This is a genomic window from Belliella baltica DSM 15883 (genome assembly GCF_000265405.1).
Lineage (GTDB): Bacteria > Bacteroidota > Bacteroidia > Cytophagales > Cyclobacteriaceae > Belliella > Belliella baltica.
This window is the reverse complement of the sequence record NC_018010.1, coordinates 2,528,711-2,759,396: the sequence shown is the minus strand read 5'-3', so window position 1 is coordinate 2,759,396 and position 230,686 is coordinate 2,528,711. Positions and strand designations below refer to the sequence as shown.

General features: G+C 36.0%; 208 protein-coding genes, 1 tRNA gene and 6 pseudogenes (2 of these 215 cut by a window edge). 86 read left to right on the top strand and 129 right to left on the bottom strand.

Features of this window, described 5'->3' with window-relative positions; all coding sequences use genetic code 11:
- The 8 genes from BELBA_RS12640 to BELBA_RS12610 all read right to left on the bottom strand — a co-directional run.
- Window positions 1–4, bottom strand: partial view of a DUF2490 domain-containing protein gene (locus BELBA_RS12640; protein ID WP_014773083.1) — the 5' portion only. It extends 695 nt beyond the left edge of the window; 4 of the gene's 699 nt are visible here — the first part of the coding sequence; its start codon is at window positions 2–4; its stop codon lies off the left edge, out of view.
- A 3-nt stretch (window positions 5–7) separates the two neighbouring features.
- Window positions 8–589: a hypothetical protein gene (locus BELBA_RS12635; protein WP_014773082.1), complete on the bottom strand. Its 582-nt coding sequence runs from the start codon at window positions 587–589 to the stop codon at window positions 8–10.
- A 140-nt stretch (window positions 590–729) separates the two neighbouring features.
- Window positions 730–849, bottom strand: coding sequence for a FeoB-associated Cys-rich membrane protein (locus BELBA_RS20500; RefSeq protein ID WP_083833704.1), 120 nt, complete (start codon window positions 847–849; stop codon window positions 730–732).
- A 1-nt stretch (window position 850) separates the two neighbouring features.
- Window positions 851–973 (bottom strand): hypothetical protein, encoded by a 123-nt coding sequence (locus BELBA_RS20430; RefSeq protein WP_342626368.1) that lies wholly within the window; start codon window positions 971–973, stop codon window positions 851–853.
- Complete coding sequence (feoB, locus tag BELBA_RS12625) at window positions 970–2,973, bottom strand: ferrous iron transport protein B (RefSeq protein ID WP_342626367.1); 2,004 nt, start codon at window positions 2,971–2,973, stop codon at window positions 970–972. The genes BELBA_RS20430 and feoB overlap by 4 nt, the downstream gene beginning before the upstream one ends.
- 60 nt (window positions 2,974–3,033) lie before the next feature.
- Window positions 3,034–3,258 (bottom strand): FeoA family protein, encoded by a 225-nt coding sequence (locus BELBA_RS12620; protein ID WP_014773080.1) that lies wholly within the window; start codon window positions 3,256–3,258, stop codon window positions 3,034–3,036.
- Between the two features lie 305 nt (window positions 3,259–3,563).
- Window positions 3,564–5,837, bottom strand: a complete 2,274-nt coding sequence (locus tag BELBA_RS12615; protein WP_014773079.1) for a xanthine dehydrogenase family protein molybdopterin-binding subunit — start codon at window positions 5,835–5,837, stop codon at window positions 3,564–3,566.
- Window positions 5,838–5,849: 12 nt separating this feature from the next.
- Window positions 5,850–6,308, bottom strand: a complete 459-nt coding sequence (locus BELBA_RS12610; protein ID WP_014773078.1) for a (2Fe-2S)-binding protein — start codon at window positions 6,306–6,308, stop codon at window positions 5,850–5,852.
- A gap of 381 nt (window positions 6,309–6,689) precedes the next feature.
- Here BELBA_RS12610 and BELBA_RS12605 point away from each other — a divergent pair, with 381 nt between their 5' ends.
- Window positions 6,690–7,589, top strand: coding sequence for a helix-turn-helix domain-containing protein (locus BELBA_RS12605; protein WP_014773077.1), 900 nt, complete (start codon window positions 6,690–6,692; stop codon window positions 7,587–7,589).
- Window positions 7,590–8,001: 412 nt separating this feature from the next.
- On the opposite strand, the gene BELBA_RS12600 is transcribed toward BELBA_RS12605, so the two are convergent.
- From BELBA_RS12600 to BELBA_RS12590, 3 genes are read right to left on the bottom strand one after another with little or no spacing between them, the layout of a single operon-like run.
- Window positions 8,002–8,442 carry a nuclear transport factor 2 family protein gene (locus BELBA_RS12600; RefSeq protein ID WP_014773076.1) on the bottom strand — a complete coding sequence of 147 codons (441 nt, stop codon included), beginning with the start codon at window positions 8,440–8,442 and terminating at the stop codon, window positions 8,002–8,004.
- 43 nt (window positions 8,443–8,485) lie between these two features.
- Complete coding sequence (locus BELBA_RS12595) at window positions 8,486–8,938, bottom strand: nuclear transport factor 2 family protein (RefSeq protein WP_014773075.1); 453 nt, start codon at window positions 8,936–8,938, stop codon at window positions 8,486–8,488.
- A 46-nt stretch (window positions 8,939–8,984) separates the two neighbouring features.
- Window positions 8,985–10,097 carry an alpha/beta hydrolase gene (locus BELBA_RS12590; protein WP_245531068.1) on the bottom strand — a complete coding sequence of 371 codons (1,113 nt, stop codon included), beginning with the start codon at window positions 10,095–10,097 and terminating at the stop codon, window positions 8,985–8,987.
- A 279-nt stretch (window positions 10,098–10,376) separates the two neighbouring features.
- On the opposite strand from BELBA_RS12590, the gene BELBA_RS12585 reads away from it, so the two are divergent.
- The 6 genes and pseudogenes from BELBA_RS12585 to BELBA_RS20170 all read left to right on the top strand — a co-directional run.
- Window positions 10,377–11,225, top strand: a complete 849-nt coding sequence (locus tag BELBA_RS12585) for an aldo/keto reductase (RefSeq protein WP_014773073.1) — start codon at window positions 10,377–10,379, stop codon at window positions 11,223–11,225.
- Window positions 11,226–11,236: 11 nt separating this feature from the next.
- Entirely contained in the window at window positions 11,237–11,974 is a 738-nt protein-coding gene (locus BELBA_RS12580) for a carboxymuconolactone decarboxylase family protein (protein ID WP_014773072.1), read from the top strand.
- A gap of 11 nt (window positions 11,975–11,985) precedes the next feature.
- The gene (locus BELBA_RS12575; protein WP_014773071.1) at window positions 11,986–13,047 is read left to right on the top strand and encodes an alpha/beta hydrolase; all 1,062 of its coding nucleotides are present in this window, start codon (window positions 11,986–11,988) and stop codon (window positions 13,045–13,047) included.
- Between the two features lie 215 nt (window positions 13,048–13,262).
- A complete protein-coding gene (locus BELBA_RS20180; RefSeq protein WP_157466095.1) occupies window positions 13,263–14,009 on the top strand; it encodes a DUF6444 domain-containing protein in 747 nt (248 codons plus the stop codon).
- Window positions 13,981–14,706 carry an IS66 family transposase gene (gene tnpC, locus BELBA_RS20175; protein ID WP_041779356.1) on the top strand — a complete coding sequence of 242 codons (726 nt, stop codon included), beginning with the start codon at window positions 13,981–13,983 and terminating at the stop codon, window positions 14,704–14,706. Before BELBA_RS20180 ends, tnpC (BELBA_RS20175) begins: the two co-directional genes overlap by 29 nt.
- A 108-nt stretch (window positions 14,707–14,814) precedes the next feature.
- Window positions 14,815–15,063, top strand: a pseudogene (locus tag BELBA_RS20170) (cupin domain-containing protein); the annotation flags it as partial.
- A gap of 40 nt (window positions 15,064–15,103) precedes the next feature.
- Here BELBA_RS20170 and BELBA_RS12560 read toward each other — a convergent pair.
- Together BELBA_RS12560 and BELBA_RS12555 are read right to left on the bottom strand one after the other, a co-directional pair.
- Window positions 15,104–16,201, bottom strand: a complete 1,098-nt coding sequence (locus tag BELBA_RS12560; RefSeq protein ID WP_014773069.1) for an agmatinase family protein — start codon at window positions 16,199–16,201, stop codon at window positions 15,104–15,106.
- A 129-nt stretch (window positions 16,202–16,330) separates the two neighbouring features.
- Window positions 16,331–16,813 (bottom strand): SixA phosphatase family protein, encoded by a 483-nt coding sequence (locus BELBA_RS12555; RefSeq protein ID WP_014773068.1) that lies wholly within the window; start codon window positions 16,811–16,813, stop codon window positions 16,331–16,333.
- A 154-nt stretch (window positions 16,814–16,967) separates the two neighbouring features.
- On the opposite strand from BELBA_RS12555, the gene topA reads away from it, so the two are divergent.
- The 11 genes and pseudogenes from topA to BELBA_RS12495 all read left to right on the top strand — a co-directional run bounded on the left by topA (window position 16,968) and on the right by BELBA_RS12495 (window position 32,331).
- A complete protein-coding gene (topA, locus tag BELBA_RS12550; protein ID WP_014773067.1) occupies window positions 16,968–19,286 on the top strand; it encodes a type I DNA topoisomerase in 2,319 nt (772 codons plus the stop codon).
- A 118-nt stretch (window positions 19,287–19,404) separates the two neighbouring features.
- On the top strand, window positions 19,405–20,586 hold the full coding sequence (locus BELBA_RS12545; RefSeq protein ID WP_014773066.1) for a carboxypeptidase-like regulatory domain-containing protein: 1,182 nt from the start codon (window positions 19,405–19,407) through the stop codon (window positions 20,584–20,586).
- Between the two features lies 1 nt (window position 20,587).
- Window positions 20,588–20,893 (top strand): annotated as a pseudogene (locus BELBA_RS12540) (SIR2 family NAD-dependent protein deacylase); the annotation flags it as partial.
- A 173-nt stretch (window positions 20,894–21,066) separates the two neighbouring features.
- On the top strand, window positions 21,067–22,623 hold the full coding sequence (istA, locus tag BELBA_RS12535) for an IS21 family transposase (RefSeq protein ID WP_014773064.1): 1,557 nt from the start codon (window positions 21,067–21,069) through the stop codon (window positions 22,621–22,623).
- A gap of 15 nt (window positions 22,624–22,638) precedes the next feature.
- Window positions 22,639–23,382 (top strand): IS21-like element helper ATPase IstB, encoded by a 744-nt coding sequence (istB, locus tag BELBA_RS12530; RefSeq protein WP_014770947.1) that lies wholly within the window; start codon window positions 22,639–22,641, stop codon window positions 23,380–23,382.
- A 386-nt stretch (window positions 23,383–23,768) separates the two neighbouring features.
- Window positions 23,769–24,965 (top strand): hypothetical protein, encoded by a 1,197-nt coding sequence (locus BELBA_RS12525; protein WP_014773063.1) that lies wholly within the window; start codon window positions 23,769–23,771, stop codon window positions 24,963–24,965.
- A gap of 2 nt (window positions 24,966–24,967) precedes the next feature.
- Window positions 24,968–25,543 (top strand): condensin complex protein MksE, encoded by a 576-nt coding sequence (locus tag BELBA_RS12520; protein WP_245531066.1) that lies wholly within the window; start codon window positions 24,968–24,970, stop codon window positions 25,541–25,543.
- The gene (locus BELBA_RS12515) at window positions 25,527–29,195 is read left to right on the top strand and encodes an ATP-binding protein (RefSeq protein ID WP_014773061.1); all 3,669 of its coding nucleotides are present in this window, start codon (window positions 25,527–25,529) and stop codon (window positions 29,193–29,195) included. Before BELBA_RS12520 ends, BELBA_RS12515 begins: the two co-directional genes overlap by 17 nt.
- 7 nt (window positions 29,196–29,202) lie before the next feature.
- Window positions 29,203–30,054 (top strand): DUF7281 domain-containing protein, encoded by an 852-nt coding sequence (locus BELBA_RS12510; RefSeq protein ID WP_014773060.1) that lies wholly within the window; start codon window positions 29,203–29,205, stop codon window positions 30,052–30,054.
- A gap of 1,525 nt (window positions 30,055–31,579) precedes the next feature.
- Entirely contained in the window at window positions 31,580–31,822 is a 243-nt protein-coding gene (locus tag BELBA_RS12500) for a hypothetical protein (protein WP_041779660.1), read from the top strand.
- A gap of 2 nt (window positions 31,823–31,824) precedes the next feature.
- Window positions 31,825–32,331 carry a DUF2335 domain-containing protein gene (locus BELBA_RS12495; RefSeq protein ID WP_014773058.1) on the top strand — a complete coding sequence of 169 codons (507 nt, stop codon included), beginning with the start codon at window positions 31,825–31,827 and terminating at the stop codon, window positions 32,329–32,331.
- 1,282 nt (window positions 32,332–33,613) lie between these two features.
- On the opposite strand, the gene BELBA_RS12490 is transcribed toward BELBA_RS12495, so the two are convergent.
- Both BELBA_RS12490 and BELBA_RS12480 read right to left on the bottom strand, forming a co-directional pair.
- On the bottom strand, window positions 33,614–34,099 hold the full coding sequence (locus BELBA_RS12490) for a hypothetical protein (RefSeq protein ID WP_014773056.1): 486 nt from the start codon (window positions 34,097–34,099) through the stop codon (window positions 33,614–33,616).
- A 682-nt stretch (window positions 34,100–34,781) separates the two neighbouring features.
- On the bottom strand, window positions 34,782–35,048 hold the full coding sequence (locus tag BELBA_RS12480) for a helix-turn-helix domain-containing protein (RefSeq protein ID WP_014773055.1): 267 nt from the start codon (window positions 35,046–35,048) through the stop codon (window positions 34,782–34,784).
- 348 nt (window positions 35,049–35,396) lie between these two features.
- Here BELBA_RS12480 and BELBA_RS19885 point away from each other — a divergent pair, with 348 nt between their 5' ends.
- Together BELBA_RS19885 and BELBA_RS12475 are read left to right on the top strand one after the other, a co-directional pair.
- Window positions 35,397–35,567: a hypothetical protein gene (locus BELBA_RS19885; protein WP_014773053.1), complete on the top strand. Its 171-nt coding sequence runs from the start codon at window positions 35,397–35,399 to the stop codon at window positions 35,565–35,567.
- Between the two features lie 739 nt (window positions 35,568–36,306).
- Window positions 36,307–37,929, top strand: a complete 1,623-nt coding sequence (locus BELBA_RS12475) for a TlpA family protein disulfide reductase (RefSeq protein WP_014773052.1) — start codon at window positions 36,307–36,309, stop codon at window positions 37,927–37,929.
- A 153-nt stretch (window positions 37,930–38,082) separates the two neighbouring features.
- Here BELBA_RS12475 and BELBA_RS12470 read toward each other — a convergent pair whose 3' ends face one another.
- Both BELBA_RS12470 and BELBA_RS12465 read right to left on the bottom strand, forming a co-directional pair.
- The gene (locus BELBA_RS12470; protein WP_083833701.1) at window positions 38,083–39,030 is read right to left on the bottom strand and encodes an IS3 family transposase; all 948 of its coding nucleotides are present in this window, start codon (window positions 39,028–39,030) and stop codon (window positions 38,083–38,085) included.
- Window positions 38,963–39,424 carry a transposase gene (locus BELBA_RS12465; RefSeq protein WP_014773050.1) on the bottom strand — a complete coding sequence of 154 codons (462 nt, stop codon included), beginning with the start codon at window positions 39,422–39,424 and terminating at the stop codon, window positions 38,963–38,965. Before BELBA_RS12465 ends, BELBA_RS12470 begins: the two co-directional genes overlap by 68 nt.
- Before the next feature lie 881 nt (window positions 39,425–40,305).
- Here BELBA_RS12465 and BELBA_RS12460 point away from each other — a divergent pair.
- The 8 genes from BELBA_RS12460 to tnpC (BELBA_RS12425) all read left to right on the top strand — a co-directional run bounded on the left by BELBA_RS12460 (window position 40,306) and on the right by tnpC (BELBA_RS12425) (window position 50,674).
- Window positions 40,306–41,661: a RagB/SusD family nutrient uptake outer membrane protein gene (locus tag BELBA_RS12460; RefSeq protein WP_014773049.1), complete on the top strand. Its 1,356-nt coding sequence runs from the start codon at window positions 40,306–40,308 to the stop codon at window positions 41,659–41,661.
- A 5-nt stretch (window positions 41,662–41,666) separates the two neighbouring features.
- On the top strand, window positions 41,667–42,095 hold the full coding sequence (locus BELBA_RS12455; RefSeq protein ID WP_014773048.1) for a response regulator: 429 nt from the start codon (window positions 41,667–41,669) through the stop codon (window positions 42,093–42,095).
- A 303-nt stretch (window positions 42,096–42,398) separates the two neighbouring features.
- Window positions 42,399–42,803 carry a helix-turn-helix domain-containing protein gene (locus tag BELBA_RS12450; RefSeq protein ID WP_245531065.1) on the top strand — a complete coding sequence of 135 codons (405 nt, stop codon included), beginning with the start codon at window positions 42,399–42,401 and terminating at the stop codon, window positions 42,801–42,803.
- A 175-nt stretch (window positions 42,804–42,978) separates the two neighbouring features.
- Window positions 42,979–43,908, top strand: coding sequence for an AAA family ATPase (locus tag BELBA_RS12445; RefSeq protein WP_245531064.1), 930 nt, complete (start codon window positions 42,979–42,981; stop codon window positions 43,906–43,908).
- Window positions 43,909–43,912: 4 nt separating this feature from the next.
- Entirely contained in the window at window positions 43,913–46,369 is a 2,457-nt protein-coding gene (locus BELBA_RS12440) for a S8 family peptidase (RefSeq protein ID WP_014773045.1), read from the top strand.
- Between the two features lie 1,471 nt (window positions 46,370–47,840).
- Window positions 47,841–48,242, top strand: a complete 402-nt coding sequence (locus BELBA_RS19980; protein ID WP_157466094.1) for a hypothetical protein — start codon at window positions 47,841–47,843, stop codon at window positions 48,240–48,242.
- Entirely contained in the window at window positions 48,230–49,099 is an 870-nt protein-coding gene (locus BELBA_RS12430) for a hypothetical protein (protein WP_014773043.1), read from the top strand. Before BELBA_RS19980 ends, BELBA_RS12430 begins: the two co-directional genes overlap by 13 nt.
- A 132-nt stretch (window positions 49,100–49,231) precedes the next feature.
- Window positions 49,232–50,674: an IS66 family transposase gene (tnpC, locus tag BELBA_RS12425; RefSeq protein WP_245531063.1), complete on the top strand. Its 1,443-nt coding sequence runs from the start codon at window positions 49,232–49,234 to the stop codon at window positions 50,672–50,674.
- 523 nt (window positions 50,675–51,197) lie between these two features.
- Here the strand turns inward: tnpC (BELBA_RS12425) and BELBA_RS12420 are convergent.
- From BELBA_RS12420 to BELBA_RS12340, 18 genes are all read right to left on the bottom strand, one after another.
- The gene (locus BELBA_RS12420) at window positions 51,198–52,424 is read right to left on the bottom strand and encodes a hypothetical protein (RefSeq protein WP_014773042.1); all 1,227 of its coding nucleotides are present in this window, start codon (window positions 52,422–52,424) and stop codon (window positions 51,198–51,200) included.
- A 639-nt stretch (window positions 52,425–53,063) separates the two neighbouring features.
- On the bottom strand, window positions 53,064–54,161 hold the full coding sequence (locus BELBA_RS12415) for a glycosyltransferase family 4 protein (protein WP_014773041.1): 1,098 nt from the start codon (window positions 54,159–54,161) through the stop codon (window positions 53,064–53,066).
- Window positions 54,162–54,413: 252 nt separating this feature from the next.
- On the bottom strand, window positions 54,414–54,752 hold the full coding sequence (locus tag BELBA_RS12410) for a HepT-like ribonuclease domain-containing protein (RefSeq protein ID WP_014773040.1): 339 nt from the start codon (window positions 54,750–54,752) through the stop codon (window positions 54,414–54,416).
- Window positions 54,742–55,035, bottom strand: a complete 294-nt coding sequence (locus BELBA_RS12405; protein WP_014773039.1) for a nucleotidyltransferase family protein — start codon at window positions 55,033–55,035, stop codon at window positions 54,742–54,744. The genes BELBA_RS12410 and BELBA_RS12405 overlap by 11 nt, the downstream gene beginning before the upstream one ends.
- Window positions 55,036–55,335: 300 nt before the next feature.
- The gene (locus BELBA_RS12400; RefSeq protein ID WP_014773038.1) at window positions 55,336–55,932 is read right to left on the bottom strand and encodes a GNAT family N-acetyltransferase; all 597 of its coding nucleotides are present in this window, start codon (window positions 55,930–55,932) and stop codon (window positions 55,336–55,338) included.
- A gap of 1 nt (window position 55,933) precedes the next feature.
- Window positions 55,934–56,092, bottom strand: coding sequence for a hypothetical protein (locus BELBA_RS19875; protein WP_014773037.1), 159 nt, complete (start codon window positions 56,090–56,092; stop codon window positions 55,934–55,936).
- 523 nt (window positions 56,093–56,615) lie between these two features.
- Window positions 56,616–57,722 (bottom strand): glycosyltransferase, encoded by a 1,107-nt coding sequence (locus tag BELBA_RS12395; protein ID WP_014773036.1) that lies wholly within the window; start codon window positions 57,720–57,722, stop codon window positions 56,616–56,618.
- Window positions 57,719–58,603, bottom strand: coding sequence for a glycosyltransferase family 2 protein (locus BELBA_RS12390; RefSeq protein WP_014773035.1), 885 nt, complete (start codon window positions 58,601–58,603; stop codon window positions 57,719–57,721). The genes BELBA_RS12395 and BELBA_RS12390 overlap by 4 nt, the downstream gene beginning before the upstream one ends.
- Complete coding sequence (locus BELBA_RS12385) at window positions 58,600–59,457, bottom strand: glycosyltransferase family 2 protein (RefSeq protein WP_014773034.1); 858 nt, start codon at window positions 59,455–59,457, stop codon at window positions 58,600–58,602. Before BELBA_RS12385 ends, BELBA_RS12390 begins: the two co-directional genes overlap by 4 nt.
- A gap of 1 nt (window position 59,458) precedes the next feature.
- Complete coding sequence (locus BELBA_RS12380) at window positions 59,459–60,604, bottom strand: glycosyltransferase (RefSeq protein ID WP_014773033.1); 1,146 nt, start codon at window positions 60,602–60,604, stop codon at window positions 59,459–59,461.
- Window positions 60,604–61,701, bottom strand: coding sequence for a glycosyltransferase family 2 protein (locus tag BELBA_RS12375; RefSeq protein WP_014773032.1), 1,098 nt, complete (start codon window positions 61,699–61,701; stop codon window positions 60,604–60,606). Before BELBA_RS12375 ends, BELBA_RS12380 begins: the two co-directional genes overlap by 1 nt.
- A 1-nt stretch (window position 61,702) precedes the next feature.
- Entirely contained in the window at window positions 61,703–62,539 is an 837-nt protein-coding gene (locus BELBA_RS12370; protein WP_014773031.1) for an FkbM family methyltransferase, read from the bottom strand.
- A complete protein-coding gene (locus tag BELBA_RS12365; protein WP_014773030.1) occupies window positions 62,539–63,309 on the bottom strand; it encodes a glycosyltransferase in 771 nt (256 codons plus the stop codon). The genes BELBA_RS12370 and BELBA_RS12365 overlap by 1 nt, the downstream gene beginning before the upstream one ends.
- The gene (locus BELBA_RS12360) at window positions 63,306–64,205 is read right to left on the bottom strand and encodes a glycosyltransferase family 2 protein (RefSeq protein WP_014773029.1); all 900 of its coding nucleotides are present in this window, start codon (window positions 64,203–64,205) and stop codon (window positions 63,306–63,308) included. The genes BELBA_RS12365 and BELBA_RS12360 overlap by 4 nt, the downstream gene beginning before the upstream one ends.
- Window positions 64,205–65,011: a class I SAM-dependent methyltransferase gene (locus BELBA_RS12355; RefSeq protein ID WP_014773028.1), complete on the bottom strand. Its 807-nt coding sequence runs from the start codon at window positions 65,009–65,011 to the stop codon at window positions 64,205–64,207. The genes BELBA_RS12360 and BELBA_RS12355 overlap by 1 nt, the downstream gene beginning before the upstream one ends.
- A 1-nt stretch (window position 65,012) precedes the next feature.
- On the bottom strand, window positions 65,013–65,621 hold the full coding sequence (locus BELBA_RS12350; protein ID WP_014773027.1) for a CatB-related O-acetyltransferase: 609 nt from the start codon (window positions 65,619–65,621) through the stop codon (window positions 65,013–65,015).
- On the bottom strand, window positions 65,614–66,852 hold the full coding sequence (locus BELBA_RS20165; protein ID WP_014773026.1) for an ABC transporter ATP-binding protein: 1,239 nt from the start codon (window positions 66,850–66,852) through the stop codon (window positions 65,614–65,616). Before BELBA_RS20165 ends, BELBA_RS12350 begins: the two co-directional genes overlap by 8 nt.
- Before the next feature lie 366 nt (window positions 66,853–67,218).
- Complete coding sequence (locus tag BELBA_RS12340; protein ID WP_211208389.1) at window positions 67,219–68,649, bottom strand: hypothetical protein; 1,431 nt, start codon at window positions 68,647–68,649, stop codon at window positions 67,219–67,221.
- 333 nt (window positions 68,650–68,982) lie between these two features.
- Between BELBA_RS12340 and BELBA_RS12335 the strand changes: the two genes are divergently transcribed.
- Both BELBA_RS12335 and BELBA_RS12330 read left to right on the top strand, forming a co-directional pair.
- Window positions 68,983–69,276, top strand: a complete 294-nt coding sequence (locus tag BELBA_RS12335) for a transposase (RefSeq protein WP_014770860.1) — start codon at window positions 68,983–68,985, stop codon at window positions 69,274–69,276.
- Entirely contained in the window at window positions 69,273–70,109 is an 837-nt protein-coding gene (locus BELBA_RS12330) for an IS3 family transposase (RefSeq protein ID WP_014771031.1), read from the top strand. Before BELBA_RS12335 ends, BELBA_RS12330 begins: the two co-directional genes overlap by 4 nt.
- A 227-nt stretch (window positions 70,110–70,336) precedes the next feature.
- On the opposite strand, the gene BELBA_RS12325 is transcribed toward BELBA_RS12330, so the two are convergent.
- The 23 genes from BELBA_RS12325 to BELBA_RS12215 form a co-directional block, all read right to left on the bottom strand.
- Entirely contained in the window at window positions 70,337–71,062 is a 726-nt protein-coding gene (locus BELBA_RS12325) for a hypothetical protein (RefSeq protein WP_014773024.1), read from the bottom strand.
- Window positions 71,059–71,922 (bottom strand): class I SAM-dependent methyltransferase, encoded by an 864-nt coding sequence (locus BELBA_RS12320; protein ID WP_014773023.1) that lies wholly within the window; start codon window positions 71,920–71,922, stop codon window positions 71,059–71,061. Before BELBA_RS12320 ends, BELBA_RS12325 begins: the two co-directional genes overlap by 4 nt.
- The gene (locus tag BELBA_RS12315) at window positions 71,923–72,735 is read right to left on the bottom strand and encodes a glycosyltransferase family protein (protein WP_014773022.1); all 813 of its coding nucleotides are present in this window, start codon (window positions 72,733–72,735) and stop codon (window positions 71,923–71,925) included.
- A 347-nt stretch (window positions 72,736–73,082) separates the two neighbouring features.
- On the bottom strand, window positions 73,083–74,240 hold the full coding sequence (rffA, locus tag BELBA_RS12310) for a dTDP-4-amino-4,6-dideoxygalactose transaminase (protein ID WP_041779352.1): 1,158 nt from the start codon (window positions 74,238–74,240) through the stop codon (window positions 73,083–73,085).
- On the bottom strand, window positions 74,240–75,169 hold the full coding sequence (locus tag BELBA_RS12305; RefSeq protein WP_041779351.1) for a glycosyltransferase: 930 nt from the start codon (window positions 75,167–75,169) through the stop codon (window positions 74,240–74,242). The genes rffA and BELBA_RS12305 overlap by 1 nt, the downstream gene beginning before the upstream one ends.
- Complete coding sequence (locus tag BELBA_RS19090) at window positions 75,166–75,768, bottom strand: acetyltransferase (protein ID WP_014773019.1); 603 nt, start codon at window positions 75,766–75,768, stop codon at window positions 75,166–75,168. The genes BELBA_RS12305 and BELBA_RS19090 overlap by 4 nt, the downstream gene beginning before the upstream one ends.
- Window positions 75,765–76,448 carry a WbqC family protein gene (locus BELBA_RS12295; RefSeq protein ID WP_014773018.1) on the bottom strand — a complete coding sequence of 228 codons (684 nt, stop codon included), beginning with the start codon at window positions 76,446–76,448 and terminating at the stop codon, window positions 75,765–75,767. The genes BELBA_RS19090 and BELBA_RS12295 overlap by 4 nt, the downstream gene beginning before the upstream one ends.
- Window positions 76,449–76,849: 401 nt before the next feature.
- Window positions 76,850–77,356 (bottom strand): winged helix-turn-helix domain-containing protein, encoded by a 507-nt coding sequence (locus BELBA_RS12290; RefSeq protein ID WP_014773017.1) that lies wholly within the window; start codon window positions 77,354–77,356, stop codon window positions 76,850–76,852.
- 452 nt (window positions 77,357–77,808) lie between these two features.
- Window positions 77,809–78,036, bottom strand: coding sequence for a type II toxin-antitoxin system MqsA family antitoxin (locus BELBA_RS12285; RefSeq protein WP_014773016.1), 228 nt, complete (start codon window positions 78,034–78,036; stop codon window positions 77,809–77,811).
- Window positions 78,037–78,144: 108 nt separating this feature from the next.
- Entirely contained in the window at window positions 78,145–78,870 is a 726-nt protein-coding gene (locus BELBA_RS12280) for an ATPase (protein WP_014773015.1), read from the bottom strand.
- On the bottom strand, window positions 78,863–79,087 hold the full coding sequence (locus BELBA_RS12275) for a hypothetical protein (RefSeq protein ID WP_014773014.1): 225 nt from the start codon (window positions 79,085–79,087) through the stop codon (window positions 78,863–78,865). Before BELBA_RS12275 ends, BELBA_RS12280 begins: the two co-directional genes overlap by 8 nt.
- Window positions 79,088–81,341: 2,254 nt before the next feature.
- Window positions 81,342–82,523, bottom strand: coding sequence for an ATP-binding protein (locus tag BELBA_RS12270; RefSeq protein WP_014773013.1), 1,182 nt, complete (start codon window positions 82,521–82,523; stop codon window positions 81,342–81,344).
- A 431-nt stretch (window positions 82,524–82,954) separates the two neighbouring features.
- Window positions 82,955–84,340, bottom strand: coding sequence for a pectate lyase family protein (locus tag BELBA_RS12265; protein ID WP_014773012.1), 1,386 nt, complete (start codon window positions 84,338–84,340; stop codon window positions 82,955–82,957).
- Between the two features lie 248 nt (window positions 84,341–84,588).
- Window positions 84,589–86,058, bottom strand: a complete 1,470-nt coding sequence (locus BELBA_RS12260) for a pectate lyase (RefSeq protein ID WP_014773011.1) — start codon at window positions 86,056–86,058, stop codon at window positions 84,589–84,591.
- A 53-nt stretch (window positions 86,059–86,111) separates the two neighbouring features.
- A complete protein-coding gene (locus BELBA_RS12255) occupies window positions 86,112–87,137 on the bottom strand; it encodes a transposase (protein WP_052307629.1) in 1,026 nt (341 codons plus the stop codon).
- Window positions 87,101–87,781: a transposase gene (locus BELBA_RS12250; protein WP_041779350.1), complete on the bottom strand. Its 681-nt coding sequence runs from the start codon at window positions 87,779–87,781 to the stop codon at window positions 87,101–87,103. The genes BELBA_RS12255 and BELBA_RS12250 overlap by 37 nt, the downstream gene beginning before the upstream one ends.
- A gap of 393 nt (window positions 87,782–88,174) precedes the next feature.
- Window positions 88,175–88,750: a hypothetical protein gene (locus BELBA_RS12245; RefSeq protein ID WP_169315104.1), complete on the bottom strand. Its 576-nt coding sequence runs from the start codon at window positions 88,748–88,750 to the stop codon at window positions 88,175–88,177.
- 483 nt (window positions 88,751–89,233) lie between these two features.
- The gene (locus tag BELBA_RS12240) at window positions 89,234–89,977 is read right to left on the bottom strand and encodes a rhamnogalacturonan acetylesterase (protein WP_014773009.1); all 744 of its coding nucleotides are present in this window, start codon (window positions 89,975–89,977) and stop codon (window positions 89,234–89,236) included.
- 1 nt (window position 89,978) lies between these two features.
- Window positions 89,979–91,691: a glycoside hydrolase family 28 protein gene (locus BELBA_RS12235; protein ID WP_014773008.1), complete on the bottom strand. Its 1,713-nt coding sequence runs from the start codon at window positions 91,689–91,691 to the stop codon at window positions 89,979–89,981.
- Between the two features lie 307 nt (window positions 91,692–91,998).
- Window positions 91,999–93,621 (bottom strand): glycoside hydrolase family 43 protein, encoded by a 1,623-nt coding sequence (locus BELBA_RS12230; RefSeq protein WP_014773007.1) that lies wholly within the window; start codon window positions 93,619–93,621, stop codon window positions 91,999–92,001.
- Window positions 93,622–93,626: 5 nt separating this feature from the next.
- Window positions 93,627–94,643 (bottom strand): pectinesterase family protein, encoded by a 1,017-nt coding sequence (locus BELBA_RS12225; RefSeq protein ID WP_014773006.1) that lies wholly within the window; start codon window positions 94,641–94,643, stop codon window positions 93,627–93,629.
- Window positions 94,640–95,845: a glycoside hydrolase family 88/105 protein gene (locus BELBA_RS12220; RefSeq protein ID WP_014773005.1), complete on the bottom strand. Its 1,206-nt coding sequence runs from the start codon at window positions 95,843–95,845 to the stop codon at window positions 94,640–94,642. The genes BELBA_RS12225 and BELBA_RS12220 overlap by 4 nt, the downstream gene beginning before the upstream one ends.
- A gap of 99 nt (window positions 95,846–95,944) precedes the next feature.
- On the bottom strand, window positions 95,945–97,096 hold the full coding sequence (locus BELBA_RS12215; RefSeq protein ID WP_245531061.1) for a DUF4861 domain-containing protein: 1,152 nt from the start codon (window positions 97,094–97,096) through the stop codon (window positions 95,945–95,947).
- A gap of 8 nt (window positions 97,097–97,104) precedes the next feature.
- Between BELBA_RS12215 and BELBA_RS19705 the strand changes: the two genes are divergently transcribed.
- From BELBA_RS19705 to BELBA_RS12180, 7 genes are all read left to right on the top strand, one after another.
- Complete coding sequence (locus BELBA_RS19705) at window positions 97,105–97,428, top strand: hypothetical protein (RefSeq protein WP_169315094.1); 324 nt, start codon at window positions 97,105–97,107, stop codon at window positions 97,426–97,428.
- A gap of 79 nt (window positions 97,429–97,507) precedes the next feature.
- Entirely contained in the window at window positions 97,508–98,347 is an 840-nt protein-coding gene (gene kduI, locus BELBA_RS12205) for a 5-dehydro-4-deoxy-D-glucuronate isomerase (RefSeq protein WP_014773003.1), read from the top strand.
- The gene (locus tag BELBA_RS12200) at window positions 98,347–99,129 is read left to right on the top strand and encodes a gluconate 5-dehydrogenase (protein ID WP_014773002.1); all 783 of its coding nucleotides are present in this window, start codon (window positions 98,347–98,349) and stop codon (window positions 99,127–99,129) included. Before kduI ends, BELBA_RS12200 begins: the two co-directional genes overlap by 1 nt.
- 2 nt (window positions 99,130–99,131) lie before the next feature.
- Complete coding sequence (locus BELBA_RS12195; RefSeq protein WP_014773001.1) at window positions 99,132–100,157, top strand: LacI family DNA-binding transcriptional regulator; 1,026 nt, start codon at window positions 99,132–99,134, stop codon at window positions 100,155–100,157.
- A 22-nt stretch (window positions 100,158–100,179) separates the two neighbouring features.
- Entirely contained in the window at window positions 100,180–101,601 is a 1,422-nt protein-coding gene (gene uxaC / locus BELBA_RS12190; RefSeq protein WP_014773000.1) for a glucuronate isomerase, read from the top strand.
- 12 nt (window positions 101,602–101,613) lie between these two features.
- Window positions 101,614–103,020 (top strand): tagaturonate reductase, encoded by a 1,407-nt coding sequence (locus BELBA_RS12185; RefSeq protein ID WP_014772999.1) that lies wholly within the window; start codon window positions 101,614–101,616, stop codon window positions 103,018–103,020.
- A gap of 79 nt (window positions 103,021–103,099) precedes the next feature.
- Window positions 103,100–103,561 carry a hypothetical protein gene (locus tag BELBA_RS12180; protein ID WP_014772998.1) on the top strand — a complete coding sequence of 154 codons (462 nt, stop codon included), beginning with the start codon at window positions 103,100–103,102 and terminating at the stop codon, window positions 103,559–103,561.
- Window positions 103,562–103,596: 35 nt separating this feature from the next.
- Here the strand turns inward: BELBA_RS12180 and BELBA_RS12175 are convergent, their stop codons facing one another.
- The 8 genes from BELBA_RS12175 to BELBA_RS12135 all read right to left on the bottom strand — a co-directional run bounded on the left by BELBA_RS12175 (window position 103,597) and on the right by BELBA_RS12135 (window position 112,944).
- On the bottom strand, window positions 103,597–104,361 hold the full coding sequence (locus BELBA_RS12175; RefSeq protein ID WP_014772997.1) for a DUF2490 domain-containing protein: 765 nt from the start codon (window positions 104,359–104,361) through the stop codon (window positions 103,597–103,599).
- Window positions 104,362–104,463: 102 nt separating this feature from the next.
- Window positions 104,464–105,075 carry a bifunctional nicotinamidase/pyrazinamidase gene (gene pncA, locus BELBA_RS12170; RefSeq protein ID WP_014772996.1) on the bottom strand — a complete coding sequence of 204 codons (612 nt, stop codon included), beginning with the start codon at window positions 105,073–105,075 and terminating at the stop codon, window positions 104,464–104,466.
- Between the two features lie 271 nt (window positions 105,076–105,346).
- Window positions 105,347–106,264, bottom strand: coding sequence for a ribose-phosphate diphosphokinase (gene prs, locus BELBA_RS12165; protein WP_014772995.1), 918 nt, complete (start codon window positions 106,262–106,264; stop codon window positions 105,347–105,349).
- Window positions 106,251–107,732, bottom strand: a complete 1,482-nt coding sequence (locus tag BELBA_RS12160; RefSeq protein ID WP_014772994.1) for a nicotinate phosphoribosyltransferase — start codon at window positions 107,730–107,732, stop codon at window positions 106,251–106,253. The genes prs and BELBA_RS12160 overlap by 14 nt, the downstream gene beginning before the upstream one ends.
- 270 nt (window positions 107,733–108,002) lie before the next feature.
- Window positions 108,003–108,842, bottom strand: a complete 840-nt coding sequence (locus BELBA_RS12150; protein ID WP_014772993.1) for a hypothetical protein — start codon at window positions 108,840–108,842, stop codon at window positions 108,003–108,005.
- A 193-nt stretch (window positions 108,843–109,035) separates the two neighbouring features.
- Window positions 109,036–109,770 carry an MIP/aquaporin family protein gene (locus BELBA_RS12145; RefSeq protein WP_014772992.1) on the bottom strand — a complete coding sequence of 245 codons (735 nt, stop codon included), beginning with the start codon at window positions 109,768–109,770 and terminating at the stop codon, window positions 109,036–109,038.
- Between the two features lie 27 nt (window positions 109,771–109,797).
- Window positions 109,798–111,297: a glycerol kinase GlpK gene (gene glpK, locus BELBA_RS12140; RefSeq protein WP_014772991.1), complete on the bottom strand. Its 1,500-nt coding sequence runs from the start codon at window positions 111,295–111,297 to the stop codon at window positions 109,798–109,800.
- A 27-nt stretch (window positions 111,298–111,324) separates the two neighbouring features.
- Window positions 111,325–112,944 carry a glycerol-3-phosphate dehydrogenase/oxidase gene (locus BELBA_RS12135; protein WP_014772990.1) on the bottom strand — a complete coding sequence of 540 codons (1,620 nt, stop codon included), beginning with the start codon at window positions 112,942–112,944 and terminating at the stop codon, window positions 111,325–111,327.
- A 539-nt stretch (window positions 112,945–113,483) separates the two neighbouring features.
- Between BELBA_RS12135 and BELBA_RS12130 the strand changes: the two genes are divergently transcribed.
- Window positions 113,484–114,242, top strand: a complete 759-nt coding sequence (locus BELBA_RS12130) for a DeoR/GlpR family DNA-binding transcription regulator (RefSeq protein WP_014772989.1) — start codon at window positions 113,484–113,486, stop codon at window positions 114,240–114,242.
- A gap of 257 nt (window positions 114,243–114,499) precedes the next feature.
- Here BELBA_RS12130 and BELBA_RS12125 read toward each other — a convergent pair whose 3' ends face one another.
- Window positions 114,500–115,306: a DMT family transporter gene (locus BELBA_RS12125; RefSeq protein WP_041779347.1), complete on the bottom strand. Its 807-nt coding sequence runs from the start codon at window positions 115,304–115,306 to the stop codon at window positions 114,500–114,502.
- 157 nt (window positions 115,307–115,463) lie between these two features.
- Between BELBA_RS12125 and BELBA_RS12120 the strand changes: the two are divergent.
- A pseudogene (locus tag BELBA_RS12120) lies at window positions 115,464–115,916 on the top strand (peroxiredoxin).
- A 62-nt stretch (window positions 115,917–115,978) separates the two neighbouring features.
- On the opposite strand, the pseudogene BELBA_RS20160 reads toward BELBA_RS12120, so the two are convergent.
- Both BELBA_RS20160 and BELBA_RS12115 read right to left on the bottom strand, forming a co-directional pair.
- Window positions 115,979–116,128: pseudogene (locus BELBA_RS20160) on the bottom strand (lipoprotein-releasing system ATP-binding protein LolD); the annotation flags it as partial.
- A pseudogene (locus tag BELBA_RS12115) lies at window positions 116,113–116,640 on the bottom strand (nicotinate phosphoribosyltransferase); the annotation flags it as partial. The pseudogenes BELBA_RS12115 and BELBA_RS20160, both read right to left, overlap by 16 nt.
- Before the next feature lie 178 nt (window positions 116,641–116,818).
- Here BELBA_RS12115 and BELBA_RS12110 point away from each other — a divergent pair.
- From BELBA_RS12110 to BELBA_RS12100, 3 genes are all read left to right on the top strand, one after another.
- Complete coding sequence (locus BELBA_RS12110; protein ID WP_014772986.1) at window positions 116,819–117,430, top strand: RNA polymerase sigma factor; 612 nt, start codon at window positions 116,819–116,821, stop codon at window positions 117,428–117,430.
- A complete protein-coding gene (locus BELBA_RS12105; RefSeq protein WP_014772985.1) occupies window positions 117,423–118,181 on the top strand; it encodes a tetratricopeptide repeat protein in 759 nt (252 codons plus the stop codon). Before BELBA_RS12110 ends, BELBA_RS12105 begins: the two co-directional genes overlap by 8 nt.
- An 87-nt stretch (window positions 118,182–118,268) precedes the next feature.
- A complete protein-coding gene (locus BELBA_RS12100; RefSeq protein ID WP_014772984.1) occupies window positions 118,269–119,000 on the top strand; it encodes a hypothetical protein in 732 nt (243 codons plus the stop codon).
- A 36-nt stretch (window positions 119,001–119,036) separates the two neighbouring features.
- Here the strand turns inward: BELBA_RS12100 and BELBA_RS12095 are convergent, their stop codons facing one another.
- The 4 genes from BELBA_RS12095 to BELBA_RS12080 all read right to left on the bottom strand — a co-directional run bounded on the left by BELBA_RS12095 (window position 119,037) and on the right by BELBA_RS12080 (window position 124,786).
- The gene (locus BELBA_RS12095) at window positions 119,037–121,817 is read right to left on the bottom strand and encodes a CHAT domain-containing protein (RefSeq protein ID WP_014772983.1); all 2,781 of its coding nucleotides are present in this window, start codon (window positions 121,815–121,817) and stop codon (window positions 119,037–119,039) included.
- A gap of 39 nt (window positions 121,818–121,856) precedes the next feature.
- On the bottom strand, window positions 121,857–122,705 hold the full coding sequence (locus BELBA_RS12090) for a hypothetical protein (protein ID WP_014772982.1): 849 nt from the start codon (window positions 122,703–122,705) through the stop codon (window positions 121,857–121,859).
- 213 nt (window positions 122,706–122,918) lie between these two features.
- A complete protein-coding gene (locus tag BELBA_RS12085) occupies window positions 122,919–123,725 on the bottom strand; it encodes a DMT family transporter (protein ID WP_014772981.1) in 807 nt (268 codons plus the stop codon).
- 410 nt (window positions 123,726–124,135) lie between these two features.
- On the bottom strand, window positions 124,136–124,786 hold the full coding sequence (locus tag BELBA_RS12080; RefSeq protein ID WP_014772980.1) for an ABC transporter ATP-binding protein: 651 nt from the start codon (window positions 124,784–124,786) through the stop codon (window positions 124,136–124,138).
- A gap of 138 nt (window positions 124,787–124,924) precedes the next feature.
- On the opposite strand from BELBA_RS12080, the gene sucC reads away from it, so the two are divergent.
- From sucC to BELBA_RS12065, 3 genes are all read left to right on the top strand, one after another.
- Complete coding sequence (gene sucC / locus BELBA_RS12075; protein WP_014772979.1) at window positions 124,925–126,136, top strand: ADP-forming succinate--CoA ligase subunit beta; 1,212 nt, start codon at window positions 124,925–124,927, stop codon at window positions 126,134–126,136.
- Between the two features lie 39 nt (window positions 126,137–126,175).
- Window positions 126,176–126,249, top strand: a tRNA-Arg gene (locus tag BELBA_RS12070).
- 229 nt (window positions 126,250–126,478) lie between these two features.
- Complete coding sequence (locus tag BELBA_RS12065) at window positions 126,479–127,246, top strand: universal stress protein (protein ID WP_245531060.1); 768 nt, start codon at window positions 126,479–126,481, stop codon at window positions 127,244–127,246.
- Between the two features lie 165 nt (window positions 127,247–127,411).
- On the opposite strand, the gene BELBA_RS12060 is transcribed toward BELBA_RS12065, so the two are convergent.
- Window positions 127,412–128,311, bottom strand: coding sequence for a DUF3078 domain-containing protein (locus BELBA_RS12060; RefSeq protein WP_014772977.1), 900 nt, complete (start codon window positions 128,309–128,311; stop codon window positions 127,412–127,414).
- 466 nt (window positions 128,312–128,777) lie between these two features.
- Between BELBA_RS12060 and BELBA_RS12055 the strand changes: the two genes are divergently transcribed.
- The 6 genes from BELBA_RS12055 to BELBA_RS19870 all read left to right on the top strand — a co-directional run bounded on the left by BELBA_RS12055 (window position 128,778) and on the right by BELBA_RS19870 (window position 131,130).
- The gene (locus BELBA_RS12055) at window positions 128,778–129,341 is read left to right on the top strand and encodes a DUF4136 domain-containing protein (protein ID WP_014772976.1); all 564 of its coding nucleotides are present in this window, start codon (window positions 128,778–128,780) and stop codon (window positions 129,339–129,341) included.
- Window positions 129,342–129,609: 268 nt separating this feature from the next.
- Complete coding sequence (locus BELBA_RS12050) at window positions 129,610–129,966, top strand: response regulator (protein WP_014772975.1); 357 nt, start codon at window positions 129,610–129,612, stop codon at window positions 129,964–129,966.
- Between the two features lie 117 nt (window positions 129,967–130,083).
- Complete coding sequence (locus tag BELBA_RS20425) at window positions 130,084–130,275, top strand: hypothetical protein (protein ID WP_342626366.1); 192 nt, start codon at window positions 130,084–130,086, stop codon at window positions 130,273–130,275.
- Window positions 130,276–130,317: 42 nt separating this feature from the next.
- Window positions 130,318–130,581: a hypothetical protein gene (locus BELBA_RS20420; RefSeq protein WP_342626365.1), complete on the top strand. Its 264-nt coding sequence runs from the start codon at window positions 130,318–130,320 to the stop codon at window positions 130,579–130,581.
- Window positions 130,582–130,651: 70 nt separating this feature from the next.
- On the top strand, window positions 130,652–130,861 hold the full coding sequence (locus BELBA_RS19700) for a hypothetical protein (protein WP_014772974.1): 210 nt from the start codon (window positions 130,652–130,654) through the stop codon (window positions 130,859–130,861).
- A 119-nt stretch (window positions 130,862–130,980) separates the two neighbouring features.
- Window positions 130,981–131,130: a hypothetical protein gene (locus BELBA_RS19870; RefSeq protein WP_014772973.1), complete on the top strand. Its 150-nt coding sequence runs from the start codon at window positions 130,981–130,983 to the stop codon at window positions 131,128–131,130.
- 52 nt (window positions 131,131–131,182) lie between these two features.
- Here BELBA_RS19870 and BELBA_RS12035 read toward each other — a convergent pair whose 3' ends face one another.
- Window positions 131,183–132,745 carry a peptide MFS transporter gene (locus BELBA_RS12035; RefSeq protein ID WP_041779346.1) on the bottom strand — a complete coding sequence of 521 codons (1,563 nt, stop codon included), beginning with the start codon at window positions 132,743–132,745 and terminating at the stop codon, window positions 131,183–131,185.
- Window positions 132,746–133,247: 502 nt separating this feature from the next.
- Between BELBA_RS12035 and pckA the strand changes: the two genes are divergently transcribed.
- Window positions 133,248–134,849 carry a phosphoenolpyruvate carboxykinase (ATP) gene (pckA, locus tag BELBA_RS12030; RefSeq protein ID WP_014772971.1) on the top strand — a complete coding sequence of 534 codons (1,602 nt, stop codon included), beginning with the start codon at window positions 133,248–133,250 and terminating at the stop codon, window positions 134,847–134,849.
- Window positions 134,850–134,998: 149 nt separating this feature from the next.
- Window positions 134,999–135,436, top strand: coding sequence for a peptidylprolyl isomerase (locus tag BELBA_RS12025; RefSeq protein ID WP_014772970.1), 438 nt, complete (start codon window positions 134,999–135,001; stop codon window positions 135,434–135,436).
- A gap of 114 nt (window positions 135,437–135,550) precedes the next feature.
- On the opposite strand, the gene BELBA_RS12020 is transcribed toward BELBA_RS12025, so the two are convergent.
- The 4 genes from BELBA_RS12020 to BELBA_RS12005 form a co-directional block, all read right to left on the bottom strand.
- The gene (locus BELBA_RS12020; RefSeq protein WP_014772968.1) at window positions 135,551–136,837 is read right to left on the bottom strand and encodes a NupC/NupG family nucleoside CNT transporter; all 1,287 of its coding nucleotides are present in this window, start codon (window positions 136,835–136,837) and stop codon (window positions 135,551–135,553) included.
- Between the two features lie 117 nt (window positions 136,838–136,954).
- The gene (locus tag BELBA_RS12015) at window positions 136,955–137,566 is read right to left on the bottom strand and encodes a bifunctional nuclease family protein (protein WP_014772967.1); all 612 of its coding nucleotides are present in this window, start codon (window positions 137,564–137,566) and stop codon (window positions 136,955–136,957) included.
- Window positions 137,567–137,571: 5 nt separating this feature from the next.
- Complete coding sequence (locus BELBA_RS12010) at window positions 137,572–138,540, bottom strand: electron transfer flavoprotein subunit alpha/FixB family protein (RefSeq protein ID WP_014772966.1); 969 nt, start codon at window positions 138,538–138,540, stop codon at window positions 137,572–137,574.
- Window positions 138,541–138,573: 33 nt separating this feature from the next.
- Window positions 138,574–139,311 carry an electron transfer flavoprotein subunit beta/FixA family protein gene (locus tag BELBA_RS12005; protein ID WP_014772965.1) on the bottom strand — a complete coding sequence of 246 codons (738 nt, stop codon included), beginning with the start codon at window positions 139,309–139,311 and terminating at the stop codon, window positions 138,574–138,576.
- 74 nt (window positions 139,312–139,385) lie between these two features.
- Between BELBA_RS12005 and BELBA_RS12000 the strand changes: the two genes are divergently transcribed.
- Window positions 139,386–139,718 carry a tetratricopeptide repeat protein gene (locus tag BELBA_RS12000; RefSeq protein WP_014772964.1) on the top strand — a complete coding sequence of 111 codons (333 nt, stop codon included), beginning with the start codon at window positions 139,386–139,388 and terminating at the stop codon, window positions 139,716–139,718.
- A gap of 2 nt (window positions 139,719–139,720) precedes the next feature.
- Here the strand turns inward: BELBA_RS12000 and BELBA_RS11995 are convergent, their stop codons facing one another.
- Together BELBA_RS11995 and dnaB are read right to left on the bottom strand one after the other, a co-directional pair.
- Window positions 139,721–140,722, bottom strand: coding sequence for a zinc-binding dehydrogenase (locus BELBA_RS11995; RefSeq protein ID WP_014772963.1), 1,002 nt, complete (start codon window positions 140,720–140,722; stop codon window positions 139,721–139,723).
- 50 nt (window positions 140,723–140,772) lie between these two features.
- On the bottom strand, window positions 140,773–142,359 hold the full coding sequence (gene dnaB, locus BELBA_RS11990; protein ID WP_014772962.1) for a replicative DNA helicase: 1,587 nt from the start codon (window positions 142,357–142,359) through the stop codon (window positions 140,773–140,775).
- A gap of 208 nt (window positions 142,360–142,567) precedes the next feature.
- Here dnaB and BELBA_RS11985 point away from each other — a divergent pair, with 208 nt between their 5' ends.
- The 4 genes from BELBA_RS11985 (at window position 142,568) to BELBA_RS11970 (ending at window position 147,558) form a co-directional block, all read left to right on the top strand.
- Window positions 142,568–143,941, top strand: coding sequence for a UDP-N-acetylmuramate--L-alanine ligase (locus BELBA_RS11985; RefSeq protein ID WP_014772961.1), 1,374 nt, complete (start codon window positions 142,568–142,570; stop codon window positions 143,939–143,941).
- A gap of 1 nt (window position 143,942) precedes the next feature.
- On the top strand, window positions 143,943–144,749 hold the full coding sequence (locus BELBA_RS11980) for a 3'-5' exonuclease (RefSeq protein ID WP_014772960.1): 807 nt from the start codon (window positions 143,943–143,945) through the stop codon (window positions 144,747–144,749).
- Window positions 144,750–144,923: 174 nt separating this feature from the next.
- Entirely contained in the window at window positions 144,924–146,021 is a 1,098-nt protein-coding gene (locus BELBA_RS11975) for a serine hydrolase domain-containing protein (RefSeq protein WP_014772959.1), read from the top strand.
- A gap of 118 nt (window positions 146,022–146,139) precedes the next feature.
- Window positions 146,140–147,558 carry a Glu/Leu/Phe/Val family dehydrogenase gene (locus BELBA_RS11970; RefSeq protein WP_014772958.1) on the top strand — a complete coding sequence of 473 codons (1,419 nt, stop codon included), beginning with the start codon at window positions 146,140–146,142 and terminating at the stop codon, window positions 147,556–147,558.
- Between the two features lie 571 nt (window positions 147,559–148,129).
- Here the strand turns inward: BELBA_RS11970 and BELBA_RS11965 are convergent.
- The 5 genes from BELBA_RS11965 to rsmA all read right to left on the bottom strand — a co-directional run bounded on the left by BELBA_RS11965 (window position 148,130) and on the right by rsmA (window position 154,693).
- Window positions 148,130–150,265 carry a S9 family peptidase gene (locus BELBA_RS11965; protein WP_014772957.1) on the bottom strand — a complete coding sequence of 712 codons (2,136 nt, stop codon included), beginning with the start codon at window positions 150,263–150,265 and terminating at the stop codon, window positions 148,130–148,132.
- 76 nt (window positions 150,266–150,341) lie between these two features.
- Window positions 150,342–150,908, bottom strand: coding sequence for a flavodoxin family protein (locus BELBA_RS11960; RefSeq protein WP_014772956.1), 567 nt, complete (start codon window positions 150,906–150,908; stop codon window positions 150,342–150,344).
- Between the two features lie 194 nt (window positions 150,909–151,102).
- Complete coding sequence (locus tag BELBA_RS11955; protein WP_014772955.1) at window positions 151,103–152,386, bottom strand: metal-dependent hydrolase family protein; 1,284 nt, start codon at window positions 152,384–152,386, stop codon at window positions 151,103–151,105.
- 169 nt (window positions 152,387–152,555) lie between these two features.
- Window positions 152,556–153,923, bottom strand: a complete 1,368-nt coding sequence (mgtE, locus tag BELBA_RS11950; protein ID WP_014772954.1) for a magnesium transporter — start codon at window positions 153,921–153,923, stop codon at window positions 152,556–152,558.
- Window positions 153,911–154,693: a 16S rRNA (adenine(1518)-N(6)/adenine(1519)-N(6))-dimethyltransferase RsmA gene (gene rsmA, locus BELBA_RS11945; RefSeq protein ID WP_014772953.1), complete on the bottom strand. Its 783-nt coding sequence runs from the start codon at window positions 154,691–154,693 to the stop codon at window positions 153,911–153,913. Before rsmA ends, mgtE begins: the two co-directional genes overlap by 13 nt.
- A gap of 139 nt (window positions 154,694–154,832) precedes the next feature.
- On the opposite strand from rsmA, the gene pdxA reads away from it, so the two are divergent.
- From pdxA to BELBA_RS11855, 18 genes are all read left to right on the top strand, one after another.
- A complete protein-coding gene (pdxA, locus tag BELBA_RS11940; protein WP_014772952.1) occupies window positions 154,833–155,858 on the top strand; it encodes a 4-hydroxythreonine-4-phosphate dehydrogenase PdxA in 1,026 nt (341 codons plus the stop codon).
- A 157-nt stretch (window positions 155,859–156,015) separates the two neighbouring features.
- The gene (locus BELBA_RS11935; RefSeq protein WP_014772951.1) at window positions 156,016–156,585 is read left to right on the top strand and encodes a YceD family protein; all 570 of its coding nucleotides are present in this window, start codon (window positions 156,016–156,018) and stop codon (window positions 156,583–156,585) included.
- 23 nt (window positions 156,586–156,608) lie between these two features.
- The gene (gene rpmF, locus BELBA_RS11930) at window positions 156,609–156,800 is read left to right on the top strand and encodes a 50S ribosomal protein L32 (protein ID WP_014772950.1); all 192 of its coding nucleotides are present in this window, start codon (window positions 156,609–156,611) and stop codon (window positions 156,798–156,800) included.
- 285 nt (window positions 156,801–157,085) lie between these two features.
- Window positions 157,086–158,084: a beta-ketoacyl-ACP synthase III gene (locus BELBA_RS11925; RefSeq protein WP_014772949.1), complete on the top strand. Its 999-nt coding sequence runs from the start codon at window positions 157,086–157,088 to the stop codon at window positions 158,082–158,084.
- Window positions 158,085–158,111: 27 nt separating this feature from the next.
- A complete protein-coding gene (efp, locus tag BELBA_RS11920) occupies window positions 158,112–158,675 on the top strand; it encodes an elongation factor P (RefSeq protein WP_014772948.1) in 564 nt (187 codons plus the stop codon).
- 102 nt (window positions 158,676–158,777) lie between these two features.
- Window positions 158,778–159,248 (top strand): acetyl-CoA carboxylase biotin carboxyl carrier protein, encoded by a 471-nt coding sequence (gene accB / locus BELBA_RS11915; protein ID WP_014772947.1) that lies wholly within the window; start codon window positions 158,778–158,780, stop codon window positions 159,246–159,248.
- A 28-nt stretch (window positions 159,249–159,276) separates the two neighbouring features.
- Window positions 159,277–160,626, top strand: coding sequence for an acetyl-CoA carboxylase biotin carboxylase subunit (gene accC, locus BELBA_RS11910; RefSeq protein ID WP_014772946.1), 1,350 nt, complete (start codon window positions 159,277–159,279; stop codon window positions 160,624–160,626).
- A gap of 76 nt (window positions 160,627–160,702) precedes the next feature.
- Window positions 160,703–161,074 (top strand): globin domain-containing protein, encoded by a 372-nt coding sequence (locus BELBA_RS11905; RefSeq protein ID WP_014772945.1) that lies wholly within the window; start codon window positions 160,703–160,705, stop codon window positions 161,072–161,074.
- A gap of 1 nt (window position 161,075) precedes the next feature.
- Window positions 161,076–161,819, top strand: coding sequence for a lysophospholipid acyltransferase family protein (locus BELBA_RS11900; RefSeq protein ID WP_014772944.1), 744 nt, complete (start codon window positions 161,076–161,078; stop codon window positions 161,817–161,819).
- Window positions 161,820–161,826: 7 nt separating this feature from the next.
- Window positions 161,827–162,114: an Asp-tRNA(Asn)/Glu-tRNA(Gln) amidotransferase subunit GatC gene (gene gatC / locus BELBA_RS11895; protein ID WP_014772943.1), complete on the top strand. Its 288-nt coding sequence runs from the start codon at window positions 161,827–161,829 to the stop codon at window positions 162,112–162,114.
- A 56-nt stretch (window positions 162,115–162,170) separates the two neighbouring features.
- Window positions 162,171–164,924, top strand: a complete 2,754-nt coding sequence (locus tag BELBA_RS11890) for a tetratricopeptide repeat protein (protein WP_245531059.1) — start codon at window positions 162,171–162,173, stop codon at window positions 164,922–164,924.
- Window positions 164,925–165,000: 76 nt separating this feature from the next.
- Complete coding sequence (locus BELBA_RS11885) at window positions 165,001–165,723, top strand: ABC transporter ATP-binding protein (RefSeq protein WP_041779646.1); 723 nt, start codon at window positions 165,001–165,003, stop codon at window positions 165,721–165,723.
- Between the two features lie 81 nt (window positions 165,724–165,804).
- Window positions 165,805–166,353 carry a cob(I)yrinic acid a,c-diamide adenosyltransferase gene (locus BELBA_RS11880; RefSeq protein WP_014772940.1) on the top strand — a complete coding sequence of 183 codons (549 nt, stop codon included), beginning with the start codon at window positions 165,805–165,807 and terminating at the stop codon, window positions 166,351–166,353.
- A gap of 5 nt (window positions 166,354–166,358) precedes the next feature.
- Complete coding sequence (locus BELBA_RS11875) at window positions 166,359–167,426, top strand: branched-chain amino acid aminotransferase (protein WP_014772939.1); 1,068 nt, start codon at window positions 166,359–166,361, stop codon at window positions 167,424–167,426.
- 120 nt (window positions 167,427–167,546) lie between these two features.
- On the top strand, window positions 167,547–168,065 hold the full coding sequence (locus tag BELBA_RS11870; RefSeq protein ID WP_014772938.1) for a hypothetical protein: 519 nt from the start codon (window positions 167,547–167,549) through the stop codon (window positions 168,063–168,065).
- Between the two features lie 61 nt (window positions 168,066–168,126).
- Window positions 168,127–169,228, top strand: a protein-coding gene (prfB, locus tag BELBA_RS11865; protein WP_157466088.1) for a peptide chain release factor 2 whose coding sequence is annotated in 2 segments (ribosomal slippage) — window positions 168,127–168,186 and window positions 168,188–169,228 — 1,101 coding nt in all. Because the reading frame shifts where the segments join, the coding sequence is not laid out codon by codon here.
- Window positions 169,229–169,346: 118 nt separating this feature from the next.
- Window positions 169,347–170,531, top strand: a complete 1,185-nt coding sequence (locus tag BELBA_RS11860; RefSeq protein ID WP_014772937.1) for an MFS transporter — start codon at window positions 169,347–169,349, stop codon at window positions 170,529–170,531.
- A 185-nt stretch (window positions 170,532–170,716) separates the two neighbouring features.
- On the top strand, window positions 170,717–171,439 hold the full coding sequence (locus tag BELBA_RS11855) for a lysoplasmalogenase (protein WP_014772936.1): 723 nt from the start codon (window positions 170,717–170,719) through the stop codon (window positions 171,437–171,439).
- A 99-nt stretch (window positions 171,440–171,538) separates the two neighbouring features.
- Here BELBA_RS11855 and BELBA_RS11850 read toward each other — a convergent pair.
- The 5 genes and pseudogenes from BELBA_RS11850 to BELBA_RS11830 all read right to left on the bottom strand — a co-directional run.
- Window positions 171,539–171,775: pseudogene (locus tag BELBA_RS11850) on the bottom strand (acyl-CoA thioesterase); the annotation flags it as partial.
- A gap of 52 nt (window positions 171,776–171,827) precedes the next feature.
- Window positions 171,828–173,192 (bottom strand): MATE family efflux transporter, encoded by a 1,365-nt coding sequence (locus BELBA_RS11845; protein WP_014772934.1) that lies wholly within the window; start codon window positions 173,190–173,192, stop codon window positions 171,828–171,830.
- Window positions 173,193–173,217: 25 nt separating this feature from the next.
- The gene (locus tag BELBA_RS11840; protein WP_014772933.1) at window positions 173,218–173,757 is read right to left on the bottom strand and encodes an NUDIX domain-containing protein; all 540 of its coding nucleotides are present in this window, start codon (window positions 173,755–173,757) and stop codon (window positions 173,218–173,220) included.
- A 69-nt stretch (window positions 173,758–173,826) separates the two neighbouring features.
- Complete coding sequence (locus BELBA_RS11835; protein ID WP_014772932.1) at window positions 173,827–174,309, bottom strand: Lrp/AsnC family transcriptional regulator; 483 nt, start codon at window positions 174,307–174,309, stop codon at window positions 173,827–173,829.
- Window positions 174,310–174,520: 211 nt separating this feature from the next.
- Entirely contained in the window at window positions 174,521–175,723 is a 1,203-nt protein-coding gene (locus tag BELBA_RS11830; RefSeq protein WP_014772931.1) for a tetratricopeptide repeat protein, read from the bottom strand.
- A 78-nt stretch (window positions 175,724–175,801) separates the two neighbouring features.
- Between BELBA_RS11830 and BELBA_RS11825 the strand changes: the two genes are divergently transcribed.
- Both BELBA_RS11825 and BELBA_RS11820 read left to right on the top strand, forming a co-directional pair.
- Window positions 175,802–176,449, top strand: coding sequence for a hypothetical protein (locus tag BELBA_RS11825; RefSeq protein ID WP_014772930.1), 648 nt, complete (start codon window positions 175,802–175,804; stop codon window positions 176,447–176,449).
- Between the two features lie 99 nt (window positions 176,450–176,548).
- A complete protein-coding gene (locus tag BELBA_RS11820; protein WP_014772929.1) occupies window positions 176,549–178,579 on the top strand; it encodes a M3 family metallopeptidase in 2,031 nt (676 codons plus the stop codon).
- A gap of 573 nt (window positions 178,580–179,152) precedes the next feature.
- Here the strand turns inward: BELBA_RS11820 and BELBA_RS11815 are convergent.
- The gene (locus tag BELBA_RS11815; RefSeq protein WP_014772927.1) at window positions 179,153–180,151 is read right to left on the bottom strand and encodes a cation diffusion facilitator family transporter; all 999 of its coding nucleotides are present in this window, start codon (window positions 180,149–180,151) and stop codon (window positions 179,153–179,155) included.
- Between the two features lie 105 nt (window positions 180,152–180,256).
- Here BELBA_RS11815 and BELBA_RS11810 point away from each other — a divergent pair, with 105 nt between their 5' ends.
- Window positions 180,257–181,348 (top strand): AI-2E family transporter, encoded by a 1,092-nt coding sequence (locus BELBA_RS11810; protein WP_014772926.1) that lies wholly within the window; start codon window positions 180,257–180,259, stop codon window positions 181,346–181,348.
- A complete protein-coding gene (locus BELBA_RS11805) occupies window positions 181,329–182,273 on the top strand; it encodes a tetratricopeptide repeat protein (RefSeq protein WP_014772925.1) in 945 nt (314 codons plus the stop codon). Before BELBA_RS11810 ends, BELBA_RS11805 begins: the two co-directional genes overlap by 20 nt.
- Here BELBA_RS11805 and BELBA_RS11800 read toward each other — a convergent pair.
- The 3 genes from BELBA_RS11800 to BELBA_RS11790 form a co-directional block, all read right to left on the bottom strand.
- The gene (locus BELBA_RS11800) at window positions 182,255–185,170 is read right to left on the bottom strand and encodes a PAS domain-containing hybrid sensor histidine kinase/response regulator (RefSeq protein ID WP_245531057.1); all 2,916 of its coding nucleotides are present in this window, start codon (window positions 185,168–185,170) and stop codon (window positions 182,255–182,257) included. The two genes, BELBA_RS11805 and BELBA_RS11800, sit on opposite strands and share 19 nt — an antisense overlap.
- A gap of 343 nt (window positions 185,171–185,513) precedes the next feature.
- Entirely contained in the window at window positions 185,514–187,775 is a 2,262-nt protein-coding gene (locus BELBA_RS11795; protein ID WP_014772923.1) for an aconitate hydratase, read from the bottom strand.
- Window positions 187,776–188,423: 648 nt separating this feature from the next.
- On the bottom strand, window positions 188,424–189,188 hold the full coding sequence (locus BELBA_RS11790; protein ID WP_052307628.1) for a TIGR00366 family protein: 765 nt from the start codon (window positions 189,186–189,188) through the stop codon (window positions 188,424–188,426).
- Window positions 189,189–189,499: 311 nt separating this feature from the next.
- On the opposite strand from BELBA_RS11790, the gene BELBA_RS11785 reads away from it, so the two are divergent.
- On the top strand, window positions 189,500–189,724 hold the full coding sequence (locus tag BELBA_RS11785) for a hypothetical protein (RefSeq protein ID WP_014772922.1): 225 nt from the start codon (window positions 189,500–189,502) through the stop codon (window positions 189,722–189,724).
- Here BELBA_RS11785 and BELBA_RS11780 read toward each other — a convergent pair.
- Complete coding sequence (locus BELBA_RS11780) at window positions 189,714–190,727, bottom strand: aldehyde dehydrogenase family protein (RefSeq protein WP_041779344.1); 1,014 nt, start codon at window positions 190,725–190,727, stop codon at window positions 189,714–189,716. The two genes, BELBA_RS11785 and BELBA_RS11780, sit on opposite strands and share 11 nt — an antisense overlap.
- A gap of 150 nt (window positions 190,728–190,877) precedes the next feature.
- Here BELBA_RS11780 and BELBA_RS11775 point away from each other — a divergent pair, with 150 nt between their 5' ends.
- The 5 genes from BELBA_RS11775 (at window position 190,878) to cas6 (ending at window position 195,235) form a co-directional block, all read left to right on the top strand.
- On the top strand, window positions 190,878–191,225 hold the full coding sequence (locus tag BELBA_RS11775; RefSeq protein WP_014772920.1) for a 4Fe-4S binding protein: 348 nt from the start codon (window positions 190,878–190,880) through the stop codon (window positions 191,223–191,225).
- Between the two features lie 382 nt (window positions 191,226–191,607).
- Window positions 191,608–191,934: a DUF3276 family protein gene (locus tag BELBA_RS11770; protein ID WP_014772919.1), complete on the top strand. Its 327-nt coding sequence runs from the start codon at window positions 191,608–191,610 to the stop codon at window positions 191,932–191,934.
- A gap of 120 nt (window positions 191,935–192,054) precedes the next feature.
- Complete coding sequence (locus BELBA_RS11765; protein ID WP_014772918.1) at window positions 192,055–193,137, top strand: AI-2E family transporter; 1,083 nt, start codon at window positions 192,055–192,057, stop codon at window positions 193,135–193,137.
- A 10-nt stretch (window positions 193,138–193,147) separates the two neighbouring features.
- Window positions 193,148–194,245: a redox-regulated ATPase YchF gene (gene ychF / locus BELBA_RS11760; protein ID WP_014772917.1), complete on the top strand. Its 1,098-nt coding sequence runs from the start codon at window positions 193,148–193,150 to the stop codon at window positions 194,243–194,245.
- Between the two features lie 105 nt (window positions 194,246–194,350).
- A complete protein-coding gene (cas6, locus tag BELBA_RS11755; protein WP_014772916.1) occupies window positions 194,351–195,235 on the top strand; it encodes a CRISPR-associated endoribonuclease Cas6 in 885 nt (294 codons plus the stop codon).
- Window positions 195,236–195,789: 554 nt separating this feature from the next.
- Here the strand turns inward: cas6 and BELBA_RS11750 are convergent.
- The 33 genes from BELBA_RS11750 to BELBA_RS11570 all read right to left on the bottom strand — a co-directional run.
- The gene (locus tag BELBA_RS11750) at window positions 195,790–197,052 is read right to left on the bottom strand and encodes a type IX secretion system plug protein (protein ID WP_014772915.1); all 1,263 of its coding nucleotides are present in this window, start codon (window positions 197,050–197,052) and stop codon (window positions 195,790–195,792) included.
- Window positions 197,053–197,133: 81 nt separating this feature from the next.
- Window positions 197,134–198,054 carry an IS1595-like element ISBeba1 family transposase gene (locus BELBA_RS11745; protein WP_014770856.1) on the bottom strand — a complete coding sequence of 307 codons (921 nt, stop codon included), beginning with the start codon at window positions 198,052–198,054 and terminating at the stop codon, window positions 197,134–197,136.
- Window positions 198,055–198,255: 201 nt separating this feature from the next.
- The gene (locus BELBA_RS19695; RefSeq protein ID WP_157466086.1) at window positions 198,256–198,408 is read right to left on the bottom strand and encodes a hypothetical protein; all 153 of its coding nucleotides are present in this window, start codon (window positions 198,406–198,408) and stop codon (window positions 198,256–198,258) included.
- A gap of 461 nt (window positions 198,409–198,869) precedes the next feature.
- A complete protein-coding gene (locus BELBA_RS11740; RefSeq protein ID WP_014772914.1) occupies window positions 198,870–199,385 on the bottom strand; it encodes a cupin domain-containing protein in 516 nt (171 codons plus the stop codon).
- 438 nt (window positions 199,386–199,823) lie between these two features.
- Window positions 199,824–201,140, bottom strand: coding sequence for a UDP-glucose dehydrogenase family protein (locus BELBA_RS11735; protein ID WP_014772913.1), 1,317 nt, complete (start codon window positions 201,138–201,140; stop codon window positions 199,824–199,826).
- Window positions 201,141–201,183: 43 nt separating this feature from the next.
- A complete protein-coding gene (locus BELBA_RS11730; protein ID WP_157466174.1) occupies window positions 201,184–202,812 on the bottom strand; it encodes a capsule assembly Wzi family protein in 1,629 nt (542 codons plus the stop codon).
- A gap of 38 nt (window positions 202,813–202,850) precedes the next feature.
- Window positions 202,851–203,672: a glycosyltransferase gene (locus BELBA_RS11725; protein ID WP_014772911.1), complete on the bottom strand. Its 822-nt coding sequence runs from the start codon at window positions 203,670–203,672 to the stop codon at window positions 202,851–202,853.
- Window positions 203,673–203,676: 4 nt separating this feature from the next.
- The gene (locus BELBA_RS11720; protein ID WP_157466085.1) at window positions 203,677–204,459 is read right to left on the bottom strand and encodes a glycosyltransferase family 2 protein; all 783 of its coding nucleotides are present in this window, start codon (window positions 204,457–204,459) and stop codon (window positions 203,677–203,679) included.
- 73 nt (window positions 204,460–204,532) lie between these two features.
- A complete protein-coding gene (locus BELBA_RS11715) occupies window positions 204,533–205,819 on the bottom strand; it encodes a hypothetical protein (protein WP_041779343.1) in 1,287 nt (428 codons plus the stop codon).
- 6 nt (window positions 205,820–205,825) lie between these two features.
- Entirely contained in the window at window positions 205,826–206,737 is a 912-nt protein-coding gene (locus BELBA_RS11710) for a glycosyltransferase family 2 protein (protein WP_014772908.1), read from the bottom strand.
- 886 nt (window positions 206,738–207,623) lie between these two features.
- Complete coding sequence (locus tag BELBA_RS11705; RefSeq protein ID WP_014772907.1) at window positions 207,624–209,069, bottom strand: lipopolysaccharide biosynthesis protein; 1,446 nt, start codon at window positions 209,067–209,069, stop codon at window positions 207,624–207,626.
- Between the two features lie 714 nt (window positions 209,070–209,783).
- Window positions 209,784–210,608 carry a glycosyltransferase family 25 protein gene (locus BELBA_RS11700; protein ID WP_041779342.1) on the bottom strand — a complete coding sequence of 275 codons (825 nt, stop codon included), beginning with the start codon at window positions 210,606–210,608 and terminating at the stop codon, window positions 209,784–209,786.
- A 223-nt stretch (window positions 210,609–210,831) separates the two neighbouring features.
- On the bottom strand, window positions 210,832–211,959 hold the full coding sequence (gene gmd, locus BELBA_RS11695; protein ID WP_014772905.1) for a GDP-mannose 4,6-dehydratase: 1,128 nt from the start codon (window positions 211,957–211,959) through the stop codon (window positions 210,832–210,834).
- A gap of 56 nt (window positions 211,960–212,015) precedes the next feature.
- The gene (locus BELBA_RS11690; protein WP_014772904.1) at window positions 212,016–212,387 is read right to left on the bottom strand and encodes a GxxExxY protein; all 372 of its coding nucleotides are present in this window, start codon (window positions 212,385–212,387) and stop codon (window positions 212,016–212,018) included.
- A 75-nt stretch (window positions 212,388–212,462) separates the two neighbouring features.
- Complete coding sequence (locus BELBA_RS19865) at window positions 212,463–212,618, bottom strand: hypothetical protein (protein WP_169315103.1); 156 nt, start codon at window positions 212,616–212,618, stop codon at window positions 212,463–212,465.
- Between the two features lie 71 nt (window positions 212,619–212,689).
- Complete coding sequence (locus BELBA_RS11680; protein WP_014772902.1) at window positions 212,690–213,652, bottom strand: GDP-L-fucose synthase family protein; 963 nt, start codon at window positions 213,650–213,652, stop codon at window positions 212,690–212,692.
- Between the two features lie 155 nt (window positions 213,653–213,807).
- Window positions 213,808–214,227, bottom strand: a complete 420-nt coding sequence (locus BELBA_RS11675) for an adenylyltransferase/cytidyltransferase family protein (protein WP_014772901.1) — start codon at window positions 214,225–214,227, stop codon at window positions 213,808–213,810.
- A gap of 148 nt (window positions 214,228–214,375) precedes the next feature.
- Window positions 214,376–214,873 (bottom strand): hypothetical protein, encoded by a 498-nt coding sequence (locus BELBA_RS11670; protein WP_014772900.1) that lies wholly within the window; start codon window positions 214,871–214,873, stop codon window positions 214,376–214,378.
- The gene (locus BELBA_RS11665) at window positions 214,866–216,086 is read right to left on the bottom strand and encodes an AAA family ATPase (RefSeq protein WP_014772899.1); all 1,221 of its coding nucleotides are present in this window, start codon (window positions 216,084–216,086) and stop codon (window positions 214,866–214,868) included. The genes BELBA_RS11670 and BELBA_RS11665 overlap by 8 nt, the downstream gene beginning before the upstream one ends.
- A 110-nt stretch (window positions 216,087–216,196) precedes the next feature.
- Window positions 216,197–217,507 carry a nucleotide sugar dehydrogenase gene (locus tag BELBA_RS11660; RefSeq protein WP_014772898.1) on the bottom strand — a complete coding sequence of 437 codons (1,311 nt, stop codon included), beginning with the start codon at window positions 217,505–217,507 and terminating at the stop codon, window positions 216,197–216,199.
- A 1,770-nt stretch (window positions 217,508–219,277) separates the two neighbouring features.
- Entirely contained in the window at window positions 219,278–219,715 is a 438-nt protein-coding gene (locus BELBA_RS11635) for a PIN domain-containing protein (RefSeq protein ID WP_014772896.1), read from the bottom strand.
- Complete coding sequence (locus BELBA_RS11630; RefSeq protein ID WP_014772895.1) at window positions 219,715–219,918, bottom strand: hypothetical protein; 204 nt, start codon at window positions 219,916–219,918, stop codon at window positions 219,715–219,717. The genes BELBA_RS11635 and BELBA_RS11630 overlap by 1 nt, the downstream gene beginning before the upstream one ends.
- 246 nt (window positions 219,919–220,164) lie before the next feature.
- Window positions 220,165–220,557 carry a type II toxin-antitoxin system PemK/MazF family toxin gene (locus BELBA_RS11625; RefSeq protein WP_014772894.1) on the bottom strand — a complete coding sequence of 131 codons (393 nt, stop codon included), beginning with the start codon at window positions 220,555–220,557 and terminating at the stop codon, window positions 220,165–220,167.
- Window positions 220,547–220,780 carry a hypothetical protein gene (locus tag BELBA_RS11620; protein ID WP_014772893.1) on the bottom strand — a complete coding sequence of 78 codons (234 nt, stop codon included), beginning with the start codon at window positions 220,778–220,780 and terminating at the stop codon, window positions 220,547–220,549. The genes BELBA_RS11625 and BELBA_RS11620 overlap by 11 nt, the downstream gene beginning before the upstream one ends.
- Before the next feature lie 651 nt (window positions 220,781–221,431).
- A complete protein-coding gene (locus BELBA_RS20495; RefSeq protein WP_014772892.1) occupies window positions 221,432–221,722 on the bottom strand; it encodes a type II toxin-antitoxin system RelE/ParE family toxin in 291 nt (96 codons plus the stop codon).
- 5 nt (window positions 221,723–221,727) lie between these two features.
- Complete coding sequence (locus BELBA_RS11610) at window positions 221,728–221,943, bottom strand: addiction module protein (RefSeq protein ID WP_014772891.1); 216 nt, start codon at window positions 221,941–221,943, stop codon at window positions 221,728–221,730.
- 442 nt (window positions 221,944–222,385) lie between these two features.
- Window positions 222,386–223,000 carry a nucleotidyl transferase AbiEii/AbiGii toxin family protein gene (locus BELBA_RS11605; RefSeq protein ID WP_014772890.1) on the bottom strand — a complete coding sequence of 205 codons (615 nt, stop codon included), beginning with the start codon at window positions 222,998–223,000 and terminating at the stop codon, window positions 222,386–222,388.
- The gene (locus BELBA_RS11600) at window positions 222,955–223,245 is read right to left on the bottom strand and encodes a DUF6922 domain-containing protein (protein WP_014772889.1); all 291 of its coding nucleotides are present in this window, start codon (window positions 223,243–223,245) and stop codon (window positions 222,955–222,957) included. Before BELBA_RS11600 ends, BELBA_RS11605 begins: the two co-directional genes overlap by 46 nt.
- Window positions 223,246–223,474: 229 nt before the next feature.
- Window positions 223,475–224,791, bottom strand: a complete 1,317-nt coding sequence (locus BELBA_RS11595; RefSeq protein ID WP_014772888.1) for a UDP-glucose dehydrogenase family protein — start codon at window positions 224,789–224,791, stop codon at window positions 223,475–223,477.
- A gap of 443 nt (window positions 224,792–225,234) precedes the next feature.
- Complete coding sequence (locus BELBA_RS11590) at window positions 225,235–225,615, bottom strand: four helix bundle protein (RefSeq protein ID WP_014772887.1); 381 nt, start codon at window positions 225,613–225,615, stop codon at window positions 225,235–225,237.
- A 455-nt stretch (window positions 225,616–226,070) separates the two neighbouring features.
- Window positions 226,071–227,183 (bottom strand): Wzz/FepE/Etk N-terminal domain-containing protein, encoded by a 1,113-nt coding sequence (locus tag BELBA_RS11585; RefSeq protein ID WP_014772886.1) that lies wholly within the window; start codon window positions 227,181–227,183, stop codon window positions 226,071–226,073.
- A 510-nt stretch (window positions 227,184–227,693) separates the two neighbouring features.
- Window positions 227,694–228,143: a GxxExxY protein gene (locus tag BELBA_RS11580; RefSeq protein WP_245531056.1), complete on the bottom strand. Its 450-nt coding sequence runs from the start codon at window positions 228,141–228,143 to the stop codon at window positions 227,694–227,696.
- A 1,255-nt stretch (window positions 228,144–229,398) separates the two neighbouring features.
- Window positions 229,399–230,686: the end of an SLBB domain-containing protein gene (locus tag BELBA_RS11570; RefSeq protein WP_014772883.1), read on the bottom strand. It continues 1,307 nt past the right edge of the window; the window shows 1,288 of its 2,595 coding nt (coding positions 1,308–2,595); its start codon lies beyond the right edge, outside the window — the gene reads right to left on this strand; its stop codon occupies window positions 229,399–229,401.

Below are 230,686 nucleotides of genomic sequence, written 5' to 3'. Positions count from 1 at the left end.
TCATGCACTAAAAATCTAAGATATCAGTAGAATTAAGTTCTATAACCCTTTTTTTAAGCATCTTGCCTAATCGATCAAAGTGTCCTTCCCACATTTTGTTCTCCCCTTTTTCCCTCCCAAAATACTCTACTTCATACTGCAATATCAATTGCTCAGCAACCTCATTCTCATCAATCAAGTCTTCCAAATCATCACTTTCACCAGTATACTGAATCTGAATTCTATCAATTTTATACCTTTGATAGTTGGCTGTAAAATACTGAACCATATTTTCATATACATCCTCAGGCAATTCTTTGATAGTAATCAAAATTTCAATATTTAATATTTCCCCGCTTGGTAAAAACTCCACACTATGCCACTTCTTTTTCCATTTGAGCTTTGCTTCGTAAACTTCTTTTTCCCCATCTGTCTGAAAATACCACTTCACTCTACTTTTACCCTCATATGCATCCTTTAGCCATAATCTAGCTTCCTCAGGTACATCTGCTGCCTTTACACTTTTCTCTACCTCTCTTTTTTGGGCATAAGTGATAGAACTAGTGATCAATAAAAAAAATAATAGGAAGAGTTTGAATTTTTTAGACATAATCAATTTTTGAATGTATGCAGTTACAAATATATCGAATTTATCTACTACATTTTTTTTGAGATTGGGGTATCTTACTGTTGAAACCTTGACATTTCGAAAGGTTCGATCATTTACTTATTCAAACAAGAAATATCAAATCAACAATGGTCACAACCGCATCCATTTTTTCCTTTTGGTTTTTTTTGAAGGAAGGTCTTATAAAAGGTAAACCCTAGAACAGATGCAAATAAGATAAATACAATTATTTCCTGAATCATCTTAACTTAAAATTTGATAGGTCATCAAAGCGGCTAAATAGGCAAAAGCAGTCATCGCAAGAGTTTGGTAAACTGGCCACTTCCATGATTTTGTTTCTCTTCTGACTACTGCCAGCGTACTCATACATTGCATCGCAAAGCATAAAAGACCATCAACGAAATCCCAGTAGGAAAGTTAAATACCTTTTCACCTGAATCAGGTCTGATTTCCTGTGAAAGCTTTTTACGTAAAGTAACTTCTTCTTCAGCATCTTCTCCAATGCTGTAAATGGTAGCCAAAGTACCAATAAATACTTCTCTAGCAGCAAATGAAGTGATAATAGCAATCCCAATCTTCCAGTCATAGCCCAATGGTTTGATTACCGGTTCGATGGCTCTTCCCATTATGCCGATGAAGGAATTTTCCAATGCCTTAGATGCATAGTAGTTTTCCAGTTCTGCTATTTCAGTTTCTGAATTAGCTGACTCCATCATTTCATTTTTTTCAGCTTCTAATTTTGACATGCGAGAAGGGGGGCTATAGCTCGCTAAAACCCACAGGATAACAGAAACTGCAAGAATAACTTTTCCTGCTTCGAGTACAAAGACTTTAGATTTGCTGAACATAGTCAAGCCTACCGCTTTCCATCTCGGAATTCTATAAATAGGCAATTCAGTCAATAAATAACTTTTTTGATCTTGCTTGAAAATAAAATTCAATACATATGCTGCTCCTAAAGTGGCCACAACCCCTAGCAGGTACATTCCTAGCAATGCCAAGGCTTGATAACTAATTCCAAAAAGTGTGGTTTCAGGAATAATCAAGCCAATGATGATGATATAAACAGGCAATCTTGCCGAGCAACTCATCCAAGGAGCAACTAGAATAGTTATCAATTTTTCTTTTCTATTGCTAATAGTCCTAGCAGCCATAACTGAAGGAATGGCACAAGCCAAAGCTGAAATCAATGGGACAACACTTTTACCATGCATACCCAAAGGCCGCATGACTCTGTCCATCAGAAAAACAACCCTTGAAAGGTATCCTGTATCTTCCAGAATTGCCAAAAAGCCAAACAGCAAGGCAATTTGAGGAACAAAAATCACTACCCCTCCTATTCCCGGAATCAAGCCTTCTGAAATCAGATCCGTCAGAACCCCAGCAGGAAGATTAGTAGAAACTAAGGCTGAAAAACTCGCAAAAAAAGTATCAATCAAATCCATGGGCAACGAGGCCCATGAAAATATAGCTTGAAAAACCACAAGCATGATCCCTAAAAAAATCAAATAGCCTCCTATTGGGTGAATGAATACTTTATCCAGTTTCCTTGTGAAATCACTGCCCTTTTTGGATGAAAAACTTACAACTGAGTTGACAAGCGTTTTGATTTTCTGATTTCTCTTTTTCGCTTCTTCAAATTTGGCTTTGTTTAGCGAAAAACCTTGTTGCTCCACCAATTCCTTTATCCAAAGCTTATCTCTATTACTTAAAAATCTATTGGCCTCTGAAAAAACTATCATTTGAAAAGCGCGATAGTCTTGTTCAAGATTAAACCTTTCCTTGACCTTTTGAACGATGATCGGATCTATAATATCTGATAAATCTAAAAAATCTTTTGACTTGTGAAATTGATTTTCAAAAATCATCGTCCTAATCGCATCTAATCCAGTGGCTTTTCGGGCATCCGTCATGATAATTGGAACCCCCAATTCTTCATACAGCTTATGACTTTTGATTTGGATACCTTTTTTGTCAGCAAGGTCTTTCATGTTCAAAACAAAACCTATAGGAATCCCTAAATCCATTACCTGAGTAGCTAGAAGCAAACCTCTTTCCAGATTGCAAGCATCTAAGATAACAAGGACGGCATCAGGTTTTTCTGCTTCCATACCTGATAGCACATTGAACGCGACTACTTCATCTTCTGAATTTGGAAAAATACTGTATGTTCCGGGAAGGTCTATTAATTGAATCTTCGCATCTTGGTGATTTAAAAATCCCAAAGATTTATCCACTGTAACACCCGGATAATTCCCTATTTTTTGGTTTAATCCAGTCAGTTGATTGAAGATACTAGATTTTCCCACATTGGGATTACCCATGATTGCTATCGTCTGTACAGCTATTTTGTTTTTAGTTTCCATATTTTGGAAAATCCCAAATCCTTTAGAATGGTGATGAATTAAATAAGAAAAATACAGATTTTAATTTTGTGGTATAACCATGATCAATTTAGCTTCTGAAGGCCGCATACAGATGATATTCTCACCTACTTCGAAAGCATAGGTTCCTGCAAAAAGTGTTTTACCTGCTAGTCGAATTATTTTCCCCTCCATAACCCCTATTTCCAAAAGGTTGACATCTATATCAGAAGTCATGATTTCTTTGATGAGATAAGTGTTGTTTGGAGAAATTTCAGAAGCATTCATAGATAGCATTTTAACTTAATTACAAATATGCATTGTGACTGAAAGAAGAACAATACTTATTAAGATTTAATTTAAATAAACTGATTAAAGGTTGAATTGTTATCTTGATTGGGGATTACCCTTTTTCCTTTGTTCTTTAACCTAAATCGACCTTTTCAACCTAATTAACTAATAACCAATAAACATTTACACTCATCCATTCTCAATCTTTCCCTTTTCAACCCTGATGAATAAAAACCAGACCTATTTTTAACAAATAGATCTAGTTTTTACTAATTTACTTATTAACATTTGAATTTATAATTTTACAAATTCTTGATATCAGCTGCCTGATAATCATTCATATATGGTTGATTGTATTGCCTTCTACCCGATGATTTGTAGAGGGCATTGGCTAAAGCTGCAAAGATTGGTGGGAATAACGGTTCACCAAGCCCAGTTGGGTCATGATCATTTTTTACAAAATGTACTTCAATTTTCTTTGGTGCCTCTGGCATGCGGATCATTCTATAAGTATTGAAGTTGTTTTTTTGAGGAACTCCATCTTGAAAGCTCAACTCTCCAAAAAAAGCATTTCCAATACCATCTACAATAGCGCCTTCACCCATATTTGCAGCAGCATCTGGATTAACTACAATACCACAATCAACAGCAGCATATACATTTTCTACCACAGGTTTATTGTTTTCAATTTTTATATCTAACACTTCTGCAACATAAGAATTATGACAAAAATAGGCCGAAACTCCACGATGCAAACCCGATGAAGGCACATCCCACTTTGATTTTTCACGAACCAAATTCAGTACTTCCGCATAGCGCTCAGGATCATAATCATTCCTCTCTCCTACAGGATTCTTCTTTGCCCTATCCAAAAGTTCTAACCTAAAGTCTATTGGGTCTTTTCCCATTTCTTCCGCTAACTCGTCCAAAAAACTTTGCTCTGCTCCAGCGATAAAGTTGGATCTTGGAGCTCGGAAAGCTCCAATGGTAATATTTGACTCAATTTGCCAGCTTTCTGCAAGGTAATTGTCGATAGCCCCGGCTGGGAATCTATTAGCATGAAGTGGAGACTCTGGAATTCCTCCAGCTTTCACATGGAAGGCCAACAGGTTGTTGTTTTCATCCAAAGCTGCCCGGTAAGTGGCTGAATAAGTAGGACGATACACTCCCGCACTCATATCATCTTCTCTGGTATAAACCATTTTCACAGGTGCTTGGATTTTCTGGGAAATCAAGGCGGCTTCGGTCAAATGATGACTGTATGCTCTTCTTCCAAATCCGCCACCCATTCTGGCGAGATTGATCTGAATATTTTCTTTGGGAAGGCCAAGACTACTTGAAAGAGCATTCATAATTGACTCTGGGGCTTGAGTTGGCCCATAGATTACAGCCTTGTCACCTTTTACATCCGCAAATGCATTCATCGGTTCCATGGTGTTATGTGCCAAATACGGAGCTGTGTAAGTTCTCTCAATGATTCTGGCTGCCGATTTAAAAGCACTTTCAGGATCCCCATCTTTTCGCTGTACATTGCCTGGTTTACTGATGTACTCAGCCATTTTTTCTTTATGGATTGTTGAATTTTCCAAACCTCCAGGGACTTTGATGTCAATATTTTGCCCACCTCTTCCAGCCATAGGAAAGGTTGAGTCCGGAGTTTTTTCCCATTCTACTTTCAAACTTTTTTTAGCCTGTAATACTTCCCAAGTCGAATTTCCCACTATGGCAACGATCACAGGGAAAGTGGTTGTATCAAAGAAATTACGTCCATAATCATCTTTAAATATTTTGACTTCAAAAACATCCTGAATTCCGGGCATAGCAACAACGGAGCTCTTGTCAAATGATTTAAGCTTCATACCAAATGCAGGAGGATGAACTATTGCAGCATATTTCATTCCTTCTACTTTGTGGTCTATGGAAAACAAGGGCTTGCCAGTTACAATCTTTTTCCCATCCACATTCTTGATAGAGTTACCGATAATTTTAAAATCGGAAATTTCTTTCAGTTTTACAGATTCAGGATCCGGTGCTTCCAGAGTTCCTGCAAGGGACGCCATTTCTCCGTATCCCACTTTTTTTCCCGAAGACTTATGCTCTAAAATTCCATTTCTGGCGGTAATTTCATTTGCAGGTACATTCCAGGTTTGCGAAGCGGCAGAGACAAGAAGGTGCTTGGCTGTGGCACCTGCGGTCCGCAGCGGTTTCCAACTGGACCTGACACTATTGCTTCCTCCTGTGAATTGTCGCTCAAACCGCTCTGGATAAAAGTCTGCCTGTTCCACAAAAACGTTTTTCCAATCAACATCCAACTCGTCTGCCAGAATCATAGGCAGGGAGGTCTTGACATTTTGTCCAAACTCTGGATTTGGGTTGAAAAGTGTCACAGCTCCATTTTCACCGATTTTGATGTAACTATTGATTGTGAACCACTCCTCAGGCATGTTCAAAATTTCTTCTTCAGAAGGTTTACAACCAGCCAGCCAGCTAAAACTTAGCATCATCCCACCACCTGCAAGAGTAGATACTTTCAGGAAGGATCTTCTATTTAATTTTTTTTTATTCAATAAAGTCATACAGTTTGGAGATTAAAGTGATTTGGATGCGATTTTAATTGCTGTCTTGATCCGAGTATAGGTTCCACAGCGACAGATATTACCATTCATAGCTGTATCGATCTCCGCATCGCTTGGATTGGGAACATTTTTCAAAAGTGCTGCCGCAGACATAATCTGTCCTGTTTGACAATAGCCACATTGTGGTACATCGTGTTCCATCCATGCTTTTTGCAAAGGATGATCTCCATCTTGGGAGAGTCCCTCTATAGTTGTGATCTTTTGACCTTGAACAGATGATATTGGCAATACGCATGATCTTACCGCTTCCCCATCTAAATGTATGGTACATGCACCACATTGTGCAATACCACAACCATATTTCGTTCCTACCAGATCCAAGTGATCTCTCAATACCCATAAAACAGGTGTTGATGGATCAATATCTACAGTCTGTTCTTTTCCATTGATTGTAAATTCTATCTTTGCCATAGGAGTTTAAATTATCATGTGGTTTTAATATATCCCGTTGGGGAAATGATTTTATAAAATATCGGGAAAAAGAATGGAAAATCAAACCTATACCCACTTTATATCCATTTAATAATCAGAATAAGGTCTTTTAAAAGCAACTCTTGTTAGATCCTATAACTACTTTGGAAATCCACTGCCAACTTTTGAGCTGTTTCTTCTACGCAGTTTAATCTCTATTACTTCTTATCAATTTGCCTTATTTACAAATATCAAATAGTTTACCGAACATTCGTGTATATAAATTACGGAATTACTAACCAATCTTACTGATTTATGGTATCCACTTATGATTAATATTTTAGAAAAACCTATTTTTATAATCTAAAAAACCCTATTTGCATGGAAACTTTACGTCGCTTTGAAACAGTCAACGAATATAATGAATTCAACAAGAATGAGACTTTACACCCAATGATCAGTGTTGTTGATCTTTCCAAGGCAGATCCAAGACAAGGTTCACGAATGTATTTTAATTTCTATTGTGTCTTTTTAAAAGAAGTGAAATGCGGAGATATGGTTTATGGAAAGCATACCTATGACTACCAAGAAGGGACTTTGGTCTTTATGGCTCCAGGCCAGTTTGCAGGTGTAAGTAGTAACGGCGAATACTACCAACCCAAAGGCCATGCCCTGGTATTTCATAAAGACCTTTTGCATGGTTCTTCCTTAGGCAAACAAATGAATGAGTATTCCTTTTTCGGCTATCAGTCGCACGAAGCACTACACCTCTCTGAAAGGGAAAAAAACATCATTCTTGACACCTTGGGTAAAATCAAGTATGAGCTCGAACATGCTATTGATAAGCACAGTAAAAAGCTTATTTTATCCAATCTTGAACTGTTTTTAAATTATTGTACCCGCTTTTACGATCGACAGTTTATCACACGCGATACGGTTCATCAAGGTGTTTTAGAGAAATTTGAGGTTTCCCTCAATGAATATTTCCATTCAGAAAAGCCCCAGTTGATAGGACTGCCATCTGTGGCGTATTTTGCTGATCTTTTTCATTTGTCTGCCAATTATTTCGGAGATCTGGTAAAGAAAGAAACAGGGAAATCCGCTCAGGAATATATCCAGCTAAAACTGATCGATGTTGCCAAAGAAAAAATCAGTGATGTCAACAAAACAATGAGTGAAATCGCCTACGAACTTGGATTTAAATACCCGCAGCATTTTTCTCGGTTTTTCAAACAACATGCAGAACAGACACCAAACGAGTTCAGGAGTTCCCTGAATTAATCTGGAACAGGACTTGCCTAAATATCTGCCGCCATCTTTTTAGTAAATCCTACTCTTTAAGAAAAACATCCTTTCAAATTAAGTAAGTAATAGCTAGATATTTTATACATATCTGCTTTCTTACCAGTAGCCATTTAAATAATCTAAATCCTAAATTTAAATCGCTACGCAACAGGCACATATGTGGACTGTTAGATGTCGATACTTGTACGCCCAATTGACAATTATCCGCAAGATTATTTATTATAAAATCATTTACTGGTATCATTGAGGATAATAATATTTTATTTTTAGTTCTTAAAGTAACCTCTTCTTATACTTCTGTTTTAAGTTGCTAACAACAATATGACAACTTAAAGAATTAAAGTCTTGTGAATGTTATCTCGATTGAACTTCTCATTTTGGAAAATTATTATCCTGGAGAGTTGAGCTTCGTAAATGAGAGTGATCCCATTTTCCAATCTCCATCCATTTTAATATAAACTTCTGTAACCATGAAGGGATTGGTGACTTCATTTCCACCTACTTCTGCCAAAAGAGTAATCCGGCTAAGAAGTATGGCTGTGTTTTCGATAATCTCAACGGATACTTCATGGATATCGGCTTTTTTGTACCAAATCCCACCACCAGCTATGATATTTACCTCACGTTCCTTACCCCATGCACCGCCCATATGTACAAAAACTGACTTGTCATGGAAAAGATCAGAAAGCTTAGCAGTATCTTTAGCTGCCATCCATTCCCATTTTTTGTTTGAAAGTTCTATGATTTGCTGTTCTTCTGAAGAATTTTGAGCCAAAACCAACTGGTTTGCCAAAATAAAAAGGGATAAACAAAGGATTATCTTTTTCATATTATATCAAGTGTTTTAGTTTTTCTTTTTGGGACTTCTGTAGTTATTTCTCAATCTCATGGGTATCACGTACACTACTGAATGTCATAGCTAACATTTTCCAGTTCTCCTCCATTTTCTGATATACTTCTGTAACCGTAAATTCAACTTTTGCATCATTTCCACGGACAACCGATTCGAGGGTTATCCTATTCCATACCACAGCTGTATTTTCTGAAACCTCCACTGCCGTATCATAAATCGTGGCTTTTTTGTACCAGATACTTCCTGTCTCGATGATCTCAAGCTCTCTTTCCGTATCCCAGGTGCCACTCATGTGAACAAATTTTGCGTTTCCATGGAAAAGGGTTTTTAGCTTTTCAATATTTTTGTCTGCCATCCATTCCCATTTGTCTTTGGACAGTTGGGTTATTTCCTTTATATAATCTTTATTTTGCGCCATTGTAAAGGTTGCGTTAAGTAGTAAAAGTACTATTGCTATTAAGGTATTTTTCATAACTTTTCTGTTTTTTATTTTATAATACGATTATAGATACAATTAGTTAGTCTAATCTTTTCTCTTTGAGCCATTCTGCCATCAGCTCAGCAATCTCAAGATTGTTAAGGTCTGAAAATGGGAAATGGGTGTTGCCTTTGATACCGATCTCCGGCAAATGGATCAATGTAACATCTCCTCCTGCCTGATTGACCGCATCACGCCAAAGTTTGGCCATCGAAAGTGCAGCTCTCCATTGTTCCTGACCAGGATTCTCCACAGGTTCGGTGGGAATGAAGTCCCCATAATAGATAATTATAGGGATTTTAGTCAGTCTGAGAAAATCCTCTTGTGGGACTTCCAAAGCTCTTAATGTCCCACCCACATATGAAATTGGATCGGGTACATTTCCTTCTGGAAACAGGAAATTGCTTCCTGGTTCGTAAGATACAATTCCTTTAATATTACTGTTTTTAAGTGCTGTTAACCAACCTTGTCCACCGCTATGGGAATGTGTGACCAATATACCATCTCCAATTTTATCAAAAAGGGCTGAAATGGCTTCCGTATTCACTTCAAAATCAATCGGGCCAGTGTCTGGAGTGATTTGTCTGAAGAATTGATCCAAAGCTTTTGGATCTTTTGGGAACTGGACATTGGGATAAAATTCACTACTTGTCCCCAATCGGAATATCCCAAACCAAAGCTGGTCATCAGGCTTGGCTGAAATGACACCAGGAACAGTGCTCCTTGCCGCACGACCTCTTCGGGGTTGATCAATTAAATATACCGGATATTTTTTCCTTAAGAAAATATTTTGAAAACCTTCCCTACCATCAGGAGTAGTTTCCCAAGTCTTGGAATATTGTCCATACCCATGCCAAAAAACCAGGGGGAGTTTCTTTGCTTTCTTTGGAACCTGGTAGAAAACATAGGCATGATCACCATGCAAAGTCTGGCCTTCTGAGACTTGATCGGCTGGGTTGAAAGCTCCATGTTTGATGGGGTCAAAAGTACCTGATTCCTTTATGACTGTCCCTCCAACTGTAAAACTGCCTTGATCTTCAATTACAATAGGTTTTGATTTGTTGGTATTTTGTGCATAGAGTGATACGCCAATGGTTAGGGTTAAAAATAATGTGAAGAGTTGTCTTTTAACGGTATTGCGAATCATATTCATATTAAACAAAGTGTATAAATGCTTAAGCTTCTATTGTTGATACAAATTTACCCCTAATTCTCTCTGTTTCTTTTATATAAATTACGGTTTTACATACCAATTTTCCTGATATGGAGTCATTCATACCTATATCTTGTTCATACATTTTATGTGATCAGTGATTTTGGTAGGCAATACAGTAATGTGTATAAAAGACTGTCGGTTTTGTTTAGCGAAATTTGCATCAATGAAAATCCTAATCAATTTGAAGAAAATGGGACAGCTTAAATAATTAAAGTAATGGAGAATATAATATTGAACAACGGCATCGAAATGCCTTTACTGGGTTTTGGTGTTTTTCAAATTCCTGGTACAAAAGAATGTGAACAAGCAGTAAATGATGCAATCGAAATAGGTTATCGCTTAATCGATACTGCGTCTTCTTATAAAAATGAACAGGCAGTTGGAAATGCAATCAAGAGCAGCAATGTTCCAAGAGAAGATTTCTTTATTACTTCAAAACTTTGGGTACAGGATACAGGCTATGAGAAAACCAAGGCAGCTTTTTATAAAACATTGGACTTGCTCCAACTTGATTTTCTTGACTTATACCTGATTCATCAGCCAATGGGTGATATATATGGTTCTTGGCGGGCAATGCAGGATTTAATAAATGAGGGAAAAATAAAAGCCATAGGTGTAGCGAACTTTCATCCCGATAGAATAATGGATCTAAAGATAAATAGTGGACTTACCCCTGCTGTCAACCAAATCGAAACACATCCATTCCTCCAACAGGTTGATACACAAAAATTTCTTGGGGAAAACAATATTCAGATTCAGTCTTGGGGTCCCTTTGCGGAAGGGAAAAACAACCTTTTCCAGAATGGGGTTTTAGCTGCTATTGGAAACAAATACAATAAAACGGTAGCACAAATTGTCCTTCGTTGGCTGATGCAAAGAGGAGTGGTTGCCATTCCCAAGTCAGTTCGAAAAGAGAGGATGTTAGAGAATTTCGATATTTTCAATTTTGAACTGGCAGCAGATGATTTGGAAGTTATAGCTACATTGGACAGAGGCGCAAGTTTGTTTTTTGACCATAGAGACCCTAACATGGTTAGATGGTTAAGTGAGCACAAGATAGATTGAACATAGACAATATGATGATGAGGCAATTAAAAACAGTAACCTTGATATTCATTACAGTGAGTATTTCATTGTCCGTAAATTTTGCAAAAGCGCAAAAATTGCATACTACCCAAAACCTGAGTCCAAAACAAAAGAGTATTATTTCCATAGCATCACTTACAGCCAAGGGTGATCTGATCAATTTAAAGCCAGCCTTGGAATCAGGACTAGAATCAGGACTGACAGTAAATGAAACAAAAGAAGTTTTGGTGCATCTATATGCATATTGCGGATTTCCGAGGAGTCTAAGAGGGTTACAAACTTTTATGGAAGTTCTTGAGGAACGAAAAATCAGGGGTGTTATAGATGAACTTGGAAGGGAAGCTTCACCGATTCAAGAGGATGGAAACAAATATGAAAGGGGCAAAAAAATCATAGGGGAACTAACCCAGATACCACAACCCGACTCACTTACTGGCTATTCAGCATTTGCTCCCGTGATAGACACATTCCTGAAAAAACATTTGTTTGCAGATATTTTTGAAAGAGATGTTTTGGCTTACCCGGAGAGGCAATTGGTAACTATTTCAGTTCTAAGTACAGTTGGCAGGGTAGAGCCAATGCTTCGTTCACACCTGGCCATTTGTTTAAATGTAGGCTTAACTTCTGATCAGCTGAATGAATTTATTTCGGAAATCAAACCAATTCTAGGAAGAAAGAAAACCAAAGCAGCAAAAGCAGTTTTGGACGAAGTGCTGAATAGGCAATAAAATATAAAGAGATGAAAAAGATATTGTTAATAACATCATTATTAATTCCGATGCTAGCCATAAATTTATCAAATGCTCAAACTGCCCAAATGCAGCCAAAGAAAAATCCTTATTCTTTGGTTTACCAAGGGGCTATTGCAGAAAATATTAAGGGAAAAGTTAATATTGACCCTGTTACATATAAAATCAAAGACATTGCCATTGTTGCAAATGTTTATATACCAGCAAATTTTGATGCTTCTCAAAAGTATCCCACTATTGTTATTGCCCATCCAAATGGAGGGGTAAAGGAACAAGTTGCAGGGCTGTATGCTCAGCGTTTAGCTGAAAATGGATTTATAACCATTACGGCGGATGCAGCCTATCAGGGCGGTAGTGGAGGCACACCTAGAAACGTAGATAAACCCTCAAACAGAATAGAAGATATTCATGCCATGGCTGATTTTATTTCACAATACCCTGGGGTGGATACCTCAAGATTGGGATTGCTAGGGATCTGCGGAGGAGGGGGGTACGCATTGAAAGCAGCCCAGTCAGACAAAAGGTTCAAGGTCATAGCTACTTTAAGCATGTTCAATTCAGGCTTAGTTAGGCGCAACGGTTTTATGAACTCACAATTTTCAACTATCCAGGAAAGGTTGCAAGAGGCTTCCGATGCACGGGCGCAAGAAGCAGCAGGAGGGGAAATATTGTATTTGGGAGACGCACAGCCTACGGATGCGCAGATTGCAGCATTGCCGTTTGACTTATACCGTGAAGGATTTGAATATTATGGTAAAACACATGCCCATCCAAATTCTACTTTTAAATACACTAAAAGTAGCCTGTTGGAATTAATGACTTTTGATGCAAGCACAAATATGGATTTAATCAACCAGCCCTTATTGATGATTGCCGGGAGCAAAGCTGACAGCTATTATATGACAGACGAGGCTTTCCATAAAGCTACTAATGCAAAGAACAAGGAATTGTTTCTTATTGATGGGGCTACCCATATACAGACCTATTGGGAACCGGAGTATGTTGATCAAGCAGTAAATAAATTATTTAGTTATTTTCAAACCAATCTTTAAAAAAAAGACAATGAAAAATATTGATAAATTTCTTCTCCCACTTGTGATCATTCTATTTTTGTCATGTAATAAAAATCAAGTAACTACTCAGGTACATTATTTACTGACCAATATTCAAGTATTTGGAGTCTTGTTGCCCTCTGTGGTGTATTGATGCGTATTTGTATGTGAATGTACGAAAATCAGCTTTAAAGTTGGTTTATCCACATTTTTTTGTGGGGAAAAACAGCGTGGATTATTGGTATTCATGGGATTATGTGCTGATATTCAGGAAACATTTCTATAGGATATTGGACCACAGAGATACGCTTATTCAGGAACTGATCAAGATGAACCTCCAGCTTATGGAGGAGGTCAAGTCTTTAAAATCTAGGGTATCCGATTTGGAAAATGAGCTTGCCCGTTACCGTAATCCAAAAAACAGCCGCAACAGCTCGGTTCCCCCTTCAAAAGACGAGAACCGCCCCAAAAAAAATCAGAGTCTCCGTCAGGATACAGGGCGCAAAACCGGCGGTCAGCCTGGACACAAAGGCCATACCCTTGAAATGACATCCTCCCCGGACATAATAGAAAACCACATCCCTTTATTCTGTACCTGCTGTGGTGGTGATCTGTCGGCGGTTCCAGCAGAACTGTCCTCCAAAAGACAGGTCCTGGATCTTCCTGTGATTAAAGTGGTATGTACCGAGCATAGAATCTTTTCCAAAAACTGTTCCTGTGGAGAAAAGATCAGTGGGTCATTCCCTGACAATATCAATGCCCCCATACAGTACGGGAGCGGTGTTGAAACCATTGTCGGTTATCTGCATGCCAGACAGTATGTTCCCTATAGAAGGATGAAAGAACTTCTCAGGGACTGCTTCGGTATTAATCTCAGCGAGGGGAGTATCGATAACATTATCGGTAGGTTTGCCCGCAAGTCTGCACCAATATATGCAAAAGATAAAGACGGCAGTCTCTAAAAGTCCTGTGATAGGAGCTGACGAGACTGGGGCTAAAGTGGATGGAAACAAACAGTGGGTCTGGACTTATCAGACCGAGGAACTCACCCTGTTAGCTATATCTGAATCACGTGGACTTAAGGCGATGAATACACATTTTCCCGATGGGTTCGGAAAGGCAGTATTGTGCCACGATGCATGGAGGGCGTACTTCAACTATTCGGAAAATCTGCACCAGCTTTGTTGTGCACATCTGCTTAGGGAGCTCAACTACATTGTTGAACGCTATAAATCTAAATGGGCTGACAGCCTTAGGGCCCTGTTCAGGGAAGCTATCTCACTAAAGAGAAAACTCAAAAAACTACCGGATACAGAGAATAGCAGGAGTATTGCTTCCATTGAAGAGAAGATGGATAACCTACTCGCCCAACCTGTAGAGTCAAAACATAAAGAAGCAGTATCCCTACAAAAAAGACTCCTGAAATACAGAAAGTCACTTTTTACTTTTCTCTATCACCAAAAAGTACCACCGGATAACAATGCCTCTGAAAGAGCCATACGCAACATCAAGGTGAAACAAAAAATATCAGGACAGTTCAAATCCAACAATGGAGCTGAAAACTTCTGTGTTATAAGATCCGTCGTGGATACCCTGATCAAACGTTCGGGAAATATCTTAGAAAATCTAAATCATATAGCTAATTTACAACCTGAGTAGTTACAAAATCAAAAATCTACTGAGCTAAAGTCCCAAAATGAACCTGCGTTTTCTAAAGGTAAAAAAGTAACAAGCACAAATTTTACAGGAACAGTTTGGTTAAATTATTTGGTTGAGCCCGATACCACTCACAATGTAAACATTGGTTCCGTTACGTTTGAACCTGGAGCAAGGACAAATTGGCATTATCATTTGGGAGGACAAATACTTTTGGTAACAGATGGGAAAGGTTTGTATCAAGAAAGGGGAAAGCCAATTGAAACCATTGAAAAAGGCGATGTTATAAAATGTCCTCACAACATCGAACATTGGCACGGAGCAACAGATACAGATGCAATGACACATATAGCAATAGGAACCAATATCAATATTGGTGGAGCTTTTTGGTTGGAGCCTGTTACAGATGAAGAGTACCAATTAAATTCAAATATTTCAAATTCAATCTTCCTTGAGAAGCTCCATAAAGATTTGCCATTCTGTAAAGAATTCGAGCACCTACATTTCCATCCCACTCGTCACCTTCTGGACCTGGAGCTACTTCTACCAAGTCAAATCCAATTAACCTTCTCCCTGACTTCACTACTTCTCGCACCAAATACATAATTTGATCCAATTCAAAACCACCAGCTACGGGTGTTCCAGTATTAGGGCAAAGCTTAGGGTCAAATCCATCAATATCAATAGTAACATAAACTTCTTGTGGTAATTGCTCTACAATTTCATCACAAATGATTTTCCAAGCTTTTCCTTCATAGGATTCTTTCTTTATTTCTTTATCATAAAATGTAGTGATTCTATTGTTCTCTTTAGCCATTATCGCCTCCGCTTCACAATAATCTCTAATACCTACTTGTACCAATTTACTGATTTGTGGAAACTTCAAAGCATTATAAGCTATAGATGCATGAGAGTATTCAAAATTTTCATATGCTACCCTTAGATCTGCATGAGCGTCAATCTGAAGTATTCCAAAATTATCGTGATCATCAGCTAATGCCTTAATCAAGCCTAATGGTGTGCTGTGGTCTCCTCCTAAGAGCGCAACCATCTTTCCTTGACTTCTATACTTTTTAGCTTGCTCATAGACCCAATCGTTCATCTCAGCACTTGCCTTGTTGATCAAATCTGGTACTGCAGCAAATCTTTCTAATTCAACTTCAGGAGCTCCTTTTTCTAACCAGTCAATATAATTTTTCGCTAATATTCTAAAGTTAGAACTCTTATTTGCAATTTCTTCAGGAATCGTAAGCATATGAATCCCCATTTTCCAAGCATCTTTAATGTCATCTTGAAATAAATCCACTTGCATCGAAGCATTCAAAATAGCCTCAGGGCCATCGGCTGTGCCAGGTGAATATGAAACAGTCACTTCCCAGGGAACTGGAATGATGATCAATTCTGCTGTAATTTCATCAAATGGGAGACCAAAAAGACTATTATAAGTACTTACCCCATTAGGGTCAAAACTATCTATTATTTGATGTTTCAAAGACATTATTTTTAATTTTAAAATTTCAAAATGATTTGATTCAATCTGTTTATTCTGTAAAAAAACAAAATTCAACTGTAAGTTTAAACAAGTTGATAAAATATTAATTCCTTGAAGAAGCGAATATTCAACAGCTTATTGTAAAACTTCTCTGACTATTCCCGTGCCACTTCCTAAATGTTTCCAATCATCGATAGTTAACTCAATGATAACCATCATCCCAGGTTGAATTGATAAGTATCCTTGATCTGCAATATAAGACACCAATGCACTTACTCCTGGATTATGACCAACTACCATTACACATTGATCATCCTTATCTACACTTTCTAGGACTTTTTGAATTGACGGAAATTCAGCATCATAAAAGTCATTCTTATATTCAATAATTGAAGATTCAAAATTGCTACAAATAATTTCTGTCGTCTGCCTTGTTCGTTTGGCAGAACTTGAAATTACTCTATTTACAAAGATTCCGGTTTTTTCAAAAAGTGACTTTAACCTTGTCAATTGAGACTTCCCAATATTACTTAGCTCTCGATCATAATCTGTCCCACGACCAACATTAAAATCTGCCTCACCGTGTCTTAAAATCACTAATATTTTATTACTATTCATTCCTGCAATTTAATTTTCACTTCAAAACTAATTGAAATAATCATGCCAAATCGAAGATAGTACCTTTGATAATTTGGAATACAAGGTAATCGCATCTATTTTTAGATTTTAAATGTGTATTTTAATAAATGCATTGTTTTAATTTTAGAAAAATATGTCAAAAAATTTAGTCATAGTCGAGTCCCCTGCCAAAGCAAAGACCATAGAAGGATATTTAGGGAAGGATTTTAAAGTCGCTTCTAGTTATGGTCATGTCAGAGATTTACCAAAAGGAGACAAAGCCATAGACATTCAAAATAAATTCAAACCTACTTACGAAGTCACTGCAGACAAAAAAGAAGTTATAAAACAACTCAAAAATCTTGTCAAAGATGCTGAAATGGTTTACCTAGCTAGTGATGATGACCGCGAAGGAGAAGCTATAAGCTGGCATTTAAAAGAGGTTTTGAAACTAAAGGATGAAAACAGCAAAAGAATCGTCTTTAGAGAAATCACCAAAAATGCAATCACCAAGGCAATCGAAAACCCAAGGACAATTGATTATGATTTAGTCAATGCACAGCAAGCTAGGAGGATTTTAGATCGATTAGTTGGTTTTGAGCTTTCTCCGATTCTTTGGAAAAAAATCAAAGCAGGACTTTCAGCTGGCAGAGTTCAATCTGTAGCTGTAAGACTCATCGTGGAGCGTGAAAGAGAGGTCGAAAAATTCAATTCAAAGTCTTCTTACAGAATCACAGCACTTTTTGATGTTGAAGGGAAAACACTTTCAGCAGAATTACCAAAGAAATTCGAAACTCAAGAAGAAGCGGAAGATTTTTTGAAAAAGTGTTTGGGTGCTGATTTCAGCATCAAAAGTTTGGAGAAAAAGCCAGGCAAAAAAACCCCTTCTGCACCATTTACAACATCAACCTTACAGCAAGAAGCAAGTAGAAAACTTAGCTTTTCAGTAGCACAGACCATGTCGGTGGCTCAAAAGCTGTATGAAGCTGGTAAGATTACCTACATGAGAACGGACAGCACCAACCTTTCAGATGATGCAATGGCGGCTGCAAAAAATGAAATTACCTCTGCTTACGGACCTGAGTTTCATAAATCAAGAAAATATACAACCAAATCAGAAGGGGCTCAAGAAGCTCACGAAGCTATTCGACCAACGGACTTCTCCAAACATGACACATCTGGTGATAGAAACGAGCAGCGCCTATATGAATTGATTTGGAAAAGAGCGATCGCTTCGCAAATGGCAGATGCTGAACTTGAAAAAACAAATGTTAGCATTGCCATTTCTACCTTACCACAGACACTTTCTGCAAGTGGCGAAGTCATCAAGTTTGAAGGCTTTTTAAAGGTCTATTTAGAAAGTACCGATGATGAAGAAGAGGATGAAGAAAGTACAGAAAAAGGTTTACTTCCTCCATTGACTGTTGGTCAGACTCTGAAGTTGACTGAAATGAAAGGTAGAGAAACCTTCTCAAGACCTGCTCCGAGATATACTGAAGCTTCTTTGGTGAAAAAATTGGAAGAGATGGGTATAGGAAGACCCTCTACTTATGCACCTACCATTTCTACAATTCAAAAAAGAAATTATGTGATCAAAGAATCACGTGATGGAAATGAAAGAAAGTATGTAGAAATGAAGATTGCTAAGGGCGAGTTCAAAAAGGAATCAAAAACTGAAATTGCAGGAGCGGATAAAAACAAATTATTCCCTACTAATATAGCGATGGTGGTAAATGACTTTTTGGTAGAACATTTCCCCAATGTTATTGATTTTACATTTACTGCTAGAGTAGAAAAAGAATTTGATGAAATAGCACATGGAACTCAAAACTGGGAGGACATGATCCAAAATTTCTATGGAGCATTTCACACTAGAGTTGAGGAGACTTCCAATGTAGCAAGAGAAGATATCAATACTTCGAGGGAAATAGGAATAGATCCTAAATCAGGGAAAAAAATTATTGCCAGATTAGGGAAATTTGGCCCCTTGGTTCAAATCGGAGACCAAGAAGACGAGGAAAAACAATTTGCAAGTCTTAAAAAAGGTCAATTCATTGAAAATATTTCACTTGAAGATGCTTTGGAATTGTTCAAACTACCAAGAGATGTTGGAAATTTTGAAGACAAAAAAATTGTCGCTGCTATTGGAAGGTTTGGACCATATTTGAGACACGATAGTAAATTTGTCTCTTTAGGAAAAGAACATGACCCTCTGAGCATCAATGAAGAAGAAGCCATTGAACTCATTAAAGCCAAAAGGAAAGCTGATGCAGAAAAGCATATCAAAACGTTTGAGGAAAATGAAGAAATTCAAATCCTCAATGGCAGATGGGGACCCTACATTAAATTTGGTAAAAACAATTTCAAAATCCCTAAAGACAAAGATGCAGCTGAATTGAGCTATGCAGAAACAATCGAAATTATAGAAAATCAACCTGAAAAGAAAAAGGGAAGATTCACCAAGAAAAAGTAATGAAAGAGCAGGTCGAAAGTCCTGCTTTTTTTGTTCTAACTTTTAATTCTGAAATTGATCTTATAAATATCTCAATTGGCACTCTTTATTCTCTAAGATTATGCTACTAAATTGTAACATGAAGTTCCGTATATCCTTGCTGCTATTTTTTATTTTACTCAATGCTGGTAAATCCTATTCACAAGTGACCTTGAGAGGCATTGTTGAAAATGAAAATAATAATACCCCAATCCCATACGCAATGATATTTCTTAGTAATACAAGTATTGGGACTTTGAGCGATTCTTTGGGGCATTTCAATTTGACACTCAATGAAGGCAAACATGAATTAATTATTAAATCTTTAGGGTTCACTACACTCAATTTTGAACTTGAACAGTCCGAAATACAAAACAGACTCTATAGATTCAAGTTAGCTACTGATGATTTAGAACTAACAGAAGTTGAAGTTGTTTCGAAAAGAGACCAGTTATGGTACGGAAACCTTGAGGTTTTTAAAGGCTTTTTCCTAGGAAATAGTACCAATTCTCTGAAAAGTAAATTGGTCAATCCTAATATATTGATTTTAGATGATCAAAGTATTCCAAGAACACTTTTAGCAAAAGCCAATCAAGATTTAATCATAGAAAACCCAAATTTAGGTTATACTATCAGGTATTTGCTTCATACGTTTGAATATTCTTTGGCTGAGAAAAAGATTTTCTATGGAGGATACTCCTACTTTACTGAGTATGACGGCCTTTCTAAAAGAAAGAAAAAACAGATTGAAACCAATAGAAAAAAGGCCTACGAAGGAAGTTCTATGCATTTGCTTAGAGCGATATACAACAATAAAGTTGAAGAAGAGGGGTTTTTAGTAAGAAGACTTAGAAAAATCCCTAACATTAATCGACCATCAGAGGAGCATTTAGATAGCATTGCGCAAAACATAAGGTTAGGCAGACCAACTCCTTACACTATTGAAGAATTTGCAAGATTGAAAAAGCTTCCAAAAACTATAGATCAACTTGAAAAAAACCCTATAGATCTCTACCAGTATATCACAAAAGAAGATGCAGGTAAAATAACACTTCACTTTGAAGATTATCTCCAGGTCATCTATACGAAAGCAAAGCCTGATGCAAATTATATCTTACCATATAAAGCCGAAAATCAAGAAAGTTTGATTCACTTTCTCAATGGAAAAATTGAAATTTATGAAAACGGAAGTTTCTCCCCTCCCTACGATCTCTTGTTCGAAGGCTATATGGGTTGGCTAAAAACAGGTGATTTGCTTCCCTTGGATTATAAACCTTTATAAAATGAAGAAAAAGCTTGTAGCATTAACTGGTGCTGGAATATCTGCCGAAAGTGGAATTGCAACTTTTAGGGATAGTAATGGGCTTTGGGAAGGTCATGATGTCATGGAAGTTGCATCACCTGAAGGTTGGAAAAAAAATAAGAAAGTTGTCTTGGAGTTTTACAATCAACGAAGAAAGCAAGCGCTATCAGTCCACCCAAACTTAGCTCACCTCGAACTTGCTAAGCTTCAGGAATTCTTTGATGTGAGCATAATTACGCAAAATGTCGATAACCTTCATGAAAAAGCCGGCTCTTCAAATATCATTTGCAAAAAATGATGAAGTTGACCCCCTTCTGACGATTTAAATTGACCCCCAGCTGGTGATTCAAATTGACCCCCGGCTGGTGATGTAAATTGACCCCCGTCAAAAGTTATTTTTCTGGAATGGAATAAGAGGCTTTTAAGTCCTGTTAGGAGTGCAAACAATTAAGCATTCCCATGGCCAATCGCACTCTTACCATGAACAAGATCAAACAAATTTTACGAGGCCATTTTGAAGGCCATGGCTCCAAGCAGCTCAGCAAATTGACGGGAGTCTCCCGCAATACTGTCAAGTCCTATCTTAAAAGATTTCAACAAACAGGCCTTTCCTTTGAAGAGGTTAATCAGCTTTCCGATGAAGGTTTAGCTGAATTAATATTAGGTCCACCAGCCCCTGTGCAGCAAAGTGACAGGCTGGAAGTATTACTTCCTTTATTGCCTGGGATCGTTAAGAAGTTGCGAATAAAAGGCATGACACGTCAGCGTCTCTGGGAAGAATACCGACAGAAGCATCCTGACGGTTTTCAGGCCAGCCAGTTCCGCAAACATATTCGGCAATACGTGGGTAAGCAGGGGCTAACGATGCATTTTGAGCACCTAGCCGGAGATAAAGTATTCATCGACTATGCGGGTAAAAAGCTCTATGTCACTGATCCCGATACAGGGGAGCATTTTCCTGTAGAGGTATTTGTGGCTACGCTGGGCTGTACTCAATACACTTATGTGGAAGCCACTTACACCCAGAAGAAACCCGACTTCATCGGAAGCTGCACAAGGATGCTGGAGTTCTTCGGCGGGGTTCCAAGGGTAATCGTGCCTGACAACCTCCGGTCTGCAGTTACCAAAGGCAGCAAATACTCTCCAGTCCTGAACGAGACCTTTGAAACCTTTGCTGAGCATTACAACACCACTATCATTCCGGCAAGACCGCGTCAGCCAAGAGAAAAGTCTCTGGTCGAAGGTGCTGTAAGACTGGTATATCAGCGGATTTATGTAGCTCTTCAGGGAAAGGTGTTTTTATCCTTAGAAAGCCTTAATGAAGCACTTGTTCCTTTGGTATCCAACTACAATGACTATGCACTCAGAGGTGAGGAAAGTCGCAGGGAACAGTTTGAGACACTTGAGCGGAACAGTCTGCTGGCACTTCCCGAACTTCCTTATCAGCTGATGAGTGTCAAAGTGTGCACTGTAATGAAAAACACCCACATATGTCTTGGAGAGGATAAACACTACTACAGTGTCCCCCATCAGTATATGGGGAAGAAAGTCAAAGTCCTTTTCAATGATGACCGGTTAGAGGTCTTTTACAAGTATCATCCTATAGCCAAACACAAACGCGATAAAAGGAAGCATAAGTACACGACACTAAGGGATCATCTGGCCGGAAACCAGAAGTATGTATCCGATTGGAGTTATGAATTCTTTGTAAGTGAAGGCAATAAGATCAGCAAGGAGGTAGGGAAATTCCTATCCAGCCTGATGGAATCTATTCCCCATCCGGAGCAAGGTTATAGATCCTGCTCCGGGATCCTTCATCTTGCCCGCAAAGTGGGTTCACAGCGGATCACTGGAGCCTGCAAAAGAGCGTCAGAGTATGGTGTTTACACCTATCCTATGATTGAACAGATCCTTTCCAAAAATTTAGACGCAATCAGTTTTTCCGATGAACAGCTGGAGGAGTCTTCCCAGATGCCCAAACACCACAACATCCGTGGCAACAGATACTTCAGTTAACAAACACCAATTCCAATGATACAAGAAACAATTGAAAAAATGAGAAAAATGAAGCTTTACGGCATGTCACGAAGCTTCAGTCATGCCACAGAATCCGGCTCTCTGTCATCCCTTACACCGGATGAACTGATTAGTCTGCTCGTGGAAAACGAATGGGATGACCGTCAAAACCGCAGGATGGATCGAAGCCTTCGTGGTGCACGTTTCCGATACAAAGCCACTGTCGAGGAACTGGATTTTCGTCCCGGGCGTGAACTGGACAAAAATCAACTATTGAGACTCGCAGACGGAGCATACATCCACAAAGGAGAAAACATTCTGATGACAGGAAGTACAGGCACAGGTAAGAGTTATCTTGCCTGTGCCTTGGGCAATCAGGCTTGTAGCAAGGGACACAAAGTCCTTTATGCGAATACGACTAAGTTGCTTACCCAACTGAAAATGGCTAAGGCTGATGGATCTTCTATCAAAGAGATGCTCAAACTCGAAAAACTTGATGTGTTGATACTCGATGACTTTGGGATACAACCCCTGGATGTTCAGAGCAGAATGTTGCTGATGGAGATTATAGAGGACCGACATGGTAAAAAGTCCACCATCATCACTTCGCAGTTACCGGTCAGTGCATGGTATGAAATAATCGGAGATCAAACTCTTGCAGATGCTATTTTGGACAGAATTGTGCACGATGCTCACCGGATAGAACTAAAGGGAGAATCCCTGAGAAGAAAACGTAATATTAATCCCGAAAAACAATAACTTTAACGCGATGTAAGTCCACTATTCCTGACCAAAAAAACTACTTAACTCCGGGGGGTCACTTTGCAGCGCTGATAGGGGGTCACTTTGACCGCTATATGCAGAATTATGAAGGATGAAGGATGAAATGGAAAAATGGCGAAAGGAAAAAGGGGAAAGGTTAAAGGGGTTAAAAGGGTTAATTCCGCCACGGCGGACATGTGGTTAACTGGTTAATTGATTATTAAGTGAGATAGTTTAATTGTAAATGATTAGAGGGTTAAAAGGTTAAAGGTGGTTAATTGGTTAACTGGTTAACTGGTTATTAAGTGAGCTAGTTTAATTGTAAAAGATTAAAGGGTTAAATGATTTAAAGGTTATATTTGAAGGTTACCTTTATCAAATAAATGAACACGTTTTCAAACATAAAAGAATTATTATCTACACTTCACAGAGAGGAGAAGCTCCTTTCAGAAATGTTTAAGAGAAGAAAAACTACAGATTATAAATTTGAATACGCTCTTGAATTGGTCGAGGATAATGAAAACAAAATCCAATACCTAATAGACCGTTCTGTAATACGCCAAAATGGAAACACCCTTGAAATAGATGATTTATATTTGCATTTTTTTGAGCAAGTTTTGGAAGCAAATGAAGAAATAAATACTTCTTACATTAACGAAAACCTTGAAAAAGTAAAACAGAATATTAACTATTACTTCAACGAACAAAATGAACAAAGGAAATATGAATACCTTCGGATAATCAAAAATACGTTTAGAAAAATAGGTATTATCACTTTAAGGAATGTCGTTGATTTAAAAAGAAACATAGAAAATACTTTTAAAACTGAGCCAAATTACAAAAACAAACGATCCAAACTGATAAATCTTGATAATAAACGTAGAGACATTACCAAACTTATTGAACAAACTGAACATCTGATTACAGAAGATGATATTACATTTTTTAAAACAGCAACAGATGAAGAATTAAGTCGCATAATTGTTCAACTTAAATTACAACTTCAAAAATGTACGCATAATCTCATAGAAATAGAAAAGCAAGTAATAGCCTTTTTGAATCAAATTCAACTTCAAAGTGGTATAGTAGAAAAGCTAAGACAAATAAAATATTTAAAAGACCAATTTATTCTTGAGAGTACCACTGATTTAAAACAGGTTTTGGCAATTAATCGCCATGTGGTCTTTGAACCTAATCCAAGTTATCCACTTAAACTTTCTCTTGAAAACCTACAAACCGACGAGGGAGCATTTAAGAGTATTCAGAAAATAGCCATACGTCTAAAATCAGGAGTTAAACATAAGCAACCTGTTGCAGACAAAATTTCTGATGAATATCTGGAGACACAAATTGAAGAAGAGGTACAGATTAATTTAGAAGAAGTAAAAAATGGATTTGTTGCGGGAAGTAATAATTTATTCGACTTTGTAATAAGTTATAACTTTTCAAAAGATGTCTCATTTGAGGAGCGCGTCACTATTTATTGTCAAATGGTTTCACAATATGAAAGTATTTTTGAAATTACAGACCAGTTTTCTGAAAAAGGAAAAATTGAATTTGCAATGATTTTCCCAAAATAAACATGATGGAAGTACCTATACAAACAGCTGACATATTTAAGATTCTTAGCAAGGGACAATTTATCAGTTCTAATAGTTCCGATAAGATTATCAGAAATTTATACACTGTGATGGAGGATGATTATCATTTTGAAAATTTATATGCTTATTTTACTAATATAAATTTTGTTTTAGAAAAGGGCGATGAATATTTCTATTTTAGCAGACCAGAAACTAGGGTTGACCTTGAAAAGAAAATAGAAAAGGCCTTTGAATGGATTGATATTCTTGATTTTTTCAAAACTTTTGATAACGCTTTCACTGCAGGTTATCGCTTTACAAGTGCTGATATTTTGGTTAGAATAAATACTGATGCTGAACTAGAAGCAAAATTGGATAGCTTGAAGAAGCATACAGACAAGATTAAACATCAAGATATTTTAGATAAAATTTTAAAGAAGTTGATAGACGATACTTTTATTGAATTAGAGAACGAAATCACCCACCAATTCAAAATATTAACTTCATTCAAGTATCTTGAACAGTTGATTTTAGCCATCAATATCCCCGATGAAGTAAAAGATGAGATACCTGAGTAAAATAGTATTCATAAATAGTGCAGATAAATCGCTGAAATATGGCGAAGTTGATTTGGATGGTAATGTTCATTTCATTGGAACACAAGGTGTAGGAAAAAGCACTCTGCTTAGAGCCATTCTTTTCTTTTACAATGCCGACACTCAAAAATTGGGGATTCCTCGAGAAAAGAAAAATTACAATGAATATTATTTTCCATATCAAAACTCATATATCATTTATGAAGTGCAGACAGAAGCTGGTAAATATTGTGTCGTAAGTTTCAAGGCACTGGGAAGAGTTGCTTTTCGTTTTTTTAATGCAGAGTACAATAAAGATTTTTTTATTGACAAGGAAGGAAAGGCCTTTGAAACCTGGGATAAGATCAGAGAAACATTAGGAAAAATTGATTCTACTAGGATTGTTAGTAGTTATGAAGAGTTTAGAAATATTTTGTATGGTAATAACAAAGGACTTCAAAATGAATTTAGAAAATACGCCTTAATTGAGAGTAGACAATATCAAAACATTCCAAGAACTATTGCCAATGTTTTCTTAAATGCAAAATTAGATGCTGAGTTTGTAAAAGGAACTATAATTAAATCATTGAATGAAGATGATGTAAAAATAGATCTCACAACCTATTCCCAAACACATCTTCGAGATTTTGAAACTGATTTGAATGACATCAGAAAATGGACCGATGGAAAAATAGAGAAACAAGCTGAAAAAGTTGCTTCTACTTATGCTGCCCTTAGGTATTTAGATCAAAAGAAAAAGGATTTGGCTTTCCAATTAGGTTTTGCTTTGGATAATGTAAAAGAAAAACAACCAAAGGTCCAACTGCTTCTAAACGCAGAAGAATCAAAAAGAGATAGAGAAAATGGGAAACTCAAGGACCATGATACTGTTTTTGAAAAAAAGAAAGGTGAAGTTCAAAGACAAATTGGTGTTGTGTTAGAAAAACTCAAAGAAATTAAAAATAAGCGTGATGCCTACCAAACATTAAATATTGAAATCATCATAAATCGTGTTTCAAAAAAAGCACTCTTGGATTTGGAAAAGAAAAACCTTATTGAAGAAAAAGATATACTTACATCTAAGTTTCTTGAGATTCAACAGCGCTATGAAGCGCAGCTAAGACAGTTAGAAAATCAGCTTCAAGCATTTTTGAACAATAAAGGATCTATGAAGAATCAAAAAGAGCGTGATTTAAATCTTTTTGAAAAAGATTTAAATAAACAATACGATTTGATTTATGAGGGAATTCACAAACAACAGAAAGAAACTTTAGAAACTGCCAACACAAACGTTAAAGAAAAAGAGAGTTTAATTACGAATAACAGAATCAAACTATCAGAGGTGAGAGTCAAACGATTCTACGAAATTGAAATTGACAACGTGAAAGTTGAAATTGAAATTATTAAGTCAAATATTTTAAAAGAAGACAGGAATAGCAAACAGGCAAAAGATGAAATTTCCACTCTTCAAAGGCAATGGGAGTTTGATGAAAAAAATCTCAAAGCAGTTACTGAAAGAAAAATTGAAAAACTGATAGAAGATCAGGAAAAATACAACAAGGAGATTAATGCAAGAGAAATTAAAATTGAGAATAGTAAGGATTCTCTTTATGGGTGGCTGAATGAACATGTTCCTGATTGGGACAAAACTATAGGGAAAGTAGTTGATGAAGACAATGTTTTGTTTCTGAAGGGATTAAATCCTAAAATCGTTGCTGATACTAACATTAGTTTTTATGGTATCAGCCTTGATACCTCAGAGATCAAAAAGCGTGTAAAAACAGTTGCTGATCTGCAAAAAGAACAAGAGGGATATAAAAATAGAATTCTTGCTATAAAGAAAAATATCAGCAAAACGAATTCAGATCTGAATGATGAACTAGAAAAATTAAAGCGAAAATTTCAACCAAAAATAAGAGAGCAAAAGGAGCTTATCCAGCAAAGTCAATACAATATAGAAAAGAGCCAATCCAAACTGGAAGAATTATCTGTCCGGTTATCCGAATGGGGAAATAAAGCAAAAAATGAACAGAAGTTAGAGATAGAAAAAATTGAATTTACCCTTTCAAAGCTAAGCGAAGAGAAGACTTTAGCAGAAGAACAAGTGCAAAAAATAGAGCAAACTATTTCCAAGACAATTGAAATAAAAAAGAAAGAAAAGGAAACCAAAATAAAAGAAGAGAGCAGAAAATTGTCTGAATTTTTTAAGGAAATGGATGAACAAATTCGAGAACAAGAAAAAGTTTTAAGCCTTAAAGTGGAAAAAATCAAAATTAATCAGAAAGATGAATTGGACACAAAAGGTGCAAATATAGAACGAATTGCTCAAATAGAATTGCGCTTATCTGAAATTGATTCTGAATTAGGCTATATAGACAACAATAGAGATACAGTAATTGAATATTATAAAGATAAACGGGAGCTATTTGATAAAGAGGGAGAATTTAAAAGCAAAAAGTCTTTGTTGGATAAACAATTAGAAACCGAGGCCGCAAGGTACCTTCAGCAAAAGAATAAGTTTGTTCAACAAATAGCTTTACATAAAGCAGAAATTTCAGCATTAAATGATACCAAAAATGCTTTTGAGGCAGATTTGCTTGCTTTTGATAATTTCACTAAGTCAGAAATTTATCCAGATGTAGAACATTTTATTAACTCTTATACTAGGGATCATAAAACGGATTTAACATGTGTCACACTGACGAATGATTTACAAACGACAGACAATACACTTACAAAACGTTATGTTGAGTTACAGGAGGCCATCAATAAGTTTGCAGGTAATTTCCAAGAGAAGAATTTATTTACATTTAAAGTAAAATTTACAGATAGAAGTGAATACTTTGAGTTTGCTGATATGCTGAAAGAGTTTGTTGATGAAAATAAGATCGCAGAATACAAACAACGTGTAGAAGAACGCTTTACTCACATCATTCGCCAAATTGGAAAAGAAACCAATTCTCTCATAGAGAAGGAAGGTGAAATCAGTAAAATAATTTCTGAGATCAACAATGATTTTATTTCCAGAAATTTTGTGGGTGCCATAAAAAGCATGGAGTTAAAAACTATTGAAAGTAAGAATAAGATTTTCACTTTGTTAGTTGAAATCAAGAACTTCAATACGGAATATTCATTTGATCTTGGCAAGCCGAATTTATTTTCTTCTAATCGGCAATCAAATAATAATGAAAAAGCGATTTCTTTACTGATACAACTCGTTAAGGAAATGAATGCTTCAAAAGAAAAAGAAATTACACTTTCTGATTCGTTTGAATTATTATTTAAAATTGTAGAAAATGACAATGACACTGGTTGGGTTGAAAAACTCACTAATGTAGGTTCTGAAGGTACAGATGTTTTGGTAAAGGCCATGATAAACATTATGCTTTTAAATGTTTTTAAAGAAAAAGCTTCTAAAAAGCAAAAGGACGAATTTCGTTTGCACTGTATGATGGATGAAATAGGTAAACTGCATCCGAATAACGTCAAGGGGATATTGAAATTTGCGAATGATAGGAACATTTTACTGATTAACAGCTCTCCTACTTCACTTAATGCAACAGATTATAGATACACCTACTTACTGTCCAAAGACAGCAGAAATATCACGAATATAAAGCGTTTGGTAAGAAAAATTGTCAAACTAGAGCAGTAAGTAACTGATGAAAATCCCAATACATATAGCCCAAAAACTTTTACAACTTTTAGAAGGCTCAACAATTCCAGCTAGTATGGCAAAACATTCATTAATAGAGGAATTGGTATCAGAAAGTATTATAGAAAGAAATGGAAGAATCCAAAAAAAATTAAAGCTCAGAAATAGGCTGGCTTTATTTCACTATTTACAAAACAAATTTGGAGTAACCGACCTCGAAAAATATATTGAAATAAGTCAAAAAGAAAATGTGCAACGAAATGAACTAGTTGCTATTTCTTCAGATTCCAAATTGATCAATGTAAGAACCTTCAAAGGTTTTTTGATCAATAGTTATCTGCCATTGGCAGCAAGAATAGATGACAGGGCTATAGTATTAAATTTTTCTAGTGGGATTTTTCAATTCATTTTTGACTATGCAAATTTTTTACCAGACCCTTCAGTCATTATCGTTGGAATTGAAAATCCTGAAAACTTCCGATATATTGAAAGACAAAAACATCTTTTCAAAGATATTCAACCACTTTTCGTCAGCCGATATCCACAAAATCAGAGTAGAGATCTAATCAAATGGCTACAATCCATTTCAAACAAATATTTACATTTTGGTGATTTTGATTTTGCAGGAATCGGGATTTATATAAATGAGTATAAAAAGTATCTAGGCGATAAAGCAAGTTTTTTTATACCTAATGATATTGAAAGGTTAATAGAAAAAAAAGGCAATGCCATAAGGTACAATACACAAAAAATAAACTTTTCTTTAGAAAATATTCAAGAAAAGAATTTAATTGAATTAATTGGCGTCATTCACAAGAACAAGAAAGGCTTAGATCAAGAAATTTTCATTAAACAATAGATTTTGACTCTAGCATGTTTGATTTTACATTAGCCCAGTAATAAATTGCTGGATTAGTAAGTCTGTCATACATACCTACTTTAGGATAGACTTACTTTCGGAGGTTAAACCTATGGCATTGGAGGAAAGTCTGGAGACTTTGGTAGGGTAGTTTGAAAACTGCAATGTGGTAGATCCAAGTCATGAGACTTGAACCAGTGGGGTTCAAGTCTCCCAAAAGGGAGGCAGGTCTGAAGACTTGAACCAGGAGGAGCAGCAGAATTGCATCATGGCACAATATCGGTCGTACCTACGGCACTAAAGAAAAACGATTTTGCTTTTGTCCCAGCAATGAATTGCTGGGTTAATATGTCGGTCATGCCGATGGCATTGGATTTAAAGTCTGGAGACTTTGAGGGGCAGTTTGAAAACTGCAGTTTTTTGGGTCCAAGTCAGGAGACTTGAACTAGGAGGGTCATGAGACTTGAACTAATAGCGTCATCTTGGATAGTGAGAGAAAGTGTTGAAGCGATATATATTTTTTCCTCTTACTTTTTTCATCGATAAAAAAGTAACAAAAAATCTAGGCCTGAGGAGATGCTTTTAAATTGGGAAGGAAGATATGTAAAATATACCGGATCTATACCCAATTTAATTTTAAGTCAATTGTTCCAACCTAAAAATGGGTGGATCTCGCTGCAAGCTTCGCGAGCTAACCCATTTTTTTAACGGTTTCCTCAATCAACTTAAAAGCAGCCTCACCTAGGGCCGTCCTTAGGATACCAGTAGGTGAAAAAATAGGTTCTGTATTAACATTTGAATTCTGAGAATGATGATGTTTTCCTTCAGATTGGTTAGAAAATTCGACACCTTTCAGGGTCGAGAACCTGGGATATTACTCGGAGTATTCTAGTCCCCGAGTTTCACACGGGGTAAATACCCTTGCGGATTTTAACACCTTTCGGTGTTTTTTTATATCATGTTAAATATCGGTTGTACCTTCGGCACTAGGGGTCTTGATTTTTGATCACGGTATTGAAATACCGGGTTAAGAGGTCGATTATGCCGAGGGTATTTGAAGGAAAGTCTATTTGCATTACAAATACAATTTAAAAACTGCCATAGAATTGGGTTAAAATCTTCCTTTTCTAAGGTAAACTAGGTCTTGAACAAATAGGTTTGAATTAAAGCTAATTCTGGTTTAGAAGCATCTCCATGTTGGGCTACTGAACAGCAAGTATTACCTTGTTAGGGCTACATCTTTAACTTCTCTTTCTCCACCTTTACCAATTTCTATCAATTTGGTGACACCAACGAGATGATCTGATTCCTTTTATCTAGGTCTCTATCCATAGGATAGGGAAAAATTTAGATAAGCTGGGGGTCGGAGTAAATTCCGAAAAGCTAGCTAGGTCATTAAACATTGGATAGAATCAAAAACATGCTTTAAAAAAGTACGTTTCATCATTATATAATTTAAGATGAAATGCATAGTTTTGCGAAAACTGTGTATATTTATCTAGTCAAGATATTAAACAGAAGAAAAATGAGCAAGAAAAAAGAAAAATATAGAACAGATTTTTTATTGCCAAGAAATAATTTCCTAGTAGGGATGGGAAGTGTTTTGAATATTGCAGGTTCTTATTTCGATTATAATTACTCTAAGTCAGAAAAAGAGGCTGATTTTAAAGCCATGGTTTCTGATTGGCAAAATGTTGGTAATGATTTTAGACAATCAAATGAAAAATTTGAAAAAGAGAACAAGGCTAAATTATGTCTTGATTTTTAATTATGGCAAAACAGGAAATAGAAAAAAAGATCTCACAATCGGAGAATAATAATAGGTCAGATGAACTTATTGAGTTGGAACAAGAACTGACAACGATAAATCCAAGAATTTTTCAAGGGGTTACGCCAAAGAAAAAAGAGGAGATTTTAAAGAGTATTTCTGTGACAATGATACAGGAACGTTCGCATTCTGGACCACTGCCAGATGCTGACACTTTGATTCGTTATAATTCAGTTATTCCTGAAGGAGCTGATAGGATCATGAAGATGGCAGAAAGACAGCAAGAACATAGAATGTCCTTGGAAACTAAGGTTGTAAATAGTCAATCAAAGCAAAGTGGTTTAGGGCAATGGTTTGGCTTGATTATTGGTTTAGTTGGGATTGGTTGTGGTACTTTTTTAGCTTATTCAGGAGAAACTACAGTAGGTGGGATTATTGCAGGCGGAACGGTTGTAAGTTTGGTTTCTGTTTTTGTTATTGGCAAAAGCCTTCAAAAATCGCAAAATTAATTTTAATTTTTTGACAAATATTAGAATATCCTAAAGAGTTGCTGATTTTAAGCATAGACTTAGGTCAAATCAAGTCACATCTTAAACAGATTTGTCAACGAAGAAGCCATTCGTTTTATTTATTTTTATATTGTGAATTGGTATTCATGGATTTATTAAAAGTTGCCAAAATAAATATTTGAGCTAATAATTATTTTTGAAAATGAATGAATTATTAAATCATTTGCCAGAAGAAAAACAAAAAGAGATTAATTTTATCTTAGAAATCATTAAACTAGAAGCAGACCCCATCAAAGTAATTTTATTTGGAAGCTAAGCTAACGGAAAATGAGTTGATTCTAGAGTTTTACATGATAGTCTCGATTCCGAAGTTTTGGAAAAATTTCAAGAAGCTGGTTTTGATATCGTCCGTACCTACGGCACTAACAAAAGTCGGACTTGATTTTTGAGCCCGGCATTGAAATACTGGGTTAAGAGGTCGGTCATGCCGATGGCATTTGAAGGAAAGTTTGGAGACTTTGAGGAGCAGTTTGAAAACTGCGATGTGGTAGGTCCAGGCCTCTACAGGTGAGGTAAATCCTCCTTAGCAGGACAGGTCATGAGATTTGAACCAAAGGGACTTAAACGTCAAATGAAAAGTATGCTGTTTCACCGATTGGTGCATATAGCGGTCAAAGTGACCCCCTTTCAGCGCTGCAAAGTGCCCCCCCGGAGTTAAGTATTTTTATTGGTCAGGAATAGTGGAGAATTGAACTAATAGGCCTGAAAATTCGACACCTTTCAGGGTCGTGAGCTTTGGCTTCTCTAGGATTATTCTAGACCCCGAGTTTCACACGGGGTAAATACCCTTGCGGATTTTAACACCTTTCGGTGTTTTTTTATATCGTCTTAAATATCGGTTATACCTTCGGCACTAGGCGGATACAGGTTCGCTTTTAGCTCAGCATTGAATTGATGGTTAGTTTGTCGGTCATACCTAGCTTCTGTAGGCAGGTCTACCTTCGGGAGGTAAACCTATGGCATTGGATTTAAAGTCTGGAGACTTTGAGGGGCAGTTTGAAAACTGCAGTGTTTTGGGTTCAAGTCAAGAGACTTGAACCAGTAGGGGCAAACAGCTACCACTATTGCGATAGCTATCGGAACAATGATAGATTTTCACATCAATCATGGCTTTTCTCTATTGTGCAAAATGTTACCAGTAGGCCTTCTGTCTGTCCACTATTGCAAACCATTGTCATTGTTGAGTTTCACTTTCATTTTCTGTACCGTGTTGGTCTGTGAATTAACAATGACCTGATTGCTCACAAATCAGTCTAGCTAAGCCAAAAGGACTTAATCTGTCATTAATACTATTCAAATAATTTAAAAGATTACGAGCCATTTCATTTGATATATTTAAGATGCTTTCAATAGCTTCGATAATACTTGATAATAACCCCCAGAAGGCATCTATTGTTAATCTCGCCTTTCCGCATAGAGCATATATAATGGTTAGAGCCATAATCTTGCACCATGAGCAACGGTCAAAAAAATCTTTAAATCGTAAAATGTTTCTCAAACCATAAGAAAATCTATTTAGAAAGAAATCTTGATTTTGATTATTTATATACTTCATTATTGCAAGCCCTGACTCCCGCAAAAATCTAATTGGTTTTGATTTAAATTCAAGAAACAATTCATTGTTTTCTTCAAACAGGATAGATAGCTTTTTGAAAACATCTATTGCATTTTCAATTTCTTGTTTTGTGAATTTTACGTTTTCAGCCATGATAATTTAGTTTTTTTTCAGTGTCGGCTTACTCGCTGTCTGTTTGAAATATGGTCTGTATGTTGGTCACCTGTCATAATGGTTTGTCTGCGTTATTTCGTTTATGTTTTTAGTCGTCAGTTTATAGTTGTAGTGTTATTTTTTAGTCTAACTGGCAACTTTTAAATACCCCTGATAAAAATCAGTCTTAGCTTTCTAACAATTGATAGTTAAGCCTGATTAGATATCCATATTTATCAGTTCTGCATTTTTAATTCACCAAACCTACTTATAAGCTTTTGAACAAAAAATACCTTGAACAGGGTATTTTGACTAATTAAATGTATTGGTTTGTAAATATAGGGAATTATTTGAATGGTGTTTTGAATGTGATTCCTTTTGAACTAAGTTCTTGAAGGTAGGTGTTTAATTTTCAAATTCTCTTTTTGATCACTAAAAAAAAAATCGTAAGCTGATCTCCTACTCTATCAAGAATCCAGTGCATCGTACCTACAGCACTAACAAAATTCGATCTGGATTTTTGATCCCGGTATTGAAATACCGGGTTAAGAGGTCGGTCATGCCTACCTTCGGCAGGTAAACCTATGGCATTTGAAGGAAAGTCTGGAGACTTTGAGGGGCAGTTTGAAAACTGCAATTAGTTAAGGTCCAAGTCAGGAGACTTGAACCGATAAGATAGAGTTTATTCAGAAGTTTTATTAAAATCAGTTTTTAGGTCAATTTCAAAATCAAATAATTCTTTTGGTTGAACACCCAATGCCATTGAGAATCTGTAAATTTCACTAGTACTAAAATTTGTCTCAGCATTAATAACTCTACCTATTTGTCTAACATCATTTAAATCCATTCTTTCAGCTAAAATCTCATGTGTTAGATTCTTCGATTTTCTTATTGATTCAATTCTTGAACCTACTAATTTTAAAAATTCTATATTCTTAAATTGACCCACGGTACAATACTTGAAAAAATATTAAAAAAATAACAGGACATATTTGTCGTGTTAAAATTTATTTATAAATTTACAGACATCAACATGATAGGAATTCTATTCATTTTGATAAAATTGCGGATGTAATTTTATTAGCATTTGCACTTAAGCGTCTCGTCTTAGAAAACTGGTAATTTGAAGAGGAACGGGGTAATTAAGTGAGAATGCTCACGCCTTTGGCGTGGGCTCCTTACTTTCTTGTTCCTCAGGTATACCAGTACCTCTAAGACAGTTAGTAAGACCCACGCCTCTTTTTTTGATGCTGATCTTACTTAAAAAAAGACGTTCCAACATAAATATTTTATTAAAATGGAACAGAAAAAAACAACTTCTTTTATTCAAAAGAATCCAAAAACTGGAAGATTAAAAGATATATTTTCTGTTTTAATTGATAGAATTCAATTAGACGCAATCAGTATTTCTGGTTGCCCTAGTCCATTCGATATCCTCTTTGAGCGGAAACCGAAGAACCCTATTTAAACCTATTTTATACATGCGAGTCGAGCCACTGACAGAGATACGTTTTTCCAAGGTAGTTACGCAAATAAGTGAGCTCGCAATCTTTATATAGCTGCTGCAGAAGCTATTTAAGGTTTTCAATTTAAATCAATTTATTAACCCAAGTCTTACAGAGGATATTCCACTGAATAGTATTGTCTTGTCTAAGATTAAAGAAACTCAAATGCGAGAATTGTACCAAGTACCACGTACCATGTACAAAGATTTGGCTTCGCTGTCAATCTGATTGCTGATTCTCCAAATACATTCAGTTTCCCTCAAGACTTCAAACAACCAAAGTATGAAAACACAAAAAACATACTTCCTGGGATTGCTATGTCTTATGGTGAGATGAGAGAGTCGAGATACGAGAAGCTAGAGACGAGATCGGGAATGTATGGAGTACATAAATATAATTCCTAAAGATGAGATATCTCCCTCTGGTCGATATGACAACTAAAGGACACAATCTCATCCACTAACTCCAACTCAATTAACCAATTTCAAGAAAGGTTGCTTCACCTCAATTTCCCAGGCCAGTGGAATCTATGTCTAACCTAAAAACAAGTGATGCTAAACTGGTTTGCAGCGTGCCACATTGCTGCCCACTGTGCTTGGGTTTTCTTTAGATGCGAGAGGCAAGAGACGAGATTTTAGACTCGAGAACTAAGAGGCAAAAGAAAAGAATAAGAGTAGTTGAAATTTTAAACGATAAGAAGTTATGAAGAAGATAATTACGATTTTATTGCTTGTATTGGTAGCAGGAAGGATTGCTGTCGCCCAGTCTATTCAGGGGATGGCGTTTGAGGACGCCATTCCTGATGGACAAGATATGGAGAAAAGTGCACTGGTCTACTTTAAGTATATCAAGTACTCGGATCGGGAACCTGACACTTTGAAAGTAAGTATTTGGGATTATTATTTTGGGCAACTGGCATCTACAGAAGGTCAGGTTTCTAAGCGTATTCCTTTGAGAAAAGGAAGCATGCTTGAAGGATTGTTTCCTAGCAGTGACCGAGTAATCACGGTAAACATTTCAGATCTTCAAGGACCTAGCTATATCAGTTTGTCGCTGAGCAGTAATGAGACCTTTAATAAATACCTAATCTTTCCAGGGGATAGTATTAAAATTTACTCTCAGCCTTTCCGAAATATTCTGACATTTGGTGGACCATCTGCTCCCCTATTTGAATGTCAGCGAGCCTTGAATAATCATCGTCAAGCTTATTCATTTCAGAGAGCTGCAAGGTATACCCACAGAAGTCAATCCAGTCTGGAGGAATTTTTAGAAAAGAATGACAATCGGCTTATCTATGAACAGGCTCTGCAAAATTTTGGAGAGGTCTTGAGTCTTCCTATTTTGGATGAAAGTTACCTCGCTTTGTTGCAGTCAGAGGCTGAGCAAATCCCAATAGAAAAGTCTCTCCTAATATTGGATTCTTATCAAAGCCAGTTATCAAAGGATGTCTATGAAATCCTACTTGCCAATGAAATAGGCTTATTATATAATAGGCTTGTTCTTGATTGGTCCCAGATATATATCCATTCAAAAAAAGTTGGCAACCAAAGCCTTGTTGAAAAGCTTGAAGAATTCTATTTCAATGAAATTGGAAATCTGAATTTTGAATTTGAGGAAGAGACTATCAAAAGAGCCATCTATTATCAGGAATTCCTAATCAATCAATCTAAGGCTATCAGTCAGCTAAAGCAACAGCCTTTGTTTGTCAGCTTAGCTAATTACCAAGAAAATGTTAGAGACTTTTTGATTGGGAGATATATAATAGGGAATTATAGAACCTTATCCAATGGGTCAGAGGTACTTGAAAAAGCGCTTAGCAGTATTGAGGAACCAAATATCAGGCCCTATTTGGAAAAACTATACCATAGACAAGGTGCAGGACAGCCTATAGAAAACTTTGAATTTGAAAATCTGAATGGAGAAAAAGTCAAGCTTGAAGATTTCGAGGGAAAGACCGTATTGTTGGACTTTTGGTTTACGGGTTGTAAGGCATGTATCAATTTTTATGAAGCACACCTTCATAAAGTAGAAAAGCATTTTGAGGGCTCGGAAGATTTTGTTTTGATCTCCATCAGTATGGATAGTGATTATGAGAAGTGGAAAAAAAGTGTAGAAGGGGGTAGATATTCCTCACCTACAGGTATCAACCTATACACCAATGGAGAAGGCTTTGATCATTCTTTTTTGAAGCAATATAATATTGTCGGAGCTCCCCATCAACTTTTGATAGATGGTGAAGGAAGGATGGTTCAGTCTGGGGGATTGCAGTTGATGCCGGAGGAGTTGGTGGAGATTTTAGAGGAAGTTCTCGCAGAGGGATGCTGAGGTGCAAAGGTTTTGAAAGGATGAAGGATGAAGGAAGAGGGATGAAAAAAGGAGAAAGGAAAAAAGTGAAAGGTTAAAGGGAAAAGGAGAAAGGGGAAAGGGAAAAGGAGAAAGGGTAACCTGTACTTCCCTAAATAGCGTTGACCGTTTGGTTCAACATTCATTAAGTATTTCCATCGGGCAATCATGAGCCAGAGGTTCTTCTCTTGGGCAAACTTCGTAGGGGCTCGACGCCCCTTCGAAGTTTTTCTTTCCTTCGGTATAAACAATCACCGTCGGTCTTTCTTGGGCAGATAAATGTACTAATTTTTGATAAAATCCCATAGGAGTAAATTTCATTTTGAAAGCTCTGTGTAGTCTTTTTGTATTGTAGTGTTCAACTGCTTTTCCCACTTTTTTCTTCAGGTCTTTTAAGTCCTTAATCTGCCATCTTTTGAGGTATTCATTTTTAATAATTCCGTTGATTCGTTCAGCATAAGGGTTTTCCCATGCAACTGTTCCCATACTGATGTGAATATGGTTTTCTTTTAGTAAACAGGTATATTCCTTACTACTATACTGGGATCCTCTGTCTGAATGATGGATCAAGCCCCAAGACTGGTAATTCATTATCTTGAGAGCCATTTTCATAGCCGCTATATTTCCTTCTGTCCTCAGATTTTCGTTGACTGCATATCCTACTACCAATCTGGTATAAACGTCAATGATAAACACCAAATAATAATGCTCACCGTTTAAGTGAAAATAGGTTATATCGCTTTGGATTACCTGAAATGGCCTTTTTATTCCCATCCCCTCTATCAGGTTGGGATAAATATAAGCCCCGCTATAAGTAGTTCTATGATAATTACTTACACGTTTGACTCCATAACCTAATTCCATGAAAATCTCACAGAACTGATCCCTACCCATAAAGGATGGGCGCAATGTATAATACATCTTTTCAACCCCACAACCAGGGTGTTCTTCCTTGAGCTGATCTGCTAAGATTACCAATTCGGAAACCTCAAGATCAAAGGCTTCCTGTCTTTTCTTAGCCTGATGAACAGCTTGCTTGCTCACGCCTACGACCTCGTAAAGTGAATTGAGTGAATAACTCATAGCTTGTCGGTTGTCTTGGAACCACCAGAGTGTGGGGTGTTGGAGTTTTTTTAATATCAATCGAATAGTTCTCCTTGGCCAGATCAATCATCTTCTCTAAGTAATCAATCATTATCTGCTTCTGACCTACTGCGCGTTCCAATTCCTTGACCTTTTCTTCCAGTTCCTTTAGCTTGTTTGTCTGACTATCTTTCATCTCAACTATCCTAACATTTTTTTCATTATACGTCGAATACTTATAAATCCAATTGTAGATAAGACCATTTCTAATATTATAAAAACGCTCCATCTGAGCAACAGACATTATCCCTTTCTCATAATCATCAACCAATTTACGTTTAAACTCTTCAGAAAATCTCCTTTGGGAATTAATCCTTTTTCCAGTCTTTAACATCTAATTTAAGGGTTAAAAACGGTCAACCTATTTCAGGGAATGACAAGGGAAAGGTTCCCGCCGCGGCGGGCAAGAAGGGATGAAGGATGAAAAAAAGGGGGAAAGGTTATAGGGGTTAAGAGGGTTAATTGCTTAATCGTTTAATTGGTTAACTGATTAAGGTGGTTGTTTAAATCGTTAAGCGTTAAATGTTTAACGTTAAACAGGGTCTTTGTATTTCGGGTTTTTGTCGAAATGTTAGTACGAGATTTTCCCGCAATGCTGAGGGACAGGACTCCCTACCCCTGTAAACCATTCCTTCGGGAGGCAGGTCTCTTTAGGAGGTGAATTCGAAATGACAAGAATAATATGGCTTTCCGATTTTCTCATGGTTAAACGATAAACCCAATAGGTATTTCCGATTCGCAAACGGCGAGGGGTACTATGGAAAGAGGAAGGGAACTTCCTGGGTCAGCTGGGTTTGTGGGAGCTTGGCTGGCCTCCTTTTTTGGTTAATTGGTTAATTGGTTAACTGGTTAATTGGTTAGAATACTCCTTTGATGAATAGAGGGTTAAGACGTTAATCGTTAAACTGTTAAGCGTTAATCGTGGGACTGGGGAAAGAGAAGTGAGAAGCGAGATACGAGAAGCGAGATACGAGACGTGAGATGATGAGTTAAAGATACAAGAAGCAAGAGGAAAGAATTAAGATTTGAGATATGAGACGTGAGAAGCGAGATACGAGACGTTAGATGTGAGATTTTCCCGCAATTCTGCGGGACAGGCCTCCCTACCCCTCCCCCCGTAATTCTACGGGGCAAGCTTACGTGAGGCAGGCTCGAAATGACAAGGAGTTGTGATGAAATAAGAAAAAATTAATAAAAAACTTAAAGAAAAAAGATATGAAAGGTATAAGAATAATGATTGGTGTTTGGGGGCTGATGGTATTTATGAGTTCCTGTGATGGGTTTTTGGATGAGAGGCCGAATAAGAATATTGTGATTCCTAATACGCTTGATGATATGCAGGCTTTGATGGATGCGAGTAATTGGGGAATGAACCAAAGTCCTGGATTTAACCTCTTGAGTGGAGATGAATTGGTAGCTACACCCAATGCATTTTTAGTCTATAGTTTGGATGAGCAGGAGGCTTATAAGTGGAGTGAAAGTTTCTTCGAAAATGAAGCAAGTGACTGGTCTGTTCCTTATAGTCAAGTATTCTATGCCAATGTGGTTTTAGAAGGTGCTGAAGAGATTAATCCTTTAAGCGAAGAAGATAGAAGTCGTAAAGAAGAAATTGTAGGGAGTGCATTATTTTTAAGAGCTAATGGGTTCTACAATCTTCTCAGCCAGTTTGCGCCAGCTTATCAGCCTGGCATTAATGATGGGGCTTTGGGAATTCCTTTAAGGATGGATCCTAACATTAATATTAGGGTAGATCGATCTGATTTAAAGACTTGCTATGATCAGGTGATTGGAGACCTTAGTACTGCTCTACCCTTGCTTAGGGATATGACTATCTATAAAAGTCGTCCATCAAAAGCTGCTGTACATGCATTATTGGCTAGAATCTACTTATCAATTGAGGATTATGAAAAGGCATTGACACATGCGAATAGTGCATTGGGTATTCATGATGTTTTGATAGATTATAATGCTTTAAACCCTAATCTCCGCTTTCCTATACCTGCCTTCAACGAAGAAGTGATTTATCATACACAGATGGTGACCTATTTGTTTAGCGCATTAGTGACAACAGTCGTAAATCCTGAGATTTACCAATCCTTTGAGACGAATGATTTGAGAAGACGTGTATTCTTTTTAAATAATGCATTTGGTGCAGTTTTCAAAGGAACCTATTCTGGTACGAATAATATGTTTTCTGGATTGGCTAGCAATGAAGTGTATTTGATCAAAGCTGAATGTGAAGCAAGGTTGGGAGATGGCGAAACTGGATTGCAAGTGCTTAACTCTTTATTAGAAAAGCGGTGGGTAACTGGTAATTTTGAGCCTAAAGAGGCAACGGGATCAGGAATTTTGGATTTGATTTTGGAAGAACGCAGGAAAGAGCTGCTCTATCGCGGTGTTAGATGGACAGATTTACGCAGACTTAATCGTGATCCTAGGTATGCAAAAATTCTAGAGCGAAATATTCAGGGGGAAAACTTCACTTTGGAACCAAATTCTAGCAGGTATACATTACCAATACCTTTGAATGAGATCAATGTCAGTGGGATTTCTCAAAACAATCGCAATTAAGCGGAATGAATTCACTGAATGATTTTGACTGCATTCTATTGATAGATGATGATCCAATCATCAACTTTGTCACCAATAGATTTTTAAGAAAAGCAGGATATCAAAATGAAATTATCAAGTTTGAGCATAGTCTCGAAGGATTTGACTATGTAAAGGCAGTATTGACTTCATTTGATTTAGGTCCTTGTTCCGTCTTGATTTTCTTGGATATCAATATGCCAGTATTGAATGGTTGGGGGTTTTTGGAGCAATTTGAAAAGTTACCAGCTAAGGCAAAGGAAGTTTTTCGAATTGTGATTTTAACGAGTAGCTATGATCCCAAGGATATAAAAATGGCAAATGATGATAAAAATGTATCCGGGTATGTTGTCAAGCCTTTATCAATATTTCGTATTGGAGAGGTGGAGGACTATTTGGAAAAGTTGAGGTTTTAAAGAAAGCGGCGAGGAGCCGCTTTCATTATTTAAGATTTTAGATATCAGACCTACATACCAGAAGGCAGGTTTTAGATTTAAAAAAAGTCGGTATGATGTTTTTCCCTAGTTAAATTTTGAGCATATGTATCCAAATTTTAATTCCATCGAGTTCGATGGGATTAAAAACTTGTCAGAGTAGTTTAGATATTGCTTAAAGTAGTTTAAAACTACTTTCTAGAAGGATTTTGTAAAAAGGGTTATTATAACATCTTTTTAGTTTCATAATATCAAAATATTAATTAAATTAGTTTAAATAACGCAATGATCATGGGAGAAAATGAAGATTCTGGATTTACTGTCCTCGAAAATAAAAGTATTGGAAGAAACTTTTCAATGTTCCGTAAATTACGGGATAAGAAAGCTATAGAAGTAGCTGACTATTTAGGCCTGAAAGAAGCTGCCTATACAAAATACGAAAGAGGAGAAAGCAAAATCACCATAGACATGATTCAGAGTGTTGCTGAGTTCTTAAATGTGGATCCGCTTCAAATAATATCCTCTCAACCAGGTCATATTATCGAGCATTTGACAAATTCTCCTGTTTCGATTAATTCCAGTAATAACACTACTTCGATCAACGATAAGCAAACTGAAGTTATGATGAAAATGATGGAATCAATGATGCAGATGAATGAGGCGATTAGAAAAATATTAGAGGGGAAGTAAGATTAATTTCCGAATAAAATTGAATTTTTTAAGCTAAACTTAAAGCGAAAAAGCATCTATCTTTGTGGTGGGTATTTTAGAAATTTAGATTACACTGCGTATTTAAACAATTATGAATCAAGCATTATTAACACGTCTTTTTAAAACTATTGAGGGCAATCAAAATACTCCGTTGATGAAAATCGCTTTTAGTATAGTGGAGGAAGAGCGCAAAAAAGGTCATGCCCATCTTGCAGACAAGTTAGAGTCCATTCTTCGCCAGAACCTTTCAATTGAGTCAGATCAAACGCTTAGACCCATTAAAGTTAAAGACTTTAAATTACCTGTTGACCGGAGATATAGACTTCCTTTAGCTAACCATATTCCCCATGAGCAGCTTAGGCATCATATGATTTTGGATACAGTTGTAGAAGAGAAAATAGAAAGAATCGAAAAGGAATTTTTAGCTGGGGAAAGGTTAGCGCATCATGGTTTGAAGCCTAGAAGAAAAATGCTTTTTTATGGAGCATCTGGCTGTGGCAAGAGTATGGCTGCTGAGCGAATTGCATGGGATTTGGGCTTGTCTTTTTACAAAGTAAGGTTTGACTCTATCATCTCCTCATACTTAGGAGAATCTGCTGCCAATCTCCAAAAATTATTTGACAGCATTGAAGATTATCCATGCGTATTGCTTTTGGATGAATTTGATATTATTGGCAAACAAAGGGAGAGTAGGTCTAATGATGTTGGAGAAATCCATAGAATTGTAAATATTCTTTTGGGATTGCTTGAGGAGTATAGTGGGAAAGGACTGCTGATAGCTACTACTAACTTAGAAGGAAGTTTGGATAAGGCTCTTTTTAGAAGATTTGATGAATTTATTGAATTTCCCAAACCATCAGCATTCGAAATACAAAAAATTCTTCAGCAATCGTTTTCCTCTTTACATGTCAGCAATGAGGTAGATCTTGGTGCACTTTCAAGAAAGATGGATGGGCTTTCTTATGCGATTGTAGAAAAAATAGCCCATGATGCTGCTAAAAAGGCGATTATTTACGGTCACAAAGAAATCAGTCATAAAGATATAGAACAATCCTTGAATGAAAACCGGTTTTTAAACGCATAAACTTATGGAGCAATTTCCACATCTGAATTTTTTTCAAGTCGTAGAGGGTAAGGCAAGAGGTTTTGGAGGCGGAGGGGAAAATGAAAGATCTAATCGAAATAGAACAAACCGTAGAACACATGCGGATTTTTTGTCCGAACGAGTGACCCAAAACAGGGAAGAATGGCTGATTGATTTTTCGCAAAGAAAAGGACTTGCAAAATTGAGTTCAGAAATCCAACCTGTTCTACTAGAAATCAATCCAGATAAACTAAAGGCTATAGGTTTTAGTCTGCTCGACTTTAATATAGAAATAGTGTCTGAAGGTGATGAAGGACTAATCGTTGCAGCATCCTTGGATAACCTTAATGCTCTAGAAGAGAAAATCAGGGGTTTTATAGATAAAAAGCATGGTACTGGAAAAATTGCAGACTTTTGGAGTATCGTGGATGGTGATAGATCAAGCTGGAAACCACAGCATATATTGTCTTCTCACCTTTTAGAGATGTGGCCCCAAATTCAAGATGATCAATACTATCAATTAGAGGTCGGGATTGCATTTGATAGACCAATTCCTAAAGAACCCGATATTTCAAAAAGAGGAGGAGAAAAAAAACATGAAAATTTCGAAAAATCTCTAGAAGAGAGAGATATTCTTTTAATGGAAAGACAAGATCATTTCGAGGAATTTATTAATTTTTATGGAAGTATTATAAGTTCTTTTATAGAACTGGAAGATAGTTTTAGCTGTGAGATAGAGATATCTGGAAAAGGCTTAAAAGATCTGGTTGTAAATTATCCTTTTGTATTCGAAGTCAATGAAAAAGAAGAAATTGAGATTTCTACTGATGACTTGGGTGCATCTACTGAAATTGAATTTGAAGTTCATCCTCCTGAAACAGACTCCCCAATAGTTGGTGTAATAGATAGTGGAATACAGGAGAATCATAGGTTTTTGGAAAATGCTATCAATGATTCTACATCCTATATTCCATCTGATCCCTCAACGGCCGATCATGTAATTCCTAATGGTCATGGCACCCGCGTAGCTGGCGCAATTCTTTATCCTGATGGTATTTCCCATCTATCTTCTCCTTATGTACTCCCAGTATTCATTCGAAACCTTCGCGTCTTGGACAGTGGAAATGGACTTTTACACAAATATCCAGCTGATTTAATCAAGACAATTGTACATGAAAATCCAGACTGCGAAATATTCAATTTGTCGATCTCATCCAAAGCAGGCTTTAGGAAAAAGCATATGTCGGCTTGGGCTTCTACTATTGATGAACTTTCCCACTATGAGGATATTCTTTTTGTTCTTGTTGCAGGCAATTTGTCCAGAGACACGATTAAACACTATCTATTAGATGGTTTAAATTACCCTGATTATTTGAGAGCGGCCTTTTGTAGAATAGCCAATCCTGGGCAAAGTGCTTTTGGGATTACGGTAGGAAGCATAAATCCATGTGAATTTGAAGATGATGATTGGGAGTCTTTAGGGGAAAAAAGTGAGATATCAGCTTTTTCTCGTATAGGTTTAGGTATATGGGAAATGACCAAACCAGATGTAGTAGAATATGGAGGAGGATTAGTTGTTTCAAAAAATTTATTGAAGCTTGTAAAAGTGCATGAAAACCTTGCTCCTGAATTATTGAGATCAACCTTAGCTGGTGGGCCTGCTCATTCAAAAGATGAGGTAGGGACTTCATTTGCTGCACCAAAGGTGACTTTCATCTTGGCTCAGCTAAAGAAACTTTATCCTAATGAAGGCAATAATTTACTCAGGGCTCTTTTGGTTCAGGGAGCACGGCTTCCAGGAAGACACTTTTCTGAACCTTCCTTGGAAAGTATTAAATATTATGGCTACGGACTTCCATCTCTTGAACGGGTCACGCGTAATTCAGAATACAGAGTAACCTTCTACAATAATGCAAAAATCAGCGCGGAGCAGGCGCATGTTTACAAAATTGATATTCCTAAAGGATTAAGGAAACCAGAAGACGATTTTGATATCTTGGTTGAAATCACCCTAGCTTATACGTCTAAAGTCCGGAGGACGAGGCAGCGTTTAAAATCTTATTTAGCTAGCTGGCTGGATTGGGATACATCTAAAATTGGAGAATCTCACGAGCAGTTTAAAAACTTTGTTCTCAAAGAAATAGAAGGAGGTGAAACCCATTATGACAGAACCATTCGTAACAGATATTCAGGGATTCCTTGGAAAATAAGAGAAAAATCCAATTCTGGTGAAATTAGAAGTATGAATAGAACCAATTCAACCATACAAAAAGACTGGGCGATCATTAAATCTTACGATCTGTCGGACGACTTCAATATTGCTATCAAAGGGCATAAAGGATGGGATAAAAATCAGGAAGAAATTCCATACGCTTTGGCAGTATCATTTGAGATACTTGGCGCTAATATTCCTATTTATGAGATGATAAGAATAGAAAATGAAGTAGAAATTGAAACCTAAATTCAATATAATATTCAACAAGGGTATATTTTCAAGCTACACTCCCCTATTAATAGATAAAAAATTCAACCCTTTCAGGGTTGGAGACAGCATGTGTTTTCACTTTGTCCCTGGGTTGGTATCCAGGGTTAATAACCTGCGGTATTGAATCCTTTCAGGATTATAAATGATTAATTGAGGCATAAATTTGGAATTCAACCTTCAGAATTTACAAGACCACGGATTTTAGGAATTGAACGAATTAGGATAAAAGGGATTTGGAGGCTGATTTGGTTTTAAAACTGATATATTGTACAAAAAAAGAAAAAAAGTGGGTCAATATAATTTCAATAAACAATTTCCTTATTCTTTATTGTTGCTATTTTCTCTTTTAATTTCTTCTTTTTTAATCATTTACTCGTGGAATAAGGGTTTTGACCTTTCCGATGAAGGGTTTTATTTATTAATGGCAGATCCATTACAATCAAATGAATTTAATCTAACTAGGTATGATTTATTTTTTAAAATCGTTCATGAATTTTTTCATTTTGAATTTGGTATTGCATCACTTAGGATTATCAGATATATACTTTACCTCATAACCTTAATACCATTAGCCCTAGTAGTCATTCAGCATAATCAGCTAACTAGCAGAACCCTAATATTCAATATATCTATCACGATTCTCTTATCACTTTTTTTAAGCTATGGATTCCAACCACACAGTTTATCTTACAATCACCTTAATGTTTTTTTCTCTAGTTGTTTAATATTTTTGATCTATAAACTGAATAATAATCAAGCATTAAGTGTTTGGAAAATACTATGGCTCGGTTTAATTCTAGGCTTCATATTTTATATAAAAATAAGCACAGCCCTTCTTTTAACAATAGTGAGTTTGGTGCTTTTGATCAAAAGACATAGATTCACATATAAGCTCTTCATCATAATTTTACCACTCTGTGTATTTGAATTGATATTTTACTTTCGATTGAATCAATCATTATTACAAAGTGTATTTTTACACTCTAGCTTAAATTTCAATAGAACTGACTATGGTATTTTTGACTTATCAAAAAACTTAATTGTTGGAGGTGTTTGGACTAGTCTATTTTTTTGTTCAGGAATATTGATTGCAAAGTCCTCAAAAATAAAAAACCTATATTATAAAACTGCCTTTATAATCTTTATTTTGGTGATAATTCTTTGGTGTTTAGCTATGGTCAAAATAGCTGAGCCATGGGTATTTTTATATCCCGCCGTGCTGTTGATTATTCTTGGGTTTTTAAGTTTACATTACATTAAAAAAAGAACTCGGGGGGAAGATTTAGTTATTTATCTCTTGTTACTCTTTTTCCCTTTTATCCTACATGCAGGAAGTAATCTGTATTTCTATTGGGTCAATATACATTATTCATTTAGCTGGGTTATACTTATTTTTTTGATTTCAAAGGATAATCCTCAATTAAGAAGATTCGTTTTTCTTTTAATTTTGGGATCTCCATTATTAATATGGGATGGATTATGGAATAGGCCATTCCAACAGTGTGGGATTGTTGAAAACATCAATTCATATAGTTACCGAGAAGGAAAAGAAATCTATATCTCGACCTCACTATTCAATTTATTAGGTGAAATAAAAAATCGACTAACAGAACATGAAGAAATTGACTTGATTCCATTGTATAGAAATCCTGGGATTAATTACCTTTTAGGAAAGCAAGTTCCTTACATTCCTGGTTATTGGGATCAAAATCATTTTAAGGCAATTTACAAGGAAGGGAAAAACAAAAGGCTTTTTATATATAATGGCGTTTTTGAATTGCCTAAATTTGATTCAGAGGAAGATATTATTCTTTTTACTTATCCAAGAGATGTCGTATGCGTAGAATAAAACCACAGCACTACTTTGCATTTATTATTCTTTGTTTTTCATTATTTTTCTTTAGTTATGCCTTTAAGTTTCTTTTAAGTTCTGACTTTAAAGCACATATATTTTTATATCAAGATGCGCTTGAGAAAAGTCAAATCCTTATCCCCCCACTCTACTATTGGACCGTACACTTGTTTGATTATGTTTTTTACTTTAAGTACGAGTTTATTTTAAGTGCCATTGTTATCATGAGTATCTCCAATGTAACCAAGTACTATATAACGAAGCACTATCTATCAACAGAAGAACAAAATGGGTCTATTGCCTTGATTTCTTTTGGATTGGTTTTATTTATGCCACTGGTTGCTCCATTTGGAGAAGGAGATTTTTGGTATTTAGGGAAATTCACGCCAAATATTTGGCATAATTCGACAACAATATTTGCTTTCCCTTTTTCTCTTTTCCTATATATTTATAGTGTCAAATGGTTGAAGAACCCAAAAAAAAGCACCTATCTCTATATGCTCTTGTTTGGTTTGCTCACCTTACTTGCTAAACCAAGTTTTTTATTTGCATTTATCCCTGCATTCCCACTATTCGCATTGATTGTAGAAAAAAAGGTTGCCAAGAAAACGATACAAAGTAGCCTTTTAAGTTTGATGTTATTTGGGTTGATCCTAATGCAAAAATTAATACTTTATGATCTTGAAAGTTTAAAACATCAATTTTATAGTCTAGCAGGCAGAACAGAGATTGGTATTGCTCCTTTTAAAGTCTTTTTATACTATTCAGAAAATGTGGGATGGGATATCCTTTCTAGTTTTCTCTACCTTGGAATAATAGGGATTCTTTTTTGGAGAGAAATTAAATTAGAGTAACTACTCAGGTACATTATTTACTGACCGATATTCAAGTATTTGGAGTCTTGTTGCCCTCTGTGGTGTATTGATGCGTATTTGTATGTGAATGTACGAAAATCAGCTTTAAAGTTGGTTTATCCACATTTTTTTGTGGGGAAAAACAGCGTGGATTATTGGTATTCATGGGATTATGTGCTGATATTCAGGAAACATTTCTATAGTATATTGGACCACAGGGATACGCTTATTCAGGAACTGATCAAGATGAACCTCCAGCTTATGGAGCAGGTCAAGTCTTTAAAATCTAGGGTATCCGATTTGGAAAATGAGCTTGCCCGTTACCGTAATCCCAAAAACAGCCGCAACAGCTCGGTTCCCCCTTCAAAAGACGAGAACCGCCCCAAAAAAAATCAGAGTCTCCGTCAGGATACAGGGCGCAAAACCGGCGGTCAGCCTGGACACAAAGGCCATACCCTTGAAATGACATCCTCCCCGGACATAATAGAAAACCACATCCCTTTATTCTGTACCTGCTGTGGTGGTGATCTGTCGGCGGTTCCAGCAGAACTGTCCTCCAAAAGACAGGTCCTGGATCTTCCTGTGATTAAAGTGGTATGTACCGAGCATAGAATCTTTTCCAAAAACTGTTCCTGTGGAGAAAAGATCAGTGGGTCATTCCCTGACAATATCAATGCCCCCATACAGTACGGGAGCGGTGTTGAAACCATTGTCGGTTATCTGCATGCCAGACAGTATGTTCCCTATAGAAGGATGAAAGAACTTCTCAGGGACTGCTTCGGTATTAATCTCAGCGAGGGGAGTATCGATAACATTATCGGTAGGTTTGCCCGCAAGTCTGCACCAATATATGCAAAGATAAAGACGGCAGTCTCTAAAAGTCCTGTGATAGGAGCTGACGAGACTGGGGCTAAAGTGGATGGAAACAAACAGTGGGTCTGGACTTATCAGACCGAGGAACTCACCCTGTTAGCTATATCTGAATCACGTGGACTTAAGGCGATGAATACACATTTTCCCGATGGGTTCGGAAAGGCAGTATTGTGCCACGATGCATGGAGGGCATACTTCAACTATTCGGAAAACCTGCACCAGCTCTGTTGTGCACATCTGCTTAGGGAGCTCAACTACATTGTTGAACGCTATAAATCTAAATGGGCTGACAGCCTTAGGGCCCTGTTCAGGGAAGCTATCTCACTGAAGAGAAAACTCAAAAAACTACCAGATCCAGAGAATAGCAGGAGTATTGCTTCCATTGAAGAGAAGATGGATAACCTACTCGCCCAACCTGTAGAGTCAAAACATAAAGAAGCAGTATCCCTACAAAAAAGACTCCTGAAATACAGAAAGTCACTTTTTACTTTTCTCTATCACCAAAAAGTACCACCGGATAACAATGCCTCTGAAAGAGCCATACGCAACATCAAGGTGAAACAAAAAATATCAGGACAGTTCAAATCCAACAATGGAGCTGAAAACTTCTGTGTTATAAGATCCGTCGTGGATACCCTGATCAAACGTTCGGGAAATATCTTAGAAAATCTAAATCATATAGCTAATTTACAACCTGAGTAGTTACAAATTAGATAATGAATGGATTTTTTCGCTATTGCTCTTGATTTTTGGGCTTAGTGTTTATTTCTTATTTGTTGAAAAAGGATCAAGAATCTACGATGGTAACTTTTATTGGCAAGTACCCATTGTCCTATACATTTCGCATTTGTTTGTTACTAAAAAGGTAATAAATGCATGGTACACTAAGGTTCAGAAGAAAAAATGGAGATTCTTAATATTCATCACCCTTTTTGCATGTTACTCTATTTCTGGTATTGCTTATCTGATTAGGTATTTGGTGATAGACCGCTTTCATTGAAGAAAATCATCAATGAAATTCAAAGAAAATTGCAAGAGATTATAAGCCTGAATAAAAGCGGAATTAATAATGACACCTATATGTGAATATTTTACTATTAATTATGCAAATAATCGCCAACTACGCCACGGCGCACGTGAGTCCATTGTCAACTGACCACAGCTGATTGTGCAGAACTTCATGAAAATTATAAATGACTACTGTTGTAAAAGAATATATAGATATTTATTTCAAGTCTATTTCCTTTGCCAAAGCCCTCTTTCTCTCCTCTTCCTCTACGATTCGGTTGTAAATCATTGCGCGTTTTTTGATGCGCTGAGTTTTTTGCCAGTCCATAAATGCGACGATTACAAAGAGCATAAAGTACATGATCTGACTTTTTTGGCGGATGATAATACCCAAATTGGACATGATGTAAGTCATGGAGATGGAAATGGAGATAAACACCACCCCTGACATCTTGACCATGGAAGGAGCAATCTTGATATAGGTCAAAAAGTCTTTACTCAGAATTTTGCTGAACATGTAAATATACAAGGCATTTTCCATACTGACTACTATACCTAAGGCATTGGGAGAGTCTATAAACAATGGTCTAAACCAAAAAGTAAAGAGCTTCATAGGCAGGCTGTAATTGCTCATATCTACCCCCGAACCTGCCGCTTGTAATCTTTGAGCATTCAATCCAGATTCTTCTTCGAATGAATCTACTAGGTTATTGGGGTCATAACCTAGGTAAAGGATAATGCTTTCATACATCAGAATTGAAAAGACCACTCCCGCTGCTGTTACCAAGTATTTTTGATAAAGTGGCACTTTTTCTTTTCCTAATACAAAGCCTACAGCCATCCCTATCAATACTGCCACTAAAATATGAGGTCGCACCATATAGGATATAAATGCGCCTATGATGAGGTGAGGAATTCTTTTTCCAGGCCAAGAAAGGCCATAAACCAAAAAGCCCAAGCCACAGAAGATGACGGCACCTTTGCCTAAAGAAGCTGTCCAAAAGTGCATGTTGGGAAGGAACATAAAGATGGTGATGGCATCCCAACCTTCAAATTTTGGGTTGAAGCGAAGGTTTTCTTTGATAAAGAGGTAGAAATAAACAAATCCTAAGTACCCAAACCAGGTAAAGAGGAACATCATCATTTCATAGTTGAAGTTCAGGTATCGGATAAATGGAAATGCCAACCACTCCATAAAGTCCGTACCTGTGGCAAAGGCATCGAACCAATTGGGCCAATAGTTTAAAGTTTTGTAGTAGTAGTTGACGGAATCCGAGCGGTTGAACTGCGCATAGGTGTAGTACACACCACCAAAAAACATGTGGTACCAATAGAGTTGATTCAGTAATCCTGCTTTCAGCCATTTATGTTTCGTCTGAATGTTGCTCAGGATAGACTGATTGAGAAAGAAGAGGAAAATTATCAGTAATAGACCGCCGAACATGGATTCGATTTATTTTTGCAAATTAATGTGTATTGGGGAGATTTGCATCATTAGGGGGATGTTATTGTTGTTGGGGGTTGTTGGGGTTGGGAATGTCGGTGATGTTGGTGATGTTGGTGATTTTGGAAATATTGTCGGGTTGTCGTGGTTAAAAGGGTTATTGAGTTGATTGGGTTAATTGGTTGATTGAGTTGAATTGGTTAACTGGTTGATTGAGTTGAATTGGTTAACTGGTGAAATGAGTTGATTGGGTTAATTGGTTAACTGGTTAATAAATGATAGTCCTATATGTTAGATAAGATCTAGTCAGGGAAAGTAGCCCCAGCGGGGCTATATGCTTATTAGCCCTGTATAAGGCGCTTATGAAAGATTTATAGTCACTACTACCGTCATGCGCCGCAATGCAGGGTTAAGGAGTGCGCACACCTGACCGGGAGTCCCGGCTGTGGATGTTTTTAGAAATGTTAGTATTTCTCGGGAAGATAGGGTTCTTGTAAAATTAGAAGCGCTAAAAGGGGATCAAAAAACTTTTGTTACACGGAGTGGCACGGAGGAGGCACAGAGCTGCACAGAGGAAATCTCAGGGTTGGAGGAGGTAAAAGGAAAAGATTAAATAGTTAAAAAATGTTGAATTTCCAATTATGAATTATGATCTAATATGTCAAGATAAAATGATTCGAAATCTTGGGTGACTTTGGTAAGGGTATATTTTGATTGGACTAGGGTTTGGGCATTGTTGAGGATTTGATTTTTTTGATTGGGGGGGAGACTGAGAAGGTTGTGGATGGCGGATAAAAATTCCGCTTGATCTTCTGGGTTAATGCAGAAGCCTGTTTCACCCGTTCTTAAAACTTCGGGGATACCTCCTACTCCGTAGGCTACTACATGTACCTTGCAATACATGGCTTCGAGGATGACTGCTGGCAAACCTTCGATTTTCGAGGGCATGACAAGGGCTGTGGCTTGGGATAAGATTGGAAAGATATTGGTTTGGTTGGGAATGAGTTGTACGCGGTCTTGAAGGCTTAGTCTTTGGATTTCTTTTAAGAGTTTGCTTTCTAATGGGCCTGAACCTACAAAGACCAAATTGATTGATTTGTCTTTGAGTGTGTGGAAGATGTGTAACATTCCCAAAGGATCTTTCTCAGGCACTAGCCCTCCTATTTGGAGTAAAAATGGTTGGCTGAACTGATAGCTTGCTGCTGCTTTTCGTTTTTCCTCTATCTCTTCCGGTACTATTCCTATGGGAATTACTTTGCACTGCTGTGATGGAAAACGGAAGGTTTTTAGTAGGTCATCTTGAGAAGCTTGGGAGACAGAGGCTATTGCTCCCACCCTATTTAATAAAAACTGATTGAATCGTCTGTGCCAGGATCCTTTGATGAAATCCCCCATTTGATTGGCATTGCGGTAGATGATGGGTTGCTTCCATCTAAAGAATAATTTGGAAAATACAGCAAACTTTAGGGTATCTGCTGCATTGGCTTGGATAAGATCGGGTTGAAATTCTGTGATGATCTTGCTAAATGCTGCCCAACTCTTATAATCTGTCAAGCGCTTGCTGATCGGTCGCTGTAGGTGGATTTGTTTGCCTGTAAAATCAAGTTGCCCGTCTCCTTCAAACACACTGACCAAAATCAGCTCATGTCCTAGTTGCTGTAGGGCATGAGAAAGCTGGGAGGCGAATATTTCGGCGCCACGGCGTTGGGGTTTTTGGATGAGTTGGAGGATTTTCAAGGGGTTGGGAAATGTTCGTGATGTTAGGAATGTTAAAAATGTTTGAAGGGTTGTCTGGTTGTCATTGTTGTCGGGGTTGTCGCGTTGTCAAATGTTGGTGATGTTAGAAATGTTAAAAGGGTTGTCTGAGGTGATCTTGGTTGTCGTGGGATGTTGAAATGTTGGGAATAGCTTGTCCGCTACGCCTCGGCGCACAAGCGGGGCGGATTGGAAGGGTTGTCAGGGTTATCGTTGGTGATATAATATTTACATTTAAAATGTAATATTATTCAACTTCTCTTTTAAATGCGGGATATCTACGGTGATGATTTGCCATATGATGATTTCATCTACCCCAAAATATTCATGAACCAAAAAATTTCTAAGACTAATTATCTCTCTCCAACTAATGTCTGGTGTACTCAATTGTAATTCCTTTGAAATATGGTTTGCAGCTTCACCAATTATTTCAAGTTGCTTTATTGTTGCAAATCTGATGATAGATTTATCCAAAAATGTAGCATAGTTGACACCTTTAATATAGCCTTCTATCTCCTCAATTGCTTCTAATATATGGGCTATTCTTTGTGGGTCACCTATACTACCTTTCATAAATTAATTGCTTATCCACTTCGATAAAAGGCTGAATATGCTTGGAAACCGCATTACTAGTAAGTAAATCAACGGGCTTATTAAAAATATCTTCTAAGTCATTTTTTAGCTTTATAATTCTTAAGCCAATGTGTTGATTGTAATTCAATTCAACCAATATATCAATATCGCTATTCTTACCAGCCTCACCTCTTGCGTATGAACCAAAGATGTAGGCACGATCAACGGGTGAACCTTCAAAAAGCTTCTTAATCTTATCAATATTTCTTTTTGTGATTTTCATATCCTTTTATCTTGATCAAATATAATGCAAAGATGATTAGAAGGCAATGTTGTCGTTGTTGGGAATAGCTTGTCCGCCGGGGCGGATTGGAAGGGTAGTTGAAATGTTTTTAATGTTTAAAAGGTTGGAAGGGTTGTCGTGGTTGTCGAGTTGTCGGGGTGTTGAAATGTTTGAAGGCTAGTCTGGTTGTCGGGGTTGTTGTCAAATGTTGGAAATGTTGTCTCGGTTGTCGTTTTTCTTGGGATGAGGGTTTGAAGGTCTGTGGGGGAACATACCTTTGGAATTAAAGTTAGAAATTAATTAAATCGTAGATAATTCTAATAAGTCAAAATACATTAGCCTTGTATTTACATCTCTGTCGTTGTTAAGTCCTGTGTACAATCTTTCTTGATCTTCGTCACCAAATAAAAATTTAAATCCATTATTTTGATAATATTTTATCGGGCCTGGCTCGTTATAAGCATCCACAACTAAAAAGCGACAACCCGTTTTATTATTCGAATCGATAAACCAAGATTTAATAAAATCCATTAGTTCTTTTCCAATACCTCTACCTTTAAAATCTTTATTGACTCCGAGTCTTCCGATCAATACGGCAGGGTAACTTCTATATTGCTTAACTCTTGGAATCAAATCATTCACTTTCTTTTTTCTACTATTAGGTAAAAAGTTAGCTTTAATGCTATCATTTGAAAGTGTAAATGCGCAAATTATTATTTTAGGATTTTCATCATACTTGAAACAATAAGATTTTCCCAACAACTGTTTAGAGTAATCTAATGTATCATTTAAAAAAAATTCATTTAAATCTTTATGCCCACAATCAAATTCAAAAGTTGATTGAATTATTTCTTTTGTCAATACAGAAAAAGTACAATTATCGAGTAAAAAGTTCATTTTAAGTCATTTTAGCCTTTTTAAGAATCTCATTTGCTTTCTTTAACTCTCTTCTGAAATCTACTTTTTTCACTTTGAGTGCAGACTTATCTGCCGATTTAATAAATTCCTTTGCTTCTTTATCTTTAAGCACTGGAATACTTTTAATTGTTAGAGCCATCAGATTAAATATTTAATTTCTTCACTGCTTTACAAAACTAGTTGATAGTAATCATTTTACAATTATTATTTCTGAAAAGTTCAAATTTTGTTTAAGAGTTAGAGGTGGTGTTGAAATGTTAGTAATGTTAGATGGGTTGGTGAAATGTTGGGAATGTTTGAAATGTTAGAAGGGTTGTCTGGTTGTCATTGTTGTCGGGGTTGTCGCGTTGTCAGGGTTGTTGGTAATGTTGGAAGGGGGTTGAAATGTTGGAAGGGTTGTCGGGGTTGTCTGGTTGTCTGGATTGTCAGGGTTGTCGTGGTTGTCGAGTTGTCGGGGTGTTGAAATGGTTGGAATGTTGGGAATGTTGGGAATGTTGGGAATGTTGGAAGGGTTGTCGGGTTGTTAATGAAATTTACGATATACTGAACTACGACAACAGCGAAGCGGAGAACCATGACAACAGTGAACGCAGTGAACGGACAACCATGACAACAGCGAAGCGGAGAAAGCGACATCACTAATCAACCAATAACTCAATCCACTATTCACTCAATTCCCTAATTAACTCTGAATAGGTTTCTTCGTAGGTCTGGGCAATTTTCTCGATATCAAAATGTTCACAGGCAAAGGCATGGGCAAGGGATGTTCTTGTGGACCAATCTTGGGTCGTTAGGGCAGCTTGAAGCTGGGTGGCGAGGTGCTGGGGGTTGCGGACTTGGTGGAAAAGTGCCATTTCGGAGCTGAGGCATTCTTTGTTTTCGGGGATTTCGGAGGCGATGATGGGGACTTTGGCCATCATGGCTTCGATCAGTGCGCCGGGTAAACCTTCGTAGTGAGAGGGAAAAACGAAGTAGTCTGCTTTTTCAAAGAATTTATTCACATTTTGTTGACTTCCCATTAGTTGCACATTAGCCTCTAAATTAAGTTTGGAAATCAATTTATCAAGTTCAGATCGGAATGGTCCCTCTCCAACTATTTGGAGATTGAAATTATCTCTTTTTATTAAAGAAAAGGCTTCAATCAATTCTTGAATCCCTTTAGATTCAATTAGCCTACCGACAAAAAGGAAGATTTTATCCTCAGTCTCATTCTTTTTATACGGTAATTGTGGTATTTCTCTCCCTCTATAAATTACTTTAATCTTGTCGGCGTTGATATTTAGTGCTTTAGTATATTGTTCTTTGATTGTTTCAGAATTTGCTAAGAATAGATCTACTTTATGAGAAGAATAAAAATCCATAAACTGTATTGCTTTTAATTTAAGCTTCAAAGAAAGCTTTAAATTCGTAAACCTTCTTTGGCTGTATGAATTACTCACAAGGCTATTTATGATTGGAATTTCCATATTTAACCTCCTCGACACCATATCTGCATAAAATAAAGAAGAGTGGATTATATCAGGATTGATCTCCCTTAGTAAATAACGCACTGGCTTAACGAGTTTATGAAAAGAATAAGTCTTTTCAAGATTTAATGAATGAAATTCAATTCCATTATTAATAAGCTCTTGCTGAAAATCATTCTTTTCAAATAAAGATATAAAAATAGGTTTCACCTTATTAAAGGATCTGGCTAGCTTAACTAGACTCTTTTCTGTCCCTCCTGTTTGAAGTGAATCAATTAAAAAAACGACTTTTTTTTCTTTCATGAAAGTCCGTATGTTTTTCCTGACTTTTTAATTAGGTAGTGCCAAAATGCCATTTTTATCATTTTGAAATTCTGATTCCCATAGGAAAAACCAAATTTAAAGCCATAGATCATTTTCAAACTCCATCTTACAAATAATCTCAATTTCATCATGCTTGATCCTAAGGAGTCTGCAATCATCAATAAATTCCTTAAACTATAATATTCTCGGCTTAAATTATCCTTCTTTATATATTTAGGCTTTATGAAACCCATCCTATCTGACGCCTCTCTAGCTTGCAAAAACAAACCAGAATCAACCACTACTTCAAAACCTTGCTTTTTTACTTTCAGGCAAAAATCTAATTCTTCAAATCCAAAGAACAATTTAGGATTAGGTGAAACTCCATTCCTCGCAACATCTCCATTAACGATCATACACATCCCACCTGCAACAAAATCTACTTTTAAGAATTTATCTTGGTGTAATTGCTCGTTAGATGTTCTTCTCACGATTCCCTTGTCGATATCAAAAAAATGACCCACAGTTCCCAAAACCCCTGCATTGGAAACTTTGTCTCTTATATCTAATAACCTTTCAAAACAGTCCAATCTAAACGGTGGATCATTGTCATCACCCCAATAGATCCAATCATAGCCTGCATTTCCTACTATCTCTAAACCTTTTGCTGCAGCTCCCGCAGGACCAGCATTATAACCCATTCTAACATATTCAAGAGGAAATGTTAAAAGTAATTTAATCATCTCCTCCGTTTCATTTCCTTCACTGTTATCTATAATCCATAGTTTTTCAGGAGGCAGCGTTTGAGCAAAAACCTGTTCAATGGTATCCTTTAAAAGATCAGGACGATTATAAGTGATGATAAAGCCAGCAAATTTCATTTGACTGGGTTAACAGTTTCTGTATAAATCCTTTTTGCCAAGAAAGGAAACCATGCAATTATTAACCTTATCCAAGTACTCATTTTATATGGTTTATATTTCAATGCATTTGCAAGACATATTCTTGCTTTTTCATATTGTCTGAAACGCATATAATTGACCCCAATAATTTGATTATAAAGAAACTTGACATGATTTGATAAATAGTCTTCATGTTTATTTAAGATAAGTTGAAGGCTATCAATCATATTTCTTAAGTTTTTACTACCTCCATCTATAGATGGAAAATAGAAAAAGTTAGCTTTTGGAATTCTATGAAATTTTGGTTTAGCTTGATAGGCTCGCATGAATAATTCTGTGTTCTCAGCGTATTTCAATCTTTCGTCATAGCCTCCAATTTTTTGAAAAAAATCATTTCGAATCATCCAAGCTCCTGGAATAAAAATTTGTTTAATTAATTTAGAGCCTTGAATTTCTACCTTTTCAAGTGTTTTTTCACCATTACCATATTTTGTTGTAATCATATCACAAAACACCATGTCTGCTTCTGATTTACTTGCGGCCAAAAAGTCTTTTAACCATTCCTCTGACACCTTATCATCATCATCTAAAAACAATAAGTATTGACCTTTTGCAAATGAAGCCCCATAATTTCTTGCTGAACAAACTCCTAACTTTTCACCTCTATGCAGGTATTTAATGTCTTTAGACAAATTGGCAAGTTCCATTGGGTTTTTAGAATCATCAATTACAATTAATTCTACATTCCTATTTAAAAGTAAAGAGATGTTTGAAATCAATACTTTGGATTGAATAGGCCTATCCAAAGTGGGGATTATAATGGAAATCTTCACACTAGATTATTTTTTTTATTCCTGTTGTCAAATCTTTATTCCAATCCTTCAATGCAAATTTACTATTTGACTTTTCGAATATAGTTTCTTGAATTTCCCCCAAATTGGTGCGTTCAAGTATACTTTTTGTTTGCTCAAAAAACGAATTAATATCTTCACATATATTCAAGAAATCATCATTTTCTTCAAATCCTTTCGCTCCAAAACTTGTGGTCACTACTGGTCTGCCCATCAATAATGCTTCTGTTACTTTTAGATTTGTTCCTGCTCCTTGGAAAATGGGCGCAATCACCATTGCATTTGAATGATAGGCAATTTGAATATCTTCAAGGTTGATTTTTTTGGTAATGGCAGGATATATTTTGAGTAAGCGATCTAATTCTTGATCAATTACATCAAAAGTGGAAACTATGGTTAGCGGTAAGTCTGGAATTTTTTCAAGAAGCTTAGGATAAACATTTTCAATAAACCATTTTATCCCGTTTATATTTGGTTCGTAGGTAAGTTTGCCTACAAAAAGCAAACTTGGCTGCGTACAAGCAATGAAATCTATTTCATCTTGGAATAAGAGTTGGAAAGGTAAGTTGGGAAGAATTAGAGGGTTTTGAAATCCTTTCTCTTGTTTTACTAAAATAGATAGATCTACTCTACTTTTTAGCTTCTTGTATTTCCGAAGATTTATGAATAAAATTTGATTAAGTCTGATCTTCTTATACAAAGATTTTGCTTGCTGAATTCTTGATCTATATAGTTCTATAAAGTCATCATCTATATCAGCAATAATTTTGATTCCTTTAGGAACAAGGATAACAGGTTGGATATATCTAGAAAAAACGAATTGATACTTCTTCTCTTTGTTTAGCTGATGAATGTAGTTTGTAATGGTTCTATCTTTAAAAAAGAGCAATCCCACCTTTTTAAAGATTCTTTGCCAATTAGATCGGCTTGAATTAATTTTTAGAAACCTGATATTTTTATTTTCATTGTGATTTATGGCAAGCTGATAATCTGTTTCTTGATCAATAATCAAATAATCCACTTGATATTGCTTTTCTAGGGCTTTCAATAAGGCTAGAGTGCGTTGCTTTTTTCCATCATGGGGTGGGTAAGGTCCTGAAAAGGATACAAATAAAACAGAATTCTCCATCAGTATTTGACTCTATTTATTAAGGCTCCTAATAACCTCCCATATTTCAAATGATTGTGCTTTTTCAATTGAGGCTCAAATACCAATTTAATGGCTCTTTTTATTTCCTGTTCTGAAAATCCTATCTTAATAAAAAATAACTCAAAGTTCGGAAGCGTCTCTTTTAATAAATGGTTGATTTGTTTTTTATCAAGAAAATATCTGAAAGTCAATTGAGAATTCAGTCCATCAAAATCTTTGGTTTCAAAATCCCATTCCCACTTTGCTTTTTCTTTTTGATACCAATTGGTAGCCTCTTCAACTTTTCCTTGGTGTAGAAGGATCCCAAGGCATTTTATAAAATAGCTTTTAATCATTGGAGAAACATCCCAACTCAAATCATGATTCACATTAGATTCTGAATGAATTCTGTCATCGGTTCTAACAGCTCTTTGTGTTACTGTGCTCAAAGAAAAATACATGATTTTCGCATTTCTACTCATACTTCCGCTTACATATCTGTATCTAGCAAGAAGATTAGGAATCGTTTTAATTTGGGCATCTGATTTGGCAACACGAAGCCATAAGTCCCAATCTTCGCAGCTTTTGAGTTGCTCGTCAAATCCACCAATATGCTGAATCATTTCTCTTTTTAAAAAATGGGCTACAGGAGGAGCTTGATTAGTTTGTATGAAATCAATAGCGTGCAAATGCTTTTCTGAGAAAGTATGTGTATGAAAATCATCTTGATCAAAATAAGAATAAGAACTAATCCAAAGTACTGTATTCAGTTCTTTTTGTGATTTTTGATAGATTACTTGATAAGCTGTTGGAAAAATCAAATCATCGGCATCTAAAAAATGTAGAAATTCACCGGTAGCTTGCCTAATCCCTGCATTTCTAGCAGCAGATAGGCCTTTGTTTTCTTGATGGATAAGCTTTATTCTAGCATCTGTTTTAGCGTAGTTCTGAGCAATTTCAAAGGTATGATCTTCACTTCCATCATCTATAATAATTAATTCCCAATCTTGAAAAGTCTGAGCTTGCACCGACTTGATAGCTGCTTCTAAGTAGTGAGCTAGGTTATAGCAGGGACAGATTGTGCTTAGAAAAGTCATCTTAGCGCTTAAAACCTATAACCAATTCTCCTGATTGACTGACTTGAAAACCAGCATCTCGGAGATATTGAATGATGAATTTTTCAAATTCTACAGAATGAGGTTCGATCGAGATGCAAGTCACTTTATCCAAAGCTTGACTGATTTGGGGATCTTGATAAAAAATTTGCTCTTCTGCACCTTCAATATCTATTTTAAGATAGTCTATGGTCTCAAGTTTAAATTGTTGCATGACATCAGTAAGCGATGTGCTTTCAACAGCTCCATTTGATTCTTCTTCAATCTCCACCATGTGAATTCCCCAAGCACCATCACCCTCCTGCTCTTCAAGATAGCCTTTTTGAAACCAAAGTGCTTTTTGCAGGATTTGATAATTTGCGTATCCCAAATTTTTATGAATCATTGCAATATTTTCCTTATTGGGCTCAATGCATAAAATTTTAACTGATGGAAAGTTTAGCCTTGTAAACATGCTACTAAGCCCAATATTCGCCCCCGCATCTATCATCACCTTAGGAGTAATTCCAGAAGCAGTAAAAAGCTTAACAATAGGATCTAATTCTCGGTCTAGAATGATCTGTTTAAAAACCAAGATATCTGTAGACATCCATCTTAAATTGAATTGTACCTTTTGTTCATTAATCTTAGCATCAATGGTTAAAATATCATTTTGAATATGAAACTTTTCTTTGTTCTTGAATAAATATTCTAAAAGTTCTAAAGTTATTTTAGCTGGCCTTGAGACTTTAACATTGATTTTCAACAGAATAGTAATCCATAATAAGCTGAAAAAATATAAAAAAGGTGCATTTCTAAAATAATAAAACCACTTACTCATCAGTCCTTTTTTTTAAATATTAGGTTGTAACAATACACCTTCAACTTTAGCCAAAACTTGAAAAAAAATAGCTTGTGCTGATTTGAATTTTTGTATTCTTCTGAGTATTTGATGCTATTGTTAATATAGAATTTTAAGGCAGCGAAAAACTTAAACTCATTGAGAAGGCTCAATTCATTTTTCCAGCTGTGATTCCAAAGATGAACAGCGTATGAATTATTCGTCAAAAATCCTTGATAATCCTTTTCTTTTTGATCAAATGGTAATGCATAAAAGTAATCTGGTTCGTACACTCTAATTGATTTTCTTTCTTCTTGCAGTAATTGGTCAAATAAATCAGGGATTAAAGTTGGTGTAAGTAGATTAAATTCTTGGTTTATGTAGTATGATAAAACTTTGTCGATTATGTTGTGATTCTTAATTGAACCAATAATCCCCAATCCAATTTTTCCTTGTATGTGATCGCCAAGAAAAAATTCTTGATTTATTAAATCTGAAAATGATTTTACAAACAACATATCTGTATCCAAATATATTCCCCCCTCCTGCTGCAAGGCATAAAGTCTAGCCACATCGGAGACGAAAGCATACTTTCCTAACCTATATGCTTCCTTGGTAAACTCACAATAATTGATATTAAAATTATCCTCGTTCCATAGCTTGATTTGATAATCAGGACAATGCATTTTCCACGATGCAAGGCATTTCTTTTCTAATGCTGTCAATTTACCATCACCGAACCAGCAGTAGTGGATAATTTTGGGGATCATTTGGGTTGTTTTGAAAAATATTTTACCAAAAAAGAAAAAGGTAAATATTTCAATGAGTAATAAATACCTCTAAATAGTTCTTTCCGTGTTTGCTTTTTCCACATCAATAAAAGCCATTTAAAATTATAGTTGTACTTAAAATCTATACCTAAAAATTGATGCAACTTTCTTGCAACTTGTGTGTTCTCTATTAATTTTATCCACTTATTTACTTGAATTGAGTTCGTTGCTGAATTATTATGTAATCTAATATAATTTAGAGGCTCTGAAACAAATGCCACTTTACCCTTCAATAGTATTTGCCCCCAAAAAAACCAATCACCTGTATATCTATAAGATTTTGGGATAATAATTCCACTTAATATACTTTTTCTAAAAACTGCAGAACTAACATTGATAATGGGACATTTAAATCTTCCATAATTTATCAATAGTTCCCTACCGTTCATGACAAAGTCTTTGGACCAAATAAATGGATCAAAACTTAACCACCAATCATTTAATTTTTTTGAATCTAATGAATCTCTAAACTCAAAACTTCTACTGTGAGCAACAACAATACTTTTATTTTCAAAAGAAGAAACTAATCTAGATAAGAATCTTTTGTCTACTAAATCGTCTCCTTCTGCAATCCATATCAATTCTCCCTGAGCTAAACCAAAAGCTTCTTCCCATCGCCCAAAAGGGGATTTTGAATTTTGATTTTTAAGAATAATTTTAGTTTCTGGGTATTTTATCTTTAAAGATTTTAAAAATTCTTGACTTCCATCTGTTGATGAATCATCAATTATTATAACCTCAAAGTCCTTAAACGTCTGATTAATAACAGATTTGACTCTTTCATTTAAGAATTGCACCTGATTAAAACTTGTTATTATAACAGACACTAAGCACATTAGAGTTCTATAGTTTTAATCCCAAAACTTTTCCGCAAAAAATTCCAAATTTTTATAAATCTTGATTTTCTTACATTTTCTAACTTATAATTAGACTTTTTTAATAGATTCTTTAACTGCCTATTATTTGCTAATTCACTAAAAAAACCTTGGTACATAATATTTTCATTTAAATTTCTTAAAAGAATATTAACCTCCGATGTATTATTTAAATCTAGAGAAATAACACCTAATCCATTTCCAAAAAGAAAATTATAATTAATAAAATCATCCTTTATTTCCTCCCAAAAAATATGAACGCCAAATCCATCTTTTAAAACGCATGTATCATGAAATAAAATCACTCCATCTGATTTGACTTTTGACCGCCATGTAACAAAATCATTTTTAACTGCTTCATAGGTATGTAGACCGTCAATATGTAAAATATCGATGGAATTATCCGAAAACATATTAAGTGCTTCATCAAATCTTTTTCTAATTAAAAATCCATTTTGAGAATAGTTATCTTCAATATATTTATTTAAATTAGTAAAAACAGAATCTTCATAAAATCCCGCATGATCATCACCTTCCCAAGTATCAATTGCATAAGCTTTTGAAGAGGGTTGAAATTCTTTAATAGCTTCTAATATCCCACAAAATGAATTTCCTGTATGAGTACCCAGTTCAACAATTAAATTTGATTTTTTGATATTGATTAAATATTTAACGAAAGGTATATGGTCTACCCAACTATCTGGCCCAGTGATTCTTTTATGATATTTTAAAAATTCAAATAGTTCATGATTATTTTTATTATTCATTTTACGAAATTTTATACCTATTTATTAATTTTAAAATATTTCCACTTTGAAGTAAAAAAACGATGTTATTAATTTCTGTAATTGGTAAATTCCACCACTGAAATTTTAATAAAAATTCAATTTCATCATCACTAAATCTTTTTCTAATCAATTTTGAAGGATTGCCAGCATGAATTTCATATGGATTAATACTTTTAGTAATCACTGATTCAGCAGCAATTACGGCTCCGTCTCCTATTTTGCATCCTGAAAGTATTGTCACACCTCTACCAATCCAAACATCATTCCCAATAACCACATCACCTTTGGTGGCTGGGTGTCCGATATTTTTTTTTGCAGAAGGGAAATCACTATTTAAAATGTTAAATGGGTAGGTAGAAACCCAATCTATTCTGTGATTCCCTCCTAGAAAAATTTTTACATCATCAGCTATTGAACAAAACTTTCCTATCTTAAGAGTAGTACCTTCATTCCAATCTAAGACTAAAGGATGACCATATGTATAACTTCCAATTTCATATTGTTTAAACTCTGAAAACTCATTAGTATAAATTTTATGCTTATCTGATTTTTTCCTTTTAATAAAAAGATTAATAAATTTTTTAATCATGTTTTAACCAATTATAATTTCCAAATACGTACCCGTAATCAAATGTTTCTAAGTGACTAAATTCTGAACCAGCATCTACAACTGAAAAACTTAAAGCTTTTTCAATTAATTCAAATTGGGTTACTCCTGGTTTATATATTATAGTTTGTATTAAATAGTCTCCTCTAGTTAAAAAATTTTTGTTAATTCTTAAATTGAGTTTTTTATCTCCAATTATATGTTCAGCAGAAAATATTTTATTGCTCTTCAGATCTAGTATTGTAACCAACAAAAATATTTTATTTGGTATATATTTAAATTCAATATTGATATTAATGAATATTGGTTCATTATGGTTAAATATATTTTTGGAATAACCGTTATCATCATTCAGATAAATAGAACTTATCCAATATTCCGTTTTATTTTCATCATTAAAGTTCTCGTAACTACTTATGATTTCATTTAAATTAAAATATTTATCAATGACTCTTTTTGTATTTCCATTTATTGAAATCGATCCATTGTCAAGTAATATTGCTTTACTACATAACTTTTGTACTGCACCCATATTATGACTCACAAACAACACCGTCCTTCCTTGATTCTTACTCACATCCTCCATTTTTCCTAGACACTTCTGCTGGAATTCATAGTCCCCTACTGCAAGCACCTCATCAATGATCAAAATCTCAGGGTCTAAGTGTGCCGCTACTGAAAACCCAAGGCGAACTTTCATCCCTGAGGAATAAAACTTGACAGGAGTATCGATAAACTTCTCTACTCCTGAGAAATCAATGATTTCATCTAGCTTCTTATCAATCTCTCTTCTTGTCATACCTAAGATGGTGCCATTCATGTAGATGTTTTCTCGACCTGAGAGTTCGGGGTGGAAGCCTGTACCTACTTCCAGTAGTGAAGCTACTCTACCATGAATTTCTATTTTTCCTGAGGTAGGTTCGGTGATTTGGGAGAGAATTTTGAGTAAGGTAGATTTCCCTGCACCGTTTTTTCCTATGATGCCTAATACTTCGCCTTGCTGCACTTCGAAGTTGATGTCCTTGAGTGCCCAGAAAACTGATTCGTCCGCTTCTTCCCCAAACTTACTGAGTTGACGTAAGCGCTTGTAATTCTCATAGGGAGACTTGATGATGTTGGTCAATTGTCCAATAAGCGTATCAGCTTGTTTTTCTTTTAAGCCAAGGCGGTAGCGTTTGGAGATGTTTTGGACTTTGATGATTGATTGAGACATGATCTCTCGCAGATTACGCGGATTTCGCGGATGAATTTATACTTTTAAAATATTCGATGGTTTTGAGGAGGCCTTGTTCGAGGTGGTTGGTGAGCAGTTTAATTTTCCTTGGGCAATGGTTATATCTGACATTCTTTGTTTTGAGCTATCTTGAGGGAGTGGTTTGAAGATGAGTTTGCTTTTGCTGTTGGTGAGTTTTTCTTCTTTAATCTATCACTTCCAAAGATGTAACCTAAGAAAACCTAGGCCTCTGGTGACTACGATTATTTTTATTTTATAAATGATATGATCATCCGCAATAGCACCAGTATCTGATTTTATCACAAATAATCTTGCGGATATACATAATAAATTTTACTGCAAAATTTACAATTCAATTTTATAAAGATTATAAGTCTTGAAATTTGATATGCTTTCCAAATCTGGAAAAATAGTACTACTTGAAACGAGATATTTTATTTTATTTACTTTCATAAACTTTATTAAACAATCTGATTTTAAATCAATTTCACCACACATTTGAAAATAAGGTGAATTTTGCCTGTATATTTTCAACATATGTTCAGATTGAAATGAATTAATTCTTGAAGAGGCGGGCAATGCTGACGTTATATTTATCAAATTCAAATCTTCCCTTTCTAAAAAAATGGTGTTCAATGGATTGTACATCGGTTCGTTATATTGATAAATGGATGGGTTTTGTATCCAATCTGGCAATACCAACACTTTAGCATTTCTTGGAATTAGATTTAGAGTTTCGATTTCTAAATTATCGCTATTATTTATAAAATCTGTTTTAGCAAAAATTATTGTCGATGGAATTAAATACAATGAACTAACAAATATTAATCTTTTGAATTGCCTTTCCTTGATCATCAAGATGAGATGTAATCCGATTATCAAGACAAAAATTGAATGGAAAACATTTCTAAAAAATTGATTGGCATCTATGTTATCCGCAAATAATAACCAAAGGCAGCATGCAATGATCAAAACAGTTACAAAGAAGTAAAGCAATTCCTTTTTAATTATATCCTTTTCAAGCAACTGAAAAACTGAATAGATTGTAAAAAGTATTGGAAGTGCTAGACCAATAAATATTGTTTTTAAGAGAAATCTCCAATCTGAAAATCCATCTAGAGAGAATCCTAAACCATCACTTCCTATAATTAGCGTATAAGAGACAAAATAGATCGCAAAAACTAAAGGCCAAAATAATTTCCTTAGCTTGTCATATTCTATCAGTAAAATATACACGATTAAAGAACCGAGGACAACAGGCATCACATTAGGATATAAAAATGTAGATAAGCTAATTGAAAAATAATCAATTTGCTTCCTTTCAAAGGATTGAAAAATCAGAAGGATAATCGGAATAATCATTAAATTTTTCAGAGAAAATATGGTCATCCCTACACCAACTATGGGAAGACTTGCATTGGTAAATTTAGGAATCAAATCATAAGGAAATATTATAAAAAGGACAAATATGGTAGCAAATAAAGCATATCGTTTTTGAGATGTGATTCTCAACTCAAGAAATCCAAGGTATATAATGTAAGTCATCAAAGGACAGACTAAAAAAAAGTAATTCATTAATAAACTTTGTCCATTTATCCATCTAAATAGAGCCATAGCCCATAATTCTGTATAATGATAAATATCATTGCTTACATCAGGTGACAAAAGATTATAAAATGTTTTTGTGTTTTCAGCACCAAAAACATCATTGTAATGAGCAATTCTTGAATAGATGATATAGTCTTCACTTTCTATATTGAAATTGAATCCTTGCAATACATAGAAAATCAATAAATAAACCAACCAAAAATAATTGGCAATAAATAAATTAGCAATGCTGGGTTTAACTAATATAAGTTTATTAAAATTATTATAGATATAAATTAAAAAATTACACAATAAAGAATTAAAAAAGAATTCATAGATGTTTTAATTACAGCGTAAAAGGTAACTATTCCTAAAAAAAACGTAATTGGAATTATAATTAAACAATGCTGTTTTATAGAAAATGAAGATATAAACACAACACATATGTTAAAAAGAAAGATATAATACTCCCCAAAATTGAGACCAGAGGTTAAGTTAAAAAAACCGTTTAAATTTAACCTTATGAACAAGCAAACAAGACGAAAGTTTTCTCCTGAGTTCAAGGCAAAAGTGGCCCTTGAAGCAATCAAGAATCAGTTTACATTGGCTGAATTGTCCAAGAAGTTCGATGTTAGCCCTGTGATTATCTCCAAGTGGAAGGGTGAGTTTTTGGATAATATGTCAGCTGTATTTGAAAAGGATCATTCAAAGAAAAAGGAAGAAGGCCCTGCCCTTGAGCAGCTCTATGCCCAGATCGGAGAGCTAAAAGTAGAGAATGACTTTTTAAAAAAAAGCTGCAAGAAACTGGGGATATGAAAGACCGGGCGACATTGGTTTGTTCCGATTATAAGGGGCTTTCTATAAGGAAACAGTGTGAAGTATTGGAGGTTCCCCGAAGCAGTCTATATTACAAACCAAAAGGGGAAAACGAGATCAATCTGAAACTGATGGGAATCATGGACAGGCATCTTACCGATCACCCTACTGAAGGCGTTGTGTCGATGGTCTATCTGTTGACAGGACTGGGCTTCGTTGTCGGCCCAAAGCGCATCAGGAGGCTTTTCAGGCTGATGGGCAGGGAAACCCTTTACAGGAGGAAGAACCTTACCAAATCCGGTTTGCGTGAATATATCAGGCCTTATCTTCTCAGGAACTTAAAGATTGAAAGGCCCAACCAAGTGTGGGTAACCGATATCACCTACATTCCGATGCAGAAGGGGTTTATGTTCCTGACCGCAGTCATGGATGTTTACAGCAGAAGGATACTGTCATGGGGTATATCCAACAGTCAGGACGCCAAATGGTGTAAGCAGGTAATCGAAGAGGCCATCAGAGAAAATGGTAAGCCAGAGATAGTCAATTCCGATCAGGGAAGCCAGTACACATCAGCCTTATGGATCAATTACCTTGAAGGGCTGGATATCAAAGTATCAATGGACGGAAAGGGAAGGGCTTTGGACAATGTATATATTGAAAGGTTCTGGAAGTCGATCAAGTATGATTACATCTATCTGAACCCAAGCGAGGACGGTTATGACCTGCTCAAAGGTGTCAAATGGTATATTGAATATTACAACCAAAAGGTTCATCATACCACTAGGGAGAAGCCTGGGGAAAGATATTATGGGCCAACCCGAAAAGCAGCATAAAGTAAAAGTTAGTTGTCCTATTTCCCAAGGGTACCCTTGGGAAATAGGACAACTAAAGAAGTATTAACAAATAAATAAATTAACTTAGCAACTGATACTTTTGGTCCAACAAATGGGGAGTGTTATAAGAAAATAATGATAATTTCTAGGAAATTTGAAAAATACGCAAGACAGTAATTCAACATTTATTTAATGTATTTAGCTTTATTCTAATTTTAAAAAGCGTATTAAATTGTTTGTTTATTAACATATCTTTTTATTTTAAAAAAAATAAAATATTTGAGCTTTTTAAAGAAACTCTGGTCATATTTCGAATTATTAGATCCATTATATCCACTGTAATCAGGATAGATAGGTAAAAATTCGAATTTCCCATCATTGCTCAAAAAAGCGTGTAAACTTTTTGCAAAAACATGTTCAAATAACACCCCTTCTTTTTCATTCAAATATTTGTCACAAATTGGAGAAAAATATTCTTCATAAAATTCCTTATTTAAAATCATTAATCTAGTATCTGCCCAAGAAAAATTTCTAGTGAAATTACCGTGAACAATTGATTTGTTAAATTCTATGTTATTGATTATCAATTGTAGATTCTTAATTATTAATCTTCCTGTTATTTTTATGAAGAAAGTAGACGTTTTAAGCATTTCACTATGTTGTAAAGCAAAATCAATTATTTCCTTTTCTCCGTGCCCTTTTCCTAAATGGCTGTGTTGACTACTAAAAAATAAATACTCGAAATTTTTATAGCCTTTAAATTTGTCAAGAATCATCTTCGATTCAAAATTTGAATTATCGATAAATATTACAATATGATCGTTTTCTAAATAAAAAATTAGCGATTTAAAATAATCTAACTCTCTAATTTGACTTCCTTTTCTACCTACAAATTCGTGATCTGCAGGGTTTATAGCAGCAGTTAGTAAAATTGGATATTTTTCAAATTTCATACATTCATGTTTCTATAGGCAAATAAAACACCTGGTCTTAAATAAGGCTTTTGAATTTGACGATCATAATAAAACAGCATATAACCACGTCCAAATCTAGTTTGAAATCCATTTGTTTTAAAAAAGTTGTCAAAATCATCAGCATCATTATTTTGATGGTAAGTACAAATAGCAATTTTAACACTTTTAGCTATTGAAAATAAAGGTTCTATTAATTCTAAAACCTCTCTTTCATTTCCATCAACATCTATTTTGATAAGGATATTCTGATTTAAAAACTCCCGCGAAAGATCTGGATGATTTAATTCATTTCTATCTCCATACCTTTGATTAAAAATCTCAACTTTATTTTTCCAATTGGAAAATGTATGTTGGAGTGGCTGAATCCAAATTTCATTTGGTTCAAACAAATAAACTTTTTTGACCTGTTCAATCATTGACAACGAGTAATTTGCCTCAGCACAACCTATATCTAATAGGATATCATCATTGTCTATTCGGAAAATTGGAGAGTTGTACGAATGTGGTGAAAGTTCATCTTGTTCTAAAAAAAGACCATAGGCATAATCAATAATTTGATTGTGACTGAAATTTTTAGGAAAAAAAAGATTTTTACCAAAATACTCTACACACATCAAATTATCTATTTTATTAATTTTGATTTCAGATTTAGAATAGTTTTTAATAAAAGAATATGGAAAAACTGTAAGTCCATGTTCTTTCAAAAAATTGATCTCAGATTTATATTTAGAACCTAATGAAGTTGATGAATAATTTATAAGTTTTTTTAGAAGATTCTTTCTAAATAAATCAAGTCTTAAGTAGTAAAGCTTTACTCTAATTTTTTTAAGTAAATTCATCTATAATGGTTGTTTTATGAATCTAACAAATAATTGAAAAATAATGGAATTAATTGATTTAAGAAAAACAATTGGACTTACTCTAAATTGAATAGATTTACTAACAAATCTTTTAAAAACAAGAAATTCCACTTTTAGTTTAATATTGTGATTTCTATTTTTCGCCTCAGAACAAGCTAAAATGGTGTTTACCCAATATACTTTATTGACATGTCCTTCGGAAAAATGCTCCATTAATATATCAGGAATAAAATAATTTTTGGAATTCTTAGCAACTCTTAGCGTAAGCGAAGTATCATACCCGTGAAAACCTGATAAATTTTCATTAAATCTATGTTTCATGAAAACACTTTTTTTTAAGGCTAAAAATATACCATCTAAACAATAAACTTCAATTGGAGAAGAATCATTAGTTTTAATTAAAGTTCCTGAATTTGAAGAGTTAAATTTATCTCCCTTAATATAATTATAATGTCTATTCTCACTCGAAGATCCCCACCAATCAGAAGGGGAAATAGGGAGATAAGAATTTCCTGCAACCCCTAAAACGCCTGGATTATTTAGATTTTTAAAGTGGCTTATCAATATATTTCCCCAATCAACAGTATGAAAAACTATATCCTCGTGAACAAAAACCAAAATTTCAAATTTAGCTCGACTTGCTCCTTTGTTGTAAGCCTGTGCAATTGAAAGCTTTTCTAAACTATTATCAATCTTAATTATTTCATATTCCAATCCAACTGTACTTTCAATAGAATTTGAAAGTTTATTGAATAAGTTAGAATTAATTGAACAAACAATAATTGAGATCATTTTTTTTGATTTGATAAAAGGCTAGACATTTACGAACTAGAGATTTTTATTAATTAAGCTAAGATTTTGAATATTAGGCGCTATTTAGGACACTTGAAATTATTGTAAAGTTGCTCTTGTTGTTTAGGGATGTTGAGGCTTTCAGGTTGTCGTGGTTGTCAATCTTTGAAATGTTGGTAATGTTTGAAATGTTGATAATGTTCCAAATGTTGGGAATGTTTGAAATGTCCTCGTTATTAGTAAATAGACCAGTCTACCTACTAATTACTGAAACCCTTCCAATCCGCCACGCCTGTGCGCCGAGGCGTAGCGGACAAGCTACTTCCAACTCGACCGAAGGGAGTAATTTACCCTAACTCATAAAACAAAGGCAACCTCACTAGGCAATCCGAATACCGATCTGCATTTGGGAGTGTTGTTTGATTTTCTCCTTGGTAGGCTTTGATAAAGTCGCTTTGATGTAGAGACTGATAGTGGAAAACACAGAGTGTATTTTGCTCTTTCATTTGGTTGATAAAAGCTGTTCTCTGGGACAGTTGCTCGAAGATTAGATAGAAGAGGTGTGCATTGGGTGAGCTGTCTTCTGTGCAGACCTTGTATTTTTCAGTGAGTTGGGCTTCTTCTATCCCTTTGGTGAATTTTTTCAGGTACTTGTCGCTTAGGATTGTTGGCTGCTGCGCATCCTCTGAAAAGAAACCTTGATAATCCTGCCAGATGGCTTGGCGTTTGGCTTGGATATCTTGGAGGTTTTCGAGTTGCGCCCATAAGAAAGCCGCTTGGAGTTCTGAGGGTAGGAAGCTGCTGCCCATATCCACCCATCCGTATTTGTTGACCTCCCCTCTGAAGAAGGCGGCTCTGTCGGTTCCTTTTTCCCAGATGATCTCTGCCCGCTTGGCGAATTGGGGATCGTTGATGACGAGCATCCCTCCTTCTCCGCACTGGATGTTTTTGGTTTCGTGGAAGCTGAAGGCTGCCAGGTGGCCGATGCTTCCTAGTGGTTTGCCATGGTAGTAGCTGTCTATGGCCTGTGCGGCATCCTCCACGACAAAGAGTCCATGTCGCTCAGCGATGTCCATGATCGTATCCATCTCACAGGGTTTTCCTGCATAGTGCACTACCACAATCGCTTTGGTTTTGGGAGTGATCAGTGCTTCGATTTGCATTTCATCCATGTTAGGATGCTCGGCTTTGCTGTCCACAAACTTAATCTTAGCGCCACGAAGGACGAAGGCGTTGGCCGTGGAGACGAAGGTAAAGCTGGGCATGATGACCTCATCACCCGGTTGGATGTTGAGCAAGATCGCCGACATCTCTAGTGCATCCGTGCAGGAGGTGGTGAGGAGGCATTTGTGGAAGCTGTACCGATTTTCGAAGAAGGTTTGACAACGGCTTGTAAACTCTCCATTCCCAGAAATTTTCCCTAATGTGACAGCTTGCTGAATGTATTTCAGTTCGTTTCCCGTCATATAGGGCTTATTAAATGGGAATTTGATTCTGGAATCCATTAGCGCTTTGGGCTATTCAGTGTGTTTTTGACAATAAAGACAGGGCGGTGAGTTGTCTTCAAATTAATCCTTTGAATGTATTCTCCAATGATCCCAAGACCTAGCAAAATAGCCCCAAAACCGAATCCTAGCATGGTAATCAAAGTTGGGAATCCTGCTGCATAGGTATCATACATCAGGGTGTTGAAGATAATTACAACAGCATATGTAGAGCTCAAAGCAAATAGCAAGAAACTAAGCGAGGTCAGTAGTCGAATTGGCAAGCTAGAGAAGGTTACAAAAATATTGATAAAATGCCTGATCAGATCTTTGAGTTTATAAGAACTTCTTCCAGACTGACTTCTTCCATGCTCCACATCAACACTTACTACATTGGTCGTCACCCAAGTGAGATATCCATCCAAAAAGGTGTAAGAACTTCTCATTTCTAGAACGCCTTTGGCAACATCCGTCCGAATCAACCGGAATCCACTGTAGTGTGGATGTAATTCTGGCATGCCCAATTTTAGAAGGGTATTTAGGATTTTTGATGTAATGTTTCTAAAAGAATTGTGAGAGCGATTTAAAAGATGGGCATAAACGATATCTGCGTTTTCTTCTTTTTGTTTTATAATTAACTTTAATATATCTGTTGGATGATGTTCCAAGTCTTCATCCATGGTGATCAGGTATTCTGAATCTACATATTGAAATCCACAAATAGTTGCATTATGCTGACCGAAATTCCTGTTTAATTGAATCCCTATTATATCAGGGTAGCGGTTTGCCAGTTCTTCTATTTTATTCCAGGAATCGACTTTCCCTTGGTCAAAAACTAAAATAAGCTTAGAAAACTGTTTACCAAGCAGTTCCTTGGATTTCAGGTAAATGACCTCTAAACTAGCTGTCGCTCTAAAAACAGGAATTACAATCGAATAGGTCATGGTCATTTTATAGGATGTCCAAAATAAGTTCCTGGTCTTGCAATAGTCTGTAAAACTAAGGATCCAGCTCCAATGATCGTATGAGGTACTATCTCAAGGTTATTTTTCAAAATGGTACCTGTTCCGATAAATGAACAATGGCCAATGCTAACATTACCTGATACTTGAACTCCGGGCGCTAAAAAACTGCAATCACCTATAGAGGAATCATGAGAAATGATTACACCATTGTTTAGAACAGTGTGTTCACCAATTGTGACTCTTTGGTCAATCGTCGCGTTTGGGTAGACTACAGACCCCATACCTATGGTAGCTGTGCAATCTACATAAGCAGTGGGATGAATGAATGTGTAAAAAGGAATTTCAAAGGCCTTGATTTTTTGAGCCAATTGGTGCTTAAATGCTAAATGATTGTACCCTATAGCAATCAGCAATTCATCAAATGCATCTTGTTGAGAAAAGAGTTCATCGATTTTCCCAAGAACTTTTTCATGTTTTGAGAAATCATCAAAATAGCCAACAAATTCATCATTGGAGTAATTTTCAATCCAATGTTGAAATTGAATGCCTAAACTTCCGCTTCCAATAATTGCTATCCTTTTCATTTTTTAAAGATATAAGCCCCACTATTAGGACCTTTGAAAAATAACAAATCTACAATAGACACCTGATGATTGAATTCATCATTCAATTGATCATAAATAGGATAAGGCCCATATTCAAAATATCTTAGGGTTATATTTTCAGCTTGAAACAGGCTTTCATCAATATAGCTTCTTGCAGCAGGTCCAGTTAGATAGGTTTTTCCACCTACCTGTTTGATAATATTTATTAATTTCTCAGTTTTATTTCCTTGAAAGACATATTCAGAGGAGGAAGAAAGCTTTGTATTTATACCTAAATAGGCACATATTGAAAGAATCAAACGTTGATTGATTTTTGATAAATTAGTTTCTTGATCCTCGTAAAGTGGTCTTAATAGCTGATAGATTTCTCCAAAAAAAGGTGCTTTTTTATATGCATGGAGCAAAGTACTTAAATGTTTTTGTTTCCATAAATTATCAACAGTAGTAGTCTCAGAAATTTTCTGCTCATACTTTCCTTTTACTGAAACAGGAATTGTCAACCATTGGCTACCATTTGAAGTATTGATGATGTTGCGATTTCTCCAATCTCTTTTGGTGTATTGTATATCGTCATAAAAAATAAAATGATCGACTGAATTTATCAAATCAAAATACCCTTTCCAAGGAATGTAATTAGACTGGCTAATGGCGACTTTCATGGTATGGATTAGGGAGAGTTCGACTGGTATCGATTATCAATGAGATGCTGATTGAAATGTTATTTGTTAAAATCGTTAAGCTTTAACTTACTTGAAAATGATTGATAAATTTCATTAAGCTTATTACCTCAAAAACTTTGAATACAGAATACCTTTTTAGGGTTGTATCCATAAATATTTGATTCAATAGATTTTGTTTAGTGGGGTGTGCAAAAAAATTATAAAATTGTTTACTGGACTATACAAAATTGGGATTCAGGTATTTGTTGGAATGCTAGTAAGTGATTTTCCCGCAATTCTGCGGGACAGGCCTCTCTACATTCGAAATGACAAGGGGGTTGAAATGACAGGATGAGTCTATCTTTGTACTTTGCACATCGTACTTGGTACAGTTCAAGTGATTACCCTCCGAAGATCATGATGCCCACTCCTTCACCGGGGTCGGATTCTTGGATGGTGACTTTGACTTTGCGTTGGAGTTTCTCGTAGGTTTTGTCTCTGAGGAAATCGAGGTAATCAAGGTCGAGATCTTGTCCGATAAGTAGAATTTCTATTTCTCCGGAGTCGATACCCATGGCATAGTCGCCGATGATGTATGCTTTTTGTACGGGTCCCATACGTCGGACGATCTTTTCCATGAGTTCGTCGAGTCCAAGAAACTTCGCCACCATATTTGATATTTCCGAGAAGAAGGGGTGTTGTTCGTTGGCTTTATAGACTTTGAGCCTTCCCTCCTCTTCAGTTGTCAGCAGTCCTGCATCAGTGAGTCTATTGAGTTCGACACGAACTGAGTTGGTCGATTCGTTGAATTCTTTTGCGAGTGCCCTTAGGTATCCTGAATTCTTATGTGAGAAGAATTTGAGGAGGAGTTTGATGCGGGTTTTGGAAGTTACGAGGGAGTCTAGCAAGGAATGGGGAATAACTAAGAGAAAAGGGATAATTTGGTTAATTGAGTTGAAAAGGGTTAAGAGGTTTAAAGGGGTTAAGAGGTTAATTGGTTAATTGAGTTGAAAAGGGTTAAGAGGGTTAAAGGGTTTAAGAGGTTAATTGGTTAATTGAGTTGAAAAGGGTTAAGAGGTTTAAAGGGGTTAAGAGGGTTATTTGGTTAATTGGTTAATTGAGTAACTGAGCATCCCGGTCTCCCTTGCAGGAGGAAATCACGGCGGGTAAGAAAGGTTAAAGGTTGGGTTAGTGGTTGAAATGGTATCTTAGGGACGTCATATCGAACAGAGTGAGATATCTCGGTTTATTATAAATAGGGTCCTTATATTTCGGGTGTAGGTAGTGATGAAAGTACGAGATTTTCCCGCAATTCTACGAGGCAAGTTGATGGGAGGTAAACTTAAGGATCAGGTTTTCTCTAGGCTACATTCAATTTTACAACTTCTAATTCAGCTCCTTTGTCATAAGCTTCCTGGCCTTTATCTAAAATCATTTTTGTGGTTTGGGCATCTAGATAATAATGATTGCAATTTTGACAAACATCAGCTGGAACATTTTTAATTAAAACGATTGTTCCACCACGCTCTAGCGTGACAGTTACGAAACCTGAAGCAGTTTCACCATTTTTACAGATAGAACATTCCATATTATCGATAATGGATTAATAGGGTTAAAGGGGTTAAGAGGTTAAGGCTGTTAACCGTTAAAGGTTAAGTGTTTATTGAGGAATTGAGTTTTTAGTAGTCATTTTTTTTTAAATGTTAAATTTATCCAACAAATATTTTGCTACCCATGTGGGTGCGTTTTGATTATGGATAGTAATCTTGTTTTTATTTTTCTCTACAATAACATCTCGGTTTCTATTAGAACTATCTATTACGAAAGCTCTATCAGCGATAATAAAAGCATCGTATAGTAATTCCAGGGATCTATAGTATCGTTGAATTGTCTTTTGTTCATCTACGTGATGCCCCCCATTTTCAACTCTGTTGATAATTCTTTGAATATTAATTTTATAATCTTGCGTACATATGAAGTACAAATAGGTCGTAAAACCTGCTGACTTAGCCTTTTTAAGGAAATCAATCTTAGATGGATGCGACATTACAGTTTCGAATGAAAATGTTTTGTCGTCTTCAAGTAGTTTAATTCTAAAAAATTCCGCAATTAGAGCTGCATGGTAGCTATTTAACCCATTTTTACATATAAGAAATTCATCAGTGAAATTAATAATTGGTAATTGCTCCCCTACTCTAGGGTCAGTCATTTTTATTGTATTTATAAATGACTCCCACTCTTTTTGTTGGATAATTTTATTGCTGTAAGCACTAGTATTTAAGAATTTATGTTGGTTAAGTTGTGCTTCAATTTCATCAGCATTTATAAAAATTCCTACTTTATAATTCTTTTTAACCTCTTGGATTAGGGTTGATTTACCTGATCCATTAGGACCTGCAAACATTCTGAATTTCCTAGGCACTTGGCTTTAGCGTTATTTGCTTTTTTTCAATTCTTTTAGTGCCAAATTCGGGTTTGCCGATAATTGTTTCTTTCCCATCCGGCTCTATTTGAATGAGTTTGTTATTTCTAACTACCAAATAAGTCATTCCCATGGCTTTATTAAGTTTGATAGCATTGTCACTTGCCTTTTTTTGGAGTTTGTTAAGGTCTTCGACTGTTATTTCTTTATCGCTCATGTTGTAAATTTAGTCAATGATTACATTTAAAAATAACGTATAGTCATTGTATTGAGTTTTGTAGGTAAATCTGTTAGATTAAAGGCGGATTAGTGGGTAAATGAGGTGAAAGGGGAAAGGGGTTAAGAGGGTTAATAGGGTTAAAGGGGTTAAGAGGTTAATTGGTTAATTGGTTAACTGGTTAATTGAGTAACTGAGGTTAAAGGATAAAGGTTAAAGGGGTTAATAGGGTTATTTGGTTAACTGGTTAATTGGTTAACTGGTTAACTGAGTTGAAAAGGGTTAAGAGGTTAAAGGGTTCTTTAATCGTTAAGTGTTAAATGTTAAAACGTTAAACGTGGGGTAAGTGTGAAATTTATGAGCGGTATACGATTAACGTGGTTTTAATGGGGTTAAGAGGGTTAAAGGGGTTAAGAGGTTTAAAGAGGTTTAAAGAGGTTAAGAGGGTTAAGAGGTTTAAAGGGGTTAACTGGTTAATTGGTTAACTGGTTAATTGCTTAGGGGGTCAAATTTTTTGACTAGATGAAATTTTCCCGTAATTCTACGGGGCAGGCCTCCGTTCCGTCGAAATGACGTAGGGATTGAAATGACATAGGGGTCGAAATGACGGGGGGAAACCTAAATCTTGTGTCTTTTGTCTTACGTCTAATATCTTCTTTCCACGGCTTCGCTCTTTCGGTCACAATGGGGGTGCCTAGCGGGGTGAGTAATTTTTTTACTCGGTTGAACAAATTTAGGGAGTTGGGTGAGTTTTGCAAATATTAGAGAGGGATTTTAGATTTTAGATTGAAGATTTTAGATTTATCTCACGCGGATTAAACGGATTGCGCGGATTTAAATGGTCATGCTGAGACGCTGAGGCGCAGAGGTTTTTTGAGAGGATATTTAGAGCGTATTAACTCCGCTATGCCACGGCGCACTGGCACGGTGGACACTTGGTTAATTGAGTTGAAAAGGGTTAAGAGGGTTAAAGGGGTTAAGAGGTTAAGAGGGTTAAGAGGTTTAAAAGGGGTTAACTAGTTAATTGGTTAATTAGGTTGTTTAAATCGTTAAATGTTAAAACGTTAAACGTGGGGTAAGTGTGAAATTTATGAGCGGTATACGATTAACGGTGAACGGTTAACGGTTAACGTAGGTTTAATGGGGTTAAGAGGGTTAAAGAGGTTAAGAGGGTTAAGAGGTTTAAAGGGGTTAACTGGTTAATTGGTTAATTGAGTTGAAAAGGGTTAAGAGGTTTAAAGGGGTTAAGAGGTTAAAGGGTTCTTTAATCGTTAAGTGTTAAATGTTAAAACGTTAAACGTGGGGTAAGTGTGAAATTTATGAGCGGTATACGATTAACTGTTAACGTGGTTTTTAAGGGGTTAAAAGGGTTATTTGGTTAACTGGTTAATTGGTTAATTGAGTTGAAAAGGGTTAAGAGGTTTAAAGGGGTTAAGAGGGTTAAGAGGTTTAAAGGGGTTAACTGGTTAATTGGTTAATTAGGTTGTTTAAATCGTTAAATGTTAAAACGTTAAACGTGGGGTAAGTGTGAAATTTATGAGCGGTATACGATTAACGGTGAACGCTTAACGGTTAACGTGATTTTTAAGGGGGTTAAGAGGTTTAAAGAGGGTAAGAGGTTTAAAGAGGTTAAGAGGGTTAAGAGGTTTAAAGGGGTTAACTGGTTAATTGGTTAATTAGGTTGTTTAAATCGTTAAATGTTAAAACGTTAAACGTGGGGTAAGTGTGAAATTTATGAGCGGTATACGATTAACGTGGTTTTAATGGGGTTAAGAGGGTTAAAGGGTTCTTTAATCGTTAAGTGTTAAATGTTAAAACGTTAAACGTGGGGTAAGTGTGAAATTTATGAGCGGTATACGATTAACGTGGTTTTAATGGGGTTAAGAGGGTTAAAGGGGTTAAGAGGTTAATTGGTTAATTAGGTTGTTTAAATCGTTAAATGTTAAAACGTTAAACGTGGGGTAAGTGTGAAATTTATGAGCGGTATACGATTAACGTGGTTTTAATGGGGTTAAGAGGGTTAAAGGGGTTAAGAGGTTATTTGGTTAATTGGTTATTTGGTTAACTGGTTAATTGAGTAACTGAGTAGAAGGGTTATGAATGTTACTCGTTAAAATCGTTAAATGTTAAAACCGTTAAGGGTTAAAAAGGGTCTTTGTATTGCAGGTGTTTGATGAAAGTATGAGATTTTCCCATAATTCTGCGGGGCAGGCTGAAATGAGGCAAGTTTTAGGAAGAGCAGCGAACTGCTGTTTTAATATAGGAAACCGAAGAGCCAAAGCGGGATTTTGTTGTGTATGCCTGTTTCTATTTGATCTATGGCATAGTAATCACAAGTTGGATTTGATTTTTTATTTTTACCACCTACCTCAATGATCCAATTTTTATCGATTTGAAAATCAGAATTATGAGGAAGATTGAGTTTGTGGTTTACACTTACTTGATTGAGAAAGAAAGTTTCTCTAATATTTCCTATATCTACATTCGTGCCTAAGGCAAAAGCAAGATTGGGATTGTTAAGATAGATTTTTTCTGGCTTTTGAAGTAATGATATACCTTCGTTATTTTGATGTAAGCCATAGATCAAACCACTCTCCTCCAGAAAATGAAGATAGGTCAATAGTGTTGCACGGTTGATACCGATTTTTTCACTCAGTTTTGAAATATTTGGTGTGAAGGGTACTAAGTCTGCGATAATGGCTAGGAGTTGTTTTATCTTAGGAATATAAGCCACATCAACTTTTCTTAACAAGGGAAGTTCTACTTCTAAGATAAGATTGACGACAGCTAGAATTTGTTGATGGTATAATTCACCAAATTCTTTGTAGAATGGATAATATCCGTGATTGAGATAATCATTCCAATACTGCAGGGGTTTTACCTTAGAAACGATTTCATCTGCGATCTCTTGATATTGATTGAGAATAGTATCTAAGCTATAAATAGGGAGGTCACAGCCTTGATCATAGTTTAGAAATTCACGGAAAGATAGTCCTCTCAATGAATAAAGAACAGCTCTTCGGCTCAAATCAGCTGCTGAATTTAAAATCTCGAGGAGAGAGGATCCTGTAAAGACTATTTGTAATTCAGGGTAAAAGTCATAAATATTTTTAATTTCTCTGGACCAGTTGGCGTATTTATGAACTTCATCTAAAACCAAGACTTTACCTCCTGATTTTGAGAATTGATCTGCTAGATCAAGAAGTGTATTTTTAGAGAACCAAATATGGTCTAATGAAACACATAAAGAAGAGTTTCTATCCTTGTCTAATCTTTTTCTGAGGTACTGGAGTAAGAGGGTAGTTTTCCCTACACCTCGAGCACCTGTGATTCCAATTAGCCTATGATTCCACTGAATTTTATCCATCATACTTCTCTGAAAACTCATATTGGTAGTTTTCAAGAGTTTAAAATAAAGTTCAAAGAGTGATTCCATTATTTTTTGATTACCGTACTATACAAAAGTAGGTAATTTTTGTTTACCAGACTATACAAGTTTTTAATTGAGTGAAAAGTAAGGGGAAAGGATGAAGGAGGAAAAAAAGGGTTAAAGGTTTATAATGGTTAAAAGGTTAAAAGTTTAAAAATGATGAAAATAGCCGCAGGTGAAACCTGTGGATGGATGGTGATTGCACACCTGACCCCGAGTCCCGGAGAAGGATGATTAAGTGAGGTAGATGTTATCCGGGACGATAGGAAATTCGTAGGAAAAGGATTAATCGTTTACCTACTTAACTATTTAGGCTGGTGGTCTTTGCTAAGGATTAAATGTTAAAATGTGAAACGTGAGATAAGTGTGAAATTTATGAGGGGTTGTACGTTTAAGGATTAACGGGAATTCTTTGAATGATTGGGTTTAATTGGTGGTTAGAATGCTTTTTTGGGGTATAAGTGATTGACTAGGCTGTTGAGATAAATTTCTAAATTGGTGTAATACTTATGCAGGTCTTTTGATTTTGAGTCTGAGGGGTTTTTTGGGTCAAGACCATTTTCGACTTCCCAATGGTCGGGCATTCCATCTAGATCAGAATCGATTATGGCTTCCCCCTTCTTTAAGATTGGCCAAGCTCCTACATCTTTTTGAGAATCGATGATTCCATTGGCATTTTTTCCGTGGGTACTTTCACCTGTTTTTGCTTCCAATACCAATCGTGCGTCGACCGCATCTCTCCTATGGCTCGCCCCCGCAAAATTCAACACTGATTCAAATGCCTTTTCTGCTTTTTCTTCAAATGCCAAAATTGACTCGTAAGGACTACTAACCGCTACTTTTTCTACTGCTACTCCATCAATTCCTTTCCAGTTATTTTTAGTATTTTCCTCAGAACCGAATACATAATTTCCTGAAAGATAAAAGGTTCCAAAAGGTTCGTAAGGCTCTACAATTCTAAATTTATTGGAGGCTGTAGCTGGGCCAAATTTATAATAGTTACCAACGATGTTATGCTTTCCTTCTTCTCCAGCATAGGAACTGTTGCTCTTCCAATTGTACAATACATTGTTTCTGAAATCAACAATTTCAAGTTCTGGCTGCTTGTGGTATCTCGCTCCATTGAATCTTGGTAGTCTGCTGTTGTGGTTAGAAATTAGATTGTGGTGAAAAGAAGCTTTTTTGCCTCCCCAAATCCCCCCATAGCCATGGTCGCCTTTGGCATGAACAGATTCATTGAGGCTTTCAGAAATTATTGACCATTGCAAGGTGAAGTTTTCATTGTCATAAAAAGATCCACATTCATCCGTTGCCCAGCTTAATGAACAATGATCGATGATGACATCTTTGTTTCTGATGGAACTCATGGCATCATCTTGCACATCATACAAATCCCCAAGTCTGCTTCTAATAAAGCGAACGATGATATTATCTCCCTTGATTTTAACAGGGAAGTTTTGAATGGTAATTCCATCTCCTGGTGCAGATTGTCCGGCTATGGTCAGGTCACCATTATTGATATCGAGCACAGACTTGAGTTCTATATTTCCTGCTACTGCAAAAACTATGGTTCTTGGACCCTTTTTCCTCACTGCTTCCCTTAATGTACCAGGACCATCATCTTCTAATGAAGTTACTACATAAACATCTCCCCCTCTCCCACCAATCGTATATTTGCCAAATCCATCTGCACCCGGAAAGGCTAGAACTTGGCTTGATTCAGACGATGGCACATTTATATTTTGATCCAATTCCTGAGCTTTGCAAGCTAGGTTAATTAGCAAAAAGGTTAGTGTTACAAGTATATTTTTCATTATTGACATTTTGATTTAACTTGAATAGTTGAATTCTAGCGAATAATCGCCAACTGTTCCTAGTAAACAGCCCCTAGCTGATTGAAATGAACTTTCTACAACATGATAAATGGCTACTGGCAGGAAATCGGATTTATATTTTATTATAAAAGACTTTAACATTGGTCTGGTTTTTTTGCGAATATGGATGTGTTTTATTCCTTGCAAAATGATCAAATTATAACCCAATAACCGCCTTAACCTTTTCAATTGATCACCTATTTTTCGTATTGTTTTTCGGTGATTTCTTTGACTAGGCTGTTAATGTAAACTTCGATATTGTCATAAGCGGTACTTAGATTTCTTTCTTTGGCGTCATTCATATTTGGGTTTAGTCCACTGGCTTTTTCCCAATCATCAGGCATGCCATCATTGTCAGAATCTAAAGGCGCAGGAAGGGAGTTTAGCATAGGCCAAGCTCCAACATCTTCTTGAGAATCGATCAGTCCATTGGTACTTCCACGAGAACCTGCAGCAGAAAAGCTAGCATCTTTGACATCTGCCAAAACCCGAAGATCTACTTGATCTCTTTTGAAGCTAGCTCCGCCATAGTTTAATATTTTATTGTAAGCTTCCTCGGCAGAATGATTGAAAGCCAATTCTCCAAATTCCAGAGGAGTGTTCAGTTTCATGTTGTTTTTATCGGAAACTGTCCCTTGCTTGGCAAGTACGCCAAGCCAATTTTCTGCGGTAATATCTTCCCTACCCTCTAGTGTATTTCCAGCAACATAGAACTTTCCATATCCGTAGATGGGCGCGCTATTTGAGGATTGTTTGTATGCATTTAGAAAAATGTTTTTGTTTTGAGTAGCTGGTCCAGGTTTGAAATAATTATTGACCAAATTGAAAGTTCCAGCCTCTCCGCCGTATGCAGCGTCAGTACCCCAATTATAAATTACATTATTTCTAAAGTCAACTACTCCTCTAAGGTCTTCAGCCCTGTTGTTAGAATTGTACACACCTGGGTGATCAAATCTTGGGTTTCTATTGTCGTGGTGCGCTAGAAGGTTGTGATGAAAAGAGGCATTTTTACCACCCCAAATCCCCCCGTATCCATGTTTTCCTTTTTCATGAACAGAAAAGGTCAAACTTTCTGAAAGGATACACCACTGCATGGTGAAATTTTCATTTCCATAAAACGAGGCTGTTTCATCTGTGGACCAAGACATGGAGCAATGATCTAAGATGATATTTTTCTTATATCTTCCCTCTATAGCATCCGCTTCAGCAGCACCTTCATCACCCATTCTAAATCGCAGATATCTGATGATGACGTTATCTGCATTGACGATCAAAGAATGGTTTTTCAATGTAATTCCATCTCCTGGAGCGGTTTGTCCAGCTATGGTAATATTTCCTATTCCTATCACGAGATTGCTTCCTAATTCTATATATCCAGAAACCTCAAAAACTACGATTCTAGCTCCAGGTGTGATAATCGCTTGTCTCAAGCTACCAGGTCCAGAATCATTTAGGTTGGTCACTTTGATTACATTCCCTCCTCTTCCACCAGTGGTAAACTTTCCAAAACCTTCAGCACCTGGAAAGGCAAAAGCTTCTTCTTCAATGGGATTGAATAAATCAGGGGTTTCCTCTTCGACAATTGGATCCAACTCTTCCTTCTCTGAACAAGAAAAGATGAACAAAGCTAAGGTAATCAAGAAAGGAAAAAGATTTAGGGATTTCATTAGAGGAGTTAATTGAAAGATTTTAAGGTTGAGTCCCCTCCTAAAACTATGTTTCAGGAGAAAGCTGACAATTTAATATTTAGGTAAATTTGAGTTATAGTCCTGATCTTTGTTTTTATTTCAAAGATTTTGGATTTAATCTTTGTTGTGGTGGTCTCTGCAAAACAAATTTGAGCAAATATCACCTTCAAAAGGTCACTATCGGCATTGTTTTTCACATGTTTTGCAATTCTGGCAAAGTTGACCCATAAACATCGGATGTTTGCCCACATTTTATGCCTGATCAGCCCTCTATATCTTGTTTTGTCATTTGTATAGTGATAACCTAACTGGAAAATGGTGGCTTCTACGTTGTTTCGAATATTGAGTACTTCTTGAGGAATACTTTCTATTTTCTTTCTCAACGTGCATGCTTTTATTTCCTTATCAGTAAAATATCTGTAGTGTTCTGTTGTTTTGACCCTCCATTTCTGGGTGTCTTTCATCTTTAAAGCTTCTTGCTGAATCCCTGTTTTCAGGTCTTTTACAGTCAAAATCCCATTTTCATCCAACTCCAGATCATATCTTCCTTTTGGTCCCTGAATCGCATTTAGGATAAGTTCTGCATTTTTGCTGCTTACAAAATCCTGATTAGATGGGCTGTGGTAAGCTCCGTCAGCATGGACGTTCTCTACTTGATCACAAAACAATTCTTTAGCCTGAATAATAGCTTTTTCAAGAAAGGTATTGTCGGCAGCATCTGCTTTCTTCACCTCAACTCCACTGATCAGGTTCAGGCCTCCCTTGTCACAACTCTCGGTTACGTTTACGCTATACCCTTTTACCTGATTGCCGTCCTTGTTTCTGTAGTGACAGTCTGTGTCGTGTGGAGACTGGATTGAGTCTGAACTTATAGACTCCTTTGGCTTTGGTATGACAATTTTATGTTCATCCACATCAAACTGCTCCTCAAAAAGCCTGGAAAGTATGGTATAATAATCATTGGACAATTCCCGATAGACATCCAGAAGTCTGAAAATCAATACTCCCAAGTCTATCAGCTTTATTTTGACTTCTTCACCTGAACAGCGATAAACCACTTTATACCTTTTTCGGCAAGCAGACTTTTTACCAACTCCATCTCAGATTGAGATAAAGCTGTTTCAAGTTTTGTGAAGTCTGCTTTGGAACAGAACAGCTGGACTGTTTCATGGATCAGTTCATACCGACTCAACCAGGCTATGTTGCTTCCAAGGAGTTTACTGTCCATTCGTATACTTCTGCCACTCACATGAAAATCTTTTGCCTGTCCTTTGGTGACAGATGCAAATGTCTGTTCCAACAAATTTGGATTCCCATCCCTTTCATGATCGACTATACGCTTTCGGAATAGGTAATAGGTCGATTCGGAGGGAATTGGATCATCCATATTGACCAGGCCCAAAGCCCTTCTGACCAAAAGATTAAACCTACATTGTTCAAAAAGCTGAGAATCGCTCCACCGATTGGCCTCTTTCAGGATCATCATGGCTACCATAATTCTGACCGAAGCATTGGGGCTTCCAGTTTCCTTTGAATACAAAACCTCAAATAAAGACTCCTCAACCCTTAATGTCACCTGATTCTTAAATAAATTATGCCAAGCTCCATTCTCCTCGTAGAAGCGCTCCGAACGATCTGTAAGAAAGGAATTGGGGTTGCTAAACACGCTTAATTGAGCTTTTTCTGAAGTTTTTTTGAACATCTATTTATACTTTAACTATCTGTAATATAGCTATTTATAACATAATAAACCAGCATGTAACAGAAAGAAAATCAAGGCTTTTAACCATTCTTTTTCAAGTAATTTTAGCTTAAATACTTTTCGGAGTGGACTCAAGGTTGTAAAGTTAAAAGGTTGGTTTACAAGAGAAGTTGAGAGACTAGTTGATTGAGTCGATTGGGTTGAAAGAGTAATAGAGTTGATTGGTTAACTCTAGTGTTTTTGTTTTAATCTTGATTCTTAAGTCTTGTATCATTTATCTCATCCGCCACGTAGGACGAGTCATCTTACGCATAGCATCTAAATAAATAAGCTATGAAACAGCAGGCTGTCTGCCGTTTCATAGCCTAGGGTTTATTACTCAAAAGAGCATCATTAAAATGCCCATCTTGGATCACCAATTGGACCACTTGTTGTGCTGGCAGACCTTAAAGGCGAGTCAGCAGGCAAAGTCAAGTCAGTAGTTCTAGAGTTCCATCCCAGGTCAATATTGAGGATATTGGAGGTTTGAACGTATGTTTGAAGTGTAGCATCTACCGGTTCGGCTCCTCCTGTTGTCAAGTTGAACATATTCATGTTGCTCAGAATAATTTGTGAATCAGAATTGGCTCTAACCAATCTACCTCCTACTGTTTGGTCTTCATAAGGCATGTTGGTCACAATAGAGTTTGTCATGGTAAACTCTATCAAATTATTATTCGCATCGAGTAAATTGTCATTTCTATTTCTTGAGCCAAATCCATTTAAGCTAATTCTATCTATAGTCACTTTAGGAGTAAAAGGCATGGTCAAGTTGGTAGCCCATCCTATAAATCCTCTGCTTCCAATAGATGAAAATGTAGAATTGGTGATTTCAATTTCTCTAAATTCCAATTTGTCAAGGTGGAAAATATGATAGTTTTCTACGCTATGATTTCTCAAAATTGAGCTAGAAACCTTAATCAAGTTCATTTTGTGTGCATTATTTGCAGCTCTATTGGCACGCATGAAGGAAGTACCTACATTTTCTACAATACAATTGTCAACAATGATATCTGTAAATTGTGCTTCGCCTCCGGCAAAATTCAGGAAGTAAGAACCTCCACCATGAACAAATAGAATTCCAGGATTTAGTTTTTTTGGATCTGTTTTCTGTGGAACAAAAACATCTATTTCAAGAAATCTATTTAAGGCAGTGATTGATTACTAGGGCCATGATGTCGGTCGCACCTACGGCGCTTTTTGAGATTTGTATTGTCTCAATTTGGGGTTGGTTTGTGTGGTGCAGTTCTTCCATTGTTTGAAACCTTGGGCAAGTGAATTCTAACTATTTATCTTAATTTAACCTTTCAGTCGATCTCAAGGCACAAGCTTAATCTTGTTTCTTTTCTCTTGTTTCTTGTTTCTTTTCTCTCGCATTTCGAATCTTTTTTCTAATCTCTCGCTTCTTTAAGCTCAGTCTTTAAAATAAGCAGCTATTGCTGGGATTTTTTCTTTGATTTCTGTTACTGCAAGATCACAAATCCTGAAAGCTCCTGTTGGAGAAAAATGGGTGTTGTCCACTATTCCCTCAGGAAATCTATCGTACTGACCTGGCTCAATATGCATATATAGCTCTTTGGATTTTTCTACTCCCCAAGCTGTCAACAATGCTCTGCTTGTTGCATTCATGTCTAGCAAGATAACATCCATTTCATTTGCAACTTCCTTCATTTTCAAGGTGTATTCCAAATGTGTGTCTTTTAGAGTCCCATCTGTATCAAAACTTCTTCTTGAAAGAGGTGTCGCCAAAATAGGTATTGCTTCTTTTTCTCTTGCTTCTTGGACGTACCTGGACAAATTTATCTTGTAATTATCAGGTGAAGCATAGCGATTAGGGTCATCTACTTTTTGATCATTGTGCCCAAATTGAATGAAAACATAGTCACCTTTTTGCACTTGATTCATTACAATATCCCATCGGCCTTCCTCTCGGAAATTTTTAGTACTTCTTCCATTGACAGCATGATTAAATACCTCTACCCCTTCTTTGAAGTACAAAGGAAAAATTTGCCCCCAACCTTTTTCAGGATTTCCGGGAGTATAAGATTTATTGGCCATGGTAGAATCTCCAACCATGAAGATTCTGACTTCATTTTTATCTAGTTGATAAGAAATCAAGAAAATAAAGGATAAGAATAAACTGAAGAAAATTTTCATATTAGTTTGTTTTTACTGATGCTGCATTTACCTCTGAACTTATTTTCAAATCACTTTCTGGATTTTTCAAATCAGATTTTGATAAACTAATTTGAGAAGTGAGTGCGCCCATGATGCTGATTGCAGGGCCTTCCTTAACAGTATATTTCATTTCTAAAACTTCTACATTCTTACTGTTATAAAGCGTCAAAGCTGTTCCTGAAGTAGGGATAACTGTTACATTTTTCAAAATCAATCCATCTGTATCCACAGCAATGATTCCTTTTTTAGCTTCCAAAAAAGAATCTTCTAAAGACACATTCTGAAGATTCATCTCAGGTAGGCCTTGGAAATTCGCTGCTACACCACTTCCAGTTGCTTTGATGTTTTTCATAAATATGTTCTTGAAGGATGGTGTGGTTTCAGACACAGGAACAGCCACTTCATCTCTTGCTTCGTCCTCTGCACTTTGATCTGCTTCAAGGACTGGAGAATTACCTCCATAGAACAAATTGAAATTGATCACATCTGTAGGAATATTGATCATATCAATATTGGAAATGTATATATTCTCTACCACCCCTCCTCTACCTCTTGTACTTTTGAATCGCAATCCTACGTCGGTTCCCATGAAGGTACAATCCGAAATGTGAACATTTCTAACTCCGCCTGACATCTCACTGCCTATCACAAAGCCTCCATGACCATGATAAACAATATTATTTTTTACCACCACATTTTCTGTTGGCATTCCTCTGTCTCTACCGTCTTGATCTTTTCCTGATTTGAAACAAATTGCGTCATCACCAACATCAAAAATATTATCATAAATCAGGACATTCTTACAAGATTCTAAATCCAATCCATCACCATTTTGTGAGTACCAAGGATTTCTTACATTGAGATTTCTGATGATGATATCCTCACTCATCAAAGGGTGAATATTCCAAGCTGGAGAATTCTGAAAAGTAGGCCCATCCAGCAAAATTCTTTTGCTGTTTTTGATGCTAACCATCACGGGTCTTAAAAAATCCTTGACAGTTTCCAATTCACTAGGGTCAATCAAATCTGGAACGTTGAAGTTGCTACTTGCTTGATATCCTTTTATAGAAGATTCTGATGGAAACCACATATCTCCTTTTTCATTGAGTAAACCACCTGAGGCAAGAAGGCTTTTCCATTGCGAAGAAGTCATTTTACTTTTCTTGACAGGTCTCCATGCATCCCCATTCCCATCTAGTGTGCCAGTTCCAGTAATGGCAATATTTTCAACTCCATCTGCATAAATTGGAGAGATGCATCTCACTGTGTTGAGCCCTTCAAAACTCGTCTCGATTAATGGATAATCATCAAAATCCTTACTGAACAAAATCAAAGCCCCAGCTTCTAGATGTAGGTTGATATTGCTTTTGAATTGAATAGGACCAGTCAACCAAATTCCTCTAGGAACCAAGACTTTACCTCCACCTTTGGAAGCAACTGCATCAATTGCCTTAGCAAAAGCCTCTGTATTTTTCGTCACACCATCAGAAACAGCTCCATGTTCTAGAATACTCAGTGTAAAGTTGGGAAATGAAGTCAATTCAACTTTGGGCATATCAAATTCCACACCTTCATAAATTGAAGTTTCACTTTCCTGATTTGAAATTTGATTCGTAGAATTGCTCTGAACTTGACTATTACAAGCAAAGCAGGCTGCTACAGAAATAAGGAAGATTAGAGCTAGTTTGTTCATGGTTTTTGGGATTGAGGATTTTAGATTGTAGATTGTAGATTTTAGATTGTAGATTGTAGATTGGAAAGTTTTAAGGTTGGGTTGTGCGTGCGTTTGAAATGGGGTTTTGGATTGGAAGATTCGGTGTTGTTGGAAGGTTGAAAGATTGGAAGGTTGGTTTGAGATGAGGTGTTTTGGGATCTACTCTTTTTTCTCTCTCAACTATTCCACTATTCACCAATTTAACTCTTAAACCCAATCAACTATTCCACTATTCACCAATTTAACTCTTAAACCCAATCAACTATTCCACTATTCAACCAATTAACTATTTCCTGAAGCGGAACCAATCGAAATCGGCGTATCCGGAATCGTTGGTTTGGGAATTTCTGGTTGCAAAGAGACCGACTTTTGCGCCAATCCATTTGCCTGCCAAAGCTTCGAAAGATTCAGGAATTGATATGAATTCATTTCCGTCTTCACTAAAGCTAAATTCACATATTGCATTTTTACTTACTTTAACTTTCAATTGTATTTGATTTCCATCGATTTTTTTTATGATTTGAATTACTTCTGACTTTCCATTTTCGGCATCTCTGCAAGTTACATACTGCAGATAAATCCCGTCTTCTTTACTTTCCAAACCCAAATATGCATAGCTCATTCCCATCACCAATAGACCTACCTTCTCCCCCTTCAATTTATCATTGGGATGAAAAACCAATGAAGTTGTCGCATCGAATTCTTCAGCTGGGAATTTTTGCAAAAGCAAGTTTGGCACCTCCCAAAGGTTTTTGGCTTGCTCAGGAATCAATTGGGTGTAGAGTCGCAACTGCGATTTGGAAGGATTCAGAAATGACCAGGTAGCCTTAGGATTGGCATGCCATTGCCACTGAAGTCCTAATTCTAGTCCATCAAATTCATCTGAATCCAAAGGCGAACTTAAGGGATGACTTTTTCCAACATTTGGTTTTTTATGCCTTAAGACTGGCTGACCTGATCCATCTCCATTTATATCTTCTCCAATCGTCGGCCAATCCCCCTTCCAAACCATTGGCTGAAGGTGAACGATGCGACCGTAGGCATCTTTATCTTGAAAATGAATAAACCAATCTTCCCCACTATCTAAATTCACCCAAGCCCCTTGATGTGGGCCATTGATATTTGTTTCACCTTGAGCCAATGCAATATGCTCTTCATAAGGTCCATAGGGATTTTTTGCCCTTAGCACCAATTGCCAGCCTGTAGATACGCCCCCTGCAGGAGCAAAAATGTAATAAAATCCATTTCTTTTGTAAAACTTGGTCCCCTCAACTGTTGGATGGGCTTGATGTCCGTCAAATACAATTTTTCCAGATCCTATGGTTTTTGTGCCCTCAGCATTCATTGGTTTGACTACCAAAATACTTTTGATTCCTGATCTGCTTCCGGCATAGGCATGGGATAAGTATGCATTTCCATCTTCATCCCAAAGTGGACAAGGGTCGATTAAGCCTTTTCCTGCTTCAACCAAAACAGGTGCTTCCCAGGTTCCCTTGGGATCTTTGGTTTTCACCATAAAAATCCCAAAATCAGGATCTCCCCAATAGATGTAAAATTCCCCTTGATGATATCGAATCGCAGGAGCCCAAACACCATTACCATGTTGTGGTTTTGAGAAATGATCTAGTGGCTCCAGTCTTTCTATAGCATGACCAATCAATTTCCAATTGACCAAATCATTAGAATGTAAAATGGGTAATCCAGGGACAGCATTGAAACTTGAGGCAGTCATATAAAAATCAGCTCCAACACGAATGACGTCTGGGTCGGAGTAGTCAGCATGCAAGATTGGATTGATGTACGTGCCATCTTCCTGATCCGCTTTCCAGACAGCAGATATTTGTGCTTGAGTCGCAAAAGAAATACTCAAAGCCATGATGAAAAATGATAGAAATTGGATTTTTTTCATCAGACTCAATCTTTAGATTTTGGAAGATGATGCGGCGATGGCCAAAGTTTGTTTTCCAGATTTATTCCAGGAATCCATCCGTCTGAACCAGAAAGGATATTTTCAACAGTGAATTTACTCATCTCCTCTTCAGTCAGTTGTTTGGACCACGAAACTCGCGCGCTTGGATGTGCCCCTTCTCCAGAAGAGCCAAATTCTGCATAAAAAGCAGTGGCTTCGGCTTCGGGTTTGTTCCAATTGTGCCATCCCTCAGGACGAATGTGTTTGCCCATTTCTGTATTGATGAAAACTGTCTTGGCATGAATTCTCCATGGTCTTCCCAAGTAAACTTTTCCTTCAGGAGCATCTCCAGTGAGTTTACAATTGATAAATACAAAACCATTGGGTACCGATTCCAAAGTTGAAGCTGCAGTGATGTATTGGCCTCCTGCTTTGGAGAATATTTCGCAGTTTTCAAAAACAGCTGTTGACCAGCCGAAGATAAAGTCGGTCGTTCCTTCAATGTAGCAATCTTTGTAGTATTGTCTGCTCTTTTCTCCATGTGCATAGAGCGTGTCTTGGAATCCAAGAAATTTACACTTCTCAAAAAATGCTCGATCACCTGTCACCCGAATTGCAACCGCTTGTCCGACAGGACCTGAGGAATTGGCAAATGTCAAATTCCGTGCAGAAAAATCATCTCCGAAAACAAAAAAGCTACTTGAACCCGTTGTTCCCATTTCCTCACCGAATTTATTGAGTTTTGAGGCAAAATCGTCAAAAGTTAAAATGGTATTTTCTACATCTTCACCTATCAGAACAACTTTAGTTTTGGAAGTAGGAAGAATGATTTTCTCCTTATAAATTCCTGATTTGATGAAAATATACGTTGGAACATTTCGAAAATCAGGCACTGCCATAATCGCCTCTTGGACTGTCACAAAATCTCCAGAACCATCTTGGGACACGACAAAATCGCTCTCTTGTGCAAAAGAAATTTTACTGATTAAAGTTAGAAGTATAAAGATCAGCGCTTTTTTCATTTGTCCATATTTTCATAAATCAAAGAAGCGAGAATAAATGGGCCTACACCTTTGGGATCATTATCTCTTATGATTTCATTGATATAATAGTCATAGGAACCATCTCGGTAAGGATTTCCCCCAAGACCGGCAACGCCACATACTTGGGTGATCGAAATTCCGCCATCCTCCTCTTTTCTAATAAATTCATTCAATATCCCATTGTAAGCATTTATTCCAGCTGTTCTGAATTCCTGACTCAAATATCCTTTTTCAGCTCCTTTGAGAAGAAAATAGGCAAACATGCTTGTTGCCGAGGCTTCTAAATAATTCCCTACTCTATCACCTTGATCAACTACTTGGTACCAAGTGCCTGATTCATGTTGGTATTTTACGATTCCTTTGGCGAGTTTTTGAGCAATGGAAATAACCTCAGCTCGCTGCGGGTGATTCTGTGGCAAATAATCCAAAACATCCACCAAGGCCATTGCAAACCAACCAATACTTCTTCCCCAATAATTTGTAGAAAGTCCGGTTTCTGGATCAGCCCATTTCTCTGATTTACTTTCGTCATAGGCATGATGATAGAGACCAGTTTCTTCGCTATAGCCATATTTATCCATAACCAAAATCTGATTCACCACATCATCAAAAAGTGCAGGTTCATCAAAAGCGGCAGCATATTGTGCTAAGAAAGGTGAACCCATATACAATCCATCCAGCCACATTTGATGTGGGTAAACTTTCTTATGCCAAAATCCATTTTCTGAATTTCTAGGATGATTGCGCATTTGATCTCTCAATTGCTCAATCGCCAATTTGAATTTCTCCTCTCCTGTTGCTTGATAAAGATCGATTAAAAATTTCCCACCATTGACCCTATCGATATTGTAATCACTTTGTTTGTAGGTTTTGATCACTCCATTTTCATCAATCATGAAGTCAACAAATGTTCTGATGTAATCATAGTATTTGTCCTCTCCCGTATCTTTCCACACCCGATCCATAGACATCATGATCAAGCCATGTGTATATTCCCATTTGGGTTTGGCATTGAAATCTAAGGTCCAGCCTTCTGGATTTCTTTTGATTTCAGAATCAGCCATCCAAGAAGAGTATTTTACTTCCTCTTTTGAGATTTCTGTTGATTCTACTTCTTTTTCCTTACAGGAAATTTGAATCAAAACTGTAAAAAACAAAAATATTTTTCCTAGGGTCTTCATTTTTGGGTTGTCTTGTATATTGATCAAAAACTCAGAAGAAAGCTAGCCTTCTTCCGAGTTTTATCTACCTATGAGCTTCATTGAAATAAGGCAATTTTATTAATTTAGAGAGATTTGCACTGGGTTAGAAAGTTCTCTGACAGTTTTGTCTAAAAAGGCTTTGAACCCTTCAATTTCTGTGATTCCCTCAGGTTCTAATTCCCATGCTGCTGCGAAATAATAGGTAATCGCATTATTATTTGGCTTCAGTACCACTACATGCGAAAAGGGATCTTCTGTAATTTGCATTTTTTGGTCATTTCTGAAGAAAACTACAATACCTAGGTTATCATCATTTAGACTTTGCTTTCCATAAGATGCCATGTAGCCATAGGTTTGGTCTTCACCTCCAACAAGGAGCTCTGCTTTCTCGTCCTTGATCAATCCTGTCGCATAATTTTCTATAGGAGCCGAGCTTGTCAAAACCTGCTTGCTCAATCTAGTTCCAGCATGAATGCTTAAGTTGGAAGTCAAATCAGTCTTTCCACTTTCTACATCCCAGCCATAATATTTGGTTAAAACTGAGGAATAAATCACTCCATTATTTGTAATAGCTGCATACAGGCTATCAGTCACATCTACTCTTCGAGCAAGCTCGTTTTCAAAAGTAGCGATCGAACCAACACCAAGAGATTTCCCAACTTTCAGCACATCCATTCCCCAATCATTGATTTCATGATAAGAATCAAAACCATCTCCACCCACATCTTGTAATACATTATCACTTACTTGCTTTCCAAATACATCCACGCCATTTCTCCAATCCAAATAAAATCGGTATCCTACTTTGTCTGATTCCCATCCTGGCCCTTCATATCGAATAAACCATGAATGGTCAGTGTGCTCTTTGGGCACATGGAGTTCATTTACATTTCGAAACTCTCCACCTATATATTCTCTCCCTTCAAATTTTCCATCAAATTTATGTGACAATTCAGCTTGCGTTCTTTTTGGATATTCTCTTTTGATTTCATTTTCAGGATCGTAGGAAACTTTCAAATTCAAAGTTTCATTAGCAGCTAAAAATGGGAGGACAAAGGCTAAACCTTTATCAGAACCTTCTTGATTGTATTGGGAGGGAATTTCCACTGCATTGTTGTAAACGATGAATCCTTTCGGGTTGAAATCAGGATATTTTTCCAACAATTCTTTTTCTTCAATCAATACAAAAGCATCAATTCTTGTTTCATCTAAGGGATTTGTAATGGACAAATCAAAACTTGACAAAACATCTTCTTGGGGTTTCTGCGAACAAGAAATTGTCAGCAATTGAAAACAGAAGAGCAGAAGGAACAGGATGGTTACTTGTTTCATTTTTTTCTTATTTGATATTTGAAGTTGCGCAAAGAGATGTGTTTTTTTGCACAAAAGTTGCACAAACATCTCCAAATCAAAGTATATTTGAGCAATCGATTGCATATTTAAAAATGTTTAATCAAAATAAAAAAGAATCCTGTCATTATTTTACAGAATCTTTGAATAAAAGAGAATTTAAATGGTTTGATAGAATTTTATTTGGAGATATTGAGCAAATTAGTCTTTAAAAGTTTTGAGCAAAACATTTGATTATTTGAAATAATATATGGTATATTGCGCAAACGATTACACTAAAGAAAAAGAAGCATGCATACCTTTATAGAAACCAGATACTCCAACCATCCATCCGATGTCAAAAGTTATGATACCTCTACATTGAGAGCGCATTTCCACATTGACTCACTTTTCAGTGCAGATCAAATTAATGGTGTTTACACGCTGAATGATCGCTTGATTGTAGGAGGAATTCAACCTGTATCGAAGGCTCTTGCTTTAGAGACAGTGGATCAGTTGAAATCTGAATTTTTCTTAGAGAGAAGAGAGATTGGGATCATCAATGTTGGTGCTACTTCAGTAATCGAAGTTGATGGCAAGTCATACGAGTTGGCAAATAAAGAGGCTTTGTACATTGGTCAAGGCGTGAAAGATGTGATTTTCCATCCTTCCAAATCAGGTGACACATTTCTTTATTTTAATTCTGCTCCAGCGCACCATGCCTATCCAACAAAGAAAGTAGGCAAAAGCGATGCTGAAGTTGTGACTTTAGGATCATTAGAAAATTCAAATCATAGAACGATTTATAAATTATTGGTCAACTCTGTAGTTCCAACTTGCCAATTACAAATGGGGATGACAGAATTGAAACCAGGTTCTGTTTGGAACACCATGCCTGCACATACGCATGATAGAAGGATGGAAGCCTATTTTTATTTCGATCTTGAAGAAGATCAAGCTGTATGCCATTATATGGGACAGCCGGAAGAAACCAGACATATCTGGATGAAAAATCACCAAGCAGTCATCTCACCACCTTGGTCCATTCATAGTGGAGCAGGGACTTCCAACTACACCTTTATCTGGGGCATGGCTGGAGAAAATTTAGATTATGGAGATATGGATATTGTAGCTCCAACAGCATTGAAATAATGAAAAACCTATTTAACCTAAACGGAAAAGTTGCCTTAGTCACCGGCGCAACACATGGATTAGGCATGGCGATGGCCAAGGCGCTAGCACATCATGGAGCTACCTTGGTCATCAATGGTCACACCCCTTCGAAAATGGAAGTTGCACTTTCAAATTATAAAGCTGAAGGAATTATTGCGCACAGCTATCTTTTCGATGTTACTGATACTGCTCAAGTAGCCACAAACATTGAGCGCATAGAAAAGGAAGTTGGCCCGATTGATATTTTGGTCAACAATGCAGGAATGATTATGCGTGTTCCCGCGTTGGAAATGGATCCTGAGGATTTCAGAAAAGTTGTGGATGTGGATTTGGTTTCACCTTTTATTCTTTCTCAAGCTGTAGGTAAATCCATGGTCAAAAGAGGTGGTGGCAAAATCATCAATATCTGCTCTATGATGAGTGAATTGGGTAGAGATACAGTGAGTGCATATGCTGCCGCCAAAGGTGGATTAAAGATGCTCACAAAAAATCTTGCGACAGAGTGGGCAAAATATAATATCCAAGTCAATGGAATTGGCCCGGGATATTTTGCCACAGAGCAAACTGAACCAATTAGAGTGGATGGTCACCCTTTCAACGATTGGATTGTGAGTAGAACTCCTGCGGGAAAATGGGGAGATCCAGAAGATTTGGCCGGTGCTGTAGTATTTCTTTCCAGCAAAGCAAGTGACTTTGTCAATGGACAGATTCTTTATGTAGATGGCGGAATCCTAGCAACCATAGGAAAGCCAAGAGAATAAATATGAAAAAAGGCAAGGCAACAATTCACGACATAGCCGAAAAATTAAATATCACGGCTTCTACAGTTTCTAGGGCATTGAATGACAACCCTAGGATTTCTGAAAACACCAAAAAGCTCGTCATGAAAATGGCTAAGCAGCTGAATTATCAGCCAAACCATATTGCTTCAGCGTTGCGAAGTGGAAAAAGCAAATTGATTGGTGTTCTTGTCCCTACTGCAAATAGGAACTTCTTTTCTTCTGTGGTTCGAGGAATTGAAGATATTGCCAATGAGTTGGATTACAAGGTAATTATTTCACAGTCTTATGAAGATTATGAAAAAGAGGTTCAAAACGTAGAAGCACTCTTAAATGCAAGAGTAGATGGAATCATTGCTTCTATCGGGAAAAACACAGAGAACTTCGATCACTTTCAAAAAGTATTGGACAAGGGCATTCCTTTGGTGCTTTTTGACCGAATCACCAATGAAATAGATGTCAGCCAAGTCATCATAGATGATTATCAGGGTGCTTATGACACCACCAAGCACTTGATAGAACAAGGTTGTAAGCGGATTGTCCATTTCACCTCTCCTAAAAAAATCAATATCTATCGAGAAAGATTACGGGGATATGAAGATGCCTTGAAAGACAATAAAATTGAAATAGATCCTGAATTGATTGAAGAAAGCAATATGCAGCTCGAAGATGGCAGGACTTGTATGGAGAACATCATCAAAAAAGGAATTCCTTTTGATGCTGTTTTCTCTTCTTCCGATTATGCTGTTATGGGCGCACTTCAAGTCCTAAGGGAACATAAAATAATCGTTCCAAATCAGGTCAAACTCGCGGGATTTGGCAATGAGCCATTTACTTCATTCACCTTCCCTCCTATCACTACGGTTGATCAAAAAAGTATTCCGATGGGAAGAGTTACAGCAGAAACCTTCTTCGAATTATTGAAATCTGATGGCAAAAGGGGCAACAATCAAAAAACCGTCTTGAAGCCTGAATTGATAATTCGAGAATCCACTCAAAAAAGAAATTAAACCTATTTAACCCTATATTAAGATGATTTCCGCCACTGAAAAACAAAGCAAGTTTCTCAATGAAGATTTTCTTCTCAAAAACGATTTTGCTAAGACGTTATATCACGACTACGCTTCAAAGCTGCCTATTATAGATTATCATTGTCACCTTTCTCCAAAGGACATTGCGACCAATAGAAAATTCAATTCTATTTCAGAAGTTTGGCTTGCTGGTGATCATTACAAATGGAGAGCCATGCGTACGCTTGGTATCAATGAAAAATACATTACAGGAAATGCTTCTGACGAAGAAAAATTTCAAAAATGGGCTGAGGCTGTACCTTACACATTGAGAAATCCACTTTATCATTGGACGCATTTAGAATTACAAAGATATTTTGGAATTACGGAATTGCTTGGTGAAGATTCTAGTGCCAGCATTTATAAAGAAACCACTACTCTCCTTCAAACTCCTGAATATCACACTCAGGGACTTTTGAAAAAAATGAATGTAGAGTTGGTCTGCTCAACGGACGATCCTATTGACAACTTAGAATTTCATAAAATCGCTGAGAGCAGCAGTCCTACCACCAAATTACTTCCTGCTTTTCGACCTGATAAAGTCTATGCAGTAGAAAATCCAAGTTCATACCAAGCCTATATAAATCAATTGGCAGATGCTGCAGGTATTAGCATCAACAATTTTGATGATCTATTGTCAGCCTTAGAAAATAGAATTGAATTTTTTGCTGCTAATGGTGGGAGCCTTTCTGATCACGGATTAGAGCAATTGTATTACTTTGAATTGGGTACTTATGATGTCAAATCACTCTTCTCGAAAGTATTAGAAGGTAAAAACCTGAGTCAGGAAGAGGTCAATTATTTCAAGTTCCACACCTTGTACGAGCTTTGTAAAATGTACCACTCCAAAGGTTGGACGCAGCAGTTCCACCTTGGAGCTTTGAGAAATACAAATGAAAGAATGTTAGGCAAATTGGGTCCTGATACAGGTTTTGACTCTATAGGAGACTTTTCGCAAGCAAGAGCCTTAGCTAGCTTTTTGAATTTATTAGACGGCACTGATCAGTTGGCAAAAACAATTCTCTATAATCTCAATCCATCAGACAATGAAGTGATGGCTACCATGATTGGCAATTTCAATGATGGATCGGTCAAAGGAAAAATTCAATTCGGTTCTGCTTGGTGGTTTTTGGATCAAAAAGACGGAATGGAAAAGCAAATTAATGCGCTCTCCAATATGGGATTATTGAGTTGCTTTATTGGGATGCTGACAGATTCCAGGAGTTTTCTATCTTTTCCAAGACACGAATATTTCCGAAGAATTCTTTGTAACCTCATCGGTCAAGATGTTACGAATGGTGAACTTCCTGCTGATGAAGCTTGGTTGGGCAAGATTGTCTCTAACATCAGCTATTTCAATGCTAAGAACTATTTCAACTTCTAAGTCGCCCTAGAAATGAAAGCACTCAATAGAAAAAATATACCTACTCCCAAAAGACCTGTAAAAGTGTTGCAATTTGGCGAAGGAAACTTCCTTCGTGGATTTGTAGATTGGATGATTGAGGAGATGAATGAGAAGGCAGGTTTCGATGGTAATGTAAAAATCGTACAGCCACTTGCCCAAGGGCTTGGTGAAATGCTCAATGCACAAGAAGGTTTGTATCATGTAAAGCTTCAAGGCATTCAGGCTGGTCAATCAGTTGACGAAACCAAGTTAATCACCTGTGTAGAAGGTGTGAATAATCCTTATGCTGCTTATCAAGAATATTTGAATTTAGGAACCAATCCTGATCTCAAGTTTATCATTTCCAATACTACAGAAGCAGGGATTGCTTTTGACGAGAATGATATAGAATATAGGAAAACGCCGGTTACTTTTCCAGGAAAACTTACTGCACTCCTCCTTGAAAGATACAAGGTTTTGGGAGGAGATGAAGCAAGCGGATTGGTGATCATTCCTTGTGAACTGATAGACAAGAATGGAGAGCAGCTGAAAGCAGCAATTTTGAAATACATTTCCCTTTGGGGGCTTTCAGAAGAATTTAAAAATTGGATAGAAAATCACAATACTTTCTGCAATACGCTAGTGGACAGGATTGTTCCCGGATTCCCAAAAGATAACATCAAAGAAATTCAAGAAGAATTAGGATTTGAAGATAATTTGGTGGTCATGGCGGAGCCATTTCACTTGTGGGTGATAGAAGGTCCTGAGGAATTAGAGAAGATATTCCCTGGACCAAAAGCAGGACTTCAGATCAAATTTGTCAAAGATCAGAGCCCATATAGAACAAGGAAAGTAAGAATTCTCAATGGGGCGCACACTGCCTTAGTTCCTGTAGCTTATTTGGCTGGACTGAGAACAGTGAGGGAATCTGTTGAAGATCCAAAAATTGGAGCTTTCATTCATGAGACTATTTATGATGAAATCATCCCAACTTTAGATCTTTCTCAGGAAGAATTAGAGCAGTTTGCTTCTGATGTTTTGGACAGATTCAAAAATCCATTTATCCGACATGAATTGAGTGCGATTGCTTTGAATTCTATTTCGAAGTTTAGGGTCCGTGTACTTCCAAGCATCTTGGAATATCACAGCAGAAATGGATCATGGCCTAAAAATCTCATTCAATCATTTGCTGCACTCCTACTATTTTATAAAGGAGAATTTGAAGGAGTCAAAACACCGGTAAACGATGATGCAGAAATCATAGCATTTTTTGAAAAGCTCTGGAGTAATCAAAGTGAATCGGCGATCGTAGAGGGAGTTTTAAAGAAAGAATCATTTTGGGGTGAAGACCTCAGTAAGTATAAAGGCTTGAGCAAAGCTATAAGCGAAGCCATGCGATTAGCTGTAAAAATTGCATAGCAATTATTTATTTGGGTTATTTCATTAGAAACAGGAAGTTCATGTGAATTTCCTGTTTTTTTTATTTTATTTTTGCCTCATGAATACACCAAGTCAAGAAACCAAGGCAGCCATATTGGCCAAATCTCAGCAGATACTTAAAGATCAAATCGCCGATATTCAAAAGCAGCTCAGTGATCTTCAGGAATCTTCTGAAGTTGAGGAGAAAAGTTCAGCTGGTGACAAGTATGAAACTCATCAAGAGATGCTCAATCAAAATCGCACACTTCTTCAGAAGCAGCTTTCATCTTCCAAGATGATGCTCAATCAGATCAATGCTGTCCCAGTTAAGCCAATGCAAATTGTCGATGAAGGAGCTTTGATCAAAGTACCGATGGGCTGGATTTGGGTATCCACTCCAATGGGTAAGGTTTCTTTTGACGGAATTGACTATCAGCTGGTCTCAAAAGACTCTCCGTTAATTACTTCACTTTGGGGATTAAAAGAAGGTGAGTCAGGTGAGTTTAGAGGAAATAAAATTACAATAGAGAAAATTCTATAATCAAAAATGGTCTGAAAGTTCAGACCATTTTTGATTTAAAGCGTGATGTAAGTATTCCAAATAAGACCATTGTTATATTGCATATACTCTTGAGCATTTATTAGTCTTCCAAATTGAACTGTTTGACTGATAAAGCCTATTTCAGAACGGATTTCTTTGTTGAATTTATGTCCTATCAGCAGACCAATCCTATTTTGATCAAAAATATTTTGATTTACATTTTTTCCAAAACCGATAAACATTTCATCGTAAACGGCTAGGTAAGGCACCTTTTTTTCAACCGAAGAGATTCCAAGAGGAATATCTAATCGAGCCATATACCGAGCTCTGTTGAGATATACCTGATCATCTGATTTGGATAAGTTAGAATCAGTAAAAATACCTACCCATCGTTGTTCTAGCATAAACCTGTGGGTTAGCATAATATTACCCAGCGGATTGCTGACCTGAGCCATTTGATAGGTTCTGTACTCTGGAAAGGTTTTTCCGGCACTTTGGATTGGAATTTTTCCATAAGGATAGGTATCTATGTAAGCAAAACCCGATCTTAAAATCACATTTGGATGAATTTTATAATTGATTCCTGTTCGATAAAGATTTTGCTTTCCTTCCGAAATGATCTCTGTTCTTCTCCATTGAAATTCACCATGAATGCTCCATTTATCATTGAGATTATATGTAAGAAAGGCAGCATACCATCCAATTGAATTATTTTCGCTCGTACGATAACTTTGAGCAGTCAACTGTGAAGCATTCAAATAGGCGAAAAGAAAAATTGTAAGGATAGATAATTTTTTCATAGTTGGTGTAAAGCTTTAATTCCATTATTTTTAAGTTGCTCAAAGTTGCTCAAAATTACTCCAACTACAATCTTTAATCTGTGCTAACGGTCACAATTCTTTTCAAATGGAATCAGAATGAGTGATTGTTGCTCCAGCATTTTCCATTTCTATCATGGCTTTTGAGAAATCATCAGGATGGATGTTCACGGCGCGTGTAGCGTCCAAAATCAAATACACATCAAACCCCTCAGCCAACCCATCCAAAACGGTGAATTTCACACAGTAATCTTCTGCCAATCCGCAAACAAAGATTTCCTGAACTCCTTGATCTTTAAGGAACTTGCTTAAGCCAGTATCTCCTTGTCTATTGTTATCAAAAAAACCAGAATAAGAATCCACCTTTGGGTTTGTCCCTTTTCGAAAAATCGCCTGCCAATTATCTTGATTCAGATCAGCATGGAATTCTGCTCCAAAGCTCCCTTGAACACAATGCACAGGCCACAGGATTTGATTGACGCCATTCAGATCTACAAAGTCACCGACATTTTTATCGGGATGATTGATTGCAAAACTTCCATGATCTTCAGGATGCCAGTCTTGAGTAGCGACGATAAAATCAAACTTAGCCTGAATTCCATTAACTATTGGAATGATCTGATCCCCTTCTGCGACGGCTAAAGCCCCTCCAGGAAGAAAATCATTTTGTACATCTACTATTATTAATGCTTTCATGGTTTTCTTTGTGTTTAAATCAGTTTTAAGAATTAAGGTATTATTTTGAGTCTTTGATTAAGTCCTGAAAATAGATCCCGTCTTTTCTTTAATTTAAAGAAGTTCAACCCTTCCCAGGGTTGTTGTTCCTATCAATAATCTTTGTTCCCCGCATTTCATTCGGGGCTATTGAAAGTTTAACCACTACGTTGTTGATTGTATTTTCACTTTTATTATTAAGTCTTATATCTTGAATCTTATGTCTTGTCTATTGCATCTTAAATCTTACTTCTCACTTCAGCTCCTCTACGATCAAATCAGCTATGCTTTCAACTCTCAACAAGTCAGATTCCAAAGCATAACTATTGATATGTGTGTCGGTTGATATTACTTTCTCTATCACTCCGGAAGCTTTAATTTTCGCCAAGGCATCATTATTAAAAAGCCCATGTGTGGTGATGGTGAAAATTCTATTTGCTCCAGCTTCTTTATATGCTTTCGCCGCATTGATTAGAGAACCACCTGTTCGAATCATATCATCATAGATAACTACATCTTTTCCTTCTACATCTGCTGAGATGCTTGTTACTTCAGTTTTATCTCCCGAAACTCTTCTCTTGAATACAAAGGCTGCATTTACTCCCATGTCATTGGCTAGAGATTCTACCCATTTAGCTCTCCCAGCATCTGTACAAGCCATTACAAACCCTGGCGCTGCCAACTCCAATGCCACTTTAGTTACAATTGACTTGCAATACACATGGTTGATCAAAACTTGGCCTTCAAAATAATGTGGAATTCCTTCCGAGTGTAAATCAAAAAACATGAAATGATTGCCTTGACTCGTTCTAGGAAGAGAAGAAAACATCACTGCTCTGGATTTTGCAGTGACCACTTCTCCTTTTTTGACTGCACGCTCCATGGTGGAATAACCAAAATATGGAAAAATGATAAAGATTGATTTTGCTCCATATTTGATCAATGCATGTGCTAAATCATATATTTCTAAAGTGTCTGAATCAGAAATTGTCCCACCGATTAAGACTACATTTTTCTCATAAACATTCGTCAAAATCCGCTGATAGCGCTCACCATCTGGAAACTGCTTGACTTCAATTTCACCCATCTCAAAATCTCCAGCTTTCAAAACCCTTTCTTTAAGGTAACTATAAGCTTGTGTTGAGAAGATGATTTTTTTATTCTTTGTCATAATTCTTCATTTTGAAAACTAGGTCTGTTCTAATTTGATAGAGATTTTCTTCTAGTCCTACTGGATAGACATGTGGATTTGTCAATCGCTTATGGGTTTTATCGAAGTGTAATAAATTATCTTGGGTCTTTTGTTTGATGACATTGATCTCAGGGCAATTATAAACTTGCTTTCCTTTTTTAAAAATCGGCTTTAACAAGCTGACTTCCTCAAAATCCTCAAAACTGATTCGCTTTCTTTTTGTAGGGTCTATGGGGTCAATGATGGTTGCAGAAATTTTCCCTTTTCTATATTCTGGAAGAAAAATCATATCTGCTACTGCTCTCCCATTTTTTAAAAATCTGCTGACCTGATGTTCTCCGGGGACGTTAATCTTAATAGACTGCTGGGAAACCTTTACTTTGGGTTCCCAATCTCCTGTTTCATTTTTGATTGCAGCTAATTTATAAACTGCTCCTAGAGCAGGTTGATCGTATGCAGTTACCAGCTTAGTTCCTACTCCCCATATACTTACAGAAGCATCTTGGATTTTTAGAGAAGTGATGATATGTTCGTCCAAATCATTGCTTGCTACCACTTTGGCTTCCTCAAAACCAGCTTCATCTAACATCTCCCTAGCTATATTTGAAAAGTAAGCTAAATCGCCAGAATCAATTCTTACTCCAAGCATTTCCTTACCTTTTTCTCTTAAAATCTTACCCACTTCTATTGCGTTACGAATTCCATTGATAGTATCATAGGTATCGACAAGAAAAATACACTTATCAGGAAAAGCATCAGCATAGGCTTTGAATGCTTCCAGTTCTGTATCAAAAGACATGATCCAACTGTGCGCATGTGTTCCAGAAACAGGTATTCCGAAGAGCTTTCCTGCCATCACATTACTCGTGGCAGAGCAACCTCCAATAAAAGAGGCACGACTTGCTGCCAAAGCACCATCAATTCCTTGTGCCCTTCTCAGACCAAATTCCAAAACAGAGTCACCTTTTGCTGCCAATGCTACCCTTGCCGCTTTAGTTGCTATTAAGGTTTGGAAATTGGTGATATTCAACAAAGCCGTTTCCAAAAGCTGACATTGGATCAATGGGCCTTTGACTTTGATCAAAGGTGTGTGCGGAAAAATAACCGTCCCCTCTTCCACCGCTTCCAAATCGCAAGTGAATCTCATTTCTCTCAAATATTCAATAAAATCCGACTCAAAAACCACCGTTCCGTCAGAGTTTTTCATCTCACTCAAATAGTCCAAATCACCTTTATTGAAAGTGAAATTATTGCAGAAATCTATCACATATTCCAGACCTGCGGCTATTGTAAAACCACTTTGGAAGGGATTTTTTCTAAAAAAAAGGTTGAAAATAGCTTCTTGTTCAGCTTTTCCCGACTTCCAATACGCATAGGCCATTGTGAGTTGATAAAAGTCTGTCAAAAGTGCCAAGGAACCTTGGTAGAGGTCTTTTGTGATTTTCATAGGCTAAATTTACTTTGACTTCAAATTTAGGATTTAAATGGGAAAATTTGAGTTTATTGGATCAACAAAAAGTACTTCACAGAAAAAATGGCTACTCAATAAGCAGCCATTTTTTAGTTATTAAAAAAGAAATCAATGCCAATAGGTGGCAAACGGGGAATATCAACGTAATGGAATTAAGTAACAATCAATGTCAATTCTTTTTAGGTAGACATCAATTGTTGATAAAACCTATTGAAAACCCACATTTAAACAACAGGTTTGTGAGAATTAAAATAAAGTAATAGCTAATTGAAGCCCCGCTATCTTGCCTGACGGGTTATAATACGGCATGGCTGAAACCGGCATTTGATGTGAAAAGACATTAATTGTACGACTATAATCCATATTCACATTTACCAAACCCGCCTTAGATGCATAGAAATTGTCATTTTGACCGTCTCGATTATCCAATGCAAAAGCACCTCCAGCTGCTAGATACAAGGTACCACCAGACTGATCTCTGAATACAGGAAACCCAACTTCAAGATAAGTACTAAAACGACCCTTTAAATTATTCTGATCGGTTTCCTCAATATAATAGTCCCTTCCCAAAACGATTGTACTTGAAGAGATTTTCAATGGAAAATTTTCATTCTGAAATTGATATGCCAAAGTGACATCTACAAACCTACTGCTCTGACGACTATAATCATAAAACCTACTATTTGTATTGTAGTAATCGGTATCATAATTTGTGAAGTTATTTATATCCCAAATTGCTATTGTAAATCCCTTGTCAGAAAATTGAATAAAGTGATCTAGTTCTGTATAGTTACTATTGTCACTTACACCACTGGTTCTTCCCAAAGAGTATCCACCCCAAAAACCAGCTGACCATTTCCCATTTCGGCTAGACCAACTAAGAGTGGTGGCCGTCATGAAATTATCAGTCACCCGAAACGCTCTCCATAAATGCATAGTTTTGGTTTGAAAACTTAAGCTAATAGGTTTGTAGGATTCTTCGTTTTCAGATTCATTTGAAGTTTTTTCAATTTCCCCATCATAATTCTGTGAAAAACAATTCAATAAATGGAAAACAAAACACGTAAATAAAAATAACTTTTTCATATCGTTCAAATTAAATGGTTATCAAGGTCTATTTAGAATCGAGTGTGAATTGCAATCTATGTTGTAAACACATAAATCAAATTGGCTTTTGGATTTATCAATTTGCCAGTCATATATTGAATTGTAAATTCAATTAGCAAAACCAAGTCACCAAGTTTCTCTTTCCAACTTTAAACTATTTAGGACCTACTAATTAAAGTAAAACACTTGCTGCTAAAGCTGCCAAAACCCCACCTATTATTGGGCCAATGACAGGAATCCATGCATACCCCCAGTCACTCGATCCTTTAGATTTAATTGGTGCTATTGCGTGAAAAATTCTAGGCCCCAAATCTCTGGCTGGATTAATTGCATATCCCGTGGTACCACCCAAACTCAAACCAATCACCCAAACCAAGAATGCCACAGGAATAGCACCAACAGACCCAAGACCTACCGGTGTAACCCCATCACTAGATTGTATCTCCGCACCAGTAATAAAATAAATCACAAACAGTAAGATAAATGTACCTGTTACCTCTCCAATAAAATTGATAGGGGTATTTCTAATAGCTGGCCCTGTTGAAAAGACAGCAAGTTTAGTCCCGCTATCTTCTGTTCGATCAAAATGATCTTTGTAATTCAACCAGCATAAAAATGCACCTATAAACGCACCAGACATCTGAGCAATAATATATCCTGGCACTAAAGCCCAATCAAAACTCCCCATGACAGCCAGTGAGACCGTCACTGCGGGATTGAGGTGTGCTCCACTGTATGGGCCTGCTACAACAACAGCAATATAAACGCCCAATGCCCAACCTGTAGTGATCACGATCCATCCACTATTATGGCCCTTTGTATCTTTCAATACTACGTTTGCTACCACAGCAGTACCCATTAAAAGGAGAATAGCTGTTCCAATAAATTCAAAAATGTAAGCTTCCATCATTTTTATTATTTACTTGTTTGAAAATTAAAAATCTTTGTTTGTCCAAAATTGGATCGTCTTAATTGCATGATGCCAATTCTCGATACCAACTTCAACCTTACTTCTATCAGGGTTTGGTTCAAAAACTCGATCTTTGACCCAAAACTCACTAATCTCCTCAGTATTCTTCCAATAGCCAACAGCCAAACCTGCCAAATATGCAGCACCGAGCGCTGTTGTTTCTGTTACTTTGGGACGGATCACATTGGTATCCATTACATCAGATTGGAATTGCATCAGCAAGTTGTTGACTGTAGCCCCTCCATCTACTCGGAGTTCTCTGATTTTCAATCCACTATCAGCTTGCATTGCATGCAGTACATCCATTGTCTGATAAGCAATTGCATCCAAAGCAGCTCTAGCAATATGAGCATCTGATGTATTCCTTGTCAATCCAAATAGAGTTCCTCTGGCATAAGAGTTCCAGTATGGAGCACCTAACCCGGCAAAAGTCGGCACAAAAATAACACCCTCAGTATCTTCCACTTTTCCTGCTAGTTCTTCTACTTGTTTGGAACTCAGAATTACTCCTAGCTTGTCCCTAAGCCATTGAACAACTGCCCCACCTATAAAAATACTCCCTTCCAAGGCATATTGGGTCTTTCCGTTTATAGACCATGCTACTGTAGTCAACAGTCCGTTTTTGGAAATAATTGGCTTATCACCAATATTCATGAGCATAAAACAACCAGTTCCATAGGTATTTTTCACCATTCCAGTTTGGGTACATTGTTGTCCAAACAATGCTGCCTGCTGATCACCTGCTATACCCGAGATAGGTATTTTGGAAGCGAAAATTGTGGTTTTGGTATGACCGTAAATCTCACTACTCTCTTTTACTTCTGGCAAAATTGCTTTTGGAATGTCAAAAAGCTGAAGAAGCTCATCATCCCATTGAAGCGTGTTTATGTTAAACAATAACGTTCTAGAAGCATTACTGACGTCAGTAACGTGTGTTTCCCCTTTAGTGAGATTCCAAACGAGCCAAGTATCTATAGTACCACATACGAGCTCTCCATTTTGGGCTCTTTCTCGTGCCCCTTCGACATTATCTAAAATCCATTTAATTTTTGTTCCAGAGAAATAGGGATCTAAAACCAAACCTGTTTTTTCTCTCACAATTTTTTCTTTCCCATCACTTTTGAGCTTTTCGCAATAATCTGACGTACGTTTATCTTGCCAAACTATAGCATTGTAAATCGGCTGGCCTGTCTTTTTTTCCCAAACCAAAACTGTTTCTCTTTGGTTTGTAATCCCAATAGCAGCTAAATTTTTACCATTTAGACCAACTTTAGCAGTAGCCTCTGCCGTCACGGCAGCTTGAGTTGACCAGATTTCTATAGGATCATGCTCTACCCAACCTGGTTTGGGAAATATCTGTGTAAATTCCTTTTGGGCAACCGATATGATATTGCCACTCTTGTCAAAAATTATGGAACGGGAACTCGTAGTTCCCTGGTCCATGGCTAAAACATACTTTTCCATTTTACTTTAGGTTTACAGTTAAACTATTCAACATTTCAATAAATATTTATTAGACAATTCTTTGAAACTTTCTAGCTGATCATCAATCCAATTTTGGCCTTTTCCCAATAAATTAGCCATACAAATTGCCACTTTTGGTGCACTCTCTTGGGCAGCTTTGGCATCCAAAAACAATAGTCGCAGTCGTCTTGCCAAAACATCTTCTATCTGAATTGCCATTTCATACTTTACGGCAAAGGCTACCATATCCAATCGGTAAGCATATTCTGGATGGATTTTTTCTTGATATTCGGGATTCTCTTTTCTAAGTCTTTCCAAAGTATCCATATCACTCCCATACACATAATAAGGATTTGAAAAATCTACTGGTGTTTTCCCAGAATTTCCATGTATAGAAATTTCTTCTGTTCTACATACTGATAAATCCAATTTCCCAAGTGCAATAAGCTTGTCAACTATTTCTTCAGCCATCTTTCTGTAAGTAGTCCATTTCCCTCCTATCATGCTCACTATACCTGATTTAGAAACAATAATTTTGTGACTTCTTGAAATTTCTTTTGTGCTTTTTGTTTGATCTGATGGCGCTGCCAATGGCCTAAGACCTGAGAAAACAGCCTTGACATCTTTTCTTGTAGGTTTGCCAACCAAAAATCTTTGGGCAGTCTCAAGAATAAAATCTATCTCCCTTTCCAAAGGGTATGGTTCATAACTACATTCCTTTATCAATGTGTCTGTTGTCCCAATAATCACTTTGCCGTGCCAAGGAACAGCAAACAGTACCCTACCGTCAGAAGTTTTGGGAATCATCAAAGCTTTATTTGAAGGCAAAAAAGATTGATCCAATACCAAATGGATTCCCTGACTAGGAATTATTGTTTTTTTGGAATCGGGATTGTCCATCTGCATGATTTCATTTGTGAAAACACCAGTGGCATTTACTATTGCTTTTGATTTCAACTTATAGACAACACCTGTTTCTTTTTCTTTCGCTTCAACTCCTATTACTTTACCTTCTTTATCCTTTTCAAAACCAATAACAGAACAATAATTTAACACAACAGCACCTTGCTCTACTGCAGTTTGAGCTAAATTGATCGCCAACCTTGCATCATCGAATTGTCCATCCTGATATAACACACCATTTGCCAATTTATGAGGATTGATGGTAGGAATATACTTTTGGATTGTACTTTTTGAAAGATATTTGGTCCTTCCCAAACTTAGTTTACCAGCCAATAAATCATAAATCGAAAGCCCAATCTTATAATAAACCCCTCCCCAAAAATTGTAATTTGGAATTACAAAACTTTGATTTTTAAAAAGATGAGTAGCATTTTTTGCTAACAACCCCCTTTCTCTTAGAGCTTCTTTTACTAATGAAATATCACCATTTGCCATATAGCGCACTCCGCCATGTACCAATTTGGTACTACGACTTGAAGTTCCCTTCGCAAAATCATGTGACTCCAACAGTATTGTCTTGTATCCTCTACTAGCTGAATCAACTGCAACCCCCAATCCTGTAGCCCCACCTCCTATAACTACAACATCCCAAACTACTTCATTTTTTAAATGGCTCAAAGATTCATTTCTATCAAATTTCATATCGAGTTTCGTTTTATCTTTATTAGGTTTCGATAATTTCATTTGTTTTCATTTTTAAAACTAGAACAATAAATTAAGTATTCAAAATTTTGCGTAGTTTTAAGTTGATTCTCTTTGATTAATTGTTCCATGAATTAAAAAAATAGAGTATCATCAATGTTGGACGTTGTGTAAGAAGAGGATTAAAAATTAGCGGATACCAGATACTCATCAACTGTCTACAGTCATCTGAACTAAGCAGCTAGAAATGTACTTCAAACTAAATTGCAAATAGCTACTAGTATCAAAAGGTATTTCCAATTAAACGAAGAATCAAAGCCTGACACCCGACACTAATGTGCAAACCAAATTCAGGCAAGATCAACCTGTCAACCGAACTTGAACTCATTCATCCATCAATCTATCGTTTGGCTACTTGCAGAAAGCGGAGACACTTATTAAAAAATCATTTGAAAAAAAATAACCAGTACTAATTACAAAGTATAATTGCAACGAGTAACCTTCGGCATTTTGGAAAGATTGACTACATTAGCTTGATAAATTACCAATAGCAGCATGGTGATAAATTAAATAACACAGATATGATAAAACGCCATACCTATATTTTAGAAAAACTAAAAAACAAGCAACATATTTCTGTCAACGAGCTATGCGAAGAGCTAAATATCTCAGCGGTAACAATAAGGAAAGATTTTACTTTTTTGGAACAGAAAGGACTTTTGTATAGAACCTATGGAGGCGCTTCGATGCACAACCCTTACACGAAGGAAATATCGGTTTTGGAAAAAGAAAAAATTTCATTTTATGAAAAAAATATGATCGGTAAAACTGCCTCCGGTCTTATTGCAAATCAAGACACCATAATCATGGCCTCTGGAACTACAGTACAGTTTATGGCAGAACATATAGCGTTTGATTTAGACCTGGTAGTGATAACATCTTCATTGAAGGTCGCTCTTGAATTGACCAAAAGGGAAAAAATCAATGTCATTCAGTTAGGAGGAGAAGTTAGAAATTCTTCAAACTCTACTGCTGGGTACCATGCCGAATTATTTCTCAAAGACATTTCATGCGACAAACTATTTTTGGGAGTTGATGGGATTGATTTCAGTTATGGAATCACCACCTCGAATGTAGCCGAAGTATTGCTTAACAAAAAAATGATTTCCTGCGCAAAAGAAGTAATTGTAGTTTCTGATTCCTCAAAATTTATGAAAAGAGGATTCGGCAAAATATCGGATTTGGATATAATCAACACGTTGGTTACTGATGAAAAAATCTCAGAGGTATTAGTCAAGCAATTAGAGGAACTTGGTATCAATGTAATAATAGCAAAGTAAAGGGCTATCGGCTTTATGTATTTTGAATAAAAGGGAATTTTAATTGAATATAATGAAATAAGGATTTAGGAAACTTTGTCAGTAATGATAGAAAAATCTAATTTAGCTTAGCTCCAATATCAATTGATATTAGATTCACCACATCGGATAAGTTTTTCGTAGATATTTAATAAGTCGAGCTATCAACCATGGAATTGAAGCAACTGCCAAAGTTGCATATAACCATGTATTGAAAAATAAGTTCTAGATCATTTAAATTATTTTTTAGAAGTCACATTCAAAATTACTCCTGCCAAAACAAGCACCATCCCCATGTAAGTAATCAAACTATATGTCTCATCAAAAATCAAAAAACCAAAACTCAATGCATAGATGATTCCAACATAACTCAAACTTGCCACTTTGGAAAGATTAGCATTCTGATATGCTAAAGTCATAAAATATTGTGCGGCCTGAGTCAAAACACCTACAATGATTAAAACCAGCCAATCGGTTCCCACAGGTGTGATCCAATAAAAATAAGAAAGTACAGCTGCAATCGGTGTTGTAATTAAAGGAAAATAAAACATAATTACCAGAGGGTGTTCTGAGTTTTTCAGTTTTCTAATCACATTGTATGCAACCCCCATAGCTAAAGATGCTATCAAGCCAATTGCCAAATCGAATGAAGTGATCCTTGGATCAAACCCTTCTATAATAATAACACCTATAAAGGAAACTCCAAAATAGAGGTATTTTCTCTTAGCTACTTTTTCCTTTACTATAAAAATCCCCAAGATGGTCGTGAAGATTGGAGCCAAGTAATTTATGGTAACTGCGCTAGCAAGAGGTATGGTTTGAAGGTTGTAAAAGAAAGCCATTAAGCCAATAGAACCTGCTATCCCACGTGTAATCAGCAATTTTTTATTATTCCCGAGAAGAGGAACATGGATTCTTTTGAGTGCGAAGTATGTCATAAAAAAACTCATCACAGACCTAAAAAGAATAATTTCTATGGCTGGAATATGAGGAATCATTTTCACCGCTACATTCATCAGTGAAAATAATAGACCTGCCAGAAGCATGTGCTGAACACTTTTCTTACTCAAGATCAGAAAGATTTAAAGGATAAAGTTTTTGGATAAAGGAGAAAGTTGAAAGAATAGTTCCTCAATTAAATGTGAGAAAACATTGTTGACAAGTTCCTGTTACTTCAATGATATCAACAATTACATTATCAAAATGGCACTCAAAAAAGGACAAAAGGCTCCAAACTTCACTTTACCTTCTACTTCAGGAGAAAAATTCACACTCAATAAAGATGCTTTGGGAAAAGCTTGTATCATCTACTTTTATCCTAAGAATTTCACAAAGGTCTGTACAGCCTAAGCCTGTGATTTCAGAGATCAATTTGCTGCTTTTAGAGACTTAGATATTCCAGTTTATGGTATCAGTCGTGACTCGATTGATTCACATCTTAAGTTTCAAAAGGAATTCAATCTCCCTTTTGATCTTCTAAGCGATCAAAAAGGCGATGTTTGTAAAGCTTATGACGCCTTGATTCCACTTGTTAGAATGCCGAAACGAGTAACTTATCTACTTGATAGCGAACATTTTGTGCAGGGTGTATTTTCAGATTTGTTTGAATCCAAAAAGCATGTGGATGAAATGTTGGCAATTCTTCAAAAGAAATAAGCTTCAAATGTTTATGGGCTATTGTAATTAAATTTATTTAAAAATTAATGTTTTCAGCACTTCTAAATTCCAGAAACAATTCTCCCATCCTGCATGGTTAGCATTCTATCTGCCATTTGAGCAAGTTCTTGATTGTGCGTTACAATCACGAAAGATTGACCAAATTCATCTCGAAGTTTAAAAAACAATTCGTGCAAATCTTGTGCGCTCTTCTCAGACCAAATTCCAATACAGAGTCGCCTTTTGCAGCTAGTACCACCCTAGCAGATTTTGTTGCGATTAAAGTCTGGAAATTGATAACATTGAGTAAGGCTGTCTCGAGAAGTTGACATTGTATCAAAGGACCTTTTACGCTGATCAAAGGGGTATGTGGAAACACCACCGTGCCTTCTTCTACTGCATCAATATCACATGTGAAATTCAATGATTTCAAATAAGCTAAAAATGCTGATTCGAATACAGGGCTGCCGTCGGCATTTTTCATTTGACCAAGGTAGCTCAGGTCATCATCTTTGAAATAGAAATTGTTACAGAAATCTACCACATACTCAAGACCAGCTGCTATTGTAAAACCACTTTGAAAAGGATGCTTTCTAAAAAAAAGATTGAATACTGCCTCTTGTTCTGCCTTACCAGACTTCCAATATGCATAAGCCATGGTGAGTTGATAAAAATCCGTCAAAAGTGCCAGTGAACCTTGATACAGGTCTTTGGTGATTTTCATAAGGTTTATTCTTTGATCTCAAATTTAAGGGAAATTGAGCTCAAAAACCCGAAAAAATGATTTTATGATATCCACTGAATATTTTAATGGAATTATGGCAAAAAGATTGTTCTTTAAACAAATTATGAAAATTCCTATTACCTTTTTGAAACTTACTTCGACTTATAAATAGACCTGAATGAAAATAAATAAAACTAATTCTGAAGATTCGATTCTTGATGACATTAAAGCAGGCGGAATCTTGCTAAATAAAGCTTTAGAATACATGTATTCAACGTATTATAGACTCTTAGAAAGCATAATTCTCAAGAATAGTGGAGACGAGGATGACGCAGCAGACGTAATTCAAGACACGTTTTTGGCTTTTGTGAAAATGGTACAAGATGGGAGATTTCGTAAAGAGGCTGGCGTCAAATCTATGCTTTACAGTATCGCGCGAAATCTTTGGATTACAGAAATAAGGAAAAGAAAAAGCACTCAGAATAGACATGAGATATTTGAGCAGGGAAATGATGTTGAGGTGATAGGAGTTAGTGTAGAAATAGAGAAAATTGAAAACCAAAAATTGATATTATCACTTTTTGAATCAATTGGTCAGAAGTGTAAAAGCATTTTAATTTCATTCTACTATGAAAACCTGTCAATGAAAGATATTATGGAAAAGGAGGATTTTTCAAGCGAGCAAGTCTTGAGAAACAAGAAATATAAGTGTTTGAAATCCTTAATTGAAAAAGTAAATGGGAATGAAATATTGGCTAAATCTGTAAAAAATGCGCTCCAAAATGATTGATGATAAAAATATTACCCGCCTTGATGCCTATTTAGACAATAAGCTTTCTGAAGAAGAAAAAAACTTACTTCTACAAGAACTAAAGGAAAATGCAGCGTTGAATGAACTTTTGGAATTATTAAAGATATCTAGAAAAAGCATCGAATTAGCAGGATTGAAAAATCAAATTCAATCAGTCCAGAAAGAATATCTCAAAAGCAGAGTTATCAAAGTTGTCAAAATCAAACCGTCCACTTGGTGGATTGGAGTGGCCGCGTCTATTTCACTTTTCATACTAATTGGAAACTTTTGGATTCAAAAATTACCATCTCAACTTATTGAAGAAAATTACATTCCCTATGAAATATCAACCATGCGTTCATCTGAAATCCCTTTGAGCGAATTAGAAAATGATTTTAAAAACAAAGTTTGGACAAGAATTCTGTCTGCTGTTCCTCAAAACTCCGAAAATCAAGCAGAAGTATTCTTGGCTGGCATAGCTGCATATGAACACGAAGATTTTGAAAGTGCCATTGAATATTTGGAACGTGTAATTCAGCTCAATCAAGTCATAATCGAAAGGTATTTTAACGACGAAGCAGAGTATTATTTAGGTCTTTCATTATTGAAATCAGAAAAATATAATGATGCATTTGTATTGTTTCAAAAAATAAATTTGGATGAAAATCACAGTTATTATGGGGTTTTTACTAGTTCTGATTTATTTAAACTTAAAGTCTTAAAATGGATTAAAAATTGGTACAATTATTGACAAATAATTTCCTGAAAAAACCTAGATAAATGATTACATCATGAGTATCGGTTTCGACTAAATCATGAAATTAAAATTAAAACTATTATGAAAATCACAAAAAACATTTTAACAGCATTTGCATTAGCTGCGGCATTCGCATTCACATCTTGCAACAATGACGATGAACTTCCAGGTACTGGAGAGGGTAGGTTAGGTTTCGCATTTATTTTGAATAATGGAGGAACAAGTTCTACAAATGGAAGAGTTGCTAACAGCAACCTGACAATCGAAAATGGTTTCATTCAAATCAAAGAATTGGAGTTTGAAGTAGAAGGAAGAAACGAAATTGGCACTTTTGAAAAAGAGTTTGAAATAAAATTCAACGAGATTAGAAAAGTGACTTTTGATGAATTTGACGAATCTACTGACTTCTTTATCAACATAGAAGCTGGAGAATACAAAAAAATTGAGTTAGAACTTGACTTGATTGATTACAGAAATGAACCATCAATTTATATCGAAGGATCTTATGCATTTGAAGATGGTTCTACAACTCCTGTTGTCTTTGAATACTATGGAGACGATATTGATTTTGAAGTAGAAATAGAAGGGGATGATAATGAATACTTTATCATTGATGCTCAAAACAACCCTTTGGCATTATTTGAAATTAGTGCTGTAAACTGGTTCAGGGGAGTATCAAATGGAGATTTCGAAAATGCTGAAGTTGTTGATGGCGTTATCTTAATTAATAGAGACAATAACCGAAGCATCTATAATAGAGTCAAAAACAATATTGAAGAATTTGCAGATATTGAAATAGAATTGAAAAACTAATTGAAAAACTAATTGAAAAGTTTATAACATTTCCTATTAAGTCCATCCCTTTTGGGGTGGATTTTTTTTGAGATAAAATAAAATCAAAATAGCTCCTAGAAGAATTGCTGTTAAATACCAAATATTCGTTGTCCAATTTTCATATAGTTGGCTATCTCCAATAAAAATCAAGTGACTCCAAAAAGATGGGTGATGAAATTGACTCATTTTAGGGTCATTTAAAAGGTCTAATTGAGCCAAGCGCAATGCATCAGCATATCCACTTCCCTTGTCAAAGTGATGATAGAATCTGGTTGAAATATATGCTGTCGCTAGGTCTTCTGCTTTCCATAATGTGGTGACGATATTTGAGCAACCTGCAAAAGAAAAAGCGCGAGAAATACTCAAAACACCCTCACTTTGACTGATTAATCCTGCATTTGTCTCACAAGCACTCAAAAATACTAGCGAAGTACTTCCTAAGTCAAGATTGTAAATTTCATGAGTAAAAAGCCGACTTGAAATATCTCCAGGGTAAAAAGCTATAAATGCTTGACTAGGATCTTTGGGATCAGAAAGCGCATGTGTTGCCAAATGAATAATTCCAGAATTTGGGGCAATTTCCAGAAACTGCTGTTTTGTGGCTAATTCATCACTGAATTTATTTTCGGATATGGCATCAGTTTCTATCTGGGAATGAGGTAATTGATTTAGAGAAATATCAGCGTCAGACCAAAAATTAGTTGAAAAAGGTGCAAAAGCGATCTTTTTCTCTTTTGAAAATTTCAAGTTTTTTATTTCAGTTAAGAATTCTACTGAATATTGGTAAGAGATTGTGAACTGTTCGACCAAGAATTTTCCACTTTCAGTTTCTAATACTGCAAAAGGTAAATCCATCAATACTCCGTGTGGAATGACTATCAAATTGCTGTATTTGCTCCATTGAACATCAGAAAGTGATAAAAGCTGTTTTTGTAAATTCACTCCCAGGTTTCTTTTTTGATACCGTACTCCTGGTTGATACTCTTTTAAAGCTCTCTTGAATATCTTTAAATTGTTTGTTAATTCCTCCTTCTTTTCTATTCTATCGACAGCTAGATTTTTATTGTCTAGGAGAAAAACATAGATTTCTTCATCAGTTTCAAAAAAAGAAACCAAAGCTGAGTTCCTATCTAAAATATTGTTTTGAATTGTTTTTATATCAAAAATCCCATAGGCAAGCTTCGCTTGCATGTATTCAGGAATTTCATTGAGTTGATCTATCAATCTAGAAAGTGCAAGTCTACTAGATCGAAGTTCAACTTGATATTGTTCAATTAGATTATTGTCATTTGTAGCAGAGATTTGCTGTTGAAGTCTTGAAATTGAAAATTGTAAATCTTTTTCCCTCTGCAATAAATCTGCTGGCAATTTAAGGTTTCTCTTTACTTTCTTTTCTTTAAGACTTAAGTCCAATGATGTTGCTTTATTTTTTTCCACCCATTCAAACAACAATGTAAGATCTTCATAATTTCCAGATATCTGGTAAAGACTATAAAGGTATTTGATTGCATTTTCATAAGCTTTCAGTGCATAATCAGCAAGAAATATTCTGGCTTCATCATTGTCATAATAGTTTGCAATTTGAAAAGCAATGTTAAAAGCAGTTTGAAAGGTCTCGATTGAGGACTTTCTATATTTTTCATCTTTGGTCTGAAGATATAGTTCCATGAGCGAATTGGCTTTTCTATTCACACTTTCAAATAACTGGAAAGTAGCAAAGCCCAAACTGTATTCTGATGGATTGGACAGCACATTTTCATCTTCAAAAACTCCGTCTATTCTAATGATTGATTGATGGAAAAAGTTGATCGCATCTTCAAATTTTCGTTCTTCAAAAGCTATTTTACCTAAAAGTAGAAAGGTGTTTCCAAGTTGAAAATTATTCGCTCTAATACCTGATTTCGTTTTTACCAATTCTTTTAAAATTTCATTCGAGCCTGCAAAGTCTTTTTTCAAATATAAAACTTCGGCCAATTGATTTTGGAAGGAAATTGAACTTTTGATTTCTTCTGAAGAAATTGAATTTAAATAATAGAATGCAGAATCGGGTTCTAATTTTTCAAGATAGACTTCCGAAATTTGAGAGAGTGCACGGTCATCATTTATCCCAAAAGAGAGCATATCTTGATATATTTTTAAGGCACTATCTAGTTGACTCAAGCCCATCAAGGATGAAGCGATGTTATTTAAAAAAGAGTATTCGGCGAATTGAAGAAATTCATCTAATTCCGAGAACGATTTATCTCCTACTGAAAGATCTCTAGCTTGATTGAAATAATTAATGGATTGGATATAATTGCCAGATTCATAATAAATTACTCCAAGTGAATTATAGAGTCTTGAAGCTTCGAGTTTAGAGTTCTTTTGACTTAATATTTTTTCTGCATTTTTCAGGAAGAATATACTGCTATCAGCCTTTGAAACTCGATAATATGATTCACCTAAAAACAAATTGCTAGCAAAAAACAATGTATCCAATACTTCTTCACTGTAATTAAAAAATATCCCCTTTCTATAAGCAGATATCGCTTTTTCAAAATCGTTATTTATTAAATAAATATTTCCTGCTTTTTCATAGACATCCAAAATAACTTCACTTGAAAGAGAAGTATTCAAGGGATCATTCATTATTTGAGTAAAAAGATCTAATGCGATGCTATCAGACTTATTTGTTGGTTGTGGAGGTTCATAGTAAGAAATTGCCTTTTCATATTTAGTTAATAGGGTCTCATTTTCTGTCGGATTATTCGTTTGGATAGATAGAAATAAAAAAAGAAAAAAGATCCTTAGAAACATTGTACAGAGGTTGATTCAACTTGTACAATGTTACTTAATTTATTGTAATCTGGCAACAATAATCAAATAGGGAGGCCTTGGTTTTACCCTCAAATTATCTTGTGCTAGCCTAGTATTCAAATAAGAATTTGAATTACTTAGTCCCAAAAGTTGGTTATTCTTTTCCTCAACTTCATCTATAAGACTTTGCGGAACCTCTGTCAATGTTTCAAAATAAAATAACCTTAAGTCCAAAGAATTCAAAGCTCTCAAACTATTGTCATTTAATCTGTAATACAAAGTCACATCAAGAGTTGAACCATTAGCTGGGTTGATACCAAACGCGTTATTTGCAACCGTTTGCTCTAAATCAATTTCACCCGTAGAGGCACTAACCTCAATTCCAATGTCTGACAAATCTGTTCCATCTGGACCATCTTCATCAAATTTACAATCATCATCGTCATCATCATCGTCTTCAGGGCAGGGTGATGTCCCTGATGAATCTCCGTTGAAGACTGGAAAGGCAATTTGTTCTTGTTGATCTAAGATATAAATTTTATCTAAATAATTAACTCCTGAAATTACGATATCCAATTGACAACTCTGATTACTATTAGCAGGGGTAAAAGAGACTCTGTATTTCAATCCTGTCTCACTGGCATTGATATCAATCTCTCCTGTTAACGAATCTAATGCAAGGCCTTCGGGAATAGAAGAAAAAATTCCATTCAAATTCTGCTGCGGAAGGATTATATTAGTTAATGCATCATTGATATAGAAAATAGTGTCCGAATAAGAAGACGCTTCACATATTACCTCAAATTCTCTCTCATTTAAATCTTCTTTTTTACAAGAAATAAAAACGAGATTGCAAAAAAGTAATAATACTAAGAAATACTTATTCATGTTTATTTAAATTGTTGTTTTCTATTAGTCGAAAGTTAAATATAAATTGTAATCAATTTTATTTTTTTTTATTTTCTAGCTTCTAAATTGGTTTAACAACAACTAAGCACTTATAACTATTTTATAAGGTAATTACAAATTACCGAAATAAAAGATATGCTCAACAGAATGTGGGATTCTCGCCCCATCACCTGCTTTTTCGGAATTTAAGGATTATTTTTTTGAGGTTACATTCAACAAAACTCCTGCTAACACGAGAATCATTCCCAAATAGGTCAGTAAACTATAAGTCTCCTCAAAAATCAAAAAACCAAAACCTAGTGCATATACAATCCCCACATAACTCAAACTAGCGACTTTTGACAAATTAGCATTCTGATAAGCCAAAGTCATGAAATATTGCGCACCTTGGGTAAGTACACCGACGGTAAGAAGTACGACCCAATCCCAGCCTTGAGGCATCACCCAAAAAAAATAAGAAACAATAGCCGCAATTGGTGTAGTAATCAAGGGAAAGTAGAACATGATTACCAATGGATGCTCTGAGTTTTTCAGTTTCCTAATCACATTGTAAGCCACACCCATCGCCAAGGAAGCAATCAGACCCACACCAAGATCAAAAGCAGAAATCCTAGGGTCAAAGCCCTCAATGATCAATACCCCAACAAAGCTAACTCCAAAGAAAATGTATTTTCTTTTTGCTACTTTTTCTTTGACAATAAATATCCCCAAGATGGTTGTAAAAATCGGTGCGAGGTAATTGATCGTAACTGCACTAGCAAGGGGAATGGTCTGTAGATTGTAGAAAAACGCCATCAAGCCCACAGACCCAGCTATTCCTCTTGTGATCAATAATGGTTTATTTTTTCCAAAAAATGGTACATTGATACGCTTCAATGCGATATAAGTCATAAAAAAACTGAGCACTGATCTGAAAAGTATAATTTCTATCGCAGGGATATGCGTAATCAATTTGACAGATACATTCATCAGGGCAAAAAGAAACCCCGCCAATAGCATGTGCTGTACACTTTTCTTACTCAAGAGCTTAGATTTTTGGATGATCAACGATTGGTAAAGGAATATTCAATCGTAATAGTTCAATCATAACTTTTCGGTAAAATGTCAGTATCATTCTGATTATACAATAGACTAAATAGGGATATACAGAACTTTGCCAATAACATTACAATATTCCGATTTATCTAACTTCCGATATTTATTGATACCTGCCCGACGCAGGCGGGTTGGATACTTATGGATATTGACCATCAGCAACCGAATGAACCAATAGAATGAAGTTACAGGCAAACAAGCGTATAAATCAGAAAGCTAAAAATCAGGATGTAATTTTCATTAGGAAATATTTTATATGTGATGGTATGATGCCTAAAAATAATTTTTAACCCCGCAGCAACGCCAATTCGCATTTAGATAATCTTTCCGTCTTGCATGGTCAGCATACGATCGGCCATTTGAGCTAATTCTTGGTTGTGAGTGACAATGACGAAAGACTGTCCAAATTCATCTCTCAACTTGAAAAATAACTGATGCAAATCCTCTGCACTTTTGGAGTCTAGGTTTCCACTAGGCTCATCTGCAAAAATAATCTTGGGGTCATTGATCAGTGCCCGCGCTACTGCGATACGTTGCTGTTCACCACCTGAAAGTTCAGCAGGCTTATGATCTAATCTTCCACTTACACCAAGAATCGAAGCGAGTTCCAAAGCCCTTTTTTTCAACTCTTTCTCCCCCCTACCAGCAATCAATCCAGGAATGATGATATTCTCTTCAGCTGTAAACTCAGGAAGTAAGTTGTGAAATTGAAAAATAAAACCAATCTCTTTATTTCTGTAAGCTGCCATTTGATCTCCCTTGAGTTGGGTAATAACTACATTCCCTACTTTGACCTCACCCTTGTCTGCATCATCCAAAGTTCCGAGAATATGCAAGAGGGTACTTTTGCCTGCGCCAGAAGCACCTACTATGGAGACCACTTCCCCAGATTTGATCGTAACATCCACGCCCTTAAGCACATGGAGATCTCCATAATATTTTTCTATTCCTTTAGCTTCCAGCATTGTGTAAATTGATTGAGCATCAAAATTAAAACATATTCGAGGATTCCCTCAAAAATGCCATTATTTTACCAAAAAGAGGCATACTTAACTTGAAAAATCAAGACGAAGGGCTTAACTTCGGGCAAAAATTTCACAAGGATGAATATACACGAATATCAAGCAAAAGAAGTTTTAAAGAGTTATGGTGTTAGAATTCAGGAAGGCATCGTAGCAGAGACCCCTGAAGCAGCACTCGAAGCAGCCAAGAAACTCAATGCAGAGACAGGCACTTCATGGTATGTGATCAAAGCACAAATCCATGCCGGTGGACGTGGAAAAGGCAAAGTTCAAGAAACTGACTCCAATGGTGTGGTACTTGCCAAAAAATTGGAAGATGTAGCTGAAAAAGCCAAAAACATCCTTGGAGGAACATTGGTAACGCACCAAACAGGTCCAGAGGGCAAAAAAGTAAATAAAGTCTTGATCGCTGAGGATGTATACTATCCAGGTGATTCAGAACCAAAAGAATATTACCTATCTATCCTTCTTGACAGAGCAAAAGGTAGCAACGTGATCATGGCTTCTACAGAAGGTGGTATGGATATCGAAGAAGTAGCAGAAAATCATCCAGAGAAAATTATCAAAGAGTGGATTGACCCAAAAGTAGGACTTCAAGGCTTCCAAGCTAGAAAAGTTGCTTTCAAACTAGGTTTGGAGGGCAATGCATTCAAAGAAATGGTGAAGTTCATCACTGCGCTTTATGCAGCTTATGAAGGAACTGATTCTTCTCAGTTTGAGATCAACCCTGTATTGAAAACATCAGACAATAAGATCTTGGCAGTAGACGCCAAAGTAAACTTGGATGACAACGCACTTTACAGACACAAAGACCTAGCTGATCTTAGAGACTTGGCTGAAGAAGATCCTTTGGAAGTAGAAGCAGGAGAATCAGGCTTGAACTATGTAAAGCTTGAAGGAAACGTAGGCTGCATGGTAAATGGAGCTGGACTTGCTATGGCTACCATGGATATGATCAAACTTTCTGGTGGTGAACCTGCCAACTTCCTTGATGTAGGAGGAGGAGCTAATGCTACTACTGTGGAAGCAGGGTTTAGAATTATCTTGAAAGATCCAAATGTAAAAGCCATCTTGATCAACGTATTTGGTGGGATCGTAAGATGTGATAGAATTGCCAATGGTGTAGTTGAAGCTTACAAATCAATCGGAGACATCAGCGTTCCTATCATCGTAAGACTTCAAGGAACAAATGCTGAAGAGGGTGCTAGAATCATTGACGAATCTGGCTTAAAAGTATCTTCTGCAATCACTTTGAAAGAAGCTGCTGAAAAAGTAAAATCAGCAATCGCTTAATATATTTAAAACAGGGCTGATACTTTATCAGCCCTTTATGCACCCGTAGTTCAACTGGATAGAATATCGGATTTCGGCTCCGAGGGTTGAGGGTTCGAATCCTTCCGGGTGTACATAATCCCACTAGTATCTGATACTAGTGGGATTATTTTTTTTCCATTCCCAGCCGTCCCTAACTGACTTTTATCATATTTTGAGCTAACCTATCTCACTGATAAACAATTTAATGTCATTTATCTTTGAGCATTAACCATTATAAAACCTTCAAGCATATGAAAAAGATTCTAATTCCAACTGACTTCTCAAGCTGTGCCAAAGCAGCTGAAAAATATGGTCTTGCCCTTGCAAAAAAAAATAGATGCAGAAATTCTATTCATGCACATCATTATCACTCCCATTGTTTGGGCCAAACTCACACCTGAACAAGAAAACTTATTTCTAGATAAAAAAAGTGAAATCAACGCTGTCAAGGCAAATCTTAAAGACCTTGTGGAAAGAGCTCAAGCAATGGGTATATCGGCCAACAAACTACTTGTCTACTCCAATGGAGCTGAAAGAATCAATAAGTATGTAGAATCAGAAAAAGTTGATATGGTAGTGATGGGTTCTCACGGAACCTATGGCTTCAAAGAGCACATGCTTGGCTCTAATACCTACTCCATGCTTAGAAGAACCAATGTACCTGTCATTGTCATTAAAGAAGGGTTTGAGCATAGCAGTATAGATACTTTGGTAATCGCTACTAATTTCAGAGAAGAGACAGGTAAATCCTTTGCACAAATTGAAAACTTTACTGAATTGCTAAAGGCAGAATTGAAGGTACTATACGTCAATACGCCAGATCATTTTGTAGAGACAAACGACATCTTAAAAATTGGACAGTCATTTTTAGATGAATTTGCAGCTTACAATCATGAAATTAATATTGTAGATGCTTTCCGAGAAGAACGAGGAATTATACAATTCGCCAAAAAGACCCAAGCCGATGCCGTAGCCGTAATTACATTTGGCAAATCAGATTTACTCCAATATTTCTCACCAAGTGTCACGGAAAATTTGATCGCTATGATAGATATTCCTGTGATCAGTTTGAGAAAAAATACTTTTTAAAAAATAATGATTAAAATAGGTTTTGTTAAAAGTAAAAAAGCAGGAGAAATTCTCCTGCTCTTTATATGAAAACTAAACCAACTATTATTTAACTACCACAATTGAAACAAAAATACTATATAAAAATAATATTCAAAATTATTTACAAAAAAGGTGTACAAATACCTACTTTTTGTTATTCACCTTATACAAAATACCTAGTGCAAGTGCCTGAGAGTATTGAATTCCTGGATCCATGTCAAGATCATAGACATTGATACTAGTGAAAGTCACATCAACAAATTGGGTAATTTTTGCAATCAAGGTCACATCCAATCTATGGTCAATGGTTCTAAATGCCAATGTTTCATAATTAGCAAACATCTGATATCTAGATCTGATGGAAAGATTATCTGTGATATCTTTATTGTAAGTAGCAAAAAGCTGCAAGGCTAACCATTCTGTTCGTACGGTTTGACCCTCAGGCACACCATAGTTACTAGGTACATTCTGGATGATTGTAGGGTCAGTCACGAAAGTAAACCTAGGTGAAAAAGGCGCTATACGCAATGCAAAGTCCTTGTTAGGCTTGTACTCCATACCAATACCAGAAGTCAAAAAAGCTGGTGAGAAAAACCCCGAAATCAAGGTGCGCTGATCATCTGGACCGAATTCAAAACCATCAGTAAACTGCGTCAAGAAATTTATTGATCCAAAATACGACCAATTCCCTCCTGCTTTATAACCAACTTTGGAATCAAAGAAAATTCTATCGTTTGATTTTCTTACTTGCTGACCTTCATTCTTTACAATGCCATAAATTAATTCAATTTGATTGTCCCAACTTAACTTACCTTTAGCATAGTTCGCCTTACCCGCAGCAATTGATCCAAAGGCAATAGAATTTACCCCGCCTGCTTTCCAGTTTCCACTGAAAGCTGCTTGATTGAAATTCAACCCTACACTAAATTCGGAATTCCAGTAAGTAGTATCTTTTAAAACAACTTGGTTCAAAGAGTCAGCATCTTGAGAAAATGATTGCTGTAAGGCAACGAATAAAAAGCAAAGCGTAAATAAATTTTTCATAATAGATATAATTTTAATTTAAACTAGAACAAAAATGATGATTTATTGTAAAGAATAAAACTTTCAGTGAATTGAAGATCACATATACATTTATATTTCCAGATATGATTATCTGCAATGATTGCAATACTTAGTATCCTGCTATATACATACCTAAATAGAAATGATGACTATTCACAATAAATCCAAGATGCTTAATTTTCAGAATTGATATGGGGATAATCATTATTTACGTCATTGTCTTAGGGGATTAAAACACGACATTTAAGTATTCTTTGTAGGTTAGTTGTCAGTATATCATTTGGATTGAAATACCTCACTTACTTTGGGCACTGATGTGAAAGTAGATATCAAAAAATTAAATTAATCGATCTCTCCGAATTCAAAAAAAATATTTAAAATAGCACCTAATCGTATAACTTACCGTTATTACCGATGTATTAAGATCACTTAACTCTTTCAAATTATGCATAGATCACCCACTCTAGTCCTTTTGATAGTCGCTTTATTGATTTCTTCGTGCAGTTCTATAGAGCTTTTTAAAGAACGTACGGAGATCCGTCCTTATAAAGAATATACTTCTTTTGTCATTGTCAACAAAGAGGTAGGGTCTAAGAGTTTTAGTGATGAATTGATTGATGCTAGAGTCACTAATGAGTTAGAAGTGAAGATGAAAGCACTGGGCCTAACTTACAATTCGGAATCTCCTGATTTAGTAATCAGATATACTTCCAACGAAGATCCAAGACAAAGAGAAGTTTACAACAATCAATTTCCAATGTGGGGGATGCGAGTTTGGGATCCTTGGATGTATGATCCTAGATTTATGGGTCGACAAAATATGGTAAATACCAAAAGTTATGAATTGTTACAGCTTATCGTAGATTTTATTGATCCAAAACAAGACAAAATGCTAATGACTATAACAGCAGTAAGTGAAGCTAGCAGCAAAAAAACTAAAAGTAAAAAATTGGTCAAATCAGCTGATAAGGTGATTCAAGCTTATAAATCTCATATGGAATCAAATTGAATCTAGATTTCACTTATCAGCAAGCCCTAAGTAGCTTCTGAATATTTCACTCTATAGTATTCAGATATTTTAGCCAAATTCTGAGCAGTTCTAGAAACTTAGTAAACATTTTTTTACTTTTTCTGGAGATTTCAAGAAAAAAAGAGAAAATCAATCCAAAAAACATTTGATATTTTAAATAATTATCTTTTGGCTATTGTTTATTAAAAGTTATCCATTATTTTTGTATTGAATTTAATGCATTTCAAAACAACATTTCTGCACTTCAATGCTCAAAATAGTTCTCATAGACGACGATCCAATAAGTACTTTCGTAACAGAAAAGCTTATTTCCAAAAATATTAAGGTTCCTTGCAGAATTTTTAAGTTTCAGAATGCTTCTGATGCACTGAAAGATATGGCAAGCATTCATCCAAACTATTTATTTTTGGATTTAAACATGCCTGAAATGACGGGATGGGATTTTTTAGAAGAATTTGAGCCGAATGATTATAGTCCAGAAGTTTATATCTTAAGCAGTTCTGTTGATGAAAGAGATATTAACAAAGCAAATAATTATTCACTTGTCAAAAGCTATCTTTCCAAGCCATTGATCAAGAAATATATCAAAACGATTTTCAACTAACGGGTAAACAGCCCGTTATTTTTTTGCCCTTTATTTTTCAATTTTCATGAATATTCTAAAACTTGATCTTCATTATAGAGTTATAATGATATTAGAAGTAAATCAAAGAATACGATTATGGCAAGACCAAGTGTAGAGCTAATCAGCGCATTTAGAAGAACGATAGATAAATTAAAAAATGGGGCACCTTATCAATGGGGTCATATGGGTGCCTGCAATTGTGGAAACTTGGCTCAAGAGATAACTGAGTTTTCCAAAGGAGAAATCCATCAAGATGCCATGCAGCGATATGGTGACTGGAACGAATAATTGAACGACTATTGTCCAACGAGTGGATTGCCTATGGATTTGGTGATCGATCAACTTGTAAATGCTGGTTTAACAATAACAGATTTGAGCCATTTAGAAAAGTTAAGTTCTCCTGAGGTTTTAAAAGAAATTCCTTTTGAAAAGAGAATTAACCTTAAAAAAAATAAAAAGGAAGACGTGATTTTCTATATGGAAACTTGGGTGAAGATTTTAGAGAAAAAATGGATTGAAGAGCAAAATATTCACTTGAAAATCAATGATATAAAAAAGAAAAGTAAAAAATTTCATGCCAGCATATTGGCTTAAATAAAAAATTTCCTGTATTTAGTATTAGTTTAATAATTTACTTAATTGAAGCAATAATTAACATTAAGCTATGGGCGATTTAGATGACGATTTTGAAGATGAATTTGATGACTTCGAGGACGAAGATGATGAGTTTGCAGACGAGTTTCAGGATGAGGTTTATGACCTAGATGAAGACAGTGAACTTCTCGACGACAGTTTTATCGATTTTGACGAAGACGAGGATGATGACTTTGACGACAATGACGATTTTGAAGAACTCGATGATGAGATAGATTAATCGTCAATGAAAGAGCAGGACAACATTGAGTTCTGCTTTTTTTTATATCTGCTTTGCCGAATTAGTTCTGTGTACTATCTTGCGTAGAATTTCAGGCTTAAAATTTAACTTTACATACTATGCTATTACAAATATTCAACTCACCAATTGCTTCTGGAGCCCAATTATTCCTGCTTATTGTTTGTATCCTTATTGGATTAGGTGCTGGCTTATCTGCTATGGATGTGAGAAGTACTTTATTTAAGAAAAAGTCAGAAGACGAACATTAATTAAAAAGAAAAATTTGAAATCAAAAAAGGCTCCGATTGGAGCCTTTTTTGATTAATGAACATTTCCCATTAATTTTTTAATTGGTTTACTTAGAAATAAGAGTAAAACACCGCCACCCACTACAGTTGCGACGATCAACATATATTGACTTGGCATTGCTTGCAAGGCTTCATCTGTTCCTCCACTTACTTCTCCAGACACCAATCCCGCTATAAGGTTACCCAATGCTACTGAGATAAACCACATTCCCATCATTTGCCCTTGATATTTTTCAGGAGCAAGTTTTGTGGTTAAACTTAAACCTACTGGGCTTAAACTCAATTCACCGAATGTGTGTAACAAATAAGTGAAAATCAACCACGTTGGAGCGGCTAATTCGCCTGAAGCTGCAATTTTCGCCGCAAAATACATCACTAAAAAACCCAATCCTAAAAGCAATAGTCCATAAGCAAATTTCAATGGTGAACTAGGCTCTAGATTCCTTCTTCCTAACCACACCCACAATGCACCAAAAAATGGTGCAAATAAGATAATAAACATTGAATTGATAGATTGGAAATAGCCAGGAGGAATCTCCCAACCCATAAAGCTTCTATCAGTGAACCTATCGGCGAACAAGTTTAATGTTGAGCCTGCTTGCTCAAATCCCGACCAAAATAAAGCCGAGAAAATCATAATCACGACAATGGCAGCTGTTTTTTTCTTTTCATCTTTATTTAACCCCCCAAAAAGAAAGACATATCCAAAATATAAAACAGTAATCACTCCGATAATCTTATATGCAAGATTTGCAATTTCATTGGCATTGATATTTATAATACCCATAAAAATCAAGGCAACAAATACTATTGAAAGTAAGACAAGAATTACTGAATATTTGATCAATTTAGATCTCGATTGAATCTCTTGTGGAGTTGTCGCGGAAACTGCCTCCCCTTTTCCTTCGAGATATTTTCCTGTTAATTTATATTGAATCAAACCAATAAACATTCCTAGACCTGCTAAACCAAATCCAAGATGCCAATCATAAACAGCCAAAGTGGAACAGGCTATTGGAGCTATAAAAGCTCCAAGATTGATCCCCATATAAAAGATTGAAAAGCCAGCATCTCTCTTACTACTACCCTGAGGATAAAGCTGTCCAACAATAGAACTGATATTGGGCTTGAGAAGGCCTGTACCAACAACAATCAAAATAAGACCTAGAAAAAATGCATTGATATCAAGACTTGAAAGTTCTGCTACTTGTACGGGATTTTTGGAAAACAAAGCGACAATTCCTGGTAATGCCATTGTAAAATGACCTATTGTAATGATGATTCCACCATACCAAACCGATTTTTTCAATCCAAAAAGTCTATCTGCAAACCATCCTCCCGGAAGAGCCAACAAATAAACACCCATAGTGTATAAGCCATAAATAGCTCCGCTAGTTTTATCATCAAAGCCCAACCCACCACTTAAAATCGGTGTGGTCATAAATAAAATCAAGAGAGCACGCATGCCATAATAGCTGAATCTTTCCCACATCTCAGTGAAGAAAAGCGTCATCAAACCTTTTGGATGACCGAAAATGGTAGGCCCTTCGGTAATATCTGCGCCAAGGGATTTCATTGCATCATTAGGGATCTTTTCCAATTTTATATCGTTTTGTTTAGAATTGAGTAATAAGTAGCTACAATGATAAGAGATTTTTTTAATTCTTACCCAAAGCCTATTTGATATCTTCTTTGAAAAGTAAAAATATACAAAGTATTAAATAGAGATAGAGATTGAATTTCGATAGCTATTTAAGTTGGCCTGCTCTCTTTTACTTAAAAGAAAAAGAAAGGATTTTTAAATTATTTCAATTGGAGAAAGAAAGCGGTAGATTAAAACCATTCTCAGGATGATTTTAATCCCTAAAAAATTGAACATCATAATTCATTCAAAAACCTTCTATTCAGGCTAACCATTCAACATACAAAAATACCATCTGACTCAAACAAAAACCAAAACCCTCATTAAAGTCTCCGTAATCGATTGAAAAGGAAAAAAAAGGCATTTTTTAGTAAAATCAGATTTCATAATTACATATCTTTGCCCATCGAAATAACCCAAATAAAACAAAATAAATATGCAAGATCTAGAGCTCAAGTCAGCGAAAAAAAGCTTGTCTGAACTAGGCATTCAAAATGCTTCGGGCGTAATGTGGAACCTTAGCCCAGCAGAATTGGTAGAGCAAGCTCTTCTTAATCAAGAGGCTGTATTAACAGACAATGGTGCCTTGATGGCTGATACGGGAACATTTACAGGTCGTTCTCCAAAGGATCGATACATAGTAAAAGATAACAATACTTCTGAAAGTGTTTGGTGGGGAGATGTGAACATTGCTTTTGATGAGGAGAAGTTTGAATATCTACATCAAAAAATGATAAACTTCTTAGCAGATAAAAAGCTGTATGTCCGAGAGGCTTATGCGGGCGCTGACGAAAATTACAGGCTGAATTTAACAATCATCAACACCCTTGCTTGGCAAAATTTATTTTGTTACAACATGTTCTTAAGACCTAGTGTTGAAGAGCTGGAACATTTTGAATCTAATTTTACAATAATTTGTGCTCCAGAATTTGAAGCAGACCCAGAGGTAGATGGTACTAGGCAGAAAAACTTTGCTATCATCAACCTAACCAAAAGAATAATTTTAATTGGTGGAACAGCTTATGCTGGTGAAATGAAAAAGGGAATATTTTCTGTTTTAAATTACATTTTACCTCATGAAAGAAACGTACTTTCTATGCATTGCTCTGCAAATGTAGGGGAAAAAGGAGATACAGCTATATTCTTTGGCCTTTCTGGAACAGGTAAGACTACCCTTTCAGCAGATCCAAATAGAGGGTTGATCGGAGATGATGAACATGGATGGACAGAAGATACTGTTTTTAACTTTGAAGGTGGATGCTATGCAAAAGTAATTGATCTGAGCAGAGAAAAAGAGCCAGAGATTTGGGATGCAATTAAATTTGGAGCAATCGTAGAAAACACAAGATTCTATGAAAATTCAAGAACCGTAGATTATACCAATAAAAGTGTCACAGAAAACACAAGAACTGCCTACCCCATTCATCATATCAAAAATGCTATAGAACCTTCCATAGCTGGCATTCCAAAGAACATCTTTTTCCTTACAGCGGATGCTTTTGGAGTCATACCTCCTATATCAAAGCTTAATAAAAGTCAAGCAATGTATCATTTCATCTCAGGCTATACGGCAAAAGTTGCCGGTACAGAGGTGGGGGTTACAGAACCTAAAACTACTTTTTCTGCCTGTTTTGGAGCAGCATTCTTACCACTTCATCCTACCAAGTACGCAGAACTATTTGGTGAGAAGATGGAAAAGCATCAAGTAAATGTTTGGTTGATAAACACAGGTTGGACAGGTGGGCCATATGGAGTTGGCTCTAGAATGAAGCTCAAATATACAAGAGCGATGATAACTGCTGCTCTAAATGGTGAATTGGACAATGTGTCTTACAGAAAGCATAGTGTCTTTGGAGTATCGATTCCAGAATCATGCCCTAATGTACCTGCAGAAGTACTGAGTCCAAGAGCAACTTGGTCTGATAAAGATGCATATGACAGAAAAGCAAGAGAACTTGGAGCTGAGTTTATTTCAAATTTTGAGAAATACAAAGCATTTGCAACAGAGGACATCCTAGCAGGATCTCCGAACCTATAGCCGATTGGCCCTTTATAAATAGTATAAACCCAAATAAAAGGAGTGTTTCGGCACTCCTTTTTTGTTTTTTGCTTTAAAGAAGATCAAACAACATTTATCAGACAAAAGAGTTAAAGATTGCTTATTTTTGTAAAAAATTATTCAAAAATATGAAAACAGCAGAAATACATACCGTCAAAGGGGTAATGAAAGTGGAGTTTTATGAAAAGGATGCTCCAAAAACAGTTGAGAATTTTATCAACCTTTCAGAAAAAGGATTTTATGATGGTTTGACATTTCACAGAGTTATTCCTGATTTTGTAATCCAAGGTGGATGTCCAAACGGAACTGGTACTGGTGGCCCGGGATACAAAATAGACTGTGAACTCACTGGTGACAACCAATACCACGATAGAGGTGTTCTTTCAATGGCTCATGCAGGTAGAAATACAGGAGGATCTCAGTTTTTTATCTGTCATAGCAGAAACAATACAAGTCATTTAGATAGAAACCACACATGCTTTGGGAAAGTCGTTGAAGGATTAGATGTCATAGATGATATCAGAGCAGGAGACAAAATTGAAAAGATTGTAATCAACAATGCTTAATAAATTAAAAATTATAGCAAAGAGGCTGTTTCTTGAAAAGAAACAGCCTCTTTGCTTTAAAATGTCTTCTTTTCAATATTCATGCAATCAAATAAATGATTACAATTTTATTTTTTATGCAAAGAGAGCTCCTGCAATCGTCGCAGTCATCATGCAAGCTAAAGTAGCTGCTAACAATGCCTGCATGCCAAGCTTTGATAAATTCCCTTGTTGATTTGGTGCAATACTTCCTATTCCTCCAACTTGAATAGCAATAGAACTGAAATTAGAAAATCCACACAATGCATAAGTAGCGACCACAATAGATTTTGGAGAGAGACCTCCAGCGTCCTTCATTTCGGATAAGCTCAAATAGGCAACAAATTCATTGATTACAGTTTTTTGTCCTAGTAAGGAACCTACTTGTAGTGTTTCGCTCCATTGCACACCAATTACCCATGCAAATACTCGAAAAATCTGTCCCAATATATATTCAAGAGAAAATCCTGAAAATTGTCCCTCTGTAGAAGAAACAACGAATGCATTAAGTCCTGTCCATTCTCCAATTAATCCAGATAAAATATAATTTAATGCAGCGATAACAGCTATAAATGCAAGTAACATTCCACCAACATTCAAGGCTAAATTTAACCCTTCAGAAGCACCAATAGACATTGCATCAATCAGGTTGACGCCCATATTTTCTTGATTTACTTCAAGTTTATCATTGATCTTTTCTTTCTGCACTTCAGGAATCATGATCTTAGACATCACAATAGCAGCTGGTGCATTCATGATACTTGCACCTAGCAAATAAGCTGCAAATTTACTTTGCTCTTCTAGACTATCCCCGCCTAAAAATGCCACATAACCTGCCAAAACTCCTCCAGCGATAGTTGCCATCCCACCAGTCATCAAGCACATCAATTCTGATTTGGACATCGTAGGAATGAACGGTCTTACAAGTAATGGAGCTTCTGTTTGTCCAAGAAATATATTGCCTGCAGCTGATAAACTTTCTGCACCTGATAGCCTCATAGTTCTTGCCATTACCCAAGCTATCCCAAAAACAATTTTTTGGAGAACTCCTAAGTAATACAGTCCCGCAGAAACAGTTGAGAAGAAAATTATGGTAGGAAGTACTTGAAATGCGAAAATAAAACCAAAGCTATTTGTCGCTAAATCACCGAATATAAACACCGCACCAGCTTCTGAAAAGCTAAGAAACTTTACAAACCCTCTACTTACCGAAGCGAAAACATTAGCGACAAAATCAACTTTCGTGATCATATATCCAAAGAATGCTTGAAGCACCACCCCTATACCAACTAATCTCCAGTCGACAGCTTTTTTATTTGCTGAAAAAATGAAAGCGACTAATAACAGAACCAATATTCCAATTAAACCTTTGAAATAATCCATTTATAGGAATTTTTTGAATAAGTAAATTTTGATAATTAATTAATCGCTAAAGATAATTGATTTAAAACGATATTCTAAAGAGAAAAGCCTGGCTTTTGACCAGGCTTCTCAAAATTATTAGTTACGTTTATTAATTTCATCTCTTATCCTAGCAGCTTTTTCATAATCTTCATTATTGATAGCTTTTTCTAACAACTGATTCAATTTATCTAGGCTGTAATCCTTTAGTGAATCACCAGAAGGTTTTTTTGGCGCTGCACTTGGACTTGCTTTAGAAGACTTGGAAGATTTTTGTTTCGCACCACTTTCTTCTTCTTCACTTATTTCTATGGCAGCTTCAGACATTACTTTAGGTACACAAAATATTGGTGCATTAAATCTTACAGCAATTGCAATTGCATCAGATGGACGTGCATCAATTTCTATTATTTTGGACGAGTTTTTACAAATTATCTTTGCGTAAAACACCCCTTCTTGCATATCAGAAATCAGAATCTGCTCTATAGAATAATTAAAACTGGAAGAAAAAGACTTGAACAGGTCATGAGTCATAGGCCTGTTTGGAATAATTTTCTCTATTTCAATAGCAATTGCTTGCGCTTCAAACATCCCGATGACTATCGGAAGCCTCCTTCTTCCTTCCAACTCACCTAAAACCAAAGTAAATGATCCAGATTGAGAATGATTAGAGGTAAGCCCAAGAATTTCTAATTCAATAGTATTGTCCACAAGATTTATTTTATTGCTTTGATTGCCTCGGTTAATTTTGGAATAACTTCGAAGGCATCACCAACGATTCCATAATCCGCCGCCTTGAAAAAAGGTGCTTCAGGGTCTTTGTTGATAACTACAATATACTTCGACGAATTTACACCTGCAAGATGTTGAATCGCACCCGAAATTCCAACTGCGACATACAAAGTTGGTGCAACTTTTACTCCTGTTTGACCTACGTGCTCGTGGTGAGGCCTCCAACCAATATCAGAAACCGGCTTGGAACAACCTGTAGCAGCCCCTAGTTCTTTGGCTAAATTTTCAATCATTCCCCAATTCTCAGGCCCTTTTAATCCACGACCACCAGAAACTACAATATCTGCTTCTGGCAATAAAATATCTCCTGTTGCCTTGTCTGTTGAGGTTATTTTTGTTGCAAAATTATTTTCTCCTATTGACAGACTTACTGTTTCAATTGACGCATCTTCTCCATCAACTTTCAGATCGACTGCATTTTTCTTAACTGCTAGGATTTTATGTTCGGTAGTCACTTCTGTTTCTGCAAAAGCCTTTCCTGTGTAGATACTTCTTTTTACTTTATAGCCAGCACTTGTATCAGGCAATTCTACTACATTAGAAACCAATCCAGCGCCTAGCTTGATTGAAAGTCTTGCTGCCACTGCATCTCCTAAAGATGATTTTGCAAGGACTAGCGTGGTCGCCCCTACTTGTTTGTAAACTTGAGCAACTGCATCAGCGTGTGCTTGAATTACGCCTGCTGTAAGCTTGTCATCATTGACATGCATTACTTTGCTAGCTCCGGCTGAACCCGCTTTTGCTAGTTCTGATGATTCAACAGTCCCAAGTGCTACTGCTATCACATCACCTGCTCCTATTTTTTCTGATAAAGCCTTTCCATAAGAAACGGCCTCTAAACTTGATTTTTTTACTGCACCTTCTGCGTGCTCTATGTATACTAAAATTGACATTTTATCTTGAGTTTAATAATTTGAAAAGAAGAATTAAAGGACTTTGGCATCGTTTTTCAATAACTTCACCAATTCTTCTACATTGTCTTTATCAACCAATTTTACAGCCCCTTTAGCTGGTGGAAGTTGAAATTCCAAAACCGATGTATAAGTGCTATCATCTGAAGGTTCTACTACATTCAATGGTTTTGTCCTAGCTGACATAATTCCTCTCATATTTGGGATTTTCCATTCTGCAATCGGTTCTTGGCATCCTGCTATCAAAGGCAATTTAGCTTCCAAATACTCTTTACCACCTTCTATTTCTCTTGCCATTTTTACCGTATCTCCATCTAGTTCTAATTTCATCACAGGGGAAATTGATGGGATATTTAACATTTCACCGACCATGCCGTGAACCATACCACCATTGAAGTCAATGGATTCTCTACCCATTAAAATCAGATCGTAATTACTTTCTTTTGCTATGGCGGCAATTTGTTTGGCTACAAAAAGTGAATCTTTTGGAAAAGAATTAACCCTAATGGCATCATCCGCTCCAATTGCTAAAGCTTTTCTTAAAGTTGGTTCTGTCTCAGCTTCTCCCACATTCAATACAGTCAAAGAAGCGCCCAATTGTTCTTTCAACTCTACCGCTCTCGCTAATGCGTAATCATCATAAGGACCGATGATAAACTGAACACCATTTTTATCAAACTTGGTGTTGTTGTCAGTAAACTGAATTTTGGATGTTGTATCCGGTACGTGTGTAATACAGACAAGAATTTTCATTATGTATATTTAGGTTATTTAATTTTTATAAATTGCGTGAATTTAGTGATTAAGCCTTTAATTAAAAAGAAACCATGAGCAATTTGTCCCGCATTGAATCTCTCAAAAGTTATGCTGAACAAGAGCCTGAAAACCCTTTTAATTGGTATGCACTCGCCTTGGAATATAGAGTGCAAAATCCAGAACAGGCTTTGTTCTACTTCAATAAACTCTTAAATGAGTTCAAGGTTTATTTACCTACCTATTTTCATGCCGCTTCTTTACATTCAGAAATGAATTTGATTGAAAAAGCACAAAATATTTATGAAGAAGGAATTTCTCTAGCCAAAGATCAAAAAGATAATCACGCATTGAGAGAGCTTCAGAATGCTTATCAAAATTTTTTAATTGAAAATGACTTAGATTAAAACTAGCTGAATTTGATAACTATTTTACCTAGTTGCTTTCCCAATTTCATTTTATCAAAAGCTAATTTTGCTTCTTCAGGTTGAAAAATCTGATCTAAAACAGGTTTGATTTTATTTTCTTCTACAAATTTCAACATAGCTTGAAAGTCTTCGTCTGAACCCATCGTACTACCTATTAGATGAAGCTGATTCCAAAAAATCTTTCTAGCATCAACTTCTGATGGATTGCCTTGAGTCGCTCCATAAAAAACAATTTTCCCTCCAGGTCGAGCTACTTTAATAAGCTTATTTAAAGTATTCCCCATGGCACTATCTATGATTAGATCAAATCCCTCAGTTTTTTCTAAAACCTCTGTAACCCAAGCCTCATTCGTATAGTTGAAGCCATCTATTGCTCCTAGGCTTTTGGCAACTTTTATTTTTTCCTCTGAGCTGCTGCTTACATAAACTTCAGCTCCACCGGAAATAGCAAACTGCGCAGCAAATTGCGCAACTCCTCCGCCAAAACCTGTCACCAAAACTTTTTGCCCTCTTGACAATGTGCCTTGAACCATCAGAGCACGAAATGCTGTCAATCCTCCTAAAGGCAAAGCAGCCGCTTCTTCCCAGCTCAAGTGCTCAGGTTTTGTATGTACCCTACCCAATTTAACTTTTACAAATTCTGCCAAAGTCCCATTCTCAGGCATTCCTAAAATTGAGAATTCTTTTGCTTGTGCCCTAGGATCCTCTCCCCAGTTATTAGATGGATTGATTATCACTTCTTGGCCAATCCAAGATGTTTTTACACTTTTCCCAATTTTCTCAACAATACCAGCACCATCAGAGCCAAGTACAACTCCGTTTTTTAAACCTGGATACAATCCTTGTCGACACCATTCATCTCGATGATTCAATGCTGCTGCTTTTATCTTAACCAACACTTCATCTTCTTCTAAAAAGGGAATTTCCAAATCAACAATTTCAATTTTATCTTCAAGCTCTCTGTTTAGTACTATTGATTTCATCAGGGTTGTAGATTTTAGAGTTAATATCTTACGTCTCCTTTTTCATTTTCTCAAAAAGGCGCTGGCTCATCACTTCCGAAGCCTCCAGGGAATGGTTCTTCATTGTCGCCTCCATTGGCTTTAGATTGAAGACGAATGGTATTACCAGAATCAAAGCCCTGTCCACCAGCACTGCTTGGGAATTTACTTCCGTAAAGGGCATCCTGTGGTTTGTAAGGAACATTCAATTCCAAATCTGTAAAGCGCGTGTATTTACCAATAAATCTCAGTTTGACTGTTTCCAGAGAACCATTTCTATGCTTGGCTATGATCACTTCACCAACTCCCATGGTAGAATTTCCATCCTCATCTTCATTGATACCATAGTATTCTGGTCGATAAAGGAACATCACCATATCTGCATCCTGCTCGATCGCACCAGATTCCCTCAAATCTGAAAGCTGAGGTCTTTTATCTCCTCCCCTTGTCTCTACTGCTCTGGACAACTGAGAAAGTGCGATAACCGGTACAGCCAATTCCTTTGCAATCATCTTCAATGAACGCGAAATACTGGCAATCTCTTGTTCTCGGTTGCCACCTCCACCTGACTTTGAATCTCCAGACATCAGTTGCAAATAATCAATTACGATCATTTGAATATCATGCTGAGCTTTTAGCTTTCGGCATTTGGCACGTAATTCTAATATCGATAAAGCAGGTGTATCATCTACAAATAATGGGGCTTTAGATAATTTAGCAGTTTTATGAACTAGCTGTTCCCATTCATAATCAGCTAGGTTTCCTTTTTTGATTTTCTCGGAATCCAATTCAGCTTCAGAGGAAATCAACCTATTCACCAACTGAACAGAAGACATTTCAAGTGAAAATATTGCAACCGGCCTTTCATGATCCACTGCAGCATTTCTCAATACAGACAATACAAAGGCAGTTTTTCCCATTGCAGGTCTTGCTGCTATAATTACCAAATCTGATTTTTGCCAACCCGAAGTTACTCGATCTAAAGCGGTAAAGCCACTTGGGACCCCTGTCAGACCATCTTTCTGACCTTTTCTCGCTTCTAGCTCCATGATTGCGGCCTTCATGATAGAGCGCATATCGGAGTAGTTTTTTCTTATATTTTTTTCAGATATCTCAAAAAGAGATTGCTCCATTTTATCTAAAAGCTCAAACACATCGGTAGTATCTTCAAAAGCCTCCTTTTGAATTTCTGATGCAATTCTTATCATATCACGCTTCATGGCTTGCTCCGTGATAATCCTAGAATGAAATTCCAAATTGGCAGCGGAGGAGACTTTGGACGTCAATTCGGTAATAAAAAATGCCCCTCCAGCCATTTCCAATTTACCCTTTTTCCGCAATTGATTGGTTACAGTCAACAAATCAATAGGTTGACTTTCTGTAAAAAGGTCAATGATGGCATTATAAATCTCTTTGTGGGCTTCCTTATAAAAACTCTCAGGCCTCAGTATATCTACAACTTGGGTTAACGCTTCCTTTTCAAGCATCAAGGCTCCCAGCACTGCTTCTTCTAATTCAATCGCCTGAGGAGGAAGTTTCCCTACTCCGCTGACTCCTGCCAAATCAGGTTTTCTTCTACCTAATAACCTGTCTTTTCCTTGAGATTTATTTTCTGCCATACGAACAAATGTAACCTGTTTCTCTAAAAGGTTTTGAACAATTTATACACGAGTTATCAACACTCCTAATTAACCAACGGTAAATCAATTCAATATCATACAGGTGGAAGAATTTGTTGCTCATATTAAAAGAAAAAATAAATGGATTGGTTAGCTTTCCTATCAAATTAAAACCAAAATTTTTCAACTTTAGACTTTGATAAATAATATGAAATCAAAAAAATATCATTTCATAGCGATTGGAGGAGCTGTGATGCACAACTTAGCACTTTCGATGGTGGAAAAAGGCTACGAAGTCAGTGGTTCAGATGATGAAATTTATGAACCTTCACTTACTAGACTTCAAAAAGCTGGAATTTTACCAAAAGAGAAAGGCTGGTTTCCAGAAAAAATAAGTCATGATATTGATGGCATCATTTTAGGCATGCATGCACGTCAAGAAAACCCGGAATTAATTCGTGCACAGGAATTGGGTATTCCTGTTTATTCCTTTCCGGAATTTATCTACAATCAGAGTAAGGATAAAAAACGAATAGTCATCTCAGGAAGTCATGGAAAAACGAGCATCACAGCAATCATTTTACATGTATTGAAAAATGAGGGCGTTGATTTTGATTATTTGGTTGGTGCGCAGATTGAAGGTTTTGACTTGATGGTTCGGTTATCAGATGCACCCATCATCATTATCGAAGGTGACGAGTACTTGACATCTCCACTTGATCGAAGGCCCAAATTTTTTCACTACAAACATGACATTCTTTTGATGTCGGGCATTGCTTGGGATCATTTTAATGTCTTTCCAACTTTTGAAAATTACACTGAACAATTTGAGAAATTAGTAGAGATGACGCCATCCACGGGGACATTTATTTACTGTGAAAAAGATGCCATCGTAAAGCGTTTCGGTGAGACATGTGAAATCGAAGGAGTCAATCTGATTCCTTACAATTCACATCCAAATCGAATTGAAGATGGAAAGACGATTCTTCTGGATGGAGATCAAGAAGTTCCCATTCATATTTTTGGCGATCATAACCTTCAGAATTTACAAGGTGCCCTTTATATCTGCGAGCAAATCGGTATTTCTCCTCAAAAATTTTATACACATATACAGACTTTCAAAGGTGCTGCAAAAAGACAAGAAATTCTAGCTAAGTCAGATTCAGGTATCATGTTTAGAGATTTTGCTCATGCCCCATCCAAACTGAAAGCAACTGTGGAAGCAGTGAAAAATCAATTTCCAGAAAGAAAATTAATCGCTGTTCAAGAATTACATACTTACAGTTCGTTGAATAAAGATTTTGTATCTAATTATTCAGGGACTTTTGAAATGGCTGACGAAGCGATTATCTATTTAAATCCAAAAGCTGTATCTTTGAAAAAGTTGAAATTGATGGATGAAGAAACGCTCCGAGATGGATTCCAACGAAAAGACTTGAAGCTTTTTACAGAAATTGCGTTACTCAAAGAGTATCTAGAGAATCAGACCTATATCCATACCAACTTACTTTTGATGAGTTCTGGTAATTATGATGATATGGATTTGACAGTTTTAAAAGAAAAAATTAATCAAAAATTATAAAATGAATTTAAATATCAACACTCCGATTGCATTCTTTGACCTGGAAGCCACAGGCATCAACATTTCTACAGATAGAATCGTGGAAATTTCCATCGTCAAAGTTCATCCAGGAGGAAAAGAAGAAATCAAAACCATGAAAATCAACCCTACAATTCCAATCCCTTTGGAATCGTCTTTAATTCATGGAATATATGATCAAGACGTCAAAGATGCACCTACTTTCAAAGAAGCTTCAAGAGAGCTTTATCAGTTTTTTGAAGGAGCGGATTTGGCAGGGTTTAATGTTCTGAAATATGACATTCCACTTTTAGTAGAAGAGTTTCTTCGCGCTGGAATTGACTTTGACATTGAAAAAAGAAATTTACTTGATGCACAAAAAATTTTCCACTTGATGGAAAAGAGAAATCTAAGCTCAGCATATAAGTTTTACTGTGGGAAAACCCTAGAAAATGCACATAGCGCCGAAGCAGATACAGTAGCAACTTACGAGGTTTTCAAGGCTCAAATCGAGCGCTATACAGGTGAAGAGGCTGTTGATTTATTAGGAAATAAATTGGGTGTGCTTGAAAATGACATGAAAAAAATTCATCAGCTTCTCAACGAGAAAATGGTTGATTTGGCAGGTCGTTTTATTTTCAACAATGAAGGAGAAGAGTGTTTCAATTTTGGTAAGCACAAAGGAAAAACGATCGAGCAGGTACTTAAAGAAGAACCTTCCTACTATGATTGGATGATGAAAGGTGATTTTCCTCTAGATACCAAAAGAAAGTTTACACAAGTGAAATTAAGGAGTTTCAATAAAGGTTAATTTTATCATTTACTAAATTAAGAGTGAGAGTAAAGCATCCAAAGCTATTTCCTCTCACTCTTTTATTTTATTCAAAACTTAGATAAGTAAATCCCATCCTCATTTTTGATTTAAAAGATTGTTATTTGTTAGTCGAAAATTGGCTAAATTTAGATTCGCTAAATTCGAATAATTGTGAAAAGGTCAATTTCATTTTTATCTCTTATCATCATCTTCTTTTTTTTCTCAAGTTGTAAAGAGAATGAAGGTCCTGATTCAATTGGATTATACTTTCCGCCAGCTAATTCCGAAACTTGGCAAACCATCAACCCTTCAACGCTGGGTTGGGATACATCAAAATTAGATGAACTCTATCAGTTATTAGAAGATGGCAATACACGCGGATTTATAGTCTTGAAGGATGGTAAAATCGTGTTAGAACAATATTTTGGCACACAGCTGATAGGTTCACAGCCATTCAATCAACGTTCCAACTGGTATTGGGCCTCAGCTGGAAAAACGCTTACAGCTACACTTGTAGGTATAGCACAAGAAGAAAGCTTGCTCAACTTGAATGATCCAAGTTCTGATTATTTAGGGAAAGGTTGGACGTCTCTATCTGAAAATCAAGAGCAGAAAATTAGCATTTGGCATCAATTGACAATGACAACAGGCTTAGATGATTCCGTAGAAAACAAAGACGATTTTACTCCTGAGAGTTTGATTTATAAAGCCGAGCCCGGTACTAGATGGGCCTATCATAATGCCCCATATACGATTTTGGATGAAGTGATCGCTTCTGCAAGCGGAGTTACTTTCAACAGTTATTTTGAAGCTAAGATTGCAACAAAAATTGGTATGCAAGGGGCTTGGCAGAGAATTGGTTTCAACAATGTCTATTTTAGTAATGCTAGGTCAATGGCAAGATTTGGTTTGATGATTTTAGCCAAAGGAAAATGGGGAACTGAGACAATTTTAAGTGATCAAGAGTATCTAAACCAAATGACATCAACTTCACAAAGTATAAATGAAAGCTATGGATACTTATGGTGGCTAAATGGCAAGTCAAGCTTTATGATTCCAAGTTTACAACAAAAGTTCACTGGACCGATATTTCCAAATGCTCCTTCGGATATGGTATGTGGTTTGGGAAGAGATGGCCAGTTTGTCTGTATAGTACCCTCTCAAAACCTTGTTTTGATTAGGATGGGTTTAGATGCTGATGAATCTTTGGTATCATTTACTTTTTTAGATCAAATTTGGGGGAAATTAGTACCAGTCATCAAAAATTAGAAAATTTAGAAATCTGATAATCAGGATCAAAAAGTTAAAACTATATAATTTTAACTGAATACCTTCGACTTGATTTAAATGATTCGTAACTTAGGATAATAACCAAAAATCGATTTTTATGAGTAAGCAAAAAGATTACAGTTTATTCAATGATGTTTGTGGATTCGTCGATGATGCAGCCAAACATATGAATCTAAACCCAGGTTTAATTGAACAAATAAAGCAATGTAACAGTATTTATAAGTTTAATTTTCCATTGAGAAATGATGACGGCACTTACGAGACATTGACTGGATATAGAGTTCAGCATTCTCATCACAAACTTCCAGTAAAAGGAGGTATTCGCTACAGCGAACATGTCAACGAGGACGAAGTAAAGGGACTTGCGGCATTGATGACTTATAAATGTGCCCTCGTAAATGTTCCATTTGGAGGAGCTAAAGGTGGTGTAAGAATTGACCCTTTAAAGTACAATGTCAATCAATTAGAAAAAATCACCCGACGTTACACTTCTGAATTAATCAAGAAAAAGTTTATCGGTCCTGCCATAGATGTCCCAGCGCCTGACTATGGTACAAGTGCAAGAGAAATGGCTTGGATTGTCGATACCTTTGAAGCTTTTAATCCTGAATTGATTAATGCAAAAGGTTGTGTAACTGGCAAACCTTTATCTCAGCATGGTATTGATGGCAGAACAGAAGCAACTGGACAAGGAGTTTTTTTTGGCATCAGAGAAGCTGTAGAAGTCGAAGACGATATGAAATCTTTGGGCTTGACTACGGGAATGAAAGGTAAAACAGTGATTGTTCAAGGTTTGGGTAATGTTGGCTATTATTCAGCCAAATACATAGAAGAAGCTGGCGCAAAGATTATAGCAGTTGCGGAATGGAATGGAGGTATTTTTGATTCAGAGGGAATCGATATTGAAGCTTTGAAAGCTTATCAATTGAAAAACAAGGGGTTCAAAGGTTACCCAAAAGGTGAATTTGTAAAAGATAGTAAAGAGCTATTGACTTATGAATGTGATATTCTTGTTCCTGCTGCTTTAGAAAATCAAATCACTAAAGAGAATGCTCCAAAAATTAAAGCTAAGATAATAGGTGAAGCTGCTAATGGTCCCGTCACGCAAGAAGCAGAAAGAATCTTGATGGAAAGAGGCATAATGGTCATCCCTGATATGTATCTGAATGCGGGAGGTGTAACTGTCTCTTATTTTGAGTGGTTGAAGAATCTTTCTCGAGTATCCTTTGGCAAGCTAGAAAAGCGCTATGATATGGAAAAATACAGAAAACTTTTAGGGACCATTGAAAATGCTACTGGGGAAGAATTTACTGACCAAGAAAGAGATGCGTTAATTAGAGGCGCCTCAGAAAGAGATTTGGTTTTATCTGGTCTAGAAGAAACAATGGTAGAAGCCTATCATGCAATGAATAAGACTAGAAAAGAGAAAAATATTAAAAGTTTGAGAACAGCAGCTTTTATTCTAGCTATCGAACGAATTGCGATCAGTTATACTGATTTGGGAATATTCCCTTAAATAAGATTGAAAGATTAGCAGATTTCAAAATTGAAAAACTGTACTCAATTGTTGAAAAGATGGGAAAGTTTAAAGTTTTGATTAAGTAATTAATTTCGAAAATGTAAACATCACCTTTGCATCTGCACTAACAGTTTTGGATTAAAAATGGCCTCTTCAATTGATACCGAAGGGGCTATTTTTTTGACAAAAATAAAGGGCTAAAAAATATAGCCCTTTCAAGTTTTCTTGTTTGGCTAATGCCAAAGAAAAATTGCTTAATCACCCTCAACAAATGTAGGAATAAATTTATTTAAAAAAATACCCATAACAGGGTATTTTAGAATTATTTTCATTGAATTATTTTAATTTATATTGTAATAAAACAAGATTTTGTATTTCCGTAAGGGTTCCATTAAACATTTGCTAACTGGAAATTGCCAACAATCATTGTAAAACAACCTCTTGATACTGAAAATTAATTAGATAAAAAAAGTTATAAGCAACTACTTGTTTATTGCCTTGCTATTAAAGAATAAGGCTCGACCAAGTTACTTGGTCGAGCCTTATTAAATATTTTGTTAGAACAAAATCATTCTCTAATTCCTAAAATATCAAAGGCAAATGCATATTCTCGAGCGACTTCTTTCAGACGTTCGAATCTACCACTGGCACCACCGTGCCCAGCATCCATATTGGTATAGAGGAATAGGTTATTCTTATCAGTCTTTAAAGTTCTGAGCTTGGCAACCCATTTGGCTGGCTCCCAGTATTGAACTTGTGAATCATGAAGACCTGTTGTTGCGAGAATATGAGGGTAATCTTTTGCTTCCACATTATCATAAGGTGAATATGATAGCATATATTCATATTGCTCTTGAATATTTGGGTTGCCCCATTCAAGCCATTTGAAAGTTGTAAGTGGAATGGTTTCATCCATCATGGTAGTCACTACATCTACAAAAGCAACATCTGCCACCACTCCCCTGTAAACTTCAGGTGCCATATTTAAAATTCCTCCCATTAGCAGTCCTCCAGCACTTCCACCTGATGCAAAAAGCTTATCTTTAGCTACATATCCATTGTCTTGAAGCCATTTTGAGCAATCAATGAAGTCATAAAAAGAGTTTTTCTTATTCATCATCTTGCCATCCTCGTACCAGTCACCACCCATTTCTTGGCCTCCACGAATATGGGCAATTGCATAGACCATTCCCCTATCTAACAAACTCAACCTTGCGGAGCTGAAAGTTGCTTCCATAGAATAACCATATGAACCATAAGCATAAATCCAACCTGGCATAGTTCCATCCTTCTTGAATTTAACTTTTCTGTAAACGATAGACATGGGTACTTTTTTACCATCTCTCGCAGTCACCATGATTCGTTCAGTTTGGTAATTTTCTTTTTCAAAATCTCCCAAAACCGCTTGTTCCTTCATTAATATCTTATCTCTAGTCTCCATATTATAATCGTACACTGAATTCGGAGTAGTCATAGATGTGTATGAATATCGAACTACATCGGTTTCAAATGCAGGGTTATTTCCTAAACTAGCAGTATAAGCAGGCTCTCCAAACTCTAATTCATGAGAGGATTGATCTTCATATCTAATGATTCTAATTTTGGCAAGTCCTTCTTTAGTTTCTTGAACAGCCATATAATCTTTAAAATAATCAACTCCTTCTAAGAAAATATCAGTACGATTTGGAATGATATCCTTCCAATTCGAAGTTGAAGGATTAGAAATTGGCGCATCGACTAATCTATAATTGACAGCATCTTGGTTCGTGTAAATCATAAAACTCTCTCCACCAGCATGATCAACATTATATTGAACATTATCTTGAAGAGGTGCGATTACAATTGGCTTTACAGGATTATCCACTGGAAAATACATGGCATAAGAAGCATCAGTTCTTCCAGAGCCAATGATAATATATTCCTTGGATTTGGTTTTGCCCACACCACAACTGAGGGTTTGATCAGTTTCTTCAAAAATCACTTCATCTAGACTTGAGTCTTGGCCGAGGATATGTCTTTTTACTTGAAAATTCCTTAATGTAATAGGATCAGGAATGGAATAGTAAAAAGATTTATTGTCATTTGACCAAACAGCCGAACTTCTAATATTCTCAATTTTATCTGGAAGCATTTCACCTGTTGTCAGGTCTTTTATCATTACTGTATAAAAATTTCTCCCTTGCGTATCCATGATTATAGCAGCGAGGTTATGGTCTTCACTGACAGATGTGAAAAAATTGAGAAAAGATTTCCCTTTGCCCAATTCATTTCCATCCATAATAATTTCTTCATCAGCATTAAGAGATCCCTTTTTGCGAGCGTATATTGGATATTCACCACCTTCTACGAAACGTGAGTAGTAAAAATAATCATCCAGTTTGTATGGGACAGAAGAATCATCTTCTTTGATTCTGCTTCTGATTTCTTTGAAAAGTTTATCTTGAAAATCCTTTGTATGAGATAGCATGGTATCCAAGTATGCATTTTCAGCATTAAGATAATCTATCACTTCTTGGTTGTCACGGTCATTGAGCCAGTAATAATTATCGACTCTGACATGACCATGTTTGGCTGTGATTTCAAAAGGTTTGACATTTGCCACTGGAGGCTGAACATCTGGATATTGGAATTCTTTTTTTTCTTGCGAACACGATATATTCATTCCTACACTTAAGATTAAGAGGTTTTGAATTATTTTTTTCATAGTGCTAGTGATTAAGGGAGTAAAGATATGAAAAGTACTTCGATTTAAACTTTACTATTATTCAACTCTAGAAAACTTATTTAACAAGTAATTCTCCGACTCTTTTACCCAAACCTTCGGCTTTTTTAAGAAAAATTTCTTGTACTTGCTTTCCAGCAAAATCCCCCTCACCTGTAATGGCAGAAGCACCAAAAGCTGCTTCCAATTCATCTCCGCCAACGATAATCATCCCATGAATCATCATGGCTCGGATCATACTGAACATCACTTCTTCTTCTCCTATGGAAAAACCTCCACCTGTCACAAAGACAGCTCCAATTTTATCTTTCAAAGGCCTGCCTTCAAAAGGCCATGAATTGATAAAAGCTTGCACTTCAGGAGACATATTTGCATTGTAAACTGGTGAACCTAAAATTATTGCCGAAGCAAATAGCAAATCACTTTCAGTGACTTCGTTGATTGGCTTTAGCATATAATCTACTCCCTTAATAGCATCAATACCTTTTGCCACAGCATCAGCCATAGCTTGAGTTTTACCTGTTTCTGAATGGTAAGCAATTAAGATACTCGGTGATGATTGTGCAGATAATGGCTCGTAAAAACCTAGGAGTAGAATAAATGGCAAACATAAAAGACGTTTCATTGATGTTATTTAAAAATTAAGGACAGAAAAACACCTGTATTTCTTTTTAATGCAATTTTTTTTATGGAGTATGACGAAATATGAATTATTTATTTTAAATGAATGGGTAAGGAATTCATACAAAATGAAGTCCCTACCTATTTCAAAATAGAGCATCTATAATTCAAATCTTTTAACTGAGAAATTTTATTCCACTATTCCATTTTATAAACTTTCCCGTCTTTCATAACAAAAACAACTTCCTTCATCACCTTGATATCTTTTTCTGGGTCACCATCTACAGCAATGATATCGGCAAGCATTCCTTTTTCTATGATTCCAATTTTATCTTCCATTCCTAGTAACTCGGCCGCTCTCAAAGTAGCTGATTGAATTGCTTCCAAGTTTGGCATTCCCATTTCAGTCATGTAAACAAACTCCCTGTAGTTTTCTCCATGGGGAAAAACGCCCGCATCAGTACCAAAAGCGATCTTCACTCCTCTTTTATAAGCTTTACCAAATGTGCTTTGAATCAATGGCCCAATTGTCTCAGCTTTGGTTTTTACTGCTGCTGGGTAATATCCTGGAATCCTAGCATATTCTGCTACCGATTTCCCTGCGGTGATTGTTGGAACATACCAAGTACCCGCTTTGATCATCATATCCATTGTTTCTTCAGACATATAAGTTCCATGTTCTATGGAATGAATGCCGCCAATGACAGCACGCTTCATTCCTTCATCTCCATGCGCATGTGCAGCCACATGAATTCCAAAGTCAGTAGCAGTTTCTATCACAGCATTGATTTCATCCTGCTGAAATTGCGGTGCATTCCCATCTCTCGCTACACTGAGAACCCCTCCTGTTGCTGTGATTTTGATTACATCTGAACCATTTTTCACTTGTTGTCGAACGGCCTTTCTGGCATCAGCGACTCCATTGATAACTCCTTGATCTGGTCCTGGGTCACCCATCAATTCCCTTTTCATTCCATTAGTTGGATCAGCATGTCCACCTGTTGGAGCGATAGACTTTCCAGATGTAATAACTCTAGGTCCATCTACCTTTCCAGCATTGATCGCATTTCTTAAAGAAATATTTACTCCTGTACCACCTAGATCTCTTACTGTAGTAAATCCTGCCATCAAGGTCGTCTTAGCGAAAATAGTGGAATTGAATGCTACATCCGCTTCATTTTCTACAAATCTATCCAAGTATCTACGTGGGCTAGTTTCATTTTCTAGATGTACATGCATATCCATTAGACCTGGCATTACTGTCTTAGATTTTAAATCAATTACTTTATCGGATGCTCCTGCAACAGTGTATCCCTTTTGCACATCCAAAATGATATTATCTTCAATGATTATAGTCATTTCAGAAAGCGTTTTATTTGATTTTACATCCACCATTTTTCCAGCATGGATGAATGTTTTTTGTGCAAAAGTTACTTGATTGATCAAAGCCAATACAAATAGTAAAGCGAATATTCTCTTCATAGTTTTTAGGGTTTTAAATAGATCCTTAAGCTAAAAAAAATACTGGAATAGATCGTAATTAGTTATAAGAAATTTCATGTTTAAAGGAGCTGCTTATAATTAAAACTCGTAAGGAATTTTAAGTATGATCTTGATCCTTCAAAAGTAAAATAAAAAAGTGGCTCTAAAATCACAGATTCAAGAGCCACATCGCAATTCCAAAATATATAGCAAGTCCAAAAAGATCATTGGCAGTAGTAATAAATGGACCTGATGCAATTGCAGGATTTATTCCAAACTTATCAAGAATCAATGGAGTCACTGTCCCCATAAATGAGGCCATCAATACAACACAAAACATAGAAAAACCAATCGTGAGACCGAATATTTTTTCATTCCCCATGATAAAAACGACAACCAAAAACACAAAAAAGCCCAAGACAAGCCCGTTCAGTAAGGCTATCAAAAAACCCTTAATAAACCTTTGCCAAGGTGTATCATCAAAAACTGATTTTGAGGCCAAAGTCTGTACGACCAAAGATGAAGATTGAATCCCAACGTTGCCTCCTGTGGCAGCCACGAGAGGAATAAAAGCCGCTAATGTCACATATTTTTGTAACCCTTCTTCAAAAATATCTATAATCTGAGAACCCAACAAACCTCCAATGACTCCGATAAGCAACCACGGCAATCTTGCTTTTGAGATTTTAAAAATACTATCTGACTCCTCTACATCCGATGAAATCCCTGTCATTGCTTGAATATCCTCATCTGATTGTTCACGAATCACATCTAAAATATCATCAACAGTAATCCTTCCAACAAGCTTGTTTTTAGCATTCACGACAGGAATAGATTCTAAATCATATTTCCGCATAATTTCTGCCACTTCCTCCTCATCCATATGCGTAGGAACAGAAATTAATTCAGGGTCATAGATATCGGCAATTTTTGTATCAGAGGAAGCTAGGATTATCTTCTTCAAAGATACCCTACCCAACAAATGCTGTTTGTTATCAACTACATAAATAGAATAAATTTTTTCAACTTTCTCAGCTTGTCTTCTGATCTCTTCAATAGTCTGAATAACATTCCAGTTTTGGTTGGCTTTGATAAACTCTTTGGCCATCAATCCACCAGCGCTATCTTCATCATAGCGAAGAAGATCCAAGATATGAGCAGACTTTTCTTTTTCTTGAAGGTAACTAATGATATCTTCCCTTTCTCTTACCGAAAAGAGATTTAAAATATCAACCCCATCATCCGAATCCATCTGATCAATATATAAAGCGAGTTCGGAAGCCTCCATTTCCCTCACCACCTTGAGTAAGGAATCTTCATCAAGCTCAATTAAAATGTCAGCTGCCACTTCGGAATCTAACAAACGCAAAACATAGAGCGCTTCCTCCATATTCAGTTCGTCGAGAAGCAAAGCTACATCAGCTTCATTAGCTCCATCTAATGACTCTTTGATAAAATTATTATCTTGAGACTCGATGGCATCTCGGAGACTTTCTAAGTACTCTTTAGATAACTCAAATATTTTTATTGATTCCAAGATCTCTGAATTTTATTGGTTAATGTGACAAAATCATCGACATCAAGTTGCTCTGCTCTTAAATCCAATATTGGATCTGATTTGAGTTCCTCAGAAATCCCCATGCTTTTTATTGCATTTCTAAGGGTTTTTCTTCTTGTACTAAACCCCTGTTTCACAACCCTGAAAAAGAGTTTTTCATCACATGCTAATTTATCGGTACTATTCCTTGTCAATCTAATCACTCCAGAATTCACTTTTGGTGGCGGATTAAAGACTCCAGGAGGCACTGTAAAGAGGTATTCTATGTCATAGAAAGCCTGTAGCAAAACAGACAAAATCCCATAGTTCTTATTGCCTTTGGGTGAAGCTATTCTCTCTGCCACTTCCTTTTGCAACATGCAAACTACTTCTGTCACTTGATTCCTGACCTCCAATATTTTGAAAAATATCTGAGAAGAGATATTGTAAGGAAAATTACCCGCCACTGCATAAGGCCCATTCATGATAGGTTCGAAATTTTCCTTTAGATAATCTCCATCGATTATTTTATCTTCTAATTGCGGATACTTGTGATTCAAATAGGTAATTGATTCCTTATCTATATCAACCAAATAAAGGTCCCAATCTTGAGCCAAAAGAAAATCAGTCAAAACCCCCATGCCAGGACCTATCTCAAGTACTTTTTTTACTCCTCCATGTCCTGTTACCGCCTTGGCAATACGCTCTGCGATACTCAAGTCAGTGAGAAAATGCTGTCCAAGGTGTTTTTTAGGTTTGACTTTTTCCATGCGCTAACTCTAATATTTTTAATTAAATTGCAGGTCAAAAATAAGACAATAATCACAAAGGTCTAAACTTATTTGAAAGCAAAGCCTTTGGATCAATTGTTGAATGTAGGAATTAATAAATAAGTTTAGCCTCGAATTGATGAATCAACGAAAAAATAAGCCAGTCATAGGAATCAGTATTGGAGATATCAACGGAATCGGAGCCGAAGTGACTATGAAAGCACTTCTTGACAATAGAATTCAGAAATTGATCACTCCTGTGATATACGCCCATGGCAAGGCCATCACTTTTTACAGAAAGCAATTGGAGATGGAAGACTTCAATTTCATGCAGATCAAATCTATTGATGAAGTACATCATAAAAAAATCAACCTGATAAATGTAATAGATGAAAGTCCTGAAATTCTTCCTGGAGTGGAAACCCACGAGGCTGGAAAACTTGCTATTGCTGCATTGAATCATGCAATACAAGATTTGAAAGACGGAAAGATTGAAGCTTTGGTAACTGCTCCATTGAATAAAAACAATATCAATTCTGATGACTTGAAGTTTGTTGGTCACACCGAATATCTAACTTCTGCTTTTGGTGTGAAAGATAGTTTGATGTTTCTAGTAGCAGATGATATACGTGTTGGTGTGGTCACAGGACATATTCCATTGAAAGATGTCGCTACAAAAGTAAATTCAGAAAGCATAAGAGCAAAATTAAATTTGATGCTCAACTCATTAAAGGATGACTTCGGAATCAACAAACCAAGAATAGCCGTTTTAGGTCTCAACCCTCATGCAGGTGAGGATGGGTTGCTTGGTGATGAGGAAATAAATATCATTCAGCCTGTAATCAAAGAGTTCAAAGAAAAAGGACATCTTGTGTTTGGCCCGTATCCTGCTGATGGGTTTTTTGGAATGCTACATCAAAAGAAATTTGATGGTGTTTTGGCCATGTATCACGATCAAGGTTTAATTCCATTTAAGTCTTTGGCTTTTGAAACTGGCGTAAATTTTACAGCGGGTCTTCCAATTGTCAGAACTTCACCAGATCATGGCACAGCCTATAATATAGCTGGCAAAAACATCGCTGATGAAGGCTCTATGCGGGCAGCTATTCTCCAAGCTCATGATATAATCAAGAATAAAGATCATTGGGAGGAAGAAGAAGATTGAATTTTAATCTGATTTAACAACATATTATAGATGCAAAGAACTTGATTTAGAGTTGTTAAGAAGACAAATCAAAATTGCTTTAAAATAATTACTCACCAAATTTTATTTTTCTAATTGGAATGTCTAAATTTGCGGTCTTGAAATAAGGGGAGGTCAAATGAAATTCTTGAGGAACTATAATATCGACGTCATCAAACTCAAGGAAGGTAAACATGAATTTACTTTTCCGGTTGACAGAGAGTTTTTCGAAAATTTCGAAGCAGAGGAATTCTTGCATGGAGGAAAGCTCCAAGCGACTATACACCTCAATAAGCTAACTTCCTTAATAGAAGCTACATTTGAGATTGATGGAGAAGTCACTTTGACTTGTGATAGAAGTTTGGAAAATTTTAATTTTCCCCTTTTCACAAGTGAAAAAGTAATTTACAAATACGGTTTAGAAGAGATGGAAGTCACTGAAGACGTATTTATGATTACTAGGGACACGCCAAACATCAATGTAGCACAATTGATATATGAATTTATCTTGCTTGCTATTCCCGCCAAGAGAATTCATCCAGATTATTTAGAAGAAATGGATGATGAAGATTTTGAAGGAGAAGGTGAGTTGGTATATATTTCGGAAGAGGAATTTGAAGACGGTCTTTCAGAGGAGAAAGATAATTCACTTGAATCAGACCAAAAAACTGATCCCAGATGGGAAATATTAAAAAAATTAAAGAAATAAGATTAATCTAAAATTACATAGAGATGGCGCATCCTAAACGAAAAATTTCGAAAACCAGAAGAGACAAGAGAAGAACTCATTATAAGTTAACTGCTCCTGCAATGGCAAAATGTCCTACCACTGGTGAATTTCATTTACCACACAGAGCTTTTTGGCTAGATGGTAAATTGTACTACAAAGGACAAGTAATCATGGAGAAGGAAGTTCTCGCTTAATTAAAAGAAATAAAAAAAGGCCTTTTATATTAAATCCATTCCGATTAGTCGGAATGGATTTTTTCATTTTTTAGAGGTAGTAATCAATTGATTTAAAGAGAAATAATATCTTAAGATCAAATTCTAAAATCAAAAAACTTTGGTGGTACAGCACATTTTAAATATTTTTGATGCCTTAATCTAAATGGGAATGAAATGGAATCACTCAAAATTCAGTTCAAATTCCTAAAAGTCAGCATTTTGATTCAATCAAAAAATCGATTAGCTGTCTAAACAAAACACTTAATGAAAAAAACAAGAGCAGTAATCTCAGGAGTTCATGGTTGGGTACCTGAATATATCCTAACCAATCAAGAATTAGAAACCATGGTTGACACCAACGACGAGTGGATTGTCAGCCGAACGGGAATCAAAGAAAGAAGGATTCTTAAAGGTGAAAATCAAGGAACTTCCGTCATTGGCACAGAAGCAGTCAAAGGATTGTTAAAAAAGACAAACACGAATCCGGAGGATATAGATTTAATCATTTGCGCTACTGTGACCCCCGACATGCCATTCCCTGCAACTGCCAATATCATAGCAGACAATGTCGGTGCAAAAAATAGTTTTAGTTTTGATATTTCAGCGGCTTGTTCAGGCTTCCTATACGCATTGACAATGGGTAGTCAATTTATAGAAACAGGCATGCACAAAAAAGTGATTGTCGTAGGTGCCGATAAAATGTCTTCGATAATCGACTACACTGATAGAGCTACCTGTATTATTTTTGGAGATGGTGGTGGTGCAGTATTGCTAGAACCTACCACAGAAGAAGTTGGCATCATGGACAGCTTACTACATGCTGATGGGTCAGGTGCCCCCTATCTTCACATGAAAGCTGGAGGAAGTAGAAAGCCAGCCTCCCTAGAAACTGTAAATGCAAGAGAGCATTTTGCTTTTCAAGAAGGTGCTACAGTTTTTAAATTTGCAGTAACCAATATGGCAGAGGTAAGTGCACAAATTATGGAAAGAAATGGTTTAACTTCGGAGGACGTTTCTTGGCTAGTACCACATCAAGCAAATAAAAGAATCATAGATGCTACTGCAAATAGAATGGGTGTAGGTCCAGATAAAGTGATGATGAATATTGAAAAATATGGAAATACCACAGCTGGAACGTTGCCTTTATGTCTTTGGGATTATGAATCTCAACTCAAGAAAGGAGATAACATCATCTTAGCTGCATTTGGAGGAGGATTCACATGGGGTTCGATTTACCTCAAGTGGGGATATGACCCAAAATAATACTAGAAACCAATAAGTTAATCAATAATGGCAAGTACCGCAGATTTTAAAAATGGATTGTGTCTTGAATTCAATAACGACATCTTTACCATTACCGATTTTCAGCATGTCAAACCAGGAAAAGGTGCTGCATTTGTCAGAACCAAAATGAAAAGCTTGACCAATGGAAAAGTTTTGGATAAGACTTTCAATGCTGGTGAAAAAGTAACTACCGCTAGAGTAGAAAAAAGACCTCATCAGTACCTTTATTCAGATGATATGGGACTTCATTTTATGGACAATGATACTTTTGAACAAATCCGTATCGATGAAAAATTAATTGAAAGAGCAAACTTGATGAAAGAAGGTCAAATTGTTGATGTGCTAATTCATGCAGAAACAGAAACTCCACTTACTGTGGAACTTCCTCCTTTCGTAGAATTAATGATCACCTACACAGAACCTGGAATCAAAGGTGATACAGCTACCAATGCCTTGAAACCTGCTACTGTAGAGACAGGTGCCACTGTTATGGTTCCTTTATTTGTAGAGCAGGATATCATGATCAAAGTGGATACAAGAGATGGCTCCTACTCAGAAAGAGTAAAATAATTTCATTTAGCAGTGTGATTTAGCTAAATTACATTGCTGTATTGTTTTTAACCCAATAAAAAGAAAGCCAATTGTTTTGGTATTTCGCAAACTAAATAACTTATGAAAGCAAAAGAAATTCAAGATTTAATAGATTTTATTTCCAACTCAGGCCTTGCTGAAGTCAAAATCAAGACGGAAGAATTTGAACTTTCTATCAAAAAAAATAGTGAGGTAAAGATGGTTTCTTCAGCTCCAGCAGCCCCAACTCCTCTACCTGCAGCTGCGCCTGCACCTGTATCAACCCCAGCAGCGCCTGCACCAGCAGTAGCTAAAGATGATACATCAAAATATTTGGAAATCAAGTCTCCAATGATTGGTACATTTTACAGAACTCCAAATCCAGATTCAGACAACTTTGTAAATGTAGGAGATGATGTCAAGGCAGGTCAAACTATATGTATTATAGAAGCTATGAAGCTTTTCAATGAGATAGAGTCTGAAATTTCAGGAAAGATCGTGAAAATATTGGTTGACAATGCTACACCAGTAGAGTACGATCAACCCTTATTTTTAGTAGATCCAGCTGGATAATCTTATTGTTTCACAAAACTCAAATATTGTGTTTAAAAAAATCTTAATAGCCAACAGAGGGGAAATTGCACTTAGAATCATCCGTACTTGCAAAGAAATGGGGATCAAAACTGTGGCGGTATATTCTACCGCAGACAAAGATAGCCTACATGTAAGATTCGCAGATGAAGCGGTGTGTATTGGACCGGCACCAAGTAGAGAATCTTACCTAAATATTCCAAGAATAATAGCCGCCGCAGAAATCACTAATGCAGATGCTATACATCCAGGATATGGTTTTCTTTCAGAAAATGCCGAATTCTCCAGAATTTGTGAAGAATACAAAATAAAATTCATTGGTGCTAGCCCTGATATGATCAATAGAATGGGTGATAAAGCTACAGCTAAGGCAACTATGAAAGAAGCTGGAGTTCCTACCATACCAGGTTCTGAAGGTCTTTTAGAGTCGATCGAACAAGGTGTCAAAATTGCTACCGAAATGGGCTATCCTGTTATTCTAAAAGCAACAGCCGGTGGCGGTGGACGTGGCATGAGAATAGTCAAGCAAGAAAGTGAATTCAAAAAAGCTTGGGATGATGCAAGACAAGAATCTGGTGCCGCATTTGGAAATGACGGACTTTATTTAGAAAAGTTTGTAGAAGAACCTCGACATATCGAAATCCAAGTGATCGGTGATAGCAATGGAAAAGCTTGTCACTTATCCGAAAGAGATTGCTCTATCCAAAGAAGACATCAAAAATTGGTGGAGGAAACCCCTTCGCCATTTATAACAGACGAACTTAGAGATGCAATGGGTAAAGCTGCGATCAAAGGAGCAGAAGCCATTGGCTATGAAGGAGCTGGGACGATTGAATTTTTGGTTGATAAAAACCGAAATTTCTACTTCATGGAAATGAATACACGTATTCAAGTAGAGCATCCGATTACAGAAGAAGTTACTGACTTTGACTTGATCAAAGAGCAAATCAAAGTAGCAGCAGGAGAAAAAATATCTGGCAAAAACTACTATCCAAAACTTTATGCAATGGAATGTAGAATCAATGCAGAGGATCCTGCGAATGGATTTAGACCAAGTCCTGGCAAAATCGTAAACCTTCATCTTCCAGGTGGTAGAGGTGTAAGAATTGATAGCCATGTTTATGCAGGGTATGTCATTCCTCCCAACTATGACTCTATGATTGCTAAGCTAATTGTAAGTGGACAATCTAGAGAAGAGGTAATCGTAAGAATGAAAAGAGCACTTGAGGAATTTGTGATTGATGGAATTAAGACAACGATACCATTCCACATTGCACTTCTTAATGATCCCAAATTCAAAGCTGGTGAATTTACTACCAAGTTCTTGGAAAATTTTGATTTCTCAGTAATCAAGAAATAATAAAATCAATTCATCCATACAAAAGGCTGTCTTATGGACAGTCTTTTTTTTATAAAATCAATTTGTAAATTGAGTCATGCACGAGTTTCAAACAATCTATCAAACTCTAGGTGAAGAAAAAATCAAAACCTTAGTACACCATTTTTATAAAGGTGTTGCTGGAAACGCTGAATTGCTCACTTTATATCCTGAAGATCTCAAACCCGCCGAAGAAAGACTTTTTTTATTTTTACAACAGGTTTTTGGTGGACCTCAAATATATTCTGAACAAAGAGGCCACCCAATGCTAAGGAAAAGACATTTCCAGTGGGAAATTGGTGGTGATTTGAGAAATGCTTGGCTCAACTGTATGTTTGCAGCAATGGAAAAAATCGAAATAGATCAAAATACAAAAGAAGCCATGATGCGTTATTTTGTTCAAGTTGCGAATCACATGGTAAACAAATAAAATGAGGCTTTTGAGAAAAATTTACACCATCTATGCATTCATTGCGTTTTGCTTAAGCTTCCTATTGCTTTTCCCTTTGCTTCTTATATGCATCTGGATTCCAAAATGTCAAAAATATGGTAGAAAAATCAATAGATTTTGGGCGAAACTATTCTTTATACTCATTTTCAAGCCTATTCATATTGAAGGTGTGAAGACGGTAAAGAAAGGGAAACCCTATATTTTTGTAGCAAACCATTTTTCATACATTGATATTGCAATGATGGGCTTCGTACCAGGAGATGTAGTCTTTGTAGGCAAAGCTTCTTTGAGAAAAATCCCTTTATTTGGCTATTATTTTAGCAAATTACATATCGCTGTAAACAGGGAAAGTCCAAGAAGCCGTGGTGAAGTACTGATAAGGGCAAAGAGCGCAATAGAGAATGGGAGCAGTATAGTTATCTTCCCCGAAGGAGGAATCACTTCGACAAACCCTCCGATTCTCAATAGTTTCAAAGATGGCGCGTTTAGTTTAGCAGTTGACAAACAAATCCCTATAATTCCTGTAACTTTATCTTATAATCATTTAATTTTGCCCGATGCAAAAGAACTACTCCTAAACTTCAAATCAGGAAAGATTGTATTTCATCAAGAGATTTTGACAGATGGGCTTGGCACAAAGGATATCGCAGACATTAAAGAAAAAGCACATCAAACAATTCAAAATCAATTATTTAAAGATAATAAAGTAGAAGTCAAAGCTTAAAGAAAATATGAAAATTGATATCAACTCTCTTAAGAAAATCGCTCATCTAGCTCGACTGGAGTTTGACGAAAAAAGTGCTGAAAAAATGACTCAAGATATGACTCAAATTCTAGACTGGGTAGAGCAGCTTAACGAATTAGACACGGATGGAGTGGAACCAATTACGACCATGTCATCAGAAGTAAATGTCTTAAGAGAAGATAAAGTCGGTGAACACCTTACTCATGAAAGCGGCCTTAAAAATGCCCCACAGAGGGATTCTGATTATTTTAGAGTTCCAAAGGTAATGGAATAATGTCGGTAAATTCGTTGAGAAAACTAGAACAAATCTTATTCAAAGGCCTTCCCAGCTTGATAGCAATATTGGGGGGGCTTTTCCTCTTGCTTAGTTTATTTTTTTGGCAGGAAGCATCGATGCCTGTTTTACCTGGTGTATTTGCAGAAGAAATCTCTGTTCCTCTTCAATTTTTCAAGTTAGGAACTGAGTTGATCAATATTGAAGTTAATAATTTTCTTCTGTTCCAAAATTTCGAATCCCTCCCCCCTATTTTAGATAGTAAATTCAGTCTGATCTATGGTGCTTTAATTGTATCTTTACTCGGTTTTGGATTAACATTATTGAGTACATTAAAAAAAATGTATTTCATTGGGAGCACTGCGGGAGTAATTTTCTTTTTCACTTTCACAGTAATAAATGGACTTAATATCAGTGGCCTTTCTACTAATTATCCTTTGATCATTTTATTAGTTGGCACAATAATTCCCTTAGTTTTTATTCATTTTTTTAAAACCCACTGGGATTTATCAAAAAGGATTTTAGTAATTTTACCCAGTTTTATACTTACGCTGATAGTTTTATTATACTTTGCTAAAGTAAATAGCGCACAATTATTTTTATCTGAAAACATCACACTTCCAGTTGCCTTTTTGGCTGTTTTGTTTATGTTTCACATTGGGCATGCTGTCGTGTCAAGCAGCAGCATTTTCTTGATAAAACTTAATCAAGGCCTAAAACTTAAAATCAGTTGGCACATTACTATCCTTTCGATTCTGTATTTCTTTTTGGTTCTTTTCACTCTTTTATCAATTATGGGAGAAGTGAATCTCCCCTTTCCTACTTTGCCACCGTCTCTTTTATTTTTAGTATCTGGTATATTTGGATATTTTGTATTAGAATACAAAATCAGTCAAACAGAGCAAATTTTTGATCATCATCTTGTAGGAAAATCTTTTTATCTAATCGGTTTTGCCATGACTTCATGGACTTGGGGAAAAGCCATTTACACCTTTAATGAACCCTTGATTGAGTTTTTCAATCACACTTTTCTGTATGGGCAGATTGCTTTGACATTGCTTTTTTTCGCATATCTATTAACAAACTTTTCAAGTATTTTAAATTCAGGCGGAGCTTTGGAGAAAGTAATCTTTAAACCACAGCATTTCGCCTATTTTCACATGCGGATCGGCGCCACCATGCTAGTGGTCATTTTAATCATCTTCGCCAATGGTGTAATTGCAACCCAACTTACAGCTGCATCAGCCAATTTGTACGCCGATTATAATTATCAAATTGGGAATTTGAGAAATGCCCGCATTCTTTATGAAAATTCTTGGATGGAATATTTTAAAAATGACAGGGCAAAAAATACAGTTGCTCATATTTATCTGGAAGAAAATCAAAATAGTAGCGCTTTGAGGCATTTGGAAGAGAGTTTTGACTATGCTCCAAATGTTCCCAATATTTTGCTGATAAGCTCAATGCTTCATAAATCTGATAAAATCTTAGAGGCGATTTTTTACCTAGAAAAAGGCTTAGAATATTATCCAAATGATCCAAAATTATTGAATAATCTAGCTTTGCTTTATTCTAAAATAAATAAACCTGACCAAGCAATTGCAGCATTGGAAAATATATCAACTTCTAAGGAAATTAAAATTTCTAATACAATAGCACTTTCTATCAAACATAACCTAACTGTTCCTGAGAACATGAATTTGGGAGTAGATAAGATCACAAAAATCAATCAGCTTGCTCTAGCAAATAAACTTGGGAATTTTGCTGATTTCACTTTAGATACTAAAAATCTTCCAGAGCAATTTGTTATCAAGTCTTCACTTTTGAGAAATCAATGGACAAATCAAGCAGTTTCAGATTTTGAAATTGATTTGGGAATCATAGATAGTCTAGTCAAACAAAATCAGACTGCATACGAGGAGCGAAATTATTGGGAAACAAAAGTGATTCGGTCGCATCAAGGAAATGAAATTGATGAGACCTTAAAATATCTCTCAGGATCAACTTTTTCCTTTCCCAATCATGCTGCAGCCTATCATGTGATGGCTGGAGAGATTCTAGCTAGTCAGCTGGATTTCGAAAAAGCAGCAATAGATTTCAAAATTGCAGCGGCGGATGGATACAAAGAGTTTAAACCTTTCCATTTGGCGATTTTATATTTTAGTGGAAAAATCGAAGAAGCTCTAGCACTAAAAGAAAAGCAGCAAGTCAACTTCCCAAGTTGGATGGAGTGGGATGAAAATGGAGCTTTGATTCAAAACCAACAAGTAAAATATTATCAAATCCTAAAAACATTTCATCAGAGCATATCAAGCAAAATCATAAAAAGTCTTTCTGAGTTAACTGACTCTGAGTTAAAATCAGAATTGGCATTTTTCGTTATGATTCATAAAGCACACAGCCTTAAGAAGGATGATTTTGAAAGTTTAGAACAAATCTTAACAAACGGTGATAATGCTGTTTGGACGAAAGAAGAATTTGAGGAATTAACTCTCGCCTTGCTTGAAGGAAAAAGTGATATAAAGTCAGACAAAGTAAGTCGAATTATCAAGCCAAATCTCTCTTTAATTAGAAATTCATACTTGACTCCACTCGTCATGCAGGCTGTTCAAAAAGAAGAGGATTCTTTAAAGAAATATGAAATTCTCCAAGAGGCCATTCAATTTAATAAAGATCCAATTCTTTGGATGGCTTTTGTAAAGGAAAGTAGGATCAATGGATTAGGGAACTATGGAACCAAAGCTGTAGAAGAAATGGCTGCATGGCTAAGCAACGAAGAGTTAGAAAAACTGATGATGGAAAACCTCTAAAATATTTCACCGTTAATCAAATTAATTTTTCCTTTCTAAGCATTTAACTTAAATTCAAGCTTTAATAAAATTGATGATGAAAAAAATAATAGAAACCAACGATATTCAGAAGACTTATAGAATGGGTGCAGAGGAAGTGAGGGCCTTGAAGTCTGTATCGATTTCAGTTAATAAAGGTGAATATGTGGCATTTATGGGACCTTCAGGCTCTGGTAAATCTACTTTGATGAATATCATTGGTTGCTTAGATACACCTTCGGCAGGTACTTACATTTTGAATGATAAAGATGTCAGTGACATGTCTGAAAACGAACTTGCAGAGATCCGAAATAAAGAAATTGGTTTCGTATTCCAAACATTTAATCTCCTACCAAGAGCGACTTGTCTTGAAAACGTAGCTTTACCTTTGATCTATGCAGGCTACAACAAATCAGATCGTGAAGACAAGGCTTTTTTAGCATTGAAAAATGTCGGTTTGGCTGATCGAGTTCACCATAAACCAAATGAACTTTCTGGTGGTCAAAGACAAAGGGTGGCTATTGCCAGAGCATTGGTTAATGACCCAAGTATAATTTTGGCAGATGAACCAACTGGAAATTTGGACACCAAAACCTCATATAGTATCATGGAGCTCTTTCATGAATTACATCAAAAAGGCAATACCATTATCATGGTTACTCACGAAGATGATATCGCTCATTATGCACATAGAGTCATCAGACTTCGAGATGGTTTAGTAGAATCTGACGAAATAAATACCAACCCTACCAGAGCCGTAGCTGTAGAATTAGACGAGTAAAAAAGCCTCTTTTAACAAATAGATTGTTACTTTTGTGAATCGGTCTATATTGATCGATATCAAGTTTATTTAAGGTTTTTAATGAAGATTTACACAAAAACTGGTGATACAGGAAAAACCTCCTTATTAGGGGGTAAGCGTGTCTCAAAAGGTCACCTTAAGATAGATGCATACGGAACAGTGGACGAGTTAAATTCTTTTATAGGGTTACTCAGAGATCAGGAGGTAAACAGCTCCAGAATTGGTTTTTTGAAGGAAGTTCAGGATAGACTTTTTACTATTGGAGCTACTTTAGCGACAGAAGTTGGAAAAGAAAATATCAAAAAGCCTGATATCCAAGAAGAGGATTTGCTTTTGATGGAAAATGAAATTGACCAAATGGAAGAAAAGTTACCTCCACTAAAAAATTTCATCCTTCCAGGTGGACATCAATCAGTTTCATTTTGTCATTTAGCAAGAACAGTTTGTCGCAGAACCGAGCGCTGTGTCATTGATTTGATGGAATTAGAACCAGTCGATGAAATAATTGTAAGATATTTAAATAGACTTTCGGATTATCTTTTTGTCCTAGGTCGCCTAATGGCTATCGAATTGGGCGTAGAAGAAGTTACTTGGAAACCAAGATCATAAAAATCATGAACACAACCTTAACCATCGATATTACCAAAACATCATCATCTAAATTGGCACAAACTAATTTTGATGATTTGAAATTTGGTCAGACTATAAGCGATCACATGTTTATTGCTGATTATGAAAATGGAGAATGGGGGAATTTCCGAATTGAGCCCTACGCTCCTCTTCAGCTCAATCCTGCAAATGCAACTTTACATTATGGGCAGTCAGTTTTTGAAGGGATGAAAGCTTACAAAAATGATGCAGGAGAAACATTATTGTTTAGAGCAGATGCCAATCAAAAAAGATTAAATGAATCTGCCAAAAGAATGTGTATTCCCGAGCTGCCTGAAAATATTTTCATGGAAGGGCTTTTACAACTTTTGAAAATCGACAGTGCGTGGATTCCAAATAGACCTGGCTACTCACTGTATATCAGACCATTTATCTTTGCGACAGATGATTACCTTGGTATCAGACCATCTGAGAAATATAAATTTATGATCTTTACTTGTCCAGTTGGTCATTATTATTCCAAGCCTGTTTCTGTCAAAGTAGAAAGTAAATATACCAGAGCCGCAGAAGGTGGTACAGGTTATGCAAAAGCTGCTGGAAATTATGCAGGCTCTTTGTATCCTGCCCTTTTGGCTCAAAAAGAAGGATATGATCAGTTGCTTTGGACAGATGGGAAATCACATCAACATATTGAAGAAAGTGGTACCATGAATGTGATGTTCATCATTAATGACACACTGATTACTGCTCCGACGACTACTGGAACCATTTTGAAAGGAATTACTCGAGATAGTGTTTTGACTTTGGCTAGAGAAATGGGAGTTAAAGTTGAGGAAAGATTTCTTCGTGTTGCTGAACTTGAAGATGCCTTGAAAAGTCATACTTTGAAAGAAGCCTTTGGAACAGGAACTGCAGCAACGATTGCCCATATTTCTAAAATTCACATCAGTGGAAATGACTATGAATTGCCACAAAAAGATGAAACTGCTTTTAGTAACCGTGTGCTAAAGAGGCTCGATGACATCAAATATGGCAAAATAGAAGATTCACATAATTGGATCATTAAACTGTAAAAAGATGTTAAAAAGGTGTCAAATTTAATGATTTGACACCTTTTATTTTTGGACGCTATACCTCTTTTTGAAATTTCAAGATTAATTTGATATCTTAATCCTTCAATTAAAATATTAAAGATGACAAATCGAATTTTTAAATCCTGCAGCTTAATTCTGATAGTACTTTTACTTTTTTCAGAAAATGCCTTTTCTCAAAAATTCATTCTTTTACAAAAAGGTTCGAAAGAAAAAAATCGGTTGAAATATGAAATTGGGGAGACTTTCACTTACAAGACGAAGAAAAATGATTTCTACATAACAGATGTGATTAAAGATATTCAAAATGACATCATCGTCCTTTCTGAAAATGTACTCCTTCCATCAGATATTACTTCAGTATATATTCTCAAGAAAGATCCCAGAAATAGTACTTTAAAAAATTTATCTTTTTTGAGTTATGGAGCGGGTGCAGTGCTGCTATCTGCAAATGTAATCAACTCTCTATATCAAGATGGATCAATACGTTTTGAATCAGGTGGTTTGATTACCTCAGGAATACTTTTCGCAAGTGGATTTGGGTTTTCAAAACTCCGATACAAGCATTTTAAAATTCACAAGAGAAACAAAATTCAATTGATCACACTTTATGGTGATTAGGAAATGAATAGGTTTCCATCTGATTTTTTACGATTTTTGCAGTCGAAAAATAAATAAATTTATGACATCAGACCAGTTGAAAGACTTGAAAGCCCGCGTTTCGGCTTTGAGGAGGTATCTTTGACTACGATCGTAAGATTGCAGAAATAGAAGATCTAGAGGCCGTATCAGCGCAAGCTGACTTTTGGAATATTCCCGAAGAAGCCGAAAAAACAATGAAAATAATTCAAGGAAAAAAATCTTGGACCAATGCCTACGAAAAAGTAGAAACTGGGATTCAAGATTTAGAAGTACTTTATGAATTCTATTCAATGGATGAAGTTTCCGAAGAGGAATTGAAAGCCGAATACAGCAAAGTTCATAAAAATGTTGAAGACCTTGAGTTAAAGAAAATGCTAAGCAGTGAAGAAGATCAGCTTAGTGCTCTTATGGAAATCAACCCAGGTGCAGGAGGTACAGAAAGTAATGACTGGGCTTCTATCTTGATGAGAATGTACATCATGTGGGGAGAGAAAAATGGATACAAAGTCCGAGAAGTTGATCTTCAAGAAGGAGAAGTTGCAGGAATCAAATCCGTAACATTGGAATTTGACGGCCCACTCGCTTATGGCTTTTTGAAGTCGGAAATCGGTGTTCATCGCTTAGTAAGGATTTCACCATTTGATTCCAGTGGAAGAAGGCATACTTCATTTGCTTCTATTTATGTGTATCCGGTCATCGATGACACGATTGAGATTGAAATCAATCCAAGTGATGTTGAATTACATACTTCGCGGTCAGGCGGTGCAGGTGGACAGAATGTAAACAAGGTTGAAACTAAAGTTCAGCTCACACACAAGCCTACCGGTATAGTGGTAGTATGTCAAATCGAAAGGTCTCAGCTAGCCAATAGAGAAAAAGCCATGCAGATGCTAAAGTCTAGACTTTATCAACTAGAGATGGAAAAGAGAAATGCAGAAAGAGCTAAAGTAGAATCAGGAAAGATGAGAATTGACTTTGGTTCTCAAATCAGAAACTATGTACTTCATCCATACAAGCTTGTGAAAGATGCAAGAACAGGTCATGAAACTTCTGACGCTGCATCTGTATTAGATGGCGATTTGAATGATTTTATAAAAGCATTCTTACTTGCACAAAGCGAGGAAGAGGCAAATAAAGAGTAATCAAATTATAAGCTTTGAATTGCCTCTCAGATATTTCTCGAATAATTTCAAATAGTTCGAAACAATTTATCTGAGAGGCTTTTTATATAAAGCAACACCTCCTTCTATTCCGTAAAGTATGCTCAGCAAACTTCCTTCATTCTATACAGTCAATTTTTTTACACTATGCTTGAGTTCTTTTTTGTTTTTTGCCAGTTTCAACATGATAATCCCAGAGTTGCCTTCTTATTTGAGCTCTTTGGGAGGAGAAGATTATAAGGGTTTAATTATATCATTATTTACCTTGACAGCAGGCCTATCCAGACCTTTTAGCGGGAAACTAGCTGATAAAGTAGGGAGAATTCCTGTAATGATATTTGGTGCTGTTATTTGCTTTCTCGTCAGTTTGCTTTATCCAATGATTACTTCTGTTGCTGGATTTTTACTTTTGAGATTTGTACATGGGTTTTCTACAGGCTTCACTCCTACCGGAACTTCCGCTTTCGTAGCTGATATCATTCCTTTCAATAAACGAGGAGAAGCGATGGGAATTCAGTCACTTTTCGGTTCTCTTGGAATGGCCGCAGGACCAGCTTTAGGTGGGTATATTGCGGCAGAATGGGGAATCAATCCACTATTTTACGCTTCCGCTTTTACAGCAATTTTATCCATTGTCATTCTATTGAGACTGAAAGAAACACTGGTTGAAAGAGAAAAATTATCCATAGAACATTTTAAACTAAATAGACACGAGATCATTGAAAAGAGAGTCTTGACACCTTCCTTGGTTTTATTTCTTACCGTTTTTTCATTTGGCATTGTTCTAACAATTATTCCGGATTACTCTGAGTATTTGGGTATCAAAAACAAGGGATTATTCTTTGCGGTATTTACGCTTGCTTCCTTAGGTATTAGGATTATTGCTGGCAAAGCATCTGATAAATATGGAAGAATTCCAGTGATGAAAGCAGCAACATTTTCTATGGCTATTTCTATGCTATTGATTGCATTCGCTGAGACTAAAGGGATGTTACTTTTTGGAGGAGTGATATTTGGTGCATCTGTTGGGATGAATTCGCCAACTATTTCTGCTTGGACTATAGACCTTTCATTGGACGAGTTTAGAGGAAGAGCGCTTGCCACCATGTATATCGCTCTTGAAGCTGGTATAGGAATTGGGGCTTTAGCCTCAGGATTTGTATTTAACAATAATTTAGAAAATTTCTTTCTAGTCTTTTCTTTAGGTACGATTACTTCATTTTTAGCTTTTATCTATTTATTTACTCTACCAAAACAACAAATTACTCCAGTAAAATCTAAATGAAAATAATTATTCACAAAAAATTCTTTTTTTTATATCATATTTACTCTTAACTATTAATTAATTTTAAAAATACGTTTATATAGTTATTTCATTATTTTTATATTAAAAATATTCAAGGAAACTATATTCGCTTCAAAATTTTTGACATAAATTCGATTTTTAAAGAATAATATTTGGAAGTCTTCATGAGTAGGTATTCAAAATTAGAACTAGTTTATAGTATAATTTCTTTAGTGAGTTTATTTTTTTTGGTAACAAAAAATGAACTTGGATTTTATATTACTAAACCTCTAATCGTACCAATTTTATTAATTTATCTATTTCACAAATTCAACGAGACGCAACACCAATTGATCCCTGCATTGATGGTTGCTACAATCTTTTCGTTCTTAGGTGATATCTTCCTCTTATTTACAATTAATGAGGAATTATTCAAACTAGTTGGGATTTGCACATTTATTGTAGCCCAAACTTCCTATGCATATTTATACTTTTTATCTGTAAATTCTTTCCCTAAAAAGAAAATTAGCTTTTTAGCACGTTGGCCAGAATTTCTATCAAGTGTCGTTATTTTAGGAGCTACAATAATTTTATACCCATCACTAGGTAACTTTGCAGCTCCTGCAATCATTTATTCATTCATTACATCAATCACGATAATTTTTGCATTAAATAGACGGTTCTATGTGAGCAGAAAGAGCTTTGTTTTGACATTCCTAGGAGTTATTTCATTTTTTATCAGTGATGCCTTGATGGGCGATGATATTTTCTTAGAAAATATTTTAAATCATTTCTTTATCATGCTTTCCTATCTTATTGGTCATTTTTTGATTATTAAAGGAATCCTTTTTCAAATTGAATCAACAAAAAAAAAAGACACCTTTTCAGATGTCTTATCTTTTTCTTAATTCCCTAAATAACTTCTATGCCGAGGGATTGGCATGATTTCCTTTTGTCTTCCATCTAAGTAAGTGACTTTCTTTCCATCAAAAAATGCTCCTTCCGCAAGAAGCCATTAATGAAACCAATTCTCCTACCTCCACAGGTTCTAAAAAATCAACCGTATCTACAGAAACAGTTACACAATAAGCTCCGCTATGCTTGGACGCTGTTGCATAAGCAACTTTATCCATGAGGGAAAGTAAAATTCCTCCATGTATTTTACCTCCAAAATTAGCATAAGAAGGGATCATCAATTCTGTAATAACTACTCTAGAAAAACTTGCGGGACGTGCTGCTATCATGCTCTATTTTTTCCTCAAAATAGGAATTAAAGCAGGAATAAAAAAGCATGATTTATACAGCTTGAATTACTCCTTGCTTTCGAAGCAATCTCGCACTGAGTGAATGGAATCTATAAAGCAACATAAATCCTGTGACTGTCAACCCAATAAGCAATCCGTACCAGATACCTTTTTCTTGCATATCAAAAACAAATGCGAAAACATAACCTAAGGGAAGACCAATCACCCAATAGGCAATCAAAGTAACAATCGTAGGGACACGTACATCTGCCATTCCCCTCAAAGCACCCAAACCGACCACTTGAATACCATCTGAAAGTTGGAAAAATCCAGCAATAATCAATAAACTAGCACTCATTTGAATCACTGCTTTATCATCGATGTAAAGGGAAGGCAAGAATTCTCTCAAGGCAATAAATAAAACAGCAGAAACCAACATAAAAATCGCAGCCATTGCAAACACAGTAAAGCCAGCCTCTCTAAGTGTTTTAATATCCTTTCTTCCCAACTGATTACCAACTCTTACCATTGCTGCAGCAGACAATCCTGACGCCATCATATAACTGACTGATGCAAGATTTATGGCAATCTGATGCGCTGCTAGAGCTGATACGCCTATCCATCCCATCATAATCGCAGCAGTACTAAAAGCACCTACTTCAAAAATAAACTGGAAACCTGTAGGCACTCCTATTCTTAGCATTTTTGAAATCATTGGAAATGAAAATCGTTTGATACGGAATCCCAAATCGAAAGATTTGTATCTCCTAGATTTGAAAACATAATAAGCTATCACGATTCCCATTAAAACTCTTGAAATTAAAGTTGCCCACCCCGCTCCATTCAAACCCAAAGCGGGGAAACCTAAATTACCATAAATCATGACCCAATTGAGGAATACATTCAAACCATTGCAAATAATGGTTATATACATTGCTTGCTTAGTTTGAGACAATCCTTCTGCAAACTGCTTAAAAGTCTGAAAAAACATAAAAGGAACAATGGATAAAGTAATAATTGCTAAATAGGGAATTGCTAACTCTACAACTTGTTCTGGTTGGTTCATGTATTGAAGTAGTGGAGAAAACAAAATAATCAGTAGAAACAAGACTAAGCCGGTACCCATATTTATGGTAAAACCATGCCTAAATAGCCTTCCAATTCTGCTACTTTTATTTTTCCCGTCAGCCATTGCCACAAGTGGTGTAATAGCCATAGACACACCAATACCAAACATGAGCAAAACGAAAAATATACTATTAGCTAAAGAAGCTGCAGCTAAAGGCTCTGCTCCCAGCCTGCCAACCATCATACTATCTGCAACACCAACAAGTACCTGTCCAAGTTGACTCAACATCACAGGATAGGCTAAAATAAATGTTTTTGAAAAATGATCTTTAAAATTGATTTTGGTCATAACAAAAATTACTTTTAATCAGAATTCAAAGATTGAACATTTTTGCAACTTTAAGAAGACCTGCGATGGAAATTGCATCAGTAATTTCCCCTTCCATAACTTTCTGAACTGCCAAACTCAATGGTAATTTCACAATTTCTAATTGCTCAGTTTCTTCAAACTCCGTTTCTCCTTTAGTAAGTTCTTCAGCCAAATAAATGAACCCTTCTTCATCTGTCACAGAATTGGAAGTATGTATAGTCATAATTTTTGTCCATTTTTCAGCAGTCAAGCCAGTTTCCTCTTTTAATTCTCGTTTTGCACTATCCAAAAAGTCTTCATTGATGGGTCCTCCACCCATTGGGATTTCCAGGGAATAGGCATTTAAAGTATAGCGATATTGCCCCACTAACCAAGTATTCCCTTCTTTATCAATTGGAATGATACCAATTGCTTTATTTTTGAAGCATACCTTACCATACACACCATCTTTTCCTGAAGGTATTACTACATCATGATGCTCCAATTTAATCCAAGCATTCTCGTATATGGTTTTGCTATTCTTGGTTTGCCAAGGATTTTTCATATCTGAATTTAAGTCCAATAAAAAAGGGAGACTATCTCTAGACTCCCTTTTCAATGATTTTGAAATTGATTACATTGGAATAGGAAGAACTTTGCTATCCTTAAAAGTAGAAAGGATTACCATAGACTGCATTGAATCCACCTCTCTGATTTCACTTACTTTCTCAAGCATCAATTTTTGGTATGCAGTGATGTCTTTTGCAATGATTTTCAAAATAAAATCACCTGTACCAGTAATGTGGTGACATTCAATCACTTCTTGAATACCATTGATCTCCTTCATGAATGCATCAATATTGCTTTTATTGTGACCTATTAAGCTTACCAAAACAAAAGTGCTAACTCCAAGTCCTATTCTTTCAGGGTCTAGCTTTGCATGATAACTTTTTATGATTCCTGATTGCTCTAGTTTTTTTACCCTTTCCAAAGTTGGTGCAGGAGAAAGTCCAATATCTTTTGAAAGCTGCGCATTTGTAATTTTTGCGTTTGCTTGAAGAATCTCTAATATCTTTCTATCTATTTTATCAAATTTTACTCTTACGCTGTTATCCATGTTCTAAAGAATTTACAGAATTTTATGTTGTACAAAGTTAATATAATTTAAATTTATTTTCTAACCCTTTCCAATAAAAAACGACCACTCTTACAAAATATTGTTATTTCTTATTGCAGGAATGGAGTAAAATTCAACTGTTTTATATTAGGTTCTTTAATTTATTCAAATTATCTATTGAAATTCATTTCCAGTAAACGGCAGATTTCAATTAAAGTTTATTCTTTTTGATATAGTCTCTTGCTTCTTTGTGTGCAGGATGTTTTCGCTTAGCATATTTCTTCACTTGGTTGAAATATGCCTTTGCCTTTTTCTTGTCTTTTTGTTCGTTTGCTATTTTCCCCAATGCAATAAGTGAATATAGATAATAACCGCTTTCTTGGCTTTCTGATTCTTCACCGTAGGAAAGGGTTTTTTCATAATACTTCTTGGCTTCTGCTTTGTTATTTATTCTATCATTATACTGTGCGATGTAAAAAGCGGCATACCTTCCACTATTAGATTCATATCCTGTCCACTTTTCGTCTAGCCTTCTGAGAATTTCCATAGACATGTCTTTGGATTCATTTATTCTTCCTACTGCATACAAATGTCTGGCATGAGATCTATGAAAATATGGGTTATTTGGATACTTTTCATGCAAATACTGTGTGATTGCTAAAGCTTTATAGGGCTGCTTTTCCTCAGATGCATATAACCGAAATAAAAAGTATTGCGCTTCTACTCTTGCATAAAAAGCATTTTGAGCGACATCCTCTAATTGTAAAAGTCCAAGATTTTTATCACCTGCTGGAAAAAAAGCAAGTACTGGCTTTAGTAAAGGATAATTCTCCGGAATCCAAACAGAAAAATAATTGAAAAGTGCATCTCCAAGAAGCAATTCTGGATTCAATTCATCTTCACCTTTACTTAAATTGAGGTACTTCATCGCATTTTTACCAGCAAAAGTTGCTTTTGCCCAACTTCTCCTCTCGCTATATAGTCTTCCTTGAAACCCATAGGCGCCAGAAAGAAAAAAAGCTGCCTCTTTATTTGTGGGGTCTTTTTTGTAAATGGCTTCTGCTTTTTCAATAGTCACATCCATCTGTCTAATAAATAGCTCATCGAAACGCTTATTCTCCAAATCAGGGGTAATCTTCCACCAAGTACTCAATCCCATCAAAAAATATGGTAAGGGATGATCTGGATATTGAAGTTGAATGACTCTAAAGCCTCGTTCAGCCACCTCAAAATCAAAATTGTAAAGACTATTCACTGCCTCGGTTATTCTGAACTGAAGCCCTTTGTCCAAAAGTAAATACTCAGAACTTGAAGAACTGCTTTCTGCTTGATCTTTCTTGTCATTTTGATCTGCGCTGAGCTGACCAATAAACGAAACAAATAAAAGACAGCCCATAAATAATTTTAATCTCATGGTTATCACAATTTACAACGCAAAACTATCAGGTATTCCAAACAAAAATTTACTTTTGGCAATAATAAATTTTATTCAATGGCAAAACCTACTTCTCCTCTTGCACAACGTATCGAAGACTTAATTAATTTCGACAAAAGATTATTTTTTGTCATCATTGTTCTTTTATATATCTCAATCAGATTTGTGACCAATGATATTATTCTTGAATCAATACCTGGCTATGAAAAATTAGCACAAGATGGCTCTTTAACCTTTTTCTTTATTTTTAATGCCTTGGACTATATTTGGACACCTTTTGCATTACTTTGGAAATTTACTCTGACAAGTTTTACTATTTGGACAGGCGTGTTTATTCTGGGTCACAAAATTTCATTTAGATCCATGTGGAAATTTGCTTTAGTAGCTGAGATTGTATTTATTCTTCCTGAGCTTATCAAACTCCTCATTTACATTTCACCAGCTGAATCTGTTTCAGCACAAGAAATCAAGGATTTTTATCCTCTCTCCTTATTAAATGTTGTTGACACTTCAGATTTACATCGCAAATTCTTTTACCCTTTAAAAACGATCAATATTTTCGAAGCGATATATTGCTGGTTTTTGACATTAGGAATACATATTTACAGCAAAAGAGATTTAAAAAAATCTTTTACCATGGTTCTCTTTGGCTATGTAGTCCCACTAATAGCTTGGCTTGTATTCTATATGTTGGTTTACAAATAAAAGATAGAGAAATTTAAAAATGCCCTTTCTTGAGCCTATTATTTTTAACTTTGTACTCCTAAAATCGTTTCTTTTTTGAAATCACTTAAATAAAATATGATGACTAATCCTTTATTGGAAACATTCAAAACCCCATTCGAAACAGCCCCATTTGATCAAATTAAAACAAGGCATTTTTTACCAGCTATCAAAGAAGCTATTCAAATTGCCAAATCAGAAATTGACCTAATTAAGAGTCAAGCTTTACCAGATTTCCAAAACACGATTGAAGCTTTAGATAATGCTGGTGCTAAATTGAATTTTATTTCCTCGATCTTTTTCAATCTGAATGCTGCCGAAACAAATGAAGAAATTCAAGTTTTGGCACGTGAGATTTCTCCCCTCTTGACAGCACATGGAAATGATATTTTACTGGACGAGGAGCTTTTTGATAGGATCAATCAAGTATATTCCCAAAAAGACCATCTTAATTTATCTGAGGAGCAGGCTACACTTTTAGATAAAACTTATAAATCTTTTGTGAGAAATGGTGCAAAACTTAACGAAGAGGAAAAACTCAAACTTCGAAGTATAGATCATGAGCTCTCTCAGTTAAGCTTGAAGTTTGGTGAAAATGTCTTAGAAGAAACCAACAAATATCAACTTGTAGTTGAAAATGAAAGTCAGCTGAACGGCTTACCTGACTCAATTAAAGAAGCAGCAGCTCAACTTGCCGATGAAAAAGGGTTAGAAGGAAAGTGGGTTTTCACTTTGGCTTTCCCGAGTTACCTGCCTTTTATGACATACGCATCTGATAGATCCCTGCGTAAAGAGCTTTTCATAGCTTATAATACCAAAGCTTCAAAAGGTGACAGTTTAGACAATAAACAATACATCATCGACATGCTCAAACTAAAATCAGAAAGAGCAAAACTACTGGGTTATCAAAGTCATGCTGATTTTGTATTGGAAGAAAGAATGGCAAAAAATGGACCTGCAGTACTTTTATTTTTGAATAACCTCTTAGAAAAAGCAAAGCCAAAGGCAATTGAAGATGTAAAAGAGGTAGAAGCTTTTGCAAAAGCGCAAGACGGAATTGAAAGATTAGAAAAATGGGATTTTGCCTATTACTCCGAACAACTTAAAAAACAAAAATACGAGGTCGATGATGAGTTACTAAGGCCTTATTTCAAACTAGAAAATGCTATCGAAGGTGTATTCAAGACTGCGGAAAAACTCTTCGGAATAAAGTTTAAAGAAAATAAAGAGATTCCAGTTTATCATTCAGAAGTAAGCGCCTATGAAGTGACCGACCAAGAAGGAAATCATATTTCTGTCTTTTATGCAGATTTTTTCCCAAGAGCAGGAAAGCGAAATGGAGCTTGGATGACGAGCTATAGAGGTCAAAAAATGATCAATGGAATAGATCAAAGACCTCACGTCTCAATTGTATGTAATTTCACCAAACCCACTAAAACCAAGCCTTCTTTATTGACCTTTAATGAAGTTACAACCTTGTTCCATGAATTTGGACATGCGCTTCATGGCATGCTTGCCAAAGGCAAATACGAATCCTTGTCTGGAACAAGTGTGTATTGGGATTTTGTAGAGTTGCCCTCGCAGATATTTGAAAACTGGTGTTATGAAAAATCATGTTTGGATTTATTTGCCAAACATTACGAAACTGGGGAAAGTATTCCGGCGGATTTAATAGAAAAAATCAAAAAAGCAGCAAACTTTCAGCAAGGTTATCAAACTGTAAGACAAATTAGTTTCGGATTATTAGATATGGCATTTCATAGTACTGATCCGAATTTAATTGAGGATGTAAGAGCATTTGAGAAAAATCAAATGAAAGCCATAGAACTCCTTCCAGAAGTTGAAGAGACCTTGATGAGTACTTCTTTTTCTCATATTTTCCAAGGTGGCTATGCCGCTGGATATTATAGTTACAAATGGGCCGAAGTACTAGATGCGGATGCTTTTGAATTATTCTTAGAAAAGGGAATTTTTGATCAAGAAACTGCTCATTCTTTTAAAGAAAATATTCTTTCTGCCGGAGGAAGGGCACATCCATCCATATTGTACAAAAGATTTCGTGGAAGAGAACCAAAACCTGATGCTCTACTCAAAAGAGCAGGATTGATATAGTGATCTTTCATTAAAGAAAAAAAAAATCTACCCTCGCAGAACTGACAAGTCTGCGAGGTGGGTTTAAGGTCAATTTTTAAAGAATTCAGAAAAAAAGGATACATAAAAATGTATCCCTTTTAAAATTATCTAATCCATTTGAAAAGCAAACTGTTATTAACAGACCTTAACGCTTTTAGTCTTAAATATCTTACAACACTATTATAAACCCTACTAAGACTAACCAAACTATTGACGAGATGGCCAATAGTAGTCTGAATTGTTTATCCTCGTTCATAGCTGTTTTTTTGTTGAATATACATTATAATCTGTTGAACTTCAACAAAAATGGGTATTTTTCTGTAAATAATCTACCCTCAACACAATAATTTTCAAGTCAGTCTTTCTTTTTTGAAAATCAAAGAAAATCATGTGTAAAACTCACTATAAGGCTATTTCAAGAATAAAAAGATTTGATAAATATCAACAAGTGAAATAAACGTATCAATAATGGAAGAAATTATGTCTGCAAGGCCTTTCTATCAAGTAAAAATCGATGACAGCTTTTGTGAAAGAGGGCTTATTAAATATCGCTTATAAATTATCTGCCAAATCATGATAATGTTTTTGATTTTTAGTCATGTTGCTAGCTTTCCATAGTATTTTTGATTTTTGACTAAACTTTCTTACTTGGCATGTCTTAAGTTGACAATAATGACAGCACTTTTCAGGGATACATGGATCTGCATGCACAAAAACTTCAATAGCTCCGTCAAATCGATTTTCTAGCGCCTCTTCTACTATTTCTACTTCGTCATGAACTTGCTGAAGTTCGTAGTAATAGGGCAAGGTAAGGTGTAGATCAATATGTCTATCTCCACCATATTGCTGAACTCTCATATTATGAATGTCAATCCAGCAATCCTTTCTTTCTTTATTTAAAATTTCAACAGTTTCTTTTAAAGCTTCCGGATTAGTCTCGTCCATCAATCCTGCCACTGATTTTCTAACTAATAAATATCCTGAATAAATGATGTAAGATGAAAATAGAATAGAGAGAATAGAGTCAAGAACAATTAAATCAGTAAAATAAATAATTGCTACACCTAAAATTAAAACAAAACTCGTAATGGTGTCAGTTAGTAAATGTTTGCCACTTGCCTCAAGAGTTAGACTATTCAATTTTCTACCCTCACTTTTCAGCTTCAGGCCTAAAATACCATTTACTAAACCTGTGAAACCTATCAATGCCATCCCTTCCAATAACATATTTAGTTCATGCGGAATGAAAAAATTATACACTGCCTGATAGATAATAAAAAAACCAGCTACCATAATCAACGCACCTTCAATTCCTGCACTAAAAAACTCGATCTTACCATGTCCGTAAGGATGATTATCATCCTTTGGCTGTGAACTAAGATAGATGCTATATGAGGCAAAACTAGCGGCTACCACATTCACTATACTCTCTAAAGCATCTGTAAGAATGGAAGTAGCATTCGTTAAATAATAAGAATAAAATTTTATCAACAATAAAATTATACTTATTACAAAAGAAATTTTAATCCACTTGGCTTTATTGTTGTTCACAATGAATTTGATTTTTCAATTTCAAAAATAGAATTTATTTTATTGATAAGTCATGTTTAATTCTAATATTGAATTGTAATTCAAGTTTAATCTTAATTTGCTTTTATGTCTATGAATGATCCCAAGCTTCAATTGCCAGCTTTTGTAAATGCTTTATTGGTTTTACTCTTGATCAGTTTAATTGTTTTCATCTTGATTATCGGGAAAAGTTTACTAATTCCTCTTTTTCTTGCTGGTTTTCTTTCTATTTTATTAACACCGATTGGGGATTGGTTAGAAAAAAGAGGTCTGAATAGAATATTGAGTACTTTGATTTCTCTTATTTCAGCACTACTAATCTTGATTGGTTTCCTCACATTTGCAGTCTTACAAGTAGCAAGTTTTAGTAAAGATTTGGGAAATGTAGGAGATAAGTTAAACAATTATTTAAGTGATATTAACAACTGGATTGTATCTACTTTTCAGGTCGAGACAGGAATTGGGCAAGGGATAGATCAAGGATATTTAATAGAACTATTACAATCGAACAGTTCAAGTTTAGCCGAATTTATCCTCAATACTGTCGGATCCCTTTCGGGAATAATTCTCTTGCCAGTATTTATTTTCTTCTTTTTGATATACAGAGATCATTTGACGGAATTTATTGTTCACCTTTTCAAAGAAAAAAAACAGGAACATATCAAGTCAGAAATTAAAGAGCTGAGAAAAGTAGTCCAAAAATACATCATTGGGATATTGAAAGTAATGGCAATTCTCGCAATTTTAAATGCTGGAGTATTATTTGGTTTGGGAATAAAGCATGCAATTTTCTTTGCAGTCTTCTCCGCAATTTTAAGTATCATACCTTATTTAGGGCCATTTCTTGGAGCTGTCTTACCTACGATATTTGCTTTTCTTACCACCGATAGTCTTTTTTATCCAATTGGAGTGGTAGTAGGATTTCAAGTTATTCAACTTATCGAAAGTAACTTTTTGACTCCAAAAATTGTTGGAAGCAATGTAAACTTGAATGCATTTGTAACCTTCCTTGGTCTTTTGATTGGCGCGTCTATTTGGGGAGTTATTGGTATGGTATTGATCATTCCAACTTTAGCTGTCTTGAGGAAAATATTTGAATTAAGTGAATCTACAAAACCCTTTGCTCTTCTTTTTGGTGAGGAAAAATTAAAAGAAAAACATGAATCTGAATCTAATTAAGTACCCTATTATTCTTGCGATATTACTTTTAACACTAGTGAGTTGTGACTCTACAGAGGATAAAAAAGGACGTTTTTTACTTAAGGGAAATGAGAAATTGAAAGAGAACGACCTCACTGGTGCTATAGCTTATTATGATGAAGCATTGATTATTGATTCAGAATTCAATGATGCCCTACTCAACAGAGCCATCGTTTACGAAAGGTTGAATAGACTCGATTTGGCAATAGCTGATTACTCAAAAATCTTATCCAATAAAAATTCCATGGATACTTTGGTTTATTTTCAACGTGGATTGGCATATTTAGATAATGGAGAATATTACAAAGCCCTGAGTGATGCGGAAAAATTGATTGAAATTTACGATACTAATTGGAAGCCCTATTTCTTGATGGGCTTGGTAAAGGAGCAATTAGCAGATTTAGATGGTGCTTTGATGGCTTTTGAAAAGGGCTTGTCAATAAACCCTAGCAATAATGACCTTTTAGTGAATCAAGCAACTATTCATTATTATAAAAAAGATTATGATGAAGCCATTGCTTTACTTGATCAGGCTGAAAAAAATAATCCAAAAGAAGCAAATATTTACAATTTAAGATCTATGATTTCCTTTGATATGAAAGCTTATCAAGCTGCTTTCGATTGGGTAGAAAAAGCCATTGCTTTAAATGTAAATGAAGCTTATTATTACAACAATAGAGGTTTGTACAGGTTGTTTTTAGATGATTTAGAAAAAGGACTTGAAGATATTAATTTCAGTTTGAAAAAGAATCCCACAAATCCCTTTGCATGGAGAAATAAAGGAATATACTACTTTATGAAGGGAGAGAAGAGCTTAGCAATCAAATACCTTGAAGATGCGCTCAAAAATAACCCTGATATGGATTTAGCACAATATTACTACGATCAATCTTTAAGTTTATAAGAATTAGAAGAGAGGACTTCCTTAATTTTTCTAAGCAATTCTGCGGCATCAATCGGTTTGGCAACAAACCCATCAAAACCACTTTTCTCAATATTTTCCATAACTTCTAGCTTGGCTGCAGCTGTCAAAGCGATTACAGGAATCTTTGAGAAAGATTTTATTTTCTCTGTGGCTTCAAAACCATTCATAACAGGCATTTGGATATCCATCAATACAATGTCGAAGTTTCCATCTTGTACTGCATCTACTGCCTCTTTGCCATTCATGACACGAACATGGTCAAACCCCCATTTTTTGATGATCTTCCCTAAGACAAGAGAGTTCACATCATTATCTTCTGCCATCAAGATATTCAATGAAGAAAAATCTAAAGCTTGCTTGTTTGGTTTTTTGACGCCATTTTCGCTAAGTTCTGGGAGTAAATCAAATTCTATTTCAAAATAGAAACTAGAACCTTGTCCTACTTCAGATTCTACTTGAATATCACTATCCATTCTATTCAACAACTTCTTGGTAATTGATAAACCAAGACCTGTTCCACCATATTTTTTACTGAAGGAATGCTGAATCTGATCAAAATCTTGGAAGATTCTGTCTTGATGCTCTTTAGCTATGCCAATTCCGGTATCTTTTACCTCAAAATATATTTTTGCTTTATTTTCATTTGATGGTTTACGTTTAACAAACACATCAACTTTCCCTTTTTTAGTGAATTTTAGTGCATTGGTAATCAAATTATTCAAGACTTGTGCGAGCCTTACCTTATCCCCCATTACCCTGATATTTACTTCATCTTCAATGTGAAGTTTTAGATCATTTTGACTGTCTTTGGCATGAAACTCAAGTCCGTTTAAAACCTGTTGTATCACTTCATTCAGTTTCATTGGATTCAATTCCAAGTTCAACTTACCCGCTTCGATTTTTTGGAAATCTAAAAGGTCATTGATCATGATGATCAAATTATCTACAGCAAAATTGATCGTGTTGAGTGCTGATGCCTGTACCGGCGTATGTTCATCCTGAAGCAAAGTATATACAGAACCTGAAATCGCATTGAGAGGTGTTCTCAATTCATGGCTGATCATTGACAAGAATTCAGACTTGATTTTATTGGCTTTTTCTGCCGTTTCACGCGCATTTTTAAGGGTTTCTTCAAAAACCTTTTGCTCCGTAATATCGGATAAGTAACCATACCAAACCACATCTCCTGTATCAAGCAATTCTGGTTTTGCAGCACCCATGACCCATTTGTAATTTTCAGACCCCACTTCTTTGACTCTAAATTGACATGACCAAGGACTTAGCTTTTTGGCAGAAGCTACTGAAGTCATCAAAACTTGAGCAATGTCCTGAGGATGAATTTTGGAAATCGCCAAACCAATATCACTCATGCTATTGATTTCATTTTCTCCAATATCTAGAATGGATCTGATACCAGGACTTAAATAAGCAAACTTCATCTCCCCTTCCTTATCCAAAACAAACTGATACAAAGCTCCAGGAACTTGCTCTGTTAGATGTAGTAAAAAATCGGACGAATCTTGAAGTGATTTTTCTAGTTGTATTCTTTCAGTGATATCTCTAGAGAAAGAAATAATGTATTTTTCACCTTGTAAAGTGATTAAGTTGCAACTTACCTCTACTGGAAATTCCTTGCCATCAGTATGTATCAACTTACTTCTGTACCTTACATTTTTTTCTTTTTCAAGGATTTGTATGTGGGTATCCCACTCTCGATCAACAACAAACTTTTGATCATAGGAACTAATCAAGTGTTGAGATTGACTACCATCAAATATTCCTAGGCGCTTGTGAGCTTCTTGGTTCGTAAAAATAATTTCACCCTCAATATCCATGATCAAAATGGCCTCCGGTGATAAATCAAACAATTCTTTAAACAGACCCAATTCATCAACTAACCTTCTTTCCTCAGAAACATCTTGGAATGTACCAAAAACACGAATAACTTGATTATCCCTGAATTTGGCTTTACCAAGTGCTCTTACCCACTTTTCGTTGTCTTTTGAAGTCTTAATCTTAACGACATGATCAAAGTCTTTACCTTCATCAATGCAGCTTTTGACCGCCTGTTCCATAACAGGTCTGAAAATAGGAAGATAAAAATCTAGGGCTTTATCGATATTGAAATTTTCTCTATCCTCTTCTATTTCATGTATGGCATACACTTCATCACTCCAATAAACTGAATTTTCAATCAGATTAATTTCCCAAACTCCTACTTGGGCTACTTCTTCACCTAATCGATAAAGTTCATTTTGCTTATTTTGCTCAAGTTGAATTTTAAGCTGATCTGAAACATCTCTTCCGATGGTATAAAATTTACCATCTCTAAATTGAATGTGCCAATCTATCCATTTATAATCACCATTTTTAGCTAAAATCCTTGCTGTAAATTGGCTTTTGTCTAAGCCTTTTTTGACATCAAATAAAAATTCTTTAGCTACAGGAAGGTCTTCTTCATGAAAATACTGACAGAGATCCATATTGATCACCTCCTCAGGTGCATAGCCCAGCATTGGTCTAATTGATTCACTGACCCATGTAAGGAAGTTTTCTTGCCCAATACCAATAAGATCAAGGCTATTCTTAAAAAACTGTTGCGCATCTGCCTTAGGAGGAAGTCCAATTCCTCTAATTTCTTTTCCTTTATAAAATAAAAAGTAATTTGAGCCATTTTCCTGTGGTAGCTCCAATTGAAAGGAATATTCTTTATTTTGGAAATTAATGATTAACTCCTCTTTAAAAATATAGGAATTGATATCCAATCCCAATCCTACGAGGTTCTTTTCTTTTAAATTCTCACCTATTACTTGGTCGAAAAGTACATTGCTGTAAAAAATATTATATGGAAAAGAATCGTCCGCGAGAAAAACCATCTCGGAAGATTCATATATAATCTTTTTAAATGTACTATTTATTCCCCTTTCCTTCATAGATTCAAAACAGAAAAAGAATAGATACTCAAATGGATGATTAATGGAGAGTCCCTAATTTTCTCTGTTGCGTAAACATACAACAAATTGTTTTTCACAACAAATTTTTTGTTGTTAAAATAGTAAAAAATGTTTTTAACATTAAATAGAAACGAAGCTGAATCTGAAAAAAGCTACTGATAAATAAGTGGATATATATATCATAACAAGTAGAAATTAGAGAATTTAAAAATAAAAAAAGCTGTGGCGAACCACAGCTTTTTCATTTCATAAGAAAATCATACGATTATGCATCTCCTTTGATCAAGTTCAAGGCAGATCCTGCTTTGAACCAACCTATCTGACCTGCATTGTAAGTGTGATTTACTTTGATTTTATGTTTATTTCCATCAGCATGATTCAAAACCACCGTCAATTGCTTGCCTGGAGCAAAAGAATCTAGCCCAACGATATCGATACTATCATCTTCTTGAATTAATTCATAGTCTTCTGGATTGGCAAAAGTCAAGGCCAACATCCCTTGTTTCTTCAAGTTTGTTTCGTGAATTCTGGCAAAAGATTTCACCAAAATAGCTCTTACGCCCAAGAATCTAGGCTCCATAGCTGCATGCTCTCTTGAGGAACCTTCACCATAGTTTTCATCACCAATTACAATAGAACCAACTCCATGTAACTTATACTGACGCTGAACAGCTGGAACTTCACCGTATTCGCCTGTCAATTGATTCTTAACTTTATTTGTAGCTTCGTTAAAGAAGTTTACAGCACCGATCAACATGTTGTTAGAAATGTTATCCAAATGACCTCTGAATCTCAACCAAGGTCCTGCCATAGAGATATGGTCAGTTGTACATTTACCTTTTGCCTTGATCAAAAGTTTCAAGCCTTTAAGATCTGTACCCTCCCAAGGAAGGAATGGTTCTAACAATTGAAGTCTTTCAGATTGAGGATCTACAATTACATTCACATCCGAACCATCTTCTGCTGGAGCTTGATATCCTGCATCCTCCACTGCAAATCCAATTGTTGGAAGTTCTAAACCCTTTGGCTCTTCTAATTTCACTTGCTGACCATCTTTGTTAGTCAAAGTATCGGTCATAGGATTGAAAGTCAGGTCCCCTGCGATAGCCATTGCAGTAACGATCTCAGGTGAGGCTACAAAAGAGTGTGTATTTGGGTTTCCATCTGCTCTTTTTGCAAAGTTTCTATTGAAAGAAGTGATGATAGAGTTTTTCTCTTGTTTTTCCGCACCATGTCTAGCCCACTGACCGATACAAGGTCCACAAGCATTGGCAAGAACTACACCACCCATTTTATCAAAAATATTCAAAAACCCATCTCTTTCTACAGTGAATCTCACTTGTTCAGAACCTGGAGTAATGGTATATTCAGATTTAGCTTGTAATTTTTTATCAACTGCTTGCTGCGCTAAAGAAGCTGCACGAGAAATATCTTCATAAGAAGAGTTGGTACAAGAACCGATTAGTCCCACTTCCAATTTTGCAGGCCATCCATTTTCTTTAACAGCAGCGGCAAATTTAGATATTGGCCAAGCTAAATCGGGAGTAAATGGCCCATTAATATGCGGCTCTAATTCTGAAAGGTTGATTTCAATTACTTGATCAAAGTATTTTTCAGGATTTGCATAAACTTCAGCATCTCCATTCAAATGTTCTTTGATTCCGTCAGCTAAAGCTACAATGTCTGCACGATCTGTTCCTTTCAAGTAATCCGCTGTTTTTTGGTCATAACCAAAAATTGAAGTTGTTGCTCCAATTTCAGCACCCATATTACAAATGGTTCCTTTTCCTGTGGCGGAAAGAGCATTAGCACCTTCACCGAAGTATTCTACTACAGCACCAGTTCCACCCTTCACGGTTAGAATTCCTGCTACTTTAAGGATAACATCTTTTGCTGAAGTCCAGCCAGAAAGCTTACCTGTTAATTTTACACCAATTAATTTAGGGAATTTCAATTCCCATGGAAGTCCTGCCATCACGTCACAAGCATCAGCCCCACCAACACCAATAGCGATCATTCCAAGTCCACCAGCGTTTGGTGTATGTGAATCTGTTCCGATCATCATACCTCCTGGGAAAGCATAGTTTTCTAAAACAACTTGGTGGATAATCCCTGCTCCAGGCTTCCAGAAACCAATACCATACTTATTTGATACCGAAGCCAAAAAATCATAAACTTCTCTATTTTTATCTTTTGCTTTTGTCAAATCTGCTGTAGCACCCACTTCAGCTTGAATCAAGTGATCACAGTGAACTGTTGAAGGTACTGCTACCTGATTTCTACCAGCTTGCATGAATTGTAAAAGTGCCATTTGTGCTGTTGCATCTTGCATGGCAACTCTATCAGGTTGAAAATCCACGTATGAATTTCCTCTTTCGTAGGCTACTTTAGCTTCACCTTCAGATAGGTGAGCGTACAATATTTTTTCTGTCAATGTAAGAGGTCTTCCTACTGCTTTTCTTGCAGCAGCTATCCTTGAAGGATATTTTTCATAGACCGCCTTTATCATTTCTATATCAAATGCCATTGGTAATGTATGGTTTAGAGTGTTGATAAGGTTTATTTAAATCGAGCGCAAAGATAAGAAATTAGGGATAAAAGAGAAGCAAATAAGTAGATGTCTTGGTAATTTATATAGCCCCGGAAAATAGTTAAGGGTTATTTGATTATTTGAGGAAAGACATCAATTACACGAATAAGTTGGGTTAAAAAGTTTAAAGGATTAAAAGGTTATTTGGTTAACTGGTTATTTGGTTAACTGAGTGATTGAGTTTTTGGGTGAAAAGGGGAATTGAGGAATTCTACGAGAGCAGCCAAGTGTAGAAGTGTTTAAAAGGTTAATTGGTTGATTGAGTTATTGGGTAAGGGCTTAAATGCGTTAAGTGTCAATTCTTTACTGTGGTTATTTTTTTGCGAAAGAGATATGTTTGGGAGCGCGGAGTAGAAAATTAGAATAGCATAAAAAAATTCACGCGGAGATACAGAGGCGCAGAGGTTTTTTTGAAGGGTGCATTTAAGAAATCTTGATAGATTTTGAGTTGATCTATTCTGTTTAATGACTTTTTAAGAACGCAGAGAGCAGCGGAGCTGCTATCCTAAAACCTGATAAGAGGGTGAACCATCAAACTCTGAAATAACAAAGTCTAGCGTCTCATCTATTTATTTGGTGAAATATTTAAAAAAGAAAGTAGATCCCTAGACCAAAGACCAGCAAACCGATTAAAAAGAAGTAGGCTGTATATTTCAGAATTTCTTTTGCTGGGACTCCTGTGATCGCTAATAAAGGAAGTGCCCAAAACGGTTGGAGCATATTACTTAATTGATCGCCATAAGAAAATACCATAACCATTTTTGCTTGATTTAAACCAAGTTGATTTGCAGCATCCATAATGATTGGGCCTTGAATTGCCCACTGTCCCCCACCAGAAGGAATAAAGAAGTTGACCATAGCAGCACTCAAAAATGAGAGAAGTGGAAAGGTCTCAGGAGAGGAAATATTAACCATGCTTTCGGAGAAAATCGAGAGCAAACCCGAATATTTCATCATGCCCAAAATACCTGCATAAAAGGGAAATTGAAGAATGATTTCAACTGATCCTGATAGGGCAATAGTAACTGATTTTATAAAAGAAGTTAAACTTTGGTAAGCCAAGAGTCCTGCACCTAGCAACATAAAATTCACATAATTCAAATCTATAAATCCCAAAGATTGTGGAGTTTGAAAAAAGTCTGAAATCCCTAAAATCAAAACCATTTGTAAAGTAAATTCTAAAAGCTCCCAAAAACCCTTTTGCCAAAATTTGAGCACATCAAACGCATACAACAAATCCAAACTGCTATCAGGTTGCGTAAAAATTACTGCTGACAGGAAAACTATCAGACTCAAAAGTAAAGCGACAACAAAAGTAGGCGAAAGGTTTACTTGCTTTGATTTATCCAATTTTCTAAAATTTTGATTGCGAGATGCGGAAAGTTAGAATCAGAAGGTTAAATTAAAGAATATTATGAGCCGCAAAAATATCAGCCTGAAATTTTATCACATACAATCTTGGGAAGTAGATAGATTCGATAGTTAACAGTGCATTGAATAGCTATAATCTGCTAAAGATTTAAATCTAATAAATACAATGGTAAATTGGATACTGATGTGAAAGCAAATATTGATTTAAATTTTATTGACAATCTACTTAAACGGTCAAAAATTCAATTAAATTTATTGCAAGAAAGAATTTGATAATTCTAACTGAAAACATGAACCTAGATTTTAATATTTTTTCCTTGACACTCCTGATTTCAGGAATAGTGGTGACAGCTCTTTCTGCTATCATCATCAACAGATTGAATGACTATGTAAGGTGGTTTGCCTTTACCATGCTTTTGGTTTCTTTGTGGTCCAATATTAAAAGTGAATTAAATGTGGGAAGCGAATTTGAGTTTTCACTTCCCATTTATAAAGATGAGTTGATTATAAGTTGATCAGAAATTCTACTGTATCCACCCCGTCGGCATAATCTTCTAGGGCTGGACATTGAGCTTGACCGAAATCTGAACTCCCTTCAAACCAAGCATTTTTGCTCACTACACATTGGATTTTTTCATTGATTTCGTTGAGTTCCGATTTTAAGCTTTCTACATTTTCATATACTTCATAAAATAGTACAGAAATAGGTGAAACAAGCTCTTTACTTTCCTTTAGCAGCAGAAAACCATTGTCAAGATGCTCTTCCCCGTTGACTAAGTAAATGGATTTATTGTAATCGTAATTATTGATGTATTTATGATTGCTTGATAAGATTTGGAAGCCTTCTATGGCATCTAAAAATTTGATCAACAATTCTTTATTTGGGACATAAATCTTGGATACATTTCTACATCCTAAACCAAAGTATTGAAAAATATCTTGACCAAGCGCTACAAAGTCTTCTTCCTTTTCAGTTCCATCTAATATCCCAATAGAAGTTCGATTTTTTCTGATGATACTTGGATATTTCCCAAAGTAATACTCAAAATATCTAGCTGAATTATCACTCCCAGTTGCGATATAAGCATCTTTGGCTTTGAGCATTTCCTCAAAACTAATCATGCTATCAAACTCAGGTTCAATTTCTATCAATTCTTTCACGAGCCACTTCATCAAATAAGTATCAGAAGAACTGAGTTTTACCGCAGCGCGATGACCTGTGATCAGTACACAGAGTAAGTCATGAAAACCTACAGCAGGAATATTCCCAGCCATCAAAATCCCTATTTCCTTGGCATTTTTTGGCTCTTCGAAAGGATATTTAGCTATCCATTTTTCCAAGTTGGATTTGTTTAAAAACTCAGAAAGGCCATTAAGTGCTGACTTGGTATGGTCGGGAGTAAACCAGTTGTTGTTGTTTTCAACTCTCCAAGCCAAATCTTCAAAATCTACTTGTGAGAGTCCATTTATTTTTTTTCCGAGATGATCGAAGGCTAAAATTCTTTGTTCTACAGTCATTTCACTATCTTTGGCCTGCAAAGTTATTTAATTCAGGAGAATAAAGACTTCTTAGATTGAATATAAATTAATTAGCATGACAACTTTTTTTTGGTGGTTATGTTAATTGCTTATTAATTTTGGATCGAATAAAAAAAATTGAATTGAGCCATGGCAATAATGATAACAGATGAATGCATCAACTGCGGTGCATGCGAACCAGAATGTCCAAATACAGCAATATATGAAGGTGGAATTGAGTGGACCTGGGCTGGAGGGACTACTCTGAAAGAGGTGACTTTACCTGATGGTACAGTAGTCGATGCAACTGAAAAACAGGAGCCTGTTTCTGATGAGTTCTACTATATCGTCACTGATAAATGTACTGAGTGTACTGGATTTCACGAAGAGCCACAGTGTGCAGCAGTTTGCCCGGTGGATTGCTGCGTGGATGATCCAGACCATAGAGAAACGGAAGAGGCCTTACTTGCGAAGAAAGTTTATATGCATGGAGAATAGGACTTTAAAGAAAAAGGGTTGAAATATTGTAGATATATAATTGATATATGCCTACGGCGAAATATGCTTGAAATAAAGTAGAAATACAATTGATATAAGCCCTTGGCGAAATATGGTAGAAATATCATGAAATGAGGCCTGACTTGAGTTAAGGAAGTAATTCTAATTGCTATATTCATAGGCAATTAATATTTAAAACAAAAGAGAGGAGACAAACTCCTCTCTTTTGTTTCTACACAAATACACCTGATTTTTAGCCGTTTAACTCCTTTATTTGACGAGCCATTTAAAAAAATCTGAAAGAGCACTTGAATTTCTTTATTGAATTCATTTATCTTGCCTCGGATTTAAAACCTAACAGGTACAACAAAAACTTAGGGCTGTGGAAGACAACAGAGGAAATGACAGAGAAGATATCTTCTCAAAAAGAGTAAAGGCTGGTAAAAGAACCTACTTCTTTGATGTAAAATCAACCAGATCGAATGATTATTATTTAATCATCACAGAAAGCAAAAGAAGAGTAAATGGTGATTCTTTCTCTTATGAGAAGCACAAGATTTTTCTTTACAAAGAAGATTTCGGGAAGTTCATTGAAGCTTTGCAAGGTGCTGTGGATCATGTGAAAACAGACTTATTGCCGGATTTTGACTTTTCACAATTTGATGAAGAGGAAGAATCAGAATATGATGATGAATTGAAGTGGGATTAATTATTCCACCTAATAGATTTTAAAGTCGAGAAAGAAACAACATTTAGACAATAATTTTTGTCTATCTTAGGAAGTAAAATATACTTCTATGCTGTTTCTTTCTCTTTTTTATTTTAGTTCATGAAAAAGGTAATTCTATACGTTTCTATTTTTACCATCCTTTTGTTTATAGTTGGATGGTACTTTTCATCTATTGCCTTTTACATCATTTTTTCCATTATCATTTCTGCCGTACTTCGTCCACTGACAAATAGGATCAATTCCTTTCATTTATTAGGAAGACATATTCCAAGATGGTTTGCCATTTTGGTTTCATTCTTTGCGGTTGTTAGTTTATTCATTGTAATAGGCTTACTGTTTATTCCACTGATTAGTGCGCAGCTTCAAGTGATTGCTTCTTATGATTTAGAATTTCTTTACGAGCAGATTCAAAATCCAGCGGGTAAATTTGAGGACTTGCTACGCCGCTTTAAGTTGATCCAAAGCGAACCAGGCTTTCTGATTAAGCAAGTGCGAGAAAACCTGATTTCCAGTTTTAACATTCTAAATATTCAAGGCTTCATCAATACGGTGGTCAATACTACGAGTAGTATTTTGATTGGTACAATGGCCATTACATTTATTACCTTTTTCCTGCTTTTGGAAAATGGATTATTGAGAAGGAATATTATCAATTTGGTTCCAAACGCATATTTTGAGCTTTATGTATCTACTTTCAATAAAGTTGAAAAGCTCCTCTCCTACTACCTGATAGGTCTTTTGATTCAAATGGCTGCTATTTTTGCGATTGCTTCCATTGGCTTGACGATTTTGGGGATTGAGTATGCTTTGACCATTGCTTTTTTTGCAGCAGTGGCCAATTTGATACCTTATGCAGGTCCGATTTTGGGAGCTACTTTTGGGGTCATTGTAGGACTGACAACCTCGAGTTATGGGGATTCCAGTGAAATGACCTTCTTTATTCTCAAAATTCTTTCCGTATTTTCGGTCGTTCAATTGACTGATAACATCATTTTGCAGCCATTGATTTTTTCTAAATCTGTAAAAGCGCATCCACTTGAAATTTTTGTTGTTATCTTTGCGGGTGCAAAAATCGCTGGCATTCCCGGGATGATCTTTGCGATTCCAGTTTATACCGTTTTTAGAGTTTCCATTATGGAATTTTACAAAGGGTACAAGGCATATAAAATATTCAAATTATAAAAAATCAATAATGGCTTTACAGTGTGGCATCGTTGGCTTACCCAATGTTGGAAAATCTACTTTATTTAATGCTTTATCAAGTGCGAAAGCAGAGGCAGCAAACTTCCCTTTTTGTACGATCGAACCCAATGTAGGTGTGGTCACTGTACCAGACAAAAGACTTCAAATCTTAGAAGAGCTTGTTTCACCTCAACGAGTATTGCCAACCGTAATCGAGTTTGTAGATATTGCAGGTTTGGTAAAAGGAGCGAGTAAGGGAGAAGGATTGGGAAACAAATTCTTGGCGAATATTAGGGAGGTGGATGCGATCATTCATGTGATCAGATGTTTTAATGATGACAATATTGTCCATGTTGCTGGAGGAGTTGATCCGATATTTGATAAAGAGGTCATAGACACGGAACTGCAATTGAAGGATTTAGAGTCTATAGACAAGAAAATTCTGAAAGTTGAAAAGATTGCAAAGTCAGGTGATGCTAAAGCTCGCAAGGAGTTAGAGACCTTGATGACTTTCAAAAACGCTTTGGTAGCAGGAAAAAACGCGAGAGCTGTAGAGGTTGAGAAAGAAGATTTGGAAGCAGTAAGAGACTTGCATTTATTGACCATCAAGCCAGTGCTTTATGTTGCCAATGTCGATGAAGACAGCATACATAGCGGAAATGAGTTTGTGGATAAATTGAAGGAAAATGTGAAGGATGAAAATGCTGAGGTAATCATTTTATGCGCAGCTTTGGAAGCTCAGATTGCTGAATTTGAAGATGCTGAAGAAAAGGCGATGTTTTTAGGAGAATATGGCTTGGAAGAGAGTGGATTAAACCGATTGATTGCAGGCGCTTATACTTTATTAAATTTGATTACCTATTTTACTGCGGGAGTTCAAGAGGTAAGAGCTTGGACGATCAAGCGAGGTTGGAAAGCTCCACAAGCAGCTGGCGTGATACATACGGATTTTGAAAGAGGCTTTATCAAGGCTGAAGTAATCAAATTACCTTCCTATGAAAAGTACAAAACAGAGGCTGCCTGTAGGGAAAATGGTAAAATTGCCATAGAAGGTAAAGAATATGTAGTCCAAGATGGTGACATTATGCATTTTAGATTCAATGTTTGATAATTCTTAGAAAAAAATTTGTACTTTTGCAGGAACCTTTAAGTAAAACATAACACTAAAAGTCAACAAAGTTTAATAATTGTTTCAATTTTATTTTTAAAAACCGTGAGAATAAGATTAATATTTTCCTTAAAAAACAAGGGTGCCTATTTACCGTTTCACCATCAGTACATTCTGGCACAATTCCTAAAAGGACTCATCGTAAAAGGTGGTCGTGAGGAGTTTTTCAATTACAATTACTTCAACTTCTCAGGTCTAAAAGGTCAGACCAAAGTAAGTAGAAGCGGATTACACTATTACTCGAGTTTAGTCACTCTAGTGCTTTCATCACCCAATGAAGAATTTATCGACTATCTCTTGGAGCAGGTGTTTGCAACTCCGAAAATTGAGTTGGGAAATCTTGTAATCTCTCCAGAATATACGGAGCAGGAAACAGAGCCAGAATTGGAGACTTCGAACAAGTTCGTTTGTATCTCGCCATTGGTGCTATTGACGCCATCGTTCAATGATGAGTCGGGCAAGAGATTTATCAATCCAGATTCAGATGAATTTTCTGATCTGTTGTATGAATCCACGCTTACTCGAATGGAAAGATCGGGTTGGTATAGCCAAGAGCAGATGGAATCGTTCTATAAGTTCCAAGTTGTCCCTGACATGAATTATGTAAATAAGCTCAGAGAGCAGCAAAAGAAATTTGCTAGAATCTATTCTGTTTACGATATGGATGTCAAGTATGAAGTAAGAGGATATACACTTCCTTTCACCTTGTATGCAGCGCCAGAAGTACAGGATTTCGTGTTCAAATGTGGCTTGGGTGCATTCACCCACAAAGGCTTTGGTATGTTAGACCTTGCCAATCATGGCCAAGCACAGAGAACAGAACCTTACAAATTCAAGAGAGAGGGTTTTATCCCTTACAAGCCTCACGAAAGGCAGAAACCTCAAGAACTTGAAGGTGGTGAAGAGAACTCAGGAACAGAAGAAGCTTAATTGCTTCTCAAAAGAATTAAAGCCCAGCTGAAAAGTTGGGCTTTTTTTTATGGATTTTATTTTACCACAGGACCTGTCCCAAGAATATCGGAATGAACACAGTTGAAAAGGTTAATTGGTTATTAGGTTAATTAGATGACTGGTTATTAGGTAGAAAAGTTCATTGTATTTATTGTAAATGATTAGAGGATTAAAAGGTTAAAGGGGTTAAAAAATGATGAATGATGAACTCTTAATTTCGAATGATGAAGGGAAAGATAAACTGTGGGATGAATACTTTTGAATCTTAGATTTGAGACACAAGACGCAAGAACTAAGAGGTAGGGAATTGGTAATGCTGTTGAATGGTTAATTATTTAATTGAGTTATTGGGAAATTGGATCAAGCTGTTAATTGGTTAAAGTATTGATAGGTCAAATCAGGTAAACTAGTAGTAGATTGCATCTACAACTTCGTATCAGAATTGGGGAATATTTTATAAATCATAATATGTTCGGTAAGTAAACATTGTAATATTTGAGTGTAGTTAAAAACTACACATAGGTCACAAGCGACTATAATCTCCTTTTATTAGGGTTGATGTTGATGTAGCCGACGAGTTCGTCGTAGCGGGAGCCTACATCTCGGAAATAGACTAAGACTTCGTATTCATTTTCAGTTTCAAAGTGATCTCCTTCAAGTGGTGACATGTTCCATCCATTTGGTGTGAGGTATGCAAACTGATAATCGTACCAACCTTGCTTAAGGAGCAAGGTGCTTTCATAGGTATTGGTTTTGGTATTTAAAGTCATTTTGGAATCAGGGTGATTTTCCCAGTTGGTTAAAGCACCAATCAAATAGGGTGTTTCATTGATTCCCTCAGCACTTAAATTGAAGGTCGTCAGGATATATTCTCCTTCGAGGTCATAATTTTGTCGTTCAAAATTGAAGATTGCATATTGCCCATTCATGTCTAGGTATTGTGAATAGGCGGCCGAAGGTCTAGCTTTTTCTACCAAAGTTTCGGCAAAAACCACATCTTCTTTCATTTCCACTTTGGCTACGTTATTCCCCCTAGCTCTAACATATCTAAGATCAACGAATCGAAATTCATTTCCTGCAAAAAATGCATTGGATCCATCAAATAGTTGGTATTCCATAGTTTTGAGATCTTCTCTTACCATGGTTGGCGTAAGGTCATACTTCACATTGTCCCAACGTTGATTTTGCCTTATGATTACCTTGATGCTATTTCTAGGATCAAGTACCTCTCTTGCTTTATAGTTGATATTGAGATTAAGCTGCTGTTGTTTTCTACGAAATTCTGTTTGACTTGGAGGTACTATCCTCGCTCCTACTTGCATAGAATTGTCAAAAACCATGAATCTTTTGGTAAGGATTGTTTGCTTCTGATCTCTATTCCTATAGACTTGAATCACATAATTTCCTGTTTTGGTTACTTTCGGAAGAATAAAATTGAAGTGGATGTAAGGAACTCTTGTATCGATGGAATAATTGTAATCATTGACATTAAACTCGTTGAATTGATCTAGGTAGTCATTTTCCTTCAAGTCTGAAGGTGTCCAATCCATATTGCAATGAATAATTTTAGCCGAGTACATATCCGGATCATATGCGATATCATCAAAAGAAAGCAATAAGGGCGATGCTGCTTGAAGTGAAATCACTGGTGAAGTCATCTGACTGCTAAACTCTTGTGTTTTGGGAAAAAGCCGTACAGACTGAATATTTTCTTCATAAACTTTATCCACTAAAGCCTGCTGTGCATTAACCGAAATTGAAAAGATTGTAAATAGAAAAAGGTAAATGTATTTCATAGGTTGAATATACGGGAAAATTGTTGAATGGTTGATTGGGGAAAGGGTTTAAATGGCTTAAGAGGTTAACTGGTTATATGATTATCCGCTTGTATACAAGTAGGGGCAAATGCTTGCAATAACCAATCTGTCAAATAGTTTTTCACCAAAGTATCTTCGGTTTAGTTTGTAACAGAATTCATTGAGATAGTTTTGAAGCATCTTTTCTGAAACCATATGGTACTTCTGCAGATCTCTTTTGAGGTTACTTATTGCTATATGTACCCATTTGAGATTGAACTTACCTTCTTTTGTGGAGGATAGTTCGCTTACATGGACATCGATACAATCTTCTAGGTTAGAATAAGTCGTACTTTCATCAGTCTGAACCACAGCTTTCTTGTCAATCAGGCCTTTTATCAGTTTTTCGGCTGTTTTTGCCTTCAAGTTATCTATTTTGACCATCTTGAAATATCTGCAGCTTTTGTCCTTTTCTCCGGTAATTAAGTCTTCAAGAATAGATGATTCAGCCATGACAGCAACGGAAGCTTGTTTTTGACTTCCGCGTCCTTTCTTCAGCTTCATCCTTTCCGAAGATTTTGTTGCCTTGCTTACAAAAGCCTCATCATATTCAACCATATCCTCTAGTTTATATTGGCTATCACGTTTACCCATTGCTTCTCGGAGCTTGTGGTACAGCCTGAAAACAGTCTCGTATCTACTATGCCCCATCTGCCTCTGGAGTTCCAGGCAGCTAAACCCCTTCTTGGTTGCACTTACAAGTGTCATTGCAAGCAACCAGATCCTTAATGGCAACTTGCTGTTTTCCATAACGGTACCATTCTTCAGGCCTGTCCTAAATTCACAATGTTTACATTGAAACATATTGAGAGAATTAAGCCAGTAGTGTTCTCTGGACTTACATTTCTTACAAATAATGCCTTCCCTTTCTCTTTGTTCCTTAAAGAAATGAATGCAACTTGCCTCATCTGGATATCTTTCATTGAATTGTAGGATAGTCATGGCTTCTTTCTTTATTTCAAGCCAATTAAACACTTAAAATACAGCCCTGAAAGTTATTGACACGTATTGTCAAAGTATAAAATTTGCCTACTTGTACGTAGGCGGATATTCATAACTGGTTAATTGAGTTAATTAAGTTGATTAGGTTAAGTGCTAATTTGATTAACTATTAAATTTGTTAATTATATAATTGATTAAGGACTAATTAGCTAATTGATAAATGTATTGGGTTTTACTAGGTCTTTGTTGAAGCCTAAATGGCTTCAACCTTGAATAGCCGCCGGTGGAACCGGTGGTTGAGATGTAGATTCCATTCCCATAATTCACGACCCTAAGTGGGTCGAACTTCTTCATTACCTTTTATATAATCTTCCTTTGCGATACCTTTGCGAACCTCTGTGGTTATTTTTATGCCGCGAAGAAACGCTGTGGTGTGCTGATTTTTTCTACCACAGGACCTGTCCCGAGAATATCGGGATGAACACTAATGGACACAGATTTGAATTATTGCTAGCAGATGGATAACCACGCCTGCCTACTGCAGGTAAAAATTGATCGAATTTCAAATTTGGATTTTAGATTGAAAGAAAAAGGAACCACGAATTTACCGAATTTACCGAATTGGGATTTTTGGGATTTGATGTATAAATAGGATTTAAAATTAGATAAGCTCCACTTGGTTGATTTTGAATTAGAAGCGCTGAAGCGCTTGGGATTCTCACGAAATAGAGATATAATCGAAATGAAAGGGGAATCTCATATCTTATGTCTAACGTTTCACCTCTTAATTCTAACCAATTAAACGATTAACCAAATCAACTTCTCCTATAATCATCTTGGATTCTAACGATATCAGATTCATCAGACGGGTTGTTGGGGTCGGTGTGAACCCAGATTTCGGCTATGATACCCCAGGTGTTTTTGCCGATGAGTCTATGGCGTTCGCCTTGCGCTAAAGTAACGACCTCCCCTGTTTTCATGTCCTCAGCTGGATTTTCCTGGTCTGTTTGGGATCGTGCGATTGCCGCTTCTCCTTCAACCAATTTCCATAATTCAGATCTTCTATGGTGGTACTGCCAAGAGAGTTTCTGCTCCGGTGCTACGATCAGGATTTTTGGGCTGTAAGAGAGTTTCTCGTCAAAGCTCAAAGTCACTTCTCCAAAGAACATCTTTTGAAATTCCTTTACTTGTAAAGGTTCGATGACTAAAAATGCTCCCCAAGGTCTTTCTATGTCTTGCGCAATTACGGTAAAACCCAAGGATTCCATTTGAGCTTTTATTTCAGTGAATACTTCTAGTTTATCGAGGTCTTTGCTGATGGCGTTGAACATGGGGGTTGGTTGATTAGGGATTAGTGGATTAAGTTATTGGGGAAATAGTGGATTAGGTAATTAGGGATTGGTGGATTGAGTTAATGTTTGAATTGCTCCATTAGAATCAATCCACTTTGATTTTCAATGACATTTTCAGTTATTCTTTGATTTTTATATTCAAACCATACCTAAACCCATCCTCCGCCTCTGAAAATACGATGAATGGTAAGTTTGTTAAGCGTTAATGCTGGCTGTCGCCGAGCGTTAAAGACGTTAAGCGTGAGATATTGCGTAAATGATGGTTTTTCTTACGTTTTAACGATTAACACTGAACGCTGAACGTTAATATCGTCAATGCTAGCTATCGCTGTGCGTTAAAGACGTTAAGCGTAGAGAATTCCATAAATGATGGTTTTTCTTACGTTTTAACGATTAACACTTAACGTTTAACATCCATCAAACCCCTATTCCATAATGCACAAACTCCAACTCTTCTAGGTATTTTTTGTCGTAGATGTTTCGGCCGTCGAAGATGACTTTGTTGGTGAGGAGTTTGCCGAGGGCTTCCCAGGAAGGGATGCGGAATTCAGACCATTCGGTGACTAAAAGCAGGGCATCTGCATCTACACAGGCGTCGTAGGCATCCCTGGCATAGGTGATTTTGTCACCGATATAGATGTGCTGGGCTTCTTTCATGGCGATGGGGTCATAGGCCTTTACTTTGGCTCCTGCAGCGATCAGTTCATCGATGATAACGATGGCTGGGGCTTCACGTAAGTCGTCTGTATTCGGCTTGAAACTCAATCCCCAAATGGCGAAAGTCATCCCTGAGAGGTCTTCTCCGAAGTGCGCTTTGATTTTCTTCACGAGCACATGCTTTTGGGCATCATTGACATCCTCTACTGCTTGAAGGACTTTCAAGTCATAGCCATATTGCTTGCCTGTTTTGATGATGGCTTTGACGTCTTTAGGGAAACAAGAACCTCCATAGCCCACACCCGGATAGATGAATTTGGTACCGATACGAGGATCTGAACCAATTCCTTTTCTGACCATATTGGCATTGGCACCAACCAATTCGCAAAGGTTGGCGATGTCATTCATAAAGGAAATCTTGGTGGCCAACATCGCATTCGCTGTATATTTAGTCATCTCTGCAGAGGGGATGTCCATAAAAATGATGCGGTCACCATTCAGCTGAAAGGGTTTGTAGAGTCTTTTCATCATCTCCTCTGCCCTTTCATCATCTACTCCGATAACGATTCTGTCAGGCTTCATAAAGTCTTCTACCGCTGCACCTTCTTTCAAGAATTCAGGATTAGAAGCTACTGCAAAAGGTAAGTCTGAGTTTCTTTTCTCCAAAGCTGCTTTGATGGCTGCACGTACTTTTTCTCCTGTGGTAACAGGAACAGTACTCTTGGTCGCAACGACGATATAATCAGACATGGTGTTTCCGATTTCATCCGCTACTGCCAGGACATATTTCAAGTCCGCAGAGCCATCTTCACCTGGAGGGGTACCAACAGCGATAAAAGCCACTTCAGAACCTTGGATGGCTGCGCCCAAGTCCGTGGTAAACTCTAACCTGCCTGAGGCGTAATTTCTTTTGACGATTTCTTCGAGTCCGGGCTCATAGATGGGCATGATTCCCTTTTTAAGTCCCTCGATCTTTTTCTGATCGACGTCCACACATACTACATGAATCCCTACTTCTGCAAAGCAAGCACCTGATACTAAACCGACGTAGCCGGTACCAATAACTGTGATTTTCATAATTCTATAAACTAATTATTATGGATCTTTTAAAACTTCAATTCTACTTTTTCTTATCAAAAAGATAGATCAGACTCACTTGGGAGTGAACTGAAAATAGGTTTTCTCCTTTGGGATATTCGGGGGTACTGTCGGGGGCGAGTTGCCATTGGTAGTTGAGAGAATTTACAAAATTCACATTTGAACTGATAATCAAATTATTAAACTGCCAATCGGCCAGAATTCTAGCTGAAAGGTCAACCCATCTACCTTGTTCAGAAGGATCATTAAATCTTTTGGTATAAATATCTTGATGCCTATTCAATCTCTCAAACCTTATACCTAATTTTTTGAACCCTTTTACCCAAGCACCTTCTATTGTTTGAACATTGCTACTTGGTCCAACTCCCGGACCAAGCATCTGACCTCTATGGGTAAAACCATGTCTAACTGGTATATGACCACCCCAATTTTGTCCTCCTCCTATACCAGGATATCTTACTAGGATATTTATTGACTCTTGCTGTTGAAGTACTTCTGTTCTTAACTGAAAAGCTGCATCATTTGGTAAAGAAAGTAACTTATTGAAACCGAATAAATAGGCTCTAGCATGTTCAGGGTTTAAAATAGCTTCTCTCCAATTAAAAGCATGATCTCTTCTTCCAAATTCAAAATATAACTCAGCTTTTGCTTTCTTGTTTATAAATCTTACAAAACCAGTAAGCTGTTGATCTCTTCCTGCCCTATCAAATTCACCGGGATCTTCAAAGTCTTCCAAAAGTCTTTCTTTTTGTAATCCTCCAAAAATTGGAAAATAATCTCTAAAAGTATCACCTCTTGTTTCTGAATATTGCTGAAACACTCTCGACACTCCAATAAAAAAGCCGGGGATCCATTTGGGACCATAAACTATATTTATTCCGTTGAGGTATCTTGAATCATCTCTTAATAGATTACTAATTGGTGATTCTAAGCCAGACCCTTCAAGCCTGCCCATAATGACTTGACCTTCAAAAGTCCCTAAAAATGTTTTTGCGGGACGCCTAGTATTTAAAGTTAAGTGTTCAAACCCAAAGGCATTGTTTGAAAAAAGTAGGGAGTTGAATTGCCCTGGACCCCACCAGATATTCTCAGTAGAGGCACCAATGGAAAATGCACCTGCACTGAGTCTAATACTACTTTGACCGGGAAGAAATGTTTGATAAGATCCTTCCCCAAATCGCTCAAGATATTCAGTATTATTAGATTTCTGAGAACCTATATTAAACACTTTGTTTTGTGCATAAATAAACTCTGGTTGTACCTGTATTGATAACGGCCCTAGACTTGCGAATAAACCCGCAGAAGCATAGGATTGAAAGCCTAGATTATTAATGAGCCTAGAGACTTCTGGATAAATGGTTTTTGATGAATATTGACTTAGAAGGGTAATTGGTAAAAAAGAAACTTTATAAGGTAAAACTTCTTTAAAAAAAGCTCCCTTTCTTGATATTATTTGATCTACATTTTCTGGCAGGACTTGATATGCATTATTTTGGAGGAAATTATTTGAAGTATCTGTATTTAGCTGATTAAGTCTATTCAGCTCGTAAAATTTATTATTATTTGTTGAGGCATTTTGAGCATAAGATAAGTTAAAAGTAAAGACAATAAAAATCGCAACCAGAATTTTATTGATATAGTACCTAGTCATTCCCAAAACTTCATTTAATAAATATCCCAATCTGATTTTTATTTTCGTAATAATGAAGAATATATAAACTTCAAAGTGGAAACTGGCAATAATCTTAAAGGAAATCTAATTAACACCGCATTAATAAAATCATATAATGAAATTAGTTTTTCTTTATAAGCTGATTTAAAAAAATTATATTCGTGCAAAGCATATTTAAATCCTTGCCTACGTCCAATCATATTATTTCCAACCCTAAAATATAAAAGAGGATCTTGGATATTATAAAATTTTCGTCCTGATTTAATCAACCGTAACCAGAGATAATAATCTTCGAAAAACAACATAGATTTGTAGGACCCGGCATTTAGCACCGCCTGTTTTCTAAAAACAACAGAAGGATGATTGAAAGGAGATCTTTTTTGTGAATACTTGAGGATATCTTCATGTTTTTCTGGAACTTTTTTTATTATCCCCAAGTCACCAGGAACATTATTAAACTCTTCTATATTTGAACTAACTAAATCATATTCAGGATTTTTAATTAATATATCTATTTGCTTTTCAAATCGATTTGAAACCGATATATCATCAGCATCCATTCTCGCAACAATATCATTTGAAATAAAATTTAGACCAAAAGAAAGCGCATGACCTAAACCCCTATTTTCATCAATACTAATGATTTTCAAAGGAAGCTTATCTTGAAATTCAGATAAGATTGCATCCAATTCTAAACTTACCGGCCCATCCTTTACTAAGACTATTTCATTCGCTTTTAAAGTTTGGTTATTAATGCTATTTAAAGCTTCTTTTAAAAACCTAGCAGAATCTCTTTGATAAATTGACATCAAGCAGGAAAAATCAATTTGCTTTCTCATTTTTCTATTTGGCTTTTTTAAGTATCTTATTTAATAAACTTTTACCAAATAAATTACTTAATAATATTTTTGAATAATGTTTAATTTGATTCTTTATAGCATAATTTAATGAATAGTACTGAGTATCTAATTTCCACAATTCCTTTGAAATAATCAATGATTGCTTTAATTTATTTGAAGATGAAATCCCACCTAAATTAAATTTACATATAATTAAGTCACAAAAAACAAATGGTATTTTGAATGATTTTTGAGCATTTAGTTTATAGTCTTTATCAGAACTAATTTTTAAAGCTAAATTATATTTATATCTAGAGTAATATGATTTTGGAAAAAACATAGCTTGATGATTAGGGACATTATTCTTCAACCATAAAGTGATATTATCTTTTTTATATCTAATCGGCGGGAACAGCCAATCATGAGTTTCCCCATCAACTAAAGCCCTACCAAAATAAATTGCATTAGGGTTATTAAAGTTTTTAACAACCTCTGAAAGAATTTCATTAGAATAAAAACAATCTCCTGCATTCAGAAAAATAGCAAATTCCCCAGTCCCAAGGTTTATTCCTTTATTCATAGCATCATAAATCCCCTTATCTGGACCTGATGTCCACTTTGAAAAAAAATCAGAATTTAAAGAAATAAATTCTGCAGTTCCATCGCTAGAACCACCATCAATGACTATAAATTCTAAATTTTTATAAGTTTGAGTTATAACTGAATTAAATGTCCGTTTAAACCCAATTAAATCGTTAAATACAACTGTAATAATTGAAATTTTCATACGCATTTTTTACTCAATTTTTTAACTAAAAAATTAACTTTGTTAGTTTTATAAGGATAAAAGTTCAACACTTTTAACGAGAACTGTAAGATGATGTTTGAAATTTTAAAATAATAAAGAATATAATGATGTATGATAATTTCATAAACGAATTATAATTGTAAATGTTACCTTTAAAGTGTACAAATAAAACCGTAATCATTATTGCCAAAACTATTATTTTTATTTTAAAATCCTCCTTTTTAATGTAATTTAAACAACCTATAGCTAAGAATTTAAACGAAAAAATAATTAAAATTAAAAAAAACAACCCGCCATAAAATATAAATTGAATGTAACCTATGTCTGATTTAATATAACTAAAGGGATTTGAAAAAATTACTTGACCAGAACCAAAAACGAAATCAAAACATCCATTTGGAAAAAATAAATGTTCTCCAAGTAGTTTTTCTATAATGTTATAACTTGAACTCGAACCGACCGTATTACCACCAAAAATATTTATAAAACCATTAACAATCCAACTAAATGTATTATTTAACTCTAATATTTGAACAAATTGTATTATTAGAATTAGTAAAATCAAGACAAAAAAAGTGTTTTTTAACAGTATTTTTATTTTGCTTTTTTGCATTGAAATGAAATAAAACAAAGCTATAATGGAAAAAAAAATTAAAACTGGTACTACTCCAACTCTCGCATTAACTAAAGAAGAGATTAAAACTAAAGGAAAAACGAAAATATACTTAAACCAACCGTTTTTGAAAAAGAATAAAACTAAAACTGCTGCAAATCCTTGAAATAAAGGGAACGCAAACAAATAATCCCCAGACAAACCAAATCCTCTAAGAGAAAAGTCTCCAATACTTATGATTTTATCATGACCTTCCCTAAATTTTAAAAGATTAAAGAAAACAAAATCTCTGAGGGCTGGAGATAACAATGTAGCAATTACAATAAATGATTGAACGATTGCTATGTTTATAAAAATATGAATCACTTTTCCATACGTATTATATCCAAACTTTATTATTAAATTTAATATTGCTATTGTAACTAGAGGTAATTCAAAAAAAAATCTAAAATACATTATTGGAAATCGAAAAGATAAATGTTCATTATCAGAAAAAAATGTTAAAATAAGCGTGTAAGAAAAAGTTATTAAACCTAAAATAAGATAAATGAAAATATATTTATTTTTTAAAATTCTTTTCAAATTAGGCGCTCCATTAAAAAAATAAAAAAGTAAAATTAGAAATGAAATGATCACACCTGAATCAAACGGTAGAAATCTAATCATTGGATTATATATATACAAAAACATTAAAAAATTTATAAACAATAGTTTTAATAAATTCATTTATCTCTACTGAGTTTTGACGAAATTAATTAAATTGTATGGAAGTACAGCTAGGTATTTTAGCTTAGTTTCACCCTTCAAATTCAAAGTTAAATAATATTTAAATTTTTCTTTATAAGATAAATTAGAATATTTAATGACGTTATATATTGACTCTCGATAATAAAAATCATAGAACTTCTTAACTCCAACAATTAATTCAATTTCATTTTTCCATTTATCGATCAATTTATTTAAACCAGTCGCGCGTTTATCTATATTTATACTAACTCTATCTTCTAAATGAATAGTGAATTCAGAAAGTAAGCCATTATATTTGAAAATGGGACCATTTTTTGATAATCTATACCATAAATCTAAATCCTGAAAGCTAGGGAGATTCTCATCAAAAAGACCAACATCAATTAAACTCTGCCTTTTTGCCATCATTAAAGTGGTAGAAGCAGGAACCTCAAAATTCAAAATTTGATGGGAATCAAGTTTATTAAAATTTTTAACAACATTTTTCTTTTTATTGTAAATCCTATCATTCAAGACATAGTCTGTAAAGGAAGCATTCCCTCCAGTATCTATTAAATGCTTCAACTGATTGTGAATTTTACCCTTAAGAAATATATCATCATCATCTAAAAAAGCTATAAAGTCACCAGATGCTTTTAATATCCCACTATTTCGCGCACCACAACCTCCTTTTTTCCTAAAGTTTTTTAAATACTCAACATTATTGAATTTAGCAATTATTTTTTGAACTTTATCTTGTTCGCAACCATCTGAGTTATCATCAACAACTAAAATTTCTAAATTTTCATAAGACTGATTTAAAACAGAAATAATAGCAGATTCTAAAAGTTTACTTCTTTTGTAAGTTGGAATTACAACTGTAACTAAACAAATTGAATTATTTTTATTTTTTTTCATAAAATTTAAATGCAAGTAATTTTGAAGAAACGAATATATTCCATAATTAGCTATTATTTAAATAGCTCTAATAATTAAAAAAAGCATTTTTTTAATTAAATTTAATAGCTTTTGAATTATTAAATATATGGAAACTTTACACCGGTAGCCACTTAAAATAATTTAAGCACTTTATTTTATTAGAACTGTTGACTATTGACAATTATATAATATTCTAGATTTGATTTTGAAGAAATTTAATTCCTATCTAGTTATAATACTTCTAAGGGAAACCTTTATTGATCATTAATTAAATCTTTTTTCGATATTATAGTTTTTTTAATATCCACTGATACTATTTTTGTAGCAATCATAGTCAAATCAAAATTTTAAGCACGCTATGATGAAACCCCCTCACATTTAGGAGAACAAAGTTGACTGCTTTAACTAAAGTTTGTTCAAGAACTATTGTATCAAGCGGATCAGAGAAAGGCGGCTGGATCATCTAAATATTAAGGAATAAATTCAGAACTTAAAGCAATGAATAGCCTGTCAGAAGTAATTTCTATCAGTATAGTTCCTGATGTAAAGATAACTCGATTAGGTAGCATTTCGACATCTGAGTAATCAAAAGCCCTTAAAGTATTGCATATGAACCTAAAAAAGGCTCTATTATGATCCTCCCGAAGTCTTGAACAGCTTATTTTTCAATAATTTTTTTTAAGATTTTGAGCCAAAGTTAGTGTCCAACTTTTATATGTTATTCCCTATACAATCTCTAAGTTATCCTTAACAAATTTTGAAATTTATAATGTGCATGAAACAATAAGAATAATTTATCAATAACATATACTATATAATTGCAATTAATTCTATTTAAACATTATATTATTTAGTTTATACATGATTAGAAAGCTCTTCTATTTTTTAAAAAATCTAAGGCAAGATTTCGATTATTTTTATTAAAAAAATTCACTAATAAGAAAACAGAGAATGAAATAACTATTTTTCCTAATAAAGAAATGTATAAATTATCAATTTTAATTGATTGAAAACTTAAAAGACACAACCAAATAATTATACTAGTTGTAATAGGAAACAAAAAAGATTTAAAAAAATATAAAACACTGCCTTTCAATGCAAACTTTATCAAAATATAAAATCCTTGAAAAAAATTTATTAAAAAAGCAACAATCAAACCAAATCCAACTCCCTCCAAACTTTTTTCAATAAAAATACCATAACTAATACCACCTACCATAAAGACAGCACTAATGGCGCCTGAATAAAATAGTAAATCAGTTCGATTTATAGCCTGAAAAATAGATCCAGAACTAGAAAGTACCATTTGAATCCCAACTGTTAGAGCTAAAATTTTAAATACAGGAATACTTTTCTCCCACTGAACTCCGTATAAAATTAAAATGATTTCTGAAGCAGTGAAATACAAAAAAACTGAAATAGGAAAACCTATAGTAGCTAATAGTCTCACCACTTTGGTGTATGCGTTTAATATTCTTAGTTTATCATTTTGGAATTCCGAAAGTACAGGGTGTAAAACAGGTGTTATAACATGCGTTAAATTTTGAACCGGCATCATCATTAATTGGTAAGATTTATCATAAAACCCTAAAGAGACTGGTGATAAAAACTTTCCAATCAAGAGGTTATCTGTATTTCTTGAAAAATAATTAATGAAATTAAATAAAAATTGAAAACTCGAAAAATGTATAATTTTATTTAAGGCACTTTTTCTCAAATACAATATAAGCTTTACAGGTGACAGTTTAAAAAGAATAACAAAAGTTATGAAACTGTCAAAAATACTTTTAAAAACCAAAGAATAATAACTAAAACCTTTATAAGCAAGAACAATAGCAAGTATTCCACTAAATAATTGAACTGTAATAGTAACAAACCCTATTTGTTTAAACTTTAATTTTTTTAGCAATAATGCATTAGGTACAATCCTTAAAGAACTAAAAAAAACAGTTAAGGAAAGTAATCTAATTAATGGGATTAAGTCCTTATTTTCATAAAAAGAAGCTATTAAAGTTGCTGAAAAGAAAAATAGAAATGTTAAAACTAATCCGAGTAAAATGCAAAGTAAGAAAATTGACTGTACATCTTCATCCGTCAATTTTTTGTTTTGAATAACAGCGGGTCCAATACCGACGTCGGTTAATAAATTGAAAAATGAAATAAAAACAGTAACTAAAGCAACAACACCAAACTCAGCTGGAGTTAGTAATCTTGCTAGAATTGCACCTATTACTATTGATACCAATACACCAGAATAACGGGTGATACCAGTATATAAAATACCAGAACTTAGGGATTTACGTATAGACATTATATAAGAATGATCATTCTATAATTTAATTAAACTAATAAACATGGTAAATTTCTACCCCTTAGTCTTTAAGGTTTTTAAAAATATAATTATTATCTTTTTACAATCTCTTAAATTTTTTAGATTTCATAAATATCATATTAAATAAAAAAGTATTAAAATAGATTTTTTTTTAGTTTTTAAAAATGTAGATTATCAATATTTTCATGCATCTAAAGAACATTACTATTATTAATATAAAAAACTGATTTGGCAATTTTCTGGTATTGATTGATAACTTCTTGTAGTCTAGAATCTCATGCTCTTTTAATATAATCAAGTTTAGATTATAAAATTTAGGCTTTTAATAAAGAAAGTTACAATTATTTTTTTCACGATCGTTCTATCTCGAACTGTAATTGTAAAAGTTTAAAATCAAAATTTATCTGTACTAATTTAAAAAATATCGACATCTTTAACTGTGAAGCCAACGTAAAACAAGATTTACTAAAAGCTTCTTAAAGAGATGCTATAATTAAATTATTATTTAGAGATACTGGAAAACCACCAACAAACGGAAAAAATATGCAGGTAATCATATTTTTAAAGTAAATTATTTCTTACTTGAAATTATTTTTTTTAAAGTGTTAGTCAAGATGTTGGTTTCTTCAGAAACCTTCGATTGCTTTACAAAGGCAAAAATAATTCTATTCATTAAATTACATACATCATTCACTATCGATATGAACGTATAATTTTAAGAGTTCTTAAATTACCTGTACACCATCTTACTAACCTAATCAAAAACCTTATTGGATGATAAAAAAACGATGACTTAACAAATTCTTTAAATTTACTGAAAGCTTTATTTTCTAAAGCTTTAGTCGCTTGGGCACTAACCAATTCCCGTTCAACAGCGATATTACTATACACTGTTAGCTCTTTAGAAAAATGAATGATTGGATGTTTGATTGCATAAAGGTTTACAAAGTCAGATACACCTGTGTAATGATCAATTGGAGCGTCCATTTTTTTCGCAGCATTGATTAATTTTCTTGCACCTTTGTAATTAATTAAGTAGCCATAACAACCAAAAGCCATCTCAACAGGCTTACCTATCGTAAACTTACCTAATCTTTTCCTTCCCCAAACACTTATACGAGCTCCTCTAACTCTTGCTACCTGATGTCCTAACAATACAAGTTCCCAACTTGAAGGTAATTTCTCAATTAAATCTATGAAATCAATTAAATCTCGAGATATAACAACGTCATCTTCAATTATTAAGCAAATATCATTAGATTTCATCCTTTTATAGATTGCTTGATGGCTCATCGAGCACCCTATTTCTCCAGCTGTTAATGGTCTATTAAATTTTGTCGGTAAAAATGGTTTACGCTTTAAATTTATGAAATTCTTTATGCTATTATCTAATTCATTTCCATATACAGCATCAATTACTTGAGAACACTTCAACAAATTAAGATCAACTAGCTGCGAAAGCATCAATTCTCTTTTAATTTTATCTTTCCTTAAATTAATAATTTTTATTGAAAACATATTAATAAATGAATCCTATAACAATTTATGATCCCCAACTACTATAATTTTTGGAGAAAGTGAAACAAAATATAATTCAAATCAGTAAATTGAAAATAATACAGCATTAAAAGAATAGTGAAAATAACGAATCAATAACTTAAAGAAATGATTGAGTGTTAATCCGAAATAACTAATAATTAACTCTTAACTACTAATTCTGATACAACACCCTCTGCCCTGACTAGACCATAAAGTGTTCTCTGCGGGACAATTGAATATCCGATACCATCATATCTTCCACTAACCCTTGAAGGTCATATTCAGGTTCCCAGCCTAGTTTTGTTTTAGATTTCGTTGGATCTCCGAGAAGAAGATCGACTTCGGTTGGACGGAAGTAGATGGGATCGATTTTTAGTAAAGTGTCTCCGGCGTTAAGGGTTAAGGAGTTAATCGTTAAGCCAGTTGCCTTTTCATAAATCACTTGATCGACTGAATTAAGGATTCCAACTTCGTTTACTCCTTCGCCTTCGAATCTAATGTTAAAGCCGACATGAGCAAAGGCCATTTGGATGAAGTCACGGACTTTTGTGGTGACACCTGTGGCTATTACGAAGTCTTCTGCAACGTCTTGTTGTAGAATTAGCCACATGGCTTTTACATAATCCTTAGCATGTCCCCAATCTCGTTTGGCATCAAGGTTACCCATGTAGAGTTCTTTCTGTAAACCTAAAGCAATTTTAGCAACTGCTCTGGTGATTTTTCTAGTTACGAATGTTTCCCCTCTTCGAGGCGACTCGTGATTGAAAAGTATGCCATTACATGCAAACATGTTGTACGCCTCACGATAATTTTTGGTAATCCAAAAGCCGTAGATCTTTGCTGCACCGTATGGAGAACGTGGATAAAACGGTGAGTTTTCGTCGTAGAATCCTTTTTCATTTTTGTTCTCAGGCATCCCTCCATAAAGTTCAGAAGTTGAAGCTTGGTATATTCTCGTTTTCTTTTCTAATCCCAATATCCTCACCGCTTCCAAAATCCTCAATGTACCAATTCCATCTACATTCGCTACATATTCAGGAGAGTCGAAAGAAACTTTGACATGGGACATGGCGCCCAAGTTATAGATTTCATCTGGCTGAGTTTCTTGAATAATTCTAATGAGGTTCGTCGAGTCTGTTAAGTCACCGTAATGGAGTTTGAGTCTTACATTGTCTTCATGCTGATCCTCATATAAGTGATCTACTCTTTGGGTGTTGAAGGAAGAAGCTCTACGTTTAATGCCGTGAACCATGTAACCTTTTTCTAAAAGTAATTCGGCGAGATAGGAGCCGTCTTGGCCAGTTATTCCTGTTATTAATGCGACTTTCATATTTTTTGGGTCCACGGTGTTACACTGAGTTAGGCACTGTGTTACACCGTGATTTTTTATAAAATAATTCTTTTAATTCCGTTCTTTAAGCTTTTGGTATTGAAATTAAGAAGCAAGCCTATCTTCTTATTGGATAATTTAAGATAGGTTAATATTTGTGCTATATGAACATCAGCAAAGCTTTCAACGGTCTTTAACTCCACTATTACTTGATTTTCAACTAGCATATCTAATCTGTAACCACACTCAAGTTTCACTTCTTCATAAACTAAAGGTAAGGACTTTTCAACCTCTACTTGTAAACCTGCTTTCACTAATTCGTACTTCAGACATGCCTGATAAGAAGATTCTAAGAGTCCTGGGCCTAAAGCTGTGTGAACTTTATAGGCTGCGGTTAAAATTTTACCTGTAATTTCGTTTACCTCCATTTTTTTAATTCCACAGTGTTACACTGTGTTGAACTCTGAGTTACCCAGTGGATCATCAAAAATACTTTCAAAAAATTACTTTGGGAGACCCAATGTTTCCAAAGCTTTATTGGCCTTATCAAGTTTACCGGAAGCAATAACATTCCCATCAAAGTGATTTAGTGACGTATCAATTTTAACTATAGGGGTTTTTCTTTTATTGAGATCTTTCAAAAGATTTACTGTTTTCATAACTTCGCTTTTATATAGCAATATTTTTACAGTGTTACACGGTGTTTTACCCTGAGTTACCCAGTGGACCTTCACATTTTTACTTCCTTGAAAGAGTCTTGGTTTTCGAGGAACCATTGGTAGGTGCCTTTTATTCCTTCTTCTAGTCCGATCTTGGCTTGCCAGCCTGCCGAAGTCATTTTGGATACGTCCATGAGTTTTCTTGGGGTACCGTCGGGTTTGCTGCTATCCCAGATGATATCTCCTTCGTGACCTACTATCCTTTGAATCATTTCAGCGAGTTCCTTGATAGTGAGGTCTGTTCCTGTTCCTACATTGTAAAGGTTGTCTTGGAATTGATTTTCTAAGGCGAAAACTACTGCATCAGCCATATCATCCACATGTAAGAATTCTCGCATAGGCGTTCCAGATCCCCATAGCGTAACGGGAGCCTGTTGACCGTTGACTGTTGAATGTTTTGCATCATGGAATTTGCGGATCATGGCTGGCAATACGTGAGAAGTCTTTAGATCGAAATTATCAAATGAGCCATATAGGTTTGTAGGCATCAATGAAATGTAATCCTTCCCATATTGCTTTCTAATTGCCTCACATGCTTTGACTCCTGTAATTTTCGCAATGGCATACCATTCATTTGTGGGCTCTAAAGAGGAAGTTAACAAGTAATCTTCTTTTAAAGGTTGAGGTGCCAATTTTGGGTAAATACAGGAAGAACCTAGGAAAATAAACTTTTTCACATCTGCTTTGAGTGATGCGTTTATGAGATTATTCTGTATCTGCATGTTTTCCATCAAAAACTGATAAGGAAAATCATTGTTAGCCAGAATCCCTCCTACCCTAGCTGCTGCATCAATTACAACTTCTGGTTTTTCATTATCGAAAAAATCATGGACTGCTTGTTGATTTCTTAAGTCCAGTTCTTTGGAAGATTGACCAATTAAGTTGTTATAGCCTTTGGTTTCTAAGGCTCTCCAAATTGCGGAACCAACCATGCCGCGATGGCCGGCGATGTAGATTTTAGTCGTTTTGTTCATTTTTTGGGTCCACTGAGTTACGCTGTGGAATCACAGTGTTTCACAGAGATTTAGGGTTAAGGGTTAAGCGTTAAATCCGCCACGGCGGACAAGCTGTTAAATGTGACTTTACTAAATTTATTCTTCTTAACGCTTAACAATTAACGTTTAACATTTTATTTTTTCAACAACCAACTACTTGATTGGATTTTGTCTCCTAGGCCGTCGATGAGTTCTATTCCTAGCTCCTCACATACAGGGACTTCTGGTATGGATTGGTTATTTTGATCGCCTCCGTTTGCAAAAGCTAATTGGAATGATTTCCCCAGTTGTTTATGAATCTCTCTGATGGTTTCGCATACTGTCCTGTCTTGATCGATAGATAAAAATACTTGATCTACGCTTTTGATATTGGAAACAATAAACACCCGTTCATCTTCTAATTGAAACTCTTTTGAGCCTTTTAAGGCTCTTTGATGGTCATTGTTTACGATGACAATTAGTACATCACCTGCTGCTTTGGCATGGTTAAAGTATTCGATATGACCTTTATGTATGGGGTTGAAGTAACCGGAGACGATAATGGCTTTTTTCATAGAAGATTAAAGTTTAGGGGCTCTCGCTAAGTTTGCAAAGTTGCAGAGTGCGCTATTGATTTTTTTTGGGAGAAGGTTATAGGTTTAACCCTAGATTTTTCATTTATGACAGTCGATAAGGAAATTTCATTCTAAAAAAGTTATCGATTTACAACCATGTTCTCAAGTCCTGCAAAGGTGTCGTTGCTTCTGAATGTAATATTGCTTTAAGCCGTAATCCATGAGCTTTTTCAAGTTTCTGATGCGTCACTCTATCGATGCGGTGGTTTGATATCACAAATGCGGATTCAATTATACTACCTGATCGATTTTGTCTAAAATGATTTTTTAGGCTAGTATATTCTGTGCGCTGTTCTCTGGTGTATTTGATTTGCTCAAATGCATGGTCAATATCTCCTCCTTTAAGCTCAACTAAAATTATATAACTCGTATTTCTTTTTTCATAGAAGAAAACTCCATCACACTTTGGGGAATTATCTTTTAGGACACAACCATCCAGAATTAAAAGTTTTGCAGATTCTCCTGACCTAGGTTTGAGCGTGATTTTCTTACCCTTTTCTTGAAGCACCAGACGATCAGCACAGGATTCAGAGGGCTGACCTGACCTTTGACAAACACAGGCTTCAAAATTTCCTAAATCAATCATGAATCGGCTTTTCCCACTGTAAATCTCTCATCCGATCGTACAGCTTTGCGATTGAGTTGAATGGATGTATCAATTGATCATCCAACAGCTGAACTTCAGAATCAATAAGATTGGTTTCCTTATTTTCCTCAATAAAATAGGCTTTTACTTCACCCGGGGAAATCGGTTGAATGTCTAAGATATCCTGATCCTTGGTTGGGATATTATGGATATGATATCGTTGCAAGTGGTTATTGATCGACTCAATAATATATGGACTATGAGTAGTTAACAAAAACTGTGTGTTCGGGAAAGTACGAAGCAAGTCTCCTACCACCCTACGTTGCCATTCGGGATGAAGGTGTAAATCTACTTCATCTATCAATACCACAGCCCCTGATTCCAGAGGCCTTTCAGATTCGGGATTGGCTAGGGCCATTCTAATAGCCAAATCAATCACCAAAGATAGAAGAGTCTTGTATCCGTCACTTAGCTGCATGATATCCAAAGTCTCGTCGTCTTTATTCACCACAAACTTGAGAGGATTCAAGGTAATATGAGGATTAGATATCCCTGGGAAAATACTTATGATTGCGCTTCTCACAGCAGCTAGTTCGGGAAGTTGAAAGTCAAAATCTTTTAACTCACGCTGTTTACGTTGCTCTTCATTTTCTTTGTTGTAAAACCAAACAAAAGCGGATCGGAAACGGCTATCTGCAACTAATGCTCCTTCCAATGCTTCAAATCTGGCATGAGCTTTTGGAAAACCTCTCCTGCGAAGTGGTACATCCAATAAGGCTCTAGATACTCCATAATAGGAAAATATAGGGAGCTCCACCTTTTTGGAATCGTTAAAGGGATCAAGTATTTGATTATCGAGGTATTTACGAAGGTGTTGAAGTCCAACAGCAGGTGGAATTTGCCTAGAAGTAGATTTGCTTTTATCCCTTCTTTCCGTTCTATCCCAAATAAGCCCTTCGTCGGTTTCTATACGAACCCTTGTATATGGAGTTTTTTGATTTTTGATTTGACGGATATCCGTGTTCTTGAATGAAATTCCAGAAACACCAGGAAGATAAGTTAAAATTGACCCTAAACCTATTGCTAAGCCATCGAGAACACTCGTCTTGCCTGAACCATTCTCTCCGATGAGAATAGTCAGTCTCCTTCCAAGCTCTAATTGGAGTTTAGATTTAGATCTGAAATTATCTAAAGAGATGGATTTGATAATCATGGGTTTTGATACTGTATTAACTAAATAAACAACTTATTTATTGAAAATCAAAATAGAAGTTTGAGTTTAAATCAATCAAAATAGCTCCTCAAATTTCTTTTTCCTCTCGACTATAATCTTGCATCTACCTTCTCCTTCTCCAATACACTTTTCACATCGAAGATTACTTGATGATCAGATTTTTGGATGTTCCAGTTTCTGAATTCTTTGTGCGCTACGGCCAAGATTATCGCAGCATATTCAGATAAAATTGGTTTTTTATTTTTATCAAGCATAGAGATGTCATAATCATGCTCTACCTCTTCTCTACTTGCCCAATGGTCATAGACATCTACCTCCATATCGAAAGACTTCAATTCGTTGTAGATATCAATTACTCTTGTATTTCTTACGTCTGGACAATCTTCTTTGAAGGTAAAGCCGAGAATCAATACTTTTGAATCTATAACTTTTAAGTCTTTGCGCATCATGTGTTTGATGGTCTCTGTGGCCACATGCTTGCCCATGGAGTCATTTAGTCTTCTACCTGCTAAAATGATCTCTGGATGGTATCCTACTTCCTGTGCTTTCTGTGCTAAGTAAAAAGGGTCAACTCCAATACAATGTCCTCCAACTAAGCCAGGTTTGAATGGAAGGAAGTTCCATTTGGTTCCCGCGGCTTCTAAGACTTCTTGGGTATCGATATTGAGTAAGTTAAAAATTTTAGAAAGCTCATTGACAAAAGCAATGTTGATGTCTCGTTGAGAGTTTTCTATCACTTTTGCTGCTTCAGCAACTTTGATTGAAGAAGCTTGGTGGGTGCCTGCAGTGATGACAGATTTGTATAGGTCATCTACATAAGTGGCTACTTCTGGAGTAGAACCTGAGGTAACTTTTAAGATTTTGGTGACTGTATGTTCTTTGTCTCCTGGATTGATTCTCTCTGGAGAGTAGCCGGCAAAAAAATCTTCATTGAACTTTAATCCTGAAACTTTCACCAATACTGGAACACATTCTTCTTCTGTGACTCCTGGGTAAACTGTGGATTCATAGATCACCACATCCCCTTTTTTCAAGACCCTTCCAATAGCTTCAGAAGCCTTAAGCATTGGGGTGAGCACAGGCTTATTGTGCTTGTCTGTGGGTGTGGGTACTGTAACTATATAGATGTTACAGGAAGAAATTGGAGGAACTGAACCAGTAATTTGAAGTCCAATTCTTTTTTCTTCTAATTCTTCAGGCGTTTTGACCAAGACTTTTTGGAGGTCTTCATCCTCGACTTCCAAAGTTCTGTCATGGCCTTTTTGTAGCTCCTCCACCCTTTTAGAATCAATATCATAGCCCACAGTTTTGTACCTCTCCGCAAAAGCAACCGCCAAAGGCAGGCCTACGTAACCAAGGCCGATGATGGCGATTTTTGAGTTTTGAAGAGGTATGAGCATGATTTATTATTTTTTGGGACACAAAGAACTCTAAGGGGCACGAAGATCTCAAAGAATTACTTTTGTGAGCTTTGAGGGATTTTGGGAGCTTTGTGTCGCTTTATTATTTTTTGGGACACAAAGAACTCTAAGGGGCACGAAGATCTCAAAGAATTACTTTTGTGAGCTTTGAGGGACTTTGGGAGCTTTGTGACGCTTTATTTTTTTTGGGAACACAAAGAACTCTAAGGGGCACGAAGATCTCAAAGAATTACTTTTGTGCGCTTTGAGGGACTTTGAGAGCTTTGTGACGCTTTATTTTTTTTGGGACACAAAGAACTCTAAGGGGCACGAAGATCTCAAAGATTATTTTTTTGTGGTCATTGAGGGACTTTGTGAGTTTTGTGACGCTTTATTTTTTTTGAACACTAAGAGCTCGAAGGACCACGAAGAGCTCAAAGATTATTTTTTTGTGGGCTTTGAGGGGTTTTGTGACGCTTCTTTTGTTTTTTGGGACACCAAGAACTCTAAGGGGCACGAAGATCTCAAAGAATTACTTTTGTGAGCTTTGAGGGACTTTGTGAGTTTTGTGACGCTTTCCTTTTTTTTGGGAACACAAAGAACTCTAAGGGGCACGAAGATCTCAAAGATTATTTTTTTGTGGGCTTTGAGGGACTTTGTGAGCTTTGTGTCGATTTTTTTTTTTCTTTTTTGGAACACCAAGAACTCTAAGGACCACAAAGAACACTATGAAATAATTTTGTGGTCATTGAGGGACTTTGTGAGTTTTGTGACGCTTTCTTTTTTTTGGAACACTAAGAGCTCTAAGGACCACGAAGAACTCAAAGATTGATTTTTTTGTGGGCTTCGAGGGACTTTGTGAGTTTTGTGACGCTTCTTTTCTTTTTTGGGACACCAAGAACTCTAAGGAGCACAAAGAGCACGATGAATTATTTTTTTGTGGGCTTTGGGCTTCTTTGTGAGTTTTGTGACGCTTTATTATTTTTTGGGACACAAAGAACTCTAAGGGGCACGAAGATCTCAAAGATTGATTTTTTTGTGGGCTTTGAGGGATTTTGGGAGCTTTGTGACACTTTATTTTTTTTTTGGGAACACAAAGAACTCTAAGGACCACGAAGATCACAAAGAATTATTTTTGTGAGCTTTGAGGGACTTTGGGAGCTTTGTGACGCTTTCTTTTTTTTGGAACACTAAGAGCTCGAAGGACCACGAAGAACTCAAAGATTGATTTTTTTGTGGGCTTTTTGAGGGCTTTTGTGAGTTTTGTGACGCTTTCTTTTTTTTGGAACACTAAGAGCTCTAAAGACCACGAAGAACTCAAAGATTGATTTTTTTGTGGGCTTTGAGGGACTTTGGGAGCTTTGTGTCGCTTTATTATTTTTTGGGACACAAAGAACTCTAAGGGGCACGAAGAGCTCAAAGAATTAATTTTGTGCGCTTTGAGGGACTTTGGGAGCTTTGTGTCGCTTTATTATTTTTGGGGACACAAAGAACTCTAAGTAACACAAAGAGCTCTAAGAATTTATTTTTTTGTGGACTTTGAGGGACTTTGGGAGCTTTGTGTCGCTTTCTTTTTTTTGGAACACAAAGAGCTCAAAAGTGGTTATTTGCCCCGAGGGGTCGGGGTTGCTTATTTGAAGTGCTATTTAACGGAATCAGTTAAACGATTAAGCAGTTAAGCGATTAAACTTTATAATGGTTATTTGGTTAGTTGCTTATTTGATGTTCAATTGTGAGGTTCGGTTAAGCGATTAAACTTTTTGTGGTTAATTACAGAATAGCATGATGAAGAAGTTGATTAGTATCAACGAATTTAGTCCAACCTTGCTTTGACATTCCTTTTATTAGTTTTTTATCACCAGTCCACAATGAGGCTCCAAGATAGTCCGTCAAGGCAATGAATTCAGTATCATCTTCATCAACTTCCTTTGTTAAATTGTAGGCATTAAAGAGAAAATCTTTTGGTATTAGCAAAGGATTAATAAAATTGATGTTTTTAGTTAAGATATTAAAGATTCTAAAAAACTCGAATTCTGAATAACCAGCTATTTTCTTAAGTTTTTCAGCGTGAGAATATATCTCTTCTTTTAGTGATTGCGAAGAATAAAAAGTCAATTTATTAAAACTAAGAAGCAGAACTTTTGCGAGATTACCATCACTATTAAGCATTCCACTGAATACGATATTGGAATCTACGACTATGTTCATTAGTCAATTTTTGATTTTAGCCTCTCCCATCTTCCTCTTTTTGCATCACTAACTATATTCTGTACTTCATTACTATCAGAATTTTTAAAACCTGACAACTCCAAATACTCAAGCCAATCACTAATTGCTTGAATTTCAATTAGACTGAGTTTTTTTGAGTCTAACTTGAAAGTAATCTGATCTTCTTTTCTTTTAATAATCATGATCTTGATTTTTTCTTTATCTAGTTTGATAACTTATATTGAATATAATAGGTTTTATGTAGTTTATCAAGTTTGATTTAATAGTGATGTGGTTTCGTTTAGTTGAAGTGAAAGGTGAAAGGTTGGGTTTGTGAGTTTTGTGGTGCTTTCTTTTTTTTCTTGGGCAACTAAGAGCACTAAGAATCACAAAGAGCCATCCCTAGCGGGAGGCAGGCACGAAGATTGACTTTGTGAGCTTTGTGGAACTTAGTGGTCTTTGTGACGCTTTATTTTTCCGCTAATAATACTACCATCTCCATCAAGGTCTAGGAGGATTTTTAGGTTTTCTTTGACTTGATTTGCTAATGGGCTTGGGATATTTCCTATTTTCTTAACCAACCTTTTATTGTCAATAGCTCTGATTTGATCGATCATGATATCACAATCTTCTTTTACTTTCGCAACTCCTTTTTTCAAATGGACTCTTAATATTTTACTTTGAAGTTGAACATTGGTAGTAATTGGGCAAATTAAAGTAGAAGGATGGACTTCATTGAGTAAGTTCGTTTGCACAATCAATACAGGTCTTGTTTTACCAGCTTCCGTTCCAAATCTTGGATCCAAATTAGCTACCCAAACTTCATCTTTTCTAGCCTTCATCCTCCTCTAAACTTTCAAATTCATTCAGAATAGCCATTGACTCTTTAGCTACAAGTTTCGATTCTAAGATTAATTGCTTTTTCAGGAATTTCTTTTGTTGAATATTATTATAGTATTGTATTGCTTCATTGAAGTAACGGTTTCTTGGCATTTTAATTTTATTCAAAAGCTCCTCTGTTTCTTCAAAAACAAGGTCATCTAATTTAAGAGATAATGTTTTCATAATTTTGGAAGTAGTATATATCAAAAGTATATACTTTAAATTAAATATAAAAGTTTAGGGAGTAATATTGGGGGTTTTGTGGTGCTTTCTTTTTTTTTGGGACACCAAGAACTCTAAGGAGCACAAAGAGCACGATGAATTATTTTTTTGTGGGCTTTGGGCTTCTTTGTGAGTTTTGTGACGCTTTCTTTTTTTTGGAACACTAAGAGCTCTAAGGACCACGAAGAACTCAAAGATTGATTTTTTTGTGGGCTTCGAGGGACTTTGTGAGCTTTGTGTCGCTTTATTTCTTTTTGGGAACACAAAGAACTCCAAGTAACACAAAGAGCTCTAAGAGTTTATTTTTTTGTGGACTTTGAGGGACTTTGGGAGCTTTGTGTCGCTTTATTATTTTTTGGGACACTAAGAGCTCTAAGGACCACGAAGAACTCAAAGATTGATTTTTTTGTGGGCTTTGAGGGGCTTTGTGAGTTTTGTGACGCTTCTTTTTTTTTGGGGACACGAAGAGCGCTAAGGATCACGAAGAGCTCAAAAGTGGTTAGTTGCCCCGAGGGGTCGGGGTTGCTTATTTGAAGTGCTATTTAACGGAATCAGTTAAACAATTAAGCGGTTAACCAATTAAACATTCTTGGTTATAGGTACTAACCAGATTTAAGCTCTATTTTCCCAGTAATTTGGTTTTCTGTGTAAATGAGCGATTGCTATAATCAAAATTTCATCCTCTCTTATTTGGTAAATTATTCCAAAAGGAAATTTATTTAATAAACATCTTCTTAATCTTTTTGAAATTGGGGTCCAAGCTGTAGGTTGATTTTGTATTCTTCTTATTCCTTGTCTTACTTCCCTTAAAAAACTTGCTCCGAGTTTCGGTTTTTGAGACTCGTAGAATTCATATGATTGGTCTAATTCGATTTTTGCAAGACTTAAGTAGCGCAAGGTCATTACATTTAGCTTTTCTTCATATTAAAAAACTCTTCATCTGTTAATGCCTTAAGTTTACCTGATTCATAAGCATTTATGCGATTTTCTGATTCTTTTACCCACAATTTATCTACAGAAGGATCTGGTTCATCTAAGCTTTTCAGAAGCTGATCTATGATATTGGCTTTTTCAAGTGGTGGTAACTTCATAAATTGCTTGAGAATTTTTTCGGTATTTTCCATTTTATACAGACTTTAAAGCACTTGGACTAAGTTAACTGATTAATTGTAGAGTTGGTTAGTCAAGAGTCAGAAATAACGATTTTTACAAGATTTGTTTCCATTTAAGAGAACCGAAATCTCGAAGAATTAATTTTTTATGCTTTATGGGGATTCCCTGAGGGAATGAATTTTATTAACCCCGCATGGGAATGCGGTGGAGGTGTGAAGTGGGGAATCGAGAGTTTACTAATTTCCTACGGCGAACGTTTAACGGAAAGAGCGTTAAGCGTTAAAAACGTTAAGCGTTAAGCGTGGGGGTATCGAGAGTTTACTGAGTTTCTACTTTGAACGGTTAATCCGCGGCGGACAAGCTATTTAACGTTGAACGGATATAGCGTTAAGCCTAGATGGACGAGAGGTTCAGTTAAGCGATTAAGCGGTTAATCGATCAAACTATAAATGGTTATTCTATATACTTTTTTGTAGCATTGAGTATAAGTTGCTTGATACTTGACCAGTTATAATCCTCTAGCATGACTGGATCAGGTTGAGATTCAGCATCCTCAAAATAAACCAAACTTCTCAAGACCATCATTTTCATTCCGTCTGGATATTTTTCACTGTAGTATAATATCATATTATCCAAGCCTACTTCCTTTATCAATAATGCAATATCAATGAAGTCTTTCTTAGATCCTCTATTTGTAATTGCAGCCAATTTCATTGCTGCTATATCTTTTATACTTGCCAACTTGATAGGATTTTCTAGGATTGGACCATCAATCCACTTATATGGTAAAGAAACAAAATCTACTTTGACATCATTTATAAAAAATGAATTGATAAATTTTGACTTAGAGACTACTTCTACTTTTCCTATTGTCTTGATTGAAAATAAGATTTCTTCGTGATCCAACGGTTCTGTACTAAAGAAATCTAAATCTATAGATAACCTATGACCAAAGATTAATGCTAATGCAGTACCTCCAACCAACCTATGTTTTGAAAATAATGGTAAGGAAGAAATACTTTTTAATAAATCCAGTGTCTTGGGTTCGACTGTTTGATATTGTAGCACTTGAATTCAGTGATAGGTGTATCTGAAATTTGGGCTAGAAAGTTTGCTGCTTTAATATCTAGTGACTTCAATTCTTTGGCAACCCTAACGATCTTTGCAATACCATACTCTGCAACTATCAATTTCCATTCCTCGAGTGTACCTCTTTCTACAACCCTAGCAATTATAAATGCAATATCCTTTTCTGCATCTAGTGATTGAGGATTTACATCCCAAAATAATCGATTTGATAATTTATTGAGCATGACTCATTTAATTTTTTGGATAAGTTAGGGAATAATAAGTAAAAATAAAAAGGTCTGTTAAAGACAGAAAAAAGAGCGCTAAAGTTGGTTATTTGGTTAGTTGCTTAATTGGTTATTTGATGTTTAATTGTGGGTTTCAGTTAAACGATTAAGCATCCCCTAATTCTGTGGGACAAGACTTAAGCGATTAAACATTCTTAAACACTTAACTTTTAACATTTAACTTCTACTAAACTCCTATTCCATAGTGCTTCCACCCGAGTTCTTCTAGATACTTTTTATCGTAGATGTTGCGGCCGTCGAAGATGACTTTGTTGTTGAGGAGTTTGCCGAGAGCTTCCCAGGATGGGATGCGGAATTCTGACCATTCGGTTACCAACAAAAGTGCGTCAGCATCGACGCAGGCATCATAAGCATCTTTGGCATAGGTAATTTTGTCACCAATATAAATATGCTGAGCTTCTTTCATGGCAATGGGGTCATAGCCTTTAACTTTTGCTCCCGCTGCTATCAACTCCTCTATGATAACTGTTGCAGGAGCTTCTCGCATGTCGTCGGTATTTGGTTTGAAGCTCAAGCCCCAGATGGCGAAGGACATGCCTGAGAGGTCTTCCCCAAAATGATGTTTTATTTTCTTTACCAAAACATGCTTTTGTGCATCATTGACATCCTCTACAGCCTGCAAGACCTTGAGTTCATAGCCGTATTGCTTGCCTGTTTTGATGATGGCTTTGACGTCTTTAGGAAAACATGAACCTCCATAGCCTACCCCAGGATAAATAAACTTGGTTCCAATTCTTGGGTCAGATCCTATGCCCTTGCGGACCATATTGGCATTAGCACCTACCAGTTCGCAGAGGTTTGCGATGTCATTCATAAAAGAGATTTTGGTTGCTAGCATGGCATTGGCCGCATATTTGGTCATCTCAGCGGAAGGGATATCCATGAATATGATGCGGTCTCCATTGAGTTGAAAAGGTTTGTAGAGTCGTTTCATAATGGCCTCTGCCCTTTCATCATCCACACCAATAACAATGCGATCAGGCTTCATAAAGTCTTCTACTGCTGCACCTTCTTTCAGGAATTCTGGATTGGAGGCAACAGCAAAAGGCAAGTCTGAACCTCTTTTGTCTAATGCAGCTTTAATGGCAGCACGAACTTTTTCACCTGTAGTAACTGGCACGGTACTTTTGGTGGCTACTACGATATAGTCTGACATCTTTGCGCCGATCTCGTCTGCTACAGCTAATACATATTTCAAATCTGCCGAACCATCTTCCCCAGGAGGTGTTCCAACTGCTATAAAAGCCACCTCAGAACCTTGAATTGCCTTACCTAAATTGGTGGTAAATTGAAGTCTGCCAGAGGCATAGTTTCTTTTGACAATTTCTTCTAGTCCAGGCTCATAGATAGGCATGATGCCATTTTTGAGACCTTCAATTTTCTTTTGGTCAACGTCAACGCAAGTCACCTGTATCCCTACATCTGCAAAACAAGCTCCTGATACTAGTCCGACGTAGCCGGTACCGATGACTGTGATTTTCATGTTTTTGTAAAGGTTAAGAGTTTAAATGGTTTAATAGGGTTAATTGGTTTTAAGTGAATAAATAGGATTAATAGGGTTAAGAGGTTATTAGGGTTAATTGGGTTAATTGGGTTAAAAGGTTAAATTGAGGAAAAAGTTTAAGTGTTCAAAGAGGGTTAAAAGATTAAAACTTGTACCTCAGTATTGCGAGAAAATTTTTAAGGATAAAGGGATTTTTTGAATGTTAAGCGTTAAACGTTAAAAACGTTAAGCGTGGGGGTATGTGTGAATGATAAAGTCTTCTACGGTTGAACGATTAATCCGCTACGCCACGACCACAGGCGCGGCGGACAAGCTATTTAACGGTGAACGGTAAGAGCGTTAATGCTTCGCATAAAAAGCGTTAAGCGTAGGGATAGTCGTAAACTTGACTTGTACTCTACGTTGAAGACACTTAACAAATTTTACTTATACCCTTTACTTCCACTATTCTTTAACGTCATTATTAATCCTTTGATTTTGAATTTCAATGTTTCTGTTATTTTCAAGATTATATTCAATTGCTCTTGATTGAAAAAATCAGCATCAAATGCCCTATAAGCTTGAGACCTTACTTCTCCACAAGATCCTTTAGCTATATAAAGGAATTGAATAAATTCTCTGTTTCCATCTCTTTCAAAACCCTCCGCGATATTATCCATTACCGAACCAGCAGCACTATTTATTTGGGATACAAATCTAAAATCACTTTTAAATGACTGATTTGTTGCACTAACTCTTATTAAACTAGCCAATTCTCTGGCCATTTGCCAAATTTCAAGGTCTTCGAAAGAGTTTATTGCCATGAGGGGGAGAAGGTTTGTCGTAATATGTTAAGCGCTGGGATAAGCCTAAACTTGACTTGTACTTTACGTTGAACGATTAATCCGCTACGCCACGGTGCACAGGTGCGGCGGACAAGCTATTTAACCCTGAACGGTAGTAGCGTTAATGCTCCGCGTTAAAATCGTTAAGCGTGGGGATAGTCGTAAACTTGACTTGTACTCTACGTTGAACGATTAATCCGCTACGCCACGACCACAGGCGCGGCGGACAAGCTATTTAACGGTGAACGGTAAGAGCGTTAATGCTTCGCGTAAAAAGCGTTAAGCGTAGGGATAGTCGTAAACTTGACTTGTACTCTACGTTGAACGATTAACATTGAACGATTAACGATTAACATCGTCCACTCCGATAGTAATCGGGAACGGGACAAATTTTAACGAATAACATTGAACGATTAACGCTTAACCTCTCCACACTACCCCTCCTTCCATTGTTCTTTCACTCCTCTGAGGAATTCGGAGCCGAAGATGTAGGCTAGGGAGATGATGATGCCCAAGATGGTGAAGATAACTAAAATGAGGGGGCGCTTGGGAGCTGATTTTTCTGTGGGAATGGTGACGGGTTGGATGACGGAGAAGATTGGGGTGTCTTTGGAAACTTGAAGTTTAGCTTGCTCGAGTTGCTTGGCAAGTTCCGTGTAGATGTTGAAAGCAAAATTGTATTCTGCTTCTAATCTTTCCATTTGATTCATGGCAGTGGCTGAGGAGATATTTTGGTTTCGGTCGCGGAAATTTGCTAGTTGAGCTTGAATTTGATCAAATTCTGCTTTTTTCTCAGCAAAGCGTTCTTCCGTGAAATTCAATTGCTCTCGGGCATTGGAAATTTTGTAGGCAATTACTTCATTTTGAAGGAGTTCTTGAGCATACTTGGCCATTTGAGCCGCCATCAAAGGTTCAGGCATTACGAAAGAAAGAGATACAAAGCCTTCTTTTTCATTGGGAGCAACAGATAATTGACCATCTAATCTCTTGAAATGCTCGACCTCTTCTTCATTTAATTTGATCAAATCCCCTTCTTCGGTTTGAACCAGGGTGTCTTCCTGTTTTCCTTTGATTGCTTTGATAATCACCCCGGGAAGACCTAATGTATATTTCTTAATATTTGCCAAAAGCCCTGGTTGCGCAACTTCTTCATAGTATTTGGAATAGGTAACCGTTTCATTCATGCCTTCCACATTGATTGGTGCATTTAAAAGTGCTTTCCTGAATTGGACTGATGAGACGAATTTTGGATACAAGGCAGGTGGAATTTCTGAACCTCCACTCATACCACCCAAATTAATTCCTGCTAAAGAAGCCAATCCACCTAGAGATCCCCCTCCTTTTCCTGATTCGGAAGTTTGTGGGATAAAGGTAGAGGAGGCTGTGAATTCCTTAGGGGAAAGTAATGCAACTGCTAGTCCAATAAGCATAAAGACGAGTGTGATGCTGAAGACTTGCCTGCGCTTTTTCCAAACTGTTTTAGCTAGTTCTAAAAGATCGATTTCGTCTTCGTCGTTTTGGGGATTTGAGGAAGGGTTTGTTGACATAGATTTGTTTTTTTGAGACGCTTATTTTTTGGGACACGAAGAGCTCGAAGGAGCACAAAGACCTCAAAGAATTATTTTATTGTGCTTTGAGGGACTTTGGGAGTTTGTGACGCTTTTCTTTTTTTTGGGACACTAAGAGCTCAAAGTAGCACAAAGACCTCAAAGATATTTTTTGTGTGCTTTGAGGGACTTTGGGAGTTTTGTGACGCTTTTCTTTTTTTTGGGACACTAAGAACTCTAAGAGACACGAAGATCTCGAAGAATTTTTTGGTGTGCTTTGAGGAACTTAGTGATTTTTGTGACGCTTAATTTTTTTTGGAACACAATGAACTCTAAGGAGCATAAAGAGCTCTAAGTATTAATTTTGTTTACTCCTATGTAGCTTTTGTTTGGGAACACTAAGAGTACAAAGAAACTCAAAGAACATTAAAATTGACATTGTGCGCTTTGTGGAACTTGGTGGGCTTTGTGTCGCTTATTTTTTTTTGGGATGATTTTATTATAATATCTTTATAGGATTACTCTTTTGATGTTACCTTTTAAAATTTTGGACTTCCAATTAATAATCAAACCCAGTTTGTTTTCTGTAAGCTTTAAATATGTTAAAAGTTGAGCTTTATGCACATCGGTTATTTTTTCTACTGTCTTATTTTCAATGATCAACCTATTTTCAATGATCATATCAATTCGATATGCTTTTTCAAGTTCAATTTCTTTATATTTTAAAGGCAGTAATACTTCTTCTTCAACCAGAAGTCCAACTTTACCTAATTCGTATTTAAGACATTTTTGATAAGTTGACTCCAATAATCCTGGACCTAAATTTCTATGAACTTCAATTGCGCAACCAATAGTGGTATGTGCAAGGTCTTCGGTATCTAGAGATAAAGGAAACATGATTTTTTTTTGAATTTGTGAAGATTGGTGAGCTTTGTGGCGCTTTTCTTTTTTTTGGGACACTAAGAGCTCTAAGAGGCACTAAGAGCTCAAAGATATTTTTTGTGTGCTTTGAGGAACTTGGTGAGTTTTGTGTCGCTTTATTTTTTGGAACACAAAGATCTCTAAGAAGCTCAAAGAGCACAATGAATTACTTTTTTGTGTACTTTGTGGAACTTGGTGGGCTTTGTGTCGCTTTTTCTTTTTTTTGAACACTAAGCTCTCTAAGGAGCACAAAGAACTCTAAGATTGACTTTGTGGGCTTTGTGGAACTTGGTGAGCTTTGTGGCGCTTTTCTTTTTTTTGGGACACTAAGAGCTCAAAGTAGCACAAAGACCTCAAAGATATTTTTTGTGTGCTTTGAGGAACTTGGTGAGTTTTGTGTCGCTTTATTTTTTCTTATGGGACACGAAGAGCTCTAAGGAGCACTAAGATCTCAAAGGATTATTTTAGTGTGCTTTGAGGGACTTGGTGGGCTTTGTGGCGCTTTTCTTTTTTTTGGGACACTAAGAGCTCAAAGTAGCACAAAGACCTCAAAGATATTTTTTGTGTGCTTTGAGGAACTTGGTGAGTTTTGTGTCGCTTTATTTTTTCTTATGGGACACGAAGAGCTCTAAGGAGCACTAAGATCTCAAAGGATTATTTTAGTGTGCTTTGAGGGACTTGGTGGGCTTTGTGTCGCTTTTATTTTTTGGAACACAAAACACTCGAATAAGCACAAAGAGCACAATGAATTACTTTTTTGTGTACTTTGTGGAACTTGGTGAGCTTTGTGGCGCTTTTCTTTTTTTTGGGACACTAAGAGCTCAAAGTAGCACAAAGACCTCAAAGATATTTTTTGTGTGCTTTGAGGAACTTGGTGAGTTTTGTGTCGCTTTTATTTTTTGGAACACAAAGATCTCTAAGAAGCTCAAAGAGCACAATGAATTACTTTTTTGTGTGCTTTGTGGAACTTGGTGAGCTTTGTGACGCTTTTCTTTTTTTTGGGACACTAAGAACTCTAAGAGGCACTAAGAGCTCAAAGATATTTTTTGTGTGCTTTGAGGAACTTGGTGAGTTTTGTGTCGCTTTATTTTTTCTTATGGGACACGAAGAGCTCTAAGGAGCACTAAGATCTCAAAGGATTATTTTAGTGTGCTTTGAGGGACTTTGGGAGCTTTGTGTCGCTTTTTTATTTTTGGAACCATCCCCCCGCAATTCTGCGGGGCAGGCCTACTGGAGGCAGGCCATCCCCCCGCAATTCTGCGGGGCAGGCCTTCGGGAGGTAAACACGAAGAACTTATCGTGTTAGGTTATTGATTAGGAGTGCTAGGGTGGCGAGGCTGGTGCCGAGGCCAATCCAACCTTGGGCGGAGAGTGGTTCTCTGTCTGGCTTGCGAGGGACGATGATTTCTGCTCCAGGTTCTATATGAGGATAAAAATTAAAGAAAAGAACTTTTCTTGTTCTTTGAACATCCCCATTGGCATAAACAACATAAGATCGGTCTTTTCTAGAACTTTCTGTAAATCCACCTGCTCTGGAAATGTAGTTTTTGAAACCTGATCTGTCTCTGTATCTAGCTGTGGTAGGAAATAGTACTTCTCCACGCATTCTTACCGTCTGCAATTCTTTAGGAATAGAGATGACATCCCCTTCCTGCAGAATAAGATCATTGGCTCCACCTGGGTTAGTTATAATAGCTTGCAGGTCAATCCCAACCATTTCTGTTGTTTTTATTTCAATATTTCCAGAGTCTCTCTCAGCAATGGTTTGAATAGTTTGTCTTCTGAAATCATCTGAAATCAAGCCACCTTTTTTATTGGCCTGATCACTTCCTTTTTCTTCAATCTTCTCATCAATTCTTTCAAGTAGGATTTTATCAAACTCTGTTCTGTCTAAACTGTCTCTAGCAATACTGGATTTTACAGAGGTAAGGTTTTGATTTTTGATTTCGTTTTCACTAGGTGAATTATAGAATTCATTTTTTCTAATGAGTGTTGCACCTTTCGCGTATGCGAACTGATTTAGACCACCCGCTCGTTTGAGTATATCAGATATTTTTTCATTTGTATTTGATAATGCATATTCTCCAGGAAAGAAAACCTCACCTTCTACACTGACTAATTTTTCTCTTTGGAATCCAGGGCTTCTACGAATAATGACATGATCAAAAGGCTGCAAAATTAGGTCTGCATTTTGACCACTTATTCTCAAATCCTTATCGATATCTATTCTAATTATTTCTGCTAATTTGCCAGATATATCATCTTTGACTCTCCTTGCAATTTCTATTTGCGAAGAGGAAGCTGATTCCTTAAAGCCTCCAGCTTTCAAAACGAGATCTGCTACTTTCATGTTTTCACCATAAGGAAATGCTCCAGGCTTATTGACATCACCAGAAATTTTAATATAATATTCTTCCCTTAGATCATAAATACTGGGGATATTTAGAACATCCTCTCTACGTAAGGTTACGTCATCAGCCTCACCATTAACAACAGCTTTAATATTAATAGGTAAAATTTCAAGGGAAAAATCTGCTTTGGTTCTATATAACGTTGCTCTATTGAGGAACGCATCTTCCCTT

Bases quoted from the DNA above. Each gene is read 5' to 3' on its own strand.
- BELBA_RS12230 (WP_014773007.1), bottom strand. From the start codon at position 93,621: ATGAAAAAAATCCAATTTCTATCATTTTTCATCATGGCTTTGAGTATT.
- BELBA_RS12450 (WP_245531065.1), top strand. From the start codon at position 42,399: ATGATCATGGGAGAAAATGAAGATTCTGGATTTACTGTCCTCGAAAAT.
- BELBA_RS12260 (WP_014773011.1), bottom strand. From the start codon at position 86,058: ATGAAATCCCTAAATCTTTTTCCTTTCTTGATTACCTTAGCTTTGTTC.
- BELBA_RS12225 (WP_014773006.1), bottom strand. From the start codon at position 94,643: ATGAAAAAAGCGCTGATCTTTATACTTCTAACTTTAATCAGTAAAATT.
- feoB (WP_342626367.1), bottom strand. From the start codon at position 2,973: ATGGAAACTAAAAACAAAATAGCTGTACAGACGATAGCAATCATGGGT.
- BELBA_RS12370 (WP_014773031.1), bottom strand. From the start codon at position 62,539: ATGAGTAAGTGGTTTTATTATTTTAGAAATGCACCTTTTTTATATTTT.
- BELBA_RS11905 (WP_014772945.1), top strand. From the start codon at position 160,703: ATGCACGAGTTTCAAACAATCTATCAAACTCTAGGTGAAGAAAAAATC.
- BELBA_RS12595 (WP_014773075.1), bottom strand. From the start codon at position 8,938: ATGAAAAATACCTTAATAGCAATAGTACTTTTACTACTTAACGCAACC.
- BELBA_RS11585 (WP_014772886.1), bottom strand. From the start codon at position 227,183: ATGTCAACAAACCCTTCCTCAAATCCCCAAAACGACGAAGACGAAATC.
- BELBA_RS11735 (WP_014772913.1), bottom strand. From the start codon at position 201,140: ATGAAAATCACAGTTATTGGTACCGGCTACGTCGGTTTAGTATCAGGT.
- BELBA_RS11980 (WP_014772960.1), top strand. From the start codon at position 143,943: ATGAATTTAAATATCAACACTCCGATTGCATTCTTTGACCTGGAAGCC.
- BELBA_RS11800 (WP_245531057.1), bottom strand. From the start codon at position 185,170: ATGGTTTTTCTCGCGGACGATTCTTTTCCATATAATATTTTTTACAGC.
- gmd (WP_014772905.1), bottom strand. From the start codon at position 211,959: ATGAAAGTCGCATTAATAACAGGAATAACTGGCCAAGACGGCTCCTAT.
- BELBA_RS12315 (WP_014773022.1), bottom strand. From the start codon at position 72,735: ATGATCTCAATTATTGTTTGTTCAATTAATTCTAACTTATTCAATAAA.
- BELBA_RS12195 (WP_014773001.1), top strand. From the start codon at position 99,132: ATGAAAAAAGGCAAGGCAACAATTCACGACATAGCCGAAAAATTAAAT.
- BELBA_RS11625 (WP_014772894.1), bottom strand. From the start codon at position 220,557: ATGAAGGCTAGAAAAGATGAAGTTTGGGTAGCTAATTTGGATCCAAGA.
- BELBA_RS11675 (WP_014772901.1), bottom strand. From the start codon at position 214,227: ATGAAAAAAGCCATTATCGTCTCCGGTTACTTCAACCCCATACATAAA.
- BELBA_RS12240 (WP_014773009.1), bottom strand. From the start codon at position 89,977: ATGAAAATTTTCTTCAGTTTATTCTTATCCTTTATTTTCTTGATTTCT.
- BELBA_RS11725 (WP_014772911.1), bottom strand. From the start codon at position 203,672: ATGAGAAAGCAAATTGATTTTTCCTGCTTGATGTCAATTTATCAAAGA.
- BELBA_RS12620 (WP_014773080.1), bottom strand. From the start codon at position 3,258: ATGAATGCTTCTGAAATTTCTCCAAACAACACTTATCTCATCAAAGAA.
- rffA (WP_041779352.1), bottom strand. From the start codon at position 74,240: ATGGATTCCAGAATCAAATTCCCATTTAATAAGCCCTATATGACGGGA.
- BELBA_RS12000 (WP_014772964.1), top strand. From the start codon at position 139,386: ATGAGCAATTTGTCCCGCATTGAATCTCTCAAAAGTTATGCTGAACAA.
- BELBA_RS12430 (WP_014773043.1), top strand. From the start codon at position 48,230: ATGCGTAGAATAAAACCACAGCACTACTTTGCATTTATTATTCTTTGT.
- BELBA_RS12275 (WP_014773014.1), bottom strand. From the start codon at position 79,087: ATGAGCGATAAAGAAATAACAGTCGAAGACCTTAACAAACTCCAAAAA.
- BELBA_RS12295 (WP_014773018.1), bottom strand. From the start codon at position 76,448: ATGAAAGTCGCCATTAGCCAGTCTAATTACATTCCTTGGAAAGGGTAT.
- BELBA_RS12330 (WP_014771031.1), top strand. From the start codon at position 69,273: ATGAAAGACCGGGCGACATTGGTTTGTTCCGATTATAAGGGGCTTTCT.
- BELBA_RS12110 (WP_014772986.1), top strand. From the start codon at position 116,819: ATGAAAATAAATAAAACTAATTCTGAAGATTCGATTCTTGATGACATT.
- BELBA_RS12400 (WP_014773038.1), bottom strand. From the start codon at position 55,932: ATGAACTTTTTACTCGATAATTGTACTTTTTCTGTATTGACAAAAGAA.
- kduI (WP_014773003.1), top strand. From the start codon at position 97,508: ATGCATACCTTTATAGAAACCAGATACTCCAACCATCCATCCGATGTC.
- BELBA_RS12490 (WP_014773056.1), bottom strand. From the start codon at position 34,099: ATGGCTGAAAACGTAAAATTCACAAAACAAGAAATTGAAAATGCAATA.
- BELBA_RS11810 (WP_014772926.1), top strand. From the start codon at position 180,257: ATGTCTATGAATGATCCCAAGCTTCAATTGCCAGCTTTTGTAAATGCT.
- ychF (WP_014772917.1), top strand. From the start codon at position 193,148: ATGGCTTTACAGTGTGGCATCGTTGGCTTACCCAATGTTGGAAAATCT.
- BELBA_RS12220 (WP_014773005.1), bottom strand. From the start codon at position 95,845: ATGAAGACCCTAGGAAAAATATTTTTGTTTTTTACAGTTTTGATTCAA.
- rsmA (WP_014772953.1), bottom strand. From the start codon at position 154,693: ATGGAAAAAGTCAAACCTAAAAAACACCTTGGACAGCATTTTCTCACT.
- gatC (WP_014772943.1), top strand. From the start codon at position 161,827: ATGAAAATTGATATCAACTCTCTTAAGAAAATCGCTCATCTAGCTCGA.
- BELBA_RS12405 (WP_014773039.1), bottom strand. From the start codon at position 55,035: ATGAAAATCACAAAAAGAAATATTGATAAGATTAAGAAGCTTTTTGAA.
- BELBA_RS12150 (WP_014772993.1), bottom strand. From the start codon at position 108,842: ATGAAAAAGTTATTTTTATTTACGTGTTTTGTTTTCCATTTATTGAAT.
- BELBA_RS12200 (WP_014773002.1), top strand. From the start codon at position 98,347: ATGAAAAACCTATTTAACCTAAACGGAAAAGTTGCCTTAGTCACCGGC.
- BELBA_RS12285 (WP_014773016.1), bottom strand. From the start codon at position 78,036: ATGGAATGTTCTATCTGTAAAAATGGTGAAACTGCTTCAGGTTTCGTA.
- BELBA_RS12410 (WP_014773040.1), bottom strand. From the start codon at position 54,752: ATGAAAGGTAGTATAGGTGACCCACAAAGAATAGCCCATATATTAGAA.
- pdxA (WP_014772952.1), top strand. From the start codon at position 154,833: ATGAATCAACGAAAAAATAAGCCAGTCATAGGAATCAGTATTGGAGAT.
- istB (WP_014770947.1), top strand. From the start codon at position 22,639: ATGATACAAGAAACAATTGAAAAAATGAGAAAAATGAAGCTTTACGGC.
- BELBA_RS11880 (WP_014772940.1), top strand. From the start codon at position 165,805: ATGAAGATTTACACAAAAACTGGTGATACAGGAAAAACCTCCTTATTA.
- BELBA_RS12525 (WP_014773063.1), top strand. From the start codon at position 23,769: ATGAACACGTTTTCAAACATAAAAGAATTATTATCTACACTTCACAGA.
- BELBA_RS11935 (WP_014772951.1), top strand. From the start codon at position 156,016: ATGAAATTCTTGAGGAACTATAATATCGACGTCATCAAACTCAAGGAA.
- BELBA_RS12080 (WP_014772980.1), bottom strand. From the start codon at position 124,786: ATGCTGGAAGCTAAAGGAATAGAAAAATATTATGGAGATCTCCATGTG.
- BELBA_RS11855 (WP_014772936.1), top strand. From the start codon at position 170,717: ATGAGTAGGTATTCAAAATTAGAACTAGTTTATAGTATAATTTCTTTA.
- BELBA_RS12125 (WP_041779347.1), bottom strand. From the start codon at position 115,306: ATGCTTCTGGCAGGTCTATTATTTTCACTGATGAATGTAGCGGTGAAA.
- BELBA_RS11885 (WP_041779646.1), top strand. From the start codon at position 165,001: ATGAAAAAAATAATAGAAACCAACGATATTCAGAAGACTTATAGAATG.
- prs (WP_014772995.1), bottom strand. From the start codon at position 106,264: ATGACAAAGAATAAAAAAATCATCTTCTCAACACAAGCTTATAGTTAC.
- BELBA_RS12135 (WP_014772990.1), bottom strand. From the start codon at position 112,944: ATGAAATTATCGAAACCTAATAAAGATAAAACGAAACTCGATATGAAA.
- BELBA_RS11700 (WP_041779342.1), bottom strand. From the start codon at position 210,608: ATGTTTTCAATAAAAATTATTAATTTAAGGAAAGATAAAATTAAAAGA.
- BELBA_RS11900 (WP_014772944.1), top strand. From the start codon at position 161,076: ATGAGGCTTTTGAGAAAAATTTACACCATCTATGCATTCATTGCGTTT.
- BELBA_RS11740 (WP_014772914.1), bottom strand. From the start codon at position 199,385: ATGTTCAACGCCATCAGCAAAGACCTCGATAAACTAGAAGTATTCACT.
- BELBA_RS12020 (WP_014772968.1), bottom strand. From the start codon at position 136,837: ATGGATTATTTCAAAGGTTTAATTGGAATATTGGTTCTGTTATTAGTC.
- BELBA_RS11730 (WP_157466174.1), bottom strand. From the start codon at position 202,812: ATGACTAGGTACTATATCAATAAAATTCTGGTTGCGATTTTTATTGTC.
- BELBA_RS12010 (WP_014772966.1), bottom strand. From the start codon at position 138,540: ATGTCAATTTTAGTATACATAGAGCACGCAGAAGGTGCAGTAAAAAAA.
- BELBA_RS12025 (WP_014772970.1), top strand. From the start codon at position 134,999: ATGAAAACAGCAGAAATACATACCGTCAAAGGGGTAATGAAAGTGGAG.
- BELBA_RS11750 (WP_014772915.1), bottom strand. From the start codon at position 197,052: ATGAAATACATTTACCTTTTTCTATTTACAATCTTTTCAATTTCGGTT.
- BELBA_RS12600 (WP_014773076.1), bottom strand. From the start codon at position 8,442: ATGAAAAAGATAATCCTTTGTTTATCCCTTTTTATTTTGGCAAACCAG.
- BELBA_RS12590 (WP_245531068.1), bottom strand. From the start codon at position 10,097: ATGAATATGATTCGCAATACCGTTAAAAGACAACTCTTCACATTATTT.
- BELBA_RS11830 (WP_014772931.1), bottom strand. From the start codon at position 175,723: ATGAGATTAAAATTATTTATGGGCTGTCTTTTATTTGTTTCGTTTATT.
- BELBA_RS11715 (WP_041779343.1), bottom strand. From the start codon at position 205,819: ATGAATTTATTAAAACTATTGTTTATAAATTTTTTAATGTTTTTGTAT.
- BELBA_RS11925 (WP_014772949.1), top strand. From the start codon at position 157,086: ATGAAAAAAACAAGAGCAGTAATCTCAGGAGTTCATGGTTGGGTACCT.
- BELBA_RS12445 (WP_245531064.1), top strand. From the start codon at position 42,979: ATGAAAATCGCTTTTAGTATAGTGGAGGAAGAGCGCAAAAAAGGTCAT.
- BELBA_RS12460 (WP_014773049.1), top strand. From the start codon at position 40,306: ATGAAAGGTATAAGAATAATGATTGGTGTTTGGGGGCTGATGGTATTT.
- efp (WP_014772948.1), top strand. From the start codon at position 158,112: ATGGCAAGTACCGCAGATTTTAAAAATGGATTGTGTCTTGAATTCAAT.
- BELBA_RS12305 (WP_041779351.1), bottom strand. From the start codon at position 75,169: ATGACCATGACCTATTCGATTGTAATTCCTGTTTTTAGAGCGACAGCT.
- BELBA_RS11620 (WP_014772893.1), bottom strand. From the start codon at position 220,780: ATGAAAACATTATCTCTTAAATTAGATGACCTTGTTTTTGAAGAAACA.
- BELBA_RS11995 (WP_014772963.1), bottom strand. From the start codon at position 140,722: ATGAAATCAATAGTACTAAACAGAGAGCTTGAAGATAAAATTGAAATT.
- BELBA_RS11595 (WP_014772888.1), bottom strand. From the start codon at position 224,791: ATGAAAATCACAGTCATCGGTACCGGCTACGTCGGACTAGTATCAGGA.
- BELBA_RS11955 (WP_014772955.1), bottom strand. From the start codon at position 152,386: ATGAAGAGAATATTCGCTTTACTATTTGTATTGGCTTTGATCAATCAA.
- BELBA_RS11860 (WP_014772937.1), top strand. From the start codon at position 169,347: ATGCTCAGCAAACTTCCTTCATTCTATACAGTCAATTTTTTTACACTA.
- BELBA_RS19870 (WP_014772973.1), top strand. From the start codon at position 130,981: ATGCTATTACAAATATTCAACTCACCAATTGCTTCTGGAGCCCAATTA.
- BELBA_RS12520 (WP_245531066.1), top strand. From the start codon at position 24,968: ATGATGGAAGTACCTATACAAACAGCTGACATATTTAAGATTCTTAGC.
- BELBA_RS11820 (WP_014772929.1), top strand. From the start codon at position 176,549: ATGACTAATCCTTTATTGGAAACATTCAAAACCCCATTCGAAACAGCC.
- BELBA_RS12085 (WP_014772981.1), bottom strand. From the start codon at position 123,725: ATGCTATTGGCGGGGTTTCTTTTTGCCCTGATGAATGTATCTGTCAAA.
- BELBA_RS11960 (WP_014772956.1), bottom strand. From the start codon at position 150,908: ATGAAACGTCTTTTATGTTTGCCATTTATTCTACTCCTAGGTTTTTAC.
- BELBA_RS12420 (WP_014773042.1), bottom strand. From the start codon at position 52,424: ATGTTCGGCGGTCTATTACTGATAATTTTCCTCTTCTTTCTCAATCAG.
- BELBA_RS12095 (WP_014772983.1), bottom strand. From the start codon at position 121,817: ATGTTTCTAAGGATCTTTTTTCTTTTTTTATTTCTATCTATCCAAACG.
- BELBA_RS11635 (WP_014772896.1), bottom strand. From the start codon at position 219,715: ATGAACATAGTCGTAGATTCCAATATCGTATTCAGTGGAATGCTTAAT.
- BELBA_RS12100 (WP_014772984.1), top strand. From the start codon at position 118,269: ATGAAAATCACAAAAAACATTTTAACAGCATTTGCATTAGCTGCGGCA.
- BELBA_RS19090 (WP_014773019.1), bottom strand. From the start codon at position 75,768: ATGAAAAGGATAGCAATTATTGGAAGCGGAAGTTTAGGCATTCAATTT.
- BELBA_RS12500 (WP_041779660.1), top strand. From the start codon at position 31,580: ATGAGCAAGAAAAAAGAAAAATATAGAACAGATTTTTTATTGCCAAGA.
- BELBA_RS12050 (WP_014772975.1), top strand. From the start codon at position 129,610: ATGCTCAAAATAGTTCTCATAGACGACGATCCAATAAGTACTTTCGTA.
- BELBA_RS12545 (WP_014773066.1), top strand. From the start codon at position 19,405: ATGAAGTTCCGTATATCCTTGCTGCTATTTTTTATTTTACTCAATGCT.
- BELBA_RS11660 (WP_014772898.1), bottom strand. From the start codon at position 217,507: ATGCTCATACCTCTTCAAAACTCAAAAATCGCCATCATCGGCCTTGGT.
- BELBA_RS11765 (WP_014772918.1), top strand. From the start codon at position 192,055: ATGAAAAAGGTAATTCTATACGTTTCTATTTTTACCATCCTTTTGTTT.
- BELBA_RS12515 (WP_014773061.1), top strand. From the start codon at position 25,527: ATGAGATACCTGAGTAAAATAGTATTCATAAATAGTGCAGATAAATCG.
- BELBA_RS12180 (WP_014772998.1), top strand. From the start codon at position 103,100: ATGAATACACCAAGTCAAGAAACCAAGGCAGCCATATTGGCCAAATCT.
- BELBA_RS19695 (WP_157466086.1), bottom strand. From the start codon at position 198,408: ATGAAGAAGTTCGACCCACTTAGGGTCGTGAATTATGGGAATGGAATC.
- BELBA_RS12440 (WP_014773045.1), top strand. From the start codon at position 43,913: ATGGAGCAATTTCCACATCTGAATTTTTTTCAAGTCGTAGAGGGTAAG.
- BELBA_RS11705 (WP_014772907.1), bottom strand. From the start codon at position 209,069: ATGTCTATACGTAAATCCCTAAGTTCTGGTATTTTATATACTGGTATC.
- BELBA_RS12060 (WP_014772977.1), bottom strand. From the start codon at position 128,311: ATGAAAAATTTATTTACGCTTTGCTTTTTATTCGTTGCCTTACAGCAA.
- BELBA_RS12160 (WP_014772994.1), bottom strand. From the start codon at position 107,732: ATGAAAATCACAAAAGACCTCTACCAAGGTTCCTTGGCACTTTTGACA.
- BELBA_RS12605 (WP_014773077.1), top strand. From the start codon at position 6,690: ATGGAAACTTTACGTCGCTTTGAAACAGTCAACGAATATAATGAATTC.
- BELBA_RS12005 (WP_014772965.1), bottom strand. From the start codon at position 139,311: ATGAAAATTCTTGTCTGTATTACACACGTACCGGATACAACATCCAAA.
- BELBA_RS12145 (WP_014772992.1), bottom strand. From the start codon at position 109,770: ATGGAAGCTTACATTTTTGAATTTATTGGAACAGCTATTCTCCTTTTA.
- BELBA_RS11690 (WP_014772904.1), bottom strand. From the start codon at position 212,387: ATGGAGGTAAACGAAATTACAGGTAAAATTTTAACCGCAGCCTATAAA.
- BELBA_RS11775 (WP_014772920.1), top strand. From the start codon at position 190,878: ATGGCAATAATGATAACAGATGAATGCATCAACTGCGGTGCATGCGAA.
- BELBA_RS11680 (WP_014772902.1), bottom strand. From the start codon at position 213,652: ATGAACAAAACGACTAAAATCTACATCGCCGGCCATCGCGGCATGGTT.
- BELBA_RS12335 (WP_014770860.1), top strand. From the start codon at position 68,983: ATGAACAAGCAAACAAGACGAAAGTTTTCTCCTGAGTTCAAGGCAAAA.
- BELBA_RS19700 (WP_014772974.1), top strand. From the start codon at position 130,652: ATGGGCGATTTAGATGACGATTTTGAAGATGAATTTGATGACTTCGAG.
- BELBA_RS12355 (WP_014773028.1), bottom strand. From the start codon at position 65,011: ATGAATAATAAAAATAATCATGAACTATTTGAATTTTTAAAATATCAT.
- BELBA_RS12090 (WP_014772982.1), bottom strand. From the start codon at position 122,705: ATGAATAAGTATTTCTTAGTATTATTACTTTTTTGCAATCTCGTTTTT.
- BELBA_RS12510 (WP_014773060.1), top strand. From the start codon at position 29,203: ATGAAAATCCCAATACATATAGCCCAAAAACTTTTACAACTTTTAGAA.
- BELBA_RS11745 (WP_014770856.1), bottom strand. From the start codon at position 198,054: ATGACTATCCTACAATTCAATGAAAGATATCCAGATGAGGCAAGTTGC.
- pckA (WP_014772971.1), top strand. From the start codon at position 133,248: ATGCAAGATCTAGAGCTCAAGTCAGCGAAAAAAAGCTTGTCTGAACTA.
- BELBA_RS11970 (WP_014772958.1), top strand. From the start codon at position 146,140: ATGAGTAAGCAAAAAGATTACAGTTTATTCAATGATGTTTGTGGATTC.
- BELBA_RS12175 (WP_014772997.1), bottom strand. From the start codon at position 104,361: ATGAAAAAATTATCTATCCTTACAATTTTTCTTTTCGCCTATTTGAAT.
- BELBA_RS12580 (WP_014773072.1), top strand. From the start codon at position 11,237: ATGATGATGAGGCAATTAAAAACAGTAACCTTGATATTCATTACAGTG.
- BELBA_RS12585 (WP_014773073.1), top strand. From the start codon at position 10,377: ATGGAGAATATAATATTGAACAACGGCATCGAAATGCCTTTACTGGGT.
- BELBA_RS20430 (WP_342626368.1), bottom strand. From the start codon at position 973: ATGAGTACGCTGGCAGTAGTCAGAAGAGAAACAAAATCATGGAAGTGG.
- BELBA_RS20500 (WP_083833704.1), bottom strand. From the start codon at position 849: ATGATTCAGGAAATAATTGTATTTATCTTATTTGCATCTGTTCTAGGG.
- BELBA_RS19875 (WP_014773037.1), bottom strand. From the start codon at position 56,092: ATGGCTCTAACAATTAAAAGTATTCCAGTGCTTAAAGATAAAGAAGCA.
- BELBA_RS12325 (WP_014773024.1), bottom strand. From the start codon at position 71,062: ATGAAATTTGAAAAATATCCAATTTTACTAACTGCTGCTATAAACCCT.
- BELBA_RS12470 (WP_083833701.1), bottom strand. From the start codon at position 39,030: ATGAGTTATTCACTCAATTCACTTTACGAGGTCGTAGGCGTGAGCAAG.
- BELBA_RS12265 (WP_014773012.1), bottom strand. From the start codon at position 84,340: ATGTCAATAATGAAAAATATACTTGTAACACTAACCTTTTTGCTAATT.
- BELBA_RS12555 (WP_014773068.1), bottom strand. From the start codon at position 16,813: ATGAATAGTAATAAAATATTAGTGATTTTAAGACACGGTGAGGCAGAT.
- BELBA_RS20495 (WP_014772892.1), bottom strand. From the start codon at position 221,722: ATGACCTTGCGCTACTTAAGTCTTGCAAAAATCGAATTAGACCAATCA.
- BELBA_RS11835 (WP_014772932.1), bottom strand. From the start codon at position 174,309: ATGGATAACAGCGTAAGAGTAAAATTTGATAAAATAGATAGAAAGATA.
- BELBA_RS12320 (WP_014773023.1), bottom strand. From the start codon at position 71,922: ATGAATTTACTTAAAAAAATTAGAGTAAAGCTTTACTACTTAAGACTT.
- BELBA_RS12245 (WP_169315104.1), bottom strand. From the start codon at position 88,750: ATGAACTTGATTAAGGTTTCTAGCTCAATTTTGAGAAATCATAGCGTA.
- BELBA_RS11600 (WP_014772889.1), bottom strand. From the start codon at position 223,245: ATGCTCAATAAATTATCAAATCGATTATTTTGGGATGTAAATCCTCAA.
- BELBA_RS12635 (WP_014773082.1), bottom strand. From the start codon at position 589: ATGTCTAAAAAATTCAAACTCTTCCTATTATTTTTTTTATTGATCACT.
- BELBA_RS20425 (WP_342626366.1), top strand. From the start codon at position 130,084: ATGGCAAGACCAAGTGTAGAGCTAATCAGCGCATTTAGAAGAACGATA.
- BELBA_RS12455 (WP_014773048.1), top strand. From the start codon at position 41,667: ATGAATTCACTGAATGATTTTGACTGCATTCTATTGATAGATGATGAT.
- BELBA_RS11985 (WP_014772961.1), top strand. From the start codon at position 142,568: ATGAAATCAAAAAAATATCATTTCATAGCGATTGGAGGAGCTGTGATG.
- BELBA_RS12390 (WP_014773035.1), bottom strand. From the start codon at position 58,603: ATGAAATTTGCTGGCTTTATCATCACTTATAATCGTCCTGATCTTTTA.
- BELBA_RS11630 (WP_014772895.1), bottom strand. From the start codon at position 219,918: ATGATTATTAAAAGAAAAGAAGATCAGATTACTTTCAAGTTAGACTCA.
- BELBA_RS20165 (WP_014773026.1), bottom strand. From the start codon at position 66,852: ATGTCTCAATCAATCATCAAAGTCCAAAACATCTCCAAACGCTACCGC.
- BELBA_RS12465 (WP_014773050.1), bottom strand. From the start codon at position 39,424: ATGTTAAAGACTGGAAAAAGGATTAATTCCCAAAGGAGATTTTCTGAA.
- BELBA_RS11780 (WP_041779344.1), bottom strand. From the start codon at position 190,727: ATGACTGTAGAACAAAGAATTTTAGCCTTCGATCATCTCGGAAAAAAA.
- BELBA_RS12610 (WP_014773078.1), bottom strand. From the start codon at position 6,308: ATGGCAAAGATAGAATTTACAATCAATGGAAAAGAACAGACTGTAGAT.
- BELBA_RS12575 (WP_014773071.1), top strand. From the start codon at position 11,986: ATGAAAAAGATATTGTTAATAACATCATTATTAATTCCGATGCTAGCC.
- pncA (WP_014772996.1), bottom strand. From the start codon at position 105,075: ATGAAAGCATTAATAATAGTAGATGTACAAAATGATTTTCTTCCTGGA.
- BELBA_RS12360 (WP_014773029.1), bottom strand. From the start codon at position 64,205: ATGTGCTTAGTGTCTGTTATAATAACAAGTTTTAATCAGGTGCAATTC.
- BELBA_RS12615 (WP_014773079.1), bottom strand. From the start codon at position 5,837: ATGACTTTATTGAATAAAAAAAAATTAAATAGAAGATCCTTCCTGAAA.
- BELBA_RS12380 (WP_014773033.1), bottom strand. From the start codon at position 60,604: ATGGAGAATTCTGTTTTATTTGTATCCTTTTCAGGACCTTACCCACCC.
- BELBA_RS12375 (WP_014773032.1), bottom strand. From the start codon at position 61,701: ATGACTTTTCTAAGCACAATCTGTCCCTGCTATAACCTAGCTCACTAC.
- BELBA_RS11590 (WP_014772887.1), bottom strand. From the start codon at position 225,615: ATGGCAATAAACTCTTTCGAAGACCTTGAAATTTGGCAAATGGCCAGA.
- rpmF (WP_014772950.1), top strand. From the start codon at position 156,609: ATGGCGCATCCTAAACGAAAAATTTCGAAAACCAGAAGAGACAAGAGA.
- glpK (WP_014772991.1), bottom strand. From the start codon at position 111,297: ATGGAAAAGTATGTTTTAGCCATGGACCAGGGAACTACGAGTTCCCGT.
- BELBA_RS12185 (WP_014772999.1), top strand. From the start codon at position 101,614: ATGAAAGCACTCAATAGAAAAAATATACCTACTCCCAAAAGACCTGTA.
- BELBA_RS11610 (WP_014772891.1), bottom strand. From the start codon at position 221,943: ATGGAAAATACCGAAAAAATTCTCAAGCAATTTATGAAGTTACCACCA.
- BELBA_RS12395 (WP_014773036.1), bottom strand. From the start codon at position 57,722: ATGAAAGAAAAAAAAGTCGTTTTTTTAATTGATTCACTTCAAACAGGA.
- BELBA_RS12365 (WP_014773030.1), bottom strand. From the start codon at position 63,309: ATGATCCCCAAAATTATCCACTACTGCTGGTTCGGTGATGGTAAATTG.
- uxaC (WP_014773000.1), top strand. From the start codon at position 100,180: ATGATTTCCGCCACTGAAAAACAAAGCAAGTTTCTCAATGAAGATTTT.
- topA (WP_014773067.1), top strand. From the start codon at position 16,968: ATGTCAAAAAATTTAGTCATAGTCGAGTCCCCTGCCAAAGCAAAGACC.
- BELBA_RS11785 (WP_014772922.1), top strand. From the start codon at position 189,500: ATGAACCTAGATTTTAATATTTTTTCCTTGACACTCCTGATTTCAGGA.
- BELBA_RS11670 (WP_014772900.1), bottom strand. From the start codon at position 214,873: ATGATTGATTTAGGAAATTTTGAAGCCTGTGTTTGTCAAAGGTCAGGT.
- BELBA_RS11665 (WP_014772899.1), bottom strand. From the start codon at position 216,086: ATGATTATCAAATCCATCTCTTTAGATAATTTCAGATCTAAATCTAAA.
- BELBA_RS11875 (WP_014772939.1), top strand. From the start codon at position 166,359: ATGAACACAACCTTAACCATCGATATTACCAAAACATCATCATCTAAA.
- BELBA_RS11710 (WP_014772908.1), bottom strand. From the start codon at position 206,737: ATGAAAAAAAATAAAAATAATTCAATTTGTTTAGTTACAGTTGTAATT.
- BELBA_RS12105 (WP_014772985.1), top strand. From the start codon at position 117,423: ATGATTGATGATAAAAATATTACCCGCCTTGATGCCTATTTAGACAAT.
- BELBA_RS11825 (WP_014772930.1), top strand. From the start codon at position 175,802: ATGGCAAAACCTACTTCTCCTCTTGCACAACGTATCGAAGACTTAATT.
- BELBA_RS11870 (WP_014772938.1), top strand. From the start codon at position 167,547: ATGACAAATCGAATTTTTAAATCCTGCAGCTTAATTCTGATAGTACTT.
- sucC (WP_014772979.1), top strand. From the start codon at position 124,925: ATGAATATACACGAATATCAAGCAAAAGAAGTTTTAAAGAGTTATGGT.
- BELBA_RS19865 (WP_169315103.1), bottom strand. From the start codon at position 212,618: ATGAAAACAGTAAATCTTTTGAAAGATCTCAATAAAAGAAAAACCCCT.
- BELBA_RS11720 (WP_157466085.1), bottom strand. From the start codon at position 204,459: ATGAAAATTTCAATTATTACAGTTGTATTTAACGATTTAATTGGGTTT.
- BELBA_RS11805 (WP_014772925.1), top strand. From the start codon at position 181,329: ATGAATCTGAATCTAATTAAGTACCCTATTATTCTTGCGATATTACTT.
- istA (WP_014773064.1), top strand. From the start codon at position 21,067: ATGGCCAATCGCACTCTTACCATGAACAAGATCAAACAAATTTTACGA.
- BELBA_RS12495 (WP_014773058.1), top strand. From the start codon at position 31,825: ATGGCAAAACAGGAAATAGAAAAAAAGATCTCACAATCGGAGAATAAT.
- BELBA_RS12560 (WP_014773069.1), bottom strand. From the start codon at position 16,201: ATGTCTTTGAAACATCAAATAATAGATAGTTTTGACCCTAATGGGGTA.
- BELBA_RS12235 (WP_014773008.1), bottom strand. From the start codon at position 91,691: ATGAACAAACTAGCTCTAATCTTCCTTATTTCTGTAGCAGCCTGCTTT.
- tnpC (WP_041779356.1), top strand. From the start codon at position 13,981: ATGCAAAAGATAAAGACGGCAGTCTCTAAAAGTCCTGTGATAGGAGCT.
- BELBA_RS19885 (WP_014773053.1), top strand. From the start codon at position 35,397: ATGGAACAGAAAAAAACAACTTCTTTTATTCAAAAGAATCCAAAAACT.
- BELBA_RS11845 (WP_014772934.1), bottom strand. From the start codon at position 173,192: ATGACCAAAATCAATTTTAAAGATCATTTTTCAAAAACATTTATTTTA.
- BELBA_RS12475 (WP_014773052.1), top strand. From the start codon at position 36,307: ATGAAGAAGATAATTACGATTTTATTGCTTGTATTGGTAGCAGGAAGG.
- BELBA_RS12130 (WP_014772989.1), top strand. From the start codon at position 113,484: ATGATAAAACGCCATACCTATATTTTAGAAAAACTAAAAAACAAGCAA.
- BELBA_RS11965 (WP_014772957.1), bottom strand. From the start codon at position 150,265: ATGAAAAAAATAATTCAAAACCTCTTAATCTTAAGTGTAGGAATGAAT.
- BELBA_RS11840 (WP_014772933.1), bottom strand. From the start codon at position 173,757: ATGAAAAATCCTTGGCAAACCAAGAATAGCAAAACCATATACGAGAAT.
- dnaB (WP_014772962.1), bottom strand. From the start codon at position 142,359: ATGGCAGAAAATAAATCTCAAGGAAAAGACAGGTTATTAGGTAGAAGA.
- BELBA_RS12350 (WP_014773027.1), bottom strand. From the start codon at position 65,621: ATGATTAAAAAATTTATTAATCTTTTTATTAAAAGGAAAAAATCAGAT.
- accB (WP_014772947.1), top strand. From the start codon at position 158,778: ATGAAAGCAAAAGAAATTCAAGATTTAATAGATTTTATTTCCAACTCA.
- BELBA_RS12250 (WP_041779350.1), bottom strand. From the start codon at position 87,781: ATGTTCAAAAAAACTTCAGAAAAAGCTCAATTAAGCGTGTTTAGCAAC.
- BELBA_RS12035 (WP_041779346.1), bottom strand. From the start codon at position 132,745: ATGAAATCCCTTGGCGCAGATATTACCGAAGGGCCTACCATTTTCGGT.
- BELBA_RS12270 (WP_014773013.1), bottom strand. From the start codon at position 82,523: ATGGAATCACTCTTTGAACTTTATTTTAAACTCTTGAAAACTACCAAT.
- BELBA_RS11795 (WP_014772923.1), bottom strand. From the start codon at position 187,775: ATGGCATTTGATATAGAAATGATAAAGGCGGTCTATGAAAAATATCCT.
- BELBA_RS12055 (WP_014772976.1), top strand. From the start codon at position 128,778: ATGCATAGATCACCCACTCTAGTCCTTTTGATAGTCGCTTTATTGATT.